General features: G+C 71.0%; 203 protein-coding genes and 5 tRNA genes (2 of these 208 running past the window's edge). 64 read left to right on the forward strand and 144 right to left on the reverse strand.

All coding sequences use genetic code 11. The features are described from left to right. The 6 genes from ACWC2B_RS13025 to ACWC2B_RS13050 all read right to left on the reverse strand — a co-directional run. Window positions 1–440: the 5' end (the start) of a M50 family metallopeptidase gene (locus ACWC2B_RS13025; RefSeq protein ID WP_450716535.1), read on the reverse strand. It extends 862 nt beyond the left edge of the window; only the first 440 of its 1302 coding nucleotides appear in the window; the start codon lies at window positions 438–440; its stop codon lies off the left edge, out of view. Next, complete coding sequence (gene dxr, locus ACWC2B_RS13030) at window positions 437–1687, reverse strand: 1-deoxy-D-xylulose-5-phosphate reductoisomerase (RefSeq protein WP_450716536.1); 1251 nt, start codon at window positions 1685–1687, stop codon at window positions 437–439. The genes ACWC2B_RS13025 and dxr overlap by 4 nt, the downstream gene beginning before the upstream one ends. 158 nt (window positions 1688–1845) lie before the next feature. Beyond that, window positions 1846–3768 carry an acyl-CoA dehydrogenase family protein gene (locus ACWC2B_RS13035; RefSeq protein WP_450716537.1) on the reverse strand — a complete coding sequence of 641 codons (1923 nt, stop codon included), beginning with the start codon at window positions 3766–3768 and terminating at the stop codon, window positions 1846–1848. 203 nt (window positions 3769–3971) lie between these two features. Then, complete coding sequence (locus ACWC2B_RS13040; protein WP_450716538.1) at window positions 3972–5417, reverse strand: aldehyde dehydrogenase family protein; 1446 nt, start codon at window positions 5415–5417, stop codon at window positions 3972–3974. A gap of 394 nt (window positions 5418–5811) precedes the next feature. Then, window positions 5812–7359 (reverse strand): PucR family transcriptional regulator, encoded by a 1548-nt coding sequence (locus ACWC2B_RS13045; protein ID WP_450716539.1) that lies wholly within the window; start codon window positions 7357–7359, stop codon window positions 5812–5814. A 175-nt stretch (window positions 7360–7534) separates the two neighbouring features. After that, complete coding sequence (locus ACWC2B_RS13050) at window positions 7535–9883, reverse strand: ATP/GTP-binding protein (RefSeq protein WP_450716540.1); 2349 nt, start codon at window positions 9881–9883, stop codon at window positions 7535–7537. Between the two features lie 245 nt (window positions 9884–10128). Here ACWC2B_RS13050 and gabT point away from each other — a divergent pair, with 245 nt between their 5' ends. Both gabT and ACWC2B_RS13060 read left to right on the forward strand, forming a co-directional pair. Further along, a complete protein-coding gene (gene gabT, locus ACWC2B_RS13055; RefSeq protein WP_450716541.1) occupies window positions 10129–11463 on the forward strand; it encodes a 4-aminobutyrate--2-oxoglutarate transaminase in 1335 nt (444 codons plus the stop codon). 102 nt (window positions 11464–11565) lie between these two features. Then, window positions 11566–12372 (forward strand): phosphatase PAP2 family protein, encoded by an 807-nt coding sequence (locus ACWC2B_RS13060; RefSeq protein WP_450716542.1) that lies wholly within the window; start codon window positions 11566–11568, stop codon window positions 12370–12372. Here ACWC2B_RS13060 and ACWC2B_RS13065 read toward each other — a convergent pair. The 8 genes from ACWC2B_RS13065 to ACWC2B_RS13100 all read right to left on the reverse strand — a co-directional run bounded on the left by ACWC2B_RS13065 (window position 12323) and on the right by ACWC2B_RS13100 (window position 22122). Continuing rightward, entirely contained in the window at window positions 12323–14137 is a 1815-nt protein-coding gene (locus tag ACWC2B_RS13065) for a chitinase (protein ID WP_450716543.1), read from the reverse strand. The genes ACWC2B_RS13060 and ACWC2B_RS13065 overlap by 50 nt on opposite strands. A 98-nt stretch (window positions 14138–14235) precedes the next feature. Then, window positions 14236–14700 carry a hypothetical protein gene (locus ACWC2B_RS13070; protein ID WP_450716544.1) on the reverse strand — a complete coding sequence of 155 codons (465 nt, stop codon included), beginning with the start codon at window positions 14698–14700 and terminating at the stop codon, window positions 14236–14238. Between the two features lie 188 nt (window positions 14701–14888). Continuing rightward, entirely contained in the window at window positions 14889–16310 is a 1422-nt protein-coding gene (locus ACWC2B_RS13075) for an NAD(P)/FAD-dependent oxidoreductase (protein WP_450716545.1), read from the reverse strand. A 30-nt stretch (window positions 16311–16340) separates the two neighbouring features. Further along, on the reverse strand, window positions 16341–17144 hold the full coding sequence (locus ACWC2B_RS13080) for an ABC transporter permease (protein ID WP_450716546.1): 804 nt from the start codon (window positions 17142–17144) through the stop codon (window positions 16341–16343). Further along, window positions 17144–18070, reverse strand: coding sequence for an ABC transporter permease (locus tag ACWC2B_RS13085; RefSeq protein WP_450716547.1), 927 nt, complete (start codon window positions 18068–18070; stop codon window positions 17144–17146). The genes ACWC2B_RS13080 and ACWC2B_RS13085 overlap by 1 nt, the downstream gene beginning before the upstream one ends. Then, window positions 18067–19218: an ABC transporter ATP-binding protein gene (locus ACWC2B_RS13090; RefSeq protein WP_450716548.1), complete on the reverse strand. Its 1152-nt coding sequence runs from the start codon at window positions 19216–19218 to the stop codon at window positions 18067–18069. The genes ACWC2B_RS13085 and ACWC2B_RS13090 overlap by 4 nt, the downstream gene beginning before the upstream one ends. Window positions 19219–19278: 60 nt before the next feature. Beyond that, window positions 19279–20529 (reverse strand): polyamine ABC transporter substrate-binding protein, encoded by a 1251-nt coding sequence (locus tag ACWC2B_RS13095; RefSeq protein ID WP_450716549.1) that lies wholly within the window; start codon window positions 20527–20529, stop codon window positions 19279–19281. A gap of 51 nt (window positions 20530–20580) precedes the next feature. After that, complete coding sequence (locus tag ACWC2B_RS13100) at window positions 20581–22122, reverse strand: gamma-aminobutyraldehyde dehydrogenase (protein WP_450716550.1); 1542 nt, start codon at window positions 22120–22122, stop codon at window positions 20581–20583. 181 nt (window positions 22123–22303) lie between these two features. Here ACWC2B_RS13100 and ACWC2B_RS13105 point away from each other — a divergent pair, with 181 nt between their 5' ends. After that, complete coding sequence (locus ACWC2B_RS13105; RefSeq protein WP_450716551.1) at window positions 22304–22867, forward strand: NADAR family protein; 564 nt, start codon at window positions 22304–22306, stop codon at window positions 22865–22867. 96 nt (window positions 22868–22963) lie between these two features. Here ACWC2B_RS13105 and ACWC2B_RS13110 read toward each other — a convergent pair whose 3' ends face one another. Continuing rightward, a complete protein-coding gene (locus ACWC2B_RS13110) occupies window positions 22964–23668 on the reverse strand; it encodes a DUF4190 domain-containing protein (RefSeq protein WP_450716552.1) in 705 nt (234 codons plus the stop codon). 141 nt (window positions 23669–23809) lie between these two features. On the opposite strand from ACWC2B_RS13110, the gene ACWC2B_RS13115 reads away from it, so the two are divergent. The 5 genes from ACWC2B_RS13115 (at window position 23810) to ACWC2B_RS13135 (ending at window position 28970) form a co-directional block, all read left to right on the forward strand. Beyond that, window positions 23810–24841, forward strand: coding sequence for an adenosine deaminase (locus ACWC2B_RS13115; RefSeq protein WP_450716553.1), 1032 nt, complete (start codon window positions 23810–23812; stop codon window positions 24839–24841). 86 nt (window positions 24842–24927) lie between these two features. Then, entirely contained in the window at window positions 24928–25611 is a 684-nt protein-coding gene (locus ACWC2B_RS13120) for a glycerophosphodiester phosphodiesterase (protein WP_450716554.1), read from the forward strand. A 59-nt stretch (window positions 25612–25670) separates the two neighbouring features. Continuing rightward, window positions 25671–26879, forward strand: a complete 1209-nt coding sequence (locus tag ACWC2B_RS13125; RefSeq protein WP_450716555.1) for a sensor histidine kinase — start codon at window positions 25671–25673, stop codon at window positions 26877–26879. Then, window positions 26876–27538: a response regulator gene (locus ACWC2B_RS13130; RefSeq protein ID WP_450716556.1), complete on the forward strand. Its 663-nt coding sequence runs from the start codon at window positions 26876–26878 to the stop codon at window positions 27536–27538. The genes ACWC2B_RS13125 and ACWC2B_RS13130 overlap by 4 nt, the downstream gene beginning before the upstream one ends. Before the next feature lie 214 nt (window positions 27539–27752). Continuing rightward, entirely contained in the window at window positions 27753–28970 is a 1218-nt protein-coding gene (locus tag ACWC2B_RS13135; protein ID WP_450716557.1) for a serine hydrolase domain-containing protein, read from the forward strand. 10 nt (window positions 28971–28980) lie between these two features. On the opposite strand, the gene ACWC2B_RS13140 is transcribed toward ACWC2B_RS13135, so the two are convergent. From ACWC2B_RS13140 to ACWC2B_RS13150, 3 genes are all read right to left on the reverse strand, one after another. Beyond that, window positions 28981–29490 (reverse strand): hypothetical protein, encoded by a 510-nt coding sequence (locus ACWC2B_RS13140; RefSeq protein WP_450716558.1) that lies wholly within the window; start codon window positions 29488–29490, stop codon window positions 28981–28983. A gap of 62 nt (window positions 29491–29552) precedes the next feature. Beyond that, window positions 29553–30749 carry a polyamine ABC transporter substrate-binding protein gene (locus tag ACWC2B_RS13145; protein ID WP_450716559.1) on the reverse strand — a complete coding sequence of 399 codons (1197 nt, stop codon included), beginning with the start codon at window positions 30747–30749 and terminating at the stop codon, window positions 29553–29555. A gap of 149 nt (window positions 30750–30898) precedes the next feature. Continuing rightward, window positions 30899–32338: a gamma-aminobutyraldehyde dehydrogenase gene (locus ACWC2B_RS13150; RefSeq protein ID WP_450716560.1), complete on the reverse strand. Its 1440-nt coding sequence runs from the start codon at window positions 32336–32338 to the stop codon at window positions 30899–30901. 164 nt (window positions 32339–32502) lie between these two features. Here ACWC2B_RS13150 and ACWC2B_RS13155 point away from each other — a divergent pair, with 164 nt between their 5' ends. The 6 genes from ACWC2B_RS13155 (at window position 32503) to ACWC2B_RS13180 (ending at window position 39100) form a co-directional block, all read left to right on the forward strand. Next, on the forward strand, window positions 32503–33063 hold the full coding sequence (locus ACWC2B_RS13155) for an Lrp/AsnC family transcriptional regulator (protein ID WP_450716561.1): 561 nt from the start codon (window positions 32503–32505) through the stop codon (window positions 33061–33063). Continuing rightward, window positions 33048–34427 carry an aspartate aminotransferase family protein gene (locus ACWC2B_RS13160; RefSeq protein ID WP_450716562.1) on the forward strand — a complete coding sequence of 460 codons (1380 nt, stop codon included), beginning with the start codon at window positions 33048–33050 and terminating at the stop codon, window positions 34425–34427. Before ACWC2B_RS13155 ends, ACWC2B_RS13160 begins: the two co-directional genes overlap by 16 nt. Window positions 34428–34598: 171 nt before the next feature. After that, window positions 34599–35336: an ABC transporter ATP-binding protein gene (locus ACWC2B_RS13165; RefSeq protein ID WP_450716563.1), complete on the forward strand. Its 738-nt coding sequence runs from the start codon at window positions 34599–34601 to the stop codon at window positions 35334–35336. Next, window positions 35318–36478, forward strand: a complete 1161-nt coding sequence (locus ACWC2B_RS13170; protein WP_450716564.1) for a hypothetical protein — start codon at window positions 35318–35320, stop codon at window positions 36476–36478. The genes ACWC2B_RS13165 and ACWC2B_RS13170 overlap by 19 nt, the downstream gene beginning before the upstream one ends. 335 nt (window positions 36479–36813) lie before the next feature. Next, window positions 36814–37935, forward strand: coding sequence for an LOG family protein (locus tag ACWC2B_RS13175; RefSeq protein ID WP_450716565.1), 1122 nt, complete (start codon window positions 36814–36816; stop codon window positions 37933–37935). Between the two features lie 247 nt (window positions 37936–38182). Then, entirely contained in the window at window positions 38183–39100 is a 918-nt protein-coding gene (locus ACWC2B_RS13180) for a hypothetical protein (protein ID WP_450716566.1), read from the forward strand. 23 nt (window positions 39101–39123) lie between these two features. On the opposite strand, the gene ACWC2B_RS13185 is transcribed toward ACWC2B_RS13180, so the two are convergent. From ACWC2B_RS13185 to rpsB, 9 genes are all read right to left on the reverse strand, one after another. After that, window positions 39124–40146, reverse strand: coding sequence for an ABC transporter ATP-binding protein (locus tag ACWC2B_RS13185; RefSeq protein WP_450716567.1), 1023 nt, complete (start codon window positions 40144–40146; stop codon window positions 39124–39126). Then, window positions 40146–41759: an ABC transporter permease gene (locus ACWC2B_RS13190; protein ID WP_450716742.1), complete on the reverse strand. Its 1614-nt coding sequence runs from the start codon at window positions 41757–41759 to the stop codon at window positions 40146–40148. Before ACWC2B_RS13190 ends, ACWC2B_RS13185 begins: the two co-directional genes overlap by 1 nt. Window positions 41760–41797: 38 nt before the next feature. Next, a complete protein-coding gene (locus tag ACWC2B_RS13195; protein ID WP_450716568.1) occupies window positions 41798–42898 on the reverse strand; it encodes a thiamine ABC transporter substrate-binding protein in 1101 nt (366 codons plus the stop codon). A 297-nt stretch (window positions 42899–43195) separates the two neighbouring features. After that, window positions 43196–44308: a 23S rRNA (adenine(2503)-C(2))-methyltransferase RlmN gene (gene rlmN / locus ACWC2B_RS13200; RefSeq protein WP_450716569.1), complete on the reverse strand. Its 1113-nt coding sequence runs from the start codon at window positions 44306–44308 to the stop codon at window positions 43196–43198. Window positions 44309–44477: 169 nt separating this feature from the next. Continuing rightward, a complete protein-coding gene (locus ACWC2B_RS13205) occupies window positions 44478–45584 on the reverse strand; it encodes a phosphatidate cytidylyltransferase (protein ID WP_450716570.1) in 1107 nt (368 codons plus the stop codon). Continuing rightward, window positions 45584–46141 (reverse strand): ribosome recycling factor, encoded by a 558-nt coding sequence (gene frr, locus ACWC2B_RS13210; protein WP_120727660.1) that lies wholly within the window; start codon window positions 46139–46141, stop codon window positions 45584–45586. Before frr ends, ACWC2B_RS13205 begins: the two co-directional genes overlap by 1 nt. A gap of 124 nt (window positions 46142–46265) precedes the next feature. Then, window positions 46266–47054, reverse strand: a complete 789-nt coding sequence (gene pyrH, locus ACWC2B_RS13215; RefSeq protein ID WP_450716571.1) for a UMP kinase — start codon at window positions 47052–47054, stop codon at window positions 46266–46268. Between the two features lie 159 nt (window positions 47055–47213). Next, the gene (gene tsf, locus ACWC2B_RS13220) at window positions 47214–48050 is read right to left on the reverse strand and encodes a translation elongation factor Ts (RefSeq protein WP_114040439.1); all 837 of its coding nucleotides are present in this window, start codon (window positions 48048–48050) and stop codon (window positions 47214–47216) included. A gap of 120 nt (window positions 48051–48170) precedes the next feature. Next, window positions 48171–49079, reverse strand: coding sequence for a 30S ribosomal protein S2 (gene rpsB / locus ACWC2B_RS13225; RefSeq protein ID WP_450716572.1), 909 nt, complete (start codon window positions 49077–49079; stop codon window positions 48171–48173). 292 nt (window positions 49080–49371) lie between these two features. On the opposite strand from rpsB, the gene ACWC2B_RS13230 reads away from it, so the two are divergent. Further along, window positions 49372–49839: a M23 family metallopeptidase gene (locus ACWC2B_RS13230; protein WP_450716573.1), complete on the forward strand. Its 468-nt coding sequence runs from the start codon at window positions 49372–49374 to the stop codon at window positions 49837–49839. A 72-nt stretch (window positions 49840–49911) separates the two neighbouring features. Here the strand turns inward: ACWC2B_RS13230 and ACWC2B_RS13235 are convergent, their stop codons facing one another. The 18 genes from ACWC2B_RS13235 to proS all read right to left on the reverse strand — a co-directional run bounded on the left by ACWC2B_RS13235 (window position 49912) and on the right by proS (window position 64741). Then, window positions 49912–50469 carry a TetR/AcrR family transcriptional regulator gene (locus ACWC2B_RS13235; protein WP_450716743.1) on the reverse strand — a complete coding sequence of 186 codons (558 nt, stop codon included), beginning with the start codon at window positions 50467–50469 and terminating at the stop codon, window positions 49912–49914. Between the two features lie 82 nt (window positions 50470–50551). Further along, window positions 50552–51394 carry an RNA polymerase sigma factor WhiG gene (gene whiG, locus ACWC2B_RS13240; protein ID WP_450716574.1) on the reverse strand — a complete coding sequence of 281 codons (843 nt, stop codon included), beginning with the start codon at window positions 51392–51394 and terminating at the stop codon, window positions 50552–50554. A gap of 242 nt (window positions 51395–51636) precedes the next feature. Continuing rightward, entirely contained in the window at window positions 51637–52803 is a 1167-nt protein-coding gene (dprA, locus tag ACWC2B_RS13245; RefSeq protein ID WP_450716575.1) for a DNA-processing protein DprA, read from the reverse strand. Then, the gene (locus ACWC2B_RS13250; RefSeq protein ID WP_450716576.1) at window positions 52800–54416 is read right to left on the reverse strand and encodes a YifB family Mg chelatase-like AAA ATPase; all 1617 of its coding nucleotides are present in this window, start codon (window positions 54414–54416) and stop codon (window positions 52800–52802) included. Before ACWC2B_RS13250 ends, dprA begins: the two co-directional genes overlap by 4 nt. Before the next feature lies 1 nt (window position 54417). Further along, a complete protein-coding gene (locus tag ACWC2B_RS13255; RefSeq protein WP_450716577.1) occupies window positions 54418–54792 on the reverse strand; it encodes a YraN family protein in 375 nt (124 codons plus the stop codon). Between the two features lie 189 nt (window positions 54793–54981). Then, the gene (locus tag ACWC2B_RS13260; RefSeq protein ID WP_003965949.1) at window positions 54982–55290 is read right to left on the reverse strand and encodes a DUF2469 domain-containing protein; all 309 of its coding nucleotides are present in this window, start codon (window positions 55288–55290) and stop codon (window positions 54982–54984) included. A gap of 55 nt (window positions 55291–55345) precedes the next feature. Next, complete coding sequence (locus ACWC2B_RS13265) at window positions 55346–55831, reverse strand: NUDIX hydrolase (RefSeq protein ID WP_450716578.1); 486 nt, start codon at window positions 55829–55831, stop codon at window positions 55346–55348. 4 nt (window positions 55832–55835) lie between these two features. Further along, window positions 55836–56579, reverse strand: coding sequence for a signal peptidase I (gene lepB, locus ACWC2B_RS13270; RefSeq protein WP_450716579.1), 744 nt, complete (start codon window positions 56577–56579; stop codon window positions 55836–55838). 103 nt (window positions 56580–56682) lie between these two features. Further along, window positions 56683–57537 (reverse strand): signal peptidase I, encoded by an 855-nt coding sequence (lepB, locus tag ACWC2B_RS13275; protein WP_450716580.1) that lies wholly within the window; start codon window positions 57535–57537, stop codon window positions 56683–56685. Further along, the gene (lepB, locus tag ACWC2B_RS13280) at window positions 57482–58678 is read right to left on the reverse strand and encodes a signal peptidase I (RefSeq protein WP_450716581.1); all 1197 of its coding nucleotides are present in this window, start codon (window positions 58676–58678) and stop codon (window positions 57482–57484) included. The genes lepB (ACWC2B_RS13275) and lepB (ACWC2B_RS13280) overlap by 56 nt, the downstream gene beginning before the upstream one ends. Further along, complete coding sequence (gene lepB, locus ACWC2B_RS13285; RefSeq protein ID WP_450716582.1) at window positions 58671–59444, reverse strand: signal peptidase I; 774 nt, start codon at window positions 59442–59444, stop codon at window positions 58671–58673. The genes lepB (ACWC2B_RS13280) and lepB (ACWC2B_RS13285) overlap by 8 nt, the downstream gene beginning before the upstream one ends. Window positions 59445–59500: 56 nt before the next feature. Further along, a complete protein-coding gene (rplS, locus tag ACWC2B_RS13290; RefSeq protein WP_350232925.1) occupies window positions 59501–59851 on the reverse strand; it encodes a 50S ribosomal protein L19 in 351 nt (116 codons plus the stop codon). Between the two features lie 126 nt (window positions 59852–59977). After that, window positions 59978–60799, reverse strand: a complete 822-nt coding sequence (gene trmD / locus ACWC2B_RS13295) for a tRNA (guanosine(37)-N1)-methyltransferase TrmD (RefSeq protein ID WP_450716583.1) — start codon at window positions 60797–60799, stop codon at window positions 59978–59980. Beyond that, window positions 60799–61377 (reverse strand): ribosome maturation factor RimM, encoded by a 579-nt coding sequence (gene rimM / locus ACWC2B_RS13300; protein WP_450716584.1) that lies wholly within the window; start codon window positions 61375–61377, stop codon window positions 60799–60801. The genes trmD and rimM overlap by 1 nt, the downstream gene beginning before the upstream one ends. A gap of 153 nt (window positions 61378–61530) precedes the next feature. Continuing rightward, window positions 61531–61770 carry an RNA-binding protein gene (locus ACWC2B_RS13305; RefSeq protein ID WP_005311361.1) on the reverse strand — a complete coding sequence of 80 codons (240 nt, stop codon included), beginning with the start codon at window positions 61768–61770 and terminating at the stop codon, window positions 61531–61533. 2 nt (window positions 61771–61772) lie between these two features. Further along, on the reverse strand, window positions 61773–62210 hold the full coding sequence (gene rpsP / locus ACWC2B_RS13310) for a 30S ribosomal protein S16 (RefSeq protein ID WP_053727931.1): 438 nt from the start codon (window positions 62208–62210) through the stop codon (window positions 61773–61775). A 235-nt stretch (window positions 62211–62445) separates the two neighbouring features. After that, entirely contained in the window at window positions 62446–63048 is a 603-nt protein-coding gene (locus ACWC2B_RS13315; RefSeq protein ID WP_114040425.1) for a hypothetical protein, read from the reverse strand. A gap of 280 nt (window positions 63049–63328) precedes the next feature. After that, the gene (proS, locus tag ACWC2B_RS13320) at window positions 63329–64741 is read right to left on the reverse strand and encodes a proline--tRNA ligase (RefSeq protein ID WP_450716585.1); all 1413 of its coding nucleotides are present in this window, start codon (window positions 64739–64741) and stop codon (window positions 63329–63331) included. Between the two features lie 198 nt (window positions 64742–64939). Here proS and ACWC2B_RS13325 point away from each other — a divergent pair, with 198 nt between their 5' ends. Further along, the gene (locus ACWC2B_RS13325) at window positions 64940–65803 is read left to right on the forward strand and encodes an SAM-dependent methyltransferase (RefSeq protein ID WP_450716586.1); all 864 of its coding nucleotides are present in this window, start codon (window positions 64940–64942) and stop codon (window positions 65801–65803) included. A 110-nt stretch (window positions 65804–65913) separates the two neighbouring features. On the opposite strand, the gene ftsH is transcribed toward ACWC2B_RS13325, so the two are convergent. The 6 genes from ftsH to nsdA all read right to left on the reverse strand — a co-directional run bounded on the left by ftsH (window position 65914) and on the right by nsdA (window position 75613). After that, window positions 65914–67845: an ATP-dependent zinc metalloprotease FtsH gene (gene ftsH, locus ACWC2B_RS13330; RefSeq protein WP_450716587.1), complete on the reverse strand. Its 1932-nt coding sequence runs from the start codon at window positions 67843–67845 to the stop codon at window positions 65914–65916. Between the two features lie 143 nt (window positions 67846–67988). Next, window positions 67989–69530: a signal recognition particle protein gene (ffh, locus tag ACWC2B_RS13335; protein ID WP_450716588.1), complete on the reverse strand. Its 1542-nt coding sequence runs from the start codon at window positions 69528–69530 to the stop codon at window positions 67989–67991. Window positions 69531–69642: 112 nt separating this feature from the next. Then, the gene (locus ACWC2B_RS13340) at window positions 69643–72102 is read right to left on the reverse strand and encodes a [protein-PII] uridylyltransferase (RefSeq protein ID WP_450716589.1); all 2460 of its coding nucleotides are present in this window, start codon (window positions 72100–72102) and stop codon (window positions 69643–69645) included. Between the two features lie 21 nt (window positions 72103–72123). Continuing rightward, the gene (locus ACWC2B_RS13345; protein WP_053727924.1) at window positions 72124–72462 is read right to left on the reverse strand and encodes a P-II family nitrogen regulator; all 339 of its coding nucleotides are present in this window, start codon (window positions 72460–72462) and stop codon (window positions 72124–72126) included. Beyond that, window positions 72459–73799: an ammonium transporter gene (locus ACWC2B_RS13350; RefSeq protein ID WP_450716590.1), complete on the reverse strand. Its 1341-nt coding sequence runs from the start codon at window positions 73797–73799 to the stop codon at window positions 72459–72461. Before ACWC2B_RS13350 ends, ACWC2B_RS13345 begins: the two co-directional genes overlap by 4 nt. 338 nt (window positions 73800–74137) lie before the next feature. Next, window positions 74138–75613 carry a transcriptional repressor NsdA gene (gene nsdA, locus ACWC2B_RS13355; protein ID WP_450716591.1) on the reverse strand — a complete coding sequence of 492 codons (1476 nt, stop codon included), beginning with the start codon at window positions 75611–75613 and terminating at the stop codon, window positions 74138–74140. Window positions 75614–76065: 452 nt separating this feature from the next. Between nsdA and ACWC2B_RS13360 the strand changes: the two genes are divergently transcribed. Continuing rightward, window positions 76066–76731, forward strand: a complete 666-nt coding sequence (locus ACWC2B_RS13360; RefSeq protein WP_450716592.1) for a bifunctional DNA primase/polymerase — start codon at window positions 76066–76068, stop codon at window positions 76729–76731. Window positions 76732–76802: 71 nt separating this feature from the next. Here ACWC2B_RS13360 and ftsY read toward each other — a convergent pair whose 3' ends face one another. After that, entirely contained in the window at window positions 76803–78011 is a 1209-nt protein-coding gene (gene ftsY, locus ACWC2B_RS13365) for a signal recognition particle-docking protein FtsY (RefSeq protein WP_450716593.1), read from the reverse strand. Window positions 78012–78204: 193 nt separating this feature from the next. Here ftsY and ACWC2B_RS13370 point away from each other — a divergent pair, with 193 nt between their 5' ends. Together ACWC2B_RS13370 and ACWC2B_RS13375 are read left to right on the forward strand one after the other, a co-directional pair. Next, window positions 78205–79677: a cytosine permease gene (locus tag ACWC2B_RS13370; protein ID WP_450716594.1), complete on the forward strand. Its 1473-nt coding sequence runs from the start codon at window positions 78205–78207 to the stop codon at window positions 79675–79677. Between the two features lie 69 nt (window positions 79678–79746). Further along, entirely contained in the window at window positions 79747–80712 is a 966-nt protein-coding gene (locus ACWC2B_RS13375) for an LLM class flavin-dependent oxidoreductase (protein ID WP_450716595.1), read from the forward strand. Window positions 80713–80793: 81 nt separating this feature from the next. Here ACWC2B_RS13375 and ACWC2B_RS13380 read toward each other — a convergent pair whose 3' ends face one another. The 4 genes from ACWC2B_RS13380 to ACWC2B_RS13395 all read right to left on the reverse strand — a co-directional run bounded on the left by ACWC2B_RS13380 (window position 80794) and on the right by ACWC2B_RS13395 (window position 87112). Beyond that, on the reverse strand, window positions 80794–82212 hold the full coding sequence (locus tag ACWC2B_RS13380) for a sugar porter family MFS transporter (protein ID WP_450716596.1): 1419 nt from the start codon (window positions 82210–82212) through the stop codon (window positions 80794–80796). A gap of 251 nt (window positions 82213–82463) precedes the next feature. Beyond that, complete coding sequence (smc, locus tag ACWC2B_RS13385; RefSeq protein WP_450716597.1) at window positions 82464–86021, reverse strand: chromosome segregation protein SMC; 3558 nt, start codon at window positions 86019–86021, stop codon at window positions 82464–82466. A 198-nt stretch (window positions 86022–86219) separates the two neighbouring features. After that, a complete protein-coding gene (locus tag ACWC2B_RS13390; protein WP_053727915.1) occupies window positions 86220–86438 on the reverse strand; it encodes a hypothetical protein in 219 nt (72 codons plus the stop codon). 380 nt (window positions 86439–86818) lie between these two features. Further along, window positions 86819–87112: an acylphosphatase gene (locus tag ACWC2B_RS13395; RefSeq protein WP_450716598.1), complete on the reverse strand. Its 294-nt coding sequence runs from the start codon at window positions 87110–87112 to the stop codon at window positions 86819–86821. Between the two features lie 182 nt (window positions 87113–87294). Between ACWC2B_RS13395 and ACWC2B_RS13400 the strand changes: the two genes are divergently transcribed. Beyond that, entirely contained in the window at window positions 87295–88188 is an 894-nt protein-coding gene (locus tag ACWC2B_RS13400; RefSeq protein ID WP_450716599.1) for a CAP domain-containing protein, read from the forward strand. 194 nt (window positions 88189–88382) lie between these two features. Here ACWC2B_RS13400 and ACWC2B_RS13405 read toward each other — a convergent pair whose 3' ends face one another. Beyond that, window positions 88383–88973: a flavodoxin family protein gene (locus ACWC2B_RS13405; protein WP_450716600.1), complete on the reverse strand. Its 591-nt coding sequence runs from the start codon at window positions 88971–88973 to the stop codon at window positions 88383–88385. A 161-nt stretch (window positions 88974–89134) separates the two neighbouring features. On the opposite strand from ACWC2B_RS13405, the gene ACWC2B_RS13410 reads away from it, so the two are divergent. Then, on the forward strand, window positions 89135–89557 hold the full coding sequence (locus tag ACWC2B_RS13410; RefSeq protein WP_450716601.1) for a winged helix-turn-helix transcriptional regulator: 423 nt from the start codon (window positions 89135–89137) through the stop codon (window positions 89555–89557). Here the strand turns inward: ACWC2B_RS13410 and mutM are convergent. From mutM to ACWC2B_RS13455, 9 genes are all read right to left on the reverse strand, one after another. Beyond that, window positions 89530–90390 carry a bifunctional DNA-formamidopyrimidine glycosylase/DNA-(apurinic or apyrimidinic site) lyase gene (gene mutM, locus ACWC2B_RS13415; protein WP_450716602.1) on the reverse strand — a complete coding sequence of 287 codons (861 nt, stop codon included), beginning with the start codon at window positions 90388–90390 and terminating at the stop codon, window positions 89530–89532. The two genes, ACWC2B_RS13410 and mutM, sit on opposite strands and share 28 nt — an antisense overlap. 134 nt (window positions 90391–90524) lie before the next feature. Next, window positions 90525–91337 (reverse strand): ribonuclease III, encoded by an 813-nt coding sequence (rnc, locus tag ACWC2B_RS13420; RefSeq protein ID WP_450716603.1) that lies wholly within the window; start codon window positions 91335–91337, stop codon window positions 90525–90527. A gap of 19 nt (window positions 91338–91356) precedes the next feature. Then, window positions 91357–91530 carry a 50S ribosomal protein L32 gene (gene rpmF, locus ACWC2B_RS13425; RefSeq protein ID WP_007493396.1) on the reverse strand — a complete coding sequence of 58 codons (174 nt, stop codon included), beginning with the start codon at window positions 91528–91530 and terminating at the stop codon, window positions 91357–91359. Between the two features lie 2 nt (window positions 91531–91532). After that, window positions 91533–92180 (reverse strand): YceD family protein, encoded by a 648-nt coding sequence (locus ACWC2B_RS13430; RefSeq protein ID WP_450716744.1) that lies wholly within the window; start codon window positions 92178–92180, stop codon window positions 91533–91535. A gap of 171 nt (window positions 92181–92351) precedes the next feature. Continuing rightward, complete coding sequence (locus ACWC2B_RS13435) at window positions 92352–93440, reverse strand: ATP synthase F0 subunit B (protein WP_450716604.1); 1089 nt, start codon at window positions 93438–93440, stop codon at window positions 92352–92354. 108 nt (window positions 93441–93548) lie between these two features. After that, window positions 93549–94028, reverse strand: a complete 480-nt coding sequence (gene coaD, locus ACWC2B_RS13440; RefSeq protein ID WP_053727907.1) for a pantetheine-phosphate adenylyltransferase — start codon at window positions 94026–94028, stop codon at window positions 93549–93551. A gap of 26 nt (window positions 94029–94054) precedes the next feature. Continuing rightward, window positions 94055–94651 (reverse strand): 16S rRNA (guanine(966)-N(2))-methyltransferase RsmD, encoded by a 597-nt coding sequence (rsmD, locus tag ACWC2B_RS13445; protein ID WP_450716605.1) that lies wholly within the window; start codon window positions 94649–94651, stop codon window positions 94055–94057. A gap of 47 nt (window positions 94652–94698) precedes the next feature. Then, the gene (gene recG, locus ACWC2B_RS13450; RefSeq protein ID WP_450716606.1) at window positions 94699–96912 is read right to left on the reverse strand and encodes an ATP-dependent DNA helicase RecG; all 2214 of its coding nucleotides are present in this window, start codon (window positions 96910–96912) and stop codon (window positions 94699–94701) included. 271 nt (window positions 96913–97183) lie between these two features. Next, window positions 97184–98791 carry a DAK2 domain-containing protein gene (locus ACWC2B_RS13455; protein WP_450716607.1) on the reverse strand — a complete coding sequence of 536 codons (1608 nt, stop codon included), beginning with the start codon at window positions 98789–98791 and terminating at the stop codon, window positions 97184–97186. Between the two features lie 306 nt (window positions 98792–99097). Between ACWC2B_RS13455 and rpmB the strand changes: the two genes are divergently transcribed. Continuing rightward, window positions 99098–99283: a 50S ribosomal protein L28 gene (gene rpmB / locus ACWC2B_RS13460; protein ID WP_003957616.1), complete on the forward strand. Its 186-nt coding sequence runs from the start codon at window positions 99098–99100 to the stop codon at window positions 99281–99283. Between the two features lie 101 nt (window positions 99284–99384). Here rpmB and thiD read toward each other — a convergent pair whose 3' ends face one another. Both thiD and ACWC2B_RS13470 read right to left on the reverse strand, forming a co-directional pair. Continuing rightward, complete coding sequence (gene thiD / locus ACWC2B_RS13465; protein ID WP_450716608.1) at window positions 99385–100167, reverse strand: bifunctional hydroxymethylpyrimidine kinase/phosphomethylpyrimidine kinase; 783 nt, start codon at window positions 100165–100167, stop codon at window positions 99385–99387. Beyond that, a complete protein-coding gene (locus ACWC2B_RS13470; RefSeq protein WP_053727946.1) occupies window positions 100164–101129 on the reverse strand; it encodes a thiamine-phosphate kinase in 966 nt (321 codons plus the stop codon). Before ACWC2B_RS13470 ends, thiD begins: the two co-directional genes overlap by 4 nt. Window positions 101130–101353: 224 nt before the next feature. Here ACWC2B_RS13470 and ACWC2B_RS13475 point away from each other — a divergent pair, with 224 nt between their 5' ends. Together ACWC2B_RS13475 and ACWC2B_RS13480 are read left to right on the forward strand one after the other, a co-directional pair. Then, window positions 101354–101587: an Lrp/AsnC family transcriptional regulator gene (locus ACWC2B_RS13475; protein WP_053727902.1), complete on the forward strand. Its 234-nt coding sequence runs from the start codon at window positions 101354–101356 to the stop codon at window positions 101585–101587. Window positions 101588–101607: 20 nt separating this feature from the next. Then, window positions 101608–102081: a DUF3515 family protein gene (locus ACWC2B_RS13480; protein WP_450716609.1), complete on the forward strand. Its 474-nt coding sequence runs from the start codon at window positions 101608–101610 to the stop codon at window positions 102079–102081. Here the strand turns inward: ACWC2B_RS13480 and ACWC2B_RS13485 are convergent. Genes ACWC2B_RS13485 through ACWC2B_RS13495 form a run of 3 tightly spaced genes read right to left on the reverse strand, consistent with a single transcriptional unit; the run spans window position 102078 to window position 105056 of the window. After that, the gene (locus ACWC2B_RS13485; protein WP_450716610.1) at window positions 102078–103235 is read right to left on the reverse strand and encodes a D-alanine--D-alanine ligase family protein; all 1158 of its coding nucleotides are present in this window, start codon (window positions 103233–103235) and stop codon (window positions 102078–102080) included. The genes ACWC2B_RS13480 and ACWC2B_RS13485 overlap by 4 nt on opposite strands. A gap of 58 nt (window positions 103236–103293) precedes the next feature. Further along, window positions 103294–104307, reverse strand: a complete 1014-nt coding sequence (locus tag ACWC2B_RS13490; protein WP_450716611.1) for an NAD(P)H-dependent glycerol-3-phosphate dehydrogenase — start codon at window positions 104305–104307, stop codon at window positions 103294–103296. Continuing rightward, complete coding sequence (locus ACWC2B_RS13495) at window positions 104304–105056, reverse strand: lysophospholipid acyltransferase family protein (RefSeq protein ID WP_450716612.1); 753 nt, start codon at window positions 105054–105056, stop codon at window positions 104304–104306. The genes ACWC2B_RS13490 and ACWC2B_RS13495 overlap by 4 nt, the downstream gene beginning before the upstream one ends. A gap of 155 nt (window positions 105057–105211) precedes the next feature. Here ACWC2B_RS13495 and cofC point away from each other — a divergent pair, with 155 nt between their 5' ends. Both cofC and ACWC2B_RS13505 read left to right on the forward strand, forming a co-directional pair. After that, window positions 105212–105928 carry a 2-phospho-L-lactate guanylyltransferase gene (gene cofC / locus ACWC2B_RS13500; protein ID WP_450716613.1) on the forward strand — a complete coding sequence of 239 codons (717 nt, stop codon included), beginning with the start codon at window positions 105212–105214 and terminating at the stop codon, window positions 105926–105928. Between the two features lie 9 nt (window positions 105929–105937). After that, window positions 105938–106141 (forward strand): hypothetical protein, encoded by a 204-nt coding sequence (locus tag ACWC2B_RS13505; RefSeq protein WP_450716614.1) that lies wholly within the window; start codon window positions 105938–105940, stop codon window positions 106139–106141. A 96-nt stretch (window positions 106142–106237) separates the two neighbouring features. Here the strand turns inward: ACWC2B_RS13505 and ACWC2B_RS13510 are convergent, their stop codons facing one another. From ACWC2B_RS13510 to leuC, 4 genes are all read right to left on the reverse strand, one after another. Then, window positions 106238–106897, reverse strand: a complete 660-nt coding sequence (locus ACWC2B_RS13510; protein WP_450716615.1) for an HU family DNA-binding protein — start codon at window positions 106895–106897, stop codon at window positions 106238–106240. A gap of 144 nt (window positions 106898–107041) precedes the next feature. Further along, the gene (locus tag ACWC2B_RS13515) at window positions 107042–107269 is read right to left on the reverse strand and encodes an SCO5555 family protein (protein WP_450716616.1); all 228 of its coding nucleotides are present in this window, start codon (window positions 107267–107269) and stop codon (window positions 107042–107044) included. Between the two features lie 239 nt (window positions 107270–107508). Further along, window positions 107509–108102, reverse strand: coding sequence for a 3-isopropylmalate dehydratase small subunit (gene leuD, locus ACWC2B_RS13520; RefSeq protein WP_450716617.1), 594 nt, complete (start codon window positions 108100–108102; stop codon window positions 107509–107511). 6 nt (window positions 108103–108108) lie between these two features. Next, the gene (gene leuC, locus ACWC2B_RS13525; RefSeq protein ID WP_450716618.1) at window positions 108109–109533 is read right to left on the reverse strand and encodes a 3-isopropylmalate dehydratase large subunit; all 1425 of its coding nucleotides are present in this window, start codon (window positions 109531–109533) and stop codon (window positions 108109–108111) included. Window positions 109534–109706: 173 nt separating this feature from the next. Here leuC and ndgR point away from each other — a divergent pair, with 173 nt between their 5' ends. Beyond that, window positions 109707–110423: an IclR family transcriptional regulator NdgR gene (gene ndgR, locus ACWC2B_RS13530; protein ID WP_005311436.1), complete on the forward strand. Its 717-nt coding sequence runs from the start codon at window positions 109707–109709 to the stop codon at window positions 110421–110423. Between the two features lie 251 nt (window positions 110424–110674). On the opposite strand, the gene ACWC2B_RS13535 is transcribed toward ndgR, so the two are convergent. The 7 genes from ACWC2B_RS13535 to ACWC2B_RS13565 all read right to left on the reverse strand — a co-directional run bounded on the left by ACWC2B_RS13535 (window position 110675) and on the right by ACWC2B_RS13565 (window position 112748). Further along, window positions 110675–110747: transfer RNA gene (locus ACWC2B_RS13535), tRNA-Glu, on the reverse strand. 52 nt (window positions 110748–110799) lie between these two features. Continuing rightward, window positions 110800–110871: transfer RNA gene (locus ACWC2B_RS13540), tRNA-Gln, on the reverse strand. Window positions 110872–110887: 16 nt separating this feature from the next. Next, window positions 110888–110960 (reverse strand) — tRNA-Glu (locus ACWC2B_RS13545). A gap of 61 nt (window positions 110961–111021) precedes the next feature. Next, window positions 111022–111094: transfer RNA gene (locus tag ACWC2B_RS13550), tRNA-Glu, on the reverse strand. A gap of 22 nt (window positions 111095–111116) precedes the next feature. Next, a tRNA-Gln gene (locus ACWC2B_RS13555) sits at window positions 111117–111188 on the reverse strand. A gap of 89 nt (window positions 111189–111277) precedes the next feature. After that, a complete protein-coding gene (locus ACWC2B_RS13560) occupies window positions 111278–111997 on the reverse strand; it encodes an HAD family hydrolase (protein WP_450716619.1) in 720 nt (239 codons plus the stop codon). Window positions 111998–112067: 70 nt separating this feature from the next. Further along, window positions 112068–112748, reverse strand: coding sequence for a DUF4241 domain-containing protein (locus tag ACWC2B_RS13565; RefSeq protein WP_450716620.1), 681 nt, complete (start codon window positions 112746–112748; stop codon window positions 112068–112070). A 209-nt stretch (window positions 112749–112957) separates the two neighbouring features. Between ACWC2B_RS13565 and ACWC2B_RS13570 the strand changes: the two genes are divergently transcribed. The 6 genes from ACWC2B_RS13570 to ACWC2B_RS13595 all read left to right on the forward strand — a co-directional run bounded on the left by ACWC2B_RS13570 (window position 112958) and on the right by ACWC2B_RS13595 (window position 117446). Next, the gene (locus ACWC2B_RS13570) at window positions 112958–113341 is read left to right on the forward strand and encodes a WXG100 family type VII secretion target (RefSeq protein ID WP_450716621.1); all 384 of its coding nucleotides are present in this window, start codon (window positions 112958–112960) and stop codon (window positions 113339–113341) included. A 27-nt stretch (window positions 113342–113368) separates the two neighbouring features. Beyond that, window positions 113369–113668 (forward strand): WXG100 family type VII secretion target, encoded by a 300-nt coding sequence (locus tag ACWC2B_RS13575; protein ID WP_386038673.1) that lies wholly within the window; start codon window positions 113369–113371, stop codon window positions 113666–113668. Window positions 113669–113871: 203 nt separating this feature from the next. Further along, complete coding sequence (locus ACWC2B_RS13580; protein ID WP_450716622.1) at window positions 113872–115551, forward strand: RNase A-like domain-containing protein; 1680 nt, start codon at window positions 113872–113874, stop codon at window positions 115549–115551. Window positions 115552–115563: 12 nt separating this feature from the next. Next, window positions 115564–116223, forward strand: coding sequence for a hypothetical protein (locus tag ACWC2B_RS13585; protein ID WP_450716623.1), 660 nt, complete (start codon window positions 115564–115566; stop codon window positions 116221–116223). A 254-nt stretch (window positions 116224–116477) separates the two neighbouring features. Further along, entirely contained in the window at window positions 116478–116783 is a 306-nt protein-coding gene (locus ACWC2B_RS13590) for an RNase A-like domain-containing protein (RefSeq protein ID WP_450716745.1), read from the forward strand. Between the two features lie 12 nt (window positions 116784–116795). Next, entirely contained in the window at window positions 116796–117446 is a 651-nt protein-coding gene (locus ACWC2B_RS13595) for a contact-dependent growth inhibition system immunity protein (protein ID WP_450716624.1), read from the forward strand. A gap of 59 nt (window positions 117447–117505) precedes the next feature. Here the strand turns inward: ACWC2B_RS13595 and gltX are convergent, their stop codons facing one another. The 3 genes from gltX to ACWC2B_RS13610 all read right to left on the reverse strand — a co-directional run bounded on the left by gltX (window position 117506) and on the right by ACWC2B_RS13610 (window position 120099). Beyond that, window positions 117506–118981, reverse strand: a complete 1476-nt coding sequence (gltX, locus tag ACWC2B_RS13600) for a glutamate--tRNA ligase (protein WP_450716625.1) — start codon at window positions 118979–118981, stop codon at window positions 117506–117508. After that, entirely contained in the window at window positions 118974–119750 is a 777-nt protein-coding gene (locus tag ACWC2B_RS13605; RefSeq protein ID WP_399489059.1) for a fumarylacetoacetate hydrolase family protein, read from the reverse strand. The genes gltX and ACWC2B_RS13605 overlap by 8 nt, the downstream gene beginning before the upstream one ends. 160 nt (window positions 119751–119910) lie before the next feature. After that, window positions 119911–120099 carry a hypothetical protein gene (locus ACWC2B_RS13610; RefSeq protein WP_053727888.1) on the reverse strand — a complete coding sequence of 63 codons (189 nt, stop codon included), beginning with the start codon at window positions 120097–120099 and terminating at the stop codon, window positions 119911–119913. Between the two features lie 581 nt (window positions 120100–120680). On the opposite strand from ACWC2B_RS13610, the gene ACWC2B_RS13615 reads away from it, so the two are divergent. The 8 genes from ACWC2B_RS13615 (at window position 120681) to ACWC2B_RS13650 (ending at window position 131257) form a co-directional block, all read left to right on the forward strand. Further along, window positions 120681–124448, forward strand: a complete 3768-nt coding sequence (locus ACWC2B_RS13615; protein ID WP_450716626.1) for a nitrate- and nitrite sensing domain-containing protein — start codon at window positions 120681–120683, stop codon at window positions 124446–124448. 9 nt (window positions 124449–124457) lie between these two features. Beyond that, on the forward strand, window positions 124458–124871 hold the full coding sequence (locus ACWC2B_RS13620) for a roadblock/LC7 domain-containing protein (RefSeq protein WP_053727886.1): 414 nt from the start codon (window positions 124458–124460) through the stop codon (window positions 124869–124871). A gap of 180 nt (window positions 124872–125051) precedes the next feature. Further along, window positions 125052–125459 carry a DUF742 domain-containing protein gene (locus ACWC2B_RS13625; RefSeq protein ID WP_189968088.1) on the forward strand — a complete coding sequence of 136 codons (408 nt, stop codon included), beginning with the start codon at window positions 125052–125054 and terminating at the stop codon, window positions 125457–125459. Continuing rightward, a complete protein-coding gene (locus ACWC2B_RS13630) occupies window positions 125440–126021 on the forward strand; it encodes a GTP-binding protein (protein WP_100577621.1) in 582 nt (193 codons plus the stop codon). The genes ACWC2B_RS13625 and ACWC2B_RS13630 overlap by 20 nt, the downstream gene beginning before the upstream one ends. Before the next feature lie 356 nt (window positions 126022–126377). After that, window positions 126378–129575, forward strand: a complete 3198-nt coding sequence (locus tag ACWC2B_RS13635; protein ID WP_450716627.1) for a nitrate- and nitrite sensing domain-containing protein — start codon at window positions 126378–126380, stop codon at window positions 129573–129575. Window positions 129576–129585: 10 nt separating this feature from the next. Further along, complete coding sequence (locus ACWC2B_RS13640; protein ID WP_053725133.1) at window positions 129586–129999, forward strand: roadblock/LC7 domain-containing protein; 414 nt, start codon at window positions 129586–129588, stop codon at window positions 129997–129999. A 111-nt stretch (window positions 130000–130110) separates the two neighbouring features. Then, a complete protein-coding gene (locus ACWC2B_RS13645; protein WP_450716628.1) occupies window positions 130111–130695 on the forward strand; it encodes a DUF742 domain-containing protein in 585 nt (194 codons plus the stop codon). Beyond that, complete coding sequence (locus ACWC2B_RS13650) at window positions 130676–131257, forward strand: GTP-binding protein (protein ID WP_100577617.1); 582 nt, start codon at window positions 130676–130678, stop codon at window positions 131255–131257. Before ACWC2B_RS13645 ends, ACWC2B_RS13650 begins: the two co-directional genes overlap by 20 nt. A 72-nt stretch (window positions 131258–131329) precedes the next feature. On the opposite strand, the gene ACWC2B_RS13655 is transcribed toward ACWC2B_RS13650, so the two are convergent. The 4 genes from ACWC2B_RS13655 to ACWC2B_RS13670 form a co-directional block, all read right to left on the reverse strand. Further along, window positions 131330–131917 (reverse strand): TetR/AcrR family transcriptional regulator, encoded by a 588-nt coding sequence (locus ACWC2B_RS13655; protein WP_450716629.1) that lies wholly within the window; start codon window positions 131915–131917, stop codon window positions 131330–131332. Between the two features lie 138 nt (window positions 131918–132055). After that, the gene (locus ACWC2B_RS13660; RefSeq protein ID WP_450716630.1) at window positions 132056–132268 is read right to left on the reverse strand and encodes an acyl-CoA carboxylase subunit epsilon; all 213 of its coding nucleotides are present in this window, start codon (window positions 132266–132268) and stop codon (window positions 132056–132058) included. 21 nt (window positions 132269–132289) lie between these two features. Beyond that, window positions 132290–133873, reverse strand: coding sequence for an acyl-CoA carboxylase subunit beta (locus tag ACWC2B_RS13665; protein WP_450716631.1), 1584 nt, complete (start codon window positions 133871–133873; stop codon window positions 132290–132292). A 230-nt stretch (window positions 133874–134103) separates the two neighbouring features. Next, window positions 134104–136494: a polysaccharide lyase family 8 super-sandwich domain-containing protein gene (locus tag ACWC2B_RS13670; RefSeq protein ID WP_450716632.1), complete on the reverse strand. Its 2391-nt coding sequence runs from the start codon at window positions 136492–136494 to the stop codon at window positions 134104–134106. Between the two features lie 245 nt (window positions 136495–136739). On the opposite strand from ACWC2B_RS13670, the gene ACWC2B_RS13675 reads away from it, so the two are divergent. Beyond that, window positions 136740–137792 (forward strand): substrate-binding domain-containing protein, encoded by a 1053-nt coding sequence (locus ACWC2B_RS13675; RefSeq protein ID WP_450716633.1) that lies wholly within the window; start codon window positions 136740–136742, stop codon window positions 137790–137792. A 459-nt stretch (window positions 137793–138251) separates the two neighbouring features. On the opposite strand, the gene ACWC2B_RS13680 is transcribed toward ACWC2B_RS13675, so the two are convergent. Continuing rightward, the gene (locus ACWC2B_RS13680; protein WP_450716634.1) at window positions 138252–139601 is read right to left on the reverse strand and encodes a M64 family metallopeptidase; all 1350 of its coding nucleotides are present in this window, start codon (window positions 139599–139601) and stop codon (window positions 138252–138254) included. 112 nt (window positions 139602–139713) lie between these two features. Here ACWC2B_RS13680 and ACWC2B_RS13685 point away from each other — a divergent pair, with 112 nt between their 5' ends. From ACWC2B_RS13685 to ACWC2B_RS13695, 3 genes are all read left to right on the forward strand, one after another. Then, complete coding sequence (locus tag ACWC2B_RS13685) at window positions 139714–141045, forward strand: tetratricopeptide repeat protein (RefSeq protein WP_450716635.1); 1332 nt, start codon at window positions 139714–139716, stop codon at window positions 141043–141045. A 142-nt stretch (window positions 141046–141187) separates the two neighbouring features. Further along, window positions 141188–141802, forward strand: a complete 615-nt coding sequence (locus tag ACWC2B_RS13690; RefSeq protein WP_450716636.1) for a YceI family protein — start codon at window positions 141188–141190, stop codon at window positions 141800–141802. A 67-nt stretch (window positions 141803–141869) separates the two neighbouring features. Beyond that, window positions 141870–142145, forward strand: coding sequence for a DUF2087 domain-containing protein (locus tag ACWC2B_RS13695; RefSeq protein ID WP_450716637.1), 276 nt, complete (start codon window positions 141870–141872; stop codon window positions 142143–142145). Here ACWC2B_RS13695 and ACWC2B_RS13700 read toward each other — a convergent pair. The 10 genes from ACWC2B_RS13700 to ureA form a co-directional block, all read right to left on the reverse strand. Next, a complete protein-coding gene (locus tag ACWC2B_RS13700) occupies window positions 142127–142924 on the reverse strand; it encodes a hypothetical protein (RefSeq protein WP_450716638.1) in 798 nt (265 codons plus the stop codon). The two genes, ACWC2B_RS13695 and ACWC2B_RS13700, sit on opposite strands and share 19 nt — an antisense overlap. 110 nt (window positions 142925–143034) lie before the next feature. After that, window positions 143035–144375: a hypothetical protein gene (locus ACWC2B_RS13705; RefSeq protein ID WP_450716639.1), complete on the reverse strand. Its 1341-nt coding sequence runs from the start codon at window positions 144373–144375 to the stop codon at window positions 143035–143037. Window positions 144376–144489: 114 nt separating this feature from the next. Continuing rightward, window positions 144490–146100, reverse strand: coding sequence for a citramalate synthase (gene cimA, locus ACWC2B_RS13710; protein WP_450716640.1), 1611 nt, complete (start codon window positions 146098–146100; stop codon window positions 144490–144492). A gap of 306 nt (window positions 146101–146406) precedes the next feature. Continuing rightward, window positions 146407–147720, reverse strand: a complete 1314-nt coding sequence (locus ACWC2B_RS13715; protein ID WP_450716641.1) for an MFS transporter — start codon at window positions 147718–147720, stop codon at window positions 146407–146409. A gap of 88 nt (window positions 147721–147808) precedes the next feature. After that, window positions 147809–148351, reverse strand: coding sequence for a TetR/AcrR family transcriptional regulator (locus ACWC2B_RS13720; protein ID WP_450716746.1), 543 nt, complete (start codon window positions 148349–148351; stop codon window positions 147809–147811). A gap of 110 nt (window positions 148352–148461) precedes the next feature. Then, the gene (locus tag ACWC2B_RS13725) at window positions 148462–149979 is read right to left on the reverse strand and encodes an ABC transporter substrate-binding protein (protein WP_450716642.1); all 1518 of its coding nucleotides are present in this window, start codon (window positions 149977–149979) and stop codon (window positions 148462–148464) included. Then, window positions 149976–151973 carry an ATP-binding protein gene (locus ACWC2B_RS13730; protein WP_450716643.1) on the reverse strand — a complete coding sequence of 666 codons (1998 nt, stop codon included), beginning with the start codon at window positions 151971–151973 and terminating at the stop codon, window positions 149976–149978. The genes ACWC2B_RS13725 and ACWC2B_RS13730 overlap by 4 nt, the downstream gene beginning before the upstream one ends. A gap of 172 nt (window positions 151974–152145) precedes the next feature. Beyond that, window positions 152146–153183 carry an agmatine deiminase family protein gene (locus tag ACWC2B_RS13735; protein ID WP_450716644.1) on the reverse strand — a complete coding sequence of 346 codons (1038 nt, stop codon included), beginning with the start codon at window positions 153181–153183 and terminating at the stop codon, window positions 152146–152148. An 11-nt stretch (window positions 153184–153194) separates the two neighbouring features. Next, a complete protein-coding gene (locus ACWC2B_RS13740) occupies window positions 153195–154877 on the reverse strand; it encodes an urease subunit alpha (protein WP_450716645.1) in 1683 nt (560 codons plus the stop codon). Further along, complete coding sequence (gene ureA / locus ACWC2B_RS13745; protein ID WP_450716646.1) at window positions 154877–155569, reverse strand: urease subunit gamma; 693 nt, start codon at window positions 155567–155569, stop codon at window positions 154877–154879. The genes ACWC2B_RS13740 and ureA overlap by 1 nt, the downstream gene beginning before the upstream one ends. Window positions 155570–155696: 127 nt before the next feature. Between ureA and ACWC2B_RS13750 the strand changes: the two genes are divergently transcribed. After that, window positions 155697–157133 carry a cytosine permease gene (locus ACWC2B_RS13750; RefSeq protein ID WP_450716647.1) on the forward strand — a complete coding sequence of 479 codons (1437 nt, stop codon included), beginning with the start codon at window positions 155697–155699 and terminating at the stop codon, window positions 157131–157133. A 138-nt stretch (window positions 157134–157271) separates the two neighbouring features. Here the strand turns inward: ACWC2B_RS13750 and ACWC2B_RS13755 are convergent, their stop codons facing one another. The 4 genes from ACWC2B_RS13755 to ACWC2B_RS13770 form a co-directional block, all read right to left on the reverse strand. Continuing rightward, window positions 157272–158375, reverse strand: coding sequence for a branched-chain amino acid aminotransferase (locus tag ACWC2B_RS13755; RefSeq protein WP_450716648.1), 1104 nt, complete (start codon window positions 158373–158375; stop codon window positions 157272–157274). A gap of 237 nt (window positions 158376–158612) precedes the next feature. Continuing rightward, window positions 158613–159662: a 3-isopropylmalate dehydrogenase gene (locus tag ACWC2B_RS13760; RefSeq protein ID WP_450716649.1), complete on the reverse strand. Its 1050-nt coding sequence runs from the start codon at window positions 159660–159662 to the stop codon at window positions 158613–158615. A gap of 109 nt (window positions 159663–159771) precedes the next feature. Beyond that, on the reverse strand, window positions 159772–159900 hold the full coding sequence (locus ACWC2B_RS13765) for a hypothetical protein (RefSeq protein WP_114038331.1): 129 nt from the start codon (window positions 159898–159900) through the stop codon (window positions 159772–159774). Window positions 159901–160092: 192 nt separating this feature from the next. Further along, window positions 160093–161532, reverse strand: coding sequence for an MFS transporter (locus tag ACWC2B_RS13770; RefSeq protein ID WP_450716650.1), 1440 nt, complete (start codon window positions 161530–161532; stop codon window positions 160093–160095). A gap of 93 nt (window positions 161533–161625) precedes the next feature. Here ACWC2B_RS13770 and ACWC2B_RS13775 point away from each other — a divergent pair, with 93 nt between their 5' ends. From ACWC2B_RS13775 to ACWC2B_RS13785, 3 genes are all read left to right on the forward strand, one after another. Continuing rightward, window positions 161626–162525: a LysR family transcriptional regulator gene (locus ACWC2B_RS13775; RefSeq protein WP_450716651.1), complete on the forward strand. Its 900-nt coding sequence runs from the start codon at window positions 161626–161628 to the stop codon at window positions 162523–162525. A gap of 238 nt (window positions 162526–162763) precedes the next feature. Further along, entirely contained in the window at window positions 162764–163111 is a 348-nt protein-coding gene (locus ACWC2B_RS13780; RefSeq protein WP_450716652.1) for a PadR family transcriptional regulator, read from the forward strand. Then, on the forward strand, window positions 163108–163839 hold the full coding sequence (locus tag ACWC2B_RS13785) for a hypothetical protein (protein ID WP_450716653.1): 732 nt from the start codon (window positions 163108–163110) through the stop codon (window positions 163837–163839). The genes ACWC2B_RS13780 and ACWC2B_RS13785 overlap by 4 nt, the downstream gene beginning before the upstream one ends. A gap of 57 nt (window positions 163840–163896) precedes the next feature. Here ACWC2B_RS13785 and ACWC2B_RS13790 read toward each other — a convergent pair whose 3' ends face one another. Next, window positions 163897–164451 (reverse strand): GNAT family N-acetyltransferase, encoded by a 555-nt coding sequence (locus ACWC2B_RS13790; protein ID WP_450716654.1) that lies wholly within the window; start codon window positions 164449–164451, stop codon window positions 163897–163899. 99 nt (window positions 164452–164550) lie between these two features. Between ACWC2B_RS13790 and ACWC2B_RS13795 the strand changes: the two genes are divergently transcribed. The 5 genes from ACWC2B_RS13795 (at window position 164551) to ACWC2B_RS13815 (ending at window position 169091) form a co-directional block, all read left to right on the forward strand. Further along, entirely contained in the window at window positions 164551–165126 is a 576-nt protein-coding gene (locus tag ACWC2B_RS13795) for a CDP-alcohol phosphatidyltransferase family protein (RefSeq protein WP_450716655.1), read from the forward strand. Then, on the forward strand, window positions 165123–165965 hold the full coding sequence (locus ACWC2B_RS13800; protein ID WP_450716656.1) for a phosphatidate cytidylyltransferase: 843 nt from the start codon (window positions 165123–165125) through the stop codon (window positions 165963–165965). Before ACWC2B_RS13795 ends, ACWC2B_RS13800 begins: the two co-directional genes overlap by 4 nt. After that, window positions 165962–167155, forward strand: coding sequence for a lysophospholipid acyltransferase family protein (locus ACWC2B_RS13805; protein ID WP_450716657.1), 1194 nt, complete (start codon window positions 165962–165964; stop codon window positions 167153–167155). The genes ACWC2B_RS13800 and ACWC2B_RS13805 overlap by 4 nt, the downstream gene beginning before the upstream one ends. Window positions 167156–167404: 249 nt before the next feature. Beyond that, a complete protein-coding gene (locus tag ACWC2B_RS13810) occupies window positions 167405–168109 on the forward strand; it encodes a nitroreductase family protein (RefSeq protein ID WP_450716658.1) in 705 nt (234 codons plus the stop codon). A gap of 100 nt (window positions 168110–168209) precedes the next feature. Continuing rightward, entirely contained in the window at window positions 168210–169091 is an 882-nt protein-coding gene (locus ACWC2B_RS13815; protein WP_450716659.1) for an alpha/beta fold hydrolase, read from the forward strand. Window positions 169092–169142: 51 nt separating this feature from the next. On the opposite strand, the gene ACWC2B_RS13820 is transcribed toward ACWC2B_RS13815, so the two are convergent. From ACWC2B_RS13820 to ACWC2B_RS13835, 4 genes are all read right to left on the reverse strand, one after another. Continuing rightward, window positions 169143–169589, reverse strand: coding sequence for a hypothetical protein (locus ACWC2B_RS13820; protein ID WP_450716660.1), 447 nt, complete (start codon window positions 169587–169589; stop codon window positions 169143–169145). Further along, on the reverse strand, window positions 169586–170122 hold the full coding sequence (locus ACWC2B_RS13825) for an RNA polymerase sigma factor (RefSeq protein WP_450716661.1): 537 nt from the start codon (window positions 170120–170122) through the stop codon (window positions 169586–169588). Before ACWC2B_RS13825 ends, ACWC2B_RS13820 begins: the two co-directional genes overlap by 4 nt. 120 nt (window positions 170123–170242) lie before the next feature. Then, window positions 170243–171874, reverse strand: coding sequence for an L-glutamate gamma-semialdehyde dehydrogenase (gene pruA / locus ACWC2B_RS13830; RefSeq protein ID WP_450716662.1), 1632 nt, complete (start codon window positions 171872–171874; stop codon window positions 170243–170245). A gap of 62 nt (window positions 171875–171936) precedes the next feature. Then, the gene (locus ACWC2B_RS13835; protein ID WP_450716663.1) at window positions 171937–172863 is read right to left on the reverse strand and encodes a proline dehydrogenase family protein; all 927 of its coding nucleotides are present in this window, start codon (window positions 172861–172863) and stop codon (window positions 171937–171939) included. A 202-nt stretch (window positions 172864–173065) separates the two neighbouring features. Between ACWC2B_RS13835 and ACWC2B_RS13840 the strand changes: the two genes are divergently transcribed. Further along, window positions 173066–174226 (forward strand): PucR family transcriptional regulator, encoded by a 1161-nt coding sequence (locus ACWC2B_RS13840; RefSeq protein ID WP_450716664.1) that lies wholly within the window; start codon window positions 173066–173068, stop codon window positions 174224–174226. Window positions 174227–174339: 113 nt separating this feature from the next. Here ACWC2B_RS13840 and ACWC2B_RS13845 read toward each other — a convergent pair whose 3' ends face one another. The 7 genes from ACWC2B_RS13845 to ACWC2B_RS13875 form a co-directional block, all read right to left on the reverse strand. Beyond that, entirely contained in the window at window positions 174340–174954 is a 615-nt protein-coding gene (locus ACWC2B_RS13845) for a TetR/AcrR family transcriptional regulator (RefSeq protein ID WP_450716665.1), read from the reverse strand. A gap of 94 nt (window positions 174955–175048) precedes the next feature. Then, window positions 175049–176650: a phosphoglycerate dehydrogenase gene (gene serA / locus ACWC2B_RS13850; RefSeq protein ID WP_450716666.1), complete on the reverse strand. Its 1602-nt coding sequence runs from the start codon at window positions 176648–176650 to the stop codon at window positions 175049–175051. A 312-nt stretch (window positions 176651–176962) separates the two neighbouring features. Continuing rightward, the gene (ilvC, locus tag ACWC2B_RS13855; RefSeq protein WP_100577585.1) at window positions 176963–177964 is read right to left on the reverse strand and encodes a ketol-acid reductoisomerase; all 1002 of its coding nucleotides are present in this window, start codon (window positions 177962–177964) and stop codon (window positions 176963–176965) included. Between the two features lie 107 nt (window positions 177965–178071). Beyond that, window positions 178072–178599: an acetolactate synthase small subunit gene (gene ilvN / locus ACWC2B_RS13860; RefSeq protein ID WP_053726090.1), complete on the reverse strand. Its 528-nt coding sequence runs from the start codon at window positions 178597–178599 to the stop codon at window positions 178072–178074. Window positions 178600–178625: 26 nt separating this feature from the next. Next, on the reverse strand, window positions 178626–180494 hold the full coding sequence (locus ACWC2B_RS13865; RefSeq protein ID WP_450716667.1) for an acetolactate synthase large subunit: 1869 nt from the start codon (window positions 180492–180494) through the stop codon (window positions 178626–178628). Between the two features lie 227 nt (window positions 180495–180721). Continuing rightward, window positions 180722–183622, reverse strand: coding sequence for a putative bifunctional diguanylate cyclase/phosphodiesterase (locus ACWC2B_RS13870; protein WP_450716668.1), 2901 nt, complete (start codon window positions 183620–183622; stop codon window positions 180722–180724). Window positions 183623–184015: 393 nt separating this feature from the next. Next, window positions 184016–184957: a 2-hydroxyacid dehydrogenase gene (locus tag ACWC2B_RS13875; RefSeq protein ID WP_450716669.1), complete on the reverse strand. Its 942-nt coding sequence runs from the start codon at window positions 184955–184957 to the stop codon at window positions 184016–184018. A 74-nt stretch (window positions 184958–185031) separates the two neighbouring features. Between ACWC2B_RS13875 and ACWC2B_RS13880 the strand changes: the two genes are divergently transcribed. Together ACWC2B_RS13880 and ACWC2B_RS13885 are read left to right on the forward strand one after the other, a co-directional pair. Next, window positions 185032–186045, forward strand: coding sequence for an aldo/keto reductase (locus ACWC2B_RS13880; RefSeq protein WP_450716670.1), 1014 nt, complete (start codon window positions 185032–185034; stop codon window positions 186043–186045). A 150-nt stretch (window positions 186046–186195) separates the two neighbouring features. Continuing rightward, window positions 186196–187347 carry a PQQ-dependent sugar dehydrogenase gene (locus ACWC2B_RS13885; RefSeq protein WP_450716671.1) on the forward strand — a complete coding sequence of 384 codons (1152 nt, stop codon included), beginning with the start codon at window positions 186196–186198 and terminating at the stop codon, window positions 187345–187347. 3 nt (window positions 187348–187350) lie between these two features. On the opposite strand, the gene ACWC2B_RS13890 is transcribed toward ACWC2B_RS13885, so the two are convergent. The 8 genes from ACWC2B_RS13890 to ACWC2B_RS13925 all read right to left on the reverse strand — a co-directional run bounded on the left by ACWC2B_RS13890 (window position 187351) and on the right by ACWC2B_RS13925 (window position 198371). Continuing rightward, window positions 187351–190434 (reverse strand): helix-turn-helix transcriptional regulator, encoded by a 3084-nt coding sequence (locus tag ACWC2B_RS13890; protein WP_450716747.1) that lies wholly within the window; start codon window positions 190432–190434, stop codon window positions 187351–187353. A gap of 148 nt (window positions 190435–190582) precedes the next feature. Beyond that, window positions 190583–190759, reverse strand: coding sequence for a hypothetical protein (locus ACWC2B_RS13895; RefSeq protein ID WP_450716672.1), 177 nt, complete (start codon window positions 190757–190759; stop codon window positions 190583–190585). Between the two features lie 221 nt (window positions 190760–190980). Further along, complete coding sequence (locus ACWC2B_RS13900) at window positions 190981–191586, reverse strand: hypothetical protein (RefSeq protein WP_450716673.1); 606 nt, start codon at window positions 191584–191586, stop codon at window positions 190981–190983. 139 nt (window positions 191587–191725) lie between these two features. Beyond that, on the reverse strand, window positions 191726–192286 hold the full coding sequence (locus ACWC2B_RS13905; protein WP_450716674.1) for a GNAT family N-acetyltransferase: 561 nt from the start codon (window positions 192284–192286) through the stop codon (window positions 191726–191728). Window positions 192287–192328: 42 nt separating this feature from the next. After that, window positions 192329–194533 carry an MMPL family transporter gene (locus ACWC2B_RS13910; protein WP_450716675.1) on the reverse strand — a complete coding sequence of 735 codons (2205 nt, stop codon included), beginning with the start codon at window positions 194531–194533 and terminating at the stop codon, window positions 192329–192331. A gap of 168 nt (window positions 194534–194701) precedes the next feature. Continuing rightward, entirely contained in the window at window positions 194702–195931 is a 1230-nt protein-coding gene (locus tag ACWC2B_RS13915) for an ABC transporter permease (RefSeq protein WP_450716748.1), read from the reverse strand. Window positions 195932–195978: 47 nt separating this feature from the next. After that, complete coding sequence (locus tag ACWC2B_RS13920) at window positions 195979–196836, reverse strand: ABC transporter ATP-binding protein (RefSeq protein WP_450716676.1); 858 nt, start codon at window positions 196834–196836, stop codon at window positions 195979–195981. Beyond that, window positions 196833–198371 (reverse strand): peptidoglycan-binding domain-containing protein, encoded by a 1539-nt coding sequence (locus tag ACWC2B_RS13925; protein ID WP_450716677.1) that lies wholly within the window; start codon window positions 198369–198371, stop codon window positions 196833–196835. The genes ACWC2B_RS13920 and ACWC2B_RS13925 overlap by 4 nt, the downstream gene beginning before the upstream one ends. Window positions 198372–198871: 500 nt before the next feature. Between ACWC2B_RS13925 and ACWC2B_RS13930 the strand changes: the two genes are divergently transcribed. The 3 genes from ACWC2B_RS13930 (at window position 198872) to ACWC2B_RS13940 (ending at window position 200497) form a co-directional block, all read left to right on the forward strand. Next, window positions 198872–199270, forward strand: coding sequence for a hypothetical protein (locus tag ACWC2B_RS13930; protein ID WP_450716678.1), 399 nt, complete (start codon window positions 198872–198874; stop codon window positions 199268–199270). A 212-nt stretch (window positions 199271–199482) separates the two neighbouring features. Next, a complete protein-coding gene (locus tag ACWC2B_RS13935) occupies window positions 199483–200355 on the forward strand; it encodes a hypothetical protein (protein ID WP_450716679.1) in 873 nt (290 codons plus the stop codon). Window position 200356: 1 nt separating this feature from the next. Continuing rightward, the gene (locus ACWC2B_RS13940) at window positions 200357–200497 is read left to right on the forward strand and encodes a hypothetical protein (RefSeq protein WP_450716680.1); all 141 of its coding nucleotides are present in this window, start codon (window positions 200357–200359) and stop codon (window positions 200495–200497) included. 19 nt (window positions 200498–200516) lie between these two features. Here ACWC2B_RS13940 and ACWC2B_RS13945 read toward each other — a convergent pair whose 3' ends face one another. The 10 genes from ACWC2B_RS13945 to ACWC2B_RS13990 form a co-directional block, all read right to left on the reverse strand. After that, a complete protein-coding gene (locus tag ACWC2B_RS13945) occupies window positions 200517–202625 on the reverse strand; it encodes a phosphocholine-specific phospholipase C (protein ID WP_450716681.1) in 2109 nt (702 codons plus the stop codon). Window positions 202626–203308: 683 nt separating this feature from the next. After that, entirely contained in the window at window positions 203309–204814 is a 1506-nt protein-coding gene (gene gatB, locus ACWC2B_RS13950) for an Asp-tRNA(Asn)/Glu-tRNA(Gln) amidotransferase subunit GatB (RefSeq protein ID WP_450716682.1), read from the reverse strand. Window positions 204815–204830: 16 nt separating this feature from the next. Then, window positions 204831–205070 (reverse strand): hypothetical protein, encoded by a 240-nt coding sequence (locus ACWC2B_RS13955; RefSeq protein WP_450716683.1) that lies wholly within the window; start codon window positions 205068–205070, stop codon window positions 204831–204833. Beyond that, window positions 205067–206560 carry an Asp-tRNA(Asn)/Glu-tRNA(Gln) amidotransferase subunit GatA gene (gene gatA / locus ACWC2B_RS13960; protein ID WP_450716684.1) on the reverse strand — a complete coding sequence of 498 codons (1494 nt, stop codon included), beginning with the start codon at window positions 206558–206560 and terminating at the stop codon, window positions 205067–205069. Before gatA ends, ACWC2B_RS13955 begins: the two co-directional genes overlap by 4 nt. Window positions 206561–206564: 4 nt before the next feature. Continuing rightward, on the reverse strand, window positions 206565–206861 hold the full coding sequence (gene gatC, locus ACWC2B_RS13965) for an Asp-tRNA(Asn)/Glu-tRNA(Gln) amidotransferase subunit GatC (protein ID WP_003966094.1): 297 nt from the start codon (window positions 206859–206861) through the stop codon (window positions 206565–206567). 208 nt (window positions 206862–207069) lie between these two features. Continuing rightward, complete coding sequence (locus tag ACWC2B_RS13970; protein ID WP_450716685.1) at window positions 207070–209190, reverse strand: putative bifunctional diguanylate cyclase/phosphodiesterase; 2121 nt, start codon at window positions 209188–209190, stop codon at window positions 207070–207072. Between the two features lie 275 nt (window positions 209191–209465). Next, the gene (ligA, locus tag ACWC2B_RS13975; protein ID WP_450716686.1) at window positions 209466–211667 is read right to left on the reverse strand and encodes an NAD-dependent DNA ligase LigA; all 2202 of its coding nucleotides are present in this window, start codon (window positions 211665–211667) and stop codon (window positions 209466–209468) included. 25 nt (window positions 211668–211692) lie between these two features. Then, entirely contained in the window at window positions 211693–212718 is a 1026-nt protein-coding gene (locus tag ACWC2B_RS13980) for a methionine synthase (protein ID WP_450716687.1), read from the reverse strand. A 40-nt stretch (window positions 212719–212758) separates the two neighbouring features. Then, a complete protein-coding gene (locus ACWC2B_RS13985; protein ID WP_450716688.1) occupies window positions 212759–213457 on the reverse strand; it encodes an SDR family oxidoreductase in 699 nt (232 codons plus the stop codon). A gap of 44 nt (window positions 213458–213501) precedes the next feature. Beyond that, entirely contained in the window at window positions 213502–214041 is a 540-nt protein-coding gene (locus tag ACWC2B_RS13990) for an LOG family protein (RefSeq protein WP_450716689.1), read from the reverse strand. 76 nt (window positions 214042–214117) lie between these two features. Here ACWC2B_RS13990 and ACWC2B_RS13995 point away from each other — a divergent pair, with 76 nt between their 5' ends. Continuing rightward, window positions 214118–214447, forward strand: coding sequence for a DUF427 domain-containing protein (locus tag ACWC2B_RS13995; protein WP_450716690.1), 330 nt, complete (start codon window positions 214118–214120; stop codon window positions 214445–214447). Between the two features lie 12 nt (window positions 214448–214459). Here the strand turns inward: ACWC2B_RS13995 and ACWC2B_RS14000 are convergent, their stop codons facing one another. Further along, window positions 214460–215446: a GlxA family transcriptional regulator gene (locus ACWC2B_RS14000; protein ID WP_450716691.1), complete on the reverse strand. Its 987-nt coding sequence runs from the start codon at window positions 215444–215446 to the stop codon at window positions 214460–214462. Window positions 215447–215550: 104 nt separating this feature from the next. Here ACWC2B_RS14000 and ACWC2B_RS14005 point away from each other — a divergent pair, with 104 nt between their 5' ends. Continuing rightward, complete coding sequence (locus tag ACWC2B_RS14005) at window positions 215551–216504, forward strand: NADP-dependent oxidoreductase (RefSeq protein WP_450716692.1); 954 nt, start codon at window positions 215551–215553, stop codon at window positions 216502–216504. A gap of 67 nt (window positions 216505–216571) precedes the next feature. Here the strand turns inward: ACWC2B_RS14005 and mnmA are convergent, their stop codons facing one another. Beyond that, window positions 216572–217717 carry a tRNA 2-thiouridine(34) synthase MnmA gene (mnmA, locus tag ACWC2B_RS14010; RefSeq protein ID WP_450716693.1) on the reverse strand — a complete coding sequence of 382 codons (1146 nt, stop codon included), beginning with the start codon at window positions 217715–217717 and terminating at the stop codon, window positions 216572–216574. A 152-nt stretch (window positions 217718–217869) separates the two neighbouring features. Here mnmA and ACWC2B_RS14015 point away from each other — a divergent pair, with 152 nt between their 5' ends. Beyond that, window positions 217870–218475 carry an N-acetylmuramoyl-L-alanine amidase gene (locus tag ACWC2B_RS14015; protein ID WP_450716694.1) on the forward strand — a complete coding sequence of 202 codons (606 nt, stop codon included), beginning with the start codon at window positions 217870–217872 and terminating at the stop codon, window positions 218473–218475. Between the two features lie 34 nt (window positions 218476–218509). Here the strand turns inward: ACWC2B_RS14015 and ACWC2B_RS14020 are convergent, their stop codons facing one another. From ACWC2B_RS14020 to ACWC2B_RS14030, 3 genes are all read right to left on the reverse strand, one after another. Further along, entirely contained in the window at window positions 218510–219679 is a 1170-nt protein-coding gene (locus ACWC2B_RS14020; protein WP_450716695.1) for a cysteine desulfurase family protein, read from the reverse strand. A 69-nt stretch (window positions 219680–219748) separates the two neighbouring features. Continuing rightward, complete coding sequence (locus tag ACWC2B_RS14025) at window positions 219749–220051, reverse strand: DUF4190 domain-containing protein (protein WP_450716696.1); 303 nt, start codon at window positions 220049–220051, stop codon at window positions 219749–219751. A gap of 2 nt (window positions 220052–220053) precedes the next feature. Next, the gene (locus ACWC2B_RS14030) at window positions 220054–220209 is read right to left on the reverse strand and encodes a hypothetical protein (RefSeq protein ID WP_450716697.1); all 156 of its coding nucleotides are present in this window, start codon (window positions 220207–220209) and stop codon (window positions 220054–220056) included. 204 nt (window positions 220210–220413) lie between these two features. On the opposite strand from ACWC2B_RS14030, the gene ACWC2B_RS14035 reads away from it, so the two are divergent. After that, window positions 220414–221031 carry a TetR family transcriptional regulator gene (locus ACWC2B_RS14035; protein ID WP_450716698.1) on the forward strand — a complete coding sequence of 206 codons (618 nt, stop codon included), beginning with the start codon at window positions 220414–220416 and terminating at the stop codon, window positions 221029–221031. A 913-nt stretch (window positions 221032–221944) separates the two neighbouring features. On the opposite strand, the gene ACWC2B_RS14040 is transcribed toward ACWC2B_RS14035, so the two are convergent. The 5 genes from ACWC2B_RS14040 to ACWC2B_RS14060 all read right to left on the reverse strand — a co-directional run. Continuing rightward, on the reverse strand, window positions 221945–222814 hold the full coding sequence (locus ACWC2B_RS14040; RefSeq protein WP_450716699.1) for a thioesterase family protein: 870 nt from the start codon (window positions 222812–222814) through the stop codon (window positions 221945–221947). 127 nt (window positions 222815–222941) lie between these two features. After that, window positions 222942–223601: a trimeric intracellular cation channel family protein gene (locus ACWC2B_RS14045; RefSeq protein ID WP_450716700.1), complete on the reverse strand. Its 660-nt coding sequence runs from the start codon at window positions 223599–223601 to the stop codon at window positions 222942–222944. Between the two features lie 46 nt (window positions 223602–223647). Continuing rightward, window positions 223648–225054 (reverse strand): M1 family metallopeptidase, encoded by a 1407-nt coding sequence (locus tag ACWC2B_RS14050; RefSeq protein ID WP_450716701.1) that lies wholly within the window; start codon window positions 225052–225054, stop codon window positions 223648–223650. Between the two features lie 95 nt (window positions 225055–225149). Next, complete coding sequence (locus ACWC2B_RS14055; RefSeq protein ID WP_450716702.1) at window positions 225150–226496, reverse strand: ABC transporter ATP-binding protein; 1347 nt, start codon at window positions 226494–226496, stop codon at window positions 225150–225152. A gap of 14 nt (window positions 226497–226510) precedes the next feature. Beyond that, window positions 226511–227586 carry the 3' portion of an ABC transporter ATP-binding protein gene (locus ACWC2B_RS14060; RefSeq protein WP_450716703.1) on the reverse strand. Its footprint extends 22 nt past the window's final position, so only the last 1076 of its 1098 coding nucleotides appear in the window; its start codon lies beyond the right edge, outside the window; the stop codon is at window positions 226511–226513.

The raw sequence follows: 227586 nt of genomic DNA on the forward strand, positions 1-227586 counted from the left end.
ACGGTGAGGAAGATCGCGACCGCGAGGATCAGGTTCATGAACGGGCCCGCGAACATGACGATGACGCGCTTCCAGGGCTTGCGCGTGTAGAAGAGCCGGTCCTCGTCGCCGGGCTGGAGCTCCTCGAAGGCCGCGGCCCTGGCGTCCTCGATCATGCCGCGGAACGGCGAGGTCGACCGCGCCTCGATGCGGCCGTCCGCGCCGGGCGGGAACATGCCGATCATGCGGATGTACCCGCCGGCCGGAATCGCCTTGATCCCGTACTCCGTGTCGCCCTTCTTGCGCGACCAGATGGTGGGGCCGAAGCCGACCATGTACTGGGGCACGCGGATACCGAAGAGCTTGGCCGTGGAGAGGTGGCCGAGCTCGTGCCACGCGATGGAGATGAGCAGCCCCACGGCGAAGAGCGCTATGCCGAGGACCGTCAACAGGATCGTCATGCGCGTGCCTCCGCTGTTGCCTTCACCGCGAGTTCCCGGGCCCGGGCGCGTGCCCAGGTCTCCGCTTCCAGGACGTCCGAGACCGTGAGGGAAGTTCCCGTCCGCGGCGTTCCGTGTTCGTCGACGACCTCGGTCACCGTCTCCATGATCCCGCTGAACGGGAGTCGCCCGGCCAGGAACGCGTCCACGCACTCCTCGTTCGCGGCATTGAACACCGCCGGAGCCGTCCCGCCCAGTTCCCCGACGTGCCGGGCGAGTCCCACCGACGGGAACGCGTCGTTGTCGAGCGGGAAGAACTCCCAGGTCGAGGCCTTGGACCAGTCGAAGGCGGGCGCCGCGTCCGGGATCCGCTCGGGCCAGCCGAGCCCGATCGCGATGGGCCCGCGCATGTCCGGCGGGGTCGCCTGCGCCAGCGTGGAGCCGTCGGTGAACTCGACCATGGAGTGGACGTAGGACTGGGGGTGGACGACGACCTCGATGCGCTCGAAGGGGATGTCGTAGAGCAGGTGGGCCTCGATCACCTCCAGGCCCTTGTTGACCAGGGTCGCCGAGTTGACCGTGATGACGGGGCCCATCGCCCAGGTGGGGTGGGCGAGGGCGTCGGCCGGGCGCACGTCGGCGAGTTCGCTCTTGGTACGTCCCCGGAAGGGCCCGCCGGACGCGGTCACGACGAGCTTGCGCACATCGGCGCGCTTGCCGGCGGCCAGCGCCTGGAAGAGAGCCGCGTGCTCGGAGTCGACCGGAATGATCTGGCCGGGCTTCGCGATCGCCTTCACGAGCGGGCCGCCGACGATCAGCGACTCCTTGTTGGCGAGCGCGAGCGTGCGGCCGGCTTCGAGCGCGGCCAGCGTCGGGGCGAGCCCGATCGAGCCGGTGATCCCGTTGAGGACGGTGTGGCAGGGGGAGGCCGCGAGCTCGGCGGCCGCGTCCGGGCCCGCGAGGATCTCGGGGAGCGGCTCGGCGCCGTACTGCGCCGCCAGCGCCTCGCGCAGCGCGGGCACGGCGTCCTCGCGCGCCACCGCGACGGCGGCGACCCGCAGCCGCCGGGCCTGCTCGGCGAGCAGCTCGACCCGGCCGCCGGCGGCCGAGAGCGCGGTCACGCGGAAGCGGTCGGGGTTGCGCAGGACCAGGTCGATGGCCTGGGTACCGATGGACCCGGTGGATCCGAGGACCACCACATCGCGTCGGCCGACGACTGGATCGAAGGCGATGTGGGGGTCGGCGAGGGGGGCTGGGCTGTCGCTCATCCCCCCATTGTTGCCGCATCGCCTGTGGGCCCGGACAGCGCTCCTGCCAAGAGGACCGGGACGAGTGCCCGGGCGCCGTCCCGTACCCCGCTGTCGGGGCGGCGCCCGCGTCCGCCGGGACCGGATCGGAACCTCCCGCTCCGGTCCCGGTGGCCGGCTCAGCGGATGGGGCGGTGGACGTTGTCGCGCTTGGCCGGGCCGGGGGTCGCGTCCGCGATCCAGGGGCCGTCGTCGGACGGGTCGAGGACGCCCTCCTCCAGCCAGGTGTACGAACCGGCGAGGACCTCGTCGACGATTTTCCGGTCGAGGTCGTCGGTGTTGCTCCACAGCCGGGTGAAGAGTTCCTCCACGCGGATCCGGGACTGGCGGCAGAACGTGTCGGCCAGCTGGACCGCCTCGCGGCCGTGTTCGCCGCTGGAGCGCAGGTGCTCGGCCCGTACGCAGGCCGCGCTCATCGCGAACAGTTCGGCCCCGATGTCGACGATCCGGCCGAGGAAGCCCTGCTTGGTCTCCATCCGGCCCTGCCAGCGGGACATCGCGTAGAACGTCGAGCGGGCGAGCTTGCGCGCGGAGCGCTCGGCGTACCGGAGGTGCTGGGCGAGTGGCCCGAACTCGCCGTACGACCGCGGGAGTTGACCCGGACCGGCGACCAGCTTGGGCAGCCACTTGGCGTAGAACCCGGCCGCGTTCGCGCCCGCCCTTGCCTTGTCCTGGAGGGACTTGTCGGGGTCGATGAGGTCGCCCGCGACGGACAGGTGGGCGTCGACCGCCTCGCGGGCGATCAGCAGGTGCATGATCTCCGTCGAGCCTTCGAAGATCCGGTTGATCCGCATGTCGCGGAGCATCTGCTCGGCGGGGACGGCCCGCTCCCCGCGGGCCGCGAGCGAGTCCGCGGTCTCGAAGCCGCGGCCGCCGCGGATCTGGACCAGCTCGTCCGTCATCAGCCAGGCCATCTCCGAGCCGTACAGCTTGGCGAGGGCGGCCTCGATGCGGATGTCGTTGCGGTCCTCGTCGGCCATCTGCGAGGAGAGGTCCGTCATGGCTTCGAGCGCGAACGTGGTCGCGGCGATGAAGGAGATCTTGGCGCCGACCGCCTCGTGCCGGGCGACCGGACGGCCCCACTGCTCGCGTACGCCCGCCCATTCGCGGGCGATCTTCAGGCACCACTTGCCGCCGCCGACGCAGAGCGCGGGCAGCGAGAGGCGGCCGGTGTTGAGGGTGGTCAGGGCGATCTTGAGGCCGGAGCCCTCGGGGCCGATCCGGTTGGCGGCCGGGACGCGGACCCGGTGGAAGCGGGTGACGCCGTTCTCGATGCCGCGCAGGCCCATGAACGCGTTGCGGTTCTCGACGGTGACGCCCGGCGAGTCCGCCTCGACGACGAAGGCCGTGATGCCGCCCTTGTGGCCCTCGGACTTGGGCACCCGGGCCATCACGACGAGGAGGTCCGCGACGACGCCGTTGGTGGTCCACAGTTTCACGCCGTCCAGGACGTACTCGTCGCCCTCCGGCACCGCGGAGGTCGCGAGGCGGGCCGGGTCGGAGCCCACGTCGGGCTCGGTGAGCAGGAAGGCCGAGATGTCGGTACGGGCGCAGCGGGGCAGGAAGGTGCCCTTCTGCTCCTGGGTGCCGAACAGCTTCAGCGGCTGGGGCACGCCGATCGACTGGTGCGCGGAGAGCAGTGCGCCTATGGCGGGGCTCGCCGAACCGGCCAGCGTGAGCGCCTTGTTGTAGTAGACCTGGGTCAGCCCCTGGCCGCCGTACTTCGTGTCGATCTTCATCCCGAAGGCGCCGAGCTCCTTGAGCCCGTTCACGACTTCGTCGGGGATCTGCGACTCGCGCTCGATCAGGCGGCCGTCGACGCGGGTCTCGCAGAAGTCGCGCATCTTGGCGAGAAAGGCCTCGCCGCGCTCCACGTCGTCGGGGGCGGGCAGTGGATGAGGGTGGATCAGATCGAGGCGCAGCCGGCCGAGGAAGAGTTCCTTCGCGAAGCTGGGCTTGCGCCAGTCCTGCTCGCGGGCGGCCTCGGCGACCTGGCGCGCCTCGCGCTCGGAGACCTTGGGCGTGTGCTGTGGTGCGGTCATGAGGGGTTCTCCTCGCCGCGGGCTGACGGGTGCGGGCGGCTGCCCGTTACCGGGTGGTGCTACTCGTCCGTATGTACCCGATTCCCGGCACTTGGACCACCCCTCGCGCCCGCCCGGACGCACGACGGCGGCCGGAACCCCCGCACAGTGGGTTCCGGCCGCCGGTCTCGCATCGCCCGCGCCCGCGGGGCAAGGCCCGTCTGCTACAGGGCGAGGCCCGTCAGGACGAGGACGCGCTCGTAGGTGTAGTCGTCCATCGCGTAGCGGACGCCCTCGCGGCCGACGCCGGAGGCCTTGGCGCCGCCGTACGGCATCTGGTCGGCGCGGTAGGACGGCACGTCGCCGATGATCACGCCGCCGACCTCCAGGGCCCGGTGGGCGCGGAAGGCGGTCTGGAGGTCGTGCGTGAACACCCCTGCCTGGAGGCCGTACTTGGAGGAGTTGACCGCGGCGAACGCCTCGGCCTCGCCGTCCACCTTCTGTACGGTCAGGACCGGCCCGAAGACCTCCTCGCAGGCCAGCGTGGTGCCGGCCGGGACCTCGGTGAGCACGGTCGGCGCGTAGGAGGCGCCCTCGCGCTTGCCGCCGGCGAGCAGCTTGGCGCCCGCCTGTACGGCCTCGTCGACCCAGGACTCGACGCGCTTGGCGGCGTCCTCGCTGACCAGCGGGCCGACGTCGGTGGCCGAGTCGGACGGGTCGCCGGTGACCTGCGCCTCGACGGCGGCGACGATCTTGGGCAGCAGCCGGTCGTAGACGGCGGCGTCCGCGATGACGCGCTGCACCGAGATGCAGGACTGGCCCCCCTGGTAGTTGGAGAAGGTGGCGATGCGGGTCGCCGCCCAGTCCAGGTCCGCCTCGGTGGCCCAGTCGGCGAGGACGACGGCCGCGCCGTTGCCGCCGAGTTCCAGGGTGCAGTGCTTGCGCGGCACCGAGTCCATGATCGCGTAGCCGACCTTGTCGGAGCCGGTGAAGGAGATGACCGGGAGGCGGTCGTCCTGCACCAGGGCCGGCATCTTGTCGTTGGCGACCGGCAGGATGCTCCACGAGCCGGCGGGCAGCTCGGTCTCGGCGAGCAGCTCGCCGAGGATGAGGCCCGACAGCGGGGTGGCCGGGGCCGGCTTGAGCACGATCGGGGCGCCGACCGCGATGGCCGGGGCGACCTTGTGGGCGCACAGGTTCAGCGGGAAGTTGAACGGGGCGATGCCGAGGACGACGCCCTTGGGGAAGCGGCGGGTCAGGGCGAGGCGGCCCACGCCGCCGCCGTCGGTGTCCAGTCGCTGGGCCTCGCCGCCGTTGAAGCGGCGGGCCTCCTCGGCCGCGAAGCGGAACACGGAGACCGCGCGGCCGACCTCGCCGCGGGCCCACTTGATCGGCTTTCCGTTCTCGGCGGAGATCAGCTGGGCGATCTCCTCGGTGCGCTCGGTGAGCCGCTTCGATACGTGGTCGAGGGCGGCGGCCCGTACGTGCGCGGGGGTCGCCGCGAACTCCTCCACGACGGCGTGCGCCGCGGCCACGGCCTCCTCGACCTGGGCGTCGGTCGGAATGCTCACCGAGGCGACTCGGCGGCCGTCCCAGGGCGAGGTGACATCGAAGCTGTCGTCGCCGGTGGCCTCGCGGCCGGCGAGCCAGAAGGCGGTGGTAGAAGTCATGCCCTCACGGTAGGCCGGGGGGCGGGGGTGCGCGTTTGTCCGGGGTGGAGTGATCGGGCCCCGGGGTGCGCCGCTTTGTCGTCCCGCCCGGCCGCGACGCCCAGGGCTCCGCCTCAGACCCGCGTTAGGCCCCCACCCCACCCCTTCCCGAAAGCCTCCGGCGGATGGGGAGGGCGTGCCGTCGGTCGGGTGCGGACCGTGCCTGGCTGAGCGCGCAGTTCCCCGCGCCCCTGGCAGTACCGGTGCCGACCCGCACCGGCTTCCTCAGCCCGTCCGGCGTTTGAGGACGAGCGCCCTTGAGGCGCGAACGGGGTCTGGGGCGGAGCCCCAGGAGTCCAGCTCAGCCCATCCACACCCCCGGAGGGTCTCGGGAAGGGGCGGGGTGGGGGAAAGCTCACGCGTCCGGGGCCGACGTCGCCTTCAAGGCCAGCCACAGCTCCATGCGGACGTCCGGGTCGTCCAGGGAGCGGCCCAGGATTTCCTCCACCCGGCGCATCCGGTACCGCAGGGTGTGCCGGTGCACACCGAGGTCCGCCGCCGCCGCGTCCCACTGGCCGTGCCGCGACAGCCACGCCCGCAGCGAGGCCACCAAGTCGCCACGGCCCGTCGCATCGTGCTCGTACAGCGCACGGAGCATCCCGTCCGCGAACGCCCGCACCGCATCGTCCGCGAGGAGCGGCAGCACGGACCCCGCCACCAACTGCTCGTGTTCCACGAGCAGTTGGCCCCGCCGCCGGGCCACCGACAGCGCCTGCTCGGCCTGCTTGTACGCGGAGGCCGCCGCGATCGGCCCGGCCGGCGCGGAGAGGCCTATGACGAGTTCCTCGCCCTCGGCGGCCTCGTGGGCCTTGCAGGCCGCGACGGCCTCGCCGCCGTCCGCCGCAAGGACGACCAGCCGCGCCCCCTCCGGCACCACGAGCACCGCTTCGCCGCAGCGCGCGGCAGCCGACTCCATGGTCTCGGCGAGCGCGCCGAGCCCGGCGGGGTCGCCCTCCCCCGCGGGTTCGGCGATGACCAGGCGGAACGGCGCGTCCAGGAGCCCGCCGTAAAGATCGCCCGCGACCGCGCGGGCGTGGTCCTGCTGTCCGGAGAGCAGCATGCGGAGCACGGCCGCGCCGAGGCGCTGCTCGGCGGCCTGGAGCGAGCGGGAGCGTTCAGTCGTCAGGGTCAGCAGGGCCACCGCCGAGTGCACCGCGTACCGCTCCGCCGTGCCGAGGGGCGCCCCCGTACCCACGGCAAGCGCTCCCCGCACCCGGCGTCCGGTGCCGAGCGACTGGAGCTCGACCCGGTCGCCGGAGGCGTCGTCGGCGCCGACCACGGCACTGGCGGGGGCGGCGCGCTCGCGCAGCCGGGCGACGTCCGGGGCGAGCCGGGCGGCGCGCCGCGCGGCCCAGTCGGGGGCGGCGGCCACGACCGCGCCGGAGGTGTCGTACAGCGCGGCCCAGCCGTCGACGTGCGCGGCGAGCTTGGCGATCAGGACGGCCGGGCCGTCGGAAAGCGCCGCCTTGGTCAGCTCGCGCTGCGCCTCGAACCCGGCGGTGACCGCGCGGTACTGGTCGGCGGAGATGGCCGCCGAGACCGCCTTGGAGATGGCCAGGAACGGGGTGCGCCGGGGCACCTCCAGGAGCGGGAGGTCCTCCTCGCGGGCGGCGGTGAGCAGCGCGTCGGGCACGGTGTCGTAGTTGACCCCGATCGCGAAGCCGAGCCCGACCACCCCGGCCCTGGCCAGCCTGCGCACGTACCGGCGCATGGCCTGGAGGTCCTCGGCGTCCAGCGTCATCGCGGTGGTGAGCAGCAGCTCGCCGCCCTCCATGTACGGGACGGGGTCGGCGAGTTCGCTGACGTGGGCCCAGCGCACCGGGCGGTCCAGGTGGTCCTCCCCCGCCCGCACGGTGAGCTTGAGCGCCGAGTGCTGGACGAGCGAGGCGAGCGTGGGCGGCATGGGACCGGGTTACCTTCGCGGCAGAAAATCGGGAGTACGGGAAGTCAGGAGTGCAGGACGCAGCAGACGTAACCATGACCATGGCAGTAATTGCTACGTCCCGTATGAACGGGGCAACTCCATTTTGCCAGCCCGGCCAGGTTCCGCCGAGCCGTCCGACCGGTCAGTACCGGTCTCATGCCCGTAGGTCCACCAGGAGCGGCGGCGCGTGCTCTCCCTTCACGGTCGTCAGTGAGAGCACCGCGTGCCCGGCGGGCACCTGGTGGGCGAGCTCGGAGGCCGACCAGCGTTCCCGTTCGACCTTGCGCACGGTGACGGCGTCGGTGGTGACGGCCTTGCCGGTGACGAGTTTGCGCAGCGCGTGGACCGCCCGGGTGAGCGGCTGGTCGGCGAACACGGTGTGCTTGGCGACCTCGGTGGTCTCCACCCACTCGGTGCCCCACGCCTGCGCGAAGAGCCGCCCGTCCCAGGTGGTGACCCCGGAGAACGTCATGTGGCAGCCGACAGAGCCGAGCAGCGAGGTGTGCAGCGCTTCCGGTACGTCGCCGAGCGCGCGCAGCGTGAGCAGCACCCCGGCGTTGCAGTTCCGCAGCCGTTGCAGGGCCCGTACGGACTCGGCGGTGACGGCGTGCGTGGCGTCGTCGACGGCCAGGAAGGCGAAGAGCGAGCGGTCCCGGCGGGCGGCCGCCCCGGCGGTGAACTGGGCCAGGATCAGCCGGGTCAGCAGGTGCGCCGCCTCCGGGTGGCCGCGCTCGGGCACGTCGACGCGGACCCGCAGCGGGTGTTCAAGCGAGCGCAGCGAGAACGGCCGGGTCTCGCCGGTGGTGTCGAAGAAGCCCTCGAAGGCGGGCCGGTCGAGAACCGCGACGCGGGCGGCGAGCGCGAGCCCCGGGTCGCCCGGGGTGCCCAACTGCCGCTCCCTGGCGTCGAGTTCGCGGTGATAGGAGCGGTGTGCCTCGGCGTCGAGGCTCGCCCGGAGCTCTTGCGTCGCGCCGGGCGAGCCGTCGAGCAGCTCGCGCAGGACCGGGACGGAGGGGAAGCGTCCGTGGGCCGCGCGGTAGGGGCCGAGCAGCTGGGCGAGCGCGGTCGCGGCCCGCCGCGAGTCGACCTCGGGGATGTCTCCGGCGAAGGCCTCGGCGAGCAGGGTGGCGGCCTCGTCGGGGTCGGCGGTGCCGCCGTACAGGTCGAGGTCGTACGCCGAGGAGGCGTCGCCGGGCTTGATCACCACGTCGTAGCCGTCGTCCGGGCCGAGCGGGGTGCCCGCCGCGCACACCGCGACGACGGCGGCCTTCCCGGCGAGCGCCTGGAGCGCGAGCGACTCCACCACGGGCCGCACCAGGTGCCGGGTCTTGCCCGAGCCGAACGGTCCGACCGCGAGGAGCGACGAGCCGAGCGCGGCCGGGTCGACGGCGGCCCCCGCGCCCCTGCGGGCGGCCGGGGTGCGCTCCGTGTCGGGGTAGCGGCCGAGCCGTACCTGCGAGGTGAGGAGGTCGTGGGTGGCCGCGCGGGCGGGCAGATCGCGATCGCCCGAGGGATGCAGACAGGCCCGCGCGCCCTGGCCGGCGACCGCCTCGGCGAACGCCCCGAGCCGGGACGGGTCGGCCTTCACGCTCGCCCAGGCCCGCCGGATCCGTACGCAGTCGACGTCGTTCATACGGCCGCCCCGCTCCTCGGCCACGAGCCGGTCGGCCAGCGCGTCCTGCCCGGCGGAGCGAAGTTGGGGCCAGTCGGCGGGGGAGGTCGCGGGGGCGGCGGTGGGGGCGGCCGGGCTGTGCGCCGGGGGGGCGGCCTTGCGCCCGCGGAAGTGGCCGAGCCAGTCGCCCGCCTTGGCGAAGGGCCAGAGCACCGCGCCGCCGACCAGTACGTACAGCGCGTAATTGACGAACGTAGCCACCGCCCGGTCGCCGTCGCCGGTGGTCCAGGACAGCGGGAACAGGCTCCAGATGGTGAAGAAGAACGGGAACAGGCTGGTCCCGATCACCAGCCACACCGCGACCGCTCCCGCCAGACCGGTCCGCAGGGTCCGCTCCGGCTGCGGGCAGTCGACCGCGTACCGCCGGAAGACCTCCAGCCAGTTACCCATCCGGCCGAAGACGAACATCAGCAGCGCGGCGAAGAGGCTGTTGTAGACCATGATCGCGGTCCGCGCCTCCGGCGGCCGCGGATAGCTCCACCACTCCGTCGGCGTGAACAGTTCGAGCAGCACGCGGCTGTGGGGGATGTAGCCGTTGGTCCACAGCGACCAGACAAGGGTGGCCGCGAGCAGGGCCACGAGCGCGCCGACGATGAGGGCCCGGTCGGGCACCCGGTCCGGGTCCGCGTCCGGCCGCGGCTTGTGGCCGAAGCGCCACAGGCCCGGTTCGGCGGGGGCACGCGGGGTGCGCAGCCAGTCGCCGAGGGCGGGCCCGGCCGGGGGCGCCTCGACGGGCCGGGGCGGGAGCGGCGGGCGCGGGGGCGGCACTACGGGGCGCGGGACCGCCCCCGAACGGGTGCCGCGTGCGTCGTGCGTGCCTTCGGTGTCCATCGACCCCTTGCCCCCTGACCAGCCAGGTCCGTTCCGAGCGGTGCGACGCTCAATCTAGTGGCAGGACACGACGGTTCACCGCTGCCGGGCACCGCGCACCCGCCCGGGGGAACTGTCCGCCGAGGACAAGGGACACACCCCCACCACTACCGAACGGCGCATGCCACGGCCCGTTCGTGCGCCTTAGCCTGCCAAGAAAGCCAAGGAAGCGTCCGAATCCCCACGAAAATCTCCAGGAGCCCCTCATGAGCGCGATCCCGCAGGAGCGCCGCGTCGTCACCGCCATCCCCGGCCCGAAGTCGCAGGAGCTTCAGGCCCGCCGCCTCGCGGCCGTCGCCGCCGGTGTGGGCTCCACGCTGCCCGTCTTCACCGCGCGCGCGGGCGGCGGCATCATCGAGGACGTCGACGGCAACCGCCTGATCGACTTCGGCTCCGGCATCGCGGTGACGTCGGTGGGCGCCTCCGCCGAGGCCGTGGTGCGCCGCGCCAGCGCCCAGCTGCAGGACTTCACGCACACCTGCTTCATGGTCACGCCGTACGAGGGCTACGTCGCCGTCGCCGAGCAGCTCGCCGAGCTGACGCCGGGCGACCACGCCAAGAAGTCCGCGCTGTTCAACTCGGGCGCCGAGGCCGTCGAGAACGCCGTCAAGATCGCCCGCGCGTACACCAAGCGCCAGGCCGTCGTCGTCTTCGACCACGGCTACCACGGCCGCACCAACCTGACGATGGCGCTGACCTCCAAGAACATGCCGTACAAGAACGGCTTCGGTCCGTTCGCGCCCGAGGTCTACCGCGTGCCCGTGGCGTACGGCTACCGCTGGCTGACCGGCCCGGAGAACGCCGGTGCCGAGGCGTCCGCGCAGGCCACCGACATGATCAACAAGCAGATCGGCGCGGACAACGTCGCCGCGATCATCATCGAGCCGGTGCTCGGCGAGGGCGGCTTCATCGAGCCGGCCAAGGGCTTCCTGCCCGCGATCAGCCAGTTCGCCAAGGACAACGGGATCGTGTTCGTCGCGGACGAGATCCAGTCCGGCTTCTGCCGCACCGGTCAGTGGTTCGCCTGCGAGGACGAGGGCATCGTCCCGGACCTGATCACGACCGCCAAGGGCATCGCGGGCGGCATGCCGCTCGCCGCCGTGACGGGCCGCGCCGAGATCATGGACTCCGCGCACGCGGGCGGCCTCGGCGGCACCTACGGCGGCAACCCGGTGGCCTGCGCCGCCGCGCTGGGCGCGATCGAGACGATGAAGGAGCTCGACCTCAACGGCAAGGCCAAGCGCATCGAGGAGGTCATGAAGGCCCGCCTGGCGACCATGGCCGAGAAGTACGACATCATCGGCGACATCCGCGGCCGCGGCGCCATGATCGCCATCGAGCTGGTCAAGGACCGCGCCTCGAAGACCCCGAACCCGGAGGCCGCGGGCGCCCTCGCCAAGGCCTGCCACGCGGAGGGCCTCCTGGTCCTGACCTGCGGAACGTACGGCAACGTCCTGCGCTTCCTGCCGCCGCTGGTCATCGGCGAGGACCTGCTGAACGAGGGCCTCGACATCATCGAGCAGGCCTTCACCGGCGTGTGACACCGAGAGGCCGGCACCCCCTGTGAAGAACGTGTGGGGGGCCAATGGCGGGTTGGAGTTCCCGCTGTCGGTCCCCCGCGGTCTGCCGTACGGTTTCTGCAGATGAGAGAAACACCCCGCCCGCAGGGGACTGCGGGCGATTCCAGGGCGGAGCATCCCCAGCCTTGCCCTGGTCGTGCCCTCGCGCACACCACTGGAGCCTCCGGCTCCGGAACTCCTCACCGATCGGATGACCGTCCGCCCCACACCCCCCGGGGCGCGCGGTACGCCGGTCCTGGCGGCCGCCCCGGAACCTCCCCCCCTGTTCCGGGGCGGCCGGCTTTCCTCTCCGCCGGGGTCGCCACGCTCCTGTGCGTGTTCGCGGTCATCACCTGGCAGGTCGCTTCCGGCGGCCCGCTGCGCCGTCTCGACGAGCGCCTGGACCGGGCGGTGACCGGCCACGGGCCGTCCGCGCTCGCGCAGGCCCTCGCCGACCTCGGCAGCATGCCGGTCGCGCTCCCCGTCCTGGCCGCCGCCATCGCGTACGCCCTGTGGCGCGGCCTGCGCCGCCAGGCGCTGATCGCCGCCGTCACGATGGCGGTCGTGCCACTTCTGATCGTGCCGCTGAAGGACTGGATCGCCCGGCCGGGCCCGCTGGAGGCCGCCACCGGCTACTACCCCTCGGGCCACACGGCGACCGCGATGGTGGCGTACGGAGGGGCCGCGCTGCTCCTGTCCCCGTACGCACGCCGCACGTGGCTGATGCCCGCCGCCGCGGGGGCGCTCACCGCGGCGACGGGCATCGGTCTGGTCCTGCACGGCTACCACTGGCCCCTTGACGTGGTGGGCAGTTGGTGTCTGTGCGGGGCGCTCCTGGTGGTCAGCTCCACGGGTATGCGTCGAAGTTCTTCGAGAACTCGCGGCCGTTGAAGCGGTCCCAGTTGATCGACCACGTCATCAGGCCGCGAAGGGCCGGCCAGGTTCCATGGGTCTGGTACGAGCCGCAGTTCGCCCTCTTCGTCAGGCAGTCCAGGGCCTTGGTGACCTCGGCGGGGCTGGTCCAGCCGTTGCCCGCCTGAGTGGAGGCGGGCAGGCCGATGGCGACCTGGTCGGGCCGCAGCGCGGGGAACGTCTTCGAGGTGTCGCCCGCGACGGGGAAGCCGGTGAGCAGCATGTCGGTCATGGCGATGTGGAAGTCCGAGCCGCCCATCGAGTGGTACTGGTTGTCGAGGCCCATGATCGAGCCCGAGTTGTAGTCCTGGACGTGCAGCAGGGTGAGCGAGTCGCGCAGCGCGTAGATGACCGGGAGGTAGGCGCCGCAGCGCGGGTCCTGCCCGCCCCAGGGGCCGGAGCCGTAGTACTGGTACCCGAGCTGCACGAAGAACGTCTCCGGGGCCATCGTCAGGACGAACTTCGAGCCGTACTTGGCCTTGAGGGTCTTCAGGGCGTCAATGAGGTTGACGATGACGGGAGTTGTCGGATTCCTGAAGTCCGTGTCGCCGGTGTTCAGTGACAGGGAGTGGCCCTCGAAGTCGATGTCGAGGCCGTCCAGGCCGTAGTCGTCGATGATCTTCGAGACGGAGGAGACGAAGGTGTCGCGGGCGGCGGTCGTGGTGAGCTGGACCTGTCCGTTCTGGCCGCCGATCGAGATGAGCACCTTCTTGCCCGCGGCCTGCTTGGCCTTGATGGCCGCCTTGAAGTCCCCGGGCGACTCGACCGTCGGACACTCACTGACCGGGCACAGGTTGAACCGGATTTCGCCCGAGGTCGCCGAGGTCGGTTCGCCGAAGGCGAGATCGATGATGTTCCAGTCGTCGGGGACGTCCGCCATGCGCGTGTAGCCCGCGCCGTTGGCGAAGGACGCGTGCAGATAGCCGACGAGCGCGTGTCCGCCGCCCGGGTTGCCTCCGCCGCCCGTGGTGGCCGCGGTGACGGTGGCCGACTTCGGGGACTCGCCCGCGGAGTTGGTCGCGGTGACCTGGAAGGCGTACGAGGTGCTCGGGGAAAGGCCCGTGACGGTGGCCGAAGTCCCGTTCACCGAGGCCGCCTTGGCGCCGTCCCGGTACACGTTGTAGCCGGTGGCGCCGGTGGCCGGGGACCAGCTCAGGCCAATGCTGGAGGAGGTGGCGCCGGAGGCGGTGAGCCCGGCGGGGGCGGCGGGGATCCGGACGGGGGCGCCGCCGGGGCCGATCAGGGTGACGTCGTCGGCCTCGTACGCGGGGGTGCCGTACCAGCCGTGCGTGTAGACGGTCACCGAGGTGGTGCTCGTGCCGGTCTTGAAGCTGGTCGTCAGCTGCTGCCAGGACGGCGCGGACTGGGTCCAGGTCGACACGTCGGTGGTGCCGGTGCCCGAGGCGCCGAGGTAGACGTAGCTGCCCTGCACCCAACTGCTCAGCGTGTAGGTGGAGTTGGGCTGGACGGCCACACTCTGGGAGCACTGCGCGTTGTCGCTGCCGGCCGGGGTCGCCTTCAGGGCGCCGGTGCCGCTGCGCACGGGTGAGGAGACGACTGCGCCGCTGCCCGCGGTGCAGCTCCAGCCGTCGAGTCCGGATTCGAAGCCGCCGTTGCGGATGAGGTCGGTGTCGGCGGCGCGCGCGGACGGCGCCGTGGCGACGAGTCCGGCCGCGGCGAGGGCGGCCGCCGTCAGGGCGGCGAACAGGGATGACCGGCGGGCCGGATGTCTGGTGCGGTCCACAACTGCCTCCTGGCAAGGGGGAATTGAGACACGGAGCCCGCACAACATGGTCCAGACCAATCAGGTTGTCAAGACCTCTGGCACTGAGCAGCCCGGCGTCAGTCCCGCTTGCCCCCGTCCCGCGCGATGCGAGCCGCCGCCTCGTGCATCGCCAGCTCCAGGAGGGTCGGGTCGGTGAGGGTGCCCGAGCCGTCGGGCGGCACCAGCCAGCGCACCCCGCCGGTCGCCCGGCCCGGGTACGGCACCACGATCCAGGTGCCGGCACCCGCCCCGCGCACCCCCGTGCCGAGCCACCGTGCCGCCGTGCCCGGCGGCACGAAGAAACCCATCCGCTCGTCGCCGAAGTCGGCGAGCACGGGACCCGGCCGGTCCACGAGCCGGGTCAGCACGTCGAGCGTGTGACCTCCGAGCTCGCCCGGCAGGATCAGTACGTCCCAGCGCCTGCCGGCCGGAAGGAGAGCGATCCCCAGGGGGCTTCGCTCCCATTCCCACCGGCAGGCGTCGGGATCCGGCGCCACCGACGCCAGCCATTCCACCGCGGTCTTCGACCCCGAGGCACTCATTGCCGTCCTCCGTCCGGTCCCACTCCACTGGGCACAGCCAGTGCGTCCACGAGCGAGAGGGCCGACGGGCCGGGCTATGACGCGACTTCGGGCACCTCGCAGTAGTGAACTGGGTCACACCATGAACGGAAGAAGTGCGCCCCCGGCGTGACCGGGGGCGCACGACGTGATCAAGCAGTCGAACCGTGTCAGCTGTCGAAACCGAGGCCGACCCGGTCCATCGCCTTGAGCCACAGGTTGCGCCGGCCGCCGTTCTCGTCGGCGCGGGCGAGCGACCACTTGGTGAGGCCGATGCCCGCCCAGGCCACCGGTTCCGGCGGGAAGGGCAGCGGCTTGGTGCGCACCATCTCAAGGTCGGTGCGCTCGGTGTGCTCCCCCGCCAGGAGGTCGAGCATCACCTCGGCGCCGAACCGGGTCGCCCCGACCCCGAGCCCGGTGTATCCGGCGGCGTACGCGACCCGGCCGGCGTGGGCGGTGCCGAAGAACGCCGAGAAGCGCGAGCAGGTGTCGATCGCGCCGCCCCAGGCGTGGCTGAAGCGCAGTCCCTCCAGCTGCGGGAAGCAGTGGAAGAACTGCTCGGCGAGCTTGGCGTAGGTCTCGGGCCGGTCGTCGTACTCGCTGCGCACCTTCCCGCCGTACTGGTACACCGCGTCGTAGCCGCCCCACAGGATGCGGTTGTCGGCGGAGAGCCGGAAGTAGTGGAACTGGTTGGCCGAGTCCCCGAGCCCCTGGCGCCGGTGCCAGCCGATCGACGCGAGCTGGGCGGCGTTCAGCGGCTCGGTCATCAGCGCGTAGTCGTACACCGGGACCGTGTACGGCCGAAGCCGCTTGACCAGCGAGGGGAACACATTGGTTCCGAGCGCCACGTGCTCCGCGCGGATCTTGCCGTAGGGGGTGCGCACGCCCATGCCGGTGCCGACCCGGGCCAGCGAGAGGCCCGGGGTGTGTTCGTAGATCCGTACGCCCAGATCGAGGCAGGCCCGCTTCAGGCCCCAGGCGAGCTTGGCCGGGTGGAGCATGGCGACGCCGTCGCGGTCCCAGAGCCCGCCGAGGAAGGTGGGTGAGTCGACCTCGGCCCGCAGGGCCTCCTCGTCGAGGAGTTCGAGCCCGCCGAAGCCGAGGTTCGTCGCCTCCTCGTACATCTCGTGCAGCTCTTCGAGCTGGTGGGGCTCGGTGGCGACGTCGATCTCGCCGGTCCGCTCGAAGTCGCAGTCGATGTCGTAGCGGGCGACGGCGGCCTGGATGGCGTCGAGGTTCGCCGCGCCCAGCTTTTCGAGCCGGGCCAGCTCGTGCGGCCAGCGGGCGAGTCCGTTGCCGAGGCCGTGGGTGAGGGAGGCGGCGCAGAAGCCGCCGTTGCGGCCGGAGGCGGCCCAGCCGATCTCCTTGCCCTCGATGAGGACGACGTCGCGGCCCGGCTCGCGCTCCTTGGCGATGAGCGCGGTCCACAGCCCGCTGTAGCCGCCGCCGACGACGAGGAGGTCGCACTTCTCGTCGCCGGTGAGGGCGGGCAGGGCCTCGGGGCGGCCGGGGTCCTCCAGCCAGAAGGGGACGGGCTTCGCGCCCGCCAGGGACTGTCGTGCTGCACTGTTCATGGCTCGGGTCACGGCCATGATTCCAACTCCCTCAGGAACTGCGTTCGGTTACGCTTTCGCGCTGTTCTTGCGCCGGTTCGCAATGAATTGTCCGGCTGCGACCACCGCGACGGCAATGATGAACATGGCCGTCCCGATGACGTTGATCTGCACGGGTGTGCCGCGCTGCGCCGAGCCCCACACGAACATGGGGAAGGTCACGGTGGAGCCCGCGTTGAAGTTGGTGATGATGAAGTCGTCGAAGGAGAGCGCGAAGGCGAGCAGCGCGCCCGCCGCGATGCCGGGCGAGGCGATCGGCAGCGTCACCCGCAGGAATGTCTGGACGGGACCCGCGTAGAGATCGCGCGCGGCCTCCTCAAGGCGCGGGTCCATGGACATCACACGGGCCTTGACGGCGGTGACGACGAAGCTGAGGCAGAACATGATGTGGGCGATGAGGATCGTCCAGAAGCCCAGTTGCGCGCCCATGTTGAGGAAGAGCGTGAGCAGGGACGCGGCCATCACGACCTCGGGCATCGCCATCGGCAGGAAGATCAGCGAGTTGATCGCGCCGCGCGCCCGGAACCGGTAGCGCACCAGGGCGAACGCGATCATCGCGCCGAGCACGGTCGAGCCGATCGTCGCCCACAGGGCGATCTGGAGCGACAGCGACAGCGAGCCGCACATGTCGGCGACCCCGCACGGGTCCTGCCAGGCGTCGGTCGAGAACCGCGTCCAGGAGTAGTTGAAGCGCCCGTTCGGCTTGTTGAACGAGAACACCATCACGACGACGTTCGGCAGGATCAGATACGCGAGCGTCGCGAGCCCCGCGATGACCACGAGGTTGCGGCGCAGCCACTTGAGAACGGGCATCAGACCAGTTCCTCCGTCCCGGCTCGGCGGATGTAGACGGTGACCATGATCAGGACGATCGCCATCAGGATGAAGGAGAGGGCGGCGGCCGTCGGGTAATCGAGGACCCGCAGGAACTGCGACTGGATGACGTTGCCGACCATCTTCTGGTCGGTGGAGCCCAGCAGTTCGGCGTTCACGTAGTCGCCGCTGGCCGGGATGAACGTGAGCAGGGTGCCGGAGACGACCCCGGGCATCGACAGCGGGAACGTCACCTTGCGGAAGGTGGTGGCGGGCGTCGCGTACAGGTCGCCGGCCGCCTCGTGCAGCCGGGAGTCGATGCGCTCAAGGGAGGTGTAGAGCGGCAGGATCATGAACGGCAGGAAGTTGTACGTGAGTCCGCACACCACCGCCATGGGCGTGGCCAGGACCCGGTTGCCCTCGGTCCAGCCCAGCCAGTTGGTGACGTCCAGGACGTGCAGCGAGCCCAGCGCGTGCACCACCGGACCGCCGTCGGCCAGGATCGTCTTCCACGCCAGGGTGCGGATCAGGAAGCTGGTGAAGAACGGCGCGATGACGAGGACCAGGACCAGGTTGCGCCAACGGCCCGCCTTGAAGGCGATCAGATAGGCCAGCGGATAGCCGAGCAGCAGACACAGCAGGGTCGCGGTTCCCGCGTAGAGCAGGGAGCGGACGAACTGCGGGTAGTACTCCTTGAAGGCGTCCCAGTACGTCTGGAAGTGCCAGGTGACCTGGAAGCCCTTCTCAAGTGAGCCTGTCTGTACGGAAGTTGAGGCCTGGTACACCATCGGCAGCGCGAAGAACACGATCAGCCAGAGGATGCCGGGCAGCAGCAGCCAGTACGGGACGAGCCGCTTGCGGGTGGAGCCCTTGCGCACCGGGAGGTCGCCTTGTTGAGAAGGGGCCGCTTCGGCCAGGGCGGTCACGCGGCGTCCTCGACCTTCTCGACGCCCGCGTCGATGGCCTGGGCGGCGTCCAGGCCGAAGGTGTGCGCCGGGTTCCAGTGCAGGACGACCTCGGCGCCGGGGGTGAGCCGGGTGTCGCGCTCGATGTTCTGCTCGTACACGGAGAGCCCGTTGCCCGCCGGGGAGTCCACCAGGTACTGGGTGGAGACGCCGATGAAGGACGAGTCGACGATGCGGCCCGGGACGCGGTTGCGGCCCTCCGCGATCGCGCCCTCGTCGTCGCGGTGCGCGAGCGAGATCTTCTCGGGGCGTACGCCGACGAGGATCTTGCCGCCGCTGGTCGTGGCGGCCGGACATCGCCCCCCGGGCAGCCTCAGCTTGGCGCCGCCCGCGCTGACCACGATGTCGTCGCCGCTCGATTCCACGATCTCGGCCTCGATGAGGTTGGAGGTGCCGAGGAAGTTCGCGACGAACGTGGTCTTCGGGTTCTCGTACAGGTCGGCCGGGGCGCCGAGCTGTTCGACGCGGCCGCCGTTCATCACCGCGACCGTGTCGGCCATCGTCATGGCCTCCTCCTGGTCGTGGGTGACGTGCACGAACGTGATGCCGACCTCGGTCTGGATGCGCTTGAGCTCCAGCTGCATCTGGCGGCGCAGCTTGAGGTCGAGGGCGCCGAGCGGCTCGTCCAGGAGCAGCACCTGGGGGTGGTTGATGAGCGCGCGGGCGACCGCGACGCGCTGCTGCTGGCCGCCGGAGAGCTGGTGCGGCTTGCGGTGCGCGAAGTCGCCGAGCTGCACGAGCTCCAGCATGTCGTCGACCTGTTTCTTCACCGACTTGATGCCCCGCCGGCGCAGCCCGAAGGCGATGTTCTCCGTGACGTTCAGGTGCGGGAAGAGGGCGTACGACTGGAAGACGGTGTTCACCGGCCGCTTGTAGGGCGGCAGGTCGGTGACGTCCTTGTCGCCGAGGAAGACCGTGCCGGTGGTCGGCTCCTCAAGTCCGGCGATCATGCGGAGCGTGGTGGTCTTGCCGCAGCCGGACGCGCCGAGCAGGGCGAAGAACGAGCCCTGCGGGACGGTCAGTTCGAGCGGGTGGACGGCGGTGAAGGAGCCGTACGTCTTGCTGATCCCGGTGAGGCGGACGTCGCCGCCGGCGGTGCTGTCTGTCATGGGTGGGGTCCCAGGGTGTTGAGGGGAAGGGGGGACTCTGATCAGGGGGCGCGGGGCGGCTCAGGATCCGATGAGCTTGGAGAACTTCTGCTCGTACGCCGTCTCCTCGGCCTCGCTGAGCGAGCGGAAGGAGTGGGACTTCGCGGTCATCTCCCGGTCCGGCAGGATGAGTTCGTTCTGCGCGAGCGCCGGGTCGATCCTGGCGAGTTCGTCGCGGACCCCGTCGACCGGGCACTGGTAGTTGATGAACGCGGCGAGCTTGGCGGCCACCGGGAGCTCGTAGTAGTAGTCGATCAGCTTCTCGGCGTTGCTCTGGTGCCGGGCCTTCGCCGGGACCAGCAGGTTGTCGCTGGAGGTCATGTAACCGGCCGCCGGGATCGCGTACTTGATGTCCGGGTTGTCGGAGCGCAGCTGGGTGACGTCGCCGCCCCAGGCGACACAGGCCGCCAGGTCGCCCTTCACCAGGTCGCCGGTGTAGTCGTTGCCGGTGAAGCGGCGGATCTGCTTGGTGTCGACGCCCTTCTGGAGGCGTCCGATCGCGGCGTCGAAGTCGGCGTCGGTGAACTTCGCCGGGTCCTTGCCGAGGTCGAGCAGGGTCATGCCGACCGTGTCGCGCATCTCGGACAGGAAGCCGACCCGGCCCTTGAGGCTCGGGTCGTCGAGCAGCTGGGTGATCGAGTCGACCTTCTTGCCGCCGGTCGCCTTGGCGTTGTAGGCGATGACGGTCGGGATGCCGGTCCAGGGATAGGAGTAGGCGCGGCCCGGGTCCCAGTCGGGCATCCGGAACTGGGGCGCCAGGTTGGCGTACGCGTGCGGCAGGTGCGCCGGGTCGAGCTGCTGCGCCCAGCCGAGCCGGATGAGCCGGGCGGCGAGCCAGTCCGTGAGGACGACGAGGTCCCGGCCGGTGTCCTGGCCGGCCGCGAGCTGCGGCTTGATCTTGCCGAAGAACTCGACGTTGTCGTTGATGTCCTCGGTGTACTTGACCTGGATCCCGGTGCGGCGGGTGAACTCGTCCAGCGTCGGATGGTGCTTCTTGTCGTCGCTGATGTCCATGTACTGCGTCCAGTTGGAGAAGTTGACGTCCTTCTCCTGGGCGGAGTGGTCCGCGTTGGACGGTCCGGTGCCGTTCTCCTTCTTGGCGGCCGGGATGCCACAGGCGCTCAGGCCGGCGAGGCCGCCGACGGTGAGCGCGCCGACGCCCGAGGCGCGCAGCAGGGACCGGCGGGTCAGGGCGCCCCGGCCGTTGGTCATGCTGCGCCGGATGGCGGCCAGTTGGGCCGCGGACAGGCTTTCGGGCTCGTACTGCTCCATGCGCTGAATGCCCTTTCGGGTGGGTTCGGTGGCCTGGTCGGGCCGCCTCTGCTATCGGTCCCCGAAGATCGTGCGGTGCCAGTCCTTCGCGGCGACCGCCGTGTTGTCGTACATCACGTGCTTGACCTGCGTGTACTCCTCGAAGGAATACGCCGACATGTCCTTTCCGTAGCCACTCGCCTTGTAGCCGCCGTGCGGCATCTCGCTGATGATCGGAATGTGGTCGTTGACCCACACGCAGCCCGCCTTGATCTCGCGGGTGGCACGTCCCGTGCGGTACACGTCGCGGCTCCAGGCGGAGGCGGCGAGGCCGTAGGGGGTGTCGTTGGCGAGGCCGATGCCCTCGTCGTCGGTGTCGAAGGGCAGCACCACCAGGACCGGGCCGAAGATCTCGGCCTGGACGACCTCGCCGTCCTGGGGGGCGTCCGCGATGAGGGTGGGCCGGTAGTAGGCGCCGTCGTTCTTGGGGGCCTCGCCGCCGGTGACGATCCGGGCGTAGGCCCTGGCCCGCTCGACGAATCCGGCGACGCGGTCGCGGTGGGCGTGCGAGATCAGCGGGCCGAGGTCGGTGTCCTCGCGGAACGGGTCGCCGATCCGGACGGTCTCCATGAGGGCGGCGGTCCGCTCGACGAAGGCCTCGTACAGCGGGCGCTGGACGTAGGCGCGGGTGGCGGCGGTGCAGTCCTGGCCCGAGTTGATGAGGGATGCGGCGACCGCGCCGTGCACGGCGGCCTCCAGATCGGCGTCGTCGAAGACCACGAAGGGGGCCTTGCCGCCGAGTTCGAGGTGGAGCCGCTTGACGGTGGCCGTGGCGATCTCGGCGACGCGCTTGCCGACCCCGGTGGACCCGGTGAAGGAGGTCATGACGACGTCCGGGTGCCCGACGAGGTGCTCGCCCGCGTCCTTTCCGGCCCCGGTGACGATGTTCACGACGCCGTCCGGGATGCCGGCCTCCGTCGCGGCCTCGGCGAACAGGAGCGAGGTCAGCGGGGTGGTCTCGGCGGGCTTGAGGACGATGGTGTTGCCCGCGGCGATCGCCGGGAGGATCTTCCAGGCGGCCATCTGGAGCGGGTAGTTCCAGGGCGCGATGGACCCGACGACCCCGATGGGCTCGCGGCGTACGTACGAGGTGTGGTCGCCCGAGTACTCCCCTGCCGACCTGCCCTCCAGGTGCCGGGCCGCGCCCGCGAAGAACGCGGTGTTGTCGATGGTGCCGGGTACGTCGAACTCCCGGCTCAGCTTGATCGGCTTGCCGCACTGGAGGGACTCGGCCAGCGCGAACTCCTCGGCGCGCTCGGCCAGGACCTCCGCGAGGCGGTGCAGGGCGGCGGAGCGCTCGCCGGGGGTGGCGCCGGACCAGCCGGGGAAGGCGTCCTTGGCCGCGGCGACCGCGGCGTCGACATCGGCGGGACCCGCGAGCTCGTACTCGTACACCGTGTTCCCCGTCGCCGGGTCGACGACCGCGTGGCGGCGTCCTGAGGTGCCGGGGCGCAGCCGTCCGCCGATGTACTGGGCACCGGCCGCGAAGCGGTCCCGGGCCGGGAAGGGGTGTGCTGCCGGGGTGCGATTGCCGTTGCCGTTGTCGGTGTCCATGTCGCCCACGTTCTTCGTAGCTTCAGCTCGATTTGAGTGACGATCCTGGCAGAGCGGCATCTGGCCAACAAGTGATTCCGTTGTTGCCTTTTGGTTACGCGACGGAATCTGTCGACCATGTGTCGCGTCGGGGCGGTCATGGCCCGACGTAGTGTCAGTGGCGCGTGCCAGACTCGCGTGCATGGGAGAGATCACGGGGGACCGCGCACCGCTGGACGAGCTGATCACGCAGGTCAAGAAGGGTGACCGGATCAAGTTTCTGCATTTCTGGGGACACCGGCCGCAGCGGGACGGGACGCTCGGCGCGAGCTGTTTCAGTCAATGGTGGCCGTCGCGCTTCGTGGTCGACGGGGTCGAGTACGCGACGGCCGAGCACTGGATGATGGCGTCGAAGGCGCGGCTGTTCAAAGACCCGGAGGCGGAGCGCGCGGCGCTCACGGCGGCGAACCCCGCGCTCGCGAAGAAGGCCGGGCGCCTGGTGCGCGGCTTCGACGAGGCGGTGTGGCGGCGGGAGCGGTACGGGATCGTCCTGGCCGGCAGCCTGCACAAGTTCGGTCAGGACGAGGCGCTGCGGGAGTATCTGCTCGGCACCGGGAACCGGGTGCTCGTCGAGGCGAGCCCGCTGGACCTGATCTGGGGCATCGGCCTGGCGGCGGACGCCCCGGAGGCGGACGATCCCACGCGCTGGCGTGGCCTGAACCTGCTGGGTTTCGCGCTGACGGAGGCCCGCGAGCGGCTGCGCTGAGCGCCTGTGGCCGGGCGGGTGCCCTGCCTCGGAACCGGCGGGCGGGGCCCGGCCCGAGCGGAGGGGGCCGGTGCGGCCCTCTCGCCCGGGGGTTCCTCAGCGGCCGGACACGGCCAGCGACAGGAAGGACGAGTAGTCGTCGTATCCGTTGTAGTCACTGTGGTGCGAGGGCGCGTTGGCCACCAGCACGATCAGCAGCACGAGGATCACGATGCCGAGCACGATCCCGGCGATGCCCATGATGATGCCCGCGATCGCCTGGCCCCGGTTGTTGGCCTCGCCGCGGGTGGCGCGCCCCTTGCCGAGCAGGCCGAAGATCAGCGCGAGGGCGCCGAGCACGATGCCGGCGATGCCCCAGGTGCAGATCATGAGCACACACGCGGCGATGCCGAGCACCATCGCGGCTATGCCGAACCCGTTCTGCGGGGCGGGCATCCCGGTCCAGCCGGGGTAGCCGTATGCGGGCTGCTGCCCCGGGTATCCGGGGTAGCCCTGGGCGGGCTGCTGCGGGTAGCTGGGGTAGCCGTAGCTGCCGGGGGCCGCCTGGCCGGGCGGCGGCGTCGGGCTGCCGAAGCCGGGGCCGGGAGCCTGCTGCCCGGGCGCACCGGGGAAGGGGCCCTGGGCCGGGGCGCCGGGGGCTCCCTGGGGCGGGGTGGCGTTCTGTCCGTCGGCACCGGGCATCGAGATGACCGTCTGCTGGTCGTGCACCGGCGGCTTGTCCAGCGGAACCTTGTGCTCCGGCGGTGCCCAGGGGTCGCGGGGCTCCTGGCCTCCCGACGGCTTCTGGGTGTTGTCTGACATGGGCCTCCCCCATCGTGGTTCCGTCATGCTACGGCCCCGGGTTCCGGGCGGGGCCGCCCGGCCTACCATGATCCCCGACGGGCGAAGGCCGAACGCCGCCGAACGCGCGAGGACCCTCGCGGCAGACCCATGGAGGACCCCATGACCGACCTGCACCCCTTCATCGCGGGGCTGCCCAAGGCGGAGCTCCACGTGCACCACGTCGGCTCCGCCTCGCCGCGCATCGTGGCCGAACTGGCCGCCCGCCACGCGGACTCGAAGGTCCCCACCGATCCCGAGGCGCTCGCCGACTACTTCACGTTCACGGACTTCGCCCACTTCATCGAGGTCTACCTCTCGGTCGTCGACCTCATCCGCACCCCGGAGGATGTGCGCCTTCTCACCTACGAGGTGGCACGGGACATGGCCCGGCAGAACATCCGCTACGCCGAGTTGACCATCACGCCGTTCTCCTCCACCCGCCGGGGCATCGACGAACTCGCCTTCATGGACGCGATCGAGGACGCCCGCAAGGCCGCCGAGACCGAGTTCGGCACGGTGCTTCGCTGGTGCTTCGACATTCCGGGCGAGGCCGGTCTGGACGCGGCCGCCGAGACGGCCCGGCTCGCCACCGAGGACCGGGTGCGTCCCGAGGGCCTGGTGTCCTTCGGCCTCGGCGGCCCCGAGATCGGGGTGCCACGGCCGCAGTTCAAGCCGTACTTCGACCGCGCCATCGCCGCGGGGCTGCACTCCGTACCGCACTCGGGAGAGTCCACGGGCCCGCAGTCGATCTGGGACGCGCTGATCGAGCTGCGCGCCGAGCGCATCGGCCACGGCACCAGCGCCACCCAGGACCCGGCGCTCCTCAAGCACCTCGCCGAGCACCGGATCGCCCTGGAGGTCTGCCCGACGTCCAACCTGGCGACCCGGGTGGTGCCCGACCTGGACCGGCACCCCGTCAAGGAGATGGCGGCCGCGGGCGTCCTCGTCACGATCAACAGCGACGATCCGCCGATGTTCGGCAGCGACCTCAACAACGAGTACGCCGTCGCCGCCCGCCTGTTGGACCTGGACGAGCGGGGCCTGGCGGACCTCGCCAAGAACGCCGTCGAGGCGTCGTTCCTGGACCCCGCGGGCAAGACGCGGCTCGCCGGCGAGATCGACGACTACACCGCGAAGTGGCTGGCCCGCTGATGCACCGCGAAATGGCCCCGCCCCGCTGAGAGCCCGTGGCCCGTCGCCGGCTGGCTGACCTCCGCGCCGCTCAGCACAATGGCCCCATGCGCACCGTGACAGCAGTGGCCCACCGCGGCGACCCGTACCGCGTCCGCGAGAACACGCTCCCCTCCATCGCCTCGGCTCTGGAGCGGGGCGCGGACGCGGTCGAGATCGACGTCCGCACGACCCGGGACGGCGTGCCGGTGCTGCTGCACGACGAGACGCTGAAACGGCTGTGGGACTTCGACCGCCCGGTGGCCGCGATCCCCTACGAGGAACTCCGCGAGGTCACCGGCGGCGGGGTTCCCACCCTGCGCCAGGCGCTGATCGCGGTCGGCGCGCACCGGGTGATGCTCGATCTGCCGGGCGCCACCGAGGAGTCGGTGCGCACGGCGGTGAACACGGTCCGCGAATGCGGCGCGGGCCAGCGGGTCTACTACTGCGCGGGACCGGTCGCCATGTTGCGGGTGCGCGCCGCCGACCCGGGCGCCGAGATCGCCCTGACCTGGACGAAGCCCGCCCCGCCGCGGCCCGCCCTGGTCGACGCCATCAAGCCGCGCTGGCTCAACTACCGCTTCGGGCTTGTCGGTTCGGATCTGGTGCAGCGGGTCCACCGGGACGGGATGCTCGTCTCCGCATGGACCGCGGACACCGCGCGCACGCAGCGCCGGCTCATCGGGTACGGGGTGGACGCGATCACCACCAACCGGGTGGACGCGCTGCGCGGCATCCTGTCCGGGCGGTGAACAGCGGCACTTCGAGCCGCACTTCGAGGCGCACTTCAAGGCGACCGGGGGGACACGGGGTGGGTAGTACGGCACGTCTGACGGCTCGGCTGCGGGCGGCGAACGGGTGGGCCGTCGACATCGGGCTCGCCCTGCTGGTGCAGGTGGCGATGTCGATCCCGTTCGTCGTGGAGCGGCCCGACGGGCTGCGCCCGGCCACCTGGGCGGACTACGCGCTGACCTCGCTGGCCGTGCTGCCGCTGGTGTGGCGGCGCCGGGCCCCGGTCGCGGTGACGCTCGCGGTCCTGGCGGCGGGAGCGGCGTACAAGCTGACCCTGGATGGGCCCGGCCAGCCGCTGCCCTACCCGGGGCTCGTCGCCCTCTACTCGGTGGCCGCGCTGTCCCCGGTGCGCCGGCGGGTCGGAGTCGCCGCGCTGGTCGCCGCGCTCATCGTGCCCTCCGTGGCGCTCAACACCGAGGACGCCAAGGAGCTGATGTTCTCCTTCTTCGTCTTCGGTGCCGCCTACGCGCTCGGGCGGCTCACCCACACCAGGCAGGCCTACACCGCGGCCGTCGAGGACCGCGCGGCACAGCTGGAGCGGGCCAACCGCATCGAGGCCGAGCAGGCCGCGGCGCATGAACGGGCCCGGATCGCGCGGGAGATGCACGACATCCTGTCGCACGCCGTCAGCATCATGATCGTGCAGGCGGAGGCGGGCCCGGTCGCGGTGCGGGCGGCGCCGGCCCGCGCCGAGGCGGCGTTCGAGGCGATCTCCGAGACGGGCCGGGACGCGATGGTGCAGCTGCGCCGGATGCTGGGGGTGCTGCGCGAGGAGACCGCGCCGGATGCCCCGCGCGAGCCGCAGCCGGGCACGGCGGCGCTGCCCGCGCTGGTCGAGCGGGTGTCGCTGGGCGGCCCCTCGGTCGCGTACGAGACGAAAGGCGCGCCCCGCCGCCTTCCGCCGGACACCGGGGCAAGCGTGTACCGGATCGTGCAGGAGGCCCTGACGAACGCGGTGAAACACGCGGCAGCCCGCACGGTCCAGGTCCAACTGGCTTATATGGAGCGGGAGTTGATGATCAGGGTCCTGGACGACGGCGGCGGACCGGGCGCCGCACCCGGCCCCGGTACCGGCCACGGCCTGATCGGCATCCGCGAACGCGCGGCGGCGCACGGGGGCACCGCCTCGGCGGGCCCGGGCCCGGACGGCCGGGGCTTCGAGGTGAGGGCCGTCATCCCGCTGCCCGCCACCCCCTCGGTAACCTCCACCGCGGAGGTGGGGATGTGACGATCCGTGTGGTGGTGGCCGACGACCAGGAGCTGGTCCGCAGCGGCTTCGCCCTGATCCTGGACGTGCAGCCGGACATCGAGGTGGTCGCGGAGGTGGGCGACGGCGCCCAAGCCGTCGACGCGGTGCGCCGGTTGGCGCCCGACGTGGCGCTGCTCGACATCCGGATGCCGCACCTGGACGGCATCGAGGCGTGCCGGGCGATCAGCGCGACGAGCGCCTGCCGCACGGTGATGCTGACCACCTTCGACTCCGACGAGTACGTGTACGAGGCACTGCACGCGGGGGCGAGCGGCTTCCTCCTCAAGGACGTCCGGCGGGACGATCTGGTGCACGCGGTACGGGTGGTGGCGGCCGGGGACGCACTGCTCGCACCGTCGGTGGCGCGGCGATTGGTCGCCGAGTACACCTCACGGCCCGCGGCCCCAGTGCCCTCCGGACGGCTCGACGCGCTGACCGCCCGCGAACGCGAGACGCTGCTCCTGCTCGGCCGGGGCCTGTCCAACGCCGAGATCGCGGCCGAACTGACCGTCTCCGAGCACACGGTGAAGACGCACGTCGGCCATGTGCTGGCGAAGCTGGGCCTGCGCGACCGCATCCAGGCGGTGATCTGCGCGTACGAGACGGGCCTGATCTCGGCGGGGGCGCCGTCCTCTTGAGCGGCCCGCCCCGCGTGGCGAGAGTGTCGCGTTCTCCCCTCGGCAGGGGAGCGCCTCCCTCCCCAGGGGGAGGATGACTCGCCCGATTCCCCCGGCCGGGCGAGAAGGCGGGGCCCTCAGAACCCCCCGCCACGGCGATCCGCGCAAGCCCCGTGATCAGCAGGATGGGATCCATCAGCACGACGGCCCACCCGCCCGATCACGGAGACCCACCATGAACACCGGCACCCGCACCCGCACCACACTCATAGCCACCGCTCTGGTCCTGGGGATGTCGGCGGCCCCGGCCCTCGCCGCCTCCCCGGCACCCGGCGCGAGCCGGACCGCCGCCCACCGCGCTGCCCGCACCCTCGACACCGCCGCCCTGCGCGCGGCCATCGCGGGCGCCGGGAAGCCGGGTGCGGACGCGACCGCCGCGCTGGTGAGAGTCGGCGGCACCGAGGGCAGTTGGCTCGGCAGTGCCGGGGTGCACGACCTGACGAGCGGTGCCCCGGCGGACCCGAACGCGCGGTTCCGGGCGGGGTCGGTCACCAAGGTCTTCACCGCGGCCATGGTGCTGCAACTCGCGGGCGAGGGCCGGGTCGACCTGAACCGCCCGGTGCGCGCCTACCTGCCCGACCTGATCCCGGCGGCGTACAACGAAGTGACGGTCCGTCAACTCCTCAACCACACCAGCGGCATACCGTCGGTCGGCTCACCCGACGACTCCCTGGACTACCTGTACGCGCACCGCTTCGAGAGCCGCGACCCCGCCGATGTCGTACGCGAGGCGACAGCGCGGAAGCCGGACTTCACGCCCGGCACCCAGCAGCACTACGACAACATCGGCTACACGGTGGCCGGCCTCCTGATCGAGCGGGTCACGGGCGACGCGTACGCCCGCCAGCTGGCCACCCGCATCCTGCGGCCCCTGCGCCTGACGAACACCTACGTGCCCGGCGCCGACCCCGCCATCCGCGGCCCGCACAACCACGGCTACCAGGTGTTCACCGGGCCGGACGGCTCGGCCGAGCTGCGGGACGTGACGGTGTGGGGCGCCGGGGACACGTTCGCGGCGGGCGACCTGATCTCCACCACGGCCGACCTGGAGCACTTCACGCGCGCCCTGTTCACCGGCCAGGTCGTACGTGCGGCACAGCTGAAGGAGATGTTCACGCTGCCCGGCGCATCGGTGCGCGACATGAGGACGGGCAAGCCGGCGGCGTACAGCGCGGGTCTGTCGACGATGCGGCTCGGCGGCCGGGACGTATGGGGCAAGACGGGCGGGCGCTGGGGCTACAACACGGTGATCGCGGCGACGGTGTCGCCGACCGGGGCGCTCTCGCGGACCCTGGTGTACAGCGTCAACTCCACGGACGCGAAGGGCTCGGACATGAACCCCACCGCCATGCGCGTCATGATCGCCACGTTCGGCGCCCCGGACCCCTCCTGACCCTCACGCCTCACGCCGCCACCGGCGTCCCCATCGCCTCCAACGCCTTGATCTTGCGCCGCACCACGTACAGCGGGATCACCCCGAACACCCCGAACGACATGTCGATCACCGACCACCAGAAGGGAATCCCCCTGATGGGGCCGCAGATCAGCGCGAGCGGGATGATTCCCGCGCAGGCGATCATCCCGAACTCGACGACCCAGATGTTGCGGACGGGATCGCGCAGCGGCCCGTAGAAGGCGACCGCGATGACGAGATGGGCGAAGGCCAGCCAGTCCGTCCCGTACAGCAGGAACGGGTACTCGGCGTCCGCTGAGTCCAGCCCGTTCCGCACCCGGTCGATCCAGGCGCCCAGCCCCGGCAGCCAGTCGCCAAGGGGCGTGTTCCGCAACAGGGACTGCGTCCAGTGCAGTTCGTGGACCAGGGGAAAGGCCGTCAGTCCGCTCAGTACGAGACAGACGATGAAGACGGCCAGCCACACGCGGGTACGCCGCAACAGGGCGTTTCGCTCGCTCATGATCGCAGCGTACGCCCCTGTTGAACGCGTTCAAAAGCCGGGTCCACCCACAGCCCGCCCCACTACAGCCCCACGATCGCGTTCCACCGCTTCGCGAACTCGGCCCGTTCCTCGGAGGTGATGTCGCGGGCGATCGCGAGCCGCCCCCGCATCGCGTCGTCGGGGAAGATCAGCGGGTTCTCGGCGAGTTCGGCCTCGTCCTTGTCCTTGGAGGAGGCGAGGACCTCGCGGGCGGCGGGCACCGGGCAGACGTAGTTGACCGAGGCGGCCAGCTCGGCGGCGACCTGCGGGTCGTAGTAGTGGTCGACCAGGGCCTCCGCGTTCGCCTTGTGGCGGGCCAGGTTGGGGATCATCATCGACTCCGCCCACAGCTCCGCGCCCTCCTCGGGCACCACGAACTCGATGTCGGGGTTGTCCGCCTTGAGCTGGAACACGTCGCCGCTGTAGGCCTGACAGGCAAGCACGTCGCCCTTGTTGAGATCGCTGGTGTAGTCGTTGCCGGTGAAGCGGCGGATCTGCTTCTTGGCGACCAGCTTCTCGACCTGGTCGCACATCCGGTGGAAGTCGGCCGCGGTCCACTTGGTGATGTCGACGCCGTTGCCCTGCATCAGGAGCGCGAACGACTCGTCGAGTCCGGAGAACAGCGTCACCTTGCCCGCGAGCCGCGGATCCCACAGGTCGCCGACGTGCTTGAGTTCGCGCCCGAGCTTCTTCTTGTTGTACGCGATGCCGGTGATCCCGGACTGCCACGGGACGCTGTGCAGGCGCCCGTTGTCGAAGGCGGGGGTACGCAGCTGCGGGTCGAGGTGGCGGGCGACGTTGGGCTGCTTGGCGCGGTCCATCTCCTGCACCCAGCCGAGCCGCACGAACCGGGCCGCCATCCAGTCGCTGATCACCATCAGGTCCCGGCCGGTCTCCTGATGGTTCATCAGGGCCGGGCTGATCTTCCCGAAGAACTCGTCGTTGTCGTTGATCTCCTCGGTGTACGTGACGGAGATCCCGGCGCTCTTGGCGAAGGCGTCCAGCGTCGGGCGCTTGGAGGCGTCGTTGTCGTCGACGTCTATGTAGAGCGGCCAGTTGGCGAAGGTGAGGGACCTGTCGGCCGCCGAGCGGTCGCGCCCGGCCCGCTCGCCCGGTTCGACGTACGCCGCGGGGACCCCGCAGCCGGCCAGCGCGGCCAGCGCGGCGCCGCCGCCGAGGGCACGCAGGAGGCTGCGGCGGGAGAACGGGCTGGCTGCGGGGAAGGCGGTCAGTCGCATTCCGGCAGGATGCCCGCGCCGGGCAGCGGGTTCAATGGACGCTGCGTACAGCCGTACGCCGGGGGCCAGACACCCTGTCGGGGGCGCGGAGGCAGCGGAAGGGGCGGGGGATCAACTCCCCCGCCCCTTCCGCGCGTTCAGGCGGTGGTTCAGCCCTCGATGGACGTCATCACGTGCTTGATGCGCGTGTAGTCCTCGAAGCCGTACGCCGAGAGGTCCTTGCCGTAGCCGGACTTCTTGAAGCCGCCGTGCGGCATCTCGGCGACCAGCGGGATGTGGGTGTTGATCCACACGCAGCCGAAGTCGAGGTTCTTGGACATCCGCATGGCGCGGGCGTGGTCCTTGGTCCACACCGAGGAGGCCAGCGCGTACTCGACGCCGTTCGCGTACTCCAGGGCCTGGGCCTCGTCGGTGAAGGACTGGACGGTGATGACCGGCCCGAACACCTCGTTCTGGATGATCTCGTCGTCCTGCTGGAGGCCGGAGACGACGGTCGGGGCGTAGAAGTAGCCCTGCTCGCCGACCCGGTGGCCGCCCGCCTCGACCTTGGCGTGCGCGGGGAGGCGGTCGATGAAGCCGGAGACCTGCTTGAGCTGGTTGGCGTTGTTGAGCGGGCCGTACAGGACGTCCGCGTCGTCCGGCTGCCCGGTCTTGGTGTCGGCGGCGGCCTTGGCGAGCGCGGTCACGAAGTCGTCGTGGATCGACTCGTGGACGAGCACGCGGGTCGCGGCCGTGCAGTCCTGGCCGGCGTTGAAGTAGCCGGCGACCGCGATGTCCTCGACGGCCTTGGCGATGTCGGCGTCCTCGAAGACGACGACCGGGGCCTTGCCGCCGAGCTCCAGGTGGACGCGCTTGACGTCCTTGGAGGCGGACTCGGCGACCTGCATGCCGGCCCGTACGGAACCGGTGATGGAGGCCATCGCCGGGGTCTTGTGCTCGACCATGGCGCGGCCGGTGTCGCGGTCGCCGCAGATGACGTTGAAGACGCCCTTGGGGACGATCGCGCCGATGATCTCGGCGATCAGGACAGTCGAGGCCGGGGTGGTGTCCGAGGGCTTGAGGACGACGGTGTTGCCCGCGGCGAGCGCCGGGGCGAACTTCCAGACGGCCATCATCATCGGGTAGTTCCACGGCGCGACCTGGGCGCAGACGCCGACCGGCTCGCGGCGGACGATCGAGGTCATGCCCTCCATGTACTCGCCGGCGCTGCGGCCTTCGAGCAGCCGGGCCGCGCCCGCGAAGAAGCGGATCTGGTCCAGCATCGGCGGTACTTCTTCGGTGCGGGTGAGCTCGATCGGCTTGCCGGTGTTCTCCGACTCGGCGGCGATCAGCTCCTCGGCGCGCTCCTCGAAGGCGTCCGCGATCTTGAGCAGTACGCGCTGGCGCTCGGCCGGCGTGGTGTCGCGCCAGGCCGGGAACGCGGCGGCGGCGGCCGCCATGGCGGCGTCCACGTCCTCCTGGCCGGAGAGCGGCGAGGTCGCGTACGCCTGGCCCGTGGCCGGGTTGACCACCTCGATGGTCCGCCCGTCGGCAGCATCGCGGAACTCTCCGTCGATGTAGTTGCGCAAACGACGCAGTTCGGTGGTCACTTCGCTGGCCTCCCGGTCCGATGTCCGATGGGTGAGACAGCCCACCCTAGTCGGTGAGGTGACGCTTTCGACAGACCCGACGCCCGTGAACTTCGGATTCAGTTCCCTGGAGGTCACAGAACAACGAATTTCATCGCTTTGGGGTTGCGGGACGGAGCGGGTCGGTGCACAGTGGCTCCGTGGCCAGCCGAAGCACAGACCCCAGGACCGGGAACGGATCTCCCTCCCGCCTCCCGAGCACCGCCCCTCAGGCAGACGCTCCGCGTCGCAGCAACGGAACGTCGATCGACGCCGTCTCCCTGGCGATCATCGAGCAGCTCCAGGAGGACGGGCGCCGCGCTTACGCCGCGATCGGCAAGGCCGTCGGCCTGTCCGAGGCGGCCGTGCGCCAGCGCGTCCAGAAGCTCCTGGACCAGGGCGTGATGCAGATCGTCGCCGTCACCGACCCGCTCACCGTGGGATTCCGGCGCCAGGCGATGGTCGGCATCCGCGTCGAGGGCGACCTCGACCCCGTGGCGGAGGCGCTGACGGCCATGGCCGAGTGCGAGTACGTGGTGATGACCGCGGGCTCCTTCGACCTGATGGTGGAGGTCGTCTGCGAGGACGACGACCACCTTCTCGAAGTGATCAACAAGAGGATCCGCGCCCTCCCCGGCGTGCGCTCCACCGAGAGCTTCGTCTATCTCAAGCTGAAGAAGCAGACCTATATGTGGGGAACCCGATAGCCGTGAGCAAGGACCTCAGCCAGACCGCCTACGACCACCTGTGGATGCACTTCACCCGCATGTCGTCGTACGAGAACGCGCCCGTTCCCACCATCGTCCGTGGCGAGGGCACCTACATCTACGACGACAAGGGCAAGAAGTACCTGGACGGCCTGTCGGGCCTGTTCGTCGTCAACGCCGGCCACGGCCGTCACGAGCTCGCCGAGACCGCCTACAAGCAGGCGCAGGAGCTGGCCTTCTTCCCGGTCTGGTCCTACGCCCACCCCAAGGCCGTCGAGCTCGCCGAGCGCCTCGCGAACTACGCGCCGGGCGACCTCAACAAGGTCTTCTTCACCACCGGTGGCGGCGAGGCCGTCGAGACCGCGTGGAAGCTGGCGAAGCAGTACCACAAGCTCACCGGCAACCACACGAAGTACAAGGTCATCTCGCGTGCGGTCGCCTACCACGGCACCCCGCAGGGCGCCCTGTCCATCACTGGTCTGCCCGCCCTGAAGGCGCCCTTCGAGCCGCTGGTCCCCGGCGCGCACAAGGTGCCCAACACCAACATCTACCGCGCCCCGATCCACGGCGACGACCCGGTGGCCTTCGGCCGCTGGGCCGCCGACCAGATCGAGCAGGAGATCCTCTTCGAGGGCCCCGAGACCGTCGCCGCCGTGTTCCTGGAGCCGGTGCAGAACGCGGGCGGCTGCTTCCCGCCGCCGCCGGGCTACTTCCAGCGGGTCCGCGAGATCTGCGACAAGTACGACGTGCTGCTCGTCTCCGACGAGGTCATCTGCGCCTTCGGCCGCCTCGGCACGATGTTCGCCTGCGACAAGTTCGACTACGTCCCGGACATGATCACCTGCGCCAAGGGCATGACGTCGGGCTACTCCCCGATCGGCGCCTGCATCATCTCCGACCGCCTCGCCGAGCCGTTCTACAAGGGCGACAACACCTTCCTGCACGGCTACACCTTCGGCGGCCACCCGGTCTCCGCCGCGGTGGGCCTCGCCAACCTCGACATCTTCGAGCGCGAGGGCCTCAACCAGCACGTCCTCGACAACGAGGGTGCCTTCTTCGACACCCTGAAGAAGCTGCACGACCTGCCGATCGTCGGTGACGTCCGCGGCAACGGCTTCTTCTACGGCATCGAGCTGGTGAAGGACAAGGTCACCAAGGAGTCGTTCAACGACGAGGAGACCGAGCGCGTCCTGTACGGCTTCCTGTCGAAGGCGCTGTACGACAACGGCCTGTACTGCCGGGCGGACGACCGCGGCGACCCGGTCGTCCAGCTCGCCCCGCCGCTGATCTCCGACCAGTCGACCTTCGACGAGATCGAGGGCGTCCTGCGCGAGGTCCTCACCCAGGCCTGGACCAAGCTCTAGACCGTACGCACCGGCCCGGCCACGCCCATCCGAGTGAGATGGGCGGGGCCGGGCCGCGTGCTGTCCGGACAGCCACGCCCTACTCCCTAGCGTGCCCAGTGACCGATCGGCCCCTGCCTTCGTTCCCCCGTACGGGGAGCAGGACATCTGATCTGAACCGAGGTATGCACCATGGTGGCTCCGCCGGACAACGACGTGTTGTGGGCGCGTTCCCTGCACCATTCCCACAGCGGCTCGCCAGCCCTGACCGATGTCAGCGTCGGGGTCCGCGAGGGCGAGATCCTCGCCGTCGGCGGCCCGCGCGGCTGCGGCAAGACGACCCTGCTGCGCTGTCTGTCGGGCGCGCTCGTGCCGAACGAGGGCGAGGTGTGGTTCAACAGCGGGCCCGTGCACACCCTGAGCGCCGTCGACCGCGAGCGGCTGCGCCGCGACCGGTTCGGCTGGATCAACCCCGAGCCCACCCTGGTCCCCGAGCTGAACGCGTGGGAGAACGCGGCCCTGCCGCTGCTCCTGCGCGGCATCGCACACCGCGCCGCCAAGAAGGCCGCGATGGAGTGGCTGGAACGGCTCGACATCGGCACGTGCGCCAAGAAGCGCCCGCGCGCCCTCCTCCAGGCGCAGCGTCAGCGCGTGGTGATCGCCCGCGCCCTGGTCACCGGGCCCGCCGTCCTGTTCGCCGACGAGCCGACCGCGAGCCTGCACCGCACCGACCGGGAACAGGTGTTGCGCACCCTGCTCGCGGCGGCACGCTCGCACCGCATCACCACGCTCATCGCGACCCACGACACGGACGTGGCGGCGCTCGCCGACCGCACGGTGGTCCTCATCGACGGCCGCCTGGTCAACTCCCGGGACAACCAAGGCAGTTCGGACGCGGAGGGTATCGCGGCGTGCTCGCTCTCCGTCTAGCCCGCGGCACCCATCCCCTGATCCTGCTGCGCCGCCTGCTGGTGTCCGCCGCGTCCGCCGGGGTCGGCTTCCTCCTGCTGTGCACGCTCGGGTACGCGGTCGGCCATCCCGGCGCGTCGGGGCTGCGGCTGGCGTGGTGCGCGGTTCCGCTGGCGGCCGCGGCGTACTTCGCGGTGGCCGTTGCCCGCACCGACCCGAGCACCCGGCCGCGCTCGGGGCTCTGCGCGGTGGGCCTGGGCCCGGCCCGCCTGGCCTCGCTCGCGGCGGTGTCCACGGCGGTGTCGTGCACGCTGGGCTCGGCGGTCGCCCTCCTCGTCTACCTCCACCTGCGCGGCGACATCAGCGGGCTCCCCTTCGACGGGGACGCCGCAGGCCTGCTCGCCGCCGACCAGCCGATGCCGTTGGCGGCCGCCCTGACCCTGCTCGCCGCCCTGCCGGTCACGGCGTCGGTGGCGACCGGACTCGCACTGCGCCCGCGCACCCTGCGCCCCGGCGAGACGGGCGACCCCGCGCATCCCGAGGAGCCCGCGCCGACGCCGGCGAGCGGCCTGCCGTGGGGCTTCGCGCTCATCGCGGCGGGCCTCGCCCTTGAGACGTACGTGAGCCGGGGCGGCCAGGGCCACGTGTTCCCGATGCCGGGTCACCCGGAGAGCAGCCCGGCCGGGGTGCTCGGCGGCTGGGCGCTGACCGCGGTCGGCCTCGCGCTCGCGGGTCCGGGGCTGGCCCACTTCAGCGGGCGGCTGCTCCAGCTGGCCCGCCCGGGCGCGGCCCGGCTGCTCGCGGGCCGGATCCTGATGACGGAGGCCCGCCGCATCGGGCGCCCGCTGGGGGTGGTGTGCGCGGTGGCCTCCGGGGCGATCGCGGCGGCCACCCTGTACGGCGACCGGGCGGGCCCGCACCCCTTCGGCCCGCTCACCGGGCTCGGCGCGGCCCTGGTCATGGGCTCCACGGTGGCCACGCTGCTGACCGCGGCCCTGGAATCCCGCCACGCCCGCGCCGGCACGACGAAGGTCCTCCTGTCCCTGGGCACCCCGGCGGCCCTCCTCCGGGCCGCGGCGTCGTTGCGTGCCGTGGCCCTGCTGGCCGTCTTCACCCCGCTGACGGTGGCCATCGCCGAACTGGCGGCGCTGCCGCTGCGGTAGCACCCCGAAGGGGCGGGGGGGGCTGCGACCCGGGGGATCTCCCCCACCCCGCCCCTTCCCGCTGTGACATTCTGCGGCTCCGCCGCGTGGCCTCCGGGGGTTGTCATTCGGCTGCGGTCCGCGGCTGCTGGGGCTCCGCCCCAGACCCCGTTCGCGCCTCAAGGGCGCTCGTCCTCAAGCTCCCCCAAGGCCTTAAGGGCCAGGGCCCCCATGACGGGCTGAAGATGCCGGTACGGGCCCGCACCATCCTGCTAGGGGCGCGCGGAGCGGCGCGATCAGTTGATGGCAACCCGCAGCCGGGCACCTGCACGCAGCCGGCGCCTAGCATGGGCGCCGTGCCGGACAAAGACGAGACGCCGCTCCCCGCCGGCGGCGACACCGAGATCGAATCGCTCGCCGAATTCGACGCGGCCGCCGCCCGAGGCGAACTCGCGGGGTTCCGCGTGCAATCGGTGGACCTGACAGCCCGTACGCCCGTACTGCTCGGCACCGAAACGGCCGGTGCCGTCTTTCTCGGCTGCGCGATGGAGCCGGACGCGGCCGCGAAGGTCCGGGCCGACGGCGCCCTGGTCTTCCCGCCCGTACCGCACCTCCCCTTCGACCCGTACCGGGGCACGCTCTACTCCCCCGCCGAACTCTTCGAGGGGCTGGCCGCCGGTTACGAGCGGACCCCGGACGCACGCTCGTACGCCTGGTTCCAGCGGACCAGGGCGGACGGCGACATCTTCTCCTCGATGCTGCGCTCCATCCACGACGACGCGATCTCCGACGCCTTGGACGAACTACTCGTCGGGGCACGGGTGGTGGGCGTGATGGGCGGCCACGCCATGGGCCGCGGCACGGCCGAGTACGAGGGTGCGGCGGTGCTCGGGCGCACGCTGGCCCGCGCCGGGTTCACGGTGGCGACGGGCGGCGGCCCGGGCGCGATGGAGGCCGCGAACCTGGGCGCGTACGCGGCGCCCTTCGACGACGCGATGCTGGGCTCGGCCCTCGAACTCCTCGCCGAGGAACCGTCGTTCAGGCCCTCCGTGTCGGCATGGGCGCGCGCCGCCTTCGAGGTCCGTACGAAGTGGCCGCGCGGCGGCACCTCGGTGGGCATCCCGACCTGGTTCTACGGCCACGAGCCGCCGAACGCCTTCGCGGGCGCGATCGCCAAGTACTTCGCCAACGCCACCCGTGAGGACGGCCTGCTCGCCCGCTCCAACGCGGGGGTCGTCTTCCTGCCGGGCGCGGCCGGCACCGTACAGGAGATCTTCGACAACGCGACGCCGAACTACTACGAGTCGCGGGGCGGTCCGACGCCGATGGTGCTGGTCGACCGTGCGCACTGGACCGAGCGTCTGCCCGCCTGGCCGCTGCTCGAAGCGCTGGCGAGGGACCGGCCGATGGCGGGCCGGATCGCCCTGGTCGACTCGGTGTCCGAGGCTCCCGGGGCGCTGGCCCGCATGTCGCTCTAGCTCTCGGCGAGGTGCCCGGCGCGGGTGTCGAAGAAGTGCGCATGCCGAGGCTCCAGGCGCCGCCGGGGCGTACGTCGCCGTCGCTCACGTTCTCGCTCATCGTTCCTGCTTCCTCTCCGGAGCTCTCGCGGGTGCTCCGGAAATCGGGGAAGAGGATCACCCTCCCAGGCAACCCCCAAAGGGTGGTAAACGTCTGGTAAAGCGGAGTGGGGCGAACGGGTTGCCCCCGCCAGGAACGGAGTCACTTGTGCTGCTCGGTCTGCTGACCGCCATCGCCGCCTCGGTCTGTTACGGCACGGGCTCGGTCCTGCAAGCCGTCGGGTCCCGCAAGTCCGCCCGCCGCGACGCGGCCGCGAGCGACCGCACCCAGCACGGCGGGCCCAGCCTCTCCTCCACCGCGAAGGCGGCGACGACCTGGGAATTCATCGTCGGGACCATCCTGGACTTCGTCGGGTTCGGCCTCGGCGCGCTGGCGGCCCGCCTCCTCCCCCTCTTCCTCTCCCAGACGGTGATCAGCGCGAACCTGGTGATCACAGCGGTCCTCAGCGTGAAGCTCCTCGGCATCCGGCTGAGCCGCGCGGAGTGGACGTCGATCGGCGTGGTCTGCTCGGCCCTGATCCTGCTCGCGTCGGCGGCGGGCCATGAGGGCAGCGGCCACACGGCGATGTCGACGCACTGGTGGCTGCTGGCGATCTCGCTGGTGCTGATGGCCGGAGGCACGGTGGCGGTACGCCTCCTGGGCGCCCGGGCCGCGATCCTGGCGGGGCTCCTGTCGGGCCTGGGCTTCGGCGCGCTCGGCGTCGGCGTCCGCGTCCTGAACGGCATCGACCCCTTCGACGCCGGCGCGCTGCTCGGCGACCCGGCGCTGTACGCCATCCTCGTGGCCGGCACCGGCGGCATGTACCTGCACACGGTGGCCCTGCAGATCGGCTCGGTGAACGGCGCGACGGCGGCGCTGGTGGTGGGCGAGACGGTCCTGCCCGGCGCGATCGGGGTCCTGTGGCTGGGCGACGCGTCCCGCGAGGGTCTCGCGTGGATGGCGATCGCGGGGTTCGTCCTGGCGGTGGCGGGCGCGGTGGCGGTGGCGTGGTTCGGCTCCCCGGAGAGCCACGGGGCGGCGGAGCCGGCGCGGGACCCGGCCGAGGAACTGACCCCGGCGAGGTAGGGGGCGGGGTGGGGGAAAGCCCCCTACCCCTCCCCCAGCACCACAACTCCCCCCGCCGCAAAGGCGACCCCCACCCCCGCACCCACCTCCGGCGCGGATTCCAGCCCGCACTCCGCTTCCAGCAACGGCCCACCACGAGGCCGCAGCTGGAGCGCCACGTGGTTGCCCCGGAACGTCCGCCCGGCCACCTCGCACGGCAGCCCCTCCCGCTCCCCCACGAGACGTACCCCCGCCGGGCGCACCAGGACCCGTACCGAACCCTGCGGTGAGCCGGCCGGCACCGGCACCTTTCCCCAGGGCGTGTCCGCTGCCTCCCCCGAGACCGTCGCCGGGACCACGTTCTCGAAGCCCAGGAAGCGGGCCACGAATTCGGAGGCCGGGTGCTGCCAGACCTCCAGCGGTGTGCCGCTCTGCGCGATGCGGCCGTCCCGCATCACCACGACCCGGTCGGCCAGCGCGAACGCCTCGCCCTGGTCGTGCGTGACGGCCAGTACCGTCGTGCCCAATTGGCCGAACAGGGAACGGAGTTCTACCACGAGGCGCTCGCGCAGCGTGCGGTCCAGCTGGCCCAGTGGCTCGTCCAGCATCAGCAGGCGGGGGGACGGGGCCAGCGCCCTCGCCAGTGCGACGCGCTGCTGTTCGCCGCCGGACAGCGCGGCGACGGCCCGTCCGCCCGCGCCGGGGAGCCCGACGAGATCGAGCAACTCGCTTACCCTGCGCGCCTGTTCAGCCCGCGAGGCGCCTCGCATGCGCAGCCCGAACGCCACGTTCCCGGCGACGTCGCGCTGCGGGAAGAGCTGGTGGTCCTGGAACATCAGGCCGAGACCGCGCTTGTGCACGGGCACGCCGCACTGGTCTGTGCCGCCCAGCAACACCCGTCCGGAGTCGAGGGGTTGGAGCCCCGCCACCACCCGCAGCAGCGTCGACTTTCCGCTGCCGCTCGGGCCGAGCACGCACACCGTCTCGTGGTCGGCGACCTCCAGGTCGACCGCGTCGAGCGCGGCCCGCTCCCCGAACCGTACGGTCACACCGTCGAGCCTCAGCATCAGAACTCCCCGCTCCGATCGGTCCGGATGCGTTCCAGGACGAGCAGCGACACCGCGCACACCACCATCAGAATCGTGCTGAGGGCCATCGCCTGGCCGTAGTTGAGGTCGCCGGCCCGGCCGAGGAGTCGGGCCACGGCGACGGGCAGCGTCGGGTGGTCGGGCCGGGCGATGAACACGGTGGCCCCGAATTCGCCGAGCGAGACGGCGAACGCGAAGCCCGCCGCGACGAGCAGCGCGCGCCGCACCAACGGCAGGTCCACCTCGCGCCAGGCCCGCAGCGGGGACGCCCCGAGCACGGCCGCCGCCTCGCGCAGCCTTCCGTCCACCGCCCGCAGCACCGGCAGCATGATCCGTACGACGAAGGGGGTGCCCACCAGCGCCTGGGCGAGCGGCACCAGGATCCAGGAGGTCCTCAGATCCAGCGGCGGCTCGTCGAGGGTGATGAGGAACCCGAAGCCGACGGTCACGGCGGACACGCCGAGCGGCAGCATCAGGAGGGCGTCGAAGCCGCGGATCAGGCGGCCGCTGCCGCGCCGGGTCAGGGCGGCCGCCGCGAGCCCGCCGATGAGGAGCGCGATGGCGGTTGCGGCGAGGGCGTACTGGAGCGAGTTCCAGATCGCCTCGATGGGCGGCACGAGGAAGCTGCCGTTGTCCCCGGCGGCCTGGAGCGCCCGGTAGTAGCCGAGGCCGTAGCCGTCGGGGGTGTCCAGGGAGCGCTCGATCAGTACGCCGACGGGGAGCAGGATCAAGAGCGCCACGACGGCCAGGACCGAGGCGAGCAGCGTCCGCTGTCCGGCGCCGCGCGGGCGCCGTGAGGTCTGGGCGGGGTCGACCAGTTTGAGCGCGGTCTCGCGGCGGCGCACGGTACGGGCGTGCACGGCGAGGACCGCGCCGACCGCCGCGAACTGCACGATCGTCAGGACGGCCGCGGCGGGCAGGTCGAGGAGTTCGGCGGTCTGCCGGTAGATCTCCACTTCGAGGGTGGAGAAGGTGGGGCCGCCGAGGATCTGGACGACGCCGAAGGAGGTGAAGGTGAAGAGGAAGACCATGAGCCCGGCCGCGGCGACCGCGGGGCCGAGCGCGGGGAGCGTCACCGTGCGCCAGGCCGCGAACCGGGAGGCGCCGAGGACGCGGGCGGCCTCTTCCTGGCGGGGGTCGAGCTGCGACCACAGGCCGCCGACGGTGCGTACGGCGACCGCGTAGTTGAAGAAGACGTGCGCGAGCAGGATCGCCCATACGGTGGTGTCCAGGCGCACCCCCCACAGCTGGTCGAGCAGTCCGCCGCGGCCGAGGAGTGCCAGGAACGCGGTGCCCACGACGACGGTCGGCAGCACGAACGGCACGGTGACGACGGCCCGCAGCAGCTGTTTGCCGGGGAAGTCGAGGCGTGCGAAGACGTACGCGCCGGGCAGCGCGATCAGGAGGGTGAGCGCGGTGGAGGCGAGCGCCTGCCAGGTCGTGAACCACAGGACGTGGCCGATGTCCGGGTCGCTCAGCACCTCGCCGATCCGGCCGAGCCGCCAGGCGCCGTCCGCCTTGAGTCCGCGGCCGACGATGGCGGCCACGGGCCAGGCGAAGAACACGGCGAAGAACGCGGCGGGCAGGACCATCAGGCCGAGCCGCACCGCGTTCTGCCGCAGTTTCGGGCCTACTTCAGGACGAGCGAGGACCACGTCTTGACCCACTGGTCACGGTTCTTGGCGATCTTGTCGGGGGCGACGGTAGCCGAGTTCGTGATCTTCGCGCCGAACTTGGTGAACTCCGGGGGGACTGCCGCGTCCTTGGCGACCGGGTCCACGAACATCTGGAGCGGCATGTCCTCCTGGAACTTCTTGGAGATCAGGAAGTCCAGGAGCGCCTTGCCGCCGGCCTCGTTCTTGGCGCCCTTGAGCAGGCCCGCGAACTCGGTCTGGCGGAAGCAGGTGCCGGTGGCGACGCCGGTGGGGGCCTCGGTGGGCTTCGGGTCGGCGTAGATCACCTCGGCGGGCGGGCTGGAGGCGTAGGAGACGACCAGCGGCCGGTCGCCCTTGGCCTTCTTGCCGCCGGCCGAACCGGAGAAGTCCGTGTTGTAGGCCTGCTCCCAGCCGTCGACGACCTTGACGCCGTTGGCCTTCAGCTTCTTCCAGTAGTCCTGCCAGCCTTCGTCCCCGTACTTGGCGACAGAGCCGAGCATGAAGCCGAGCCCCGGCGAGGACGTCGCCACGTTCTCCGTGACGAGCAGGTCCTTGTACTCGGGCTTGATCAGGTCGTCGAAGGACTGCGGGGGGCTGAGCTTCTTGTCCGCGAAGTACTTCTTGTCGTAGTTGACGCAGATGTTGCCGGTGTCGACGGGCGTGACCCGGTGCTTGTCCTTGTCGAGCTGGACGTCCGCGGGCACCCGGTCCAGGCCCTTGGCCTCGTACGGGGTGAAGACGCCGTTGTCGAGGGCGCGCGAGAGCAGGGTGTTGTCGACGCCGAAGAACACGTCGCCGCGCGGGGAGCCCTTGGTGAGGATCTCCTGGTTGAGCGCGGCGCCGGCGTCCCCGCTCTTGAGGACCTTGACGGTGTAGCCGGTCTGCGCGGTGAACGCCTTGAGCACCGGGTCGGAGGCGGCGAACGAGTCGTGGCTGACCAGCGTCACGGTCTTGCCGCCGGACCCACTGGCTTCGCCGGACGTCTTCTTGCCGTCCGAGCCGCCGCAGGCCGCCAGGGTGGTGACCCCGAGGGCGGCGGCGACCGCACCGGCCGCGAGCCTCTTGGTACTGCGCATTTCTTCATTCCTCCTGGACATGACCAGGAAGAGACGCGGCCCTGCCCGCACGACGGCAGGTCGTGCGGGCAGGGCGCAACAGCTTGAGTAATCGCCGAACTTCCTACCCCGAATGACCGGGGCAAGGTTCAGAGGGTCTGCGGTCCGTATCCCTTGCGGGTACCGCACTCTCAGCGCTGTGGCGCTCCCCTGTCGGAATATGCAGATGTTTCCAGCCAGGTTACACGGGGGCTGCGACGGGCCCCCGGCCGTTTCGCCGTTCGGACTCCGGCCCCCACGGACTCCAGCCCCTGCGGACTACCGCTCGGAGGCGGCGAGCTGGCCGCAGGCTCCGTCGATCTCCTGGCCCCGGGTGTCGCGGACGGTCACTGGCACGCCGTGGGCCGCGATGGCCTCGACGAACGCCTTCTCGTCCTCGGGCCGCGAGGCCGTCCACTTGGAGCCCGGCGTCGGGTTCAGCGGGATGAGGTTGACGTGCACCCGCTTGCCCTTGAGGAGCCGGCCGAGCAGATCGCCGCGCCACGCCTGGTCGTTGATGTCGCGGATCAGGGCGTACTCGATGGAGATCCGGCGCCCGGACTTCTCGGCGTACTCCCACGCCGCGTCGAGGACCTCGCGGACCTTCCAGCGGGTGTTGACGGGGACGAGGGTGTCGCGCAGCTCGTCGTCGGGGGCGTGCAGGCTCACCGCCAGGCGGCACTTGAAGCCCTCGTCGGAGAACTTGTGCATGGCGGGCACCAGGCCCACGGTGGAGACGGTGATGCCGCGCTGGGACAGGCCCAGGCCGTCCGGCTCGGGGTCGGTGAGCCGGCGGATGGCGCCGACGACGCGCTTGTAGTTGGCGAGCGGCTCGCCCATGCCCATGAAGACGATGTTGGACAGGCGGGCAGGTCCCCCGGGGACCTCGCCGTCGCGCAGTGCCCGCATGCCGTCGACGATCTGGTGCACGATCTCGGCGGTCGACAGGTTGCGGTCCAGGCCCGCCTGGCCGGTGGCGCAGAACGGGCAGTTCATGCCGCAGCCGGCCTGCGAGGAGATGCACATCGTCACCCGGTCCGGGTAGCGCATCAGGACGGACTCGACGAGCGTCCCGTCGTGCAGCTTCCACAGCGTCTTGCGGGTGGTGTCGTCGTCGCAGGAGATGTGGCGGACCACCGACATCAGGTCGGGCAGCAGCTCCTCCTGGAGCCGGCCGCGCGCGGCGAGCGGGATGTCGGTCCACTGGGCCGGGTCGTGGGCGTACCGCGCGAAGTAGTGCTGCGAGAGCTGCTTGGCGCGGAACGGCTTCTCGCCGATCGCGGCGACGGCTTCCTTGCGCTCGGCGGGCGAGAGGTCGGCGAGGTGTCGCGGCGGCCGCTTCGCTCCGCGAGGTGCGACGAAGGTGAGTTCTCCCGGGACGGGGCGTGCCATGAGCGGTATCTCCTCAGTACGACGAGGCCGGGCGACCTCCGCTGACGCGGAGCAGGCGACGATACGGAGCCGAAGCCAGGAGACCTCACAGGATCACCCCGCAGTCGCGGGGCCGAAAAGGGCGCGTCGCTCGCGAGCGACGCGCCCTTCAAGGGTAACCGGCGCCCGGTCAGCCCGTGCCGACGAAGACCACGAGCAGCAGCCACACCACCGGAGCCGTCGGCAGCAGGGAATCAAGCCGGTCCATGATGCCGCCATGGCCCGGGAGCAGGGTGCCCATGTCCTTGATGCCGAGGTCCCGCTTGATCATCGACTCGCCGAGGTCGCCGAGCGTGGCACTGGCCGCGACCGCGAGGCCGAGCAGCAGGCCCTGCCACCACGTGCCGTCGTCGATGAGGAACTGCATGCACAGCGCGCCCGCCACCATCGCGAACGACACCGCGCCGAACAGGCCCTCGCGGGTCTTCCCGGGGCTGATGCGCGGCGCGAGCTTGTGCCTGCCGAAACGCCAGCCGACCGCGTACGCGCCCGTGTCGCTGACCACGGTGAGCAGCAGGAAGACGAACACCCGCCAGGGACCGTCGTCCGCGGTGAGCAGCAGCGCGACGAACGTGGCCAGGAACGGCACGTAGAACGCCGCGAAGACGCCCGCCGTGACGTCCCGCAGATAGCCCTCGGGCGGCTCCGTCATCCGCCACACGAGCACCGCGAGCGAGGTGAGCGCCATGGCGACCCAGGCGCCCTCCGCGCCACTGACGTACCCGGCGACGACCATCGCCGCGCCGCCGACCGCGAGCGGCACCAGCGGCGCCTTGATCTGCTTGCGTTCCTCCAGGCGGCTGGTCAGCTCCCACAGCCCGACGACCACGGCGACCGCGATGACCCCCACGAAGACGGCCTTCACGATGAACAGCGACGCGAGGATGACCGCGCCGAGCCCCACACCGACCCCTATGGCGGCCCGCAGGTCGCGGCCCGCCTTCTTCTTCTCCGGCTGGGCGGGCACGGGCGGCACGGGCGGAGGGCTTGCCATGGGCTCCTGCGGCGTCTCGTCGCGGAAGTCAGGGCCGCCCGGCAGAGCGGCCCCCAGATCACGTTCGCGTTCCACGGCGCCTCTGCCCGCATCGGGCAGGACGGGCATCTGTTGTGTCCGCGACACGGGCGGGGCGTCATACGCATCGTATGCAGGCCCCGCCGGGAACGCCCCCTGGGAAGGCCCCTCGGGGGTTCCCCAGTATTCGGGTCTCGGCGGAGCCCCCCAGGAAGAGTCGTTCATCAGACCTCTAGCAGCTCGGCTTCCTTGTGCTTGAGCAGCTCGTCGACCTGCGCCACGTACTTGGCGGTGGTGTCGTCGAGTTCCTTCTCCGCACGGCGGACCTCGTCCTCGCCGGACTCCTTGTCCTTGACGAGCTTGTCGAGGGCGTCCTTGGCCTTGCGGCGCACGGCGCGGATCGACACCTTGGAGTCCTCGGCCTTGGTGCGCGCGACCTTGATGTAGTCCTTGCGGCGCTCCTCGGTCAGCTCCGGGAAGTTCACGCGGATGATGCTGCCGTCGTTGCTCGGGTTGACGCCGAGGTCCGAGTCGCGGATGGCCTGCTCGATGTTGCGCAGCGCGCTCTTGTCGAACGGGGTCACCACCGCCATGCGCGGCTCCGGCACGGAGAACGAGGCGAGCTGGTTGATCGGCGTCAGCGCACCGTAGTAGTCCGCCACGATCTTGTTGAACATCGCCGGGTGCGCACGCCCGGTGCGAATCGCGGCGAAGTCCTCCTTGGCGACCACGACGGCCTTCTCCATCTTCTCCTCGGCCTCGAGGAGGGTTTCTTCGATCACCACTTGCTCCTGCATGTCTTGGGTGGGCCGGGAGTTCTCAGTGCGACCTGAGCGCTTGGGCCCTGGATAACCAGCGTCTTTCCCTGCACGGTGTCCGACCGGCAGGGGATTGTCCATCCCCCGGTCAGGCCCGGGTGCCCTGGTCGCTCACGAGCGTGCCGATCTTCTCACCCTTGACGGCGCGCGCGATGTTGCCGGCCGTCAGGAGCTCGAAGACGAGGATCGGGAGGTTGTTGTCGCGGCACAGGGTGATCGCGGTCATGTCGGCGACCTTCAGGTCCCGGGTGATGACCTCGCCGTACTCCAGCGCGTCGAACTTCACCGCGTCGGGGTTGACCCGGGGGTCGGAGTCGTAGACCCCGTCCACCCCGTTCTTGCCCATCAGCATGGCCTCGGCGTCGATCTCCAGGGCACGCTGGGCGGCGGTGGTGTCGGTGGAGAAGTACGGCATGCCCATGCCTGCGCCGAAGATGACGACGCGGCCCTTCTCCAGGTGGCGTACGGCCCGCAGCGGGATGTACGGCTCGGCGACCTGCCCCATCGTGATGGCGGTCTGGACGCGCGAGTCGATGCCCTCCTTCTCCAGGAAGTCCTGGAGGGCGAGGCAGTTCATGACCGTACCGAGCATGCCCATGTAGTCGGAGCGGGCCCGGTCCATGCCGCGCTGCTGGAGCTCGGCGCCCCGGAAGAAGTTGCCTCCGCCGATGACGACGGCGATCTGCGCACCGTCCCGGACGACTGCGGCGATCTCGCGGGCGATGTTGTGCACGACGTCGGGATCGACACCGAGCCCCCCACCGCCGGCGAACGCCTCACCGGAAAGCTTCAGCATGAAGCGCCCGGCCACCTTGCCGTCATCGCGCTTGTGGTCGGCCGAGTGATCGGCCTTGGTGGCGTCCGCGCCCTGATTCATGGGGATCTCCTCGTGCACATACGAAGAAGGCCATTGCCGGTGGGTACTCGTAGTCCCTCGGGCAATGGCCTCCTCGTCAGATCTGCGGTCGTCCGTCGCGTGCGCGGCCGACGACTGCCTCAGACCCTAGCGGGGTCTAGTGTCGAACGCTGAACAGACTCAGATGCCGACCTTGATGCGCGAGAAGCGCTTCAGGGTGACACCGGCCTCCTTCAGAACCTGCTCGACGGACTTCTTGTTGTCCAGCGCGTACGGCTGGCCGAGCAGCGTGGCGTCCTTGAAGAAGCCGTTGACGCGACCCTCGACGATCTTCGGGAGCGCGGCCTCCGGCTTGCCCTCGGCGCGGGTGGTCTCCTCGGCGACGCGACGCTCGGTCTCGACGACCTCGGCCGGAACGTCCTCACGGGTGAGGTACTTCGGCGCGAACGCGGCGATGTGCTGCGCGACACCCTTGGCGACCTCGGCGTTCTCCTTGTCGAACTCGACGAGGACACCGATCTGCGGCGGCAGGTCAGGCATGGTGCGGTGCATGTACGCGGCCACGTAACCGCCCGTGAACTGCGCGAAGCGGTCCAGGACGATCTTCTCGCCGAGGTTGGCGTTGGCCTCGTCGACGAACGCCTGGACGGTCTTGCCGGCCTCGATCTCGGAGGCGAGCAGCGCGGCGATGTCGGCCGGGGAGGTGGCGGCGACGTGCTCGGCCAGCTTGGCGGCGACGGCCTGGAACTTGTCACCCTTGGCGACGAAGTCCGTCTCGCACTTCAGCTCGACGAGGACGCCGGAGGTCTTGTCCTCGGAGATGAGGGAGACGACGGCGCCGTTCTCGGCAGAACGGCCCTCGCGCTTGGCGACGCCCTTCTGACCCTTGATGCGCAGGGCCTCGACGGCCTTGTCGACGTTGCCGTCGGCCTCGTCCAGGGCCTTCTTGCAGTCCATCATGCCGGCGCCGGTGAGCTCACGGAGCTTCTTGACGTCAGCGGCGGTGTAGTTCGCCATGAGTCTGTGTTTCTCTCTCGGAGTCGATGAGATCTACGAAGATCTGCGGGGCTACGGGTCGACGGCGGGGGCTTGTGGCCCCCGCCGTCAACTACCGAACCTGTGGGTCCCTGTGAAGGGTCAGGCCTGCTCGGCGTCCGCGGCCGGAGCCTCGGTGGCCTCGACGGTCTCGGCAGCAGCCTCGGCCGGCTTCTCGGCCTCGGCGGCCGGAGCAGCCTCGGCCGCGGGGGCCTCGGCGTCGTCGGCCTTCTTCTCACCCTCAAGCAGGTCGCGCTCCCACTCGGCGAGCGGCTCGCCGGCCGCCTTCTCGCCCGGCTTCGAGTCGCCGGTCGCAGCGCCGGAGCGGGCGATGAGGCCCTCGGCGACGGCGTCGGCGATCACGCGGGTGAGCAGGGTGACGGAGCGGATCGCGTCGTCGTTGCCCGGGATCTTGTAGTCGACCTCGTCGGGGTCACAGTTCGTGTCGAGGATCGCGACGACCGGGATGTGGAGCTTGCGCGCCTCACCGACGGCGATGTGCTCCTTCTTGGTGTCGACGATCCAGACGGCGCTGGGAACCTTCGACATCTCGCGGATACCACCGAGGGTCTTCTCCAGCTTGGCCTTCTCACGCGAGAGGACCAGGAGCTCCTTCTTGGTGAGACCCGAGGCCGCGACGTCCTCGAAGTCGATCTGCTCAAGCTCCTTGAGGCGCTGCAGACGCTTGTAGACGGTGGAGAAGTTGGTCAGCATGCCGCCGAGCCAGCGCTGGTTGACGTAGGGCATGCCCACGCGCGTCGCCTGCTCGGCGATCGCTTCCTGCGCCTGCTTCTTGGTGCCGACGAACATGATGGAGCCGCCGTGCGCGACGGTCTCCTTGACGAACTCGTAGGCGCGGTCGATGTACGACAGCGACTGGAGCAGGTCGATGATGTAGATGCCGTTGCGCTCCGTGAAGATGAAACGCTTCATCTTCGGGTTCCAACGACGGGTCTGGTGACCGAAGTGGACGCCGCTTTCCAGCAGCTCCCGCATCGTGACGACGGCCATGGCCGTACTCCTTGAGGTACTCGGTTACCGCGGCCGCCGGTCGGCTGCCGCGCCTGACGCCCCGGTGCGCCATGCCCTGAACCCTGTGCGGGTAAGGACCGAGAGGCGCGGCCGGCGATGGTGGTGAGACCGCCGGCGGGGCGTGCGAAGTCGATCCGGTCACCCGGATCGCCACAAGAAGTGTACGGGACCCGCGCAGTGCCGGGTGACGGCGCTGTCCACAACCCGCCAGTACTCCACAGCTCAAGGCCAAGATCCCCACCGGCCGCCCGCTCCCGGGAACCTGTTCCCCATGTACCGAGCACTCCTGCTGGCACTGACCGCCGCCGCCACCTGGCCGGTGATCCCGCCGGCCATCGTCCACCCATGGGCCCCGCCCGCCACGCCCTACGGCCCCGGCCACCGAGGCATCGACCTGGCCGCACCCCCAGGCACCCCGGTACGCGCGGCCGCCACGGGCCGGGTCACCTTCGCCGGCCAGGTAGCAGGCCAAGGAGTCCTGACCATCACCCTGCCGGGCACAGCCTCCCCACCCCTGAGAACGACGTACGAGCCAGTACAGGCCCAAGTGACCGAAGGCACCGAGGTAACCGCCGGCCAGATCGTGGCCACCATCACGGACACCCCGACCCACTGCCCGGACGGCTGCCTGCACTGGGGGCTACTCAGGGGCGACATCTATCTGAACCCGCTGCTGCTCCTGCACCGGGCGACCCCGTCGCGGCTGCTACCGGTGGTGGGGGTGGTTGAGCCGGGGTGAGGGGTGGGGTGGGGGTTGGGGGGGCGGGGGTTGGGGGGGCGGGGGGCCGGGGGGGGGAGGCCCCCAGAACGTTCAGCCCTTGACGCCCCGCAGGGCCATCGCCACCGCCGCGTCCGCGATCGCGGAGGGGGGTTCCGCCGCACCCTGTTCGATGCGGCGGACCGCTGCGTCGACGATGCCCTGGAGGAGGAGGGCGGCCAGGCGGGGCTGGTCGTGGTTCAGGTCGGCCAGGGCTTCGACGATCATGGCGATGAGGCCGCCGTGGGCGGCTCGGATCTTTTCGCGGGCGCCTGCGTCGAGTTCGCTGGCCGAGATGGCGACGACGGCCCGGTGGCGCTGGTCGCCGACGAGGCCGAGCTGGTGGCGTACGTACGCCTCGACCTTGCCCTCGGGGGTTTCGGCCCGCTCCATCGCGCCTTCGATCTCGGCGGCCCAGAGCGGGAAGTCGACGGCGCAGAGTTCCTCGACTACCGCGGCGCGGGAGCGGAAGTACTCGTACACGGACGAGCGGGCGAGGCCGGTGCGCTCGGCCAGGGCGGGGAAGGTCAGGGCTTCCGTCCCGCCTTCGGACAGCAGGGAGCGTGCGGCGTTCAGCAGGGCGTCGCGCTGCATGGTGCGGTGCTCGGCCACGGAGGCCGCTCGGATCCTGGGCACTGTTCCACTTTACGGCCGAGGTGCCGGGGAGATCGGCCGGGACGATTCGCCGGGCCCCTCAACGCCCGACGTCAGCCAGTTTGGCCCTCAGCTGGAGCACCGACTTCGTGTGGATCTGGCTCACCCTGCTCTCGGTGACGCCGAGCACGTTGCCGATCTCGGCGAGGGTGAGGCCTTCGTAGTAGTAGAGCGTGACGACGGTCTTCTCGCGCTCGGGAAGCGTGTTGATGGCGCGGGCGAGGAGTCGGCGCAGTTCGCGGTCCTCGGCGACTTCGACGGGGTCGTCGGCGGAGGTGTCCTCAAGGGTGTCCATGAGGCTGAGCCGGTCGCCGCTCTCGCCGCCGACGTGCAGCAGTTCTTCGAGGGCGACGACGTTGGCGAGCGACAACTGACTGAAGACGGCGTGCAGTTCCTCGACGGCGACGCCCATCTCGGCGGCGACCTCGGCCTCCGAGGGGGTGCGTCTGAGCTGTGCTTCGAGGGTCGCGTAGGCGCGTTCGACAGCGCGTGCCTTCTGGCGCACGGAGCGCGGGATCCAGTCCAGGGCGCGCAGTTCGTCGATCATCGCGCCGCGGATCCGGGTGATCGCGTACGTCTCGAACTTGATGGCCCGTTCGATGTCGAACTTCTCGATGGCGTCGATGAGTCCGAAGACTCCGGAGGAGACGAAGTCGGCCTGTTCGACGTTGGGCGGCAGGCCCACGCTCACACGTCCCGCGACGTACTTCACCAGGGGCGAGTAGTGCAGGATCAGCTGCTCGCGCAGCCGCTCGTCGCCGGTGGCCTTGTACGACCGCCACAGCTCGTCGACGGACGAGGGCGCCGGTGGCCGCACGGTGCCGCTGCCGCGGGCAGCCGGGGGCGCTGCCGTGCGATCAGACCCGGAGGTGTGCTGGGGCATGCGTTGCCTTGAGCCGTTCTGCTGTGACGTGAGCGGGGGCTGTTTCCGGTAGGGGATCCTCGTGAGCGTAGCGTGACTGAGCTGTCGCGGTGCGCGAAGGCGGGGCGATCGGACGCGCTCGCTCCGGTCTGTCGCGGCGCAGGCGCAGGTGGGGGCGGTCGTGCGGCGCGTCGGCCCCGAAAGCGCTGTCGTGCGGACCGCGGTGGACATCGCCCCTCACCTTGTCACCCGAATGCCCCAGGTCAAGCACCGCCTCGCCGCGCACCGGCCGGGTGGCGGGCGCCGGCCGTCAACTTCCAGGCGTCGCCGACGCGTTCGACGAAGCCGAGGGAGTGCAGTTCGTAGAGTCGGCCGAGTGCTTCGTCGGTGCTGGTTCCGGCTTCGCGGGCCAGGTCGCGTGCGGCCGCGGTGCCGCGGGACGGCAGTGCTTCCAGTACGCGGGCCGCGTCGGGGGCGAGGAGGTCGCGGGGCAGTACGGGTCCGCGCCGGGCGGGTGCGAGTTCGCCCATGTCTCCGACGAGTTCGACGACTTCCGCGGCGTCGGTGACCAGGACGCCTTCGCCGCGCAGGAGTTCGTGGACGCCGGCCGAGAGCCCGCTGGTGGCGGGGCCGGGGACGCCCATCGTGAAGCGGCCGAGCTTCTGTGCGGCGCGGGCGGTGACGAGCGAGCCGCTGCGGTATTCGGCTTCGACGACGACGGTTCCTCGGGTGAGGGCGGCGATGACACGGTTGCGCAGGATGAACCGGCTGGGGGTCGGGTGGTCGCCGGGTGGCAATTCGCCCACGAGGAGGCCTTGTTCGGCAATGCGTCCGATCAACTCGGCGTGGCCGCGCGGGTAGACGACGTCGACTCCGCAGGCGAGCACGGCGATGGTGGCTCCGCCGGCGGCGAGGGTGCCGCGATGGACGGCCCCGTCGACGCCGGCGGCCGCCCCGGACACGACGACCCATCCTTTCTCGGCGAGGCCCGACCCGAGGACCGCGCCCATGTGGGCTCCGTAGGGTGTGCAGGCTCGGGCGCCGACCACGGCGACGGAGCGCAGGGCCCATATCCGCAGGTCGCTGTGGCCCCGTACCCATAGTCCGATGGGCTGGGCGTCGGCGAGGTCGTCGAGTTGGCGCGGCCATTCCTCGTCACCAGGTACGAGGAATCTGGCGCCCACGGCCGCGGCGGTCGCCAGGTCGCGTTCGGGGTCGGCCAGGGCGGCTCGGCGCCGGTGGCTGTCGAGCCGGGCGGGGCTGGCGCCGGGCAGGTCGCTGTCGGGGCCCTGGGGGTCGGTGAGGCGGCGCATGAGGTCGACGGCGCCGTAGGTGCGCAGCCAGCGGCCGCCGCGTTCGTCGCCGGGTTCGATGACGCGGGTGAGGGCGGCTCTGGCGAGGCGGTCGGTGCCGGCTGCCGTGGCGTTCACGGGGTGCTCCCGACCGGCATGGGGGCGCCTCGGGAGATGCCGGTGCGCAGTTCGAGGGCGAGGGCGACGTGGCCCGCGTCGGGGCGGTCGTCTCCGGCGAGGTCGGCGATGGTCCAGGCGACGCGCAGGACGCGATCGAGTCCGCGTGCGGTGAGCAGGCCGCGTTCCATGTCGCGTTCGGCGCCGGTGAGGGCGCCGGGGGCGGTGAGCCAGCGGGTGCGCAGTTCGTGTCCGGGGACTTCGCTGTTGTTGTTCCAGGGGGTGCCGTCCAGGCGGGCGGCGGTGCGTTCCCGGGCGGCGAGGACGCGTCCGGCGACGGCGCTGCTGGGTTCGCCGCGGCCGCCTCCGCCGAGGAGGTCTTCGCGGCGTACGGGTTCGACTTCGACGCGGAGGTCGACGCGGTCGAGGAGGGGGCCGGAGAGTCTTGCCTGGTAGCGGCGGATCATGGAGGCGGGGCATTCGCAGCCCGCTCCGTGCAGGGTGTGGCGGCCGCAGGGGCAGGGGTTGGCGGCGAGGATCATCTGGAAGCGGGCGGGGAGCCGGATGACTCCGGCGCTGCGGGCGATGACGACGCGTCCCGATTCGAGTGGCTGCCGCAGCGCGTCGAGGGCTTTGCCGGCGAATTCGGGGGCTTCGTCGAGGAAGAGCACTCCTCTGTGGGCGACGGAGACCGCGCCGGGGCGGGGGAGGCCGTTGCCGCCGCCGACGAGGGATTGCATGGTGGCGGAGTGGTGGGGGGCGCAGTAGGGGGCGCGGCGGACCAGGGGTTCGCCGGGCGGGAGGATGCCGGCGACCGAGTGGACGGCGGTGACTTCGAGGGATTCCTGGCGGGTGAGGGGCGGCAGGATGCCGGGGAGCCGTTCGGCCAGCATGGTTTTGCCGGCTCCGGGTGGGCCGGAGAGGAGAAGGTGGTGGCCGCCCGCGGCGGCGATTTCAAGGGCGGCGCGGGCTGCGTGCTGGCCTGCGACGTCGATGAGGTCGAGGTCGCCGTCGCGCGGGCCGGCGGTCAGTCCGGTGCCGGCTCCGGCGCCGGGTACGACGAGTCCGGCGAGCATCGCGTCGGGGCGTCCCTTCTCGGCGGGTTCTTCTTCGGGGACGGGTTCGTCGGTGAGGATGGCGACGAGTTGGCGCAGGCTGCGCACGCCCAGGACGGAGATGCCGGGGACGAGGGCGGCTTCGGCGGCGGTCTGTTCGGGGACGACGACCTGTTCGTAGCCCGCTTCGGCCGCGGCCAGTACGGCGGGCAGGATGCCGCGTACGGGCCGTACGCGTCCGTCGAGGCCGAGTTCGCCGATCATGACGAGGTCGGTGAGTTCCCGGGGGTCGATGCGTTCGGCGGCGCCGAGGATCGCGGTGGCGATGGCGAGGTCGAAACCGCTGCCGCTTTTGGGGACGGATGCCGGGCTGAGCCCGACGGTGAGCTTCTTCTGCGGCCAGGTGTCGCCGGAGTTGACGATGGCGGCCCGGACCCGGTCGCGGCTTTCCGCGAGGCTCTTGTCGGGGAGTCCGACGAGGGTGAAGGCGGCGACGCCGGGTTCGAGGTCGGCCTGGACCTCGACGACGACTCCTTCGACGCCGACGAGGGCGACCGAGCAGGTGCGTGCGAATCCCATGTCAGGCCACCCCCCGCACGTGTTCGGCCCGTGGGGCGCCTTTGCGGGGCAGTACGACGCCGACGAGGTCGATGCGTACGCCGCCGGGCGGTGGTCCTCCGTGGTCGGCGAGCCAGTGGCCGGCGAGGCGTTTGAGCCGGTCGGCCTTGGCCGGGGTGACGGCGGCCATGGGGTGTTCGTAGCCGCCGGTCCTGCGGGTCTTGACTTCGCAGATGACGAGCACGGTCCCGCTGGGGGACGTGTCGCTGGCGACGATGTCGATCTCGCCGGTCCTGCCGCAGCGCCAGTTGCGTTGCAGGACCGTCATTCCGGCCGCTTCGAGCAGCCGTACCGCCAGGTCTTCGCCGTATTTTCCGAGTGCTCCGCGAGCGTTCATCCGGCACCACCTCCGGCACCGACTGTCACGTATCCGGCGCCAACAAGTGGATCTTGGTGGACAACCCTTCGGTTGTGGAAAAACCCGCCACCCGAAGGTGCCCATCTGCCCTCCGCCGAAGGGGCCCTCAGCCGAAGGGGGCCCCGCCTCTCGGCGGAAGACGGCCCCCGCCCCTCGGTGGGAGGCGGCTCAGCCGCCCGGCAGTTCCAGGTCGCTCTTGTTCAGCTCCTCGATGTTCACGTCCTTGAATGTGAGGACCCGTACCTGCTTGACGAATCTGGCCGGCCGGTACATGTCCCACACCCAGGCGTCCGCCATCGACACCTCGAAGAAAACCTCGCCCTGGACCGAGTGCACCTGCATCTCGTAGTCGTTGGTGAGGTAGAAACGCCGCTCGGTCTCGATCACGTATTTGAACAGACCGACGACGTCGCGGTACTCCCGGTAGAGCTTCAGCTCCATCTCGGTCTCGTACTTTTCGAGGTCCTCGGCGCTCATGGCATGTTCCCCTTCAGCCGTGCGTCCCCCTATTGTGCGTCAGCCCCCTGGGCCCCTAAACGATTTCCGGGGCCAGGACCACCGGCGCGTGCGGAGGACCCTCGTCGAGCAGCGTGCGCAGCAGCTCGGCGAGCCTGGTCGGGTACACCGTCTCACGCGCCGCTGACAGTTCGGCGGAGGTCCACCACCTCAGCCCCGCGGTACTGCGCTGCTCCAGCTCCGTCAGGCCCGTGGGGGCCGCCTCGGTCTGGGTGGTGCGGGCCAGGTAGTACCACTCGTCCTGGTCCCAGCGGCGCCCGTCGAAGGGGAAGGAGCACATCCGCTGCCACAGGACGGGGCCGAGTTCGACGTCTGTGATTCCCGTCTCCTCCGCGAGCTCGCGCAGGGCCGCCTCGGCGCGGGTCTCGTCGCCCTCCAGGCCGCCGCCGGGGGTGAACCACCAGGTGTCGGCGGGGTCTTCGGGCTCGTACCCGTGCATGAGCAGGATGCGGTTGTCCGGGTCGAGCAGGACGACCCTGGCGACCTTGCGCGGTTCGGTCACGGGTTCACCTCCCGACGGGCGAGGTGGCGCGGGCCCTGCGGCGCCGGGCGAGGCCGGCGATCGGCCCGTGGAGGGCGCCGGCCAGGATCAGCACCGCGCCGGCCACGACGGCGCCCAGGACCAGTTTCAGCGGGCCGGGCTGTGAGATGCCACCCGGCATCGCCTCGAAGCCCGAAGGGCGCCCCAGCATGCCGTCCATGGGCCAGGCGATGGCGTCCACGCGGGCGGACACCGCGGACAGCGGGACCGAGCCGTTGGTGGCGTCGTCCAGGTGGACCCGGGAGTCCAGCGAGACGTAGCGGTCGTCGCCGAGCAGGAAGACCTGCCCTTGGGGGACCTTGGCGTCGAAGGACGAGGCGGAGGCGGGGGTCTTGCCGTGCAGATACGGTTCCTCAACCGGTTGGCCGTTGACGGTGAGCTTCCCGTCGGTGCCGCAGCACTTCACGGTGTCGCCGCCGATGCCGACGACGCGCTTGACCATGGGCATGTCGCCCCAGGTCTTGTCGGTGAACACCACGACGTCGCCGCGCCGGACGTCACCGCCGGATATGCGCTGCGCCAGTACCCGGTCGCCTGCCTTGACGGTCGGCGACATGGACTGGGTGGGCACGGTGTACGGCTTGTACTGCACGGCGCCCCAGGCGAAGCCGCCGAGGAAGAGAACACAGCCGACGGCCACGGCGAGCCCCGACAGCACGCTGCCGACACTGCGGCCGTGGCCGTCGTGGTCCAGTCCGTTACCGCTCATCGCAGCGCTCCCTTGCCGGCAGCGCCCCGGGTGCGCGCGGCAGCCCGGGACCCCGGAGATCGACATTCCGGGACCGCACCCTACCCGGCGGTACGCCGCCAGGTCAGCCCTTGGCGACCGGGCTTTCCGCCTTGACCTGCGCTTGAAGGAGCTTGCGGCGCCGCCACAGGACCATGGGCACCGCGCCGACGAGGCCGAGGGCGGCGGGCGCCGCCGTGCCCATCGCGCTCAGGCCGGGCTGGTCGAAGGTGTCCGGGACGCCGAGCCAGTCAATGCGGTTGAGCGGCCAGGCGATGGTGAAGGCGCGGCCGACGACCTCGTCGGTGGAAACCGTGCCGCCACCGGTCAGTTCCTGGTGATAGCGGGAGTCCAGCGAGTTCTGGCGGTGGTCGCCCATCACCCAGATCCGCCCCTTGGGCACCGTGATCGGCCCGAACGGCATGTCGTCGCAGGCGCTGTCGCCCGGGTAGATGTACGGCTCCTTCAGGGCCTTGCCGTTGACCGTGACGGGCCCGCCCTTCTTGCACTCGACCTTGTCGCCGCCGACCGCGATGACCCGCTTGATCAGGTCCTTCTCCTCGGCGGACGGCATCAGGCCGATGAAGCTGAGGAACTTCTGCGCGGCGTTCGGGTTCGGCGTGGGTTCGCCGTCGAGCCAGCCGCCCGGGTCGTGGAACACGACGACCTCGCCGCGCTGCGGCTCGGCGCCGAACCACGGGGTCAGTTTGTCGACGAGCACCCGGTCCCCGCGTTGCAGGGTGTCCTGCATCGAGTCCGAGGGGATGGAGAAGGCCTGCACCAGGAACGTCTTGATCAGCAGGGCCAGGACGAGCGCGATGCCGACGAGGAGCGGCAGTTCCTTCCAGAAGGAACGCGGCTTCTTGGGGGCGCGGCCCTCGCCGTCACCGGGTACTTCGCCGCCGGATCCGCCGCCCTGCCCGCTGTCCTGCGCCGGCACGGTGTGCTCGGTCGCGGGGCTGTCCGCGGGTCCCGCGGAGGCCTGCCCCGCGGCGGGTCCCGGGGAGGAATCGGCGAGCTGGTGCTCCGGCCGCTCCTCCGGCTCTTCGCGTCCGGATCGTGCGCCGACCGCCAAATCCCCCACATCCACTCCTCACTCTGTGCCACCGCCTGGCCCGTACGAGGCTCAGGCCCACCACTCCCATAACGAGCGGGAGTTCCGCAGGGGTCGGGGGCTGGGTCGCTTGGTCCGGCTCCGCCGCCGGATCCCGGGACGACACCCTATGCGACATACCGAGGGCCGAGCCGCCGGGCGCGGCGGGCACCGACTCGAATGCGGGCGGCACCTCCAGCCTGCGCCAGTGCGAGAAAGGCCAGGCCACGACCACTGCGCGGCCCACCACCCCGCTCACCGGGACGGTGCCCTGGTAGCCGTCGTCGAGGTGGTAGCGGGAGTCCGCCGAGTTGGACCGGTGGTCGCCCATGACGAAGATCCGGCCCTGGGGAACCTTTACCTCGAATTGGATGAGTGAGGGCGGATTCCCGGGGTGGACGTACGGTTCGTCGAGCGGCCGGCCGTTGACGGTGATCTTGCCGTCCTTGTCGCAGCACTTGACGGTGTCGCCGCCGACCGCGATGACGCGCTTGATCAGGTCCTGCTCGTTGTCGGACGGCAGCAGGCCGATGAAGGTCAGGCCCTGCTTGACCTGTTTGACGACGACGGGGTCCTCGCCGGTGGCCGTTTTCTGCTCGCCCTTGAGCCAGCCGCCGGGGTCCTTGAACACGACGACGTCGCCCCGCTCGGGCTTCGAGCCGAACCAGGGGGTGAGTTTGTCGACGAGAACGCGGTCGCCGATGGTGATGGTCTGCTGCATCGAGCCGGAGGGGATCACGAAGGCCTGTACGAGGAAGGTCTTCAGGACGAGCGCGATGAGCAGTGCCACGACGATCAGGAGGGGTATTTCGCGCACCGCCGACCTGCGTCTGCGCCTCTTGACCTTGCGGGCGAGCCTGCGCCGCTCGGCGCGGCCGCTCTGGCCGCGGCGGCCCGGGGCGGCCGCGGCGGACGTGGGTCGGCTGCCGGTGGGCAGCGGCTGGTCGTGGGCGGGGGCACTGGAGCGCGGCCGCCCGCGGCTACCCATGTCCCCCGCCCGGGCTCCGTACGCCCGCGAAGGCGCCGGAGCCGCCCATCGACGTCCAGCGGCCGAACGGCCAGCCGATCCAGTCGGCCCGTCCGATGACCCGCTCCACGGGCACCATGCCGCCGCCGGGGTCGCCGAGGTGGTCGCGGGAGTCGCTGGAGCGGGAGCGGTGGTCGCCGAGGACCCACAGGGTGTTGTCGGGTACGACGATGTCGAAGGGCACCTGGGAGGGGCTGTCGCCGGGGTGCAGATAGGGCTCGTCGACGGCTGTGCCGTTCACCTGGATCCTCCCCCGTTGGTCGCAGCAGACCACGTGGTCTCCGCCGACGCCCACGACGCGCTTGACGTAGTCGGTCTCGGCGGGCTCGGTCAGACCGAGGGCCGCACCTGCTGAACGCACCGCACGCCTCAGCGGGTTCCCCTCGGCCCCTTCTCGTACGAAGGAGCCCCGCCCGTCGAAGACGACGACGTCGCCGCGCTCGGGCGTGCCGCCGAAGCGGTAGGCGAGCTTGTTGACCAGGACGCGGTCGCCGACCTGCAGCGTCGGTTCCATCGAGCCGCTGGGGATGAGGAAGGGCTGCACCACGAAGTGGCTGAGCAGGAGCAGGAGAACGACGCAGAGCGCGATCAGCGCCCCGGTCTTGCGCCAGGGCCCTTCGAGGTGGCCGGCCAGGGCGGTGAAACGCGCGGAGCGCGACCGTTCCGCGGGCCCCGGATGGGGGGCGGCGGAAGGGTCGCGCTCCGTGTGTCGTGCTTCGGTGTCCATCGGGGCCAGAGCTTATCCGGCCGCCGTCAGACCCGTACGCGTGTGTGAGCCGGGGCTCAGCGGTCGCGCTTCTCCTTGATCTTCGCGGCCTTGCCGCGCAGCTCACGGAGGTAGTAGAGCTTGGCGCGACGGACGTCACCGCGGGTGACGACCTCGATCTTCTCGAAGATCGGGGAGTTCACCGGGAAGGTGCGCTCGACGCCGACGGAGAAGGAGACCTTGCGGACCGTGAAGGTCTCGGAGACGCCGGCGCCCTGGCGGCGGATGACTACGCCCTTGAACTGCTGGATACGGGAGCGGTTGCCCTCGATGACGCGGACGTGGACGTTGACGGTGTCACCCGGGCGGAAGGCCGGGACGTCGCTGCGCAGCGTGGCGGCGTTGACGGAGTCGAGCAGGCTTGCCATGACTAACTACTTCCTCACTGATGCCACAGGTCATCAGCGGAATTCGAGATGAATGGGGTGCTGGGCGCGGAAGGCGGGCGTCGTTCCCCCTGTGGCAGGGGCGCCGGCTGGGCGTACAGCAGCGGCCTATTCTTCCACGTCCTGGGGCCTGCGCCAAAATCGGCCGCCGGGTTCGGGGGCCCAGCCGAGGATGGAGAGGGTTTCGCGGTCCTTCTTGTCGAAGGAGGAGGCCTCGCAGCGCTCGATCAGGTCGGGCCGGTTGAGGGCGGTGCGCTTGAACGCCTCGTCCCGCCGCCAGCGGGCGATCTTGCCGTGGTGGCCGCTGAGCAGGACGTCCGGGATGCCGCGGCCGCGCCACTCGGGGGGCTTGGTGTAGACGGGGCCTTCGAGGAGGTTGGCCATGGCGCCGGGCGCGAAGGAGTCGTCCCGGTGCGATTCGGCGTTGCCGAGGACGCCGGGCAGCAGGCGGGCCACGGCCTCGGTGATCACCAGGACCGCTGCTTCGCCGCCGGCGAGCACGTAGTCGCCGATGGAAACCTCGTACACGGGCAGCCGGGTCGCGTACTCGTCCATGACGCGGCGGTCGATGCCCTCGTAGCGGGCCGGCGTGAAGATCAGCCAGGGTCGCTCGGAGAGCTCGACGGCGAGTTCCTGGGTGAAGGGGCGGCCGCTGGGCGTGGGCACGACCAGGACCGGGCCGTGCGCCCCGGACTCGTATCCGCTCGCGAGGGCGTCGTCGAGGCAGTCGCCCCAGGGCTCGGTCTTCATGACCATGCCGGGGCCGCCGCCGTAGGGGGTGTCGTCGACCGTGTTGTGCCGGTCGTACGTCCAGTCCCGCAGGTCGTGGACGTGGACGTCGAGTCGGCCGCGGGCCCGGGCCTTGCCGACCAGGGAGACGTTCAGCGGTTCGAGGTACTCGGGGAAGATCGTGACGACGTCGAGCCGCATCAGTTCGCGTCCTCGGCGTTCTCGGTGTCGTCACCGGACTCGTCGTCCCTGGCGGAGGCGATCTCGGCGCGGTCGTCGATCAGGCCGGGCGGCGGGTCGATGACCGCGCGCTGCGTCTCCAGGTCGATCTCGGTGACGATCTGCTCGACGAACGGGATCATGACCTCGGTTCCGTCGGGCCGCTCCACGATGAAGAGGTCCTGCGAGGGCAGGTGGGTGATCTCGGTGATGCGGCCGACCTCGGTTCCGTCGGTGAGCACCACGTCGAGGTCCATCAGCTGGTGGTCGTAGTACTCGTCGGGCTCTTCCGGCAGTTCGGCCGGGTCGACGTCGGCGATGAGGAGGGTGTTGCGCAGGGCCTCGGCGCCGGTGCGGTCGCGTACGCCCTCGAAGCGCAGCAGCAGCCTGCCGCTGTGCACCCGGCCGGTCTCGATGGTCAGCGGGCCCACTGACGCCGGGTCGGTGGTGAGTACGGCGCCGGGGCTGAGCCTCAGCTCCGGCTCGTCGGTGCGCACCTCGACGGTGACCTCGCCCTTGATGCCGTGGGCGCGGCCGATCCGCGCGACTACCAACTGCACGCTTGCTTCTCCTTCGGACAACTGCGGCCTCGGTACGGCCGCGGCCTTCGTTCTGCTATGGCCACTATCGCCCGGAATACGACTGCGGGCCGGGGAGGGCCAGAAGCCCTCCCCGGCCCGAGCCGGCGTATCTAGGTAAAGCGACCCAACTGGTCAGCGGACCTGGTCCACGTCGACGAGGTCGACACGGATGCCACGGCCGCCGATTGCGCCCACGACGGTGCGCAGGGCGCGGGCGGTACGGCCGTTGCGGCCGATCACCTTGCCGAGGTCGTCGGGGTGGACCCGGACCTCCAGCACACGCCCCCGGCGCAGGTTGCGCGAGGCGACCTGCACGTCGTCGGGGTTGTCGACGATGCCCTTCACGAGGTGCTCGAGAGCCTCCTCGAGCATGCTCAGGCCTCGGTCGACTCGGCGGCGGCTTCGGCCTCGTCCGCCTTCTTCTCGGTCTTCTTCGCCTTCTGGGTGATGGCCTCACCCTTGGCGTCGTCGCCCTCAAGGGTCTTGGCGAAGGCCTCGAAGGAAGCGCGCTTGTCTTCCTTCGTCTCCGGCTGGAGCAGCGGCGCGGGGGCCGGGAGGCCCTTGTGCGCCTGCCAGTCGCCGGTGAGCTTCAGGATGGCGAGGACGGCCTCGGTCGGCTGGGCGCCGACGGACAGCCAGTACTGCGCACGCTCGGCGTTGACCTCGATGCGCGACGGGTTGTACGTCGGGTGGTACAGACCGATTTCCTCGATCGCGCGGCCGTCACGGCGAGTGCGGGCGTCGGCGACGACGATGCGGTAGTGCGGCTGGCGAATCTTGCCGAGGCGCTTGAGCTTGATCTTGACTGCCACTGGAGTGGTGTCTCCTGGTCTTGACGTGGTTGGGCACATGAGATGCCACGTGGGGTTGCGGTACTCGGGTGCCCGATGGACGCGTCAGCCGGAGGCGAGAGGGTTCCTGTGCGGCTGTCGAGTACAGCTAGCCATTGTGCCACACGTCTGGCGGGTGCACGCCGGGGGTCCGTGGGGCACCCCCGGTGGCCCGCTCCCCCGGACCTGCCGCCCCTGCCGGCGGCCGGGCCCGGGGTCAGCCGACCGCGGCGACCACTTCGGCCCCTTCCGGGATGCGGAACGGCTTGCCGCAGCCGCCGCAGACGATGGGCGCCTGGGCGAGCACGGAGGGGACGACGCGTACGTTGCGCCCGCAGTCGCAGACGGCCTTGACCCGCACGCCGCCTCCGGAGGAGCCGTGCCGGGCTGCGGGCCCGCGGAAGGAGCGCTTGGTGTCGGCGGCCGTGGCGACGGTGTGCGCCTTGAGCGCGCGCTGCAGCCGTTCGATGGTGGGCCGGTAGCGGCGCCTGGCCTCGGCGTTCAGCGTGACCAGGGAGAAGCCGCTGCTGGGGTGCGGTTCCTCCGGGTGATCGAGGCCGAGCTCCTCGGCGATCGCCAGGAATCTCCGGTTGTGGTAGCGGCCGGCGCGGGAGGTGTCGCGGACACCGCGGGCGGCGGCAATGCCGTGGACTGCCTCATGGAGCAGTCGCTCGAAGGAGAGCTCGGCGCCACAGGCGGACGACGACTCTCCGATCAGGGACTCGGGCGCGGCTAGGTCCGGCAGCTCGGAGTGGTACCGCTGAATGTCGGCCCACGCCTGTGCCAGCTCTGCGGCGAGAACAGGTGGTGTCGTGCTCACGTCGTGACAACGAGCCGCAAGGCCGCTGTGTTCCTATTCCGGGGCATCCCAAATAATTTGCTCGTACCCGTCAGTTGGCATTGATGCGTGCGGACGAGGGCGGGTGCGCTGATCTGCGGAGAAGGCTCACAGCTCACACCAAGGTATGACGTAGCGGCGCGTACGCCCCAGCGCGTAGATGAAGTCCTCACGCCGGGGCGGCCGTTGTCGGCTGGTGCGCAAGGGGTGTTTCGGCCGACTCTCCGTGGTGTGTGCGCCACGTGTGCCGGGCCGGGTCCCCTCAGTAGGCGCGGGCCACGATCGCGACCGTACCGGGTGCGTCGTCGGCCTCGGGCACCGACCCGTCCTCGGCGACCAGACACCGTACGGACACGGCCTGTTCGGCGAGCTTGGCCTCGCCCTCGGGGCCGAGGTCCGCCCACGGGATGCGCGCCCAGCCGCCGGCGATCGCGGCCTCGGCCGCCTCGTCGAGGGTGGCGACGTCGCTCGTACGGGACTCGCGGCGCTCGCGGGACTGCCGCAGGAGCAGCGCCTGGTCCTCTTCGAGGACGGTGGGCAGCAGCTCGGCGAGCGCGTCGATGGAGACGGGCTCCTTGCCGCCGGGGATGCGGCGGGCCAGCATCGCGGTGCCGGCCTCCAGGTCGCGCGGGCCGATCTCGATGCGTACGGGTACGCCCTTGAGCTCCCAGTCCACGGCGCGGCGGCCGAAGGGGGTGTCGACGCGGTCGTCGACCTGGACGCGCAGGCCCGCGGCCTTGAGGCGGTCGCCGAGTTCGCGGACCTTGGTGACGGCCTCGTCGCCCTTGATCGCCATGACGACGACCTGGACGGCGGCCAGCCGCGGCGGCACCCGCAGGCCGTTGTCGTCGCCGTGCGACATGATCAGCCCGCCGACCATGCGGGTGGAGACGCCCCAGGAGGTCTGCCAGACGAGCTCCTGCTTGCCGTCCTTGGACAGGTACTGGGTGTTGAAGGCCTTGGCGAAGTTGGTGCCGAGCTCGTGGCTGGTGCCCATCTGGAGGGCCTTGCCGTCGCCCATCATCCCTTCGAGGGTGAGGGTGTTGATGGCTCCGGCGAAGCGCTCCTTGGCGGTCTTGCGGCCGAGGACCACGTCGATGCCCAGGACGTTGATCATGAAGTCGGCGTAGACGTCGCGGTGGATGCGCGCGGCGTAGTCGCGGGCGTCCTCGTACGTGGCGTGGGCGGTGTGCCCCTCCTGCCACAGGAATTCGCTCGTACGGAGGAAGACGCGCGGACGCATCTCCCAACGGACCACGTTCGCCCACTGGTTGATGAGCAGGGGCAGGTCGCGGTAGCTCTGGACCCACTTCGAGAAGTAGTCGTTGATGATCGTCTCGGAGGTGGGGCGGACCACGACGGGCTCTTCGAGCTCCTTGCCGCCACCGTGCGTGACCACCGCGAGCTCGGGTGCGAAGCCCTCGACGTGCTCAGCCTCGCGAGTCAGGTAAGACTGGGGGATGAAGAGCGGGAAGTAGGCGTTCTGGGCGCCCGCCTCCTTGATGCGTGCGTCCATCTCCTGCTGCATCCGCTCCCACAGGCCGTAGCCGTACGGTCGGATCACCATGGTGCCGCGCACGGGCCCGTTGTCCGCGAGCTCGGCCTTGTTGATCAGGTCCTGGTACCAGCGGGGAAAGTCTTCCGCCTGGGGCGTGAGAACGGGTGCCTTTGCCATGGCGCGAATGGTACGGCGCAAGGGTCGCGGAGCGTGAATCGCCTTCCGGCCCCACTCGGTCCGCGCTTCATGGCTCCGCCCTCTGGACGTGGGCCGGGATGCGGAGTTCCCTGGCATACGGGGGAAGTGCGTACGGACATTCACGGGGGGCTGTCAAACAGGGCACAGCTGACCTCTCGGCGGATTGGGGCGCTTTCCATGACACCAACGCTCGTCCGGCATCAGTCCCGCACGGCCTCCGCCCCCTCGGCGGGTACGACCGGGCGCGCGCGGGACTGGGCGGAGATCCAGGAACGGATGCTGGTCCCCCTCATCGAGGCGGCGTACGAACGGCTCGACGTGGGGCCGGCGACCCGGCTGCTCGGGCTCGGCTGCGGCTCGGGGCTCGCCCTGCTCATCGCGGCCTCGCGCGGGGCCGCGGTGACCGGCGTGGACGGCCCGGAGCGGGCCGCGCGCCTGGCGCTGGCGCGCGAGCGTCTCGGGCCGGAGTCCGGGCGGTCCGGCGCCCCGGGGGCGGGCGCGAGCCGCCTGGTGACGGGCGGGCCCGCCGACACCGCGGAGCCCGGCCGTCCCCCGTACAACTTGATCACCGCTTTCGAGCCCATCGGCTGTGCGGCCGGCGATACGGAAGGCCTGGTGTCCACGCTGGAGGCGGCCGTCGCGCTCGCGGAGCACGGCAGCGCCGTGGTCCTGGCCGGCTGGGGGCCGCCGGAGCGGTGTGCCACCTCGGCGGTGCTGCGGGTCGCGACCCGGCTGACCACCCGGCTGAGCGATGCCCCGCGCTGGCGGCCGAGTGCGCGCGACGACCTGGAGGACGTGGCCGCGCGCGCCGGGCTCAAGCCGGACGGCTCGGGCCGGGTGGCGTGCCCGTTCGGCTATGCGGATCTGGACAGCGCGGTACGGGGTCTGATGTCGACGGGCGCCTTCGACGCGGCGGCCCGCGCCACCGACCAGGCCCAGGTGGAGAAGGAGCTCATCGAGGCGCTGCACGGGCACGTCCGGCGCGACGGCACGGTGTGGATGCCCAATGTCTTCCGTTATCTGATCGCCCGCACGCCATGAGAGCCTGCCTCACGCCGTAAAGGTCCGTAACAGAGGCCTTTTACAAGGCAGTTGAGAGGGCCTGCGCCGTTGGTCTGCGCCGTTGAGAGGGTCTGCGCCGTTGAGAGGGCCTACGCCCCTGCCTTCGACAGGCGGGGGATGCCGGCGGCGCGGTAGGCCGCCTCCTCCTCCAAGGTCTCGTTGGCGAGCAGGGCCTCGGCCAGGGCGTCCAGCTTGTCGCGGTTCTCGCGAAGGAGCCGGCCCGCCTTCTCGTAGCACTCGTCCACGATGCGGCGCATCTCCACGGCGATGGCGTCCAGGGTGCCGGGCGCCGCCGAGAGCCCGTAGGCCTGCTGGGCGTCGCTCGGCAGCGCGGACAGCGGGCCGATCTTCTCGCTCATGCCCCAGCGGCCGACCATGCCGCGCACGATGTTGGTGACCTGCTCCAGGTCGTTCTCGGCACCGGTGGTGACCACGTCGAAGACGAGCTGCTCCGCCGCCATGCCGCCGAGCGCCCCGATGATCCGGCCGCGCAGGTACTCCTCGGTGTACGCGTACTTGTCGGAGTCCGGGGTGGACAGGGTCACGCCGAGGGCCCGGCCGCGCGGCACGATGGTGACCTTGCGGACCGGGTCGGCGCCGGGCTGGAGCATGCCGAGCAGCGCGTGCCCGCTCTCGTGGTAGGCGGTGCGGCGGCGCTCCTCGTACGGCATCACCAGGGGCCGCTCGGCGCCGAGTTGGACCTTTTCTAGGGCGTCGGAGAGGTCGGACTGGGTGACTTCGCGCTGCTGGCGTTTGACAGCGAGCAGGGCCGCCTCGTTGGCGAGGTTGGCGAGTTCGGCGCCGGTCATGCCCGGGGTGGTGCGGGCGACCTGCTCCAGGTCGACGCTGGGGTCCATCGGGATCTCGCGCGTGTGGATCTTCAGGATGGCCTCGCGGCCGCCCCGGTCGGGCGGGCTGACGTGGACGATGCGGTCGAAGCGGCCGGGGCGGGTGAGCGCCGGGTCCAGGACGTCGGACCGGTTGGTGGCGGCGAGGACGATGACGCCCTCGGAGCCGGAGAAGCCGTCCATCTCGGTGAGGATCTGGTTCAGGGTCTGTTCGCGCTCGTCGTGGCCGCCCATGCCGGAGCCGCCGCCGCGGGCCCGCCCGATGGTGTCGATCTCGTCGATGAAGACGATGGCGGGGGCCACCTTGCGCGCCTCGGCGAAGAGCTCGCGTACGCGCGAGGCGCCCACGCCCACGATCATCTCGATGAACTCCGAGGCCGACGCCGAGAAGAACGGCACCCCGGCCTCCCCCGCGACAGCCCGCGCGAGCAGCGTCTTGCCCGTCCCGGGCGGGCCCGCGAGCAGCACGCCGCCGGGCATCTTGGCGCCCATCGCGCGATAGGCATCCGGGTTCTTGAGGAAGTCGACGACATCGTTGAGCTCGCCCTCGACCTCGTCGATGCCGGCCACGTCCTCGAAGGTGGTGCGCTTGCCGTCGGGCCCCATCTCGACCGGTTTGGGCGGGGTCTTGCGGCCGAGCATGCCGCCGGCGCCGCCGAGCCCCGCGCTCATGCGGCGGGCGATGAACACCCACAGGACGACGAGCAGGAGCATCGGGGCCAGCGAGATCAGCAGGTTGGCGAGGAAGCTGCGGTGCTCGACGACGGGTTCGGCGGTGACGGTGACCTTCTGCTTGGTCAGCTGCGTCCAGAGGTCGTCGTCGGCGAAGGTCGGGCGCTGGGTGGTGAATTTGGTGTAATCGCCGCTGCCCTCGCCGGAGGGGACGGGCGCCTTGTTCTTGAGCTGGCCCTGGATGGCGTCGCCCTTGGCGTAGATCTTCGAGACGTTGCCGGCCGTGACCTGTTTGCTGAACTCGGTGTACGAGACGGTCGGCTCGTCGCCGTCGTTGAAGAACGACAGGATCAGGTTGGTGATCAGGTACACGACCAGCGCGGTGAGGATCAGCCGGCCCCAGCCGCCGGGCATCTTCTTCTTCGGCGCGGGCGGCGGTGGCGCCCCTTCCGAGCGCCACGGCTGGTCGGGGCGGTCGCGCGGGGGTACGGAAGTGGGCACGGGCTCTCCTCATGGCCGGTACGCGCCATTATTGGAGACCCGTATAAATACGGCATTCCGGGTGAGCCTGAGGGGTCTCCCGGAAACGAATGGGGCGCCCCCGGACCGGCCGGAAGGCGCCCCTCGCGTACGACTGCGGGCGGTCAGCCCATGAACTTCTTGAACTCGTCGGGCAGCTCGAAGTTCTTCTGCTCCTCGGCGGCCGGCAGGCCGAGCGCGCCGCCCTGCGCCTTGCGCTCGGCGGCCGCGGCCTCCTCCGCCTTGCGCTTCATCGGGTTGCCGCTCTTGCGCTTGCCCTTGGCCTGCTTGATCTGCTTCTTCTGCCGGCCGGCGCCGCCGCCCATGCCCGGCATCCCCGGCATGCCCGGCATTCCGCCGCCCTGGGCCATCCGGGACATCATCTTGCGGGCGTCGAAGAACCGCTCGACGAGGTTCTTCACCGCGCTGACCTCGACACCGGAGCCCTTGGCGATACGGGCGCGGCGCGAGCCGTTGATGATGGTCGGGTCGTGGCGCTCGCCGGGGGTCATCGACTTGATGATGGCCGCGGTGCGGTCCACGTCCCGCTCGTCGATGTTGTTGATCTGGTCCTTGATCTGCCCCATGCCGGGCAGCATGCCGAGCAGCTTGGAGATGGAGCCCATCTTGCGGACCTGCTCCATCTGGGCCAGGAAGTCGTCGAGCGTGAAGTCCTTGCCCTTGCTGGACGCCAGCTTGGAGGCCATCTTCTCGGCCTCGGCCTGGCTGAACGTCTTCTCCGCCTGCTCGATCAGGGTGAGCAGGTCACCCATGTCGAGGATGCGGGACGCCATCCGGTCCGGGTGGAAGGCGTCGAAGTCCTCCAGCTTCTCGCCGTTGGAGGCGAACATGATCTGCTTGCCCGTGACGTGGGCGATCGAGAGCGCCGCGCCACCGCGGGCGTCGCCGTCGAGCTTGGAGAGGACCACGCCGTCGAAGCCGACGCCGTCGCGGAAGGCCTCGGCGGTGTTGACCGCGTCCTGGCCGATCATCGCGTCGACGACGAAGAGGACCTCGTCGGGGCTTACGGCGTCGCGGATGTCCGCGGCCTGCTGCATCAGCTCCTGGTCGATGCCGAGGCGTCCGGCGGTGTCGACCACGACCACGTCGTACTGCTTGGACCGGGCGAACTCGATGGAGTCCTGGGCGACCTTGACCGGGTCGCCGACACCGTTGCCGGGCTCCGGCGCGTAGACGGCGACACCGGCGCGCTCGGCGACGACGCTCAGCTGGTTGACGGCGTTGGGGCGCTGGAGGTCGCAGGCCACCAGGAGCGGGGAGTGGCCCTGCCCCTTGAGCCACTTGCCGAGCTTTCCGGCGAGGGTGGTCTTACCGGCACCCTGGAGGCCCGCGAGCATGATCACGGTCGGCGCGGTCTTGGCGAACCGCAGGCGCCGCGTCTCGCCGCCGAGGATGCCGATGAGCTCCTCGTTGACGATCTTGATGACCTGCTGGGCGGGGTTGAGGGCCTGGGAGACCTCGATGCCGGACGCGCGCTCCTTGACCTGCTTGATGAAGGCGCGGACCACGGGCAGCGCGACGTCGGCTTCCAGGAGCGCGATGCGGATCTCGCGCGCCGTGGCGTCGATGTCCGCCTCGCTCAAGCGGCCTTTGCCCCGGAGGTTCTTGAACGTCGCACTCAGGCGGTCGGAAAGGGTATCGAACACGGTGGTCGCGGGTCCTCGGCTCGTGGGGCGGTCGGGTGAACGGTCCCCAGGGTATCCCGGCGGATGGGGGTGCGCGGGGGTGCCTGCGGCGGGCCTCCCTCATAGGGCCGCCCTACCCGGGGCCGGGTGCGGCTCCCAGCGCCGACTCCAGCTGCCTCGCCACCTCGGCCGCCTCCCCGGTGGCCAGCGCCGCGCCCTCCGTGTCCGTCACATAGAAGGCGTCCACGGCGTTCGACCCCAGCGTCGACACGTGCGCGGAGCGCACCCGTACGCGCGCCGTCTCCAGGGCGTGACCGATGCGGTGCAGGAGGCCGGGTACGTCCTGGGCGCGCACCTCGATGACGGTGGCGTGCCGGGAGGCCGAGGGTGCCACCCTGACGCGGGGCGGCGGTGCCTGCACACCCCGGCGGCGCGGGTAGGCGGCCTCGCGTTCGGCGAGACGGCCTTCGATGTCGAGGGACCCGTCGAGTGCCCGCACCAGGTCGGCCCGCAGCCGGGCCGCCTGCGGCAGCGAGCCGTACTCGGCGGCGACCCGCCAGTTCAGCAGGAGTACGGAGCCGCCGACGGGGTCGGGGAGTTCGACGGCCCGCAGTTCGGCGGCGCGGACGGTGAGGCGGTGCAGGGCCAGGACGCCGGCCGTCACGGGCAGCACGCCCGGCTGGTCGGGGACGGCGACGAGGAGTTCCACGCCGAGGGGTTCCTGCTCGTCCGATCCGTCCGTCCGGGCCCGCAGGGCGAGGACGGGCCCGCCGGTGCGGTGGGCTTCGACGGCGAGGCGTTCCTGTTCGGCCGTGATCGCCGCGGGTTCGGGGTCGACGGTCTTTCCGGCGAGGACCGCCGAGGCCCGCTTGACCAGGTCCGCGACGAGCGAGCCGCGCCAGGAGGACCAGGCGGCGGGCCCGGTGGCCAGCGCGTCGGCCTCGGTGAGGGCGTGAAGCAGCTCCAGGGTCCCGGTCGAGCCGACGCCTTCGGCGACCGAGCGGACGGTCGCCGGGTCGTCCAGGTCGCGCCGGGTCGCGGTCTCGATGAGGAGGAGGTGATGGCGTACGAGGGTGGCGATCACGGCCACGTCGGCGGCGCCGAAGCCGATCCGTACGGCGACGTCGCGGGCGATGGTCTCGCCCACCACCGAGTGGTCGCCGGGCCAGCCCTTGCCGATGTCGTGCAGGAGGGCGGCGACCAGGAGCAGGTCGGGCCGGTGCACCCGGCGGGTCAGGTGCGAGGCGCGGACGGCGGTCTCGACGAGGTGGCGGTCGACGGTCCAGGTGTGGACGGCGTTGCGCTGGGGCCGGCAGCGTACGCGCTCCCAGTCGGGCAGCAGGCTCGTGATGAGGCCTTCCGCTTCGAGGGCCTCCCAGACGGGGACGGTGGACTCCCCCGCGCCGAGCAGCGTGACGAGCTGTTCGCGGGCCTCGGCGGGCCAGGGCGTGGGCAGCGGCCGGGCCGTGGCCGCCAGGCGGCGTACCGCGTGCAGGGAGATGGGCAGGCCCGCCTGGGCGGCCGCGGCGGCGGCGCGCAGCGCGAGGACCGGGTCCTTCTCGGGGCGGGCGGTCAGCGCGAGCACGACCTCGCCGTCCTGTTCGACGACGCCCTCGGCGAGCGGGGTGCGGTCGGGGGCGCCGGTGCGGCCGCCGCCGAACAGCCGGGTCAGCCGGGGCCGGGCGGAGCGGGCGCGCAGTACCCGGCCGACCTCGCGCCAGGTGACGTCGCCGGCGTAGGAGATGACGCGGGCCGACTCCGAGACCTGACGCAGCATCACATCGGCGTCCAGGAGCTCCAGTTCGGCCGCGACGGCGTCCTGTTCCTGAAGGGCGAGGCGGTCGGTGGCGCGGCCCGTGCACAGGTGCAGCGCGTCGCGCACGTCCAGGAGGCGGCGCCTGGCCTCGGCGAGGCCTTCCCTGGGGGCGTCCGCGAGCCAGGACGCGGCGACCGCGCGCAGGGCGGTGGCGTCCCGCAGTCCGCCCCTGGCCTCCTTGAGGTCGCCTTCGAGGAGGTACTGCAACTCGCCCTGGCGCTGGGCCCGTTCGCGGCACAGCTCGTCGAGTTCGGGCAGCCGTTTGGGGGCGAGGTTGCGCCAGTCGGCGAGGACCGCGGTGCGCAGCGCCGACGTCATGGCGAGGTCGCCCGCGACATGGCGGGCGTCCAGGAGGCCGAGCTGCACCTTGAGGTCCTCGCCCGCTGTCTTGCGGGCCTGGGCGGGGGTGCGTACGGAGTGGTCGAGGGCGAGGCCGAGGTCCCACACCGGGTACCAGATCCGGTCGGCGAGCAGGGCGAGGGCTCCGGCGTCGGCCCGCCCGTCGTGCAGGAGCAGCAGGTCAAGGTCGCTGCGCGGGGAGAGTTCGCCGCGCCCGTAGCCGCCGACCGCGACCAGGGACGCGCCCGCCACCCCGGCCTCCTCGGCCGCGGCGGTGAACAGCGTGGCCAGCCAGTCGTCGGTCAGCTCGGCGAGCGCCGCACGGCGCGGCGGCCCGGACCGCCCCTTCTCGGTGAGAAGGCGCAGCCGGGCCGCCGCGTAACCGCCGGGCTCCGAGTCGTCGTCACGGGATTCGGTACTCACTTCAACGCTCGTCACCCAGCAGCTCCTTGCCTGTGCCTACAGTGCGTCGGGCCCGCGCTCGCCCGTACGGACCCTGACCGCCGTCTCGACCGGCACGCTCCACACCTTGCCGTCGCCGATCTTTCCGGTGCGGGCCGCCTTGACCACGACGTCGATCAGTTCCTCGGCGTCGTCGTCCTCGACCAGGACCTCTATGCGGATCTTGGGTACGAGGTCGACGGTGTACTCGGCGCCGCGGTAGACCTCGGTGTGGCCGCGCTGGCGCCCGTATCCGCTGGCCTCGGTGACGGTCAGGCCGTGGACGCCGAAGGCCTGGAGGGCCTGCTTGATCTCGTCGAGCCGGTGCGGCTTGACGACCGCGGTGATGAGCTTCATGCGTCCACCTTCTTGTTCGCTGCCGCGTCGCCCGGGACCGGCACGGTCTTGCGGGGGGCGGTGCCGCCGCCCGCGCCACTGAAGTCGTACGCGGTCTCGGCGTGCTCGACCTGGTCGATGCCGGAGATCTCGTCGTCCTCGGGGACCCGCATCCCGATCGTCTTGTCGAGCAGGAGGGCGAGGACCGCCGAAACCACCAGCGAGTAGCCGAGGACCGCGCCGACGCCGATGGCCTGCTTGCCGAGCTGGTCCAGGCCGCCTCCGTAGAAGAGGCCCTTGGCGGTGGACTGTACGCCGCCGGTGGCGAAGAGGCCGACGAGCAGCGAGCCGGTGATGCCGCCGACCATGTGGACGCCGACGACGTCGAGCGAGTCGTCGAATCCGAAGCGGTACTTGAGGCCGACGGCCATGGCGCACAGGACACCCGCGATGGCGCCGATCGCGATCGCGCCGAGGGGGCTGACGCAGCCGCCGGACGGGGTGATGGCGACGAGGCCCGCGACCGCGCCGGAGGCGGCGCCGAGCGTGGTGAACGAGCCGTGGCGGAGCTTCTCGTACAGCAGCCAGGCGAGCATGGCGGCGGCCGTGGCGACCTGGGTGTTGACGAACATCACGGCGCCCACGCCGTCGTCGTTGCCGAGCCAGGAGCCCGCGTTGAAGCCGAACCAGCCGAACCACAGCAGGCCCGCGCCGAGCATGACGAGCGGCAGGCTGTGCGGCCGCATCGGGTCCTTCTTGAAGCCGACCCGCTTGCCGATCACCAGGATCACGCCGAGGGCGGCCGCACCCGCGTTGATGTGCACGGCCGTGCCACCGGCGAAGTCGATGACGCCCTTCTTGAAGAGCCAGCCGTCCGAGGCCCACACCCAGTGCGCGACGGGGAAGTAGACGACGGTGACCCACAGGGCGGTGAACAGCGACCAGGCGGTGAACTTGACACGGTCGGCGAGGGCTCCGCTTATGAGCGCGGGCGTGATGACCGCGAACATCAGCTGGAAGACGGCGAAGACGTAGATCGGGATCGAGTATCCGGGCCAGAGCTGGACCAGTCCGATGCCGCTGAGTCCGAAGTAGTCCTTGGACCAGCCGATGAAGCCGTTGCTCTCGCCGAAGGCCAGGCTGAATCCGTAGAGCACCCACAGAATCGTGACGATGCCGAGGCTGATGAAGCTCATCATCAGCATGTTCAGGGTGCTCTTGACGCGGACCATGCCTCCGTAGAAGAAGGCGAGGCCGGGCGTCATGATCATCACCAGCGCTGAGCAGATCAGCATGAATCCGGTGTTGGCGCTGGACAGCTGCGGAGCGTCAGCTGCGAGCGTGATGCCTGGAGGCATCGGCGTCTCCTCGTCGTCGGTACGGCCCGTGCGGGGGCGTTACTCGGGCGGGAACTGGCTGGGGGCCGGTTATGCGCCATGAGGTTGTCCCAGCGCGGTTTCCGTCGATGCCGCTCGATGTTTCGACGCAGTGACGAAGGGGGCGGGCGTGTTACACGCCAGTGAACTGCCGGATCAGAAGGGGGCCGGCGACTACCATCCGCGTACGTCCGCGTACAGCGGACCGGCCGCGACGTCACCCGCTTGACCTGGCGCGGGGGAGCCGAGTCGGGCTGAACGGGATGAGTGTCGCGGCCGGGGTCTTGTATGCCGTCGCCCGCCGAGAGGGCGGGCGGGGCTCAGACGGCTTCGACGGTCTCGGGCAGTTCCCTGCTGAGCAGGTCCGTCATCTGGACCACTTCGGCGACGTCCGAGAAGTCGCGCGCGGCGGTGTCGACGGTTTTGCGCAGCCGGGTGTTGACCCGCTCGGAACGGACCCGCTTGGCGACCCGCAGGGCCTGCTCGGCCAGCACCGTCGACTGCTCGGGTTCCCGCTTGAGCAGGTGCACGGTGGCCATGCCGATCAGGTTCAGGGCGTAGCTGCGCTGGTGCTCCTCGTCCTTGCCGAACAGGGCCACGGCCTGCTCCATCACGGGCTCGGCGAGCGAGGCGTACGTGGGGCTGCGGCCGGCCACGTAGGCGAGGTCGCGGTAGGAGTGGGCGTTCTCCCCGTTGAGCTCGGCCTCGGAGAAGAAGCGGATCCAGTCGGGCTCCGGCTCGCCGTCGAGCCCGGCGTCGCCGAAGGTGTCCTCGGCCATGCGGACGGCCCGCTTGGTCTTGCTGGGCTGGCCCATGTTGGCGTACGCGCGGGCCTCCATCGCATACAGCATGGCCTGGGTGCGGGCGGTGGCGCAGTCGCGGCTGCCGTACTGGGCGAGATGGATGAGTTCCAGGGCGTCGTCGGGCCGGCCGAGGTGGATCATCTGGCGGCTCATCGAGGACAGGATGTACGAGCCGAGCGGCTTGTCGCCCGCCTCCTTCGAGGCGTGCAGGGCGAGCACGAAGTACTTCTGGGCGGTGGGCTGGAGGCCGACGTCGTAGCTCATCCAGCCCGCCAGCTCGGCGAGTTCGGCCGCGCACCGGAAGAGGCGTTTGGAGGTGGCCGCGGGCTGGGGCTCCTGGAGCAGGTCAGTGACCTCGTGGAGCTGGCCGACGACGGCCTTGCGGCGCAGCCCGCCGCCGCACTGGGCGTCCCACTGGCGGAACATCGCGGTGGTGGATTCGAGCAGTTCCAGTTCGGGCCGGGACAGCCGGGAGGGGCGCCGGGCGCTCGCGGCCGTCTCCTTGGGGCCGGACTCGCCGGAGAGCGAGGGCACGAGCCAGCGCTGCATGGGCTCGATCAGGGAGGGGCCCGCGGCCAGCATCAGGGACGTGCCGAGGAAGCCGCGCCGGGCGAGCATCAGGTCGCTGCGCGAGAACTCGCTGAGCAGGGACACCGTTTGGGGTCCGGCCCAGGGCAGGTCGACGCCGGACACGGACGGCGACTGGTGGGCCTGGCGCAGGCCGAGGTCCTCGATGGCGACGACGCTGCCGAAGCGCTCGGAGAACAGCTCCGAGAGGATCCGGGGAATGGGCTCGCGGGGCATTTCGCCGTCGAGCCAGCGCCGCACCCGGGAGGTGTCGGTGCTGATGTGGTGCGCGCCCATCTGGCGCGCCCGTCGGTTCACCTGGCGTGCCAGTTCGCCCTTCGACCAGCCGCTGCGGACGAACCACGAACCCAGCTGCTCGTTGGGGCGCTTGCCGGCGCTCGTACCGCTAGCCCCACTGCCGCCCACTGGAACGCCCCCAATCCGCTGAAGCCTCGGTTGTGCATCGATTGCGCGAACCTCTATCAGAATGCCGCTAGTTGGGCCTCCTGTCCTGCGGTTGCACCCGCCCGGACGGGAAGTCGGCTTGCCTCCGGCATACCCGCGGGTGCGTATACCCCCGAGGTCCGTGTACCGACAGTAATCCTACGATCACCCGTCCGGCCACGGCGATTCCAGAAACGCCACCATTCGCCACCCCTTCGAATGAACTCCCCTGCCGCCAGGCGCGATTCACTTGACACATGACGATCAGCGTCGGGTGGAGCGGAGCGAGCCGGGGCGCGCGGCGCGCTTCGCACCACCCCCTTCACGACCGTGTCCGACCTGGCGGAGACGGATTGTGACGGGAAAACTCCGGATCGTCACGACTATGTCACTGGCGTCGTAACCACCGACGCGGCAGACCCGTTGGAGGGGGCATGGGCTTCACGATCGGCGGCAGCCGGGGGATCAGGGAGACCGGGCCCGGTTCCTGGCGCCGCGGCCGCTCCGCGCGCACCACCCGAACGAGCGAGGTCACGGCGGTGGCCGAGTACACCGGCCTGTGGGGCTGGGACGTCGCGGCCGGCGCCCGCGCCCTGAACGGCGACTGCTCTTGCGGGAGTTCGTCCTGTACGGCGCCGGGCGCGCACCCGCTCGCGTTCGCGCCCGAGGTCCCGGCGGGCGCCACGCTCGACGAGGTGACCAAGGCGTGGTCGCAGTGCCCGGGGGCCGCGGTGATGCTGCCGGTCGGACGGACCTTCGACGTACTGGACGTGGCGGCCCCGGCCGGGCGGCGGGCCCTGGTGCGGCTCGAACGGATGGGCCTTCCGCTGGGCCCGGTCTCGACGACGCCGGCCGGCCGCACCCATTTCTACGTGGCCCCGGGCGCTTCGGCCGAACTCCCGCGGCTGCTCTACCGGATGGGCTGGGACGACGCCGTCCTGGACCTGTGCTGCCCGCCGCGCGGCAGCTACGTACCGGCGCCGCCGTCGGGCGAGGTGCGCTGGCTGCGCCCGCCGTCCCTGGACACGGCGACCCGCCCGCCCGAGGCCCGGCTGCTGTTGGGCACGCTCGCGTACATCTGCCACCGTTCGGCCGCGTAAACCCCGGGACAGGGGAACGCCCCGCCGCATCGTCGTTGATGCGGCGGGGCGTTCATGCGTAACCGCTGTGGCTACTCTCCGATGAGGGCGTCCACGAACGCCTCCGGTTCGAACGGGGCCAGGTCGTCCGCGCCCTCGCCGAGGCCGACGAGCTTGACGGGGACGCCCAGTTCGCGCTGGACGGCGATGACGATGCCGCCCTTGGCGGTGCCGTCGAGCTTGGTGAGGACGATGCCGGTGATGTCGACGACCTCGGCGAACACCCGGGCCTGGACCAGGCCGTTCTGGCCGGTCGTGGCGTCGAGGACGAGCAGGATCTCGTCCAGCGGGCCGTGCTTCTCCACGACGCGCTTGACCTTGCCGAGCTCGTCCATGAGCCCGGTCTTGGTGTGCAGTCGGCCGGCCGTGTCGATCAGTACGACGTCGGCGCCCTCGGCGATGCCTTCCTTCACGGCGTCGAAGGCGATCGAGGCGGGGTCGCCGCCCTCGGGGCCGCGCACCGTGCGGGCGCCGACGCGCTCGCCCCAGGTCTGCAGCTGGTCGGCGGCGGCCGCCCGGAAGGTGTCGGCGGCGCCGAGGACGACGGACTTGCCGTCGGCGACCAGGACCCGGGCGAGCTTGCCGGTGGTGGTGGTCTTGCCGGTGCCGTTGACGCCGACGACCATCACGACGCCGGGGACGGTCTCCCCGCCCTCGGTCTTGACCTCGCGGTCGAAGTCGGTGCCGAGCAGGGTGAGGAGCTCCTCGCGCAGCAGGGTGCGCAGGTCCTCGGGGGTGCGGGTGCCGAGCACCTTGACGCGCTCGCGGAGCCGGTCGACCAGCTCCTGGGTCGGCGCGACGCCGACGTCGGCGGTCAGCAGGGTGTCCTCGATCTCCTCCCAGGTGTCCTCGTCGAGGTGCTCGCGGGAGAGCAGGGTGAGCAGCCCCTTGCCGAGCGAGTTCTGCGAGCGGGCGAGGCGGGCCCGCAGCCGGACGAGCCGGCCGGCGGTCGGTTCGGGGACCTCGATGGCCGGGACCTCGGGGGCCACCGGCCCTTCGACGACGACCGGGGCGGCGGACGCCTCGGGAAGGCCGACCTCCTCGATGGTGCGGCGCGGTTCCTGCGCCGTCTCCGCGGCGTCCTCACCGACCTGAGGTTCGGCGGGCGGGGCTGTGATGGTCGGCGTGCTCGACGGCGCGGTGGGCGGCAGCTGCTTCTTCTTGCGGCTGCTGACCACGAGCCCGCTGATCGCGCCGACCGCGACCAGGGCGATGACTACAGCAAGGATGACGAATTCCATAACTCTCCCAGTATCGGGTACGGGCCCACGAGCACCCAGTTTGTGGCTTCATCCGAGAACGGAAGGGAATTATGGGACGGGTGTCAGATTAAAGTACGATAGAAGTGGGCGCATCAACGCGCGTAGAGTCCCCTTCGACCACCCCCCACCGGCTCAGCGTCGAGCCGAGCGAGAGGCATGGAACTCCACCCCCATGAACACTGGCACCACCGACGAACCGCAGAGCGCCCTGGAGACACGCGGCCTTGAGCCCGTGCCGGACGAGGAGCGCACCGCGAGAACCCGCGAGCTCTTCCCCACCTGGGTCGCCGCGAACATCAGCGTGCTGCTGCTCACGATGGGCGCCAGCCTCGTCGTCGCGTACAAGCTCAACTTCTGGCAGGCGATCGTGGTCGCCGTGGCCGCGCCCGTCCTCTCGTACGGCCTGGTCGGGCTCATCGGGATCGCGGGCAAGCGCGGTGGCGCCCCCGGCATGGCGCTCTCCCGTGCGGTGTTCGGCCAGCGCGGCAATCTGCTGCCCGGTTCACTGATCTGGGTGGCGCGCTGGGGCTGGGAGACCATCAACGCGGTGACCGGCGCCTATGCGGTGCTGACCGTGCTCGACATCCTCTTCGGGATCAAGAGCAACACGTTCCTGATCATCGTCACGCTCGCCGTGTTCGTGGTCATCACGTTCGCGATCTCGGGTCTCGGCATCCATGTCGTGCAGAAGTGCAACAAGTACGCGACGTTCCTGTTCGGCGCCTTCTCGATCCTGGTGCTCGTCTACCTCGCGCTGAACACCGACTGGTCCGCGGTCGTCCACCAGCCGGCCGGCAAGACCTCGCTGATGGTCGCGGGCACCGGCATGATCGCCGCCGGTGGTGTCAGCTGGATCCCGTCCGCCCCCGACTTCGCCCGCTACCTGCCGCGCAACGCGTCCGCCAAGGCGATCGTGGGCAACTCCATCGGCGGCGCCGGCATCGTGGTGCTGCCGATGGTCCTGATGGGTGCGGTCATGGCGGTCTCCACGCCGGACCTGGCGTCGGCCGCCGACCCGGTGTCCTTCCTCGGCGAGATCCTGCCGATGTGGATCGCGGTGCCCTACCTGCTGATCGCCCTGGTCGGCATGCTGCTGATCAACTCGATGTCGATGTACTCGGCGGGCTTCACCGCGCAGACCCTCGGCTTCAAGATCCCGCGGCACTGGGCGGTCTCCGTCAACGCGGTGATCTCGCTGGTCTTCGGCGGCATCCTGATGCTGGTCGCCACCAGCTTCATGGGCTCGTTCATCGCCTTCCTCTCGCTGCTCGCCGTCGCGTTCTCGGCCTGGGTCGGCGTGTTCGGCGCGGACATGCTGCGGCGGACGGAGTACGACGCGAAGGCGCTGCTCGACACGGGGCGCACCAGCGCCTACTGGTACAAGGGCGGCTTCTCCCCCGCCGCGGTCATCGCCTGGGCGGTGGGCCTGGTCGGCGGCCTCATGTTCACCAAGTCCGACTGGTTCACCGGCCCGCTGTCCTCGAACAACCCGGTCGGCGAGTACGGCCTGGGATGGGTCGCCACCATCGTGGTGTCCGGCCTCCTTTACGTCGCGCTGCCCAAGCCGCCCGTCGTGGCCGCGGAGCCGTCCGAGGCCCCGGAGGCCCGCGAGGACGCCAAGTCCCCTGAGACTCTGGCTGTCTGACGCGGCATCAGCTACCGTCCCCCTTCGCCCGGGGTTCTCAGGAACCCGCCCGGTGGAGGGGGACTTTCCATGCCGTTCACGGTCGTACGCATGAATCTGGTGGACCCGCACGCCACCGCGCTGTCGCTGTCCGCGCGCTACCGGGCGGCCCTGGAGATGGCGGCGTACGCGGACGACCGGGGCGTCGACACCGTCCAGACCGAGGAGCACCACGGCACGGACAACAATTGGCTGCCCTCCCCCTTCGCCTTCGCGGGGGCGGTCTTCGGGGCCACCCGCCGCATCGCGGTGACGATCTCCGCGATCATCGGGCCGCTGTACGACCCGCTGCGCCTCGCCGAAGACGTCGCGGTGCTCGACCTGGTGAGCGGGGGCCGTCTGGTGACAGTGTCGGGGATCGGCTACCGGCCGGCCGAGTACGAGCGGCAGGGCGTCGAGTGGGGCCGGCGCGGCAGGCTCCAGGACGAGCTGCTCGAAACCCTCCTGAAGGCGTGGACGGGTGAGGAGTTCACCTTCCGGGGCCGTCAAGTACGGGTCACACCAAGGCCGTTCACCGAGCCGCACCCGATGCTCCTGGTCGGCGGCTCCTCCCGGGCGGCCGCCAACCGCGCCGCCCGGCTCGGCCTGCCGTTCTTCCCAAGCGCCCACCTGCCCGAACTTGAGGCGTACTACAACGAGAAGCTCGCCGAGTACGGCACCGAGGGCTTCTGCATGATGCCGGCGGCGCACACGCCCCTGCTGCACATCAGCGAGGACCCGGACCGCACATGGGCCGAGTACGGCGAGCACTTCCTGCACGAGGCGCGGATGTACGCGTCCTGGCAGTCCAAGGACATCCGCTCGGCGGTGAAGTCCGGGGCCACGTCGGTGGCGGAACTGCGCGCGGAGGGCGTCTACCGCGTCGTGACCCCCGAGGAGTGCGCGGCCCTGGAAGGCGACAGCCTGGTCCTGCACCCGCTGTGCGGCGGGATGCCGGTGGACGAGGGGTGGCGCAGCCTGCACCTGTTCTGCGAGCGGGTGCTGCCCGCACTCTGAGTACCACGGGCTTGCACGCGAACCGCCCCGGCTCGATCTGCGAGCCGGGGCGGTTGGGTGAGAGGAGAGGGGCAGCGGGGATTAGCCCATCTCCTCCAACGCCTTGCCCTTGGTCTCCTTGACGTACTTGAGCACGAAGGGGATCGAGAGCACGGCGAAGACCGTGTAGATGACGTACGTGCCCGACAGGTTCCAGTCCGACAGGCTCGGGAAACTCGCGGTGATGGCCCAGTTGGCGATCCACTGGGCGGCCGCGGCGACGCCGAGGGCGGCCGCGCGGATCCGGTTCGGGAACATCTCGCCGAGGAAGACCCACACCACCACGCCCCAGGACAGGGCGAAGAAGAGCACGAAGACGTGGGCGGCGATCAGGGCCACGACGCCCTGGGTGCTGGGGAGCTTGCCGTCGACGAGGTCGGCGGAGAAGGCCCAGGCCTCGAAGGCGAGGGCGATCGCCATGCCGATGGAGCCGACGAGCGCGAGCGGCTTGCGGCCGACCCGGTCGACCAGGACCATCGCGATCACGGTGCCGATGATGTTGATGATCGACGTGGTGAACGAGTAGAAGAACGAGCTCGACGGGTCGATGCCGACGGACTGCCACAGCGTCGAGGAGTAGTAGAACGCGACGTTGATGCCGACGAGCTGCTGGAAGACCGAGAGGCCGATGCCGACCCAGACGATGGGCAGGAAGCCCCACTTGGAGCCGAGCAGGTCCTTGAAGGTCGACTTGTGCTCGGACTTCATGGCGTGCTCGATCTCGGTGACGCGGGCGTCGAGGTCGACGTGCTTGCCCTCGACGTCGGCGAGCACCTTCTTGGCGTCGGCGTCGCGGCCGACCGAGATCAGGAAGCGCGGCGACTCGGGGATGGCGAAGGAGAGCAGGCCGTACAGGATGGCCGGGATGACCATCACGCCGAGCATGACCTGCCAGGCCTCAAGGCCGATGATCTTGCCGCGCTGCTCGCCGCCGGCGGCGTTGAGGATGCCCCAGTTGACGAGCTGGGAGATCGCGATGCCGATGACGATGGCGGCCTGCTGGAAGGAGCCGAGCCGGCCTCGGTAGGCGGGCGGGGCGACCTCGGCGATGTAGGCCGGGCCGATGACCGAGGCCATGCCGATGGCGAAGCCGCCGATGATCCGCCAGAACGCGAGGTCCCACAGCGCGAACGGCAGCGCGGAGCCGATGGCGCTGATGGTGAACAGGGTCGCCGCGATCTGCATGCAGCGGATGCGGCCGATGCGGTCGGCGATCCGGCCCGCGGTGGCGGCGCCGATCGCGCAGCCGATCAGGGCGACGGCGATCACCTGGGCGAGCGTCCCGGATCCGATGGAGTACCGCTCACGGATCGCCTCTACGGCGCCGTTGATCACGGAACTGTCGTAGCCGAAGAGGAAGCCGCCCATGGCGGCCGCCGCCGTGATGAAGATGACATGGCCGAGGTGGTCGGGCGCGGTCTGGCCGCCTCCGGACGCCTGCGCCTGCTCGGTTGTGGTCACGTGCACTCCTGGGGCCGCCCGGCTGCGTCGCAGGGCGTGGGGGGACTCCTCCAAGTGGCGCACAACTTCCCGTCACCCACCACTTGAAGGTAAAAGCAACGTTGCAGAGACTATGCCTTCAAGTTTCGAAGTCAATACCTGTTCGGTTGTGAATTTATCGGCACGACTCGCCGCCGATTGTTCAAGACTTGAAGAAGTCGAGGTCAGCCCAGTGATCGGTCGCCCTTGGCGGGCCGACGCGGTGGCCGGCTTCAGCGCAGCCGCTGGCTGATCACCTTGGACACGCCGTCGCCCTGCATCGAGACGCCGTACAGCGCGTCGGCGACCTCCATGGTCCGCTTCTGGTGCGTGATCACGATCAGCTGCGAGGACTCCTGGAGCTCCTGCATGATCCGGATCAGCCGCTGGAGGTTGGTGTCGTCGAGGGCCGCCTCGACCTCGTCCATCACGTAGAACGGACTGGGCCTGGCCTTGAAGATGGAGACCAGCAGCGCCACCGCCGTCAGCGAGCGCTCGCCGCCGGAGAGCAGCGAGAGCCGCTTGACCTTCTTGCCCGGCGGGCGCGCCTCGACGTCGATCCCGGTGGTCAGCATGTTGCCCGGATCGGTCAGGATCAGCCGGCCCTCGCCTCCGGGGAAGAGCCGCGAGAAGACGCCCTCGAACTCCCTGGCCGTGTCGCGGTAGGCCTCGGTGAAGACCTGCTCCACCCGCTCATCCACCTCCTTCACGACTTGAAGGAGGTCGGTCCGGGTCTTCTTGAGGTCCTCCAGCTGCTCGGAGAGGAACTTGTGGCGCTCCTCAAGCGCGGCGAACTCCTCAAGGGCGAGCGGGTTGACCTTGCCGAGCTGCTGATACGCCCGTTCGGCGGCCCGGAGCCGCTTCTCCTGCTCGGCGCGCACATAGGGAACCGGCTGGTTGCGCGGATGTTCCGGGTCGTCCGGCAGCTCCTCCCCCTCGGCGGGCGGCGACGGGGCCACCGGCTGGTCGGGGCCGTACTCCGCGACGAGCCCGGCCGGCTCGACCCCCAGCTCCTCCAGCGCCCTGGTCTCCAGCTGCTCGATCCGCAGCCGCTTCTCGGCACCGAGTACCTCGCCGCGGTGAACCGAATCCGTCAGCTTGTCGAGTTGCGCCTTGAGGTCCCGGCCGGCGCCGCGCGCCCCGGTCAGCTCCTGCTCGCGCTCGGCCTTGGCGGCCTCGGCGCCGGCCCTCTCCCGCTCGGCCCGCACCAGGGACACCTCGACGTGGGCGAGCAGGGTGCGGGCGCCGGAGGCGACGGCCTCGGCGACGGCCGCCTCGTGGCGCAGCCGGGCGCGGCGCTGCTCGGCGCGGGCCCGCGCCTCGCGTTCGGCCCGGGCCGCGCGGTCGAGCCCGTCGGCCCGCCCGGCGAGCGCCTTGACGCGCTCCTCGTGGGTACGGGCCTGGAGGCGGGCCTCCATCTCGGTCTGGCGGGCGTTGGCCCCGTCGGCGGCGAGCCGGTCCCGCACGGAGGTGTCGGGCTCCTCCTCGACCGGCATCTCCTCGGCGACGAGCAGCCGTTCGGCCAGCTCCTCGGCCTCCTCGGTGGCTTTCTCCAGCGCCTCCTGGGCGCGGGCGGCCGCGGCGGCGGTCCGCTCGGCCTCGCCGGCCGCGCCGCGCGCCTGGCCGGCGAGCCGTCCGAGCTGCTGGGCGACGGAGGACCGCGCCTTCTCGGCGGCTCGTCGCCGCTCCCCCAACTCCTCGACGCGCAGGGCGAGTTCAGCGCGCCGCTCGTTGGCCTGCTGGTGTGCGCGAGCCAGCTCTTCGCACCGTACGGCCAGGTCGGCGAGCTCGGCGGCGGCCTCGTCGACGGAGGCCTGGACCTCCAGGAGGCTGGGCGCGCCGGCCGATCCGCCGTGCGCGAAGTGAGCGCCGAGCACGTCGCCCTCGGCCGTGACGGCGGTCAGCGCCGGGCGCGCGTAGACGAGGTCCTCGGCGTCCTCCAGGGTGGCGACCACGACGACGTGGCGCAGCAGGCGCCGTACGGCGGGCATCAGTTCGGCGGGCCCGCGGACCAGGTCGGCGGCGCGGGGCGGGCCTTCGCCGTGCGCCGGCCGCTCGTCCTCGTCCTCCGGGGCGCCGTTCAGGAGCAGGGCGGCGCGGCCGGCGTCCTGCTTGCGCAGCGTGCGGATGGCTTCGGCGGCCGCCGAGGGCCCGCTCACCGCGATCGCGTCGGCGGCGGCGCCGAGGGCGGCCGCGACCGGCACTTCGTACCCGGGGGTGACGGTGAGCAGTTCGGCGGCGGGGCCGAGCAGTCCGGTCAGCGCGTCGCGGGCGCCGAGCAGCGCGCCCGTGCCGTCCTTGCGGCGCAGGCCGAGCGCGAGCGCGTCGTGCCGGGCGGAGACGGCGGCACGTTTCCGCTCGGCGGCGGTGGCCTCCTCGCGGGCGGCGCCGAGCGCGGCCTCGGCCCCGGCGAGCTCTCGCTTGGCCGCGTCATGGGCCTCGGCGAGCTCGGTGTCGTCCGCTTCGAGGCCGTCCACCTCGGCCTTGAGCTGCTCGTACTCCTCCTGCGCGTGGGCTGCCCGCTCGCCCGCCTCGTCGCGCGCGGCGGCGAGCCGGTCGATCTCGGCCTGCGCGGAACCCGCCCTGCTCCGCGCCGCGTTGACCTGGCCGTGCAGCCGCGCGAGGCCCTCGCGCCGGTCCGCGATGGCCCGGGCCACATCCTTCAAACGGCGTTCCTCGACGGCGAGTTCCCGTTCGAGGTCGGCGCGGTGGGCGGCGGTGTCCTCCAGGGCGTGCTCGGCGGCTTCGAGCGCGGCCTCCAGCTCCGCCTCCTGCTCGCGGATCCGGGCGGCCTCGCGCTCCATGTCCTCCGGGTCGCGTCCGCGCCGCTCCTCGGGCGGCTGCGCGCTCGCGCTCTTGACCCGGGCGTCGGCGAGCGAGATCGTGCCGCGCACCCGCTCGGCCAGCTGGGACAGCTCGTACCAGGTCTGCTGGGCTCGCTGGAGCCGGGGCGCCAACTGCCGTACCTGGTCCTCCAGTTGGGCCTCGCGGGTCAGCGCCGCCTTGAGGTCGGCCTCCGCGCTCTCCTTGCGGCGAAGCAGCTCGGCCTCGTCGGCGATCTCGGCGCTGAGCGCCTCCCGCATCCGTACGAGGTCGTCGGCGAGGAGGCGCAGCCGGGCGTCGCGCAGGTCGGCCTGGATGACGGCGGCGCGGCGCGCGACGGCGGCCTGCCGGCCGAGCGGCTTGAGCTGGCGGCGCAGTTCGTCGGTGAGGTCCTGGACGCGAGCGAGGTTGGCCTTCATCGCGTCCAGCTTCCGCAGCGCCTTCTCCTTGCGCTTGCGGTGCTTGAGGACGCCCGCGGCCTCCTCGATGAAGGCGCGCCGCCCCATGGGGTCGGCGTGCAGGACGGAGTCGAGCTGGCCCTGTCCGACGATGACGTGCATCTCGCGGCCGATGCCGGAGTCGGAGAGGAGTTCCTGGATGTCGAGCAGCCGGCAGGTGTCGCCGTTGATCTGGTATTCGCTGCCGCCGTTGCGGAACATGATCCGCGTGATGGTGACTTCGGCGTATTCGATGGGCAGCGCGCCGTCGGAATTGTCGATGGTGAGGGAGACTTCGGCGCGGCCGAGCGGCGGGCGGCCGGTCGTCCCGGCGAAGATGACGTCCTCCATCTTTCCGCCGCGCAGCGACTTGGCACCCTGCTCGCCCATGACCCAGCTCAGCGCGTCCACGACATTGGACTTGCCGGATCCGTTGGGGCCCACCACACAGGTGATGCCCGGCTCGAACTTCAGCGTGGTCGCGGACGCGAAGGATTTGAATCCGCGCAGAGTGAGGGCCTTGAGGTGCACGCCGCCGGACTCTACCTTTCGCTCTCGGTTTCGCCCAGGAAGGTGCAGGGCACATCAGACCGTGAGGAAAGGCTGACCGGCCTCTCGTGCGCCGGAAGAAAGAAAGAAGGGACGCCGGAGCGTCCCTTGCAATACATTGCAGGTCTTGCGGATCTCTCGATCTCGACGAGAGGGACGGAAGCCTCTCTCACCCCGGGGTCAGGTGAGTGCGGGCTCCGCCTGCGGGACGTCGATGTCGATGCCTTCGAGCAGCGAATCTCCGCGGTGCGAAGCGGCGGCAGCGGACAGCACGTCGTTCTCGGACTGAATCCGGTTGAGCTCGGATTCGAGGTCCTGGACGCGCTGCTGGAGCCGTCGCATCTCGGCGAGGAGTCGCGGGTCGGAACCGCCGACGTAACCGAGAAGCGCCTTTGCCATGATGGATGGTCCTCCACACTGAGTGACCGACCGAAGCGGTGTGGGTCGTGAGGGAATCGCACCCGCGGTGCTTGGACTTGACTGCGGTTCTTCATGCCAAACAGCTAAGGTGCGCGGGGCTTCCAGAGTCTCACCAAAAAGTTTGACGGTCAACACGATCACGCCCCGTATCCATCGGCAATCCGGGGGCCCGCGACCGCTGAACGAGCGGTGCTGCCTCTGCTCGGAGCCCTGGGGGCGTGGAGATCATCCGTACTTCTCGCAGCCTTGCACGCTCGGCGCGAGATGGCAACAGGCAGATCGTTCGAGGTCAGCGCATGGTTGCGAGCCGGACGCGGGGCGTCACCGCGACCGGCCGCCCGTCGATTGCCGAATGATGATCAGCGGATGGCGAAGGTGTCGTAGCCGCCCCGCGCTGTGTCCCAGATCTCCGTAACTCCGTCGACGCGGCCCGGTGTGTCGTCGGAGCGAAGCCACTCCAGCAAACGGTGGCAATTCTCACGTGGCCCCTCGGCGACGACCTGGACGCGTCCGTCGTCCAGATTCAGGGCGAACCCGCTGAGGCCGCCGATCTCCAAAGCGTTTGCCCTGGTGAACCAGCGGAAGCCGACTTGCTGTACTCGCCCGCGCACCCAGGCCGTGAGTCGAACATCTCCGTGCGCACCTTCGTTCATACCTGCACGCTAACCGGCCAATTGCTCACGCAGCACTTCGCCCCCATGCGTCATGGCGTACAGTCGCGACGAAATGAGCCTCACCCGTATGGGTTAGTGCCCATTTGATCATTTAAGGCCGTCCACGGCCCCCACGGCAATGCGACCAGACATTGCCCACGGCATTGAGGAAGGCACAGCAGATGGGACGCCATCGTCGCTCCGCCGCCGAACCCGCGCCCGCCGTACCCGCGGCGGGTCAGGACGGCCGGTCCCCGGGTGGGTCACGCCGCAAGAAGCGGGCGATCGTGCCCGTGCGCACCGGGCTGCTCGGCGCCTCCGCCGCGGTGGCCGTGGGCGCGGTGGCCGTCGCCTCGGGCCTGCTGCCCGGCGGCGGCATATACAAGGTGAGCGGCGACACCATGGCGGGCGGCCAGGTGCAGGCGAGCCGGACCCCGGACGTTCAGGCACAGGGCGGCGAGTCGGAGAAGCCCAGCAGCGCGGCGCCCACGCCCGCCGAGTCGGCCAAGGCCGCGCACGCGCCGTCGACCGCCCCCTCCCCCAGTGCTTCGGCCACGCCGTCGGCGCCCGCCTCCCCGCCCGCCCCTCAGAAGAAGTCCGAGGCTCCGGCCCCGCCGAAGCCGGCCTCCCCGTCGAGCGCACCGGCGAGCACACCCGCGAAGCTCGTCCCCTCGCAGCGCGCCCAGGTGCCGACCGCCGAGGCCTCGGCCGCCGCCACCGTGATGTCGCTGGTCAACCTGGAGCGGGCGCAGGTCGGCTGCAGCCCCGTGTCGGCGGACCCGGCGCTGGCCTCGCTCGCCACCGCGTTCAGCGACGACATGGCGGCCCGCGGGTTCTTCGACCACACCGACCCGGACGGCAGGACTCCGTGGGACCGGGCCGCGAAGGCGGGCCTCCAGGGCCTCGGCGGCGAGAACATAGCCCGCGGCCAGGCGGACGCCAAGGCCGTGATGGACGCCTGGATGAACAGCCCCGGCCACCGGGCGAACATCCTGAACTGCCAGTACAAGTCTCTGGGCGTCGGCGTGCACTTCGGCCCCGGCGGCCCCTGGTGGACCCAAGACTTCGGCTTCTGATCATTTGCCCGGACGCACATCCCGTCCGCGCAATCGCTCATACGTAATCGCATGTACGGAATGCGCTCGTACGCGCATGAAGCTTCGTACGCGCAGGAAAGAGCCCCCTCCGTTGTGAACGGCGGGGGCCCTTTCGTATGCGATCCAATTGCTCGTACCAGGAGCCGAATGCGCGTTCCGTACGGAGCGGGTGATCAGGCGCTCACGGCCGCCTTGCCCGTGATGAAGACGCGGGTGGTCTCGGTGATGCGGCGGCCGAGGTGTTCGGCGGTCGCGATGTCGGCCTTGTGGACGGCCTCGGGGCCCTCGTCGGAGTTGGTCTGGGCGCCGGCGCCGGAGGAGAAGCCGAGCCGGTTGAGGTCGTGCTCGGAACCGGTGGAGGAGTTCCAGCCGGGCTTCAGGCCGAGGTTCACCCAGTGCATGCCGTGCTGGGCGGCCAGCGTCTGGAAGTACTGCAGGGTGTGGCTCTTGTCGCCGCTCTTGGAGCCGGAGTTGGTGAAGCCGGCGGCGATCTTGTCCAGCCAGGCGCCGGTGAACCAGCGCTTCGAGGTGGCCTCGGCGAACTGGTGGAAGGCGCCGGACGCGGTGCCCATGTAGGTGGGCGAGCCGAAGACGATGGCGTCGGAGGCGTCGAGGAGGTCCCAGTCGGCCTCGGTGATGGCGTCGACCTTGATGAAGTGGACGGTCGCCCCGGCCTCGGCGGCGCCGTCGCGGACGGCCTCGGCGAGGACGGCGGTGTGGCCGTAGCCGGAGTGGTAGGCGATCGAGACAACAGGAGTGGTCATGGCAGGAATCCCCTCAGAGGCGTGGAAAAGCGGCAGGGTGCAGCGCGTCGGCCGGGGCCGGATCCGCGGCGGCTGCCCGCTGCGGCGCTATCCATAGGTAAGCACTAACCTTTCGTTAGCGCAACCTGTGCGTGGGCGCTGTGGAGGAGTAGCCTGAGGCCATGAACGAGACCTCCATCAGCACGGCGCGCACCGCGGAGCCCTCCTGCGACGAGGACCTGGCGTTCAACGTGTTCTCCAAGGCCTGCCCGTCGCGGCGCACGCTGGAGGACGTGACGGGGCGCTGGGGCAGCCTGACGCTGGGCGCGCTGCATGAGGGGAGCCTGCGCTTCAACGAGCTGCGGCGCCGGGTCGACGGCGTGAGCGAGAAGATGCTCTCCCAGACGCTGCACTCACTGGAGCGCGACGGCCTCGTACACCGCGAGGCGCAGCCGACGAACCCGCCCCGGGTCGACTACGAACTGACCCCTCTGGGCCGGGAGGTGACCGAACGGCTGCTCTCGCTCATCCACTTCGTGGAGGACCGGATGCCGTCGGTTCTTGAGGCGCAGCAGAGCTACGACGCGGAGCGCGGGGCCCTCTGACACTTCGGGCAGAAGTAGCTGGACCGGTTCATCCAGGCGCTCCTGCGCATCGCCGTTCCGCAGCGCCGGCACGGCTCGCCCTCGCGGCCGTAGGCGTCCAGCGAGCGCTCGAAGTACCCGGATTCGCCGTTCACGTTGACGTAGAGGCTGTCGAAGCTGGTGCCGCCGACGGCGAGCGCCTCGTTCATCACCTCCCGTGCGTGGCCCAGGAGTTCGGCCGCCTTGGGGCGGTTCAGCGTCGCGGTCGGGCGGTCGTAGTGCAGCCGGGCGCGCCAGAGCGCCTCGTCGGCGTAGATGTTGCCGACCCCGCTGATGAGCGATTGATCGAGCAGTGCTCGTTTGACCGTGGTGCGCCGCAGTCGCAGCGCCGCGAAGAATGCCTCGTCGTCGAACGCGGGGTCCAGCGGGTCCCGGGCGATGTGCGCGATGACGTCGGGCAGCCCGTCGGGCGTGTTGTCGTGGAGCGAGAGCCCGCCGAAGGTCCGCTGGTCGACGAAGCGCAGCTCGGTGCCGGCCTCGTCCTGGAACCTGACCCGGATCCGCAGGTGCTTCTCGTCCGGGGCGTCCTGCGGCTGCACGAGCAGCTGTCCGCTCATGCCGAGGTGCCCGAGCACGGAGGCGTCCGTGTCCGCGAGCGGCAGCCACAGATACTTCCCGCGCCGCTGGGCGACGCCGATCCGGTGCCCCTTGAGCCGCGCCGCGAAGTCGTCGCCCCCGGCGAGGTGGCGGCGTACGGCGCGCGGATGCAGCACCTCGACGTCCGCCACCGTGCGCCCGGCCACCCAGCGCTCAAGTCCGCGCCGGACCACTTCGACTTCAGGCAGCTCAGGCATGCGCGCAGATTACCGCGCGCCCGGCGGACGGTCGCGGCGGGCCCGGAAAGAGGGGCCGGGCCCATGCCGGGACAAGCGAAAACCCCCGCCCCGCACCGGAGTGCGCTGGGCGGGGGCTCGAAGGAAGGCGCTGGTCAGGCCGCCGAACCGCCGGCGGCGGGGGTCGGCGACCCGCCATCGGCCGCGGCGGCGACGGGAGCTTCCGCCGCGGCCTTGGCCCGCTCGTCGGCGGCGGCGCGAATGGCCCGCCATGCCGACTCCGCGGCCTGCTGCTCCGCTTCCTTCTTGCTGCGGCCGGTGCCGGTGCCGTACGAGACACCACCGACGCGGGCGGCAGCAGTAAAGGTCTTCTCGTGGTCGGGTCCGGTTTCGGAGACCAGGTACTCGGGAACTCCGAGCCCTTCGGCCGCCGTCAGCTCCTGGAGACTGGTCTTCCAGTCCAGGCCGGCCCCGAGGTTCGAGGACTTCTCGATCAGGGGGTCGAACAGCTTGTGGACGAGCGCGGACGCCGCCTCAAGACCCTGGTCGAGATAGACAGCGCCGATCACCGCTTCAAGGGTGTCGGCGAGGATGGATGCCTTGTCCCGGCCGCCCGTGCCCTCTTCACCCCGGCCGAGCCGGATGAAGGAGCCGAGTTCGAGCCCGCGGCCCACCTCCGCGAGCGCACGAGAATTGACCACCGCGGCCCGGAGCTTGGCCAGTTGGCCTTCCGGGAGGTCGGGGTGGGTGCGGTACAGCGTGTCGGTGACGACCAGACCGAGCACCGAGTCCCCAAGGAACTCAAGCCGCTCGTTGGTCGGCAGACCGCCGTTCTCGTACGCGTACGAACGGTGGGTGAGCGCACGCACCAGAAGGGCGGACTCGAGCTGATACCCGAGCCGCCCTTCCAGAAGCGTGTGGGACGAGGCCGTGTTGTTGTCCGCCTTTTTGGCGTTGGACTCAGACATCGGGCCTCTCACCAGCCGCTCAGACCTCGAGGACCTGGCGCTTGTTGTAGGTGCCGCAGCTCGGGCACGCGATGTGCTGGAGCTTCGGCTCATGGCAGCGCTCGCACGCAACCAGGGTGGGGACCGCAGCCTTCCACTGCGACCGGCGGTGGCGCGTGTTGCTGCGCGACATCTTCCGCTTCGGAACAGCCACGGCTACTTCTCCTGCTTCTCGGCGGCATCCTGCACGTCAGACGCAGTGCCGCTCATGTTGTCCTTCTCGCCGTCCTGGATGGTCCCGGCGAGTCCCTGCAATGCCGCCCAACGAATGTCGACGGCGTCGTGGTGGTGGTCCGGGTCGTCCGCCAGGCTCGCTCCGCATTCGGAACAGAGCCCAGGGCAGTCCTCCCGGCACACCGGCTGCATCGGCAGTGCGAGCACCACCGCATCACGCAGCAAAGGCTCAAGGTCGAACATGCCGTCCTCAAGCGGAATCATGTCCTCGTCGTCCTCGGCATCGTCGTCCGCGGCTGCCTTGCGGCGGCCCCGGTCGTCGGTGTCGGGGTACGAGAACATTTCCTGGAAGTCCACTTCAACGTCCTGCTGAAGCGGCTCCAGACACCTTACGCACTCACCCTCGGCCGATGCACGGGCGGTGCCTGTGACAAGCACCCCTTCCATGACCGACTCCAGGCGGAGCTCGATTTCCACGGGCCTGCCCTCGGGCACGTGGATGACCTCGGGAATGCCGAGTTCCTTCGGGGCCTCCACGGTGCGGGAGAGCCGCTGGAGCGCACCGGGACGCCGTCCCAGCTCGTGTGTGTCGAACACGAGGGGATTGCGGTGGTCGAGGCGCGTGCTCAGGGCTCTTCCTGCTTTCGAGGTCGTGGAGTGGCTGCCACCGGCTTCGCGGAGCGAATCGGGCAGCGTGGATCGCGGACGTACGCGCGACCGAAGAGCCAGGATACTGGACGGGCAGCGATAGGCCCAATCCGGCCCTACCCCTCCTCTACGGCGGCGTACGGCGGCACAGAGCTAGGGGCGGTTCTGCCCGTGGCCCTGCTCGTAGGCGCGCAGCTGGTCCAGGTTGATCATGCTGGTGTCGAAGAGGCTGGTCTCGTCGAGCGCGGCCTGCTGCGGCTGGTGCTGGGGCTGCGGCGGCACGCCGTACTGCCCGGCGTCGGGGACGGCGTACTGCTGGTTCGGGTCGTAGGCATAGGGGTCCTGCTGGGCGTACCCGTACTGCGCGTAGTGCTCCGGCTGCTGGGGCTGCTGCTGGTAGGAGTACGGATCCTGCTGGGGCTGCTGGTAGCCGTACGGGTCGTACGCCTGGGGCTGCTGCTGCGCCGGGATGTGCGGCTCGGCGGCGGCGTGGGCGGCGGCCGGGTCCGGCTCGGCGAGCTCCGCGAGGCCGGCCAGGTAGTCGGCGTCGCTGGTGTGCTGGTGCAGGTCGCCCGCCGCGTCCTGGGCGGCCATGTGGGCGCCCAGTTCGTCGGAGGCGGTCCGGCCGTGCAGCTTCTGGCGGCCGCGGCCGACGGCTTCGAGGGTCTTGGCGAGCACCGCCTCGAAGGCGCCCAGCTTGGCGTCGACGTACTCGTCGGCCCGGTGGATCAAGGTCTTGGGGTCCGCGCTGTACTCGGGGGCGTCCTCGTCCGTGCGGCCCTGGTCGTCCAGGCCCGGGCCGCGGCCGAGGAGCTTCTCGCGGCCGCGGTCGACCGAGCCGATGGTCTTGGTGAGGACGACCTCGAAGTTGGCGAGCTTGGAGTCGACGTAGTCGTCGGCCTCGGCGCGGATCTCCTCGGCCTCCCGGCGGGCGTCGCCCAGGATCCGGTCCGCCTCGTCCTGGGACTGGCGGGCCACGGCGGTGTCGGAGATCAGCGTGCCGCGCTGGGCGTGCGCGGACTCGATGATCCGCTCGGCCTCCTGACGGGCCTGCTCGACCATCTGCTCACGGCCGCCGATCAGCTCCTGGGCCTGGGCGAGCGAACCGGGCAGGGCCTGGCGCACCTCTTCCAGCATCGCGAGGAGGTCGGCGCGGTTGACCACGCACGAGGCCGACATGGGCATGGACCGGGCGCTGCCGACCACCTCGACGATCTCGTCGAGCTTCTTCTGCACGTCCACCGGTGATCGCCACTCTTCTAACGGATTGGAGACGGACGGGACGACTGTAAGGCCAGTCGGCGCCCGCCCGACACCGGGTGACGGTCTGTCAGGTGTTGCCCCTGTGGCTCACTTCTCGGCGAGCCTGGCGACCAGGGCCTCGTGGACGGTGGCGGGCAGCAGGTGGGAGACGTCTCCGCCCCAGGTCGCGACCTCCTTGACCAGCGAGGACGACAGGAAGCTGTACGTCGGATTGGTGGGCACGAACAGGGTCTCGACGCCCGAGAGCCCGTTGTTCATCTGAGCCATCTGCAACTCGTAGTCGAAGTCGCTGACGGCGCGGAGGCCCTTGACGATCGCGGGGATGTCCCGCTGCTTGCAGAAGTCGACGAGCAGGCCGTGGAAGGACTCGACCTCCACGTTGCCGAAGTCGGCCGTCACCTCGCGGATCATCTCGATCCGCTCCTCGATGGTGAACAGGCCCTGCTTCGACTGGTTGATCATCACCGCGACATGTACGACGTCGTACAGGCGGGAGGCGCGGGCGATGATGTCGAGGTGTCCGTTGGTGATGGGGTCAAAGGACCCCGGACAGACGGCGCGGCGCAACTGATGTCCCTCGCTCTCCGGTCCGGTCATGGGGTGTCTCGCGGTGCGTTTTCGCACGTGGAGGCGGCGCGACCGTACCAAAGCGTGCCCTCGCCGTAGCGACGGGCCCGCAGTGCTTCGAATCCTTCGGGCCAGCCGAATTCCCCGCCTCTGGTGCTGCGCTCCACGGTGACGAGACAGTCCTCCGCGAGCCAGCCCCCACGACGGAGTGTGAGCAGGATCTCCCGAAGATCGTCATCGGTGACGGCGTACGGCGGGTCCAGGAAAACCACGTCGTACGGGTCGGCGGGCGCCGGGCCTGTCACGATCTGCTCCGCTTTGCCGGTACGCACTTCGGCCCCGGGCAGCTTGAGCGCGGCCACGTTGTCGCGGACGGTGCGGGCGGCGCGGCCGTCGGCCTCGACGAGCAGGGCGTGGTCCGCGCCGCGGGAGAGCGCCTCCAGGCCCACGGCTCCGGAGCCCGCGTACAGATCGGCGATCCGGATGCCGTCGAGCGTGCCGAGCAGCGCCTCCCAGGTGGAGAAGAGGCCCTCGCGCGCCCGGTCGGAGGTGGGGCGGGTGCCGGTGCCCGGCGGTACGGCGAGGCGGCGTCCACCGGCCCGGCCGGCGATCACGCGGGTCATCTCAGTCCTTGTCCGTGTACATGCGTCGGATGTGCTTCCCCAGTCTCTCAGCCCTTGTCGAGGTACTGCTCGCGGTCCTTGTCCAGGAGGGCGTCCAGGGCCGTGCGCAGCCCCGGGAGGTGTGCGAGATCCGGGTCCTCGGCGACCACCGTGGCGGCCTCCTCGCGGGCGGCGGCGATGACCTCCTCGTCGTCGATGACGGTGAGCATCCGCAGCGAGGAGCGCACCCCGGACTGGGCCTGGCCGAGCACGTCGCCCTCGCGGCGCTGTTCGAGGTCGATGCGGGAGAGCTCGAAGCCGTCGAGGGTGGAGGCGACGGCGTTGAGACGGGCCCGGGCCGGGCTCGCCTCCGGCATGTCGGTGACGAGCAGGCACAGGCCCGGCGCGGAGCCACGGCCGACGCGGCCGCGCAGCTGGTGGAGCTGGGAGACGCCGAACCGGTCGGCGTCCATGATCACCATCGCGGTGGCGTTCGGCACGTTCACACCGACCTCGATGACGGTGGTGGCGACCAGGACGTCCACCTCTCCGGCGCCGAACCGGCGCATCACGTCGTCCTTGTCGTCCGGCTGCATCCGGCCGTGCAGGATCTCGGTGCGCAGCCCCTTGAGGGGGCCCTTCGACAACTGGTCGGCGATCTCGATCACGGCGAGCGGGGGCCGCTTGTCGGCGGTCTCGGCCTCCTCGGCCTTCTTCTTCCCCTTGGCGGACTTGGCCTCGTCCTCGTCGTCCCCGATGCGCGGACACACCACGTACGCCTGGTGCCCCTTGTCGACCTCCTCGCGGACCCGCTCCCAGGCGCGGGCCAGGAAGTGCGGCTTGTCCTGGGCGGGCACGACATGGCTGGCGATGGGCGAGCGCCCGGCGGGCAGTTGGTCGAGGACCGAGGTCTCCAGGTCGCCGAAGACCGTCATGGCGACCGTGCGCGGGATCGGCGTGGCCGTCATGACGAGCAGGTGCGGGGGCTGCTTGCCCTTGCCGCGCAGGGCATCGCGCTGCTCGACGCCGAAGCGGTGCTGCTCGTCGACGACGACCAGGCCGAGGTCGTGGAACTGCACCTTGTCCTCGATCAGGGCGTGCGTGCCGATGACGACGCCGGCCTCGCCGGTGACCAGGTCGAGCAGGGCCTGACGTCGGGCGGGCATGCCCATGGACCCGGTGAGCAGTACGACCTTGGTGCCGAGGTCGGAGCCCCCCAGCATCCCGCCCTCGGCGAGCTCGCCCATCATCTCGGTGATGGAGCGGTGGTGCTGCTGGGCGAGCACTTCGGTGGGCGCGAGCAGGGCGGCCTGCCCGCCGGAGTCGACGACGGCGAGCATGGCGCGCAGCGCGACCATCGTCTTCCCGCTTCCGACCTCCCCCTGGAGGAGCCGGTGCATCGGGTGCTCGGTCGCCAGGTCGTCGAAGATCTCCTTGGAGACCTTCCGCTGGCCCTCGGTGAGGGTGAAGGGCAGCTTGGCGTCGAAGGCGTCGAGCAGGCCTCCCGGGGCCGGTCGCCTTGCCACGGCGGGGAGTTGGCCGTCCGCGTGGCGGCGGCGGGCGAGGGCCACCTGGAGGACGAAGGCCTCGTCCCACTTCAGGCGCTGGCGCGCGTCCTCGATGTCGGCCTTGGTGTGCGGCCGGTGGACCTTGAGGAGGGCTTCGGGCAGCGAGACGAAGCCGCGGCCTTCGCGCAGGGCTTCGGGGAGCGGGTCGACGGCCTCCTGGGCACTGGGCAGCACCGCGTCGACCGCCTTGGCGATCTTCCAGGACTCCAGGCCCTTGCACGCCGGGTAGATCGGGATCAGCGCGCCCGCCCACGAGTCGATGTCGACCGCGTCATCGCCATCGGCGGGGTCCGCGCCCAGCTTGGCGTAGGTGGGGTGGGCGAGCTGCATGCGCCGGTTGAACATTGACACCTTGCCGGCGAACATCGCCCGGCTGCCGGGCAGCAGCTCCTTGTGCGGCTTGTGGATGCCGCGGCCGAAGAAGACCAACTGGAGCCGGCCGCTGCCGTCGGTGATGGTGATCTCCAGGCGCTGGCCGCGCCCCCCGTTGAAGGTGTGCACCCGGGCGTCGGCGACCTGGGCGACGACCGTCACGTCCTCGTCCAGGGGCAGCTCGGCCAGCTTGGTGAGCTGGCCGCGCTCCTCGTACCGCCGCGGGTAGTGGTGCAGGAGGTCGCCGACCGTGTGCAGGTCGAGGTGCTCGGCCATCACCTTCGCGGTGGGTCCGCCGAGCAGCTTCTTCAGTGGTTCTTCGAGCGCAGGCACGCGATCCATTGCACACCACCGGACTGACAGCCCGCCAAAGCCTGTGGATAACCGCTGGTCACACCGGCGCCGCTCGCCCCGGGGCGGCGCCTCCCGCGGCTTCTTCCCTCGTACGGGATCCGCCCCGCCCGCGCCGACCAGCCGGACGCCCCCGGGAGTGAGGCCGCCGGTCGCGGGACGGGCACCCCGTACAGCCTCAACATCCGTGCCCAGTACGGGAGTTGATGCCTCATGCCGGTCAGCACGGACTGGTCACCGCAGGCCGGACACCGCGGCCCGGTCACTCCACGCCGATCAGCAGCGGAACCCCTTGGCGGCCGCCCTCGTACACGACGGTGTCGACCGCCAGGTGGGCCCTGCCGACGTGCGATTCGAGCAGGGCGGCCAGCTCCGGCGGGGCGTCGGAGGCCAGGACCAGGGTGACGAGTTCGCCGCCCGCCGCGAGCATCCGGTCGAGGACGGTGCGGGCGGTGTCGGCCAGGTCGTGGCCGATGACCACGACGTCGCCGTCGATGAGGCCGAGGACGTCCCCGGCCTGGCAGACGCCGGCCATCGTCCACGACTGCCGTTCGGCGACGGCCAGTTCGGCGTGCCGGGTGGCGCCGGCCGCGGAGGTCATGGCGACGACGTCCTCGTCGAAGCGCCGCTCGGGGGCGTGGACGGCGAGTGCCGCGATGCCCTGGACGGCGGCCCGGGTCGGGATGAGCGCGACCCGGATGCCTTCGGACCGCGCCTGTTCGACGGCGGCCGCGGCGGTGTGGCGCAGCTCGGCGTCGTTCGGCAGCAGCACGACCTCGCGGGCGTGCGCGCGCCGGATCGCCTCGACGAGCTCGCCGCTGGCCGGGGCCTCGCCGGGCCGGGCGAGGACGGTCGTCGCCCCCGCCTCGGCGCAGAGCCCGGCCAGTCCCTCGCCGGGCACGACGGCGACCACGGCCCGCTGGACCTGCTCCCGGGGCGGCTCGACGACGGCGGGCTGCTCGAAGTGCGTGATCCGGATCCGGTACGGCCGGCCCGCCTCGACCCCGGCCTCGACGGCGGCGCCCGCGTCGTCGACGTGCACGTGGACGTTCCAGAGCCCGTCACCGCCGACGACCACCAGGGAGTCGCCGAGCCCGTCGAGCCTGGCCCGCAGCCGGTCCACGGCCGCGTCGTCGGCCTCCAGGAGGTAGATCACCTCGAAGGCGGGCCCCACCCCGCCATCCTCCGCCGGGCAGTCCTCGACGGGCACGGGCACCCGCGCCTCGTGACGTACGACGGGGGCCTCGCCGGAGAGGGCCTGGACCAGGGCGCCGAGGACGGTCACCAGACCCCGCCCGCCCGCGTCCACGACTCCCGCGCGCCCCAGGGCGGCGAGCTGCGAGGGTGTCCGGTCCAGGGCGTCCCTGGCCCCCGCGTAGGCGGCCTGGGCCATCGCCGCCGGGGTGCCGCCGGCATTCTCGGCGGCCTTGGCGGCGGCGGTGGCCACCGACAGGACGGTGCCCTCGACGGGGTGGGCGACCGCCAGATGGGCGGCGGACGCCGCCCTGCGCAGCGCCGCGGCGAGGTCGCCCTCGTCCTGCGCGACGACCTCCGCCATGCCCCGCAGGAGCTGGGCGAGGATCGTGCCGGAGTTCCCGCGGGCGCCGATCAGCGCGCCGTGCGCCATGGCCCGTACGACATCGGCGGTGGGCGGGATGCCGTCGTACACGGGCGGCTCGGGGTAGGCGGCGAAGACCGCCTCGACGGCCTGAGCGGCGGACTCCATCGTCAGGTAGAGGTTGGTGCCGGTGTCCCCGTCCGCGACCGGGTAGACGTTGATGGCGTCGATCGCCTCGCGGTCCCGGCCCAGCGCGTCCAGCGCCAGCGCGCACCAGCCGCGTACCGCGACGGCATCGAGGGTCTGCGGCACCTGGTGGTCCTCCTTGCGGGCGGGAAGCGGCTGAGAGCCTGTGGCCGCACTCCGCCCGGATCAGCCCGGCGGGGTGCGGACACAGGCTCTGAGCCGCAGGGTAGACCCGGTGCGGGCCGGGGGCCGGGGCGGGGGCGGCCGGGGCCGTGGTAGTTTCGTATCTCGCAAGCAGCCGTTGTATGCTGCTTCGGTTGCCCGGCGAGAGTCGGGCCAATTCCTCCGGCAAGCCACTTCAGATCTCTGATTCCGGTGCGCCGGATTTCACTGTAAGTGCATTTAATGCATCTGAAGTCTTTGGAGTGACCCGTGGCTGCCAACTGCGACGTCTGCGGCAAGGGGCCGGGCTTCGGCAACAACATTTCGCACTCGCACCGCCGTACGTCTCGTCGCTGGAACCCGAACATCCAGCGTGTGCGTGCCGTGGTCGGTCGGACGCCGAAGCGGCTCAACGTCTGCACCTCGTGCATCAAGGCCGGCAAGGTCTCGCGCTAATTGCGACGTCTGTCGTAGCGCAGCCCCTGCGGTTGCCTTGAAAAGCCGGTCCACCTCGGTGGACCGGCTTTTTGCCGTACCCGCTGCCCGGGCCGTGCCCGCTAGCGGAACCGCCAGCCGTGGTCGACGGGGCCGATGCCCGCGCCGAGCGCGAATCCCGCGGCGATGGCGCCCGTGACGTACTCCTTGGCCGTCCGGACCGCCTCCGGGACCGCCAGCCCCTTGGCCAGGCCCGAGGCGATGGCGGAGGCGAGCGTGCAGCCCGTGCCGTGGGTGTGCCGGTTGTCCAGGCGCGGGGCCCGCAGCCAGTGCTCATCGGCGCCGTCGGTGAGCAGGTCCAGGGCGTCGCCGGGGTAGTGCCCGCCCTTGATGAGCGCCCAGCGCGGCCCGAACTCCAAGATCGCCCCCGCCGCCCGCCGCATCCCGTCCTCGTCCTCGACATGGACGCCGGTGAGCTGGGCCACCTCGTCCAGGTTGGGGGTGGCGACGGTCGCGGTCGGCAGCAGCCGGGTGCGTACGGAGTCGAGGGCTTCGGCGGCGAGCAGCGGGTCGCCGTGTTTGGAGACGCCCACCGGGTCCACGACGACCGGGGCGTCGGTACCCGCGAGCAGCTCGGCCACCGCTTCCACGAGGGCCGCCGAGGACAGCATGCCGGTCTTGACCGCCTGGACGCCGATGTCGTCGGCGACGGCCCGGTACTGGGCCCGTACCGCCTCCACCGGCAGTTCCCAGGCGCCCTGGACGCCCAGCGAGTTCTGCGCGGTGACGGCGGTGATCACGCTCATGCCGTGCACGCCGAGCGCCAGCATCGTCTTGAGGTCGGCCTGGATGCCGGCGCCGCCGCCGGAGTCGGATCCGGCGACGGTCAGCACGTTGGGGATCACGCGGGGTCGTCCCCGAAGTGGTCCCAGCCGCCCTTGCTGGTCCAGGGTGCGCCGTCCACGGTGACCGTGGGCAGCGCGGACGGGTTGAGGACCTCGCCGATGACCTTCCAGCGGGCGGGCAGCTTCACGTCCGGCGGGAACGTCGCGACGATCGCGTGGTCCTCGCCGCCGGTGAGCACCCACTGGAGCGGGTCCACGCCGACGGCCTGGCCGATGTCGCTCATCTGCGTCGGGATGTCGATGAGGCCCGAGCGCAGGTCGATGCGGACCTTGCTGGCCTCGGCGATGTGGCCGAGGTCGGCGACCAGGCCGTCGCTGACGTCGGTCATGGCGGTGGCGCCGAGGCCGGCCGCCGCGGGACCCGCGTGGTACGGGGGCTCCGGGCGGCGGTGCGCCTCGACGAAGGCGCGCGGCGAGCGGAAGCCGCGCGAGAGCACCGCGTAGCCCGCCGCCGACCAGCCGAGCCAGCCCGTCACCGCGACGACGTCGCCGGGCTGGGCGCCGGCCCGGGTCACCGGCTCGTGGTTGCGCAGATCACCGAGCGCGGTGATCGCGACGGTGATGGTGTCCCCGCGTACGACATCGCCGCCGACCACGGCCGCGCCCGCGACCTGGCACTCGTCGCGGATGCCGTCCATCAGCTCGGTGGGCCAGGTGACCGGAAGTTCGGCCGGCACGACCAGGCCGAGCAGCACCGCGGTCGGCACCGCGCCCATCGCGGCGATGTCGGCCAAGTTCTGCGCGGCGGCCTTGCGGCCCACGTCGTACGCCGTCGACCAGTCCCGGCGGAAGTGCCGTCCCTCCAGGAGGATGTCCGTGCTGGCGACCACCCTGCGGTCGGGTGCGGTCACGACCGCCGCGTCGTCGCCCGGGCCCAGCCGGACCGCGGGGGTGGAGGTGAGCCGGGAGGTCAGCTCCCTGATGAGCCCGAACTCCCCCAACTCGCCCACAGTGCCTTTCACCGTGTCCCACCTCTCATTTTCGTTCCCCGGGTGCCCCGGCCGGCTTGCGGTCGCGAGCGGTCACGGCCGTGGGTACCGTCAACACATACGTCAACTTCATGGCCGCTCTCGCCCCTCGGCGTGAGCGGCCGGTCGCGCGGGTCTCCCCGTCGCGCGTGGCGACGCGGTACCGTGGCGTCTCTTTCTCTCCCCCACATGATCCTCGTGGCCGCCCTGGAGGTTCCGTGGTACAGGCGTACATCCTCATTCAGACCGAGGTGGGCAAGGCGTCGACAGTCGCCGAGGCCATCGGAAAGCTCGCTGGGGTGATCCAGGCCGAAGACGTGACCGGACCCTACGACGTGATCGTCCGCGCCCAGGCCGAGACGGTCGACGAACTCGGTCGCATGGTGGTCGCCAAGGTCCAGCAGGTGGACGGCATCACAAGAACCCTGACCTGCCCGGTCGTCCATCTGTAGCCCCCGCATACCCTGGGCCGGTGACTCTTTCTCGCCGCCGGCCGCTTCTCGTCCTGTCCGCGGTCGCCGTCCTGGCGGCCGCGGGCTGTTCTTCGTCCGACGCCACGGCGAAGGTGGCGGTTCCCTCACCGCCTGCGCGGGAGCGGGCCGCGTGCGAGGCCCTGGACAAGCTCCTGCCCGACACCGTGGCCGGCCAGAAGCGACACGACCCCACCCCGGACTCGCCGCTGACGGCCCGGTGGGGGGACGGGGACGCGGAGATCGTACTGCGCTGCGGGATCCCGCGGGGTGAGGAGATGAACGACCCCAAGTCCAACGGTGTTCAGGTGAACGGCGTCTGGTGGGTCGTGTTCCCGCGCTCCGAGGGCCCCCGGTTCGTCACCGCGTACCGGGACCCCTACATCGAGCTCCTGACGGGGACCCGGTACACGCACGACGCGTCCGTGCTCCAGGCGTTCGGCGCCCCCGTCCTCAAGGCCACCAAGGGCCTCTAGCGAAGCCCCGTGGAGCGGCGCAGCGCCGCCTGGATCAGCTTGTCGACCAGGTCCGCGTACTCGACGCCGCTCTCCTGCCACATCCGCGGGTACATCGAGATCGGCGTGAAGCCCGGCATCGTGTTGATCTCGTTGATCACGAACTCGCCGTTGTCCTGGAGGAAGAAGTCCGCGCGGACCAGCCCCTCGCACGAGGCGGCCTCGAAGGCCTCGACGGCCAGGCGCTGCACCTCGGCGGTGGCCTCCGCGCCGATCGGCGCGGGCACGATGCCGGCCGCCGAGTCGATGTACTTGGCCTCGAAGTCGTAGAAGTCGTGGGCCGTCACCGGCGGGATCTCGGCGGGCAGGCTCGCCCGCGGCCCGTCCTCGAACTCAAGGACCCCGCACTCGATCTCGCGGCCGCGCAGCAGCGACTCGACGAGGAACTTGGGGTCGTGGCGGCGGGCCTCGGCGATGGCCTCGTCCAGGCCCTCGAAGGAGTCCACCTTGGTGATGCCGAACGAGGAGCCGGCCCGGGACGGCTTGATGAACAGCGGCCAGCCGTGCTCACCGGCGAAGTCGGCGATGCGCTGGCGGGCGGCCTTCTCGTCCTGCTCCCACTCGCGCGGACGCACCACGAGGTACGGGCCGACGGGCAGCCCGAAGGAGGTGAAGACGCGCTTCATGTACTCCTTGTCCTGGCCGACGGCCGAGGCGAGGACGCCCGAGCCGACGTACGGGATGCCGGAGAGCTCCAGGAGGCCCTGGAGGGTGCCGTCCTCGCCGTACGGGCCGTGCAGCATCGGGAAGACGACGTCGACCTCGCCGAGGACCTTGGGCACCGTTCCGGGCTCGCTGTAGACGACTTCACGGCTGCCCGGGTCCACGGGCATGACCACGCCGCCGTCGGTGGACTCGGCGAGTTCGTCGACGCTGGGGGTACGCCGGTCGCTGATCGCCATCCGCTCCGGTTCGTCGGCGGTGAGCGCCCAGCGGCCGTCCGTCGTGATGCCGATGGGCAGCACGTCGTACTTCGTACGGTCGATGGCGCGAAGCACCGCGCCGGCGGTCACGACCGAGATGCCGTGTTCCGAACTGCGGCCGCCGAACACTACGGCCACCCGCGGCTTGCGGAGCTGCTTCTCAGGGCTCTGGGGGAGGTTCTCGCTGCTCATATCGCGTTGAGAGTACCCGTTCGAGGCGTCCCATCCACGGCCGCGGGGCCCGGTCCGGTCAGCGGCGCTCGGCCTTGGCGCTGCGCGACATGAGCTCCTTGAGGGCGACGACCGGCGGCTTGCCCTCGTGGACGATGCCGACGACGGTCTCCGTGATGGGCATGTCGACGCCGTGCCGGCGGGCCAGATCCAGCACGGATTCGCAGGACTTGACGCCCTCGGCGGTCTGCTTGGTGACCGCGATGGTCTCCTGCAGGGTCATGCCCTTGCCGAGGTTGGTGCCGAAGGTGTGGTTGCGCGACAGCGGCGAGGAGCAGGTGGCGACGAGGTCGCCGAGGCCCGCGAGGCCGGAGAACGTCAGCGGGTCCGCGCCCATCGCGAGGCCCAGGCGGGTCGTTTCGGCGAGGCCGCGGGTGATGAGCGAGCCCTTGGCGTTGTCGCCGAGCCCCATGCCGTCGGCGATGCCGACGGCGAGCCCGATGACGTTCTTGACGGCGCCGCCCAGTTCGCAGCCGACCACGTCGGTGTTGGTGTACGGGCGGAAGTACGGGGTGTGGCAGGCGGCCTGGAGGCGCTGGGCGACGGCCTCGTCGCGGCAGGCGACGACGGCCGCGGCCGGCATCCGCCTGGCGATCTCCTTGGCCAGGTTGGGCCCGGTGACCACGGCGACGCGGTCCTCGGACACCTTGGCGACCTCGGCGATGACCTCGCTCATCCGCTTGGCGGTGCCGAGTTCGACGCCCTTCATCAGGGAGACCAGCACGGTGTCGGGGGCCAGCAGCGGCGCCCAGGCGGCGAGGTTGTCGCGGAGCGTCTGCGAGGGGACGGCGAGGACGGTGAAGTCGGCGCCGGCCGCGGCCTCGGCGGGGTCGGTGGTGGCCCGTACGGACGCGGGGAGTTCGATGCCGGGCAGATAGTCCGGGTTGGTGCGCGTGGAGTTGACCGCTTCGACGAGTTCGGGGCGGCGGGCCCACAGGGTCACTTCGCAGCCCGCGTCGGCGAGGACCATGGCGAACGCCGTGCCCCACGAACCGGTCCCGAACACCGCTGCCTTGGTGGTGCCGTGTGTCACTTGGTGCCCTCCCCGGCGGCCTCGCGGCGCTGCCGCGCGCGGACTTCGCGCAGATCGTACGGCTTCTCGGGGGCCTTCTCGCCCCTCAACTCCTCAAGGAGCGAGGTGATCGCGGCCATGATGACCTCGGTCACCTCCTTGAGGACCTCGGGCGTCGGCTCCTTGCCGTAGAACCGGTCGAGGTCGACCGGCGGACCGGCCTTCACCTGAAGCGTCTTGCGCGGGAAGAAGTTGACCTTCTTCTCCTTGGCGTACGGCGGCATCGCCAAGTTGGCGCCCCACTGGGCGATCGGGATGACGGGCGCGCGTGTCATCAGGGCGGCCCGTGCGACGCCGGTCTTCGCGGTCATCGGCCACTGGCCGGGGTCGCGGGTGAGGGTGCCCTCGGGGTAGAAGGCGACGCATTCACCGCGCTCCACGGCGTCCACGGCGGCCCGGAAGGCGCCCACCGCGTTGGTGGACTCGCGGTAGACGGGAATCTGTCCCGTGCCGCGCAGCAGGATCCCGACGCCGGGGGCCTTGAAAAGCGCGGCCTTCGCCAGGAATCGGGGCACTCGGCCCGTGTTGTATTGGAAATGCCCGTACGAGAACATGTCCAGATACGAGTTGTGATTGATGGCGGTGATGAATCCGCCCTCGGCCGGAATGTTCTCCATTCCCTGCCAGTCCCGCTTGAACAGAACGACCAGCGGCGGTTTTGCGATGACCGCCGCCAGGCGGTACCAGAAGCCGATTCTGCGGCGGGACACTCGGACACCTTCCTCTGTGGACCCGGCCGGGCCTGTGCGAGACCCGGGGGAACTGACCCTGCGTGGCTGCTGGGGGCAAGTGTCGCCCCAGGCCCCTGGTCTGTCGAGAACACCGTACGCCCCGGCCCACGCACCGGCCGTCCGGGCGGGTGACAATGAAGCCCGCCGCCGCCCGGCCGACTTCGGGGCGGCGCCCGGACGGAGGGGACGCCACGAACACCGCCACAGTTGCCCGCTGGTCCCTCGTCATCCCGCTGAAGCCCTTGGCGCTGGCCAAGAGCAGGCTGGCGGCCGCCGTCGGCGACGAGCTCCGGCCGCGGCTCGCCCTCGCGTTCGCGCTCGACACCGTGGCCGCCGCGCTCGACTGTGCCGCGGTGGGCAATGTGGCGGTCGTCACGGACGACCCGCTGGCGGGCGCGGAGCTGGCCGCGCTCGGCGCGCGCATCGTGCCCGACTCCCCCGGCGCGGGCCTCAACGCGGCGCTGGAACACGGGGCGTACCGGGTGCGCTCGCGGCATCCGGCGCTCCCGGTGGCCGCCCTCAACGCGGACCTGCCCGCGCTGCGCCCCGCGGAACTGGGCCGGGTGCTCGCCGCGGCCGCCGCATTTCCGCGGGCATTTCTCGCGGATGCGGCGGGAATCGGGACGACTTTCCTTTCGGCGGTTCCCGGCCGGGATTTGAACCCGGCTTTCGGCGGTCCTTCACGGGCCGCCCATTCGGCTTCGGGGGCCACGGAAATCCTGCTCGACGGCGTGGATTCGGTGCGCCGGGACGTCGACACGGGCACGGACCTGCGGGCCGCCCTGTCCCTCGGCCCGGGCCCGGCCACCGCCGCCCTGCAGGACGCCCTGGACCCCGTACGGGGGCATTAGGCTGCCGGTATGCAGGCGACCGCGTACACATACGACTCCGAGACCCGCAGCGGCAGTGTGCTGCTCGATGACGGCACCCCGGTGGAATTCGGGGCCCCGGCCTTCGACGCGGGCGGGCTGCGGCTGCTGCGGCCGGGCCAGCGGGTCCGTCTCGAGACCGAGGGGCCCGGTGCGGAGCTGCGCATCACGCTGGTGACGCTGCAGACGTTCTGAGCCGCGCGGCGCGCGGGGTCACTTGGCCGAAAACGGCCGCGGGCCGGGTCTCCCCGAGGGGAGCCCGGCCCGGCGCGTGAGCCTTGCCGCCGGCGACTACTTCTTGCGAGCGGTCGCCTTCTTGGCGGTGGTCTTGCGCGCCGTGGTCTTCTTCGCGGGCGCCTTCTTCGCGACGGCCTTCTTGGCCGGGGCGGTCTTCTTCGCGGCCGCCTTCTTGGCGGTCGCGGCCTTCTTCGCCGGGGCGGCCTTCTTGGCGGTGGCCGTCGTCTTCTTGGCGGTGGCCTTCTTCGCGGTGGTCTTCTTGGCCGCCGTGGTCTTCGCCGCGGCGGTCTTCTTCACCGCGGTGGCCTTCTTGGCGACCGTCTTCTTGGCGGTGGCCTTCTTGGCCGCGGCCTTCTTGACGGTGCTGCGGCTGGAAGTACCGCCCGAGAGGCTGCCCTTGGGGGCCTTCTTGACGGCCACGTCGTTCTTCGGGAGCTTCTTCGAGCCCGCGACGAGGTCCTTGAATCCCTGACCCGCGCGGAAGCGCGGAACCGAGGTCTTCTTGACCCGCACGCGCTCACCCGTCTGCGGGTTGCGGGCGTACCGGGCCGGGCGGTCGACCTTCTCGAACGAGCCGAAACCGGTGACCGAGACGCGGTCGCCGGCGACGACCGCACGGACGATCGCGTCCAGCACCGCGTCCACCGCGTCCGCGGCCTGCTGTCGGCCGCCGACCTTGTCGGCAATCGCTTCTACGAGCTGCGCCTTGTTCACGTCTTCCCCTTCGGAGACATTGCCTGAGCGAAAGTGTCCAGGCCTTTTCGCACGTTAGGCAGATATATACCGCAAATCAAACACGAAACGGGCTAATCACCCTAGTGCCGCAACGAAGTCGGCTCTCGCCGAGTTCCTTACGGCTCAGTCACCTTCGGGGAATCGGCCCTCGTCGAGGTCCTTCATCAACCGCTCCAGACGCGTTGCCGCATCGGCGAGATCGTGTTTGGCAGCCGCTGTTATGACCAGCAGCTTCCGGGACAGCGCCATCCGTACGCCCTCCGGGACTTGCAGTTCGCGCACCCTTGTGTGCGCTTCTTTCAGTTGGTCCGCCACCAGCCCGTAGAGCTTGAGTTGGCTGTCGGGTTCCATGCGTCGATTGTGCCATCTGAGGCGAGTTGTCACCTCCGGCGGGGGCAACTGAGCGAATCCAGCGACTCCTGGACGTCCGTACGGTCCCTCGATCGCGCAAGCGACTATCCGGCCATCTGCCCTGCACACAAGGCTAGTTGACGTCACCCCCGGAGCCCAAAACGCGACGCGCCCCCCGCCCGGAAATCAATCCGGGAAACGGGGGGCGCGATGCAGCCGAAGGGGGGTCAATACGCGGTTCAGGCCTGGATCGTGCTCGGCTTGAAGGCGGGTCGGCGGGCTTCGTAGGAGGCGATGTCGGGCTCGTTCTGGAGCGTGATCGAGATGTCGTCCAGGCCGTTCAGGAGCCGCCAGCGGGCGTTCTCGTCGAGTTCGAAGTCGGCGGTGACGCCTTCCGCGCGAACTTGGCGGTCCTGCAGGTCAACAGTGATTTCGGCGCCCGGGTCGCGCTCGGTCAGCTCCCACAGCGCGTCCACGACTTTCTGGTCGAGAACGACGGTGAGCAGCCCGTTCTTCAGCGAGTTGCCGCGGAAGATGTCGGCGAAGCGGGACGAGATCACCGTTTTGAAGCCGTAGTTCTGCAGCGCCCACACCGCGTGCTCGCGGGAGGAGCCGGTGCCGAAGTCGGGTCCTGCCACCAAAACCGTGGCGCCCTTGCGCTCGGGCTTGTTCAGGATGAACTCGGAGTCCTTGCGCCAGGCCTCGAAGAGCCCGTCCTCGAAGCCGTCGCGGGTGACCTTCTTCAGCCAGTGGGCCGGGATGATCTGGTCGGTGTCGACGTTGGAGCGGCGCAGCGGTACGGCCCGGCCGGTGTGCGTGGTGAATGCTTCCATGGCTGATCAGACTCCAGCGGGCGTACGGGCGTCGGAGAGGTCGGCGGGCGAGGCCAGATGGCCGAGAACCGCGGTCGCGGCGGCGACCTGGGGCGAAACCAGGTGGGTGCGGCCGCCCTTGCCCTGCCTGCCCTCGAAGTTGCGGTTGGAGGTGGACGCGGAGCGCTCGCCGGGGGCCAGCTGGTCCGGGTTCATGCCCAGGCACATGGAGCAGCCCGCGTGCCGCCATTCGGCCCCGGCGGCCGTGAACACCTTGTCCAGGCCCTCGTCCATGGCCTGCAGGGCCACCCGGACCGAGCCGGGGACGACCAGCATCCGTACGCCGTCGGCGACTTTGCGCCCCTCGATGACGGCCGCCGCGTTGCGCAGGTCCTCGATACGGCCGTTGGTGCACGAACCTACGAAGACGGTGTCGACGTTGATGTCGCGCAGCCGCTGCCCGGCGGTCAACCCCATGTATTCCAGGGCCTTTTCGGCGGCCAGGCGCTCCGAAGCGTCCTCGTACGAAGCCGGGTCGGGGACCTCTCCCGACAGGGGCGCGCCCTGGCCGGGGTTGGTGCCCCAGGTGACGAACGGCGAGAGCTCGTCGGCCTTGATGACGACCTCGGCGTCGAAGACCGCGTCCTCGTCCGTCTTCAGCGTCTTCCAGTACGCGAGGGCCGCGTCCCAGTCCTCGCCCTGGGGGGCGTGCACGCGCCCTTCCAGGTAATCGAACGTGGTCTGGTCGGGGGCGATCATGCCCGCGCGGGCGCCGGCCTCGATCGACATGTTGCAGATGGTCATGCGGGCTTCCATCGACAGCTTCTCGATGGCCGAGCCGCGGTACTCCAGGACGTAGCCCTGGCCGCCGCCGGTGCCGATCCTCGCGATGATGGCGAGGATCAGGTCCTTGGCGGTGACGCCGTCGGGCAGCTCGCCCTCCACGGTGATGGCCATCGTCTTGAACGGGGCCAGCGGCAGCGTCTGGGTGGCCAGGACGTGCTCGACCTGGCTGGTGCCGATACCGAACGCCAGCGCGCCGAAAGCGCCGTGGGTGGAGGTGTGCGAGTCGCCGCAGACCACGGTGGTGCCGGGCTGGGTCAGTCCCAGCTGCGGTCCCACCACGTGGACAACGCCCTGCTCGACGTCGCCCAGCGGGTGCAGGCGGACACCGAACTCGGCGCAGTTCTTGCGCAGCGTCTCCAGCTGGACCCGCGAGACCGGGTCCGCGATCGGCTTGTCGATGTCGATGGTGGGGGTGTTGTGGTCCTCGGTGGCGATGGTGAGGTCCAGGCGCCGCACCTGGCGACCGTTCTTGCGCAGCCCGTCGAAGGCCTGCGGGCTGGTCACCTCGTGCAGCAGGTGAAGATCGATGAAGAGCAGGTCCGGCTCGCCCTCGACGCGCCTGACGACATGGTCGTCCCAGACCTTCTCCGCGAGTGTCCTACCCATCGCCTTCCCTCCGGCCGGCGTCTTCGCCGGCACTACTAGAGACCGATTGCCCATGCCCGTACCGCACGCCCCGGGCGGGGCCGCGCTCCGTTGTACGGATCGCCAGTACAGCTTGACGACTTCCGGAGAAAATTGAACTTGCGTTTCACAGAGTGAGACGCGAATATCGTTGCATGGACAACTCTAGCGGCGTCGGCGTTCTGGACAAGGCTGCCCTTGTCTTGAGCGCTCTGGAGTCCGGTCCGGCCACCCTCGCAGGTCTGGTCGCGGCCACTGGGCTCGCACGACCCACGGCACATCGCCTCGCCGTGGCACTGGAACACCACCGGATGGTGGCGCGGGACATGCAGGGCCGTTTCATTCTCGGCCCGCGCCTGGCCGAGCTCGCGGCGGCAGCCGGCGAGGACCGCCTGCTGGCCACGGCCGGCCCGGTCCTGACGCATCTGCGCGACGTGACGGGCGAGAGCGCTCAGCTCTATCGCCGGCAGGGCGACATGCGGATCTGCGTGGCGGCCGCCGAGCGCCTCTCCGGACTGCGCGACACCGTCCCGGTCGGCTCCACGCTGACCATGAAGGCCGGCTCGTCCGCCCAGATCCTGATGGCCTGGGAGGAGCCGGAGCGCCTGCACCGCGGCCTCCAGGGCGCCCGCTTCACGGCGACGGCCCTTTCCGGGGTACGCCGCCGGGGCTGGGCCCAGTCGATCGGCGAGCGCGAGCCGGGCGTGGCCTCGGTGTCGGCGCCGGTGCGCGGCCCGTCGAACCGGGTGGTGGCCGCCGTCTCGGTCTCCGGTCCGATCGAGCGCCTGACCCGGCACCCGGGCCGGATGCACGCCCAGGCGGTCATCGACGCCGCCGCCCGTCTGTCCGAGGCCTTGCGCCGCAACGGCTGACGTCTTTCCTTCTGCCACTTTCCGGCCCACCGCTTCAACGCCGCAGCGGTGGGCCGGAGGTGCGTCCGGGGCCGTTCAACGGGCGGTGCGGAAGGGATGGTTCGGGCCGGGTGTGCCGAACTTCTCTGTGCGATACGGGAGTTGAGCCCGCAGGGATGCGTGCGCGGGGTGCGTCCGCATCCGTGCCGGGATACATGCCCGGGCAAACGAAAAGGCCCTCCGCAAGATGCGAAGGGCCCATTCTCTGTGCGTACCCCCGACCGGATTCGAACCGGCGCTACCGCCTTGAGAGGGCGGCGTGCTAGGCCGCTACACAACGGGGGCCTACCTGCGTTTTCGGACCTTCAAGGAAGATCCAGGATCTTGAAATGACCCGCTGGGCTACCAGGACTCGAACCTAGAATGACGGTACCAGAAACCGTAGTGTTGCCAATTACACCATAGCCCATGGTGGTTTAGACCAGTACCCCCGACCGGATTCGAACCGGCGCTACCGCCTTGAGAGGGCGGCGTGCTAGGCCGCTACACAACGGGGGCCCTAGCGATCCTGCATCGAGTTCACCGGGTGCGACCCTGGTGATCCCGCGGGAAGGATCTGTACCCCCGACCGGATTCGAACCGGCGCTACCGCCTTGAGAGGGCGGCGTGCTAGGCCGCTACACAACGGGGGCCTTGCAGATAAAGCTCTGCGAGCTGGGCTACCAGGACTCGAACCTAGACTAACGGAACCAGAAACCGTCGTGCTGCCAATTACACCATAGCCCACCAAAACGCAACTCCCGTGGGGAGTTTTGCTCGGCTTGCGCTTTCGGTTCGGGGCTTTTCTTCCCGCTTCCCTCGGCGCAGGAAGAACATTACCCGAAGGTGTCCGGCGCTCCAAAACGGGTATCGAGGCGCAGGAGGTCAGGGAGCTGGTCGAGTCCCGTGATGCGTATGAGCTCGGGTCGTCCGCCGGTCCCCGAGCGATCCAGCCAGACTCCCTTGAGCCCCGCCTCGTCCGCCCCGCGTGCGTCGATGTCCGGCTGGTCGCCGACGTAGACGACTTCCTCCGGTGGCAGTCCGAGCGCCTCGCAGCCGGCGTGGAAGGCGGCCGCCTCCGGCTTGGCGATGCCGAGTTCGGCGGCGCAGAGCAGCGCCTCGAACCGGTCCCGTACACCGAGGATCTGGAGCTTGCGCTCCTGGTTGGGGAGAGAGGAGTTGGACAGGATGGCGTGCCGGTAGCTCTCGGCGAGTACGTCGAGGACGGGCAGGGCGTCCGGGAAGAGGCTCCAGGCGGCTTCGTAGTGCGCGACGTGCCGGTCGAACCAGGCGTCGGCGTCCTCGTCGTCCATGGCCTCGCCCACGAAGGCCCGCACGCGGTCGCGGCGCTGCCCGTACCAGTCGGTCTCCCCCGACGCGAACCGCGCCCAGTGGTAGGCGGTGACCTCTTCCCAGCGGTCCAGGGCACGCTCCACGGATTCGTACGCGCCGGGCAGTCCTTCGAGGCCGAGGTGCGTACGCATGCCGGAGCGGGAGGCCGTGGAGTAGTCGAAGATCGTGTCGTCGATGTCCCACAGGACCGCGCGAATGGGCATGCTTCGAGCTTAGAGCCTGCGTCCGGAGTACGGACAGTGTTCTGGCATATGCCGTCGGGGGCTCGGCGGGTCAGGACGCGAGCGGCGCGAGCGCTTCGATGGGGACGACGAAGAAATCGGTGACGAAGCAGGTGATCGCGCCCGCTTCGTCGCGGCCTATCCAGGTGGGATACGCGCCGTCGCCCCAGCCCGAGGTGAAGGCGATCAGGTTGTGGCCGGTCGCTGCGTCGGTGACGGTGTGCGGGCCCGGGGACGGCGGAACGGTGTCGAAGGCGTCCCACAGCGGGCCCTCGTCGCCCTCGCAGTCGGGGAAGGAGCCGTCGGAGCCTGCGTCGTAGAAGCAGCCGGTGCCCGCGTCGACCCCGTATCCGAAGAACTCCTCGTCATCGAGCTCGGCGAGGTCCTGGCCCGGCTGCAGCGCGAGCTCCCAGGAGACGGTGGGGACGTCCTTGATGACCAGGCGCGCGGCGGCCACCCTCAGATGCGGGGTGTCCGCCTCCGGCTCCCCTTCGCGCACCAGCGTCGCCACGGCCGCGTCCACCCGGTACCGCCCCGGCTCCACCTGTGCCGTGAACGGCTCGGCCTCGCCGGCCCCGAGCGAGACGAACGGGTCGCAGGCGATGACCCGCCCGGTGTGCAGCCACAACTCCCCGCCCCGCACCACGCTCATCGTGCCGGTGCTGCCCGACTCCTCGGCGAACACGTTGCCCGGAGTGAAGTGCCAGGAGAAGTCGGGGGCGGGCATGGGCATGGGGGTCTCCCGGTGAGGCGTGGCGGCAGCGGTTCGCAGCGGTTGTGCACTGTCAGAGAACATAACTCGGGGCACTGACAACGGGGTCGGGGGCGACGACCTCCACGCCGCTCCTCCCGTCCCATAAGCAACTTCCGTTCCCTTGGGGCGCGTTGTTAGGCTCTTCGAACAAGGCCGAACGCACAGGGTTACGAGCCATCGGGGGCGGCATGCGAGGCAATCCGGACCTCAAGGAGCCCGACGACGACGGCCTGAGGAAGCTGGCCGATGACCTCGAAGAAATGCGGCGCCATATGGACGATCAGGTCCGCCGCATGGACGGAATCGTCGACCGGATCCAGGCCGGCTGGCAGGGCGCGACGGGCTCCGCCTACCGCGACCTGCACAGGGGCGCCGCCAAGGACGCCGTGCGCATCCGCGAAACCCTCCGCGTCGTGCAGGAAGCGGTCCTCATGAGCCGGGACGGTTTCACGGAGCGGGAGCTCGATGTCCTCGCGGCGATGCGCAACGTCCAGTCCCACGTCGACGTGGAGCACGAGGCCGATGCCCTCCAGGCGCCGCCGGCCACGCGCAGCAGCCTCGACGACCTGTAGCGCCTCACTCGGGGGGAACCGAAGACCATGCCCGACGACCACATAGCCGTCGACTTCGCGGCTCTGCGCCACCTGGCCGGCGAACTTGAGGACATTCTCAAGCAGCTCAACACACATCTGGGCACGCTGTACGACCGCACCGAGAAAGTCGTCCTCACGTGGCACGGCGAGGCCCGCGAGGCGTTCATCGACGAACTCGACCGCTGGGACCGTGACATGAGGGACCTCCAGGCCCGCCAGGCCTGGCTCCACGAGGTGGTGACCACGGGCCACGCGAACTACGCGGCCGCCCATCGGGCTGTGCTGAGGGGCTGGGGCGCGCTCTGATGTCCACGCCGTCCCCGTCCCCTTCGGGTTCCGCTTCTCCCTCGCCCTCTGCCACTCCACCCGCCCCTACCGGCACGGGCCCGACTTCCCCGAGCGGTCCGGCCCCGACCCCCTCGCCCTCCCCCGGTTCCCTCAAGGATCCGCAGGGCAACGACATCTCCCGCGACGACACGGCATCGGCACGCCGTCGGCGGAACGACGAGGTGGCAGCCCTCAAGCCCGCCGCGCCACCGGACCCGGGCAGCGGCTTCGACGTCAGTCCGCCGCACCTCTACTACACGTCCTACATCCTGCGGAACCAGCAGTACGACTTCTCCGACGGCGCCGTACGACTCCTGGCCGCCCTGGACACCCACGCCCACGCGGGCGGTCGCGGCAGTGGCCCCGAGGCTTTCGCGGCCGCCTACGCGAAGGTCGCGAAACGCTTCATAGAGGTGTGGGCCAAGGCGGTCGTGGGAGTCGGCGGCGCGGCGGTCGGGCTGACGGTCACCGCCAACAACTACGTACGGGCCGAGTACCTGTCCGATCCCAAACAGGCTCCGGCTCTCCGGCTCAAGCCCGAGCCCGACGTGATCCACAGCCCGCCCTCCTACTGGCCTGCGGCCGAACTCGGCTGGGGGAACGGCTCCGGGGACGCCTTCGGCGACCGCGTCATCAGCGATGTGCTGGAAGTCGCGGGCTCATTCGGAGAGTCTGTCCTGCTGCCCGTCCTCAGGGATGTCCTGCGGCACGGCAAGGTCGCGGACATCACTCCCGGTGGCGACGATCTCGTACTCCCGGAGATCGCGGCGGCGTGGACAGCCGGCGCCAAGGACGCCAAGGCGGCCGGCGACGGTTTCGACGGCGCCATCGCGTACATCACCAACCCCGCGTCCGGCCACAGCGAATGGCAGAACGCCATGAAGCAGTTCTGCAGCAGCATCTGGGGGACGACGGCCTGGGGCCAGGACCGGGCGGGCCAGAAATGGAACCACTCCGCCGGCCAGAAGCCCGCGCTGGGGGTGCTGGAAGACACCGCCCGCTCGCTGGCCGACGCGTGCACGCATTTCGGGACGGCGGTGGCGAAGGTGCGCTCGGAGATCACCGATGTCTATCGCGAATCCGCCTACAAGACTCTGAAGGTCAAGGACTTCGGGGACGTACTCGAAACGCTGCTCGGCGGCGCGTTCGAGCTCGCCGTCGAGTTCATCAACAACCTGGATACGGGGCGGCTGGATTCGGCGGTCGACACGTACAACGGGACGGTCAAGACGCTGGCCGACGGGCTGTCCAAGCTCATGGGTCCGCTGGACGAGGCCTACCTGAGTGTCCCAGCCTATGCCGCCGAAGAGGGGCAGGCGGAGGCTGTCGGGGCCCGCGCATTGAACGAATTCAAGAGGGAGCACAACTACACGGTTCCTCAAGGAGACAAGGACAATCATTTCTTCGCGATCGACTTGGCAAACCAAGAGTCACTGGATGGCAGCCATCCGATCGACAAGCATGTCGGAAAGAGCGATGAGCAGCTCGCCCAGCGCCTACGTGATCAGCAGGTCTCGCGCAACGGGCAGACATTTCCCAGTGCCGCTTCGACATTCAAAGACCTGAGTTCTGCGCAGAGCCTCACACAGCGGGTCCTTGACGATTACGACAAGGCTGACGAGATCGAGAGATGGGTGAAGAGGCAGGAAGCTCTCGCGACCCCCAGAACCAACTCGGTCAGGACCGTGACTCTCCCCTTCGGAAGCGAGGTGACGGGACGCACCGTAACCCGAAGCAGTTACGACGCACAGGGCTTGGCCGCTCAGGCACAGGACACCCACAGTGTGAGTGTGACCCTGAGATACGTGCGCGGCCTCGATCCGCCTTTCATCGTGCTGACCTCCGTACCGACGACGCCATAGGATTTGCGAACAATGACCACCTACACGGGGGCTGCCTTCAGTGATGGCCCGATCGCGCGCCTCCTCGATCTTTGCATCTCCAGCCAGGAACGCGGAGGGGCGCCGCTTGAGGATGAGCTGGTCCGCTTCTGTCGGTCGATCGACAACTCCGACGCCGCTCGTTGGGCGCTGCCGGTCGCCACCGTGGCCGCGCTGCTCGACCTGGCGTCCGAGGAACTCGAACGGTCTGGGGCCTCCAAGCCTCCCGTTGACTTCATGGAGCGGTTGGCCAAGGCCGCCGGACGTACGAGCGGGCCCGAGCATCTGCGCATGCTCGCCGGCCTCATTCGGGTGATCGACCGCCAAGGACTGCCAGATTTTCAGGAGCTTCCCATGTCGGCGTGGGAAGCGAGGATGAAGTTCCCCCGGATACAGCAGTTCGAGTGGTGGGCAGGCTCCGGGGAGTTCGAAGACTTTGACCACGGACTACGGGAGGGCATCGAAAGCGAGCATCCTTCCGGATGCCATCAAGAACTACCGCCCCTCGCCGCCGAACTGCAGCAGGCCCTGCTCATCTTCTCGAACAAAGAGGAAATGGAAAAAGCTTTGCGGCCAGTTATCCCATGGGCGTCGATGTCGATTTTTCGTGACATTCTGCACCTCATTCAAATCCATTTCACCGAGCAGCATTGAGGGAACGCATTCGACTCCACCATTCGAAGACATATCCGTCGGCGGCCTACGGGAAATCCTTGTTCCCTCCGCATCGCGGCGCCGAAGACCTCCTCAAATTCATCGCATGCGGATCACTGTTCGACGGGCCGGGTGTGCTGCGCATCGAGTCGGACCTCATGTTGGGCCGCTCCAGTGCCGAAGTCCTGGAATCCTTCGAGCCGGGGGCCGAATATTTCACCAACCACGGCCACGCCGAAGACACGGAGAGCAGCATGCCGACGCGGAACCGCGCCGCCACCTACCCCGATCACGAAACCGCCCAATGGGCGACCCAACAGGTGGTGACTCTCAATGAGCAGGTCATTCATCGGTGGCTGGCTCAGTCGACGCGGGCGCGGCTCACCATCGAGGCAGCCTGGCCTTCGCGCGACGAGCCCGTCGGGCGGGTGCTGATCCAGGCCATGGCGTACGCCGGGCGGGGGGCGATGGACGTGCGGGCCGCGCGCGTCGTGTTGCGGCGCAGTGCGTCCAGCCCGCAGGGATTCACCGTGCACGCCACCTTCCCCGTCTACCTCTGAAGGCGCCGCCCCATGCCTCTGACACCTCTGCAACACGACCGCCGCTACGGCGAGTTGGACCAAGTCATGCGGGCCTACGTCGGGCAAGTCGCCGACGACACCCCCGAGCGGCGCAGCACCGCGCTCGACGCGTACCTCCGGCACACCTGGCACACCCGGCCCTGGGCTCTGGCCGTCGCCGAACAGCAGCTGCGGGAGTACGCCCAGCACCCGCCCGGGAAGCTGCGACAGCGGCTCGGGGAGTTCTATCCGGTTCCGGACGTGGGGCTCGGGGACGCCGAGATCCAGGGCTGGCTCACCGTCCTCGCGGATCACCTGCGGCACAGCATCGAGGAGGGGGAAGTGCCGGCGCCCTCCGCTCCCGTCACCCACTGGGAGTGGCATTCCCGCTTCCCCGAGCTCGGGCAATTGCTCGGCGGCTGGTTCTCGCAGGACATGCCGGACGAGTTCGACGATCACGACGCCGCGATCGAGGACTATCGCGGGACGACGGACCTCTCGCTCGTCGCCAAGGTTGTCGGGGAACTGCACGAGCTGGTCGCCCTTGACCTCGACGAGTCCCAATACGCCCTTGCCGTCGCCGAGTTGGGCATGGAGGTCGACCCGCCAGCCCCGTACTCCCCCGGCGCCTGGCTCGCTGTGCTCGCCCAGCGGCTGGGATAGAAACGCCCGAGGGGCGGCAGCCCGTCGGCTGCCGCCCCTCGTCCACGTACCGACTACACCTACGCCACCAGCTTCGCCAGCGCCGCGTCGATCCTCGCCAGGGTCTTCTCCTTGCCCAGGATCTCCAGGGACTCGAAGAGGGGGAGGCCCACCGTGCGGCCGGTTACCGCTACGCGGACCGGGGCCTGGGCCTTGCCCAACTTCAGGCCGTGCTCCTCGCCCGCCGCCAGGACCGCGTTCTTGAGGGACTCGGGGGACGTCCAGTCCGCCGACTCCAGCTTCGCCCGGGCCGTACGAAGCAGCGCGTCCGAGCCCTCCTTCATCGCCTTCGCCCAGGACGCCTCGTCCTCGACCGGGGCATCGAGGAAGAGGAAGTCCACGTTGGCCGTGATGTCCGAGAGGACCGTCACGCGCGTCTGGGCGTGGGGGGCGATCGCCTGCCAGGCCTTCTCGTCGAAGGACTCCGGGGCCCAGTTCGCGTGCGGGGCGCGCAGCCACGGCTCGCAGGCCGTGGCGAACGCCTTCTCGTCCAGCATGCGGATGTGGTCCGCGTTGATGGACTCGGCCTTCTTCAGGTCGAAGCGGGCCGGGTTCGCGTTCACGTCCGCGATGTCGAACTTCGCGACCATGTCCTGGATCGAGAAGACGTCCTGGTCCGCCGAGAACGACCAGCCCAGGAGGGAGAGGTAGTTCAGAAGGCCCTCCGGCAGGAAGCCCCGCTCCCGGTAGATGTTCAGGGAGGCCTGCGGGTCCCGCTTCGAGAGCTTCTTGTTGCCCTCGCCCATCACGTACGGCAGGTGTCCGAAGGACGGGATCTCCTTCGCGATGCCCAGCTCGATCAGCGCCTTGTAGAGCGCGATCTGGCGCGGCGTCGAGGAGAGCAGGTCCTCGCCGCGCAGGACGTGGGTGATCTCCATCAGGGCGTCGTCGACCGGGTTCACCAGCGTGTAGAGCGGCGCCCCGTTCGCGCGGACGATGCCGTAGTCCGGCACGTTGTCCGGCGTGAAGGTCAGCTCGCCGCGGACCAGGTCCGTGAAGGTGATCGGCTCGTCGGGCATCTTGAAGCGGACGATCGCCTCGCGGCCCTCGGCACGGTACCGCTCGATGCGCTCGGCGCTCAGGTTGCGGCAGGTGCCGTCGTAACCCGACGGCTTGCCGGCCAGGCGGGCGGCGTCGCGACGGGCCTCCAGCTCCACGGCCGTGCAGAAGCAGTGGTACGCGTAGCCACCCGCGAGCAGCTTCTCGGCGACGTCCTTGTAGAGGTCCATCCGCTGCGACTGGCGGTACGGCTCGTGCGGGCCGCCCACCTCCGGGCCCTCGTCCCAGTCGAAGCCCAGCCAGCGCAGGGAGTCCAGGAGCTGGTTGTAGGAGTCCTCGGAGTCGCGCGCCGCGTCGGTGTCCTCGATGCGGAACACGAAGGTGCCGCCGTGGTGCCGGGCGAACGCCCAGTTGAACAGGGCGGTGCGGACCAGGCCCACGTGGGGGTTGCCGGTCGGGGAGGGACAGAAACGTACGCGGACGTTCGCGTTAGCCACGCTTGATCACCTTGTTGGTGAGAGTGCCGATGCCTTCGATGGTGACGGCGACTTCGTCGCCGACGTTGAGGGGGCCGACCCCGGCCGGGGTGCCGGTGAGGATGACGTCGCCCGGGAGCAGCGTCATGGCCTCGGTGATGTGGACGACCAGGTCCTCGATGGAGCGGATCATGTCGGCCGTGCGGCCGAGCTGGCGCTGTTCGCCGTTGACCGTGGCCTGGATGGTGAGGTCCGCGGGGTCGAGGTCGGTCTCCACCCAGGGGCCCAGCGGGCACGAGGTGTCGAAGCCCTTGGCGCGGGCCCACTGCTTCTCGCGCTGCTGGGCGTCGCGGGCGGTGACGTCGTTGGCGCAGGTGTAGCCGAAGATGACGTCCTTGACGCGCTCGCGCGGGACCTCGCGGCACATGCGGCCGATGACGACGGCGAGCTCGGCCTCGTGGTGCAGCTCGTTGGAGAAGGAGGGGTACTCGATGTTGTCGCCGGGGCCGATCACCGAGGTGGTCGGCTTGAAGAAGGCGACCGGCACCTCCGGGACCTCGTTGCCGAGCTCCTTCGCGTGCTCCGCGTAGTTGCGGCCGATGGCCACGACCTTGTTGGGGAGCACGGGCGGCAGGAGGCGGACCTTGCTCAGCGGCACCTTGGTGCCGCTGAGTTCGAAGTCGCCGTACGGGATGCCCTTGATGATGTCGAGTACGAGACCGTCGGGGCCTTCGCCCTCGACGGCTCCGAAGGCGACATTGCCGTCGATGGAGAACCTGGCGATGCGCACGAGTGCTGTCGCCCCTCATTTCGCTTGGCTGTTACTGGCTGGAGTCTGACGCTCCAGGCTAACGCGGGCGGGGGCACCGGCCGTGCGATTGCTTCGCGGCGCGACCGGCGGCGGAGCCTCTCACCGGCCGCCGGGCCGGTCCGCGGCGGGGGCCGTCGGGTCAGACGGCGGCGTCTGCCTGGGCCGGGGCCTTCATCAAAATGGTGCGGCGCGGGTTGGCCGTCTGGGTGGGCAGCTCGACGGTGTGCTCCGGCTGGGCCGGCCGCTGCAGCTCCTCGGCGTCCGCGAGGTGCGCGAGGGTGGTGCGGCGCGGGTTGGCTATGTTCCGGATGATCATCGTCGTCTTCATCTCTGCTACGAACCCTGTCGGTACGGGCGCCGCGGGGGCGCCGGTTGTCGGATTGGCCATCCCTGTAAAGCGTCAGGCTAAACATTCGAATTCCCGGCAAAGGGTCGTAGAGACGACGATCAACATGTGAGTTTGCTCACGAATCAAGCCACAAAAGGGATATAAGGGGCTGTCAACTGACCGCCCAGGAACGGACATTCCGGTATTGAACCCTTCATTCCGCTCCTGATCATCGCGACTGGGACACCCCCCACCCGTAAGCGACTCGTAAGCATTCGTCCGTTTTCTCCGTGATCACTTTCTACATTTTGTGACGCGTTACTCACAATGTGTCACTCAGGTCACGGCCCGGTACGCGGGCCTTGTTGGAGATCCGGCACTGTGCTGGAATTCCACGCACCGCCGCGGGTCACTGACCGGCGCGCAGGGGCGCAACGCAGCGCCGGGTGAGCGGCGGGAGGGGGAGCAGGACAAGCGCCGGTCACTCAGACCACACAGGGGGCGCGCAGTGCCCCCCATGACGCCGACACCGTCCTATCCGTTTTTACGGAGGGACGCCTGGTCCAGAGGTTGCGACGCTAGTGCAGGGACGTTTCAAGAGGGATGGCAGCGCTGCGGCGGAGCAGGAGCCGCAGGGCGGGACTGGCCCCAAGACGGCCAGTTCCTCGCCCCAGCACGCCCAGAACCCCCGGGGCCCCGAAAACCCCTCCGCCTCGCCGGCCGGCGAGGCGAGCGGCCAGACGGCGCGCACCAGCGGGCCCTCGGGTCCCTCCGGCGGCGACCAGAACGGCGCCGAGCGGAAGCCGACGGGACCCGTCGACACGGGTTCCCGAATAGCCCTGCGCAACTGGCGCATCTCGACCCGACTGGTCGCCCTGCTCGCCCTCCCCGTGGTCGCCGCGACCACCCTGGGCGGGCTGCGCATCAACCAGTCGATGAACGACATGCAGCAGCTCGACCACATGCAGCTGCTCACCGACATGACCAAGCAGGCGACCGAGCTCGCCGCCGCGCTCCAGACCGAGCGCGACGACTCGGCGGGCCCGCTCGCCACGAAGACCTCCGACGCCCGCGTCCAGACCGACCGCGGGGCCACCGACCTGGTCAAGAAGTCGTTCATCAACGCGACCCAGGACGTCAGCGGCACGGAGAACGACGACGCCCTGGAATCGATCCGGCGAAACGTCACCAACATCGCGATCCAGCTCCAGGACCTGGAGAACATCCGCCGCAGCGCGTACAAGGACGGCTCCACCGACTCCCAGACGGTCGAGTCCTACAGCCGCCTCATCCGCGGTCTGCTCAGCCTCTCCCAGGACATGGCGCAGGCCACCTCCAACCCGGAGATGATCAAGCGGACCCGTGCGCTGGCGGCCTTCTCCTCCGCGAAGGAGTACGCCTCGGTCCAGCGCGCGATCATCGCCGCCGCGCTGCCCGCCACCAAGACGGACAAGGCCGACCTCAAGGAACCGGACCGCCTCTACGCGAAGGCCGCTCAGGACGGCGAGCGCCAGGCCCTGGCCTCGTTCCAGAACGTGTACGAGGCCAACGGCGGCAACTCCACCGAGCTGATGGCCCCGCTGGACAAGGGCAACTCGGAGATCACCGCCGCCAACGCGTACTCGCAGCGCGTGCTCAAGAACCCCGGCGGCATCGACCAGGAGCAGAAGCGCTCGTACCTCGACTGGTACGACCAGGACTCCAACAAGATCAACCAAATGAAGACCATCGAGCAGACCCTGCTCGGTGAGATGGAGCAGAAGGCCCGCGAGCTGCGCGACACCTCGCAGCGCGACGCGATCCTCAACGGTGTGCTGATCCTCGTCGTCCTCGGCGTCTCGCTGGTCGGCGCGTTCGTGGTGGCCCGCTCCATGATCCGCTCGCTGCGGCGGCTGCAGGACACCGCGACCCGGGTCGCCCAGGACCGTCTGCCCGAGCTCGTCAAGCAGCTCTCGGAGTCGGACCCGCAGGACGTCGACACCTCCGTGGAATCGGTCGGCGTGCACTCGCGCGACGAGATCGGCAAGGTGGCCGCGGCCTTCGACGACGTGCACCGCGAGGCCGTACGACTCGCCGCCGAGCAGGCCCTCCTGCGAGGCAACGTCAACGCGATGTTCACCAACCTCTCGCGCCGCTCCCAGGGTCTGATCCAGCGTCAGCTCTCGCTCATCTCCGAGCTGGAGTCCCGCGAGGCCGACCCGGACCAGCTGTCCTCGCTGTTCAAGCTCGACCACCTCGCGACCCGCATGCGCCGTAACGGCGAAAACCTCCTCGTCCTCGCCGGTGAAGAGCCCGGCCGCCGCTGGACCCGCCCGGTCCCGCTGGTCGACGTGCTCCGCGCCGCCGCCTCCGAGGTGGAGCAGTACGAGCGCATCGAACTGGCCGCCGTGCCCGCGACCGAGGTCGCCGGACGCGTGGTCAACGACCTCGTGCACCTCCTCGCCGAGCTTCTTGAGAACGCGACCTCGTTCTCCTCGCCGCAGACCAAGGTCCGCGTCACCGGTCACGCGCTGCCCGACGGCCGCGTCCTGGTCGAGATCCACGACACCGGCATCGGCCTCTCCCCCGAGGACCTCGCCGCGATCAACGAGCGGCTGGCGTCGCCGCCCACCGTGGACGTCTCGGTCTCGCGCCGCATGGGCCTGTTCGTGGTCGGCCGCCTGTCCCTGCGACACGGCATCCGCATCCAGCTGCGCCCGTCCGACTCCGGCGGTACGACCGCGCTCGTCATGCTGCCCGTCGATGTCGCCCAGGGCGGCAAGAAGGTGCCCGGCAAGCCGGGTGCCGGTCAGCCGCAGGCTCCGGCCGGCCAGGGCGGCCGTCCCGGTCTCGCGGGCGGTCCGCCCTCGCGTGCCGGGCTCGCCGCGGGCCCGCTCAGCGGCGGCCCGGGTGCTCCCGGCGGCCGGCTCGCCGCGGGCGCCCCGCGCGGCCAGGTCACCGGTGGTCCGGGTCCGCGCGCGGCCCTGCCGCCCCGCAACGGCGGCCCTCAGCAGGGTCAGCCCCCGCAGCAGGGCCAGCAGTCCGCGTTCGGCAACGGCCCGGCGGCAGCCCCCGCGCCGCGCCGTGGCGACCGTCCGATCACCCCGCCGCCCGGCGCCCCGCGCGCCGAGCTGCCCGGCGGCAACCCGCAGGCGCAGCAGCAGGCCCGGCCGCAGGCCGCGAGCTGGGGCACCGACCAGTCCTCGGCCCTGGACGCGCCGCGCGGCCACGAGGAGCCGGAGCAGCACACCGGCCAGTACCCGCGTCCCGCCGTCGACGACCGCCAGGGTCCTGGCGCGACCGCCGAGTTCGCCCGCCCCGACTTCGACGGCCCCCCGCCGGGCACCCAGCAGGACCAGAACTCGGGCACCGGCCAGTTCGTACGCCCCGACGTGTTCGGCGCGCCGGCCTCGCAGGACCCGTCGGCGACCGGGCAGTTCGAGCGCCCGGGTGCCTACAACGGGTACGGCGACCAGTCCTCCAACACCGGCTCGTTCGCGCGCCCGAACCAGGACGCGTCCAACACCGGCCAGTTCGCCCGGCCCGGCCAGGACACCGGCTCGTACCCGCGTCCCTCGGCCGACGAGCGGCAGAACCCGGCGGCGACCTCCGAGTTCGCCCGCCCGGACTTCAACGCGCCGCGTCCCCCCGCGCCGCAGCCGGTCCAGCCGCAGCAGTACCAGCAGCAGGCGCCCCAGCAGGGCCAGGACTTCGGTCAGGGCGCCCCGCGTCAGCGCCGGGACGGCAACGACTTCGGCGGCCCGCGCCAGCCGGCCGGCAGCCTGCCCGGGCAGCCGGAGCAGGAAGCCCTGCCGCCGGCCGGTGCCGGTGACGGGCGGACCCCGCTGTTCGACACGCTGGAGACCAACTGGTTCCAGCAGCAGGCCCAGCAGGGCGGCCAGCCGCAGCAGCCCGCGTCGCAGGCACCCCAGGCCCCGCAGCCGCAGGCTCCGCAGGGCCGCAAGGCCGCGCCGCAGCGGCCGGCCCCCGAGCGCCGCCCGGTCCGCGAGAGCGGCGACGCGAGCGGCAACGTGAACGGCAGCGCCAACGGCTCGGACGCCTCGGGCGGCACCGGCGCCTGGCGCAGCTCCCCCAACGACGATCTGGTCCGCCAGGCCGAGCGGGCCCGCAAGCCCGCCGCCGGCGGCGTGACCACGTCCGGTCTTCCCAAGCGGGTCCCGCGCGCCAACCTGGTGCCGGGCACCGCACAGCAGCAGAACCACCAGGCAGGACCCCAGGTCTCCCGAGCGCCCGATGACGTGCGCGGCCGGCTGACCAATCTCCGCCGGGGCATCCAGCAGGGCCGGCAGGCCGGCAACGGCTCCACCGGCAGCTTCCACGTGGACCCCACTCACCAGCAGGAGCGTTAGTTGAGTCCGATGAGCCAGGCGGCACAGAACCTGAACTGGTTGATCACCAACTTTGTGGACAACACCCCCGGGGTGTCCCACACGGTCGTGGTCTCCGCCGACGGCCTGCTCCTCGCCATGTCCGAAGGCTTCCCGCGCGACCGCGCCGACCAGCTGGCCGCCGTGGCGTCCGGGCTGACCTCGCTGACCGCCGGGGCCTCCCGGATCTTCGAGGGGGGCAGCGTCGCCCAGACCGTGGTGGAGATGGAGCGCGGCTTCCTCTTCCTGATGTCCGTGTCCGACGGTTCCTCGCTGGCCGTACTGGCGCACCCGGAGTGCGACATCGGCCTGGTGGGCTACGAGATGGCCCTCCTGGTCGACCGCGCGGGCACGGTGCTGACACCGGACCTGCGGGCCGAGCTCCAGGGCAGCCTGCTCCACTGACCGCAAACCCCCCGGCCGAGCCGCTCGCGAGGCCGGGGGTCGGAAGCCACCGGCGCCGCCCCCTCCGGCCCGGACCGGCTCCCGCACGATGCAGATATCCGTCCCGGCCGCACCTCGCCCCCCACCGGCCCTGTCAGACGGCTCGCAGATGCCTTGCTGTCGCTCCGCCCGGAGGAACCAATGACCCCGCCACCCGCCTCACACGATTCGTACGGCGCGCTGCACGACGCGGCGTACGACAGTGAGGGCGACCAGCCGCTGGTCCGTCCGTACGCCATGACCGGCGGCCGGACCAGGCCGCGCTACCAGCTCGCCATCGAGGCGCTGGTCAGCACCACAGCAGACCCGGCGCACCTTGCCACGCTTCTTCCCGAGCACCAGCGGATATGCCACCTGTGCCGTGAGGTCAAGTCGGTGGCCGAGGTCTCCGCGCTGCTCCAGATGCCGCTCGGTGTCGCCCGCATCCTCGTGGCCGACCTGGCGGAGGCCGGCATGGTGGCGATCCACCAGCCGGGCAATGGAGAGACCGGCGGCACGCCGGACGTGACACTGCTCGAAAGGGTGCTCAGTGGACTTCGCAAGCTCTAGCGGCGGTGCCGCCCGTTCCACCACGTCGGCGAAGATCGTGGTGGCGGGCGGTTTCGGCGTGGGCAAGACCACGTTCGTCGGCGCGGTCTCGGAGATCAACCCGCTGCGCACCGAAGCCGTCATGACCTCCGCCAGCGCGGGCATCGACGACCTCACACACACCGGCGACAAGACCACGACCACCGTGGCCATGGACTTCGGCCGCATCACACTCGACCAGGACCTGATCCTCTACCTGTTCGGCACACCCGGACAGGACCGCTTCTGGTTCATGTGGGACGACCTCGTACGCGGCGCCATCGGCGCCGTCGTCCTCGTCGACACCCGCCGCCTCGCCGACTGCTTCCCCGCCGTCGACTACTTCGAAAACAGCGGCCTCCCCTTCGTCATCGCCCTCAACGGCTTCGACGGACACCAGCCCTACACCCCCGACGAAGTACGCGAAGCCCTCCAGATCGGCCCCGACACCCCCATCATCGTCACCGACGCCCGCCACCGCGCAGACGCCAAAAGCGCCCTCATCACCCTCGTCGAACACGCCCTCATGGCACGACTCAAGTAGGCATTCGTATACGGCAGTTGTCGTAGGCGAAACGGGGGCGGACTGTGTCCTTTGACACGATCCGCCCCTGTGTTCATAACGTTTCGACAGAGAATTCGCGCGTTACCGCAACCCGCCGCGTTCATCTGGTGTCGCTGCGCTCACAACAGCCCCGTCATTTGCCGGGGCTCGCTCTTTATGCCCGTTTTATCTGAGGCTTTGGCCACTCGGAACCGGAGATTCCAGACGTTTGGATGGCAGCCGTCCCACGTGCTGGAATTCGACGAACTCCCGAGTAGTACGGCCCCGAGAAGTACGGCTCTGAAACACACTGCGGCACGCCCCACGGGTGCCGGCTCCGAGAGGTTGTTGGTCGAGTGAAGCGAAGCAGGACGAGCTCCGCGACGCAGCAGGCGCGGGGCAACTTCACCCCGCCGCAGCGCACGGCGGTGTCACCGCCCGCGCCCCAGACCTCTGCCCCGGCTCCCGGCAAGGACGCCCCGGGCAGCAGCAGCCGCTTCTCGCCGCGCAACTGGCGCGTGGCGACCAGGCTGAACGCGATCCTCCTCATCCCCGTGCTGGTCGGCCTCATCATGGGCGGCTTCGAGGTGAAGGGGTCCATAGCCACCTGGCGCGACGCCCGCAACGCCGAGAAGGTCGCGAACATCGTGCGCGCCGCCTCCGACTACGGCCAGGCGCTGCTCAACGAGCGTGACCTCACCGCTCAGCCCCTGCTTGAGAACAAGCGCGACAGCGACATCGTCAGCAAGGCGTACGCCACCTCCGACGCCGCCCGCGCCAAGTTCGACGACGCCGTCAAGGGCATGCCGGACACGCCGAGCCTCAAGCGCCGCCTGGCCAAGGTCCGCGAAGCCGAGAAGACCCTCGAAGACCTGCGCAAGACCGCGTACGCCAAGGGCGTCGAGGCCAAGAACCCGGTGCTGACCGAAGAGGGCTACACCGCGATCCCGCACTACCTGAGCACGTTCTCCAACGAGCTCGGCCTGGGCACCGGCAACATCACCAGCTACGGCCGCATGGTGTACGCGGTCGACCTCGCCAAGTCCGCCGAGTCGCTGCAGCGCTCCATCGGCCTGCACCTCATCCTGCGGCCGAGCGACGACGCCAAGACCTTCCAGCTGCAGGTCAAGGCGTTCAACTCGTACAACTACCTGGAGTTCATCGCCCTCGGCGAGTTCGACGCGGGTGGTACGGACGCTGACAGCCAGCACCTCAAGGAGGTCATGGCAGCCAAGGCCGCCAAGGTCGCCCAGGAGTTCCCCGGGGCCAAGCAGCAGGCCGACGACGGCCCGCGCATCGGCGCGTCCCCGGCGGCCGACGGCTCGATCTACAACGGGATGGCCGCCGCGATCGGCGGGGGCGCGACCACCAAGCAGCTCAAGGCCCAGGGCATCACGCCCGAGTCCTGGCTGGCCGCCTCCACCTCGAAGTTCGACGGCTACAGCGAGATCGAGGACGACCTGGTCGGCAGGGCCGTGACCGAGGCCGGCCAGATCGCCGACGACGCCAAGACCAGCGCGTACGTCAACGGTGCGATCGTCGTGGTCTCGCTGCTCGCCGCGTTCGTCCTGGCAGGCATGGTGGCCCGCCAGATGAGCCGCTCGATGCGCCGGCTGCGCAACGCCGCCTTCGACGTGGCCGAGCAGCGCCTGCCGATGCTCGTCGACCAGCTCTCGCGCACCGAACCCGGCCGGGTCGACACCCGGGTCGAGGCGATCCCGATCGACTCCACGGACGAGATCGGCGAGGTCGCCCGCGCCTTCGACCAGGTGCACCGCGAGGCCGTCCGGCTCGCCGCCGAGCAGGCTCTGCTCCGGGGCAACGTCAACGCGATCTTCACCAATCTCTCGCGCCGCAACCAGTCCCTGATCGAGGGCCAGCTGACCCTCATCACCGACCTGGAGAACAACGAGGCCGACCCGGACCAGCTGGAGAGCCTGTTCAAGCTGGACCACCTGGCGACCCGTATGCGCCGCAACGGCGAGAACCTCCTGGTCCTCGCCGGCGAGGAGCCGGGCCGCCGCTGGGACCAGCCGGTCCCGCTGGTCGACGTGCTGCGCGCCGCCTCCTCCGAGGTGGAGTCGTACGAGCGCATCGAGCTGTCCGGCGTGCCGGAGGCCGAGATCCACGGCCGGGCCGTGACCGACCTCGTGCACCTGCTCGCCGAGCTCCTGGAGAACGCGACCACGTTCTCCTCGCCCCAGACCAAGGTCCGCGTCACCGCGACCCGCCTTCCCGACGGCCGTGTGATGGTCGAGATCCACGACAAGGGAATCGGCCTGACCGCCGAGGACTTCGCGGACATCAACCACCGCCTGGCCAACCCGCCGACCGTCGACGCTGCGGTCTCCCAGCGCATGGGCCTGTTCGTGGTCGGCCGGCTCGCCGACCGGCACGGCATCCGCGTCCAGCTGCGCCCCTCGGGCGAGCAGGCCGGCACCACGTCCCTGGTCATGCTCCCGGACCCGATCACCCATGGTGGCGGCGGCGAGAGCAACCCGCTGGGCGACGACTTCACGGTCTCCTCGATCATCCCCGAGCAGCACAAGGAGCAGCCGTACGCGTCCGCCCCCGCGCCGATGCGCACGGCGGCCGAGCTCGGCTTCGACGACTCGCGGTACGAGAACGCCGATGAGTCCGACCCCCGCGAACTCGACCCGGTCAACCGGTCGTTGATGCGCGAGGAGCGCCGCGCGGCCCTGGAGGCCCAGGCGCAGGGCGGTGAACGCCCGTTGTTCCGGGACGAGTTGGAGGCACAGCAGTCCCCGGCGTACGACGGCTCGTACGAGGGTCAGCAGCAGTACGCCACGCAGCACCAGTCCTACGAAGGCTCCTACGAGCCTCAGCAGGCGGGCGGCTACGACGGCTCGTACCAGAACCAGCAGTACGCCCCCGAGCACACCGGCGCCTACGCGCAGGACTCCTACGCGCCCCGGAACGGCTACCCGGAGTCCGGCTATGCGGAAGGCTCCTACGGGGACTCCACAGCCGACCAGGGCTCTTACGAGGCTCCGTACGCCGCCCAGGCGCCGCAAGCCGATTGGCAGCAGGAGAACGCCTACCAGGACCCGTACGCGGCTCCCTTCCAGCCGGAAGCGGAATCCACCGAGGAGTCCCGGGGCGTTCCCGAGGCCCCCGCGGACCGCGTAGGCTTCGAACGTCCGGGCCCCACCCCGACCACCGCCCACGCGCTGACCGACGCCGGTCTGCCCCGGCGCGGCGGCCAGCAGAGCTGGCCGGCCGAGCCCGAGCAGGAGCAGGCCGAGACGCCGGAACCGGCAGACGACTGGCGCTCGACCAACGACGAGCGCTGGACGCGGGCCGAGAAGCTCCGTGAGCCCAAGGCCGGCGGGGTCACTCCCTCCGGTCTCCCCCGGCGGGTGCCCAAGGCCAATCTGGTCGAGGGCGCGGCCGAGCAGACCCCGCAGGGCGGCCCTCAGGTCTCCCGCGCTCCGGAGGACGTGCGCGGCAGGTTGAGCAACCTGCGCCGCGGCGTCCAGCAGGGCCGTAACGCGGGGTCGGACACAAGTAACACCTACAACCAGGAGCGTTAGTGTGAGCCCGATGAGCCAGGCGGCGCAGAATCTGAACTGGTTGATCACCAACTTCGTGGACAACACCCCCGGGGTGTCCCACACCGTGGTGGTCTCCGCCGACGGACTCCTGCTGGCGATGTCCGAAGGCTTCCCCCGGGACCGGGCCGATCAGCTGGCGGCCGTGGCCTCCGGTCTGACGTCCCTCACCGCGGGCGCCTCCCGGATCTTCGAAGGCGGCGCCGTCAACCAGACTGTGGTGGAGATGGAGCGCGGCTTCCTCTTCATCATGTCGGTCTCCGACGGTTCCTCCCTCGCCGTTCTCGCGCACCCCGAGGCCGACATCGGCCTGGTGGGATACGAGATGGCCCTGCTCGTGGACCGGGCCGGGAGTGTGCTGACTCCCGACCTGCGCGCGGAACTTCAGGGAAGCCTTCTTAACTAGTTACCGATCAGTTCTCAATTAGCAGACAGGCCGTGCGTTTCTCGCCACCGCCCCATAAGGTGCGGTGGCGCGGCCCCAATGGGACGGGCACCGGTAGTCGGAGGAGGAAACGTGACAACACCCCCAGGCGGGCACCCTTATAGCGGTGGACAGCAGTCTCCGGGTGAGCACGGCCAGAACCGCTTCAACTTCCCCTCCACGCCGAGCAGACACGGTCAGGGACAGGGCGGCCAGTACCCGGGGCCCTACCAGCAGCCGAACCGTCAGCCGAGCCCGTACGACCAGCCGCCGCAGCCCCGGATCGAACCGGTGCAGCCGAGGCAGACCCCCCAGCCTTCACCGGCGGGCGGCGCGCACAATCCTCTCGTGCGCCCGTACGCCATGACCGGCGGCCGCACCCGGCCGCGCTACCAGCTCGCCATCGAGGCGCTGGTGCACACCACGGCGGAACCGGCAAGGCTGCAAGGGCAGTTGCCCGAGCACCAGCGGATCTGCCACCTGTGCCGCGAGATCAAGTCGGTCGCCGAGATCTCGGCACTCCTCACCATCCCCCTCGGCGTTGCCCGGATCCTCGTAGCCGACCTGGCGGAGGCCGGACTTGTCGCCATCCACCAGCCCGGCGGCGACGAGTCCGCCGGCGGACAGCCAGACGTGACACTGCTCGAAAGGGTGCTCAGTGGACTTCGCAAGCTCTAGCGGCGGTGCCGCCCGTTCCACCACGTCGGCGAAGATCGTGGTGGCGGGCGGCTTCGGCGTGGGCAAGACCACGTTCGTCGGCGCGGTCTCGGAGATCAACCCGCTGCGCACCGAAGCCGTCATGACCTCCGCCAGCGCGGGCATCGACGACCTCACACACACCGGCGACAAGACCACGACCACCGTGGCCATGGACTTCGGCCGCATCACACTCGACCAGGACCTGATCCTCTACCTGTTCGGCACACCCGGACAGGACCGCTTCTGGTTCATGTGGGACGACCTCGTACGCGGCGCCATCGGCGCCGTCGTCCTCGTCGACACCCGCCGCCTCGCCGACTGCTTCCCCGCCGTCGACTACTTCGAAAACAGCGGCCTCCCCTTCGTCATCGCCCTCAACGGCTTCGACGGACACCAGCCCTACACCCCCGACGAAGTACGCGAAGCCCTCCAGATCGGCCCCGACACCCCCATCATCGTCACCGACGCCCGCCACCGCGCAGACGCCAAAAGCGCCCTCATCACCCTCGTCGAACACGCCCTCATGGCACGACTGCGGTAGCGAGAAGTACGTACGACGAAGGCCCCGCACCCCGAACAACGGAGTGTGGGGCCTTCGTCATGCGCCCAGGGTTCAGTCGTCGTCCTTGTCCCCGCTCGCGGGCCAGTGTTCAAGGAGGACATGCAGCGCCTCGACCCCCCGCTCCCACGACTTCCGCACATCGCGGGGGTGGCCGAATCCTCCCTCTGCTTCGAGCGTGATGTAGCCGTGGAAGGTGCTGCGCAGCAGGCGTACGGCGTCGGTGAGGTCGGGCTCGGCGAGGCCGTAGGCGCGGAGCATCCCGTACGTCGTGTCCGCCGTGCGGGCCAGGACGGTCGAGCCCGCGAGGAGTTCCGGGTCCACCCGGTGCTGGGTGGCGGCGTACCGGCCGGGGTGGGCCAGCGCGTAGGCGCGGTAGGCGTCGGCGAAGGCGACCAGGGCGTCCTTGCCGGCCCGGCCCGCGACGGCCGCGGCGATGGAGTCGATGAACTCGCCCGCCGTGTGGAGCGCGACCCGTTGGCGCAGCTCGCGGAGGTTCTTGACGTGCGAGTACAGGCTCGCGTCCTTGACGCCGAAGCGCCGCGCGAGCGCGGATACGGTGATGCCCTCGAACCCGACCTCGTCTGCCAGCTCGGCCGCCGCCACGGTGAGCCGCTCGGCCGTCAGCCCCGCTCGGGCCATCCGTACACCTCCGCAATCCAGAACCTAGCGCCTCTAGGTTCCGGCCTAATATACATAGCCCAGCCCACACGTTTCCGACCAGCGCAAAAGCCCCCGCCGATGAGGGCGGGGGCTTTTGCGAGGTGGTCCTGGGCGGGGTCAGCCCTGCCAGGAGTGCGGGGCGCGGAAGCCGGGGGTGCGCTCCAGGCGGCGCCAGCCCGCGGTGGAGCGGCCGCGCTTGGGGGCGGCGGTGGGCTGGGCGGCGGCACGCGCCAGGAGCACCGCGGTGATGGCGGCCAGCTCTTCGGGAGCGGCGTCGCCCTTCTCCACGCGGAGCAGCGACTCGGACGAGTTCGACTTCGGAGTGTTCAAGTTCGTCTCCTCTTATTGAGGTTACTGCGGCGGGTTGCCGTGTTTGCGGGACGGCAGGTCGGCGTGCTTGGACTTGAGCATCGCGAGTGAGGCGATGAGGACGGCCCGGGTCTCGGCCGGATCGATCACGTCATCCACCAGACCCCGCTCGGCCGCGTAGTACGGATGCATCAGCTCGGCCTTGTACTCCTTGACCATCCGCGCCCGCATCGCCTCCGAATCCTCAGCCTCCGCGATCTGACGCCGGAAGATCACATTCGCCGCGCCCTCCGCACCCATCACCGCGATCTCATTGGTGGGCCAGGCATACGTCAGGTCCGCGCCGATGGACTGGGAGTCCATCACGATGTACGCCCCGCCGTACGCCTTGCGCAGGATCAGCGAGATCCGCGGCACCGTCGCGTTGCAGTACGCGTACAGCAGCTTCGCGCCGTGCCGGATGATCCCGCCGTGCTCCTGCGAGACACCCGGCAGGAACCCCGGAACATCCAGCAGCGTCACGATCGGAATGTTGAACGCGTCGCACATCTGCACAAACCGCGCCGCCTTCTCCGACGCCTCGATGTCCAGGACACCCGCCAAAGACTGCGGCTGGTTCGCCACGATCCCCACGACCTGCCCGTCCAGGCGGGCCAGCGCACAGATGATGTTGCGCGCCCACCGCTCATGGACCTCCAGGAAGTCCCCGTCATCGACGAGCTCCTCGATCACCTTGTGCATGTCATACGGCCGGTTACCGTCCGCCGGCACCAGGTCGAGGAGGACCTCGGAACGCCGGTCCGCCGGATCGTCGGACACATGGACGGGCGGGTTCTCCCGGTTGTTCGACGGCAGCATCGAGATCAGATACCGGACCTCGGCCAGGCACGTCTCCTCGTCGTCGTAGGCGAAGTGCGCCACCCCCGACGTCTCAGCATGCACATCCGCACCACCCAGACCGTTCTGGGTGATCTCCTCACCCGTCACCGCCCGCACCACATCCGGACCCGTGATGAACATCTGCGACGTCTCTCGGACCATGAAGACGAAGTCGGTCAGGGCCGGCGAGTAGGCGGCGCCGCCGGCGCACGGGCCCAGCATCACCGAGATTTGCGGGATCACCCCCGACGCCTTCGTGTTCCGCTGGAAGATCCCGCCGTACCCGGCCAGGGCGGAGACGCCCTCCTGGATGCGGGCTCCCGCGCCGTCGTTCAGCGAGACCAGCGGAGCACCCGCCGCGATCGCCATATCCATGATCTTGTGGATCTTCGTGGCATGCGCCTCACCCAGCGCACCACCGAAGATCCGGAAGTCATGGGCATACACGAACACCGTGCGGCCCTCCACCGTCCCCCACCCGGTGACCACACCGTCGGTGTACGGCTTCTTCGCCTCCAGCCCGAAACCCACCGCACGATGCCGACGCAACTGCTCGACCTCATGAAACGAATCGGCATCCAGCAGCAGATCGATGCGCTCACGCGCCGTCAGCTTGCCCTTGGCGTGCTGCGCCTCGGTCGCGCGCTCGCTCGGCCCACGACGGGCCTCCTCGCGCAGGGCAAGGAGTTCTGCCACGCGTCCACGCGTATCGCTCGGCTCACCCGGGGTCTGGTCCACAACGGTCATGTATCGACCCTACGAAAGCGGTCAAGGATTTCCTCCGTCGACTCCGCACAGTCTCGGGGCCGCTTTCCTAGTGGGGGCTGACAGTAGACCTGCGCCAAACGCCCGACTCGACAGCTCTGGGGCCCGGTCCTCTGTAGGGTCCCGACAATGGCGCGTCGGCATGGGCGCCGCGTCGCGTCAGCGCGTCGTCAGGCCCGTGTCAGCCCTGTCGGTGTCGTGTCAGCGCCGTGTCAGCCGAGGACGACGTCCGTACGCACGGTGCCGCACGCGGTGTCCGGTGTGATGCGCAGCCGCAGTGAGCGGCCGGTGGCGAGGACCTCCACCCTCGGGTCCCGCGAGGTCACCGAGCGTACCGGCCTGTCCCAGATCAGCTCGACCGGAGCTCCGGTGCGCTCGGGTGCGGCGAGCGACAGCGTCGCCGTACGGCGGGCGGTGTGGACCAGGACGCTCGCCGGGCCGTCCACGGCCAGGCTCCCGGCCGCGCCCGCCGTCCAGAAGTTCGCGGCGAGCAGGCCGAGCCGATGGGCCGAAATGGCTTGCGCGGAGGGCGAGTTGGCGAGGATGCGCACCCTGTCGCGATCGGCGGCGCGGACCGCCGTCTCCAGTTGGCGAGCCCCGGGCAGCAGGACATAGGCGTATGAGGCGTCGGCGGGGTCGGTGCCGTGGGCGAACCAGAGGGTGACGTAGCGGCGGGTGACCGGGTCGGTGGTGCCACCGGTGTTGATGGCTTTCCAGGTGCCGGTGCGCTCCTCGCGCAGCGTCTGTACGGCGGGCGCGTCGGGGAAGACGTAGCCGCCGTGTCCGGCGAGATGAGCCCAGCGGGCCCGGGGGAAGGTGTCGTGCCGGCCGAGGGTGGTGGGCAGGCGCCGGCCGTCGACGGTGAGGGCGTTGGTGCCGGTGGCTCCGAGGTTGCGGTGGTCGACGACCGACTCGACGGGCGTGCCGTCGGCGGCGGTGATCCCGGCGCCGAGGCACACGATCTCGTCGCCCACGAAGAACCACGACTTGCGGGCGGTCAGGGTGGAGGAGAGCCCCTTGAGGTGCTGGCCGACGGCCGCGTACGTACCGTCGGTGGCGCCTCCGACCCAGGTCACGGCGGGTCTGGCCGCGCCCCACGCGCCGCCTTCGCCGTCGGCGAGCGGCTTGCGCGAGACGGTGGTGCCGGGCATGCGGTACGGGTCCGCGGTGGGCCAGAACCCGTCGCTGTACTGGTCGCCCGCGAAGCCCTCGCCCCACCAGGCGAGCATGCCGGAGCCGGTGTGCCAGCCGCGCAGGTTCTCGCCGTTGCCGTTCTCGTAGTACGCGATCCGGTGGGAGGACATGCTCAGGGAGGCGGCGAAGCGGGTCCCGCGGTGGACGGCGCGGTCCATGGCGGGGAACAGGTGCGGGCCCCTCGGGGCGGCGGCCGCGGTGGGCGCGGCGTCGACGGCCACCCGCAGCAGGGCGAGGTTGGCGACGGAGAGCCGCTGGTCGGCGAGGACGGGGACGGTCTGGGCGCGGTCGGTCCAGCCCTTGATCAGCGCGCGCCAGCGGTCGCGTTCGGCGGCCGACGCACCGAGAGCCAGCATGGCGATGTGGGCCATGATCATTCGGCCCATGAGCTGGTCGTCGGTGGTCTGGCGGGAGATGGCGCGGCCGTTGACGCAGTCCATCATCAGGCCGTCGTGGATGAGGGGTGCGTAGCTGCGCTCGACCGAGTCGAGGATGATCTGCCGGTTCGGGTCGGTGACCGCCCAACTGGAGCCGGCGAGCAGCGCGAAGAGTCGGGACAGGCCGTCGATCTGGACCTCGCCGTAGGAGCCGGTGTACGCGATCCAGGTGTGCTGGATGAATGATCCGTCGGCGTACAGGCCGTCGCCGGTGGTGACGTACGGGAAGACGGGCGAGAGGGCGTCGCGGGCCAGCGCGATCTTCGCGGCGTTCCTGCCGAGCACTCCGCGGGTGGCGAGCACGCGGCACAGGTCGGTGCGGTTGGCGCCGGTGGAGGTGCCGGTGTAGACGGCGACCGCGCTGTCCGGCACGAAGTGGTCGATGGCGGCGGTGTAGTGGCCGAGCTGATCCGCGGTGAGGGTGTCGTACGCGATGACGGCGGTGTCCATGAGCAGCCGGGGGCTGCCGATCTGCCAGTCCCACCAGTTGCCGAACGGCTTGGTGTTCTCGTTGTAGATCTGGGTGTAGAGGTGGTCGAGGCCCTTGCCGACGGCGGCGATCAGCGTGGCGTCGCCGGTGGATCCGGTGCCGGGCTGGGCCCAGGCCTGCGCCATGGTGTTGAGCCGGCCGTAGCTCGCGCTCATGTTGGCGGAGCCGGTGGCGGGGTTGGTCAGCGGCTGGTCGGGCCAGAGCGAGCCGGTCGCGGGGGCCATGGTGGCGAGTGCGGTACGGGCCGAAATGCCCAGCGCGGCGAGCTTGGTGGCATACGGCTCGGCGGTCGCGTCGAACCCGGAGCCGAGCGTGAGCTCGCGCCACCTCAGGCGCAGCGTGTCGAACTCGTCGGTGGCGGGGGTGAGTTGGGACGCGGCGGCCTGCTGGGCGGGCAGCATCGGGCCGAGCGCGACGGCGGCGGCTCCGGTCCCGGAAGCGGCGAGGAAGGTACGGCGTGAACTGCCCTGGGCGGATGGCATGGCGGCGGGACCTCCGGAGCGTGGGCGAACGAGGAGGGGCACGGGGTGGGCGTGGGGCCCTGGACGAGCGAGGCGCGATTGAGCGGTTTCTCTCATGACATCGAAAGAACGCGCAATACTTCGCACATTCATCATGCGAATTGATCGTTCGCACAGAATCGTGCACGAACGATCTAACGGGGGTTACGCTCCTGGTCAGCGGTTGACGAGGGCCGGCGGGAGTCGGCGGGGAGGGGCGGAACCACGTGCACGCCGAGGACAGGCACCAGGCGATACTGCGGCGGCTGCGCGAGCGCGGCTCGCTCCGAGTGACCGACTTCGCCGAGGAGTTGAGGGTCTCCGCGGTCACCGTGCGCCGGGACGTGGAGGCGCTCGCCGAGCGCGGTCTGGTGGCCCGGGTGCACGGCGGGGCGCTGCTTCCCGAGACGGCGTCGACCCCCTCGTCTCCGCCGCCCGCCGCGCCCGGCCCGGGTCTGGTCCTCGGCCTGGTCGTGCCCGCGGCCGACTACTACTACCCCGAGGTCATCAAGGGGGCCAGGGAGGCGGCTGCCGCCCGGGGCATCCGGCTCGTGCTCGGCATCTCGCAGTACCGGCCCGACGAAGAGCGGGCGCAGGTACGGCAGTTGCTCGGCCACGGGATCGACGGGCTGCTCATCACCCCGTGCAGCCCGGTCGGCGACCAGGACTGGCTGGCGGCGCTCGGCGTGCCGTTCGCCCTGGTCGAGCGGCGTTCCGGGGACGACGTGCCGGGCGCGGAGCGCGTGGTGACCGACCACGCCTACGGAGCCCGCCTGGCCGTACGCCATCTCGCGGGGTCCGGCCGCGAGCGGATCGGGCTGCTCCTGCGCGCGGACAGCCCGCACAGCGCGCTGGTCCGGGAGGGCTACCTCGACGGGCTCACCTCGCTGGACCTCCCGGCGCCGGAATCGCTGCGCTTCACCATCACGGCGCCGGAGACCGACCCGCTACGCCGGGACGTCCAACTCGACGATTTTGTCAGGGCAGTTGAGGACGGACTCCTCGACGCGGTCCTGGTCCACAACGACCACGACGCGATCGTGTTGCTCCCCCGGCTGCGGGCGCGCGGCCTGTCCGTGCCGGGCGACCTCGCGATCGTGGCGTACGACGACGAGGTCGCTGCGCTGGCCGACATCCCGCTGACGGCGGTGGCACCGCCGAAGCGGGCGGTGGGGGTGGCGGCGGTGGATCTGCTGGCCCTCCGCATCGGTGACCCTGCGCGGGCCAGGCACCACCTGTCGATCCTGCCGGAGCTGAAGGTACGGTCATCAAGCGGCTGACCGCCCCCTCGTGGGCTCCGCCCCCGAACCCCGGCCGCTCAAACGCCGCAGGGGCTGGATGACTTGCAGATCACCTGCGGGCCGTGGGTGGTCGCTCGCGCAGTTCCCCGCGCCCCAAGCAGCGTCAATGCTGGCCCGTACCGGGCGTTGCAGCCCGTCCGGCGTTTGAGGACGAGCGCCCTTGAGAGCCTGTGTCTAAACCCCGTCCGGATCAGGCCGGGGCGTCTGGTGCGTGCGATCGCAAGGCGCCGGAAGGTCCTCGATGGGGGTACCCCCTGGTCTTCAAGACCTTGGGGGAGGAGCTACTAGGGCGTTTCGGCAACGCGGCATGGGGGTCCCCCCTGGCCCTTAAGGCCTTGGGGGAGTGCGTGCCAGGCGCCACGGGCCCGGGCGGGGTTTAGACACAGGCTCTGAGGCGCGAACGGGGTCTGGGGCGGAGCCCCAGTCACCCCTCGCGGGTCAGCGGCGGACCGCCCACGTCACCGCGCCCCGCAGCCCCGCCGCGATCCCGGGGTCACGGACCGAGGGGGTCCGGTCAAGGACCCGCACCGTCAGGTCGTGGTCCCCCCGGCCGAGCCCCAGCCCCCGCACCGGCACAGCCGTAAGCCCCTCGTACCGCCGAAGCTCCCGCCCGTCCAAGTACCACCGCACCGTCAACTGCCGGTCGCCCGCGAGGCGCGGCACGGTCACCCGAGCCGTGTCGTACGGCCGCAACGTACGCGCCGTGGAAGTGGCGGGCGTGGCGATCGACGCGTGCCGGTAGAAGCCCGCGATCATGGCTTCCACCCCCGGCAGATTGAACGGCTTGCCCAGGATGCGCATGATCGAGCCGTCGGTGGGCCGGTTCAGGCCGGTGACGTAGTAGCCGCCGCCCTCGTAGGCGCCCACCGTCCCCCCGTCCGGCGACGTCTCGCCGAGCCAGCGGTACCACTTGGTGCGGTCCGCAGCCATCTGATCGGCCGTCAGGATCGAGATGTTGGACCGGTCGGCCTCGGGGCCCGAGTAGTGCTCGTAGCCCGGGGTGTCCGGGTAGAAGTACTCGTCGGCCAGCTTGCCGAGCGAGTGCCCGGTCTCGTGGATGGCGACCTGGCCGGACTTGGCGTTCCCGGCGGACGCGGTGGATATGCCCTCGTAACCGAGCGTCTTGGAGGGTTCGTTGTAGCCGGCCCCGCCGTACTTGGCGCTGTTGGCGAGGACGATGACCAGGTCGGTCTGCGGCGCCTTCGCCACGTACGAGTCGACCTTGTTCTGGTCGATGCAGAGCAGCCGCTCGACGCCGTCGCACCAGAAGTAGGAGCCGAGCGCGGTGTCCTTCACGTCGCCCTGCGCCGGGTCGCCGGAGACGCCGCTCTGGGCGGAGACCGCGTCGACCGTCCAGACGTTGAAGAGGTTCTGGTACGTCGTGTAGGGCTCGACGCCGGTGATCTCGCCCCACTTCTCCTTGGCGTCGGTGTGGAACTGGTCCAGTTGGCCGGCCGTGTAGCCGTCGCCCACGATGACGATGTCCAGGCGGTCCGCGGTCGAGCCGTTGTCGATCATCTTGCGGACCTCGCCGTCGGCGGCCGCCGAGGGCGCCGAGAGGTGCGGCGCGGGTCTGCCCTGCCCGCCGGCCGGTACGAGGGTGTGTCCGGAGCCCGCGGGGGTCTGCCCCGAGGCGGTCTCCGGGCCGGGTATCTCGACCTGGACCTTCGGCCGCGGCGGCGGTGGGTCGGCGGCGGCCGCGGTGCCGGGTCCGGCGGCGAGCGCGGCCATGACGGCGGTGGCGGCGAGCGCGGCCGTCACGATGCCTCTGCGCTTGGGTGGGCGCACGAAGTCCTCCCTCTGTAACGGAAGTTAAGCAGTCGGGTAAATGCGTTGAACGGCCTGCTTAAATTAGGGGGCGCACGGGGCGTGCGCAATGCCCTGGGGCCAAGGGGACGCCATGGATGAACCTGCCGTGATCGGCCGTCGAGTTCAGCGACTGCGCACTCAACTGGGCCTGACCCAGCGGCAGTTGGCGGAACCGGCCTATACGCCCGCCTATGTCTCGACCCTGGAGTCCGGCAAGGTCCGCCCCTCCGAGGCGGCCCTGCGCCACCTCGCGGGCCGGCTCGGCACGACGTACGAGGAACTCACGACGGGCCGCCCGGCCCGCCTCGTCACCGAGCTGCGGCTCGGCCTCACAGACGCCCAGCGGGCGCTCGCCACCGGCGAGGCCGACGAGGCGGCCGTCCGCTACCGCCGGCTGCTCACCGAGGCCGAGCTGCACGGCCTCGACGAGGAACGCGCCGAGGCACTGCTCGGACTCGGCGACTGCGCGCTCGAAACCGGTGAACTCGAAGACGCCGTACGCCACTTCGAGGCGTGCGAGCAGATCCTGGCCGCCGAGCCGCTGCCACGCCGGGCGCGGGCGGTCCGCGGCCGGGCGGTCGCCCACATCCTGGCGGGCGAGCTGCGCTACGCCTGCTACCTCCTGGAGTCGACCATCGACGAGCTCGGCACCAGTGGGCTCGCCGACCCCGAGGCACTGGTACTCCTGTACGCCGCGGTCATCGGCCCCTACCTGGACATGGGCGCCCAGGCCCGCGCGGCGCGCGCCGCCGAGCTGGCGCTCGCGCTCGCCCCGCGCGTCTCGGACCCGGCACTGGTCGCCGGCATGCACCGCCAGGTCGCGCGGACCTTCCTGGCGGAGGGCCGCCTGGCCGACGCGGACGCCTCGCTCGCCAAGGCCCAGTCGATCTACCGCCAGCTGCGACTGCGTACGGATCTCGCGCACTGCCATTGGATGCGTGGCTACGTGTACGCCCAGGAGGGCGAACTCGCTTCCGCCGAGCGGGAGTTGCGTACCGCGCGGGACATGCTCGCGGCCAAGCGGGCCGCGCTGTTCACCGCCCAGGTCGAGGTGGAGCTGGCGGACGTGCTGCGCCGCCTCGGCCGGCACGCGGAGGCGATGGCGCTCCTGACCCCTCTCGCCGAGCTCGGCGACCAGCACGGCGCGGTGCACGCGGGTGGCGCGCACCGCCTCCTCGGCCTGATCCGCGAGGAGCGGGGCGAGACGGAGTCGGCGGAGGAGCACTACGTCACCGCGCTCGGGCTCCTTGAGCGGAGTGGGGCGAGCGGCGACATGGCCGACCTGTGCCGGCTGCTCGGCGACCTGCTGCGCCGTACCGGACGCGTCGAAGCGGCGATGGACGCCTACCGCACCGGCCTCGGCCACCGCGCCGCCCCGGGCACGACCACCCTGGGCCCGGCCCCGCTGCCGCCCCGCATCTGAGACCACCGCCCCTCAGACGGCGCCCGCCGAGCCGCCAGAATCCGAAGTAGTTGAAAACCGAACGGAATGGTTCTACAGTGAATCTCGTTGAAACTTAAACCGCTTCGGCGCAAGGCCGCAGCGCGTCCCCAAGGAGCAGGTCATGGGTCTCTTCGGCCGTAAGAACAACAGCACCGCCACCCTCGACACCGCAGCGCCCGTCGAGGTCGACCCGGCGCTGGCCGCGCTGAGCGGCACGTACACGATCGACCCGGCGCACAGCAGCATCGGCTTCACCGTGCGGCACGCCATGGTCACCAACGTCCGCGGCGCCTTCACCGACCACGAGGGCACCCTGACCCTCGACGGTGAGAACCCGAGCGCCTCGTCCGCCTCCATCGACGTCAAGATCGCCAGCATCGACACCGGCATCGCCGACCGCGACGGGCACCTGCGCAGCGGCGACTTCTTCGACGCCGAGCAATTCCCGGTGATGAGCTTCCGCTCGACCGAGGCCAAGGAGCTGGGCGGCGACAAGTACCGGATGATCGGCGACCTGACGATCAAGGACGTCACCCGGCCGCTCACCATCGACCTGGAGTTCAACGGCTCGGCCACCGACCCCTACGGCAACCAGCGCATCGGCTTCGAGGGCGGCGCCGAGATCCTGCGCTCCGACTGGGGCCTGACCTGGAACGCGGCCCTGGAGACGGGCGGCGTCATGGTCAGCGACAAGGTGAAGCTGACCTTCGACATCTCCGCGATCAAGGCGGCCTGACAGCGGCCACTGCCTTCGCCGCAAAATACGTTGCCGGCGAAAGCCCTGGTGGGCGAGGCTGCCCCGCATGTCCGAGAACCCGGCCAACGGCCCCCGAGCAGTCACCGCCCTCTTCCCGCAGGGGCGCCTGACCGCGATTCCCCGTAAGACCGCCCGCCGCGAGCAGGTGCTCGTCCACCTCGGCGAGACGCTCTTCGAGCCCGGCCGGGACTACAGCGAGCGCGAGGTCAACGACGCGCTGCTCACCGTCCACGACGACTTCTCGGCGCTGCGCCGCTACCTGGTGATCGGCGGCCACCTCAGCCGCACCCGGGACGGCAGCACCTACCGGCGCGGCAAGTAGGCCGCGAAGGACACGAGCGCGACGGCGACCAGGCCGAGGACCACGGCCGCGGTCGCCTTCTCGCGGATCGTGTACGGAGGGACCCGCGGCAGCGCGGGAAACGCGTCGTAGGGGGACGGCACCGCGAGCGCGCCCGGAGTGCGGCCGAGCGCCCGGCGGCGGGCCGCGCGCAGCACCCCGTACAGCAGCGGGAACAGCACAGGGCCGAGCAGCGCGGCCGCCGCCGCCCCCACGGGCAGGTGCAGGGCGGCCACGGCGAGCAGGCAGCCCGCGAACCACGCCCAGCACGCGGACCCGGCGGTCAGCGGCGCCCGCACCAGGAGCCGCAGCGGGGCCCGGCCGCGCCGGGCCAGCGCGGTGAGGGTCTCGGCGACGACGGCGGCCCGGTCGTCGGCGGGGTGCGCACGGGCCTGGGCGCAGGCCTGCTGGGCGGCGCCGGCCGGGTGCCCCACGACGGCGAGCACGAGGCGCGCGTCGTGCCGCTGCACCCTGGCCGATGGCGCCGACCCGCTTGGATCCGCGGCGAGTCGGGGACCGCACGAGGCAGCGCGGGCCGCGAGCAGGACGGGGTCGGCGGGGAAGGTGGCGAGGCCCTCGCGGAAGACGGCCTCGGCCCGGGCGGCGTGTTCGGGATCACCCTCGGCGGCGTGCGCGCGGCCGAGCAGGGCGTACAGGCGGGGATCCGGCCCGTCCGTGTACAGCGCGGCCCGTGCGGCCTTGCGGACCTCGCTGGTGCGGCCCGCCCGCAGCAGCGCCTCCGCGTCGGCGCAGACCGCCATGACGTCTTCGTGCCCGGCTTGCAATGTGTCCCCAACCCTGGATGTGCGGCTCGCCACTATCGCCCGCTGGAACGGGGTGGGTCAACAGCCCAGCGGCAGGTCAGGCGGGGTCACCAGTCCCCGCCGCCGAAGCCGCCGCCGTCGCCGCCGCCTCCGTCGCCCCAGCCGCCGCCGAAGTCCGAGGAGTTGAAGTCGGCGCCCGACACGTCGCCGCCGTCGAAGCCGGAGCCCGCGTCGTAGGAACCGGCGCCGTAGTCGGCCGCGTACGCCGGGCTCGACAGCATCGAGCCGAGCATCGTGCCCATCAGGAGGCCGGGCAGCATGCCGCCGCCGAAGTAGCCGCCCGCCCAGGGTCCGTAGGCCGGGCCCGCGTCGTAGTACGGGCGGCGGCCCTGGTCGGTGTCGACCTCGCGGACCATCGGGTCCTGGCCGTCGCGCAGCCGGGTCGCGTCCGCCTGGCACACCGGGACCTGGCGCGGGGCGCCGCCGGCCGGGGTCCAGGCGGCGTCCTCGACGGAGGGGCCGTGGCGCGGGTCGAAGAAGCACGGGGCGCGGCGCTCGGGCAGCGGCTTGTGCTCGCGGCGGGCGGCGAGGGTGGCGAGCGAGAACCGGCCGTCCTCCAGGGCCTGTGTCACGCCCGTCACATCGGCGGGCCGCTCGGCCTTCGCCATCAGCGTCTTCGCGGTCTCGTACGAGTCGAGGGCGCGTTCGTAGTCGGCGCGCATCGCGTCGTCCGCGCCGGCTTCGGCCGGGTGGAAGTCGAGCCGGTCGAGTTCCTCGCCGAACGCGGTGATGTCCTCGTCGACGACGACCTGGAGGCGCTGGAGCGCGGCCCGCTCCTCCTCGGCCTTCTTCTTGCGGTTGCGGCGGACCAGCGCGTACGCGCCCGCGCCGCCCGCCACGACGACCGCGCCGACGCCGATGAGCGCACCCGTGTTGACCCCGCCGTCGGAGCCCGAGCCGCCGCCCCACGAGGCGGGGGCGTGGCCCTTCATCTGCGGGAGCGCCTTGTCGACGAAGGCGTTGAGCTGGGTGGCGGCGTCTGTGTTGGTGCCCGGTGCGCGGACGGCGTCGTTCAGGTTCTGGACGGACTGGTTGGACAGGACCTTGCGGTCGGCGCCGGAGGTGAAGGCGTCGCCGAGCCGGATCGCGTACAGGCCGGTGACGCCGGTGTCCGTGCGCAGGTTCTTCAGGATCGTGGCCTTGGGGAACGCGGCGCTGTTCGGCAGGACCGCCACGAACAGCGGCTTGTCCGCGTCCTTGATCTTCTTGGCCAGCGCGTCGGCCTGGGCGGGACTGAGCTGGTTCGCGGCTCCGGGATCCACGTAGACCGGGCTCTTCTTGAGCTGGTCGGCCACGTCGGACGCGCCGCTGGCGGCCATGGCGGGGGCCGCCGTGGCCAGTGCGGCGAGCGCTACGGCGGAGAGTGCGGTCAAAACCCTGAGCCTCATGGCCCCGACGCTACCCGAGGCCGCACGGAAACGGACATACGGGGTGGAGCGGTCGGGGGCCGGCGCGCTCCACCTGGCCACATGCCCGGGGGCGCCGGCCCCCGGATCGCGTACCTACCGCAGCGGCTTGGTCCCGGCTCGGAGCAGGCCGTAGGTGTAGGCGTCCTGGAGGGCCTCCCAGGACGCCTCGATGACGTTGGGGCCCGCGCCGACCGTCGTCCACTCGCCCGTGCCGTCCGTGGTGGTGATCAGGACGCGGGTGGTGGAGGCCGTGCCGTGCTTGCCCTCCAGGGTGCGGACCTTGTAGTCGACCAGCTCGAACTTGGCGACCTGCGGGTAGAACCGCTCAAGGCCCTGGAGCAGCGCGGAGTCCATCGCGTTGACGGGGCCGTTGCCCTCGGCGGAGACGATGATGCGCTCGTCGCCGACCCAGAACGTCACGGTGGCGCTGTTGGCGTGGGTGCCGTCCTTGAGGGTCTCGATGATCGCCCGGTAGGACTCGATACGGAAGTAGTCGCGGGGGCCGCCCTCGACCTCGTCGCGCAGCAGCAGTTCGAAGGAGGCATCGGCGGCTTCGTAGGTGTAGCCCTGGAGTTCGCGGGCCTTGACGCGTTCCACGACGCGGGCGACGACCGCGCGGTCCTGGCCGAGGTCGACGCCGAGCTCCTTGCCCTTGAGTTCGATGGAGGCGCGGCCGGCCATGTCGGAGACCAGCATCCGGATGTGGTTGCCGACAAGCGAGGGGTCGATGTGCTGGTACAGATCGGGGTCGACCTTGATCGCGGAGGCGTGCAGGCCCGCCTTGTGGGCGAAGGCGGAGACACCGACGTACGGCTGGTGCGTGGAGGGCGCGAGGTTGACCACCTCGGCGATGGCGTGCGAGATCCGGGTCATCTCCGCCAGCGCGCCCTTGGGCAGCACGGTCTTGCCGTACTTGAGCTCCAGGGCGGCGACCACGGGGAACAGGTTGGCGTTGCCGACCCGCTCGCCGTAGCCGTTGGCGGTGCACTGGACGTGGGTGGCGCCCGCGTCGACGGCGGCCAGCGTGTTGGCGACCGCGCAGCCCGTGTCGTCCTGGGCGTGGATGCCGAGCCGGGCGCCGGTGTCGGCGAGCACGGTGGCGACGACCGCGTGGATCTGTGCGGGCAGCATGCCGCCGTTGGTGTCGCACAGGATGACGACGTCGGCGCCGGACTCACTGGCGGCCCGCACCACGGCCTTGGCGTATTCCGGGTTCGCCTTGTAGCCGTCGAAGAAGTGCTCGCAGTCCACGAAGACCCGGCGGCCCTGCTCACGCAGGTAGGCGACCGTGTCGCGGACCATCTCCAGGTTCTCGTCCAAAGTGGTGCGCAGCGCCAGCTCGACGTGCCGGTCGTGCGACTTGGCGACCAGCGTGATCACCGGGGCGCCGGATTCGAGGAGCGCCCGCACCTGCGGGTCCTCGGCGGCCTTGCCGCCCGCGCGGCGGGTCGCGCCGAACGCCACGAGCTGCGCGTTGCGGAAGCTGATCTCCTGCTGCGCGCGGGCGAAGAACTCCGTGTCGCGGGGGTTGGCGCCGGGCCAGCCGCCCTCGATGAAGCCCACGCCGAACTCGTCCAGGTGCCGGGCGATCGTCAGCTTGTCCGCGACAGTGAGGTTGATGCCCTCGCGCTGCGCGCCGTCGCGCAGCGTCGTGTCGAAGACATGGAAGCTGTCGTCGACCTCGTTCGCCTCGTTGGTCGTCATGCTGATCTGACTCCTGTCGGGTGAGTGGCTCCGAACTCATGGCTCCACTTGCCCCCGTCGCCGCGCTCCTCGCCCCGGCCGTGGTGGGGCCGGTAAACGAAAAGACCCCTCGCGGGTGCGAGAGGTCTGCGCGCGGGTCTGGGGCACGATGGCCGCTGCCGCGGGTTCTGCCACGGTTCAGCGATCACTGCGGACCGGCGCGCTGCTGTCCATAATCATGTCGAAAGCGAGCACGCTGGCAGTCTGCCATATCGGTCCGGGACCCGGAGATGGGGTCTCACCATCCGGGCGCCCCGCCGACCTGCACTAATGAGAAGCAACCGGTTCCGCTTGGGTGCGCCGGGGTTCGTCCTCGACCCGGTTGAGATCGATGTCGCGGGTCTCCCGCATGCTGAGATAGACGACCAGGGACACCGCCGCGCATCCGGCGACGTACCAGTAGAAGCCGGACTCGACGCCCGCCTCCTTGAACCAGAGCGCCACGTATTCGGCGGTCCCTCCGAACAGGGCGTTCGCGATGGCGTACGGCAGGGCGACTCCGAGCGCGCGGATGCCGGTCGGGAAGAGCTCGGCCTTCACGCAGGCGTTGATCGAGGTGTAGCCGGTGACCACGACCAGGGCGAGCAGGGCCAGGCCGAAGGCCGGCCAGAAGGTCCCCGCGTGCTTGAGCATCGTCATGATCGGCACGGTCAGGAAGGTGGAGCCGACCGCGAAGGTGATCAGGAGCGGGCGGCGCCCGACCCGGTCGGAGAGCGCGCCCGCCAGCGGCTGGAGGCACATGAACACGAACAGCGCGCAGAAGCTGACGAGCGAGGCGGTCGACTTGTCCATACCCGCGCTCTTGGACAGGAACTTCGTCAGATACGTCGTGTACGTGTAGTACGCGACCGTGCCGCCCATGGTGAGCGCCATGACGAGCAGCGCCTCGCGCTTGTGCGCCCACAGTGCCTTGAGCGTGCCCCGATCCTCGTCCCGGGCGGCTCCCGACTCCTCGTACACCTCGGTCTCCAGCATGGAGCGGCGCAGGTAGAAGACGACGGCCGCGCCGAGGGCGCCGACGATGAAGGGGACGCGCCAGCCCCAGCTGTGCAGGGCCGCGTCCGAGAGGTTGCGCTGCATGACGATCTGCAGGCCGAGTCCGAGGAGCTGGCCGGCGGTCATCGACACGTACTGGAAGCTGGAGGCGAAGCCGCGTTTCTTCGGGTCGGAGGCCTCGGTGAGGTAGGTGGCGCTGGCCGCGTACTCGCCGCCGACCGAGAGGCCCTGGAGGAGGCGGGCGACCAGCAGGACCGCTACTCCCCCGTATCCGGCGACCGCGTACGTCGGTGCGACGGCGATCAGGATCGCGGAGGCGGACATGAGGGTGACGGTCAGGGTGAGCGCGGCCTTGCGGCCCTTGCGGTCACCGATCCGGCCGAGCAGCCAGCCGCCGACCGGCCGCATGAAGAAGCCGACGGCGAAGATCCCCATGGTGTTCATGAGGTTGGCTGTTTCGTTGCCCTTCGGGAAGAACGCGTCCGCGAAGTACACGGCGAACGTGGCGTACACGAACCAGTCGAACCACTCGACCATGTTGCCGGCCGAACCGACCCAGATCTTCTTCCAGTGCTCTCGTCCCATGGACGCTCACGGTGGCGCAGGCTCGCGCGGCCGACAAGGCGTGCGGCCGCAACGATCGGGCCTACTTGCGTGCGTTGCGTTCCCACCGTCAGCGCCGCATCAGTGACTCGTCCACGAACTCCCTTACGTGGTCGAGGACTTGGGGCCGTCCGGTGCCGGGCAGGCCGACGGCGACGTGCACGCTGAACCCGTCGAGCAGGGCGCGCAGGCGGGCCGCGAAACGGTCGGCGTCCACCGGGCGGAACTCGCCACGCGAGACGCCCTCGGCGACTATCGCGACCAGGTCGCGGTGCCAGGCCCCCTCGATGGCGGCCTGGCGGGCGCGGGCGGCGTGGTCGGCGTTCTGCGAGCGGTTCCAGACCTCCAGCCACAGGATCCAGTGCGGATCGCGCGGCCCGTCGGGAACGTACAGGTCGATGTAGGCGTCCAGGCGCTCGCGGGCCGTGCCGGGCCGCACGAGCAGCCCGCGGCGCTCCTCGCCGAGGCGGCCCTCGCTCCACTCCAGGGTCTGGAGCAGCAGCTCGTCCTTGCTGCGGAAGTAGTAGAGGAGATGCCCGCTGGACATGCCGACCTCACGCCCGAGCCCGGCCATGGTGAGCCCGTCGAGCCCGCGTTCGGCGATCGTGGCCATGGCGGCGACGAGCACTTCCTCGCGGGGCGGGGCGGTGTTGCGGCGGCGGGGTGCGTTCACCCGTATGTTCTACCTGATCGCGGGGGCGGGCCCGGCCATGCGGACAGCCCCTAGGGCTTGAGGGTGCCGACGAACCGGTACTGGTTGCCCTCGTCGCCGGGCGCCGTCGGCGGGCCCAGCTCGACCAGGGCCATCGACCGGTCGGACGGCTCCCCGGTGTCGGGCGCGAAGGCGATCTCACCGCTGACCCCGCGTACCTTGTACGTGCCGTTGGTCTGGCCGAGCAGGTCGAGGACCGTGCTGGAGGTGACCTTGTCCGGGCCGTAGGTGTCCACCGCCCGGCGCGCGGCGATGCCGATCGTGTACACCGCGTCGTGGCCCACCATGGCCTGCCCGTTGTTGAGTTCGCCCGCGCTTCCGCTACGGAGCTGGAGGTAGCGGCGCTGGAAGTCGGGGAACGGGCCGCGCTCCTGGCCGCCGTACATCTGCGCGGAGGCGCCGGGATGGGCGTACGCGGTGTAGGACGCCGTGAGGCCGCTGGCTTTCCAGCGCCGCCCCAGCTCTTCCATCTCGGCGGTGCCGGACGCGCGGCCGGTGTCGAAGTACAGGCCGACCGCGCTGGACCCGGAGAGCACCCGCACCGGACAGCTGCGCCGGTCCTCGCCCGCCGCCTCGATGAAGCTGCGCAACTCCCGTCCCCGGGCGGCGAAGTAGACGCCGTCGGGGGCGGCTCCGGTGACACAGACCTTCTCCGCGACCACGCGCAGCGCGTTGCCGCCGCCGGGAGCCGCGCCGGAGGTGAACGGGACCACCGTCTCGACCTTGAGGCCGGTGCGCTGGGCGGCGGCCATGAACCCGTTGTACAGCGAGGCGTTGTAGATGTCCCCGGCCTTGTTGTCCTTGACGACCTGCAACCGGTACCCGGGGTGCTTGTCCTGTTGGTCCTTGAAGTAGCGGGCCGCGGCCGAGGCCTGCTCGTCGGCGGGGAAGGACACCCGGAAGAAGCCGGGAGCCTGGGACCTCATCTCGACCCCGGCCACCGTCGCACCCACGACGGGCATCCCGGCGGCGCGGAGCCTGTCCACCGCGGCCAGCGTGCGGGCGTTGCTCTGCCCTATCCCGGCGACGGCGACCAGGTGCTCCTCGTCCTTCATCCGCAGGAGCTGGTCGACCACGTCCTGGGCGTACGCGTCGTCGCGTCCGGTGTTGGCCAGGAGCAGCCGCACCCTCGGCAGGGTGCCGCGCTCGCTGTTGATCTCCTGCTGCGCGAGGTGGGCGCCGGTGACCGCCTGGCGGGTACCTTCGGGGCCCCGGTCCTCGGTGCCGCCGGACATCGACTCCAGGTAGGCGATGGTCACCGACTTCTCACCGGACTTCTCGACCTTGCGGTTCTCGTCGCGGATCCGGCCGCTGATGTCGCCGAGGGCGGGGAAGGCGAAGGAGCCGTCGCTCACTCCGACGCACTCACCGCCGGCCCGCTCGGTGACGCCCGGGGCGCAGTCGGTGTCCGGCTCGAAGACCCTGACGAGGACGACGGCGACCAGCACCGTGCATGCGGCGACCAGCGCCACCCACAGCCACTTGTGGCCTGGAGGACGGGGAAGGTCGATCGTCGTACGGCTCGTCACCAGGGCTCCTCCTTGTACTGCTGCGCCTTGTCCTGGAGCACGTTGGCCCAGGCGACACGCTCGGTGTGGGCGGCGGCCAGGGTATGGAAGCGGGCGTAGACCTCCCCGAAGAGCGAGGCGTACGGGTCCCCGAGGGGATCGCGGTAGGGGTCCCCGACCCGGTCCGTGGCCGGGTCATCGGCGGGCTCCGGGGCCAGCCAACTGGCCGCGAGGAGACGGGTGATGGTGCGCAGCCGGGGCACGGTGTCGTCGCGCAGGTGCCGCACCAGGGCCTCGTACTGCTCCCAGGGCTCGCTGCCCGGACCGCTGAGCGCGGGCGGCAGCGGGGCGCGGCGCAGCCGGCACAGCGCGGCGCACCACTGCTCCGGGGTGTCCTGCTCGAAGATCGCGTCCAGGTGGGCCGCGGCCGCGGCGAGGTCACCGCAGGCCAGCGCGTGATAGGCGGCGAGACCCGGCTCGCCCCTGGCGGCCGCCTCCGCGCGCAGCCCGGCGTGAAGCGCGCCCGGGTCGTCCAGGGCGCTCAGCAGCAGGCGACGCAGCAGCGGGTGCGGGGTGCCCGGGGGGCCGTCGGCGAGCGGATCGCCGGTGTCGATGTGCATGGTGCGCAGCCGGTCGCGGGCGAACGCCCGGAATTCCTGGCCGAGATGGGCCGCTGTCTCGCCCTCGGCCTGAAGCCACTGGGCGACGGCGGCCTGCGCCAGGTCCGGTGCGGCCGCGGCTCTGGCCAGCGCCGGGCACAGCCCCTGCGGCGGGTCGATGGGCAGCAATCGGTCCCGGAGGTCGTGGACCAGGCCGGCCGACGGCTCCAGAGCGCGGCGCAGCCGCTCCCCCCAGGGCGCCGACGGCTCGAAGCCGTGCAGGGCGCCGAGGAGGCGGGCGGTCGCCGTGGGCTGCCCCCGGGTGATCTCGTACACCACCCAGCCGAGCCAGCGCGCCCCGGCGTTGCCCCGGGGCGGGGGCGCGACCGTCGACTGGAAGACCTCCTTGGCCTGCTGTTCCACCTCGCTCCGCGTCAGATCGCGCAGCCGCCCCACCCGCAGCCCCTCCGTGACCTCCTGCGGGTCGAAGGTCGTGCCCGCGGGCCAGGGCCCGGGGTAGCCGTCGGTGGCGTACTGCCATCCGAAGCCGGCGTCCTTCAGGGCCCGCGGGTAGCTGCCCGCCATGGCGAGGACCACCAGGGGGTCCCGGTCGGCTCCGCGGCGCTCCTGGACCAGCAGGCGCAGCACCTCGCCGCCGAGGTGGTTGTCGGCGTTGTCCAGGAGCACCAGGGTGCGCACCGCCCAGTCCTTGCGGGTGTAGCAGCGCCGTAGTTCCTGGAGGAAGACCTGGCACACGATGCGTTCGGTGACGTCGCGCTCCTCGGGGGAGGCGGAGCGGTGGGCGAGGTTGAGTTCGATCAGGATGTCCAGGGCCGAGGTGACGGCGGAGGCCCACCGGATCCTGGAGAGGCGGCGCAGCATCTGCCCGTGGCGCAGGACCGCTTCGATGGTCGGCAGCACCCTGAACGCCTCGGTGAACGGGGACGGCAGTCCGGCCAGTGATCCGGCGGTCTGGGCGACCTGGACGACGTGCGGCAGCCAATGGGAGGGCGGACCGGCCAGCGCCTCGGCCAGCCGGCGGCGCGCCGCCGCCCGGTCCCGGGAGTCGAGTTCGAGGGCGAGCGCCTCGGTCATCAGGCGGAAGGCGGGCAGCGAGATGCGCGGCACGTGCTTCTTGCGGGGCTCGATCTCGTACGCCACCGCCTTGAGGACGTCCAGCGGCCGCTGTTCGTGGCGGGCCAGTTCGGCGAGGTCGAGCCGGGCCACCGGGCCGACCGCGGCCCACTGCCCGATCGCCCGCAGCAGGGTCGTCTTGCCGCTGCCGCGCGGGCCGAGCAGCAAGGTGACGGGCCGCTGTTCGACGACCCCGCCGCCCGCTCCGGGCAGCAGCGCCGACTCGGTGTGGCTGCGCACCGACCGGTCGCGCTCGGACTCCCCCGCCCACTCCCGCAGCATCGGCCCCCCTGGTGATGAGCGCCACCACGTCGCGGCACCGGCGAGGGTCAATATCCCTGTGGGGGGCGGGGGTTGCAAGCTTTCCCGAGTTTTCCGCCACAGGGTCCGGAATTCGCCGGTGGCATACGCGACGGCGCGCTCCCCGGCCCGGGGAGTGGCCCGCGCCCCGGCGTCACACCCTCGGCTGCTGCTGGGTGATGCAGTGGATGCCGCCGCCGCCCGCGAAGATCGTCCGGGCGTCGACCAGGGTCACCGTGCGGTCGGGGAAGAGGCGGCGGAAGATGCCCGCCGCGTTCTCGTCGCGCGGGTCGTCGAAGGCGCACAGGACCACGCCGCCGTTGCAGAGGTAGTGGTTGATGTAGGAGTAGTCGACCCAGCCGTGGTCGTCCTGGACGACCGTGGGCGCGGGGATCTCCACCACCTCCAGGGCGCGGCCCCGCGCGTCGGTCTGGGCGCGGAGCAGCGCCACGTTCTCCTTGCAGAGCTCGTGGTCGGGGTGGGCCGGGTCGGGCTGGGTGTGGGCGACCACGACGCCGGGCCGGGCGAACGCGGCGACGATGTCGACGTGGCCCAGCGTGCCGTAGCCGTGCGGCGGGTAGTCGGCGGTGAGGCCGCGGCGCAGCCAGATGGCCTTGCGGGTGCCGAGCATGGCGTGGATCTCGGTCTCGACCTCCTCGCGCGTCCAGTCGGGGTTGCGCTCGGGGCCGAGCTGGACGGTCTCGGTGAGCAGCACCGTGCCCTCGCCGTCGACGTGGATCGCACCGCCCTCGTTGACCAGGCGCGAGGTGTACGTGCGTGCGCCGGCCAGGTCCGAGACGTGGGCGCCGATCTTCGCGTCGTGCTCCCAGGTCGCCCAGTCCTGGGCGCCCCAGCCGTTGAACGTCCAGTCCACGGCGGCCAGTTGGCCTTTTCCGTCGGTGAGGAAGGTGGGGCCGATGTCCCGCATCCAGGCGTCGTCGAGTTCGCGCTCGACCAGCTCGATGTCGGGTCCGAGCAGCCCGCGGGCGCCTTCGGCCTGGCCCGGGCCCACGACCATGGTGACCGGTTCGAAGCGGCGTACCGCGCGGGCGACCGAGGCCCAGGCGGCGCGGGACTCGGCCAGCTCGGCGTCGTTCGGGAAGGTCACGTTGGGGCCCGGCCATGCCATCCAGGTCCGCTCGTGCGGGGTCCACTCGGCGGGCATGCGGAAGCCGTCGGCGGCAGCAGACATCAGGGTGGTCCTTACAGGAAGTAGAGGCGGTTGAGGGAGACGGAGTCGGCCGGTTCGGAGCGCAGCGGGTCGCCGTCGAGGGTGACGAGCCCGGTGCGGCCGTCCACGCCGACGGCTCCGGTACGGGAGTTGAGCAGCAGGTCGGCGGGGCCGATGCCACGTGTGCCGCGCACCGCGACCCGGCGGCGGCGGGTGGGCAGCCGGTCGTTGCCCTGGTCGAGGGCGGCGTTCGCCACGAAGGCGACGGACAGCTCGGCGGCGGCGGAGCCATGGGCGCCGAACAGGGGGCCGAGCACGAGCGGTTCGCAGGTGTCGGTGGCCGCGTTGGGGTCGCCGGTGACGCCCCACGCGGGGAACCCGGACTTGAGGACCATCTGCGGCTTGGCACCGAAGTAGGCCGGGCGCCACAGCACGATGTCGGCCATCTTGCCGGTCTCGATGGAGCCGATCTCGTGCGAGAGGCCGTGCGCGATGGCCGGGTTGATGGTCAGCTTCGCCATGTAGCGAAGGACGCGCGCGTTGTCGTCACCGGGCCCGTCGCCCTCCAGGGGGCCGAGCTCGGCCTTCATCTTCCCGGCCATCGCGAACGTGCGCCGTACGGTCTCGCCCGCTCGGCCCATGCCCTGGGCGTCGGATGAGGTGATGCCGATCGCGCCCAGATCGTGCAGCACGTCTTCGGCACCCATCGTCCCGGCCCGGATGCGGTCGCGGGCCATCGCCGCGTCGCCCGGCAGATCGGTCTTGAGGTCGTGGACCGAGACGATCATGCCGTAGTGCTCGGCGACCGCGTCCCGGCCGAAGGGCAGGGTGGGGTTGGTGGACGACCCGATGACGTTGGGCACGCCCGCCATCTTCAGCACGTTGGGTACGTGTCCGCCGCCGCAGCCCTCGATGTGGAAGGCGTGGATGGTGCGGCCTTCGAGCACCTTCAGGGTGTCCTCGACGGTGAGGCACTCGTTCAACCCGTCGCTGTGCAGGGCGACTTGGACGTCGTGCTCCTCGGCCACGCGCAGCGCTGTGTCGAGCGCCCGGGTGTGCGCGCCCATGTCCTCGTGGACCTTGAACCCGCAGGCCCCGCCTTCGGCGAGCGCCTCCACCAGCGGAGCCCCGTTCGAGGACGAACCCCGCCCCAGGAAGCCGATGTTGACGGGCCAGGCGTCGAAGGCCGCGAAGGCGCCCCGCAGCGCCCAGGGCGAGTTGACGCCGACGCCCCAGACCGGGCCGAACTCCTGGCCGATGATCGTGGTGACTCCGGAGGCGAGCGAGGCCTCCATGATGCGCGGCGAGAGCAGGTGTACGTGGGTGTCGACGGCTCCGGCGGTGGCGATGAGCCCCTCGCCGGAGACGATCGAGGTGCCGGTGCCGACGACCACGTCCACGCCGTCGAGGGTGTCGGGGTTGCCGGCCCGCCCGATGGAGCAGATCCGTCCCTCGCGGATGCCGATGGACACCTTGCGGATGCCCTGCACCGCGTCGATCACGACGACGTTGCTGATCACCACGTCACAGGTCTCGCGGACGGCGGCGGCCTTCAGATGCAGCCCGTCGCGGGCCGTCTTGCCGAACCCGGCCAGGAACTCGTCGCCGGGCCGCTGGGCGTCGGACTCGACCCGGACGGTCAGGCCCGAGTCCCCGAGCCGGATCCGGTCACCGGTGCGGGGGCCGTGCACGGAGGCGTACTCGTACGGGTCCATCACGTGTCTCCCCCACGGGTGGTTCCGAGATATCCGCAGGCCGCGGCCCTGCGCAGGGCCTCCTGCCGGGCGCCGGGCGCGTCGAGGGGCCCGTCGACCAGGCCCGCGAAGCCGATCGCCACACGGTCGCCGCCGATCGGGACGAGGCCGACCTCCTCGCTCTCGCCCGGCCCGAACCGCACCGAGGACCCGGCGGGCACGCACAGCCGCATGCCGTAGGCCGCGGCCCGGTCGAAGTCGAGCCGCGGGTTGGCCTCGAAGAAGTGGAAGTGCGAGGTGACGCTCACCGGCACCGGAGCGGTGTTGGTCACGGTGAGCAGCACCTCGGGAGCCGCCTCCTCGTAGCCGTAGCCGGGCAGCAGCGCGCCGGGGGCCGCCGCGCCCGCCGTGCCGCCGATGGGGTCGGGCACCACCGCGAGCCGGGAGCCGTCGTCGAAGACGGCCTCCACATGGACCTCGGTGACCACGTCGGACACGCCGGGCAGCACGTCGTCGGGGCCGAGCACGGCGCGGGCCGCCTCGATGGCCTCGGCGAGCCGCCTGCCGTCGCGGGCCGCCTCGCAGACGGTGTCCGCGATCAGGGCGGTCGCCTCGGGCACGTTCAAGCGGAGCCCGCGGGCCCTGCGGGCCCGGGCCAGTTCCGCGGCGCCGAACAGCAGCAGCCGGTCACGCTCCGTCGGGGTCAGTCGCACGCCACCACACCTCCTGTTTGAACACCACTCTAACCAGAGATTCCACTGCGCGAAAGCATTGACGGCACCACTTGGCATGAGTCACATTGAGCGCCACTCAAACCCCCCGAGAGTGAGAGGTTCCGGCATGCCCATAGAACAGCGCGGAGTCGATACGGTCCCGGAAGCGGAACGCACCAGCGGGCCCCGCGATCTCGTGTCGATCCTGCTCGGCTCGAACCTGTGCCTCGGAGTGATCGTCTTCGGCTGGCTGCCGGTCTCCTTCGGCCTCGGCTGGTGGGCGTCGGTCAGCGCGATCGTGGCGGGCACGGTCGTCGGCACCCTCCTGACGGCCCCGCTCGCGCTCGTCTCCCTGCGCACCGCGACCAACCTGTCCACATCCTCCGGCGCCCAATTCGGCGTACGCGGAAGGCTGGTGGGCTCAGTGGTGGGCCTGCTGCTCTCGCTCGGCTACACCGCGCTGACCGTGTGGATCGGCGGGGACGCGATGACGGGCATCCTGCACCGCCTGTTCGGCCTGCCGACGGGCGGGATCACGTACGGCATCGTGTACGCGCTGCTCGCCGCGGCCACCGTCATCGGCGCCGTCTACGGCTACCGGGTGCTGCTCCGTCTTTCGCGCATCCTGGCCGTGGGCATGACCGCGCTGCTGATCCTCGGAGTCGTCGCCTACGCACCGCACTTCACCACCGCCGCGCTGCCCGACGCGGGCGGCTATCTGCTCGGCTCGTTCTGGCCGACCTGGCTCCTCGCACTCGTCGCGGCCGGGCTCAGTGGCCCGATCGCGTTCATCACCCTGCTCGGCGACTACACGCGCTACATCTCGCCGACCCGCCACCCCTCGCGCCGCGTCCTGCACGCCACATGGCTCGGCCTGACGGCGGGCCTTCTGGTGCCGCAGCTCTTCGGCACGTTCACGGCGTACGCGGCTCGCGCGGCCACCGACTACGCGGGCCCGCTGGTCTCGGCCGCCCCCGGCTGGTATCTGGTGCCGCTGCTGCTCGCGGCGTCGGCGGGCTCGGTGGGCAACGCGGGTCTGATGCTGTACTCGATGGGCCTCGACCTGGACGCGATCCTGCCGCGCGCCTCGCGCACCCAGGCGACGTTCGCGGTGGCGGTCGTCGCCACGGTGTGTGTCTTCGCGGGCCACTTCGCCTGGGACGCGCAGGCCGCGATGACCTCGTTCGTCCTGCTGCTCACGGCGATCGGCACACCCTGGGCGGTGATCACCCTGATCGGCTTCGTGCGCTGCCGCGGCGTGTACGACGCCGACGCCCTCCAGGTCTTCAACCGCCGCTCGCGGGGCGGCATCTACTGGTACCGGGCCGGCTGGAACCTCCGCGCGGTGGCCTCCTGGGCCCTGGGCGCGGCCACGGGCCTCCTCTCGGTCTCCCTCCCCAACTACCAGGGCCCGCTGCTCAGTTGGACGGGCGGAGTGGACTGCAGCTTCCTGCTGTCGGGGTTGGTGGGCGGCGTGGCATACGCGGCTTTGACGGCCCGCTCCCGGGCAACGGAAAGGGCCGCCAAGGACACGAGGTCCGAGACGGCCCTGGCCGAGAACTAGCCGAAGCTGTACCGCATGCCGCTATGGGGCCCGGGGCCTGACCAATCGGGCTGGGCCACCCCATGCCGCTCAGGGGCGCGGGGAACTGCGCGACCAGCCACAGCCGGCCCTCCGTCGGAAACCCGACCCCACTCTCGCCTAGCCCAGCGGGTGCATCCAGCCATGGGGATCCGGGGCCTGCCCCGTCTGAAGCTCAAGCAGAGCCTTACGCAGCTTCATCGTGACCTCGCCGGGCTCACCGTCGCCCTGCGTCCAGTTGGCCCGGGCGGACTTCACCGAGCCCACGGGGGTGATGACGGCCGCCGTGCCGCAGGCGAAGACCTCGGTCAGCGAGCCGTTCTCGTTGTCGCGCTTCCAGTCCTCCGTGGAGATCCGCCCCTCGACGGCCTCGTACCCGAGGTCGCGGGCGATCTTCAGGAGGGAGTCGCGGGTGATGCCGGGAAGCAGCGAGCCGGTCAGCTCGGGGGTGACGATCTTGGGCTTTTGATCGGACGCAGCCCCGTACACGAAGTACAGGTTCATGCCGCCCATTTCCTCGATCCAGCGGTGCTCGACCGCGTCCAGCCAGACCACCTGGTCGCAGCCGTGCTGGGCGGCCTCGGCCTGCGCGACCAGGGAGGCCGCGTAGTTGCCGCCGGTCTTGGCCGCGCCGGTGCCGCCCTTGACGGCACGGACGTACTCCTCGGACAGCCACACCGAGACGGGCTTCACGCCGCCGGGGAAGTAGGCGCCGGCCGGGGAGGCGATCACGATGAACAGGTACTCGTTGGCCGGCCGCACACCGAGGCCGACCTCGGTCGCGATCATGAAGGGCCGCAGGTAGAGCGAGGCCTCGCCGGTGGCCGGGACCCACGCCTTGTCCTGCTGGACCAGTGCGTCGCAGGCCGCGATGAAGAGGTCGACGGGCACCTCGGGCATCGCGATGCGGCGGGCCGAGGACTGGAAGCGCTCGGCGTTGGCCTCGGGCCGGAAGGTGGCGACCGTGCCGTCGGGCTGGCGGTACGCCTTGAGGCCCTCGAAGATCGTCTGCGCGTAGTGCAGCGTCATGTTCGCCGGGTCCATGGACAGCGGGGCGTACGGCACGAGCTGGGCGTCGTGCCAGCCGCGGCCCTCGGTCCAGCGGACCGTCACCATGTTGTCGGTGAAGTGGCGGCCGAAACCGGGGCTGGCCAGAATCGCCTCGCGCTCCGCGTCGGACAGCGGATGCGAGGTGGGCTTGAGCTCGATCGTGGGCGTCGTCATGAGTGCTGTGTCCTTCACCGGTGGATAGTGACGGACCGCGCTCACGCCGCCGCTACCGCGTGGACGTCCGAGCTGCTCCGCATGCCGCGGCCCACGTCCGATTATCGCTCTTGGCGGGGCGTTGGACATAACGGTGTGATGTGCGGTCCGGGGTTGATGGTGTCACCCGGTGGCCGCATGCGAAAAGCCGCCGGGTGCGAAATGCGACCCGGCGGCTGTTACGTGTGTGCCGCGGGGTCAGCCGGCTACCCGTACGGCGAGCGCGTCGCCGATCTCGTCCGTCGTACGGACCGAGTCGCCGCGGGCCGCGAGGTCCTCGGAGACGGCGGCCTCGATGCGGGCCGCCTCGGCGTCGTAGCCGAGGTGGCGCAGGAGCAGCGCGACGGAGAGGATCGTGGCCGAGGGGTCCGCCTTGCCCTGGCCCGCGATGTCCGGCGCGGAGCCGTGCACCGGCTCGAACATCGACGGGAACTCGCCGCTCGGGTTGATGTTGCCGGAGGCCGCGACGCCGATGCCGCCGGAGACGGCCGCGGCGAGGTCGGTGATGATGTCGCCGAAGAGGTTGTCGGTGACGATCACGTCGAACCGTGCGGGGTCGGTGACGAGGAAGATCGTCGCCGCGTCCACGTGCAGGTAGTCGGTGGTGACGTCGGGGAACTCCTTCGCCACCTTGTTGAAGATGTTGGTCCACAGGTGACCGGCGTAGGCCAGCACGTTGTTCTTGTGGACCAGCGTCAGCTTCTTGCGCGGGCGGGCCTGGGCGCGGGCGAAGGCGTCACGGACCACGCGCTCGACACCGAAGGCGGTGTTGACCGAGACCTCGGTGGCGACCTCGTGCGGCGTACCGGTACGGATCGAACCGCCGTTGCCGGTGTACGGGCCCTCGGTGCCCTCGCGCACGACGATGAAGTCGATCTCGGGCTGGCCGGCGAGCGGGGTGGCGACGCCGGGGAGCAGCCTGCTGGGGCGGAGGTTGACGTAGTGGTCGAAGAGGAAGCGGAGCTTCAGCAGGAAGCCGCGCTCCAGGACGCCGGACGGGACCGAGGGGTCGCCGATCGCGCCGAGCAGGATCGCGTCGTGCTGCTTGAGGGCGTCGACGTCGGCGTCCGTGAGGGTCTCACCGGTGGCGTGGTAGCGCCGGGCGCCGAAGTCGAACTCCCTGGTCTCCAGCTTCACATCCTGCGGAAGGACGGCACTGAGAACCTTCAGGCCCTGGGCCACGACCTCCTGGCCGATGCCGTCACCGGGGATCACTGCGAGATTGATGCTGCGAGAACTTGCCGACATGGGGGAACCCTACTGGCCGTCCCAGCCATTGACACCCGATGTCCATACTGTGGACAGGGGCACATGCCGCGGTTCGCGGCAGTGCGGGCACCTTCCGCTGGGCCGGGGCTCAGTGCCCGGTCGCGCCGCCGTTGTCCCTGCGGTCCAGCGCGCGCTGGAGGGCGGCGGCGGCGTTCTTGCGGTCGGACTCGCTGCTGCGCGAAGAGTGACGGACTCGGCGGACGGGCTGCTTGACCATGGGGATTCGACTCCTCTGCTGGGAGGTCCGGGGCGGGCCCCGGCGGATGCAGTGAGGTGCCGGAAGGGGCGGGGAGCGCCGCCGCAGGGGTTGCCTGCCAAGGGGCATCGCGCTCACGACCGCCATTCGCTGGATCAGCGAGACGTTCGGCTTCTACAAAGCTAAGCCTTGCGCTGGAGTCTGTCTCTACAATTACTCGGACTTCCTACTATCTGAGACGGGCACCTTCGACGAGGTGCGGGGAGACGGCTGCGCGAGCCTCGTACGCACCGAGTCGCCCGCGCCCCGGTGCAGCCGCAGCGCACCCACCGTGGAGGCCAGGCAGAGGGCGCCGAGCAGGCAGAACGCCACCGCGTAGGCGGCGGAGGGCGCGTCGGTGAAGGCGCCGCCCAGGCGCAGTGCGACCGTCGCGACGGCGACGCCGAGTCCGGCCGCCAGTTGGGTGGCGGTCGCGGACAGCGCGTTGGCGTCGCGCAGCCGCTCGGGCGCCATCTCGCTGAACGCGATGGTGGAGTAGCAGGTCAGGCCGAGCGAACGGGCGGCCCCACTGAGCATGACGAGGACGGCGGTCACGGCGACGGGGGTCGCGCCGGTGAGCAGCGCGCAGCCCGCGACGGTCACCGCGAGCCCGACGGTGGAGACGAGCAGCAGCGGGCGGAAGCCGAAGCGGTTCAGGAGGTATGTGGTCGCGGGCTTGATCCCGATGTTGCCGACGAACACGAACAGCACCACGGCGCCGGACTTCACCGCACTCCAGCCGAAGACCTCCTGGAAGAGGAGGGGCAGCAGGAAGGGCATGGCGCCGACCACGATCCAGAAGAGCGAGCCGTAGGTCACGGTGGCCCGGAACGACGCCACGTCCAGGGTGCGCAGATTGACCAACGGGTGGGCGGTACGCAGCAGATGGCGGGCGGCCGCGCCGAGCGCGAGGACCGCGAGCGCGGCGACGGCGACGACCACCGGCCGGCCGCTGTCGGTGTCGGCGACCAGGTGGGCGGCCCAGGTGAGGGCGGCGAGCCCGGTGCAGCTGAGCAGCACGCCAAGCACGTCCAGGGGCGGCGGGGTCGCGGTCGGCCCGGCCGCCACCAGGCGCCGGGCGACGGCGAACGCGGCCGCGCCGAGCGGAAGGTTGACCAGGAACATCCAGTGCCAGCTTGCGTACGTGGTGAGCAGTCCGCCGAGCAGCGGGGCGAGGACGGGCGCCATCAGGCCCGGCCACACGATGTACGCCATGATCTTCGGGATGTCGGTCTTCGCGGCCCCGTTGAGCACCAGGAGCCGGCCGACCGGCACCATCATCGCGCCGCCCGCACCTTGCAGGACCCGCATGGCCATGAGGAGACCGAGGCTTCCACTGGCCGCGCAGCCCGCCGAGGCGAGCGTGAACAGCACGATGGCGGTGAGAAAGATCCGCCGGGCGCCGTAGCGGGCGGTGAGCCAGCCGCTGAGCGGTATGAGCACGGCGAGGGTCAGCAGATAAACGGTGATCACCAGGCCGACGGAGGCGGGCGTGGTGCCGAGGGAGGCCGCCATCTGGGGGGCGGCGGTGGCCACGATGGTGCCGTCGAGCATCTCCATGAAGAAGCAGCCGGCGACGAGCAGGGCGGTGGCGCGCTGTCTGGGTTCGAGCATGGGGTCAAGACTGACCGCGCCCATTGCTGCACACAAGGTCCGATCGGTTAAGTGAGCCGTGCACAGGATGCAGCATTCGGCCATACTCGCCGCATGCAACAGCTGCCGGACATGAATCTGCTGCCCTCGCTCGACGCCCTGCTGCGGGCCGGGAGTGTGGCGGGGGCCGCCGCCGAGATGCGGATCTCGCCGTCCGCGATGAGCCGCACCCTGGGGCGACTGCGCCGGGTGGTGGGCGACGAGCTGCTCGTACCGTCGGGGCGGGGCCTCACACTGACGCCGCGCGCCCGGGAGCTTCAGCCGCACGTGGAGGCGGCCCTGGGGGCGGCCCTGGCCGCCCTCCGCCCGCCGCCGGAGCTCGAACTGGCCACCCTGCAAAGGGAGTTCACCATCCGGTCCAATGACGGCGTGGCCGTCATCTTCGGTTCGGCGCTGACCGAGCGGGTGATGCGCGAGGCGCCCGGGGTACGCCTTCGCATGCTCCCCGAGGGCGAGGAGGACCCGGCCGACCTGCGGGACCGGATCGACCTGGAGGTGGGCCAGATGCACGGCCTGCCGCACGACATCCGCAGCAGCCCGCTGGGCGAGTACACCTACGCGGCGGTGGTGCGCGCCGACGGCCCTTACGCCGCCGAGCGGTTGACCCCCGAGCGGTTCGCCACACTCCCCCACATCACGGTCACCCGGCGCGGCCGGGTGCGCAGCGTGGTCGACGAGCGCCTCGCCGAACTCGGCCTGGTGCGCGATGTGTTGGCCACCGCGCCGACGTACTCGGCGGCCTGCTTCTTCGCACTCCGCTCGGACGCGCTCGCACTGATGCCGCGACAGTTCGCGCTGGAGGCGGCGCGAGCGATGCCGCTCGCGATCCTCGACATCCCCCTCGATCTGCCGTCCATCCCGTTCGTCCAGGCCTGGCACATGAGGGTGGACACGGATCCGGCGCACCGGTGGTTGCGGGGGGCGCTCGCGGAGATAGTGGCCTCGCGGAGATAGCGACGGGGGCAAGAGGTCATCGGGGTGAACGGACCTCGACCGGGCTCGGGCGAGTCGGCTGAGGGTGGCCCGGACGGGCCTGCTGCCGCCGCGGGCCGGCCGACGGAGAGGCGGCTGATGGAGAGGCGGCTGATGGGGGCGCGGTCGGCTGGGGGCGCAGCTCCCGCAGCCACCCATCCTTGCACGCAGCATCCCCACCTAGGTTGCATTCCTATCTAGGTGGTGCTGGAATACACACATGGCCGCAGACCGCAGATCCAGCTGGCTCAAGGGTGTCCTTGACCTCCTCGTCCTGTCCTGTCTCACCGGGGGTGAGAGCTACGGGTACGAGATCTCCAAGGCGCTCACCGCCGCCGGGCTCGGCGAGATCAAGGGCGGGACGCTCTATCCCGTACTCAACCGCCTTGAGGAAGCCGGCCTGGCCGTCGGCGAGTTCCGGGCCGCCGAGCGCGGGCCGGGCCGGCGCTACTACCGGCTGACCGACGACGGCCGCCGGGCTCTCGCCGAACAGGGCTCTTCCTGGCGGGAGTTCCACTCCGCCGTCACCACCATGCTCACCAGCACCGTTCCAGGGGGACCAGCGTGAACACCGAATACTTCGCCGAGCTCGGCCGGCTGCTCGCGGCCCGCGGCATGCCGGAGCAGGAGGTGTCCGCGACCGTCGCCGACCTGACCGGCTACCTCGCGGAGTCCGGAACGGCCGACGCCCGCGAGGAGTTCGGCGCGCCCGACGTCTTCGCGGACCGGCTCACCCGGGGGCCCGGCGCCGAGCGGCCCGAGGCCGGGGCCGAGACGTGGAAGTGGACCGCCGACATCTACACCGACCGGCTGCTCCTCAACCAGTACGGGGCCGAGGGCTGGGAGGTCGAGGGGATCGACTTCGTCGGCCGCTTCGTGTGCCGCCGGCCGGACGCGGCGATGCGCTGGGAGTACCGGCGCGAGACCGCGCACGGCGCGAAGGAGCGCGAGGCGCTGTTCGCCGATCTTGAGCCGGACGGCTGGGAGCCGTGCGGCCGCTGGCTCCACATGACGTACTTCAAGCGCCCGGCCGCCGCCAGCGCGGGCCCGGCCGCCGAACTGGCCGCGACCCCGGCGACGCCCTCGCGGCACGTGTTCTTCAGCGCCAAGTCCCGGGGCCTGCTCGCCGTGTTCGTCATCTCGATGACACTGCTGGTGCTCGGCTACGGCTTCGGCCTGATCGACCTGAACCGGCCCGGCACCTACCTCGGCATGCTGGCCGCGATCCCCGTGGGCGGGCTCCTCGGCTGGTACGGGGTGAAGCGGGACATCGCCAAGGGCATCGAGAGCCGGTGACGGCAGGGGCCCGAGCGGCTGTGCGCGGGACGCGGGAGTGCTGTGGCGGACGGCCGTCTACAGGACGTCCCCGTCCCGCCAGTCGAAGGTCAACGGTGCGTAGGTGCCGGGGAGTTGACCCCACGCATAGGTGCTGCCCTCCTCGTCGGGGAGCGGCGTCACCCCGTCCGGTCCGAGCACCTCGATGCGCCCGCCCCACACCTGCCAGCCCCGCGCCCGGTACAGCGGGGCGCCCTTCTCGCTCGCCGACAGCGCCCCGAAGGCGTACGCGCCGTCGATCACCCGCTCCAGGGCCGCCATGACGAGCCCGCCGAGCCCGCGCCGCCGCAGATCCGCCCGGACGGCGACGGCTTCGACGTACCCGATGCGGTACGAGCGTCCGGCGTGCAGCACCCGCCGCATGACGACGCTGCCGTGCGCGACGAGTTCGCCTCCGTGGTGGACGAGGGCGTGCAGGCCGCCGAGCCCGTGGTCCCAGTCGTCGTCGCTGAAGTTGCCGTCGAAGGCGGTGTCGAGGAGGGCCCGGATCCCGGCGAGTTCGGCGGGGCTCAACTCATAGGTGTGCACCATGCGTTGCTCACAGGTGTGCACGATGCGTTGCGTCACGTCCATGTACGTCATCCTCTCAGGCCCCATCCGCCCCCGGACCCGGGCTACTTATGAGTACGGGCACTCATGTGGCGCCGGTCACGCGGCAGCAGAGTGGAGGGCATGAACGGCCTTTACGCACTCAAGCCCTGGTACGCGGACCGGCTGTCCGGCGTCCGCGCGGCGCTCGCCCGGCGCGGGGTGTCGCCCGACACGCTGACCGCGGCGGGCGTGGTGTCCGCGGCGGGGGCGGCCGCGGCGCTCGCCCTGCTGCCCGCCCCGCTCGCCGTCCTGCCGGTCGCGGTTCTGCTCGCGGCCCGCCTCGCCTTCGCGAACCTGGACGGAGCGCTGGCCCGCGACACGGGCCGTACGACGAGGCGCGGCGCGCTCCTGAACGAACTGGGCGACCGCGCGGCCGACTTGATCGTGCTGGCGGGTTTCCTGCCGCTGGCCCCGCTGTGGCTGGTGTCGACGGCGGCACTCGCCGCGACGTTGCCGTCGTGGATCGCCCTGGCGGGCGCGGCGGCCGGCGCCCCCCGCCGCAACGGCGGCCCGCTCGGCAAGACGGAGCGCTGCCTGCTGGTGGCCGTGGCGGCGGCCTCGGGGTGGGTGACCCCGGTGCTGCTGGTGATCGCCATCGGCTCGGTGGTGACGGCCGGCGTCCGATGCGCGTGGCTGTGGCGGGAGCTGGCGGCATGAGTACGTACGGTCGTGCGGCCGTGGTGACCGTCGGCGTGCTCGGCGTGAGCGGGCTCGCGGTGGCGGCGCTTCCGGCGCGGATGCGGATGCGGGCCGAGTTGCGCAAGCGGTGGCGGACCTGGGCGCTGGCGGCGCCGGTCTATCTGGGTGCGCTGTTCCTGGGCGGCGGCGGGGCGTGCGCGCTGGCGGCGGCGCTGGGCGTGGTCGCTGTGACGGAGTACGTACGGATGGCGGGGCTCGGCCGGGCGGAGCACGCGGTGCTGTGCGCGGCGGCGGTGGCGCTCCCGGCGCTGGCGTGGACGGTCCCCTCGCTCCTCGATCTGCGGGCGGCGGGCCTGCTCCTGCTGGCGGCGGCCCTCCCCTCCCTGCTGGGCGGCAACGCGGAATCCGGCTTCACCGCGGCCGCCCGCACGGTCTTCGGACTGCTGTGGATCGCGGTCCCGCTGACCGGCCTGGTGTCACTCGGGGGCACGGCGGTCGCGGTGGGCCTCGCGGTGGCCCTGGGTGACGTGGGCGCGTGGTGCGGCGGTACATTCCTGGGCCGCCGGGGCGTACTGTCCCGCCCGCTCTCGCCGCTCTCCCCGAACAAGACGTGGGCGGGGGTACTCGGCGCCGGCACCGCAACTGCCTTGGTGCTGCTGGCAGTTGGAGCATGGGGGCCACTCCTGTGGACCGGGGTGACCCTCGGCTGCGTACTGGGCGACCTGCTGGAATCCATGGTGAAGCGGGAGGCCGGGGTGAAGGACGCGGGTAGTTGGCTGCCCGGGTTCGGCGGCCTGCTCGACCGTATCGACTCCCTTCTGCTCGCTCTGCTGCTCGCGACGGTGGTGACCCGATGACGACGACCCTGATACCGGCGCCCCGGACCCGGCCGCGCGTGGCCGCGCTGCTGCGGCGCGCCCTGTGGTGGTGCGCGCTGACGCTGTCCGGCGGCGTGGAACGCCGGGGGCATCTGCCGCGCGGCGGCTGCGTGGTGGTGGCCAACCACTCCTCGCACGCCGACACCGCCGCGTTGCTCGCCGCCCTCGACGCCCGGCACACCCCCGCGATCGGGGCGGCCGCCGACTACTGGTTCGCCTCGCCGTGGCGGCGCCGGATCTGCAGTCGGCTCGCGGCGGGCTTCCCCGTACGGCGTTCCGGCGGTGGCATGGACGACCTGCTGGCCATGACGGACGGGCTGCGCGCGGGCCGGGCGGTGGTCCTTTTCCCCGAGGGCACCCGGGGCCGCGACGGCGAGGTCGGCTCGTTCCATCGGGGCGCGCTGGTCCTAGCGCAGCACGCGGGGGTGCCGGTGGTGCCGGTCGGCATCGCGGGCACGGACCGGCTGCTCCCCAAGCACGGCCGGTTCCGGCACGCGCTGATCCGGGTCCGCATCGGGGCGCCCCTGCCGCCGTCGGCCACGCCCGAAGAGGCGCGGGACGCGGTGGCGGCGCTGCACGCCCGCACGAACGCGGAGGCCCTGCGCGACTCGCCGCTGCGCCGCCGGGTCGCGGCCCTCGCCACCTCGCGGGCAGGGCTCCTCCTGACCTTCACCTGGGCCTTCGCGGAGGCCCTGAGCTGGCCGCTGATGCCGGAACTCCTCCTGGCGGCGCTGTGCGCGGCGGCCCCGCGCAGGACGGCGGCCCTCTCCCTCACGGCCCTGGCGGGCAGCCTGGCAGGCAGCGTACTGGCCCTCCAACTGGCCACATCCGGCGTGCACTTGCCCGCCCCGCTGACGACGGACCGGATGCGCGCGGAGGTCCGCCACGAGCTCTCGACGGAGGGCGCCTCGGCGGTCCGCCACCAGCCGTGGAACGGCATCCCGTTCAAGGTGTACGCGGCGGAAGCGGGCCGAGCGAGGGTCCCCACGACCTCGTGGCTGCCCTCGGCCACCCTGTCACGCGGCTCCCGCACCCTGACGGTGGGCATCGCGTTCGGCGCGGCGGCGCTGCTGATGCGGCGGTGGAGGCGGTGGTACGGGGTGTATGCGGGGGTGCTGGTGGTGGGCTTCGGGGTGGGGCTGGGGGTTGTTGTGGGGTCGTGGGGGTGAGGACCGGGAGCTGGCAGACTCGATCGGCGTCGCCGCATAACCCGGACGGGCGGGGACACCCTGTCCCACTCGCCAACGGGGAAGGGGAGGGCTTGAGTTCCTCAACCGCGCCGAGCCGGACATCGTCGTTACGACGCAGGGCACGCCCTCGGCATTGTTCACCCGCGCCGTGAAGGGCGCTGAACCTTTCAAGTCACCGACGCGTCAAGGGGCTTGGACCAGACCACACCCCACCGCCAGACTCCCCCCATGCCCACACCTACCGAGCAGCACTGGACCCCGATCCACGGCGAGCCGTACCGGCCCGTCCCCTACCGGCCGGCCCGGATGGCGACCACCGAAACCCTGGCGCGGGCCGCCGAGTTGCGTGAGCGCATGGACGAGCGCCGCACCGTGCGCCGGTTCTCGCCCGACCCCGTCCCCGAGCAGGCCGTCCGTGACGCGGTCGCCTGCGCCGCGACCGCGCCCTCCGGCGCGCACCAGCAGCCGTGGACGTTCGTCCTGGTCAAGGACGCGGACGTACGGCGCAGGATCCGCGAGGCGGCCGAGGAGGAGGAGCGGATCTCCTACGACGGGCGGCTCGGCGAGGAGTGGCTCGCGGCGCTGCGGCCCATCGGCACGGACGCGGTCAAGACGCACCTCACCGACGCCCCGGTGCTGCTCGTCGTCTTCCAGCAGCGCTACTGGCTCGCCGAGGACGGCACCAAGCACAAGCACTACTACGTCGACGAGTCCGTCGGAATCGCGGTGGGCATGCTGCTCTCCGCCCTCCACCAGTCCGGCCTCGCGGCCCTCGTGCACACGCCGAGCCCGATGCGCTTCCTGTCCGAGGTCCTGGAGCGGCCCGCGAACGAGAAGGCGTTCGCCGTCATCCCGGTCGGATACCCGGCCGACGACTGCGAAGTACCCGATCTGGTCCGCAAGTCGCTCGACCAGGTGCTGGTCGAGGTTTGAGGGCCAGGCTCAACTCCTGAAAATTCACAGGGAACCTTTGCCCCGCCGCCCGCCTCCTGGCCCGATGACCAACCAGGATCCGTCCGGCGAAAGGGACCCCATGACCATCAGCGAACGTCCGATGCCGCAGCTCGAAGGCGCCGCCCACCGGTATGTGACGGTGCGCGGCGTGCGGCTGCACTACGCGGAGTTCGGCAGCGGCGACCCCGTCGTGCTGCTGCACGGCTTTCCGCAGCACTGGTACGCCTGGCGCCGCGTGGTGCCGCTGCTCGCCGACGACCACCGGCTGATCTGCGTCGACCTGCGCGGCTTCGGCTGGTCCGAACAGAGCCGCAAGGGGTACGACACCGACTCCCTGGCCGCCGATGTGCTCGCCCTGCTCGATGAACTCGGCATAGAACAAACCACGCTGGTCGCCCACAGCTGGGGCGCCGGCGTCGGATTCCGGGTCTGTCAGCGCGGCCCCGAACGCGTCCGCGCCTTCCTCGCGCTCAACATGACGCACCCCTGGACCCGCCACCGCGACGTGCTGCCCAACCTGTGGCGCATGTGGTTCACGGCGTTCGTCGAGTACCCGCTGCTCGGCCGCCTCGTCCTGCGGCACTGGCCCGCCTTCACCCGCCATCTGCTGCGGCGCGGGGCGGCCGACCCCGCCCTGTGGAGCGAGGCCGAGCTGGCGGAGTTCACCGAGGCCACCCGCTTCTCTGCGCACGCCGGGCAGTCGCTGTTCTGGAGTTACGTCGTGCGGGACATCCCGGCCGGCTTCCGCGGCACCCATCGCGCGACCCGCCTCACCGTCCCGACCCGGGTCCTGGGCGGCGAACTCGACCCGGTGATTCCGCCCGCCCTGCTGCGCGGCGAGGCGTACGCGGACGATCTTACGGTGCGGATCGTGCCGGGAGCTGGGCATCAACTCCCGGAAGAACGGCCTGAGTTGGTGGTCGAAGAGCTGGGCAAGCTGATCGCGACGATCAACGAGTAAGCAGCCCGTGGGCGTAGTCGGCCCGCCGCCCGGACAGCGCCCCGGGCCGCTTCACCGCAGCGCGGCCCGCCGCTCCACCTCGCGGAAGAACGCGCGGACCCGGCGCTCGCCGAGCAGCCGCCGGTAGACCCGCTGCACGGGGCCGAGCGCGGCGGGCCTCAGCGCGCCGCACACCGCGAGGCGGGTCCCCTCGCCGTCCGGCTCGGCCGCCATGCCCATGGTCACGAGCCGCGACTGCATCAGGCACCAGCCGGGCCCGAGCCGCACCTCGAAGTCGCCGGAGAGCCCCAGCACGTCGACGGCCCGGGCCGCCTTGCGCTCGCTGTCGCCGGGCGGCACCCGGAACTCCCGTACGAAGGAGATGAGATGGGGCAGCTCGCCCTCCAGGTCGGCGACGACCGCCCACACCCGCTCATACGGCAGCGCGATCCGCCGCTCGGCGTGCAGCGGGGCCCGCAGCCCTGCGGAGAGCACCCTCAGCCTGTCCACCTGAGTCATCGCGTCCACGCCTTCCGGAAGGAGGAACGGGCCCTGCTCAGCCGCGACTTCACGGTGCCCTCGGGTACGTCGAGCAGCTCGGCCATGGAGCGTTCGTCGAGCCCCTCCAGTTCGCGCAATACCAGCACCGTGCGTTCCTTCACCGACATCCGGGCGAGCAAGTCCCTTATTTCGGCGGACAGTTGAGAGGTGTCGGCGCTCGGCAGCAGGTCCCGGAGCCGGGCGATCTCCTCGGGGTCGGCGGGGCTCTCCCCCGCCGTCCGGCGCGCCACCCGTACCGCCTCCCGTACGGTGACCGCGCGCACCCACCCGTAGAACGCCAGCGGGTCGCGCAGCCCGCGCACCCCCCGGAACACCGCGAGCAGCGCCTCCTGCACGGCGTCGGCGGTGTCGGCCGGGGCGATGGGGGCGCAGAGCCGGGTGACGTACGGAGTGACGAGCTTGATCAGGTCGTCCATGGCCAGCGCGTCGCCGCGCTGCGCCGCCCGCACGAGCGGCGCGGCGGTCTCCCAGGGCCGTATGTCGTCATCCATCGGCGCCAAGGTAGCGCCCGGCCGGTCCCGGAATGGAAACCGCCCCCGTCCTCGGTTGGGGGACCAAGGACGGGGGCGGGGTTCGGGTGCGACTACGACGCCGCCCCAGGGGCCAGTACGTCAGCCCATGTGGGGGTACGTGTAGTCGGTCGGCGGGACCAGGGTCTCCTTGATGGCGCGGGTCAGCGTCCAGCGCATCAGGTTCTGCGGAGCGCCCGCCTTGTCGTTGGTGCCGGACGCGCGGCCGCCACCGAAGGGCTGCTGGCCGACGACGGCGCCGGTCGACTTGTCGTTGATGTAGAAGTTGCCCGCCGCGTAGCGGAGCTTCTCCATCGTGTGGGCGGCCGCGGCGCGGTCGTTGGAGATGACGGCGCCGGTCAGGGCGTAGTCGGAGGCCGACTCCATCTGCTCCAGCATCTCGTCGTACTTGGCGTCGTCGTAGACGTGGATCGCCAGGATCGGGCCGAAGTACTCGGTCGTGAAGACCTCGTTCGCCGGGTCCGTGCACTCGATGACGGTCGGGCGGACGAAGTAGCCCACCGAGTCGTCGTACGTGCCGCCCGCGACGATCGTGCAGGAGGCGTCGGCCTTCGCGCGGTCGATCGCGGCCTTGTTCTTGGCGAAGGCACGCTCGTCGATGACGGCGCCGATGAAGTTCGACAGGTCGGTGACGTCACCCATGGAGATGCCGTCGACCTCGGCCGCGAACTCCTCCTTGAAGCCGTCGTTCCAGATCGAGGCCGGGATGTACGCGCGCGAGGACGCGGAGCACTTCTGGCCCTGGAACTCGAAGGAGCCGCGGGTCAGCGCGGTCTTCAGGACGGCGCGGTCGGCGCTCGGGTGCGCGACCACGAAGTCCTTGCCGCCCGTCTCGCCGACCAGGCGCGGGTAGGTGCGGTACTTCTCGATGTTCGTGCCGACGGTCTTCCACAGGTGCTGGAAGGTCTTGGTCGAGCCCGTGAAGTGGATGCCCGCCAGGTCGCGGTGGTTGAGGGCGACCTCGGAGACGGCCAGGCCGTCACCGGTGACGAGGTTGATGACGCCCTTGGGCAGGCCCGCCTCCTCCAGGAGCCGCATGAGCAGCACGGCGGCGTGGGTCTGCGTCGGGGACGGCTTCCACACGACGACGTTGCCCATCAGGGCCGGGGCGGTCGGCAGGTTGCCCGCGATGGCCGTGAAGTTGAACGGCGTGATCGCGTAGACGAAGCCTTCGAGCGGGCGGTGGTCCATGCGGTTCCACACGCCCGGGGAGTTCGCCGGGGGCTGCTCGGCGAGCAGGTTGCGGGCGTAGTGGACGTTGAAGCGCCAGAAGTCGACGAGCTCGCACGGGGTGTCGATCTCGGCCTGCTGGGCGGTCTTCGACTGGCCGAGCATCGTGGAGGCGGCCAGCGTCTCGCGCCAGGGTCCGGCGAGCAGCTCGGCGGCGCGCAGGATGATCGCGGCGCGGTCGTCGAACGACATCGCGCGCCAGGCCGGGGCGGCGGCGAGCGCGGCGTCGATGGCGTCCTGGGCGTCCTGCTCGGTGGCGTTGGCGTACGTGCCGAGGAGGGCGCGGTGGTTGTGCGGCTGCACGACGTCGAAGCGCTGGCCACCGCCCATCCGCTTCTCACCGTTGATGGTCATCGGCAGGTCGACGGGGTTGTCCGCCAGTTCCTTGAGCTTGGCTTCCAGACGGGCGCGCTCCGGGGAACCAGGGGCGTAGCCGTGCACCGGCTCGTTGACCGGGGCGGGGACCTGGGTCACAGCGTCCATGATTCCTTGACTCCTTTGTGAGGGGTGTTCGGTTGAACGGAGGCTCGGGGCCTGTCCGAAATCTAGTTCTTTGTGATCATCGAGCGGACGAAGAACAGCAGGTTCGCCGGCTTCTCCGCGAGGCGCCGCATGAAGTAGCCGTACCAGTCGGTGCCGTACGCCGTGTAGACGCGCATCCGGTGGCCCTCGGCGGCGAGCCGCAGGTGCTCCTCGCTGCGGATCCCGTAGAGCATCTGGAACTCGTACTCGTCCAGTTTGCGTCCGGCGCGCCGGGCGAGCTCCTGGCCGATGGCGATCAGGCGCGGGTCGTGGGACCCGATCATCGGGTACCCGGAGCCCTCCATGAGGATGCGCATGATCCGCACGTACGCCTTGTCGATCTCGCGCTTGTCCTGGTAGGCGACCTCGGCGGGCTCCTTGTAGGCGCCCTTCACGATGCGCACGCGGCTGCCGTTCGCGGCGAGGCGGCGGGCGTCGGCCTCGGTGCGGAAGAGGTAGGCCTGGATGACGCAGCCGGTCTGGGGGAAGTCCTTCCGCAGCTCCTCGTGGATGGCGAACATCGAGTCGAGGGTGGTGTGGTCCTCGGCGTCCAGGGTGACCGTGGTGCCGATCTCGGCGGCGGCCTCGACGACCGGGCGGACGTTGGCGAGGGCCAGCTCGTGGCCGCCTTCGAGGGCCTGGCCGAACATGGAGAGCTTCACCGACATCTCGGCCTTGGTGCCGTGGCCGAGCCGCCCCAGGCGCTCGATGAGTTCGAGGTAGGCGTCGCGTGCGTGGGCGGCCTGCTCGGGGGTGGTGATGTCCTCGCCGACCACGTCGAGGGTGAGCTCCAGGCCCTTGCCGACGGTCTCCTCGACGATCGGGACGACCTGGTCGACGGTCTCGCCGGGGATGAACCGGTTCACCACGGGCTTGGTCACCGGGGCGGCCGAAACAAGCTTGCGCATCTTGTCGCTGCGCGACGCGGCGAGGATCACGGGACCCAGCACGGGGCACCTCCACGGAAAGAACTAGACGGGGCCGTGACCGGGACCGAAGGGACGATGGACGCCTTCCGGACGTACCGGTGACGGCACGGAGAACCACCGTGAAACCTATGGATCTCCCCGATCCTCTGCCATCGACAGCTGTCACGCATCCGTGGCCCAGATCTCATACACATGTCTGAAGCGCTTCCCGGGATGAGCGAGAATGGCTTTCGTGAAGGGCGACTACCAGGATCTGGTCGATGAAATCTCGGCGCTGCTCGGCGCCCCGGCGACGCTGGAGAACCGGGATTTCGGGCTGATCGCCTTCGGCGCGCACGACTCCGACGACGACCTCGCGATGGACCCGGTCCGCACCCGTTCGATCCTGACCAGGAAGTCGACGCCCGCCGTCCGCGCCTGGTTCGAGGGCTTCGGCATCACCCGCGCCACCGGCCCGGTCCGCATCCCGGCCGCCCCGGACGCCGGGGTCTTCCGCGGCCGCGTCTGCCTTCCGGTACGCCACCGGGGCGTCGCCCTCGGATACGTCTGGCTGCTCGACGCCGAGCCGGGACCGGCCGAGGACAAGCTGGCCGCGGCGATGGAGGTGGCGGCCAGGATCGGGGTGCTGCTCGCCGACGAGGCGCAGGCCGGCGCGGACCTCTCGCGCGAGTTCCGGGCGGCGCTGACCGCGGAGCGCGGCTGGCCGCGCGACACGGCGACGGCCGCGCTGCGGGCGGCGCTCGGCCCGGACGCGGAGGGCCTGCACGCCCTGGTGTGCGTGGCCCCGTGGCCGAGCGAGGACGCCCCTTCGGCCCGTACGGTGCCGGGGGCCGCGGCGGTGTCCACGCTGGCGTGGCCGTCCTCGGGCGAGAGCGCCGGGCTTGCTCTTGCCGCCCTGGTGCGGCTGCGGTCGGCGGACGCGCTCGCGCCGGCCCGCACCGCGGCGGAGCGGCTGCGCGGGGACGCGGGGGGCGGTGCGGCGGCGGGGGTGGCGGTGGCCCGCCGCGGTCTCGCCGAGCTCGCCCTCGCCCGCCGGGAGGCAACCTCCGCCGTGCGTGCGGCACTTGCGGAACCCCGGCTCGGCCCGGTCGCCGAGTGGTCGACGATCGGCCCGTACCGCCTGCTGACCGCGCTGCCCGCGGTACGGGACCAGGACCCGGCGGTACGGGACCTGTTGGCCCCGGCGCACCGTGAACTCGCCCGCACCGCCGAGGTGTTCCTCGACCACGCGGGCCAGGCGGGGCGCGCGGCGGCGGCCCTCGGCATCCACCGCCAGACGCTCTACTACCGCCTGTCCCGCGTCGAGCACCTCACCGGCCTCGACCTGGACCGGGGCGAGGACCGGCTGCTGCTGCACATGGCACTGAAGGCGGCGCGGCTGTGACGGTCGAGCCCCACCCCGGCGACTCCAGCCTTGGCGACTCCACCCCTGCCAACTCCGGCCCTGTCGACTTCCGCCCCACCAGCGGATTTTGACGGCCCCTCAGCTCGACAACCTCAGCTCGCCCCTTCGCCCCCGTCGATGCTCGCCCCTTCGTCCCCGTCGATCCCCATGACGATCTTCAGCCCCTCGGTCAGATCCTTCGCCGAGGGGGCCGTCTCCGGGTCGACCATCCACTGGACCATCACCCCGGCGAGCAGTGCCTGGTAGAAGGTGCCGGCGAGGCGTGCCCGCTCGGGGTCGGCGTTCTCGTCGATGCCCAGGAAGCCTTCCGCGAGGCCCTTGCGTCCCTCCAACTGGGGTGCGGCGAGGGCCTTTTGGAGCTCGGGGTCGCTGTCGATCCGGGAGACGATCTCCATCTGGAGCTTCCAGACCGGGCGGCTCTGCTCGTACGAGCCGATGATGTTGGCCCAGCCCTGCTCGAAGCGTTCCAGTGGCGGCAGGTCCGCGGGTGCGCGCTCGCCCGGCTCCTCGATCACCGCGTCGCCCCACTCCTCGGTCAGCTTGAGGAAGGCCAGGTTGAGCAGGGCCTCCTTGGAGCCGTAGTGGTAGCCGATGGAGGCCAGGTTGGTGCCGGACTCGGCGACGATGTCGCGGGCGGTGGTGCGGGCGTAGCCCTTTTCCAGAAGGCAGCGCTTGGCGCCTTCGAGCAGATCCTCACGATGTCCCATGACAGCAGCGTACCCGGCACGCAGACATCCGTCTAAGACAAGCGTCTAGGTCGGACTCTGCGGGCCGGGTACGGGGCCGCGGGACCAGAGCGGGTCAGTCGGTCAGGTTCACCGAGCGGGCCGAGGCGGCGCCGATCTCGGCGGCCACCTCGTTCAGGACGTTCTGCGGGATGGTGTCGTCCACGGTCAGCACGGCGAGCGCGTCGCCGCCCTCCTCCGCGCGCGAGACCTGCATGCCGGCGATGTTGAGCCCGGCCTCGCCGAGCACCCGGCCGACGGTGCCGACGACACCCGGACGGTCCTCGTAACGCAGCACGATCATGTGGTCCGCGAGCGCCAGGTCGACATCGAACTCGCCGATCGCGACGACCTTCTGGAGGTGCTTGGGGCCGGCCAGGGTGCCGGAGACCGACACCTCCTCGCCGTCCGAGAGGGTGCCGCGCACGGTCACCACGTTGCGGTGGTTGGGCGACTCGCTCGACGTGGTGAGGCGGACCTCGACGCCGCGCTCCTGCGCGAAGAGCGGCGCGTTCACGTAGGAGACCGTCTCGTCCACCACGTCCTCGAACACGCCCTTGAGCGCGCTGAGTTCGAGCACCTTGACGTCGTGCTGGGTGATCTCGCCGTACACCTCGACGTCGAGGCGGACCGCGACCTCGCCCGCGAGCGCGGTGAAGATGCGGCCGAGGCGCTCGGCGAGCGGCAGGCCCGGCTTCACGTCCTCGGCGATCACGCCGCCCTGGACGTTGACCGCGTCCGGCACCAGTTCGCCGGCGAGGGCGAGGCGTACGGACTTGGCGACGGCGATGCCCGCCTTCTCCTGGGCCTCGTCGGTGGACGCGCCCAGGTGCGGGGTGCAGACGACCTGGTCGAGTTCGAACAGCGGGGAGTCCGTGCAGGGCTCCTTGGCGTACACGTCCAGACCGGCGCCCGCGACGCGGCCCTCCTTGAGGGCGGAGTACAGCGCGGCCTCGTCGACGATGCCGCCGCGCGCCGCGTTCACGATCCGCACGTGCGGCTGCACCTTGTGCAGCGCCTCGTCGCCGATCAGACCGAGCGTCTCGGGGGTCTTGGGCAGGTGCACGGTGATGAAGTCGGAGACTTCGAGCAGCTCGTCGAGGCTGAGGAGCTTGACGCCCATCTGGGCGGCGCGGGCGGGCTGCACATAGGGGTCGTACGCGACAATCTTCATGCCGAAGGCCGACATGCGCTGCGCGACGAGGACGCCGATGCGGCCGAGGCCGACGACGCCGAGGGTCTTCTCGCTCAGCTCGACGCCGGTGTACTTGCTCCGCTTCCACTCGCGGTTCTTCAGCGCGGTGTTGGCCTGCGGGATGTTGCGCGCGGTGGCGACGAGGAGGCCGCAGGCGAGCTCGGCGGCGGTGACGATGTTGGAGGTCGGTGCGTTCACGACCATGACGCCGGCCTTGGTGGCGGCCGAGACGTCGACGTTGTCGAGGCCGACTCCCGCGCGGGCGACGACCTTCAGCTTCTTGGCGGCGGCGATCGCCTCCGAGTCGACCTTGGTGGCCGAGCGGATCAGGATCGCGTCGACACCGGCGATGGCGGGCAGCAGTTCCGCGCGGTCGGCCCCGTTGCAGTGCCGGATCTCGAAGTCCGGCCCGAGGGCGTCGACGGTGGCGGGCGACAGCTCTTCAGCGATGAGTACGACAGGTTTGCCGTTGGCAGTGCTCACGTGGGTCCTCACTGAATCCTTTGCGGACGGCCGTCCCGACGGCCGCAGGCGGTGGAGGGGAAGCGGCGCCGGGGAATTTCGGGGACGCGGGGGCGTGCCTGCAATTCCTCGGGGTCGCTGTACCGCGTGGAAGACGCACGACGCTGTGGGCCTGACGCGTATGTGTTGCTGAGCAGTGTAGTGCCGCTCTCCCGAAGGTTCTCCGCCGCGAAGGCAGGATCACCCGATGGGGGTTGGACGCGGTGTCCAGGGTCGTGCGACCGCCGGCGGGGTCGGACACGGATACTGTGCCCGACCCCGCTGACATCCGGCTTACGCCTCGTCGTTCTGGACCCAGCTCATGAGCTTGCGCAGCTCCTTGCCGGTGGTCTCCAGGAGGTGCTCGGAGTCCTGGGTCTTGTACTCGTTGTACTTCTTCAGACCGCCGTGGTACTCGTCCATCCAGTTCTTGGCGAACGTGCCGTCCTGGATCTCCGCGAGGACCTTCTTCATCTCCGCCTTGGTGTCGGCGGTGATGATGCGGGGGCCGGTGACGTAGTCGCCCCACTCGGCGGTCTCCGAGATCGACCAGCGCATCTTCTCCAGGCCGCCCTCGTACATGAGGTCCACGATCAGCTTCAGCTCGTGGAGGCACTCGAAGTACGCGATCTCCGGCTGGTAACCAGCCTCGGTCAGCGTCTCGAAGCCCGCCTTGACCAGCGCCGCGGTGCCACCGCACAGGACGGCCTGCTCGCCGAAGAGGTCGGTCTCGGTCTCCTCGGTGAAGGTCGTCTTGATGACGCCGGCCCGGGTGCCGCCGATGCCCTTGGCGTACGAGAGCGCCAGCGCCAGGCCGTTGCCCTGCGGGTCCTGCTCGACGGCCACGATGCACGGAACGCCGCGGCCCTCTTCGTACTGACGCCGCACCAGGTGACCGGGGCCCTTGGGCGCGACCATCGCGACGGTCACGTTGGCCGGGGGCTTGATGAACCCGAAGCGGATGTTGAGGCCGTGGCCGAAGAACAGCGCGTCGCCGTCCTTCAGGTTGTCCTTGATGGACTCCTCGTAGACCTGGGCCTGGATCGGGTCCGGCACCAGGATCATGATGACGTCGGCCTCGGCGGCCGCCTCGGACGGCGTCACCACGCGCAGGCCCTGCTCCTCGGCCTTCGCCTTGGACTTCGAGCCCTCGTGCAGACCGACCCGGACATCGACACCCGAGTCACGGAGCGACAGCGCGTGGGCGTGGCCCTGGCTGCCGTACCCGATCACCGCGACCTTGCGGCCCTGGATGATGGACAGGTCGGCATCGTCGTCGTAGAACAGCTCGGCCACTGGGATATCTCCTTGGTGTGCTGGGTGTTGCGTCCACCGTATCGGTGGGGGTGGGTGAGGAATGGGTGAGTCCGCGATACGGGCGGGTCAGGCCCGTACCGGCGGGCTCAGGCGCTGCGGTCCAGGGCGCGCAGCGAGCGGTCCGTGATGGACCGGGCGCCACGCCCTATGGCGATCGTGCCGGACTGGACGAGCTCCTTGATGCCGAACTGCTCCAGCATCTTCAGCATCGCCTCCAGCTTGTCCGCCCCGCCGGTCGCCTCGATGGTCACGGCCTCCGGGGAGACGTCGACGGTCTTGGCACGGAACAGCTGGACGATCTCGACGATCTGGGAGCGCGTTTCGTTGTCGGCACGCACCTTCACCAGGACGAGCTCGCGCTGGATCGCAGCGCCGGGCTCAAGTTCGACGATCTTCAGGACGTTGACCAGCTTGTTGAGCTGCTTGGTCACCTGCTCCAGGGGCAGGTCCTCGACATTGACCACGATGGTGATGCGGGAGATGTCGGGGTGTTCGGTGACACCGACCGCGAGCGAGTCGATGTTGAAGCCGCGGCGGGAGAACAGGGCGGCGATCCGGGCGAGGATGCCGGGGGTGTTCTCGACCAGGACCGAGAGCGTGTGCTTGGTGGACATGAGCCTCTTACCTCTTCCTACAGCTCTCAGTCGTCTTCGTTGTCGCCGAAGTCGGGGCGGACTCCGCGGGCGGCCATGACCTCGTCGTTGGAGGTGCCGGCGGCGACCATCGGCCACACCTGGGCGTCCTCGTGGACGATGAAGTCGATCACGACCGGGCGGTCGTTGATCGAGTTGGCCTCTTCGATGACCTTGTCCAGGTCCTCGGGGCGCTCACACCGGATCGCGTAACACCCCATCGCCTCCGACAACTTGACGAAGTCCGGGACGCGGGTGCCGCCGCTGGGCCGGCCCTGCTCGGCGATGCCGTCCTCCGGGCCGGAGTGCAGGACCGTATTGGAGTAGCGCTGGTTGTAGAACAGGGTCTGCCACTGGCGGACCATCCCGAGGGCGCCGTTGTTGATGATGGCGACCTTGATCGGGATGTTGTTCAGCGCGCAGGTCGTCAGTTCCTGATTGGTCATCTGGAAGCAGCCGTCACCGTCGATCGCCCAGACCATCCGGTCGGGCTGACCGGCCTTGGCGCCCATGGCGGCCGGGATCGCGTAGCCCATGGTTCCGGCGCCGCCCGAGTTCAGCCAGGTGGCGGGCAGTTCGTAGTTCACGAAGTGGGCGGCCCACATCTGGTGCTGGCCGACGCCGGCCGCGTAGATGGTGTCCGCGTCCGCGAGCTCGCCGATGCGCTGGATGACGCGCTGCGGGGACAGCGTGCCGTCGTTCGGCTCGTCGTAGCCGAGCGGGTAGGTCTCGCGCCAGCGGTTGAGGTCCTTCCACCAGGCGGTGTAGTCGCCCTTGTGGCCCTCGGAGTACTCGGCCTGGACGGCCTGGACCAGGTCGGCGATGACCTCGCGGGCATCTCCCACGATCGGGACGTCGACCTCGCGGTTCTTGCCGATCTCGGCCGGGTCGATGTCCGCGTGGATCACCTTGGCGGACGGCGCGAAGCTGTCCAGCTTGCCGGTGACGCGGTCGTCGAAGCGGGTGCCCAGCGCGATGAGCAGGTCCGACTTCTGCAGTGCCGTGACGGCGGTGACCGCACCGTGCATGCCGGGCATTCCCACGTGCAGCGGGTGGCTGTCGGGGAAGGCGCCGAGCGCCATCAGGGTGGTGGTGACGGGCGCTCCGGTGAGCTCCGCGAGGACCTTCAGCTCGGCGGTCGCGCCGGCCTTCAGGACGCCGCCGCCGACGTACAGGACCGGGCGCTTGGCCGCCACGATCAGCTTGGCGGCCTCGCGGATCTGCTTCGCGTGCGGCTTGGTGACCGGCCGGTAACCCGGCAGGTCGGTCGTGGGCGGCCACGAGAACGTGGTCTGCGCCTGCAGCGCGTCCTTCGCGATGTCGACCAGGACCGGGCCCGGGCGGCCCGTCGAGGCGATGTGGAACGCCTCGGCGATGGTGCGCGGGATGTCCTCGGCCTTGGTGACCAGGAAGTTGTGCTTGGTGATCGGCATCGTGATGCCGACGATGTCCGCCTCCTGGAAGGCGTCCGTGCCGATCGCCTTGGAGGAGACCTGGCCGGTGATCGCGACCAGCGGCACCGAGTCCATGTGCGCGTCCGCGATCGGGGTGACCAGGTTGGTGGCGCCCGGCCCCGACGTCGCCATGCACACGCCGACCTTGCCGGTGGCCTGGGCGTACCCGGTGGCCGCGTGACCCGCGCCCTGCTCGTGGCGGACCAGGACGTGACGGACCCGGGTGGAGTCCATCATCGGGTCGTACGCCGGGAGGATGGCGCCGCCCGGGATCCCGAACACGACCTCCGCCCCGACTTCCTCAAGAGAACGGATGAGGGACTTCGCGCCCGTGACGTGCTCAACGGTCGCGGACTGGTGTCCGCCGTTACGGGGCCGCGGCTGCGGATGGTGGGCCCCGGTGGCCTGCTCGGTCATCGGCATTCTCTTCTCGAAGCTGAGGGTTTTTGCGGGGGTTTGGTCGAGATCGCTGTGGTGCTTGAGGGGTGCCAGTGCAACAAAAAACCCCTCGTGCCGTGAGGCAAGCGAGGGGAGCGCGTCGGGTGCGGTCTGCGGAGCCTGCTTGGGGCTCCGCTTCAGCCGACGCGCTTTCCAAGTACGAGAATTCGGGTGCGCATGGCATTGACCCTCCCCCCGGCGCGCAGGTGGTGTCAAGTAGGTGGGACGGGCGTCTCATTATTTGAGCTCAGCAGGGGCCGGAGCCGGCCACTGAGCACGGGGAGCGCGGCCCCGCCGGGCACCGGGTATTCGCCGCGCACCAGGGCCCGCCGCAGCCGGTACTCGTCAAGGGGCCCGGAGAACGCCATGCCCTGCCCATGCGTACACCCCATGGCGCGCAGCGCCAAGACCTGCTCCGGCACGTCCACCCCGTCGGCCACCGACTGCATGCCGAGATCGCAGGCGATCCGGAGCAGCCCCGCGGTGATCTTGTGGAGGCGGGCCGATTCGACGACGCCCTCGACGAGTCCCCTGTCCAGTTTCAGCAGGTCGATGGGGAGCCGGCGCAGCGCGTTGATCGCCGCGTAGCCGCTGCCGAACCCGTCGAGCCCGATCCGTACGCCGAGCCTGCGCAGGCCCACCAGGCGCCGCTCCAGCTCGTCGAAGGAGATCCTGGGGTCGCTGTCGGCCAGCTCGACGATCAGGGCGCCGGAGGGCAGTCCGTGCCTGGTCAGGAGGGCTTCCAGCGAGCCGAGGGGCATCGACTTGTCGAGCAGCCGACGGGCCGAGAGGCGTACCGAGACGGGCACGGCGTGGCCCGCCCGCATCCGTTCGGCGGCCAGCTCGACGGCCTCTTCGAGCAGCCAGCGTCCGAACTCGCCGGCGCGCTCGTTCTCGTCGGCGACCCGGAGGAATTCGGCCGGGGTGAACAGGATGCCCTGGGCTGATCTCCAGCGGGCCTGGGCGGCGACCGCGGAGACCTCGCCGGTGGTGAGGTCGACGACGGGCTGGTGCAGGACCGCGAATTCGCCCTCGTTCAGCGCGGTACGCAGCCGGGCCGCGAGCTCCGACTTGCGGACGACCTCGGCCTGCATCTGCGGGGCGTACAGCTCGACCCGGTTCTTGCCGCCCTTCTTGGCGCGGTACATCGCGAGGTCGGCGTTGCGCAGCAGCTCCCCGGCGCCGACGCCCGGCTCGGCGAAGGCGACGCCGATGGACGCGGCGACGCGGACGTCGTTGCCGTCGATCTGGTAGGGCTGCGACAGGGTGAGGCGCAGTCTGTCGGCGATCTCCCTGACGTGGTACTCGCGGGCCGAGCGGTCGCGGGTGCCGTCGCCCAGGATCAACGCGGCGAACTCGTCGCCGCCGAGCCGGGCCGCGGTGTCGCCGGCCCGTACCGAGTCCTGGAGTCTGCGGGCGGCCTGGATGAGCAGTTCGTCGCCGGCCTGGTGGCCGATGGTGTCGTTGACCTGCTTGAAGCCGTCGAGGTCGATGAAGAGCACGGCGGTGCCGGGATCGGAGTTGCGCCGCCCGCCGAGCGCCTTGCGCACCCGCTTGGTGAACAGGGCGCGGTTGGGCAGGTCGGTGAGCGGGTCGTGCTCGGCGTTGTGCTCCAACTGCGCCTGCAGGCGCACCCGTTCGGTCACGTCGCGGCTGTTGAGAATGAGCCCGCCCTGGTGGCGGTTGACGGTGGACTCCACGTTGAGCCACTCGCCGGTCCCCGACCTGAAGCGGCATTCGATCCGCGTCGTGGGCTCCTCGGCGGGTGGCGCCGCCAGAAACCGGCGCACCTCGTGCACCACCCGGCCGAGGTCCTCGGGGTGGATGAGCGAGGCCAGTTCGGAGCCCACCAGCTCCTCGGCGTCCCGTCCGTAGACGCCCGCGGCGGCCGGGCTGACGTACCGGAGCATCCCGGTGGGGGCGGCGATCATGATGACGTCGCTCGATCCCTGCACCAGGGAGCGGAAGTGGTTCTCCTTCTGGGCCAGTTCATGGGTGAGCGCGATGTTGTCGAGCAGCATGATCCCCTGGCGGACCACCAGGGCGAGCACGACGGTGCAGCCGGTGAGGACGACCATCCGGTCGACCCGGTGCCCTTCGATGACGTTGTAGAGGATGCCCAGCGTGCACACGGCGGCCGCGAGGTACGGCGTGAGCGCGGCCAGCGAGCTGGCGAGCGGCCGCGTCACCGGCAGGGCGTGTGAGTGTGAGCGCACGCGGTCGGCGGCGGGGCGGGCGCCGCGCGGGGCGGCCGTCGGCGGCCGGGGCGGCGCGGCGGCCGTCCTGCGGGCGCCCCAGGGGGCGTAGGCGAGCAGCAGGGAGCCGGCGAACCAGCCCGCGTCCAGGAGCTGGCCCGAGCGGTAGTGCTCGCGCAGCAGCGGCGAGGTGAACAGGGCATCGCACAGCACGGTCAGGGCGAGCGCCGCGATCGCGGTGTTCACCGCGGACCGGTTGGCCGACGAGCGCCGGAAGTGCAGCGCGAGCACCATGCTGACCAGGACGATGTCGAGCAGCGGATAGGCCAGCGTGAGGGTGGCGTGGGCGACGCCCTCACCTTCGCCCTCGTGGGCCGTGCGCGCGAGGGCGAGGCTCCAGGACAGGGTGAGCAGGGAGCCGCCGATGAGCCAGGAGTCCAGCGCGAGGCAGACCCAACCCGCCCTGGTGACAGGGCGTTTGGCGAGCACGAGCAGGCCCACGATCGCGGGCGGCGCGAAGCACAGGAAGAAGAAGTCGGCGAGCGAGGGGGCGGGCACGCCGCGCCGGAGCACCACCTCGTACCAGCCCCAGACGCCGTTGCCGCAGGCGGCCATGGCGGAGGAGAACGAGAAAAGGAGCCATGCCGGCCGAAAGCTGTTCTCGCCCTCGGAAGCGCCGCTCCGCGCGTAGCGGAAGCAGGAGACCGCGGCGATCAGGGCCGCGCCGGAGAGGCCGAAGTCGCCCATGATCAGGGCGAGTTCCTCGGAACCCCACCCCAGGAATGCGCCGGTGGCATATCCGGCACAGATGAGGGCGAGCGCCAGTTGGGACACCACGCCGGTGCCGGTGCCGCCGCCTCCCGCCTCGCCGCCTCCGGCCATCGGCGGCCGGGCCAGGATCGCTCCGGGGGCGCTCACCGGACGGCTCCCCGCCACCGGGCCCGCGTCGGGATCCCGGCCGGCCGGGGCCGCGAGTCGGTATCGCCGCGCCGCGCGCCGTGATCCTGGGCGCCGTTCGTCGTTGTGCCGTTTATCGCCTCTGCGGTCGCCGCTCCGCCGCGGTGCATCGTTGCGCGATGCGCGCGGCGGGGTTGCCGCAGGCGGCTCCACCGCGTCGGATCGTTCGTCCATTGGCCGTGCATCGCCCGTCGCCCCCCTCGCAGTGATCGCTCCCCCGCGCCGCAGACACACGGCGCCGGCCCCCGGTCGGGACGATACACCAGTCTCGTCACTCAGGGACATAGCCCTTATACGCTCAGTGACAGCCTGGAGTCATGTGGGCACCCGGTGCACCCAATCCGCTGCGGAGCGTTACTGATCCGTCGTCAGGACGATGTTGGCGAGCGGTTCTTGGGCCACGAAGCGGGTGAGCTGAGCCGCCAGCAGACGCTTGGCCCGGGGCAGGAACGCGGAACTGGAACCGCCCACATGCGGGCTGATGAGGACATTCGGCGCATGCCACAGCGGGTGCCCCACGGGCAACGGCTCCGGGTCGGTGACATCCAGTGCCGCACGGAGGCGCCCCGACTCCAATTCGGTGAGCAGCGCCTTGGTGTCCACGACCGGACCGCGCGCGACGTTCACCAGGAGTGCCCCGTCCTTCAGGCGGGCCAGGAACTCGGCGTCCACCAGGCCTTTCGTCTGCTCGGTCAGCGGTGTGGAGACGATGACGACGTCCGCTTCCGGGAGCAGTGCGGGCAGATCTGTCAATGCGTGCACTTCACCGCGCCCCGTTGTGCGCCATGAGCGCGCGACGCGCGCCACCCGCGCGCACTCAAAGGGCGCGAGCCGGTCTTCGATGGCGGCGCCGATCGACCCGTACCCCACGATCAGAACGGACTTGTCGGCGAGCGCCGGATAGAAGCCGGACCGCCACTCCTGCCTCTCCTGTCCCTGGACGAAGCCGGGGATCCCGCGCAGCGAGGCGAGGACGAGGGCGAGGGTCAGCTCGGCCGTGGACGCCTCGTGGACGCCGCGGGCGTTGCACAGGCGTACGCCCGGCGGCAGCAGGCCGATGCCGGGCTGTACGTGGTCGATGCCGGCGGTCAGCGTCTGCACGACCCGGATGCCGGTCATGGCGGCGAGCGGGCGTACCGCGATCTCGGACGGCTTCATGTACGGGACCACGTAGAAGGCGCAGTCGGCGGGGTCGGCCGGAAAGTCGGGGCCGCCGTCCCAGACCCGGTAGTCGAGGGAGGCGGGCAGGCCCGGGACGTCGGCCGGGTCGAAGGGGATCCACACGTCGGCAGTCATGGTCAGGAGGCTATGCGAAGGACCGCGGAGGCCAGAGGTTAGTTTGGGGAGCGACGAGGGAGGGATCCGGCCAGGTGGAGCGCAGGACAATCGGGGCGGGGGCCCTGCGGGCGGGTGCGATCGGGCTCGGCTGCATGCCGATGAGCTGGGGCTACACCCGCTCGCAGCAGGACCTGGAGCGCTCGCTGCGGGCGGTGCACGCGGCCCTCGACACCGGCTCGAACCTCCTTGACACCGCCGACATGTACGGCCCGTTCACCAACGAGCTGCTAATCGGGCGAGTCCTGAAGGAGCGGCGGGACGAGGCGTTCGTCGCGACCAAGTGCGGGCTGCTCGTGGGCGTCGACCAGCACGTGGTCGCCAACGGCCGCCCCGGGTACGTGCGTCGGGCCTGCGACGCCTCGCTGCGTCGCCTCCAGACCGACGTCATCGACCTCTACCTGCTGCACCGCGCCGACCCGGAGGTCCCCGTCGAGGAGACCTGGGGGGCGATGGCGGAGCTGGTGACGGCGGGGAAGGTACGGGCGCTCGGGCTCAGTGCGATGGGTGCGCGGGCGGTGCGCAGGAGCGCGCCGGCGGCCGGGGTGCACGGGCTGCACGTGGGCCGGTACGAGGAGACGGTGCACCTGCTCGACCGGGTCCAGCAGGTGTTCCCGGTCGCGGCCGTGCAGGCCGAGCTGTCCTTCTGGTCGCGGGAGGCGCTGGAGGCGCTGCTGCCGTGGTGTACGACCCGGGGCGTCGGCTTCCTCGCCGCGATGCCGCTGGGGAACGGGTTCCTGACCGGCACCCTCACCCCGGGCCAGGGCTTCGAGCCGGACGACATCCGGGCCCGCCACCCCCGCTTCACGGCGGAGATGATGGCGGCGAACCAGCCTGTGGTGGCGGGCCTGCGCCGGGTCGCCGCGCGGCACGGGGCGACTCCGGGGCAGGTGGCGCTGGCCTGGCTGCTGCGCCTCGGGCACCAGGTGATACCCGTGCCGGGGACCAAGCGCGAGGAGTGGGTGCGCGAGAACGCCCGCGCGGCGGGCCTCTCCCTGACCCCGCGGGACCTGGCGGAACTGGCCGCACTGCCGCCGGCCCGGGACTGAGCGCCCGGTTCGCGGCCTGCGCGGCCCTTGCTGCGGTGCGGAGTTGAAGCGACCCGGGCCGGTGCGGAGTTGGGGCACCCCGGCCGGGGGCGCCGGCGCAGCCCGCAGAATGAACCCAGCGCATCGACCCCGTCGAAGGGAACCAGAACCGTGCGACGAACCCCCGTGGCCACCGCCCTGGCCGCAGCCGCGCTCGTGCTCGCGGCCGGCTGTTCCTCCCCGGCCGCGCAGCCGCAGGGCCAGGCCGCCCCCTCCGGCCCCAAGGCGTCCTCGGCGGCGACCCCGCACGCCCAACTCCCGCCCGCCAAGGGCTCGGTGAAGGTGACCAGGACCGTCACGGAGGACCTGAAGTCCCCCTGGGGCATCGCGCCCCTGCCCGAGGGCGGGCTCCTGGTGGGCTCCCGTGACGACGGCTCGGTCGTGCTCGTCGACGCCCAGAGCGGCAAGAAGACCGCCGTGGGCAGCGTGCCCGGCGTCGCCCACCAGGGCGAGGGGGGACTGCTCGGGCTCGCCCTGTCGCCGTCGTACGCCTCGGACCATCTCGTCTACGCGTACTTCACCACCGAGTCCGACAACCGCATCGCCCGGATGATCTACGACCCGCAGCGGCCGGAGGGGCAGCGGCTGGGGGCGCCGGACACCATCCTGCGCGGCATCCCCAAGGGCAACAACCACAACGGCGGGCGCATCGCGTTCGGGCCGGACCGGATGTTGTACGCGGGGACCGGTGAGACCGGCGAGCGGGGGCTCGCCCAGGACAAGAAGTCCCTCGGCGGGAAGATCCTGCGCATGACACCCGACGGGCAGCCCGCGTACGGCAACCCGGAGGCGGACTCCGTCGTCTACTCCTACGGGCACCGCAATGTGCAGGGCCTGGCCTGGGACGGCGAGAACCGGCTGTGGGCCTCGGAGTTCGGGCAGGACACCTGGGACGAGCTCAACCTCGTCGAGCCCGGCAAGAACTACGGCTGGCCCGTGGTGGAGGGCAAGGGGAACAAGCCGGGGTACGTCGATCCCGTCGCCCAGTGGAAGACCTCGGAGGCCTCGCCCAGCGGGATCGCGTTCGCGGCCGGCTCCGTGTGGATCGCCTCGCTCAAGGGCGAGCGGCTGTGGCGCGTCCCGCTGGACGGCACCAAGCCGCTCGCCGACCCCGAGGCCTTCCTCACCGGTCAGTACGGGCGGCTGCGCACCGTCCTGCCGACCGGGACGACCGGCAAGCTCTGGCTGCTCACCAACAACACCGACTCACGCGGCAAGCCGAAGCCCGGGGACGACCGCATTCTGGAACTGGACGTCACCTAGCCTTCAGCGGGCGGGGCTGATCGCCGCCGGGAACAGGTTGAGGCGGTGGGCCAGTGCCGCCGCCTCACCCCGGCCCGAAACCCCCAGCTTGGCAAGGATGTTGGAGACGTGCACGCTCGCCGTCTTCGGGGATATGTAGAGGTCCTCGGCGATCTGGCGGTTGCTGTGGCCCGCCGCGACCAGGCGCAGGACGTCCTGTTCGCGGCTGGTGAGGCCGAGCGCCTCCGCCGGCTCCGCGGGGTCCTCGGGCCCTACGGGATCCGGGGAGGTCAGCGGGAGGCGGGCCCGGCGGGCCAGGAGCTCCAGCTGTTCGCGCAGGGGGCGGGCGCCGAGGCGTCCGGATTCGGCGTGGGCCTGGCGGAGCAGCGAGGCCACGGTGTCGCGGTCGCCGCCCTCGGCGAGGAGGGCCTCGGCCCAGCGGTGGCAGACCAGGGCCAGGTCGTGGGGGCGCTCCAGGGGCCTCAGGGCGTGGGCGGCCGCTTCCCAATGGGCGGCACGGTCGCGGTCCTCGGCGCGGTCCAGTTCGGCGGCGACGACCAGGGCGAGCGCCTCGCACGAGGGGGCGCCGGTCGGGAGCCGTTTGGCCGCCCTACGGATCAGGTCGAGGGTGGAGGCGCGGCCCGGCTCGGCCGAGGGGAGGCCTCGTACGTCGGCCTCCATCGAGGCGGCCGCGGCGAGCAGCGGCCAGGCGTAGCGCTGGGTGCCGGTCGGGAAGCCTGACGCGACGGCGCGGGCGAGTTCGGCGCGGGCCTCGTCGATGCGGCCCTGGGCGGCGTGGATGCCGAGGGCGATCCGGGCGAGCGGGATGGCGTGCTGGGCCATCGGGTCGTACTTGCCGAAGGCGGCGTGGGCCTCGGCGAGCGAGGCGGTCGCGTTGCCCAACTCGCCCCGCAGCATGAGGAGTTCGGCCCGGCGCATGAAGGCGTTGCCCAGCGGCTTGGTGCTCACCGCGATGCGCTGGACCCGCTCGACGCAGTCGGCCGCCTCGTCCCAGCGGCCCAGGGTGAGCAGGGATTCGGCCCGGTTGGCCTGCACCCAGGCCTCGTTGTCCAGCAGACCGTACTTCTGGGCGAGGCGGACGCCGGCATCCGCGATGCGTACGGAGTCCGCCGAGCGGCCGACGGCCTCCAGGCTGGAGCAGAGGTTCACATGGCCGCGGGTCGCCTCGCCGACGAGGCCCAGCTCCAGCGATCGGTCGATCACCGTACGCATCGTGGCGAGGCCCTCCTCGACCGTGCCGGAGTCGACAAGGAGGCTGCCGAGGGTGAGCTTGACGTTGAGCTCGATCTCCTCGGTGTTCACCAGCCGGGCGTATTCGACGGCCTGTTCCGCCGCCGCCAGGGACTCGGCGCCGGGCTTGTGCAGCATGCCCCAGCTGGCCGCGGTGGCCAGGACCTCGGCGTGCACGGGGGACGGCGGAAGACCGCGTACCAGCTCCTGGGCGGTGGTGATCTCGGCCCAGCCGTCGCCGCGCCCCAGGTTCTGCATCAGGCGGGAGAGCTGGATCCAGAACCAGGCGGCGCGCAGCGGGTCGCTGTCGGAGGGCTGGTCGCCGTCTGCCTCGATGAGCCGCAGTGCCTTCTTGGCGAGCTTCAGGGCGCGTTCGCGTTCGCCGCAGAGCCGGGCGGCCTCGACGGACTCGGCGATCAGGTCGAGGTAGCGCAGCGACGCCGGGGTCTCGGGGGCACAGCCGCAGGCCGGATAGGAGCCCGCGTGGTCCAGGGGCCGGAGCGTGTCGCGTATCTCCTTGGGGACGGAGTCCCACAGCTCCATCGCCCGCGACAGGAGCCTCAGCTGCTCGGAGTAGGCGTGCCGGCGGCGGGCCTCGACGGCGGCGCTCAGCACCGCGGGCAGCGCCTTGGCGGCGTCGTGCGCGTGGTACCAGTAGGTGGCGAGGCGGGTGGTCCGCTCGTCGGGCCGTACGAGCGAGGGGTCGGCTTCCAGGGCTTCGGCGTAACGGCGGTTGAGGCGCGAGCACTCGCCGGGCAGCAGGTCGTCGCTGACGGCCTCGCGGACCAGGGAGTGGCGGAAGCGGTAGCCGTCCCCGTCGGAGGCGGGCAGCAGGATGTTCGCGCCGACAGCGGCGCGCAGGGCCTCGATGAGCTTGTCCTCGGGGAGCCGGGCGACGGCCGCGAGCAGCGGGTATTCGACGGTGGAGCCGCCCTCGGCGGCGATCCGCACGACTCGCTGGGCGTCCTCGGGCAGGCCCTCGACGCGGACGAGCAGGAGGTCGCGCAGGGAGTCGCTGAGGTCGGGGCAGGTGCCGTCGGGGTCGCGGCCGACGACGAGTTCCTCGACGAAGAAGGCGTTGCCGTCGGAGCGCTCGAACACCTCGTCCACCAGGCGCTGTTCGGGCTCGGCGGCGAGGATGCCGGTCAGCTGGTGGTGGACCTCGGCCCGGGTGAAGCGGGCCAGCTCGATGCGCCGCACGCTGCGCAGCCGGTCGAGCTCGGCGAGCAGCGGGCGCAGCGGGTGGCGGCGGTGGATGTCGTCGGCGCGGTAGGTGGCGACGACGACGAGGTGGCCGCGCCGCAGGGTGCGGAAGAGGTAGGCGAGCAGATGGCGGGTGGAGGCGTCCGCCCAGTGCAGGTCTTCGAGGACGAGGACGACGGTGCGCTCGGCGGCGATCCGCTCCAGCATCCGCACGGTGAGCTCGAACAGGCGCGCCGTGCCGTCCTCGCGCGAGGTGGGGCGGCCGGTCCTGGCGAGCTCGGGGAGGAGCAGGGCCAGCTCTTCCTCCTGGCCGTCGGCCGCGGCTGCCAGCTCGTCGGGCAACTGGCGGCGCAGGGCGCGCAGCGCGGCCGAGAAGGGGGCGAAGGGCAGCCCGTCGGCGCCGACCTCGACGCAGCCGCCGATGGCGATCACTGCGCCGGCCGCGCGGGCGGCGTCGGTGAACTCCTCGACGAGCCGGCTCTTGCCGACGCCCGCCTCGCCGCCGACGAGCAGCGCCTGCGGCTCTCCCCCGGCTTCCGCGGCCGTCGGGGAGGAAGCCCTGGCACGGGCGAGTGCTTCGTTCAATACCCGCAGCTCACCGGCGCGGCCTACGAACACGGGGCTGACTGACCTGGTCTCCACGCTGCCGAGCATCGCACAGGCGTCTGACAACGCGGCGGCGGGCGGTCCGTCCCCGGCTGGGGAGGCGGCCCCGGAGGAGGTCGGGGCCACGGCCGGGGACGGTGTCCGGGCGGTGGTGGTGGGGCGGTTCGGGGTGGTCGTCATCGCGGGCGGCCGGGGCTCAGGCGGCCCGTACGAACCGGTTCCGCGGTGAACTCACCCGCCCCTCCGGCCCGTTGTCGCCATCGCGGCGGGCGAAGCGGCGGGCGGCCCGGCGGGCCTGGCCCACCAGGCGCTCCTGGTCGGCGCGGCGCAGCAGTTCGGCCTCGTTGACCTTGTGCATCTCGTACTCGAACATCTCGGCACTCCTGGGCTGTTGTTGACGTGGTTGAGGTTGCTCCGCCCGGTCCCGGTGGTGTTCCGGTTCCTTGCGATGCCTCAACTCTCGTCTCCCAGGAGCCTCTCCCGCATCGGGCGAGTGCCGCATCTGTAAGGAGGTGCCGCCTTAGACGGCCGGGATGGCGGACCCGGTCCGTCTAAGGCAGGGGGGCGGACGCCTTAGGCACGCCCTTGGGGACCTCAGCCCTTGGTGCTGGGCAGTGCCGCGAACAGGTCGAGGTACATGCCGGCGGAGATCAGCAGGCCGATCACGCCGAGGACGACTCCGGCGAGGGCGACGGCCTTGACCCACACCGGCTGCTCGGCGCGGCCGGGCGTCCCGAAGGCGGGCCGGGCGAGCACGAAGGCGCCGACGATCAGGGCGAGCAGCGCGAAGACCCCGTTGACCAGGGCGGTGGTGTGCCAGGAGTTGCCGTAGATCTCCTGGATCTGCTGGGCGGCGGTGCTGGTCTGGGAGGTCTTGATCTGGCCGATCAGGGTGGCCCGCTCGGAGAGCGTCTTGCCCATCCAGGTGCCGCTGAGCGACACCGCGCCCAGCGCACCGGCGACGACGGCAGCGGCGCCCGCGCCGAAGGCCGCGCGGGCGGGGACCGGCTCGTCGTCGAGCTCGTCCTCGGCGTCGGCGAGGCCGTCCTCCGGATCCTGCGCGTCGGGGGCCTCGGTGGCCTCAGGGGCCGTCTCGGCGGTCGCTCCCCCAGTGGTGGACGCGGCCTCGGTCTCGGCCTCGGCGTCCGTCTTGGGCTCGGTCTCGGCGTCGGTCTTGGTCGTGGCGGGGGTGGCGTTCATGCCGGGCACGCTAGGGGCCGTTTCTGAGAGCCCGCTGAGAGCTTCCTTAACGCGCGGGCCCGTACGTTCGCCGACGTCCGCCCCGCACCGCCCTCGACTCGCGGCCCGCGCCTGCCTCGACGTGACCCCCGCGCCTTGCTCAGCGCCCCGCCCGCGCCGCCCGCCAGTCGTCGGCGAGGACCGCCCAGATCTCGCTGTCGTGCCGCACTCCTCGGTAGAGGTAGCTCTCGCGGAGCACCCCGTCCCTGGTCATGCCGAGCCGCTTGGCGACGTTGGTGCTCGCGGTGTTCTCGGCGGACGCCACCCACTCGACGCGGTGCATCCCGCGTACGTCCACGGCCCAGTCGATCAGCAGGGTGATCGCCCGGGTGATCAGGCCGCGCCCGACAGCGGCCTCCTCCAGCCAGCAGCCGACCTCGCAGTTGCCCTGGGCCGGTTCGAAGGTGCGGAAGATGACGGCGCCGACGAGCGTGTTGTCGAGCCAGATACCGCAGATGCGCCCGGCGTCGGCGGCCGTCTTGTCCGCGTAGCCCTGGAGGAAGGCGCGCGCGGAGGGCAGGTCGGTCGCGAAGTCGGGCAGGGCGATGTGGGTACCGATGAACTCGCGGCCCCGGTCCATGTGGGCGAGGAACTCCTCGGCCTGCCACGGCTCCAGGGGGCGGAGCTCGGCCCCGTCGTCACCCAGCGGTACTGCGAACATTCCCGCTCCTCCATCCAAGTAGTTGCTAGGGCCAAGTAATTGCTAGGGCACGAGTTGGCCGGCCTTCTCGGCCGCCGGCTGCTCCGGGATCTTCGCACGGCGGCATTCGGGGGCTTCGATGCTGATCCTGGGGAGGCTCCGGTCGAGCCAGCCGGGCAGCCACCAGTTGGCGCCGCCGAGCAGGTGCATGAGGGCGGGCACGAGGAGGGTGCGCAGCACGAACGCGTCCAGGGCGACGGCAGCCGCGAGCGCGATCCCGAACATGGCGATCACCCGGTCTCCGCTGAGCACGAACGCCAGGAAGACCGAAATCATGATCACGGCAGCCGAGTTGATCACGCGGCTGGTCTCGGCGAGGCCGACCCGGACCGCCCGCCGGTTGTCGCGGGTCTCCAGCCACTCCTCGTACATGCGGCTGACCAGGAACACCTGGTAGTCCATGGAAAGGCCGAACAGCACCGAGACCATGATCACCGGCAGGAACGGCTCGATCGGCCCGGACCGGCCGAGTCCCATGAGCTCGCTCCCCCAGCCCCACTGGAAGACCGCGACGACGATGCCGAACGCGGAGGCCACCGCCGCCACGTTCATCGCGGCCGCCTTGAGCGGGATCCCGATCGAGCGGAAGGCGAGCAGCAGCAGGACGCAGCCGAGCGCGATCACCACGCCGACGAACAGCGGGAGTTTGCCGACGATGATCGCCGCGAAGTCGTCGTAGCTCGCGGTCACGCCACCCACGTACGCCTGGAGCGAGCTGCCCCGCTCGGCGGCCGGGAGCACCTCGTGGCGCAGCCGGTCGACGAGGTCGCTGGTCCGCTGCGACTGCGGTGCGGAGTCCGGTACGACGGTCAGGACGGCGGTGCTGCCGCTGCCGTTGTACGTCACCGGGCTCACGGAGGCGATGCCGCCGGTGGCGCGCAGCACGTCGGGCAGCCGTTCCATCGCGAGCCGGTCGCCGGGGCCTTCGAGTTCGGCGACCACGGTGAGCGGGCCGTTCACGCCGGGTCCGAATCCCTCCGCGAGGAGGTCGTAGGCCTGGCGCGTGGTCGTCTTGGCGGGATTGTTGCCCTGGTCGGAGGTGCCGAGGTGGAGGGAGAGCGCGGGCAGGGCGAGCACCAGCATGACCCCGGTGGCGATCACGCCGAGCAGCTTGGGGTGGCGCTCCACGAAGGCGGCCCAGTGGGCGGCGAACCCGGTGGGCAGTTCGGGCTGCGGCCCGTGTTCGGCGAGTTCCCGGCGCTCGCGGCGGCTGAGCGCCCGCATCCCGATGAACGAGAGCAGCGCGGGCAGCAGCGTGACGGAGGCGGCCACGGTCAGGACGACGGTGAGGGAGGCGGCGATGCCGACGCCGTTGAGAAAGCTCAGGCGCAGGATGAGCATGCCGAGCAGGGCGATGCAGACCGTCGCGCCCGCGAAGACGACGGCCCGTCCGGTGGTCGCGACGGCGGTGCGGGCCGCTTCCTCGACGCTCATGCCCCGGCGCAGTCCGCGCCGGTGCCGGGTGACGATGAACAGGGCGTAGTCGATGCCGACGCCGAGCCCGATGAGCATGCCCAGCATGGGCGCGAAGTCGGCGACGGTCATGACGTGGCCGAGCAGTCCGATGCCGGCGTACGCGGTGCCGACGCCGACCAGCGCGGTGGCGATCGGGAGCAGGCTGGCGGCGAACGAGCCGAACGCGAGGAACAGCACGACGGCCGCGACGATCACGCCGACGACCTCGCTGAGGTGCGCGGACGGGGCTTCGGTGAGCCCGATCGCGCTGCCGCCGAGCGAGACGTCGAGGGAGCCGGACCGGGCGGCCTTCGCCGTGTCGACGACGGCCTTGGCCTGCGCCTTGGGGATGTCGTCGGCCTGCTCGTCGAAGGTGACCGTCGCGTACGCGGTGCGCCCGTCGGCGCTGATCTGCGCCGCGCCCTCCGCCCCGTACGGGCCGGCCACGGAGGCGACGCCGGGGAGCTTCGCGACCCGCGCGAGCGTGGCGGTCATCTTCTGCCGTACGCCGCTGTCGCGGACCGAGCCGGACTGGGTGTGCCAGACGATCGAGTCGGTGTCGCCGCCCCGGCCGTGGAAGGCGGTGTCGAGCAGGGCGCTCGCGCGGCCGGACTCGGTGCCGGGGGCCTCGTAGTCGTTCGAGTAGGCGGAACCGGCGACGGCCGCCGCGGTGGTGGTGGCGCCGAGCGCGAGGAGCCAGAGCAGTACGGCGACGAGGCGGTGCCTGACGCACCAGCGCGCGAGGGCGGCCAACAGAGTGCTCCCGGATGATTTTGTGGCTCTTTGACCGGGAACAGCCCGCAAAGAACGGCGGTGCGCAGGATGCGCGTCAGCCACTCTGGCAGTCAATAGTGATCGTTTGCCCGTTTCGTGGCCTTACTCACAGGCGCCTTCCCCCTATGGAGGGCGAACGGCCCGGACTCAGCGGCGAAGGGCCTCCGCCGGTTCGATTCGGGCGGCGCGCAGCGCGGGGTAGGCGCCGGCGAGCAGGCCCGTGAGGGTGCCGATCAGCGGGGCGGGGAGCGTCGTCCAGGGGTCGAGGATGGCCGTCCAGTCGTGGGCGAGGGCGACCGACAGGGTGACCACGATGCTGACGGCGGTGCCGAGCAGCCCGCCGAGGGTGCCGAGCGCCGCGGACTCCGTGAGGAACTGGGCGGCGATGTGGCGGGGCCGCGCCCCCAGCGAGCGGCGCAGGCCGATCTCGCCGGTACGTTCCAGGACGGAGACCAGGGTGGTGTTGGCGATGCCGACGGTGCCGATCACCAGCGTGATGCCCGCGAGCAGCAGGAACAGCGAGTCGAGGCTGCTGGTGACGCTGTCCTGGAGCGCGTGGGGTGCGGGCGGCGGCACGGCCTGAAGGTGGTCGGGCCGGTCGGGCCGCAGCGCGAGCGGGGCCTGTTTCGCGATGAGCTGGGCGGCGCCGACACGGGTCTGGATGAGCATGGTGGCGGCGTAGTCGGGCGCCGGGTCGCCGTAGTCGGCGCGGGCCGTGCGGTCGGGGATCATCACCGAGAGCAGGAGGTTGGGCACGCGCTCGACGTTCTTCAGGATGCCGACGACGGTGTACGGGGTGCCGTTGATGAAGACGGCGGGCTGGGCGGCGAGGTTGGTGATGCCGAGGTGGCGGGCGACGGCCGAGCCGATCACGGCGACGTGCATGCGCCTGCTGTCGTGGAAGGTGTTGTAGAGGGTGCCGCTGCTGAGGGTGGGGCCGACGGCCCGGAGCAGGCCCGGGCTCGCCGCGTACACCGTGAGGCCCTCGGCGCCCTGCGAGCCGGTCGCCCCTGCGGTGGCGGGTCCCGAGCGGGTGGAGACGGCGGGCGGGGTCTTGAAGACCTGCCAGTACGTTCCGGCGTGGACGGCGCCGTTGAGCCGCTCGGCGCGCTGGTCGGCGTCGTCGGGGAAGTCGTAGCGGGTGGCCGCCCCGGTCTGCTGGGCCGGGTCGGGCGCGCCCACGTCCTTGACGGTGACCTGGGTGGCGGCGAGCACCGTGAAGTCGGAGCTGATCTGGCCGCGCGCGGTGGCCGTGAGTCCGAGGATGGCCACGAACGCGCCGACGCCGAGCAGGGTGCCGAGGACGGTCAGGGCGGTGCGGGCGGGACGTTGCAGGATGCCCGCCACCGACTCGGCCGCGAGGTCCCTGAAGACCATGCGGGTACGGGGGATGTCCGGGTGGCGCGGGCGCCGTACGGGTCTCTTCACGTCGGCCTCCCGGCGGCCAATTGGCCGCTGTCCTCGGCGAGTCGACCGTCGCGGATGGTGATGGTGCGCCGGGCGCGGGCGGCGACGGCCGGGTCGTGGGTGATGACGACGAGGGTGATGCCGCCGTCGTTGAGGGCGTCGAGCGTGTTCATGACCCGCCCCGCCGACGCCGAGTCCAGATTGCCGGTGGGCTCGTCGCAGAGCAGCAGACTGGGGCGGTTGACCAGCGCGCGGGCGATGGCCACGCGCTGGCGTTCGCCGCCGGACATGGCGGAGGGCAGCGCGTCGAGCCGATGCCCGAGGCCGACGGTGAGCAGCGCGTCGACCGCCTCGGTACGCCGTCGGGCGCGCGGGGTGCCGAGGTAGACCTGGGCGAGCATGACGTTCTCGGTGGCGGTGCGGTACGGCAGCAGGTGGAAGGCCTGGAAGACCAGGCCGATGCGGTGTCCGCGCAGGGCGGTCCGGTCGGCCTCGGGCAGGTCGCCGGTGTCGATGCCGTCGAGTCGGTAGTGGCCGGCGGTGGGCCGGTCGACGAGGCCGATCACGTTGAGCAGCGTCGACTTTCCGGACCCGGAGGGCCCGACCACCGCGATGTACTCGCCGCGCCGGACGGTGAGGTCGGTGGGCCGCAGCGCGTGCACGGGGGGCGGCCCGGCGTAGGTGTGCGCGGCGGCGGCGAGCCGGATGACGGCGGGGGGTTCGGGGGTGTCGGCCGGCGCGGTGCCCGCGTGGGCGGCTGCTCCGGCTTCTTGAGCAGGGGTGGGAAGGCTGTCGGTATCGATGTCCGCCGCCTCCGCCCTTCGCCCCTCCGGGCCCCCGCTCCTCGCCCCACCTCGCCGCCACCACCCGCTCACTGGCCCACCACCACGGCGTCCCCCGCCGCGAGCCGGAAGCCCGGGGCGGCCGTCACGGCCACGTACCCGTCGGCGTCCATGCCCGCGGTGACCGGGATGCGGCTCTGGGAGCCCGAGGCGGCCCGTACGGACACCGAGGTGCGGCCGTCGGCGCCCGCGCTCACGGCGGTGGCGGGCACGACGAGGACCGGCCCGTTGCTGGACGCGGCGGTCACGGTGACCCGCACGTCGAGGCCGAGCCAGGGGGCGGGGAGTTCGGTGTCCGGGGTGATGGTCAGCGGGTACCCGGCCCGGACCTGCGGGGTGTCGCCGCCGCCTCCCTGGCCGCCGCCGGACGGGCCGTTCTGACCTCCGCTGCCCGAACTGCCGTTTCGCTGGCCGGAGTTGGACGGCCCGGCGGTGTACGCGCCGAGTGTGGTGATGGCGCCCTTGGCCTCCTGGCCCAGCACCTCGGCGGAGAGCTGGACCTTCATGCCCTCGCGCAGGGACGCCTTCTGGTCCTGGGTGAGGACGGTCGTCACCACGGGCCGCCCCGAGTCGATGGTGAGCAGCGGCGCGGCGACGACCGAGCCGACGGCTCCGTTGACGGTCGAGAGCCGGGCGGGGAAGGCGGGTACGAAGGTGAACTCGGCGAGCGGCAGCATGACTCCGGTGTGCGCGACGAGATCGTCGAGGGCCTTTCGCGCGGTGGACAAGTCCTGTTCCGCGTAACCGAGTTGGGTGGTCGCGGCCGCGATCGCGGCCGCCCCCTGGGCGGCGTCGCGGGACGCGCGGGCGGCGGTGACGGCGCGCTGCGCGGTGGTGACGGCCTGGCGGGCCGCGGTGAGCGCCTGCTGGTCGGAGGCGCCGTGCGGGCCGCCGGTGTCGGGCGGGTCGTAGCCGCGATCGGCGTAGAGCGCGGCGACGGCGGTCTTGGTGCGCGGCCCGAAGGTGCCCGCCGGGTCGCTGTCGGCGTACCCGAGGCGGCGCAGCGCGTCCTGGAGTTCGCCGACGTCCTTGCCGGTGTCGCCCGGCTTGAGGTCCCGGTAGGCGGGCACCGGGCCGGGCAGTGCGATGACGGGCCGCCCGGAGACCTCGACCAGGACGTCGCCCGGCGCCACCGCGCTGCCCGCCTTCTTGCGGATGCCGGTCAGGACCAGTGCACCGGCCGCCGCCCCTTGGGACTGGCCTTGTACGGGCGTGAAGTTGACGCTGCCGCCCGCGGTGACGGTGCCGCGCAGGATCACCGACTTGGTGAGGACGCGCTGCTGCACCGGAGCGGTCAGCACGGTGGGGTCGGGGGCCCGGCGCCCGGCGGCGTCCTGGGCGGGGGAACGGACGAAGACCGAGGCGACGAGCCCGCCGACGGACAGCAGCGCGGCGCCCGCGGTGACGATCAGGAGAATGCGCTGACGCCTGATCAGAGCCGATGCGGCGGCGGGAAGTCGAGATTCCGCGGATCGCGGTGCCGGCACCTCCGGCCGGGCTTCCTTGCCGGGCGCATCGGCGTCCAGGGCAGTCGGAATACCCGATTCGGACGTGGAACTGTCTGCCATTCGGTCCGCCTGCCAGGTAGCCGCCCGGTCCGCTTGCGGGATCGGGCGCCAGCTTGATGTGCGGGCCGGGCCGCGTCAAGAGGGAATTTCCGGGGGCGCTCGGCACCCAGTGTGGCCGAATAACGGCGGTCACCGACGCGCGCCACGGGGGATTTCTGGAAGCACCCGATCTTTTCCAACCCTTTTCAACTGGGCTTCCCGATCGCGGAATTCTCGACTCCGAACCGGCTCCTTCGTGCGGAGCTTCGCGGGATCCGGCCATGATTTCCGGGCATCCGCCGCCCCTGTCGTTCCTTTAAGCCCATGGAGGCCCAGGGTCCGCAAAGCCTGCATTGACCGGACGAACCGCACCACTTACGGTTCTCTCCTGCCCTGGGAGACCTCCCGGGGCACAGCGGTCTCCGGCCGGAACCGTGCAACAACAGAGCGCGAAAGATCGGCCTCACGTCATTTCTCGGAAGACGGTCGGAAGACCGTCGGAAGTCTGAAGGAGATTCGCTGTGAGATCCAGATACGTGTTAGCCGTAACCGGTGTCGCAGTGGCCGCGCTGACCGCCCTCGCCACTCCCGCCTCGGCCGCGAGCACCCCCGCCGCCACCACGCTCGGCCCGGCCGCCACCGTCATCGGCATCGAGTTCGTCAACGCCAACTACCAGGGCGCGACGTACACCGTGACCGGCGGCACCTGCAGCGCGACCACCTCGGACGTCGACTTCTACGTCAACTCCATGCCGAGTGGCTGGAACGACGTCATCTCCTCGTTCCGCAGCTATGCGAACTGCTGGACAAAGCTGTATGAGAACAGCAACCGCTGGGGCTCGACCTACGGGTTCACCGGCGACTCCAGCTATGTCGGCGACGCGATGAACGACCGCGCCAGTTCCATCGAGTGGAGCTGACCGGATCCCACTCGGCTGCCGCCGCGGACCAGGGCACGGTCCGCGGCGGCGGCCGGCCGGCGAACCGGCTGCTCCGCACCCCAAGTCCCGGCGGGCACGAAGTCTGAAAGGTGGCCATGGACGCGCGAGATCCACAGGGAGGGCGCCCGGGCGCGGCGACGCCGGCCAGGTTCCCCAGGGTATCGGGCCCGCCCCTGGCGGTGGCGGCGGCCGTGGCGCTGCTGCTCGCCGCGGGCTGTTCGAGCCCGTCGCAGAAAGCCGAGCAGCCGAAGACCGGCGCCATTGCGAAGATCACCAATGCCTCGGGGATCAAGCCGCTGCCGCTGGACGCGTACACCCTCAATCAGCAGCAGTACCTGGACACGCTCAACGCCCAGCGCGTGCTCGCCCGGCGCTGCATGACGCAATACGGAATCGACTGGCACGGCAGCGATGTGATCGACCCGGCACCCGTCGGCCAGAAACTCGACACGCTGTTCCTGATCATCGATGAGAACCGGGCTTCGCAGTACGGATACCACTCCCCCGACGATCATTCCAAGGACGGCTCCGGGGGCGGAAAGAAATCCGAAACGGGCGGTGATCCGACGCCGGTCGAGAAGTCGGTCTTCACCGGCACCTACAAGGGCCCGGACATCAATGGGCATTCCGTCCCCAAAGGTGGCTGCAATGCCGTGGTGGAAGCCGAATTGACCAAGGGCGGCACCCCGGGAGTGGGGATCTTCGACGCGGCGAACGTCATGCTCGGCCCGTATCAGCAATCGAAGTCGGACAGCCGGGTCCAGGACGCTTTCGGCTCCTGGAGTACGTGTATGAAAGGGAAGGGCTACGCGTACAAGAGCCCCGAAGACGCCGTGAACGACCCGGCGTGGCGCTCCCCGCAGCCGAGTCCGACGGAGATCGCGACGGCTCGCGCGGATGTCGCCTGCAAACAGCAGACCAATGTCGTCGGCATCTGGTACGCGGTGCTGACCGCGTACGAGAACCGGTACATCGAGCAGCACGCCGAGGACCTGGCGAAGGTGAAACAGCAGGTGGACGCCACGCTGCGCAATTCGGCGACGATCCTCGCGACGGGAAGCTGACATGGCGTCAAACAAACGGCAGCACCTGGCCGTTCGGGCAGCTCTGACCCTTGCCGTTCTTCTCTCGCTGGCCGGGCTCGCGGGCTGCGACGACGACTCGCCGCAGCCCGCCACGGTCACCCAGAGCGCCTCGCCCGGGTGACCGGTGCGGCCGGCCGGGGTCAGCCGGAGACGCTCGGGCGGCCGTTCTCGATGTGGCCCATCAGGCGCCTGCGGAACGTGCCGCCGCCGTCCGCGGTCACTTCGAGGTCGTACCAGCCGTGCGCGTCGGCGGCGGAGTGCACCACCGTGCGACTGCGCCCGGGCTTGACGGTGACGGTCCGCTTCCAGTCCCGCAGATCGGCCTCGTCGGCGTAGCCGAGCGGCCGCACGACGAAGGTGACGGGCTCGCTGCCGCGGTTGCGGAGCGTCAGATGGACGTCGCGGTCGTTGTGGTCGAGGTACGTGGTCACCTCGGCGGCGTCCGCGGCCCCGGCGCCCTCGAACTCCCGCCGGAACCCGTTCGGGCCGGTGACGGTGAACCTGTAGGCGCCGTTCGCCCCGCCGGTAAGGGGCACGCTCCATTGCGCCTTGCCCCTTACGTCCTTGTGCTGCGGCGTGGCGAACTCCTTGGCGTACGGGTAGAGCGCGAAGTGGGCGCTGGCCCGGCCGTTGTTGCTGAGCTGCACCTGGAGGGCGCCGTCGGCGACCCGTGCGTACGCGTCCGGCTGGTACGGCAGCGGCCGGGCGGGCCGGGTGCCCTCTTCCTGTACGGGCATGTGCTGCTGGGCGGGCGGCTCGGGGCGCCAGCGTCCGCTCAGCGGCGGGATGGGGCCGGGCCGGGTCACGGCGGGCTGCGGCCTGCCCCGCTTGAAGTCGAAGGCGGAGGTCAGGTCGCCGGCGACGGTACGCCGCCACGTGCTGATGTTGGGCTCGCGCACCCCGGTCCACTGTTCCAGGAAGCGGATCACGGAGGTGTGGTCGAAGACCTCGGAGCAGACGTAACCGCCCACGCTCCACGGTGAGACGACGAGCAGCGGCACCCGCGCGCCGAGCCCGGTGGGCCTGCCCTCCCACTGCTCGTCGGCCACCTCGGGCGGGGCGACGGGCGGCGGGACGTGGTCGAAGAAGCCGTCGTTCTCGTCGTAGTTGACGAGGACGACGGTGTGCCGCCAGACGTCGGGGTGCTTGCCGAGTGCGTCGAGCACCTTGTAGACGATGGTGGCGCTGTGCACGGGCGAGGAGACGCTCGGGTGCTCGGAGTCGAGCGCCGAGGGCACCAGGTAGGAGACTTCGGGCAGGGTGCCGGCGGCGACGTCCTCGCCGAAGGCGTCGGCGAGCGTGCCGGTGGGCACCCGCCTCAACCCCCGCTCGAACAGGCTGCGTTCGGCCTTGGTGAGGGTGGCGACCCCTTGGTCGAGCAGCCCGAGAAGCCGCTGCCGCTCGGCGTTGTCAGTGGCGTCGCGTACAACGGAGTAGAAGGACTCCATGAAAGTGTGCCCACCTGTCTTGGCGAGCACCTTCCGCGCAATGGCTTTGAAGGTGGTGAAGAACTCGATCTGGTTGTCGGTGAAGTTCTCCCACTCGGTGTACGTCTTCCAGCTGCGCCCGGCCTTTTCGAGCCGCTCGGCGTAGGTGCCCCAGCCGTACCCGGGATGGGTCCCCTCGTCATAGGCATCGTTACCCACGGCCCTCTGACCATTGGCCTCGAACCCGGTCTTGCCGCTCCACAGATGGTTGCGGTTGGGGCTGGTGGAGCTGTGGATGGAGGAGTGGTAGGCGTCGCAGACGGTGAAGGTGTCGGCGAGTTCGTAGTGCAGCGGGATGTCCTGGCGGTCGTAGTAGGCCATGGTCGCCGAGGTCTTGGCGGAGACCCAGTTGTCCATCCAGCCGCCGTTCCAGGCCTTGGCACCGCCGCTCCAGGAGTGGTCCAGGGCGCCTATGTACTGGAGGTCCTTGTGCTGGGCGGCCGCGGCGCCGCGCACGGGGAAGGGAAGGACGGTGCTGCCGAGCGGCCCGGGCTGCTCGAACACGGGCCTGCCGCCGGGGAGTTGGAGGGCATTGCGGTCACCGAAGCCGCGCACGCCCCGCAAGGTGCCGAAGTAGTGGTCGAAGGACCGGTTCTCCTGCATGAGGATCACGACGTGCTTGACCGCGCTCAGCCCACCGGCGGGCGGCCCGGCGGCCATCGCCGCCTGCAGCGACGGCGGCAGCAACGACCCGGCCGCGGCGGCGCCGAGCGCGCCGCCGCCGAGTGCGAGCAGGCGGCGCCGTGAGATGTCCGTGGCCAAGTGGTCCTCCCGGGTTGTACGTGGTGAGCTGCGTCGGGGGAACGGTAGTGACCCCGGGTGTCCCCCAGAAGGCCCACCCCCGGCCCCCCGATGAACGTCCAAACGCCCGCGCCGAAAGTCCAACCCCCTTCCCCTCCTGGGGGCTCCGCCCCCAGACCCCCGGCCCCTTGCCCACCCGTGACGGAGCCCGAAGGTGCGGCCTCCCTGGGGGCTGCGCCCCCAGACCCCTGCGCTGGGCGCCCGGCCACTCAACTGAGGGCCACTCGCGCCCGATCGCGCAGTTCCCCGCCCCTAACCCCCTGTTCAGCCGCGGACCGTGCATGGCTGGTCGCGCAGTTCCCCTCGCCCCTAGCAGCGCCGGCCTTGGCAGGGTGCCCCTGCGGGCATACCCAGCCCACAGGCACCCCGGCCCACCCGGCAGCTGGCGTACCGCCCGTACGGGCACCCCCAGCCCGTCATGGGGGTCCCCCCTGGCCCTTGAGGCCTTGGGGGAGTTTGAGGACGAGCGCCCTTAAGGCGCGAACGGGGTCTGGGGCGGAGCCCCAGGAGACCCGGGCTTCACCCTTTCCAACCCCCGGCGGGTCTAGGGAAGGGGCGGGGTGGGGGAAGCCGAAGGGGCGGCCCGCTCCGGGTAACTTGCCCGGGGCGGCCGCCCCTTGGGGACGTACCAGGAGATCCGAGGGCTAGCCCTCGACGCCCAGCTTCTCCAGGATCAGCTGCTTCACGCGCGCCGCATCGGCCTGACCACGCGTGGTCTTCATGACCGCCCCGACCAGCGCGCCAACCGCCGCGACCTTGCCACCCCGGATCTTGTCCGCGATGGCCGCGTTGCCGGCGATCGCCTCGTCCACGGCGGCCCCCAGCGCCCCCTCGTCCGAGACGACCTTGAGGCCGCGCTTCTCGACGACCGCGTCCGGGTCGCCCTCGCCCGCGAGGACACCCTCGATGACCTGGCGCGCCAGCTTGTCGTTGAGGGAACCCTCGGAGACCAGCGCCACGACCCGCGCGACCTGGGCCGGCGTGACGGGCAGCGCGTCCAGGGTGACGCCCTGCTCGTTGGCGTTGCGGGCGAGCTCGCCCATCCACCACTTACGGGCACCCGCCGCGTCCGCGCCCGCCTCGATCGTCGCGACGATCGGGTCGACCGCGCCCGCGTTCAGCATCGACTGCATGTCGTGCTCGCTGACGCCCCACTCCTCGCGGAGCCGGTTGCGCCGCACGCGAGGCATCTCGGGGAGCCCCGCACGCAGTTCCTCGACCCACGCGCGCGCGGGAGCCACCGGCACCAGGTCCGGCTCGGGGAAGTAGCGGTAGTCCTCGGCGTTGTCCTTGATGCGCCCCGACGTGGTGGAGCCGTCGTCCTCGTGGAAGTGACGGGTCTCCTGCACGATCGTGCCGCCCGAGGACAGTACGGCCGCGTGCCGCTGGATCTCGAAGCGGGCCGCCCGCTCCACCGAGCGGAGCGAGTTGACGTTCTTGGTCTCCGAACGCGTGCCGAACTTCTCGACGCCGTGCGGGCGCAGCGACAGGTTCACGTCGCAGCGCATCTGGCCCTTGTCCATCCGGGCCTCGGAGACGTCGAGCGCCTTGATGACCTCGCGCAGCTCGGCCACGTACGCCTTGGCGACCTCGGGGGCCCGCTCTCCCGCGCCCTCGATCGGCTTGGTGACGATCTCGATGAGCGGGATGCCCGCGCGGTTGTAGTCCAGGAGCGAGTGCGAGGCGCCGTGGATGCGGCCCGTCGCACCACCGACGTGCGTGGACTTGCCGGTGTCCTCCTCCATGTGGGCGCGCTCGATCTCCACGCGGAAGATCTCGCCGTCCTCCAGCTGGACGTCCAGGTAGCCGTTGAAGGCGATCGGCTCGTCGTACTGCGAGGTCTGGAAGTTCTTCGGCATGTCCGGATAGAAGTAGTTCTTCCGGGCGAAGCGGCACCACTCGGCGATCTCGCAGTTCAGCGCGAGGCCGATCTTGACGGCCGACTCGACGCCGATCGCGTTGACGACCGGGAGCGAGCCGGGCAGGCCGAGGCAGGTGGGGCAGGTCTGCGAGTTGGGCTCGGCGCCCAGCTCCGTGGAACAGCCGCAGAACATCTTGGTCCTGGTGCCGAGTTCGACATGGACCTCAAGGCCCATGACGGGGTCGTACGACGCCAACGCGTCCTCGTACGACAGGAGTTCGCTAGTCACGGTGAAACTTTCCCTCTCAGCCCAGCAGGACGTCGTCGTCGCCGAGGCGCTTCAGCTCGCGGTACAGCAGGGCGATGCCGGTGGCGATGGCGGCGGCGGAGACGATCGCGTCGACGAGCTGCAGCGTGTCGTGCTCCAGGCGGGCCTTCTTGACCTGCTTCGCCACGCTGATCGCGCCGAAGGCGGTGGTGCCCATGGACAGGTACGTACCGGCCTTGGACTTCTTGAATCCCTTGGCCTTGGTCAGTGCACTCACAGCGACGGAGCCTCCTCAAGCAGCGGGTGGCCCCACTTTTCCACGAAGGCGGCCTCGACAGCGGCTCCCACCTTGTACAGGCGGTCGTCCTTCATGGCGGGGGCGATGATCTGCAGCCCGACCGGCAGGCCGTCCTCCGGCGCGAGGCCGCAGGGCAGCGACATGGCGGCGTTGCCCGCCATGTTGGTCGGGATGGTGCACAGGTCGGCGAGGTACATCGCCATCGGGTCGTCGGCGCGCTCGCCGATCGGGAAGGCGGTGGTGGGCGTGGTCGGCGAGACGATCACGTCGACCTGCTCGAAGGCCTTCTCGAAGTCGCGGGTGATGAGGGTGCGGACCTTCTGGGCCGAGCCGTAGTACGCGTCGTAGTAGCCGGAGCTGAGCGCGTACGTACCGAGGATGATGCGGCGCTTGACCTCGTCGCCGAAGCCGGCCTCGCGGGTCAGGGCGGTGACGTCCTCGGCGGACTTCGTGCCGTCGTCGCCGACCCGCAGGCCGTAGCGCATGGCGTCGAAGCGGGCCAGGTTGGAGGAGCACTCGGACGGCGCGATCAGGTAGTACGCGGAGAGCGCCAGGTCGAAGGAGGGGCAGTCCAGCTCGACGATCTCGGCGCCGAGCGACTTGAGCAGCTCGACCGACTCGTTGAAGCGCTGGACGACGCCGGCCTGGTAGCCCTCGCCGGAGAACTGCTTCACGACGCCGACACGCATCCCGGCGACGGAACCGTTCTTCGCGGCCTCGACGACCGGCGGGACCGGCGCGTCGATGGAGGTCGAGTCGAGCGGGTCGTGCCCGGCGATGACCTCGTGCAGCAGCGCGGCGTCCAGGACCGTACGGGCGCAGGGGCCGCCCTGGTCCAGGGAGGACGAGAAGGCGACCATGCCGTAGCGGGAGACCGCGCCGTAGGTCGGCTTGACGCCGACGGTGCCGGTGACGGCGGCGGGCTGGCGGATGGAGCCGCCGGTGTCCGTACCGATGGCGAGCGGGGCCTCGTAGGAGGCGAGGGCGGCACTCGAACCGCCACCCGAACCGCCCGGAATGCGGGTCAGGTCCCACGGGTTGCCGGTCGGGCCGTACGCGCTGTTCTCCGTCGACGACCCCATGGCGAACTCGTCCATGTTGGTCTTGCCGAGGATGACGACGTCCGCGTCCTTGAGGCGCTTGGTGAGCGTCGCGTCGTACGGCGGGATCCAGCCTTCGAGGATCTTCGAGCCGACGGTGGTCGGGATGCCCTCGGTGGTGAAGATGTCCTTCAGCGCGAGGGGCACACCGGCCAGCGGGCCGAGCTTCTCGCCGGCCGCGCGCTTGGCGTCGACGGCGCGGGCCTGCGCGAGCGCGCCCTCCCGGTCGACGTGCAGGAAGGCGTGGACCTTCTCGTCCACGGCCTCGATGCGGGCCAGGTGGGCCTCGGTGACCTCGACGGCCGTGAGCTCGCCGGACGCGATCTTCGAGGCGATCTCGGCGGCGGTGAGCTTGATGATGTCCGTCATGTGATTAGTCCTCCCCCAGGATCTGCGGCACCTTGAAACGCTGCTGCTCCTGGGCCGGGGCGCCGGAGAGCGCCTGCGCGGGGGTGAGCGACGGACGGACCTCGTCCGCGCGCATGACATTGGTCAGCGGCAGCGGGTGGGAGGTCGGGGGTACGTCTTGGTCGGCGACCTCGGAGACGCGGGCGACCGCGCCGATGATGTCGTCGAGCTGTCCGGCGAAGTGGTCGAGCTCTTCGCCCTTCAGCTCCAGACGCGCCAGCCGGGCGAGGTGGGCGACCTCCTCGCGCGTAATGCCAGGCATGCAGCGATCCTCAGGGGTGAGTGAGTGTGGTTTGGGCCCAATCCTATGGGGCGCGGCGCCCTCACCACGAAACGGATTACCCGCTCACCCTCGGTCACCGCCCCCGGCTGCGGCTGCGGGCGGCCCGGGCCCTGTGCGGTACGGGGCCGACGCACCCCCGCCGAGGTCGAGCGGCCGGGGTCCGGGGCGGAGCCCCGGGCGCCCCGGATCACTGCACGGGCTGCCCGGAGCCCTGCGCCTCCGCCTCGGCCCGCGCAGCGGCGGCGGCCGCGATCTCGGCCGGCCGGTGCCACCCGGAGTCGCCCCGGGCGAGCAGCCAGGCCGTCGCCTCGGCGGGCGGCATCGCCGCGGCCACCAGCCACCCCTGCACCGCGTCGCACCCCAGGTCCCGCAGCCGCTCCCACGTCTCGTCGTCCTCGACGCCCTCCGCCACCACCAACAGGCCGAGCGAGTGGGCGAGATCGACGGTGCAGCGGACGATCTCCGCGTCCTCGTTGTCGATGGCGAGCCGGGCCACGAACGACCGGTCGATCTTCAACTCGCTGACCGGCAGCCGCCGCAGGTGCACCAGCGACGAATACCCCGTACCGAAGTCGTCGAGGGACATCTTCACGCCGTGGCCGGTCAGCCCGGCCATGGTGTCGGCGGCCCGCTGCGGGTCCTCAAGCAGGACGTGTTCCGTTATCTCCAGCTGGAGCGCGCCGGCCGGGACGCCGTGCCGGGCGAGGCGGGCGGCGACGGCCCCCGCGAAGCCGGGCGTGTGGACGTCGCGCGGGGAGACGTTGACGGCGACCGGGACCTTGAGGCCCTGGGCCCGCCACCGCGCCACCTGGGCGAGCGCCGTCTCCAGGACGTACTCGGTGAGGTGCGGCATCAGCCCGCTGGACTCGGCGATCGCGATGAACTCGTCCGGAGGGACCCGCCCGCGCTCGGGGTGCACCCAGCGCACCAGCGCCTCAAGTCCCGCCACCTGGCCGTCGAACTGGACCTTCGGCTGGTAGTGCAGCTCCACGTCCCCCGCGTCGAGCGCACGCCGCAGATCGCCCAACAGGCCGAGACGGTCAGGGGTGTTGGAGTCCCGCTTGGATTCGTAGACCTCCACGCCCGTGCGGTCCCGCTTGGCCTGGTACATCGCGACGTCGGCCCGGCGGAGCAGCCCCTCGGCGTCCAGCGCGTGGTCGGGGAAGAGCGCGACGCCCGCGCTGGCCTCCAGGACGAGGGTCAGCCCGTCCAGGTCGAGCGGCGAGGAAAGCTCGGCGACCATGCCGCGGGCCGTCCGCATGGCGCTGGTCGCGGAGTCGCACACGGGCAGCAGCACGGCGAACTCGTCGCCGCCCAGTCTGGCCGCCTCCGCGCCGCGCGGCAGAGCGGTCCTGAGCCGTTCGGCTATCTGGAGCAGGAGACGGTCTCCCGCGAGGTGCCCGAGGGTGTCGTTCACCGACCGGAAGCGGTCGAGGTCGATCAGGACGAGCGCGGAGCGGGTGCCGGTGCTCTCCGCCTCCTCCAGGGCCGACCAGGTGCGTTCCAGGAGCCACTGGCGGTTGGGGAGGCCGGTGAGCGGGTCGCGCAGTTGCTCCTCGGCGCGGGCCCGGGCGATCCAGAGCGTCGAGTCGAGGGCGACGAGCGGAACCGCGAACAGCGGGAGCAGCAGGGGCACCGACATGGCGACGACGCAGATCAGCGGGGCGATCCCGAGGAGCGCGACCGCGACGAGCCCCTGCCTGAACAGGGCCGTGCGGGCGACGGTGGGCAGCCCGCCGCCGCGGGGCGCGAGCGCGTACCAGAGCAGCATCCTGGTGAGCAGCAGATACGTACCGGCCGCGAGCACGATTTCGGGGGCGCCGGCGACGCTCCACTGGGTGGGCCACCACGGGTGGGCCACGCCCGGGACGACGTCGAAGGCGGCCAGGACCAGGCCCGCGGCTCCTATGCCGAGGATGTCCACGGCGCCGTGCAGCACGCCCTGGCGCCAGCGGTTGCGCCGCGCGGCGCCGACCAGGACCACCACGGCCAGGCTGACCAGCGCGGCCGGCAGCCAGCCGTACAGGAGCAGCACGGCAATGGTGAGGGCGGCTCCCGAACCGGTGCCGCCCCACCAGCGCTCACGGCCGAGCGCGACGAGATGGCCGACGATAATGCCGGTGAGGACGGCGAGCGACCAGCCCGTCGTCCCGCCGGGGAACAGGGCGTCGCCCTGCTGGACGGCCCGGTAGAAGCCGGTGGCAAGGACCACGCCCGCGAGGCCTGTGACAACGGCCGTCAGCCTGGACGAAAAGCCCGTGAACCCGCGCAGCCTCACGGCCGGGGCGGTGCTCTCGGTCGGTTTCATTCCCGTCCCTCTCACAGCCGGCAGTGCCCGTGCACGCGATGGCCCCGATGTCATGCCACCACGACTTGTGTTGAACCCCAACCGCTCCACTAGCAGGGGCCATCAGCCGTGCACGACAGGCGCACATCTCAACAGTAGGCCGCAGAAGGCTCTGTCGGGCAGCGCTCTACAGCTCTTGCCCGAATGCGACCCAGCCACCCGCATCGGTCTGCTATGCGCCGAACGGGTGACTCCGCGCAGCCTCCAGGCCCCCTGTTACTACCCTCGTTTCTGTCTCATTCCCCCTCTGGGGCGTTGGGCATCGCGGCTTCTCTCGCGGCGTCGGGCCCTTGTTCCAGCAGAACGGCGAAGCCGCCCTCGTCCAGAACCGGAACCTTCAGCTGCATCGCCTTGTCGTATTTGGACCCCGGGCTGTCGCCGACGACGACGAAGGAGGTCTTCTTGGAAACGGAACCGGTGACCTTGGCTCCGCGGCTCTGCAGCGCTTCTTTCGCGCCATCTCTGGTGTGCCGCTCAAGAGTTCCGGTCACGACGACGGTGAGGCCCTCCAGCGGGCGCGGTCCCTCGTCCTCGCCGGTGCTCTCGTCCTCCATGCGGACGCCGGCGGCCTTCCACTTGCGCAGGATCTCCTGGTGCCACTCCTCGGCGAACCACTGCTTGAGGGAGGCCGCGATGGTGCCGCCGACGCCCTCGACCGCGGCGAGTTCCTCCTCGGTGGCCTGCTGGATGCGGTCGATGGAGCGGAATTCGCGGGCCAGCGCCTCGGCGGCGACCGGGCCGACGTGGCGAATGGAGAGCCCGGTGAGGATCCGGGCGAGGGGGCGCTCCTTGGCCGCCGCGATGTTCTCCAGCATCGAGACGGCGTTCTTGCGCGGCTCCCCGTTCATGTTGGCGAAGACGAGGGCGACCTTCTCCTCGCCGGTCTTGGGGTCGCGCTTGGGCAGTCCGCTGTCCTGATCGAGGACGTACGCCTTGATGGGCAGGAGCTGATCCATCGTGAGGTCGAAGAGGTCGCCCTCGTCGAGCAGCGGCGGCGTCGTCGGCTCCAGCGGTCTGGTGAGCGCGGCGGCCGCGACGTATCCGAAGTTCTCGATGTCGAGGCTCTTGCGACCGCCCAGGTAGAACAGCCGCTCCCTCAATTGGGCGGGACAGGACTGGGCGTTGGGGCAGCGCAGGTCGATGTCGCCCTCCTTCATCGGACGCAGCGCGGTCCCGCATTCCGGGCACTCGGCGGGCATCTCGAAGGGGTACTCGCTGCCGTCCCGCAGGTCGGCGACGGGGCCGAGGATCTCCGGGATGACGTCTCCGGCCTTGCGGAGCACCACGGTGTCGCCGATGAGGACGCCCTTGGCCTTCACCACGTCCTGGTTGTGGAGGGTGGCGAACTCGACCTCGGAGCCGGCCACGGTGACCGGCTCGACCTGTGCGTAGGGCGTGACGCGGCCGGTACGGCCCACGCCCACGCGGATGTTGACGAGCTTGGTGTTGACCTCTTCGGGCGCGTACTTCCAGGCGATGGCCCAGCGCGGGGCGCGCGCGGTGGAGCCGAGGCGGCCCTGGAGGGGGATCTCGTCGAGCTTGACGACGACGCCGTCGATCTCGTGCTCCACCACCGAGTGCCGGTTCTCGCCCATGTAGGCGATGAACTCCCGCACTTCTTCGAGGGACTTGACCACCTTGTTGCGCTGGGCGGTCGGCAGGCCCCATTCGCGCAGCAGGCCGTACGCCTGCGAGAGGCGGTCGATGTCGAAGCCCTGGCGGGCGCCGATGCCGTGGACCACCATGTGCAGCGGTCTGGTCGCGGTGACCTTGGGGTCCTTCTGGCGCAGCGAACCGGCGGCCGCGTTGCGGGGGTTGGCGAACGGCTTGTCGCCCGCTTCGACCAGGCGGGCGTTGAGGCCTTCGAATGCCTCCATCGGGAAGTAGACCTCGCCGCGGATCTCGACGAGCTCGGGGATGCGGTCGCCCTTGAGCCGGTCGGGGATGTCGGCGATGGTGCGCACGTTGGGCGTGATGTCCTCGCCGGTGCGGCCGTCGCCGCGGGTGGCGGCGCGGGTCAGCCGGCCGTGCTCGTACGTCAGGTTCACGGCGAGGCCGTCGACCTTCAGCTCGCACAGGTAGTGGTACTCGGTGGTGCCGACGTCCTTGGCGATGCGCTCGGCCCAGGCGGCCAGTTCCTCGTCGTCGAAGGCGTTGTCCAGGGACAGCATCCGCTCGCGGTGCTCGACCGAGGCGAAGTCCGTCTCGTAGGCGCCCGCCACCTTCTGGGTCGGCGAGTCGGGTGTGCGCAGCTCGGGGTGCTCGTCCTCCAGCGCTTCGAGCGAGCGGAGCAGCTTGTCGAAGTCGCCGTCGCTGATGACCGGTTGGTCCTTCACGTAGTACCGGAAGCGGTGCTCCTCGATCTGCTCGGCGAGGAGCGCGTGCTTCTCCCGTGCCTCCGCGGGCACCGCTGCGTTCTGTTCGCCAGCCACCGTCATGTCCTCCCGTTTCCCGTCTTCTCCGTCACTCAGGGTTGTCCGCGAGCGATCTCGCCGCCCGGACGCAGTGGGCGAGCGCGGCCCGGGCATAGGCCGGGGACGCACCCGCCATACCGCATGCCGGGGTGATCACCACGGACTCGCACAGAGTCCCCGGATTCAGCCCCAGCCTGCGCCACAGCGTCCTGACACCCATGACGCTACCGGCAGGGTCTGACAATGGGCCGTCGGTGCCCGGCACCACTCCGGCGAAGAGCTTGACGCCGCTCTCGGCGGCCTCACCGATCTGCTCGTCATCACGCTCGGTGAGCAGCGAGAAATCGAACGACACCCCGGCGGCCCCGGCCCGCCGCAGCAGGGCGAAGGGGACGTCGGGGGCGCAGGAGTGGACGACGACCGGACCATCGTGCACGGCGACGACGTCCCGCAGGGCGGCCTCGACGACCTGCCGGTCGACGGCCCGGTGGGTGCGGTATCCGCTGGCGGTACGGATCTGCCCGCGCAGCACGGAGGTGAGGGAGGGCTCGTCGAGCTGGAGCACGATCCGGGCGCCGGGCACCCGCCGGCGGACGTCCGCGAGGTGGTCGCGCAGGCCCTCGGCGAGCGATCCCGCGAGGTCGCGGCAGGCGCCGGGGTCGCCGAGGGAGAGCTCGCCGTTCCTGAGCTCCAGGGCGGCGGCCAGCGTCCACGGCCCGACGGCCTGCACCTTCAGCGGCCCGGTGTACTCCTGGGTGAACTCCTCCAGGGCGTCGAGGTCCTCGCCGAGCCAGGACCTGGCCCGCCGGGTGTCCCGGCCGGGCCGGTCGCTGACGCGCCAGCCGCTGGGCTCCACGTGTCCGTACATCTCGACGAGGAGTCCGATGGTCCTCCCGATCATGTCGGCGCCGGGTCCGCGCGCGGGCAGCTCCGCGAGGTGGGGGAAGTCGCCGCTCGCCCCCTCGGCGCCGATCAGCGAGCCGGTGACGGTCTTGGCGGTCTCCCGCGCGTCGCCGCCCGGCATCGAACCGACGCCGGTGGCGGGCCCCCAGGGGAAATTGCTCTGTTCGCTCACCCCGGAAGCGTACGCAACCGGGCGCGGGGCCCGGTCCCGGCTACTTGCCGGGGCGCACGGTGAGGTCGTTGACCTCGGCGTCGGCCGGCAGGTCGATGGCCATCACGATGGTCGTGGCCACCGACTCGGGGGCGATGAACTTCGCGGGGTCGTACTCCTTGCCCTCCTGCGAGTGCACCTTGGCCTGCATGGGGCTCGCGGTGCGTCCCGGGTAGACCGAGGTCACGCGGACGCCGTTGGCGTGCTCCTCCTGGCGCAGGGAGTCGGCGAGCGCCTTGAGGCCGTGCTTGGAGGCGGCGTACGCGCCCCATTCGGCGTGCGCGTTGAGGCCGGCGCCGGAGTTCACGAACACCACGTGGCCGCGCGAGGCGCGGAGTTGGGGCAGCAGGTGGCGGGTGATCTCGGCGGGGGCGATGAGGTTGACGTTGAGCTGCTGGTGCCAGGTCTTGGGGCGCAGATCGCCGACCGGGCCGAGGTCGACGATGCCCGCGATGTGCAGCAGCGAGTCGAGCTGGTCCGGCATCGGCTGTTTGTCGAAGGCCCAGGAGAGGCGGTCGGGGTCGGCGAGGTCGCCGACGAGGGTGCGGGCGCCGGGGTACCGGGCGGCGAGCTCCTTGGCGCGTCCGGCGTCGCGCGCGAGCAGGATGAGCTCGTCGCCGCGCTCGTGCAGCCGGCGCGCGACGGCCGCGCCGATGCCGGAACCGGCCCCGGTGATCAGGTGAGTAGCCATACCCGCCATGCTCGCACTACTTCTCGTCCCGCTTCCCGCCCTGCTTCTCGTGACTACTGGATACCGAGGGACTCTTCCAGGTAGGCGAGCGCCGCGACACCGTCCTCGGCAAAGAAGACCAGGTCGGTGAGGGGAATGGGCAGGAAGCCCTCGTCCTCCATGCGGCGGAACTGTTCCTTGAGGCCGTCGTAGAAGCCCGCGGTGTTCAGCAGGACGACCGGCTTGGTCGTCTTCCCGTGCTTCTTCAGCTCCAGGATCTCGGTGGCCTCGTCCAGTGTGCCGGTGCCGCCCACCATGATCACGACGGCGTCCGACTTGGCGAGCAGCAGCGCCTTGCGCTCGGCGAGGTCCTGGGCGATGACCATCTCGTCGGCGTTCTTACGGGCCTTTTCCGCGAGGAAGTCGACGGAGACGCCGACGAGTTTCCCGCCCGCGCCCTGCACCCCGTCGGCGACGACCTTCATGAGGCCGCTCTCTGAGCCGCCCCATACCAGGGTGTGCCCGCCCTTGCCCAGAAGCTCGGCGAACTCCTGGGCGGGGCGCGTGTAGCGCTCGTCGAGATCGGCCGCGGAGAGGAAGACGCAGATGTTCATACGGCAACGATACGAAACGGCGGGAGGGAAGAAAGCGGGAGGGAAGAAGAGCGGCCCGGTGAACGCTGCACTTCTTATGACGACTGGACATCGCATCACCATTGAGCGCGGCACCGAGCACGTGCGGGTCGTTCGCGACGGGCAGGTGCTCGCCGAGAGCGGCCGTCCGCTGCTGCTGCGCGAGACCGGCCTCCCCGTCCGCTACTACCTTCCGCCCGAGGACGTCCGCACCGATCTGCTGACCCCGTCGGACACCCACACGTACTGCCCGTTCAAGGGCACGGCCTCCTATTGGTCGCTGCCCGGGGCGGCCGACCTCGTCTGGTACTACCCCGACCCGAAGCCGGACGTGGCCGAGATCAAGGACCACCTGTGCTTCTACGAAGTGGAGGTCGTCACCGAGTAGTCCGGCTACGGCTCAGGTCCGCGCGCCGACCTGGAACGTGCGCCGGTACGCGACCGGGGATACGCCCAGGACGGAACGCATGTGCTGGCGCAGCGAGTTGGCCGTGCCGAAGCCGGCCCGGTGGGCGACCAGGTCCACCGGCAGATCGCTGGACTCCAGGAGCTGACGGGCCAGTTCGAGGCGCTGGGCGGTGAGCCAGTTGCCGGGCGTCGTGCCCGCCTCCTCGCGGAAGCGGCGCGTGAAGGTGCGCAGGCTCATCCGCGCGTGGGTGGCCATCTCGCCCAGCGAGAGCGGGTCCTGGAGGCGCTCCAGGGCCCACGCGCGGGTGGCGGCGGTGCTGGCCACCGTCGGTTCGGGGACCGGGCGTTCGATGTACTGGGCCTGCCCGCCGTCGCGCCACGGCGGGACGACGCAGTGCCGGGCGGCCCGGTTGGCGACCGCGCTGCCGTGGTCGCGGCGTACGAGGTGCAGGCACAGGTCGATGCCGGCGGCGGCGCCCGCCGAGGTCAGGACGTCGCCGTCGTCGACGAACAGGACGCCCGGGTCGACCTCGATACGCGGGAACGTGCGCGCGAAGGCGGCTGCGTCGCACCAGTGCGTGGTGGCGGGCCGCCCGTCGAGCAGCCCGGCGGCGGCCAGGACGTAGGACGCCGTACAGATCGACACCATGCGGGTGCCGGGCCGGATCCGGTCGAAGGCGCGGGCCAGCGGCTCGGGGAGCGGGCCGCCGTCGGCCATCGCGCCGAGGTCCTGGGTGGGCGGGATCACCACGGTGTCGGCCGCGGCGAGCGCCTCGGGCCCGTGCTCGACGGCCACGGAGAATCCGGCCTCGGTGCGCACCGGCCGCCCGTCCACGGTGCAGACGGTCACCTCGTAAAGAGGCTCGCCTCCGGACCCCCTGGCGGTGTCGAAGATCCGCGAGGGGATGCCCAGCTCGAAGGAGACCACTCCGTCGAGGGCGAGCACCGCCACGCGGTGGACTTTCCGTCGTACAGCCATGGCCAGATTCTGTCACATCATGGCCAAACGGCCAGCACCACGATGGCCGCCCGGGGTTCAGGCTGGTGCTCCCACCAGCAGAAACACCCCGAAAAGGATCAGACATGTCCCAGACCATGCGCGCCATCAGCCCTCTTCGATGGGGCGGCCCCGAGGTGCTCGCCGAGATCGAGACCGAGCGGCCCGAACCGGGCCCGGCCGAGATCCTGGTGCGGGTGCACGCGGCCGGCGTCAACCCCGCCGACTGGAAGGTCCGCGCGAGCGGCGGGCTCGCGGTGATGGGCACCCCGCCGATCCTCGGCTGGGACGTGTCCGGCACCGTCGAGGCGGTGGGCTTCGGCGTCACCCTGTACCGGCCCGGCGACGAGGTGTTCGGCATGCCGCGCTTCCCGCACCAGGCCGGCGCGTACGCCGAGTACGTCACCGCCCCGGCCCGGCACTTCACGCGCAAGCCCGCCGGGATCGACCACATCCAGGCCGCGGCGCTGCCGCTGGCCTCGCTCACCGCGTACCAGTCGCTCGTCGAGACGGCCCAACTGACCGCCGGACAGCGGGTGTTGATCCACGCCGCGGCGGGCGGCGTGGGCCACCTCGCCGTGCAGATCGCCAAGGCGCGCGGCGCGTACGTCATCGGCACGGCGAGCGCCGCCAAGCACGACTTCGTGCGCGGTCTCGGCGCGGACGAAGTGATCGACTACACCGCGGTCGACTTCACCGAGGCGGTGCGGGACGTGGACGTCGTCCTCGACCCCATCGGCGGCGCGTACGGCAGCCGCTCCCTGAAGGTGCTGCGCCGAGGCGGCGTCCTGGTCTCGATCGCGTCCGCGGACGAGGACGGGCTGCTCGCGGAGGCGGCCGACCTGGGCGTCCGTGCGGGCTTCACGCTGGTGGAGGCGGACTACGCGGGCATGCGGGCGATCGCCGAGCTGGTCGAGGAGGGCCGGCTGCGCGCCGAGATCGACTCGGTGTTTGAACTCGCGGACGCGGCCAAGGCGCACGAGTACGGCGAGCGGGGCCGCACCCGGGGCAAGCTCGTGCTTCGGGTCGTCCAGGGATGACCCTCTTTTAGGGTGGGCTCTTTCGAAGCGGGCGCCCTCTTGGACGCCCCCTTCGAAGTCGGCGCCTCTAGACGCGCGCCGCGGCCCGCTCGGTCGTCGCGATCGTCGCCGAGCCCACCACGCGCGTGCCGTCGTACAGGACGATCGCCTGGCCGGGGGCGACGCCGCGGACCGGCTCGGCGAACGTCACGTTCAGGACGCCGTCGACGAGCTCCGCCGTGACCTCGGTCTCGCCGCCGTGGGCGCGCAGCTGGGCGGTGTACGTACCGGGGCCGACCGGCGCGGTGCCGCACCAGCGGGGCTTGATCGCGCCGAGGGCAGTGACGTCGAGGGCTTCGACGGGGCCGACGGTGACGGTGTTGTTCACCGGGGAGATGTCGAGGACGTAGCGGGGCTTGCCGTCGGCGGCCGGGTGGCCGATGCGCAGGCCCTTGCGCTGGCCGATGGTGAAGCCGAAGGCGCCCTCGTGGCTGCCGATCTTCGCGCCGGACTCGTCGACGATGTCGCCCTCCGCCTTGCCGAGACGGTTCGCGAGGAAGCCCTGGGTGTCGCCGTCGGCGATGAAGCAGATGTCGTGGCTGTCGGGCTTCTTGGCGACCGCCAGGCCCCGGCGCTCGGCCTCGGCCCGGATCTCGTCCTTGGTGGTGAGGGTGTCGCCGAGTGGGAACATCGCGTGCGCGAGCTGACGCTCGTCGAGCACTCCGAGGACGTACGACTGGTCCTTGGCCATGTCGGAGGCGCGGTGCAGCTCGCGGGTGCCGTCCTCGTTCAGGACGACGGTCGCGTAGTGGCCGGTGCACACGGCGTCGAAGCCGAGTGCAAGGGCCTTGTCGAGCAGCGCCGCGAACTTGATCTTCTCGTTGCAGCGCAGGCACGGGTTGGGGGTGCGGCCGGCCTCGTACTCGGCGATGAAGTCCTCGACGACGTCCTCGCGGAAGCGTTCCGCCAGGTCCCAGACGTAGAACGGGATGCCGATGACGTCCGCGGCGCGGCGGGCGTCCCGGGAGTCCTCGATGGTGCAGCAGCCCCGGGCCCCGGTGCGGAAGGACTGGGGGTTCGCGGAGAGCGCCAGGTGCACACCGGTGACGTCGTGGCCGGCTTCGGCGGCCCGGGCGGCGGCGACGGCGGAGTCCACACCACCGGACATGGCGGCGAGGACGCGCAGGGGGCGCGGGGAGGTCATCGGCGAGGGCTGCGTCGAAGTCTGAGTCATAGCACTCGTAAGGGTACGTGGGATCGGGAACCCGGGGCGCGGGAGTATCCGTTGTGGATCTCAGAGGGGACCGATCCGGGATTCCTCGGGGGCCCGAGGGGTGCAGTGGGACCTCACGGGGAGCGGTGCGGGAGGGACGGGGGCGGGGGCTTATGGCGACCAGTCGCAGGGGGCTGCTGATCGGGGGCGCGGTAGTGGCGCTCGGGACCATCGGATATCTGAACGCGCCGCAGGCGCGGCCGCACAAGCCGCGCAAGGCGGGCGAGCTGGACTACGCGGGCGCCCAGTGGGTGGCGGCCGCGCCGGCGAACTGGCGGATGGCCGACCGGCCGGACGACTACGAGGTGGACCGGGTGGTGATCCATGTCGTGCAGGGCAGTTTCGACAGCGCCCTGAAGACGTTCCAGGACCCGGAGAACAAGGCGGCCGCCCATTACGTGGTGCGCAAGGACGGGCACGTCGCGCAGACCGTGCGGGAGATGGACGTGGCCTTCCACGCGGGCAACCGGAAGTACAACGAGCGCAGTGTCGGCATAGAGCACGAGGGCTTCGTCGAGGAGGCGTCGTCCTTCACGGACGCCATGTACGCGTCGTCGGCACGCCTTACGGCGGCGCTCTGCGCCCGCTATCGAATAGCCGTCGACCGGACGCACATCATCGGGCACGTGGAGGTGCCCGGCACCGATCACACCGACCCCGGCCCGCACTGGGACTGGCCGCGCTACATCTCGCTGGTCGGGGCGGCCGGCCGGGCCTGAGCGGCGGGGGCGGCCGCGTTCCGGGGGAGGTGGCTCAGACGAGCCCCGCCGTGCGGGCCCGTTCGACGGCGGGGCCGATCGCGTCGGCGACCGCTTCGACATCGGCCGCGGTGGAGGTGTGGCCGAACGAGAAACGCAGGGTGCCGCGGGCCAGGTCGGGGTCGGTGCCGGTGGCGAGCAGGACGTGGCTGGGCTGGGCGACGCCCGCGGTGCAGGCGGAGCCGGTGGAGCATTCGATGCCCTGCGCGTCGAGCAGCAGGAGGAGGGAGTCGCCTTCGCAGCCGGGGAAGGTGAAGTGGGCGTTGGCGGGGAGCCGGCCCGCCGGGTCGGGGTCGCCGCCGAGGATCGCGTCGGGCACGGCCTTGTGGACGGCTTCGACGAGCCGGTCGCGCAGTCCCCCGATGTCGCGGGCGAACGCGCCGCGCCGTTCCGCGGCGAGCCGCCCGGCGACCGCGAAGGAGGCGATGGCGGGGACGTCGAGGGTGCCGGAGCGCACGTGCCGCTCCTGGCCGCCGCCGTGCAGCACGGGTACGGGGGTGTACTCGCGGCCGAGCAGCAGGGCGCCGATGCCGTACGGGCCGCCGACCTTGTGTCCGGAGACGGTCATGGCGGCCAGTCCGGACGCGGCGAAGTCCACGTCGAGCTGACCGAAGGCCTGGACGGCGTCCGCGTGCATCGGGATGCCGAACTCCCTTGCCACCGCGGCCAGTTCGGCGACCGGCAGGACGGTGCCGATCTCGTTGTTGGCCCACATCACGGTGGCCAGGGCGACGTCGTCGGGGTTGCGCTCGATGGCCTCGCGCAGGGCGTCAGGGTGCACCCGCCCGTACGGATCGACGGGCAGGTACTCGACGGTGGCGCCCTCGTGTTCGGCGAGCCAGTGCACCGCGTCGAGCACGGCGTGGTGCTCGACGGGGCTGGCGAGCACGCGCACGCGGCGCGGGTCGGCGTCGCGGCGGGCCCAGTACAGACCCTTGACGGCGAGGTTGTCGGCCTCGGTGCCGCCGGCCGTGAAGACGACCTCGCTGGGGCGGGCGCCGAGCGCTTCGGCGAGTTCCTCCCGGGCCTCCTCGGCGGTGCGGCGGGCCCGCCGTCCGGCGGCGTGCAGCGAGGACGCATTGCCGGTGACGGTCAGGTGGGCGGTCATCGCCCGGACCGCCTCCGGAAGCATCGGAGTGGTCGCGGCGTGGTCGAGGTAAGCCATGGTGGGCCCGATTCTACGAGCCGCGCCGGGCGGACCGTGCCGCAGTTCCGGCCAGGGCCGGGGCGGGGTTCAGCCGCCGAGGCCCCAGGACACGGTGTGGTCGGCGAGGACCAGGCCGAGCAGGACCGCGAGGTCGGCCACGCCCAGGGCGAGCCCGAGCAGGGCCCGGCCGCGGCGCTTGGTCCCGTACAGGAGGGAGAGCGCGGACAGCACGATGGCGATGGGGCCGAGGACGATGTTCATGACGAGCAGCCCGAGCAGGCCGAGGACGAAGGCCGCGACGGCCATGCCGTCGGCGTCTCGGGATGGGGGTCCCCCCTGCTCCTTGAGAGCTTGGGGGCGGGTGCGGCGTCGGATCGCTGCGAGTTCCATGGTCAGCCCTTCCGGTGCGAGAAGCGTTCGCGGGCGGCGAAGACGATGAGCCATACGCCGATGACGCCGGCGACGGCGAGGGTGACCGGGAGCGGAAGGTGCGCCGCTGAGCCCAGCACGACCCCCAGCAGGAGGAGGGCTGCGACGAAGAAAAGCATGGGATCCCTTTCTATTCTGGGTGCGTTCTGCGTGCGGTTCTGTGCGTAAGTACGTGATTGCGTGCGTACGTGAGACTGAGTACCTGAATACTCACGGCCGGACGAAGGTGGCTGACGGGGTCAACCAGCCATCGGAGTACGACTGTTCACTGACTGATGAGTCTAGTCTTCCCAAGTTCAGCAAACAGCTGTTTACTGAGTGGTATGAGCCACACTCTCGGAATCCGGCAGGCCCAGAAGCAGAAGACCCGGCAGGCCCTCATGGACTCGGCGCTCCAGCTCCTGGAGCACCAGAGCCTGAGCAGCCTCGGGCTCCGAGAGGTCACCCGGGCCGTGGGCGTCGCGCCGGCCGCGTTCTACCGGCACTTCAAGGACACCGCCGACCTCGGGGTCGCCCTGGTAGAGCAGGCGCTGGGCAGTCTCCACGACACGATCCGGGCGGCGATCGTCACGACCGGGGCGAGCGAGGAACGCATCGACCGGGCGGTCGCGTTGATCGCCTCGCATGTACGCACGCACCCGGCGCACGTCCGCTTCATCGCCCGCGAACGGCACGGCGGGGTCGCCCCGGTCCGCGAGGCCATCGGCGTGCAACTGAGGCGTTTCGCGGACGAGGTGGCCGAGGCGCTCGGCGCCGACCCGCAGTCGGCGGGCTGGACTTCGGCGGACCTGCGCATGCTGGCCGGGGTGTACGTCGACCACATGGTGATGACGGCTTCCGCCCTCCTGGAGGCCGGCGAGCCCGGCGAGGAGCCGGTCCTCAGCACCGCCCGCGCGCAGCTCCGCCTGGTGATGCTGGGGCGCCGGCACTGGCTGGACTAGGCGTACGGGGTTGCTTTGACCGGCGCCTTGACGAGGGCGGGCTTGGCAAGGGTGGAGCGCCTTGATGCTCCCCGGAGGGGGCTCAACGGCCAGGGGCCTGCGCGGAGTTCGCTGGGCGCGGGCTCCACGGGGAGGTGCGGCTTGTGGCTCGGCGGCCCGGCGGGTAGTGCTGGGGCTGTGCCGCAGACCCCGGGGAGCCCCACCCCACCCCTTCCCGAAACCCTCCGGGGGTGGGGGCAGCTGTGGCCGGCGCTTCGGGTGCGGGTCACGGGTGGCTGGTCGCGCAGTTCCCCGCGCCCCCAGCAGTACCGGCCCCGGCAGGGCCGAGCGTCTTCAGCCTTGTCCGACGGACACGGGCTGAGCCCCGTCCCAGCCCGTCATAGGGGTCCCCCTGGCCCTTAAAGCCCTGGGGGAGATTGAGGACGAGCGCCCTTCAGGCGCGGCACGAGGGTCCGGGGGCGAAGCCCCCGAAAAGGGGTGCAGGGGACGAAGTCCCCGCAGGGGGTGCGGGACACGGCCCCAGAAGCCGAACCGTCCAACCCCTGTCATGGGACGGGGGGCCCCTGCCCCTTAAGAGCTTGAGGGAGGGCGGGGCCAACGCCTCGGGGTCCGGGGCGGAGCCCCGAAGCGGGGTGAGGGCGCAGCACAACCAACGCTGAGCAACGGGCGGGAGGGTGGGCGACCCCCGGGGTCTGGGGCGAAGCCCCAGGAAGCCCGGACTGCACAACTCCCGGTTACGGGCGGGAGGGTCGGCGACCTCCCGGGGCCGGGGCGAAGCCCCAGGAGCCCAGCACAACCAACGCTGAGCAATGGGCGGGAGGGTGGGCGACCCCCGGGGTCTGGGGCGGAGCCCCAGGACGGCTGGGGTGCCCAACTCCGGGTTACGGGTGGGTGGGTGGGCAACCGCCCACCCTCAACCCCGCGGCGCCCGCGCCAGTTGACGGGACTGGGCGACCAGTCGATCCGTCGAGTCCCAGACCTCCGCGTCCTCCTCCAGGAAACCCCCCGCCAGGTTGCGGGTGGTGATGGACACCCGCAGGGGGCCCGGGGCAGGGCGGCAGCGGATGTGGGTGGTGAGTTCGACCGTCGGGGTCCAGCCCTTCAGGCCCAGCTCGAAGGAGGTGGGCGGCAGTGCGTCGACGGTGAGCAGCAGGGAGATCGGGTCGGCGTCGCGCCCGTCCGCGAGCCCGAACCACGCCCGCATCTCGCCCTTGCCGGAGGGCGCGCCCACCGCCCAGCCGAGCGTCGTCGGGTCGAGCTTGAGCATGAGCCTGTCGGTGATCGCGGAGCTGCCGGGGATGGGCGGCCGACTGCCGTCGGGGGCGTCCGTCGCGCCGATGCAGTGCGAGAGCGGCGGAATCGCGGGCGGCTTCGCCGTGGTGCGTACGTCGTCGCTCAGCGCGTCGAGGTCGCCGTACGAGGCGAGGACCCGGATGCGTTCGACCTCCGCGCCGTTCTCGTCGTACTGGAAGAGCGAGGCCTGGCCGGTGGAGAGGGTGCGGCCGGTGCGCACCACTTGGGTGCGGATGACGGCGGGCCCGGGCACGGACGGCGTGAGGTAGTGCGCGGAGACGGTGAACGGGTCCGGGTGCGGCAGCGCGTCGCCGAGCGCCCGGCCGAGGAGGGCGAGCAGATAGCCACCGTTGACGGCGTGGATGATGGTCCAGCCCGCCGAGAGCTCCGCGTCATAGACCCCCGCTTCCCGCAGGGTGACGGCGGTGTCGCGGTCGAACTCGCTGTCCCCGATCGCGGCGGGGAGTACCTGTGACGATGCCTGTGCCATGGCCAGCACCGTACACCGATAAATTACTGAGCGGTAGCTTTTTCTCGCACCCCCCCGACACGCCCCCCGCCACGTCCCCCACCGCACCCCCGCCGCACACCCACGCCACCCGCTCCGGACCGAACCCTCACGCCTCCTCCAGCGCGGAGCTCCTCCGATGCCACGCCCGCGGCGCGCGCCAGTGGTACTTCAGGGCCGCGATGCGCAGCAGGAACGCCGTGACCACCGCCAGGCCGCTCGTGCCCGCGTTCAGGAGGTCGAAGCGGATGAAGAGCACGATCATCGTGGAGCCGACGATCGCCGGGACCGCGTACAGGTCGCGGTCCCAGCGGAGCAGCGAGGGGACCTCGTTGGCCAGGACGTCGCGCAGCACGCCACCGCCCACCGCCGTCGCGAGGCCCAGCGCCGCCGAGGACGTGAGGCCGAGCCCGTAGTCGTACGCCTTGGTCGTGCCCGTGACGCAGAACAGGCCGAGACCCGCCGCATCGAAGACGTTGACCGCGGTCTGGGTGCGCTCCACCTCGGGGTGGAGGAAGAAGACCAGCACCGCGGCGAGCAGCGGGGTCACGAAGTACCCGAGGTCCGAGAAGGCGGCCGGCGGGACCGCTCCGATGATGAGGTCGCGGAACAGCCCTCCGCCCAGCGCGGTGACCTCGGCGAGCACCGCGATGCCGAACACGTCGAAGTTCTTGCGCACGGCCAGCAGGGCGCCGGAGATCGCGAAGACGAAGATCCCGACGAGGTCCAGCGCATGCTGGACGGAGGGGCTGAACAGTTCGTGAAGCACCCCGCATTTTTACGCATCCCGGAGTGCCCCTCGACCCAAACCGGGCCTAGAGCGCCGGCTTGCCGGTGTCGTAGATCCACTTCTGGAACAGGCCGTCGAGCGACTTGCCCGAGATGTGCTCGGCCAGGTCGATGAAGTCCTCGGTGTCGGCGTTCTGGTAGCGGTGCAGCTTCGTCCAGGCCGGGAGGAGCTTGAAGAAGGCCTGGTCACCGATGCGTTCGCGCAGTTCCTGAAGCATCATCGCGCCGCGCCGGTAGACCGCGGAGGCGAACATCGTGTCGCGCTGCGGGTCGGCCACTTCGATCTTCCAGAAGTCGGCGGACGCCGGGATCGAGTCGTAGGCGTTGAGGAAGGACTGGTGGGCCGTCGCCGTCCCGCGGTGTTCGGCCCACAGCCACTGCGCGTACGTCGCGAAGCCCTCGTTGAGCCAGATGTCGTCCCAGTGCGCGACCGACACCGAGTCGCCGAACCACTGGTGGGCGAGCTCGTGCACGATGGTCGACTCGGAACGTACCGCCGAATAGCTCGGCTTGGTCTGGGTCTCCAGGGAGAACCCGGCCGCGGGCATGTCGTCGACGACCGCGCCGGTCTCCTCGAACGGGTACGGGCCGAACAGCTTGGACCAGTAGTCGGTGGCCTCGGCGGTCACCGCGTAGACGTCGACCTTGTTCTGGTTGGCCAGGACCGGGTCGATGGCGACGTAAATGGGCGTGCCCGCGGGCGTCTTGCCCGTCTTCACGTCGAACTTGCCTATGGACGCGGTGGCGAGATAGGTCGCCATCGGCTTGGTCTCGCGCCAGTGGAAGTACGAACGGCCGCCGCTGTCATGGGAATCCACGAGGCGACCGTTGGAGACGCCGGTCAAGCCCTTGGGCGCGTCGATGCGGATGTCGTACGTCGCCTTGTCGCCGGGGTGGTCGCTGGACGGGAACCAGGTGGAGGCGGCGTTCGGTTCGCACGCGACGAACACGCCGTCCTTGGTCTTCATCCACCCGTAGTCGGAACCGAAGACGATCGGCCCGTTCAGGGCCTGCGGCACCCCGCCGTAGGCGACGGTGACCTCGAACTCCTCGCCCTTGCGCAGCCGGTGGCGCGGCGTGATGACGATCTCGTCGCCGGTCCTGCTGAAGTCGGCGGGCTTGCCGTTCACTCTGATCGAGTCGACGGTGAGCTTCTGGAGGTCGAGGTCGAAGCTGGAGAGGTTCTGGGTGGCCCGGGCGGTCAGGGTGGTGCGCCCGTCCAGGCGCCCGGAATCGGGGTTGTAGCTCACCCCGAGGTCGTAATGGAGGGCGTCGAAGCCGCCGTTGCCCAGGTCGGGGAAGTACGGGTCGCCGATGCCCGGGGCGCCGGGTGAGGCGGCGGGCGCGGCGGCGATGGTGAACCCGGCGGCCAGCGCGGTGGCGAGGGCGAGCAGCCGGGAGGAGGTACGACGTGCCGAACGGGAGAGTGCCATGAGTCTGCCCTTCGAACGCGTGCCGTTGGTACGGACACGGGGACTCTGCACTCTCCCGCTTCGACATGAACATGACTTTGCCGAACCGTCATGCCCTACTTGTCAGTTGACTCCTGAACGGTGTCGTCCGGTCCGGTTTCGGCCTCGCCGTCCGTCGCCTCATCCGACACCTCGGACGTCGCCTCATCCGTCACCTCGGACGCGGCAGGCGCCTCATCCGCAGAGGCCACAGCAGCGGCCTCATCGGCGGCCTCCACCGTCTCGGGCGTCTCGGGCGTCTCCGCCGCTTCCGCCGTCACCGTCTCGCCGATCGTCACGATCTCGATCGACTCCCTGGCCTCCGGAAGGACTGCCTCGCCCGGCGCCTGGTCCGGCGCGTTCTCCGGGTGGTGGCAGGCCACCTGCTGGCCGGGCTTGAGCTCCAGCATCAACGGCTCCTGCGTCTTGCAGACCTCCGTCGCCTTCCAGCACCGGGTGTGGAACCGGCAGCCGCTCGGCGGCGAGATCGGCGAGGGGACGTCGCCCTTGAGCAGGATCCGCTCGCTCTTCATGCCGCGCCGCTTGGGGTCCGGCACCGGCACCGCGGACATCAGCGCCTTGGTGTACGGGTGCATCGGCGCCGCGTACAGCGACTTGCGGTCGGCCAACTCGACGATCTTGCCGAGGTACATGACCGCGATCCGGTCCGACACGTGCCGGATCACCGACAGGTCGTGCGCGATGATCACATACGTCAGGCCGAGCTCTTGCTGGAGGTCGTCGAGCAGGTTGACCACCTGCGCCTGGATGGAGACGTCGAGCGCCGAGACCGGCTCGTCCGCGACGACCAGCTTCGGGTTGAGCGCGAGCGCGCGGGCGATGCCGATGCGCTGGCGCTGGCCGCCGGAGAACTCGTGCGGATACCGGTTGTAGTGCTCGGGGTTGAGGCCCACGACCGACAGCAGGCGCTGGACCTCCTTCTTGACCCCGCCCTCCGGCGTGACGCCCTGCAGCTTGAAGGGGGCGGAGATGATGCCGCCCACCGTGTGCCGCGGGTTCAGCGAGGAGTACGGGTCCTGGAAGATCATCTGGACGTCGCGGCGCATCGGACGCATGCCGCGCACCCCGAGGTGGGTGATGTCCCGGCCCTCGAACTCGACCGTTCCACCGGTCGGTTCGAGCAGCCGGGTGATCAGGCGGCCCATCGTCGACTTGCCGCAGCCGGACTCGCCGACCACGCCGAGCGTCTCGCCGGAGCGCACGTCGAAGTCGATGCCGTCGACGGCCTTGACCGAGCCGGTCTGCCGCTTCAGCACACCGCTGCGGATCGGGAAGTGCTTCTGCAGGCCGCTGACCTTGAGCAGGACCTCGCCGGGGGCGGCGTCCTTGTTGAGCTCGGTCTTCTTGGTCAGGACCGCGTCGCCCTTGCTCTGCGCGGGAATCGTCCCGTCGTTGTCCGTCACGCCTTTGTCCTCGCTCACAGCTTGGGCGCAATCTCTGCGGTCCAGATACGCTCCCGCTCGTCCGGCGTCATGTGGCAGGCGGTCCAGTGACCGCGCTCGCCCTCGGCCAGCTCGGGGCGTACGGTCCGGGTGATGTTGTCCTTGGGCACATCGGCGTACGGGCAGCGCGGGTTGAAGGCGCAGCCGGACGGGATGTTGATCAGGGACGGCGGGGAGCCCTTCACCGGGATGAGACGCTCCGTCTCCTCCCGGTCGATGCGCGGCATCGAGCCGAGCAGGCCCCACGTGTAGGGATGGCGGGGCTCGTAGAAGACCTTCTCGGCCGGGCCGCGCTCCACGCACCGGCCGCCGTACATCACCAGGATGTCGTCGGCGAGCTCGGCGACCACGCCCAGGTCGTGGGTGATGATGATGACCGCGGAGCCGAACTCCTTCTGCAGGTCCCGGATCAGGTCGAGGATCTGCGCCTGGACGGTGACGTCCAGGGCGGTCGTCGGCTCGTCCGCGATCAAGAGGTCGGGGTTGTTCACAAGCGACATCGCGATCATGGCGCGCTGGCGCATGCCGCCCGAGAACTCGTGCGGGTAGGAGTCGACGCGCTTGTCGGGCTGGGGGATGCCGACCCGGTCGAGCATCTCGATCGCCCGGGTGCGCGCCGCCTTCTTGTCGACGTCGTGGTGGACCCGGTACGCCTCGATGATCTGCTTGCCGATGGTGAAGTACGGGTGCAGCGCGGACAGCGGGTCCTGGAAGATCATCGCCATGTCGCGGCCGCGCAGCTTGCGCACGTCCTCCGGGTCGGCGGAGAGCAACTCCTTGCCGTTCAGCCAGATTTCGCCGGAGATCTGGGCCTTGCGCTTGCCGTACTGGCCGGCCGTGTGCAGGCCCATGATGCCCATCGAGGTGACGGACTTCCCGGAGCCGGACTCGCCCACGATGCCGAGGGTCTTGCCCTTCTCCAGCGAGAAGCTGAGCCCGTCGACGGACTTGACCAGGCCGTCGTCGGTCGGGAAGTGCACCTTCAGGTCGCGTACGTCCAGGAAGGCGTCCGAGGGCCGCTCACCCGCGACCGGCTCGCCGACCGCGGCGC

The organism is Streptomyces sp. NPDC001415, from assembly GCF_053597395.1.

Bases quoted from the DNA above. Each gene is read 5' to 3' on its own strand.
- ACWC2B_RS13940 (WP_450716680.1), top strand. From the start codon at position 200,357: ATGGCGTCAAACAAACGGCAGCACCTGGCCGTTCGGGCAGCTCTGACC.
- ACWC2B_RS13075 (WP_450716545.1), bottom strand. From the start codon at position 16,310: ATGGCCGTGACCCGAGCCATGAACAGTGCAGCACGACAGTCCCTGGCG.
- ftsY (WP_450716593.1), bottom strand. From the start codon at position 78,011: ATGGAATTCGTCATCCTTGCTGTAGTCATCGCCCTGGTCGCGGTCGGC.
- ACWC2B_RS13230 (WP_450716573.1), top strand. From the start codon at position 49,372: ATGTACCGAGCACTCCTGCTGGCACTGACCGCCGCCGCCACCTGGCCG.
- ACWC2B_RS13755 (WP_450716648.1), bottom strand. From the start codon at position 158,375: ATGACGACGCCCACGATCGAGCTCAAGCCCACCTCGCATCCGCTGTCC.
- whiG (WP_450716574.1), bottom strand. From the start codon at position 51,394: ATGCCCCAGCACACCTCCGGGTCTGATCGCACGGCAGCGCCCCCGGCT.
- ACWC2B_RS13185 (WP_450716567.1), bottom strand. From the start codon at position 40,146: ATGCTGAGGCTCGACGGTGTGACCGTACGGTTCGGGGAGCGGGCCGCG.
- ACWC2B_RS13080 (WP_450716546.1), bottom strand. From the start codon at position 17,144: ATGCCCGTTCTCAAGTGGCTGCGCCGCAACCTCGTGGTCATCGCGGGG.
- rsmD (WP_450716605.1), bottom strand. From the start codon at position 94,651: ATGACCCGCGTGATCGCCGGCCGGGCCGGTGGACGCCGCCTCGCCGTA.
- ACWC2B_RS13115 (WP_450716553.1), top strand. From the start codon at position 23,810: ATGACCGACCTGCACCCCTTCATCGCGGGGCTGCCCAAGGCGGAGCTC.
- ilvN (WP_053726090.1), bottom strand. From the start codon at position 178,599: ATGTCCACCAAGCACACGCTCTCGGTCCTGGTCGAGAACACCCCCGGC.
- leuC (WP_450716618.1), bottom strand. From the start codon at position 109,533: ATGGGTAGGACACTCGCGGAGAAGGTCTGGGACGACCATGTCGTCAGG.
- ACWC2B_RS13865 (WP_450716667.1), bottom strand. From the start codon at position 180,494: ATGCCGATGACCGAGCAGGCCACCGGGGCCCACCATCCGCAGCCGCGG.
- lepB (WP_450716579.1), bottom strand. From the start codon at position 56,579: ATGAGCGGTAACGGACTGGACCACGACGGCCACGGCCGCAGTGTCGGC.
- rpsB (WP_450716572.1), bottom strand. From the start codon at position 49,079: ATGGCCGTCGTCACGATGCGGGAGCTGCTGGAAAGCGGCGTCCACTTC.
- ACWC2B_RS13970 (WP_450716685.1), bottom strand. From the start codon at position 209,190: ATGAAACCGACCGAGAGCACCGCCCCGGCCGTGAGGCTGCGCGGGTTC.
- ACWC2B_RS14020 (WP_450716695.1), bottom strand. From the start codon at position 219,679: ATGGCTTACCTCGACCACGCCGCGACCACTCCGATGCTTCCGGAGGCG.
- ACWC2B_RS13350 (WP_450716590.1), bottom strand. From the start codon at position 73,799: ATGCCTCCAGGCATCACGCTCGCAGCTGACGCTCCGCAGCTGTCCAGC.
- ACWC2B_RS13640 (WP_053725133.1), top strand. From the start codon at position 129,586: ATGAGCCAGGCGGCGCAGAATCTGAACTGGTTGATCACCAACTTCGTG.
- lepB (WP_450716582.1), bottom strand. From the start codon at position 59,444: ATGGACACCGAAGCACGACACACGGAGCGCGACCCTTCCGCCGCCCCC.
- ACWC2B_RS14050 (WP_450716701.1), bottom strand. From the start codon at position 225,054: ATGGCACTCTCCCGTTCGGCACGTCGTACCTCCTCCCGGCTGCTCGCC.
- ACWC2B_RS13305 (WP_005311361.1), bottom strand. From the start codon at position 61,770: ATGCTCGAGGAGGCTCTCGAGCACCTCGTGAAGGGCATCGTCGACAAC.
- proS (WP_450716585.1), bottom strand. From the start codon at position 64,741: ATGGCAAAGGCACCCGTTCTCACGCCCCAGGCGGAAGACTTTCCCCGC.
- ACWC2B_RS13590 (WP_450716745.1), top strand. From the start codon at position 116,478: ATGCCGACGCGGAACCGCGCCGCCACCTACCCCGATCACGAAACCGCC.
- ACWC2B_RS13740 (WP_450716645.1), bottom strand. From the start codon at position 154,877: ATGGACCCGTACGAGTACGCCTCCGTGCACGGCCCCCGCACCGGTGAC.
- ACWC2B_RS13730 (WP_450716643.1), bottom strand. From the start codon at position 151,973: ATGCTGCGGGAGTGGGCGGGGGAGTCCGAGCGCGACCGGTCGGTGCGC.
- ACWC2B_RS13390 (WP_053727915.1), bottom strand. From the start codon at position 86,438: ATGGCAAAGGCGCTTCTCGGTTACGTCGGCGGTTCCGACCCGCGACTC.
- ACWC2B_RS13560 (WP_450716619.1), bottom strand. From the start codon at position 111,997: ATGCCCATTCGCGCGGTCCTGTGGGACATCGACGACACGATCTTCGAC.
- ACWC2B_RS13700 (WP_450716638.1), bottom strand. From the start codon at position 142,924: ATGGCGGTCTGCGCCGACGCGGAGGCGCTGCTGCGGGCGGGCCGCACC.
- lepB (WP_450716581.1), bottom strand. From the start codon at position 58,678: ATGGGTAGCCGCGGGCGGCCGCGCTCCAGTGCCCCCGCCCACGACCAG.
- ACWC2B_RS13690 (WP_450716636.1), top strand. From the start codon at position 141,188: ATGGGTCTCTTCGGCCGTAAGAACAACAGCACCGCCACCCTCGACACC.
- ACWC2B_RS13845 (WP_450716665.1), bottom strand. From the start codon at position 174,954: ATGGGACATCGTGAGGATCTGCTCGAAGGCGCCAAGCGCTGCCTTCTG.
- ACWC2B_RS13070 (WP_450716544.1), bottom strand. From the start codon at position 14,700: ATGAGTGCCTCGGGGTCGAAGACCGCGGTGGAATGGCTGGCGTCGGTG.
- ACWC2B_RS13720 (WP_450716746.1), bottom strand. From the start codon at position 148,351: ATGGCCACGATCGCCGAACGCGGGCTCGACGGGCTCACCATGGCCGGG.
- ACWC2B_RS14015 (WP_450716694.1), top strand. From the start codon at position 217,870: ATGGCGACCAGTCGCAGGGGGCTGCTGATCGGGGGCGCGGTAGTGGCG.
- ACWC2B_RS13610 (WP_053727888.1), bottom strand. From the start codon at position 120,099: ATGAAGACGACGATGATCATCCGGAACATAGCCAACCCGCGCCGCACC.
- ACWC2B_RS13060 (WP_450716542.1), top strand. From the start codon at position 11,566: ATGAGAGAAACACCCCGCCCGCAGGGGACTGCGGGCGATTCCAGGGCG.
- ACWC2B_RS13140 (WP_450716558.1), bottom strand. From the start codon at position 29,490: ATGAGCGAGCGAAACGCCCTGTTGCGGCGTACCCGCGTGTGGCTGGCC.
- ACWC2B_RS13715 (WP_450716641.1), bottom strand. From the start codon at position 147,720: ATGGGACGAGAGCACTGGAAGAAGATCTGGGTCGGTTCGGCCGGCAAC.
- ACWC2B_RS13145 (WP_450716559.1), bottom strand. From the start codon at position 30,749: ATGCGACTGACCGCCTTCCCCGCAGCCAGCCCGTTCTCCCGCCGCAGC.
- ACWC2B_RS13575 (WP_386038673.1), top strand. From the start codon at position 113,369: ATGCCCGACGACCACATAGCCGTCGACTTCGCGGCTCTGCGCCACCTG.
- gatC (WP_003966094.1), bottom strand. From the start codon at position 206,861: ATGCCTGGCATTACGCGCGAGGAGGTCGCCCACCTCGCCCGGCTGGCG.
- ACWC2B_RS14030 (WP_450716697.1), bottom strand. From the start codon at position 220,209: ATGCTTTTCTTCGTCGCAGCCCTCCTCCTGCTGGGGGTCGTGCTGGGC.
- rlmN (WP_450716569.1), bottom strand. From the start codon at position 44,308: ATGGCACGCCCCGTCCCGGGAGAACTCACCTTCGTCGCACCTCGCGGA.
- ACWC2B_RS13770 (WP_450716650.1), bottom strand. From the start codon at position 161,532: ATGCTCGAACCCAGACAGCGCGCCACCGCCCTGCTCGTCGCCGGCTGC.
- ACWC2B_RS13705 (WP_450716639.1), bottom strand. From the start codon at position 144,375: ATGAGGCTCAGGGTTTTGACCGCACTCTCCGCCGTAGCGCTCGCCGCA.
- ACWC2B_RS13405 (WP_450716600.1), bottom strand. From the start codon at position 88,973: ATGACCACTCCTGTTGTCTCGATCGCCTACCACTCCGGCTACGGCCAC.
- rplS (WP_350232925.1), bottom strand. From the start codon at position 59,851: ATGGCAAGCCTGCTCGACTCCGTCAACGCCGCCACGCTGCGCAGCGAC.
- ACWC2B_RS13750 (WP_450716647.1), top strand. From the start codon at position 155,697: ATGCCCATAGAACAGCGCGGAGTCGATACGGTCCCGGAAGCGGAACGC.
- ACWC2B_RS13775 (WP_450716651.1), top strand. From the start codon at position 161,626: ATGCAACAGCTGCCGGACATGAATCTGCTGCCCTCGCTCGACGCCCTG.
- ligA (WP_450716686.1), bottom strand. From the start codon at position 211,667: ATGACGGTGGCTGGCGAACAGAACGCAGCGGTGCCCGCGGAGGCACGG.
- ACWC2B_RS13250 (WP_450716576.1), bottom strand. From the start codon at position 54,416: ATGGGATTCGCACGCACCTGCTCGGTCGCCCTCGTCGGCGTCGAAGGA.
- dxr (WP_450716536.1), bottom strand. From the start codon at position 1,687: ATGAGCGACAGCCCAGCCCCCCTCGCCGACCCCCACATCGCCTTCGAT.
- ACWC2B_RS13375 (WP_450716595.1), top strand. From the start codon at position 79,747: ATGCCGTTCACGGTCGTACGCATGAATCTGGTGGACCCGCACGCCACC.
- ACWC2B_RS13100 (WP_450716550.1), bottom strand. From the start codon at position 22,122: ATGGACACCGACAACGGCAACGGCAATCGCACCCCGGCAGCACACCCC.
- rnc (WP_450716603.1), bottom strand. From the start codon at position 91,337: ATGTCTGAGTCCAACGCCAAAAAGGCGGACAACAACACGGCCTCGTCC.
- ACWC2B_RS13655 (WP_450716629.1), bottom strand. From the start codon at position 131,917: ATGGCCCGAGCGGGGCTGACGGCCGAGCGGCTCACCGTGGCGGCGGCC.
- ACWC2B_RS14000 (WP_450716691.1), bottom strand. From the start codon at position 215,446: ATGGCTGTACGACGGAAAGTCCACCGCGTGGCGGTGCTCGCCCTCGAC.
- ACWC2B_RS13840 (WP_450716664.1), top strand. From the start codon at position 173,066: ATGGCTTTCGTGAAGGGCGACTACCAGGATCTGGTCGATGAAATCTCG.
- ACWC2B_RS13890 (WP_450716747.1), bottom strand. From the start codon at position 190,434: ATGCTCGGCAGCGTGGAGACCAGGTCAGTCAGCCCCGTGTTCGTAGGC.
- ACWC2B_RS13825 (WP_450716661.1), bottom strand. From the start codon at position 170,122: ATGGATGACGACATACGGCCCTGGGAGACCGCCGCGCCGCTCGTGCGG.
- ACWC2B_RS13505 (WP_450716614.1), top strand. From the start codon at position 105,938: ATGCAGGCGACCGCGTACACATACGACTCCGAGACCCGCAGCGGCAGT.
- ACWC2B_RS13095 (WP_450716549.1), bottom strand. From the start codon at position 20,529: ATGGAGCAGTACGAGCCCGAAAGCCTGTCCGCGGCCCAACTGGCCGCC.
- ACWC2B_RS13035 (WP_450716537.1), bottom strand. From the start codon at position 3,768: ATGACCGCACCACAGCACACGCCCAAGGTCTCCGAGCGCGAGGCGCGC.
- pruA (WP_450716662.1), bottom strand. From the start codon at position 171,874: ATGGACGCTGTGACCCAGGTCCCCGCCCCGGTCAACGAGCCGGTGCAC.
- ACWC2B_RS13485 (WP_450716610.1), bottom strand. From the start codon at position 103,235: ATGAGCAGCGAGAACCTCCCCCAGAGCCCTGAGAAGCAGCTCCGCAAG.
- ACWC2B_RS14005 (WP_450716692.1), top strand. From the start codon at position 215,551: ATGTCCCAGACCATGCGCGCCATCAGCCCTCTTCGATGGGGCGGCCCC.
- ACWC2B_RS13595 (WP_450716624.1), top strand. From the start codon at position 116,796: ATGCCTCTGACACCTCTGCAACACGACCGCCGCTACGGCGAGTTGGAC.
- ACWC2B_RS13205 (WP_450716570.1), bottom strand. From the start codon at position 45,584: ATGAACGACTCTTCCTGGGGGGCTCCGCCGAGACCCGAATACTGGGGA.
- ACWC2B_RS13900 (WP_450716673.1), bottom strand. From the start codon at position 191,586: ATGAACGCCACCCCCGCCACGACCAAGACCGACGCCGAGACCGAGCCC.
- trmD (WP_450716583.1), bottom strand. From the start codon at position 60,799: ATGCGGCTCGACGTCGTCACGATCTTCCCCGAGTACCTCGAACCGCTG.
- ACWC2B_RS13585 (WP_450716623.1), top strand. From the start codon at position 115,564: ATGACCACCTACACGGGGGCTGCCTTCAGTGATGGCCCGATCGCGCGC.
- ACWC2B_RS13260 (WP_003965949.1), bottom strand. From the start codon at position 55,290: ATGAGCGCCGAGGACCTCGAAAAGTACGAGACCGAGATGGAGCTGAAG.
- ACWC2B_RS13325 (WP_450716586.1), top strand. From the start codon at position 64,940: ATGACACCAACGCTCGTCCGGCATCAGTCCCGCACGGCCTCCGCCCCC.
- ACWC2B_RS13805 (WP_450716657.1), top strand. From the start codon at position 165,962: ATGACGACGACCCTGATACCGGCGCCCCGGACCCGGCCGCGCGTGGCC.
- ACWC2B_RS13105 (WP_450716551.1), top strand. From the start codon at position 22,304: ATGGGAGAGATCACGGGGGACCGCGCACCGCTGGACGAGCTGATCACG.
- ACWC2B_RS13765 (WP_114038331.1), bottom strand. From the start codon at position 159,900: ATGGTCAAGCAGCCCGTCCGCCGAGTCCGTCACTCTTCGCGCAGCAGC.
- ACWC2B_RS14040 (WP_450716699.1), bottom strand. From the start codon at position 222,814: ATGGCACAGGCATCGTCACAGGTACTCCCCGCCGCGATCGGGGACAGC.
- ACWC2B_RS13685 (WP_450716635.1), top strand. From the start codon at position 139,714: ATGGATGAACCTGCCGTGATCGGCCGTCGAGTTCAGCGACTGCGCACT.
- recG (WP_450716606.1), bottom strand. From the start codon at position 96,912: ATGGATCGCGTGCCTGCGCTCGAAGAACCACTGAAGAAGCTGCTCGGC.
- ACWC2B_RS13565 (WP_450716620.1), bottom strand. From the start codon at position 112,748: ATGCCCATGCCCGCCCCCGACTTCTCCTGGCACTTCACTCCGGGCAAC.
- ACWC2B_RS13515 (WP_450716616.1), bottom strand. From the start codon at position 107,269: ATGGAACCCGACAGCCAACTCAAGCTCTACGGGCTGGTGGCGGACCAA.
- ACWC2B_RS13925 (WP_450716677.1), bottom strand. From the start codon at position 198,371: ATGGCAGACAGTTCCACGTCCGAATCGGGTATTCCGACTGCCCTGGAC.
- ACWC2B_RS13695 (WP_450716637.1), top strand. From the start codon at position 141,870: ATGTCCGAGAACCCGGCCAACGGCCCCCGAGCAGTCACCGCCCTCTTC.
- ACWC2B_RS13120 (WP_450716554.1), top strand. From the start codon at position 24,928: ATGCGCACCGTGACAGCAGTGGCCCACCGCGGCGACCCGTACCGCGTC.
- ACWC2B_RS13780 (WP_450716652.1), top strand. From the start codon at position 162,764: ATGGCCGCAGACCGCAGATCCAGCTGGCTCAAGGGTGTCCTTGACCTC.
- ACWC2B_RS13990 (WP_450716689.1), bottom strand. From the start codon at position 214,041: ATGAACATCTGCGTCTTCCTCTCCGCGGCCGATCTCGACGAGCGCTAC.
- ACWC2B_RS13735 (WP_450716644.1), bottom strand. From the start codon at position 153,183: ATGTCTGCTGCCGCCGACGGCTTCCGCATGCCCGCCGAGTGGACCCCG.
- ACWC2B_RS14035 (WP_450716698.1), top strand. From the start codon at position 220,414: ATGAGCCACACTCTCGGAATCCGGCAGGCCCAGAAGCAGAAGACCCGG.
- cimA (WP_450716640.1), bottom strand. From the start codon at position 146,100: ATGACGACCAACGAGGCGAACGAGGTCGACGACAGCTTCCATGTCTTC.
- ACWC2B_RS13255 (WP_450716577.1), bottom strand. From the start codon at position 54,792: ATGAACGCTCGCGGAGCACTCGGAAAATACGGCGAAGACCTGGCGGTA.
- ACWC2B_RS13395 (WP_450716598.1), bottom strand. From the start codon at position 87,112: ATGAACGAAGGTGCGCACGGAGATGTTCGACTCACGGCCTGGGTGCGC.
- tsf (WP_114040439.1), bottom strand. From the start codon at position 48,050: ATGGCGAACTACACCGCCGCTGACGTCAAGAAGCTCCGTGAGCTCACC.
- ACWC2B_RS13905 (WP_450716674.1), bottom strand. From the start codon at position 192,286: ATGTTCGCAGTACCGCTGGGTGACGACGGGGCCGAGCTCCGCCCCCTG.
- ACWC2B_RS13360 (WP_450716592.1), top strand. From the start codon at position 76,066: ATGGGCTTCACGATCGGCGGCAGCCGGGGGATCAGGGAGACCGGGCCC.
- ACWC2B_RS13995 (WP_450716690.1), top strand. From the start codon at position 214,118: ATGACGACTGGACATCGCATCACCATTGAGCGCGGCACCGAGCACGTG.
- ACWC2B_RS13790 (WP_450716654.1), bottom strand. From the start codon at position 164,451: ATGGACGTGACGCAACGCATCGTGCACACCTGTGAGCAACGCATGGTG.
- ACWC2B_RS13410 (WP_450716601.1), top strand. From the start codon at position 89,135: ATGAACGAGACCTCCATCAGCACGGCGCGCACCGCGGAGCCCTCCTGC.
- ACWC2B_RS13195 (WP_450716568.1), bottom strand. From the start codon at position 42,898: ATGCGCAGTACCAAGAGGCTCGCGGCCGGTGCGGTCGCCGCCGCCCTC.
- ACWC2B_RS13875 (WP_450716669.1), bottom strand. From the start codon at position 184,957: ATGACTGCCGACGTGTGGATCCCCTTCGACCCGGCCGACGTCCCGGGC.
- ACWC2B_RS13190 (WP_450716742.1), bottom strand. From the start codon at position 41,759: ATGGTCCTGCCCGCCGCGTTCTTCGCCGTGTTCTTCGCCTGGCCCGTG.
- ACWC2B_RS13135 (WP_450716557.1), top strand. From the start codon at position 27,753: ATGAACACCGGCACCCGCACCCGCACCACACTCATAGCCACCGCTCTG.
- ACWC2B_RS13915 (WP_450716748.1), bottom strand. From the start codon at position 195,931: ATGGTCTTCAGGGACCTCGCGGCCGAGTCGGTGGCGGGCATCCTGCAA.
- ACWC2B_RS13800 (WP_450716656.1), top strand. From the start codon at position 165,123: ATGAGTACGTACGGTCGTGCGGCCGTGGTGACCGTCGGCGTGCTCGGC.
- ACWC2B_RS13895 (WP_450716672.1), bottom strand. From the start codon at position 190,759: ATGTTCGAGTACGAGATGCACAAGGTCAACGAGGCCGAACTGCTGCGC.
- ACWC2B_RS13815 (WP_450716659.1), top strand. From the start codon at position 168,210: ATGACCATCAGCGAACGTCCGATGCCGCAGCTCGAAGGCGCCGCCCAC.
- cofC (WP_450716613.1), top strand. From the start codon at position 105,212: ATGAAGCCCGCCGCCGCCCGGCCGACTTCGGGGCGGCGCCCGGACGGA.
- ACWC2B_RS13090 (WP_450716548.1), bottom strand. From the start codon at position 19,218: ATGACAGACAGCACCGCCGGCGGCGACGTCCGCCTCACCGGGATCAGC.
- mutM (WP_450716602.1), bottom strand. From the start codon at position 90,390: ATGCCTGAGCTGCCTGAAGTCGAAGTGGTCCGGCGCGGACTTGAGCGC.
- gabT (WP_450716541.1), top strand. From the start codon at position 10,129: ATGAGCGCGATCCCGCAGGAGCGCCGCGTCGTCACCGCCATCCCCGGC.
- ACWC2B_RS13040 (WP_450716538.1), bottom strand. From the start codon at position 5,417: ATGACTTCTACCACCGCCTTCTGGCTCGCCGGCCGCGAGGCCACCGGC.
- ndgR (WP_005311436.1), top strand. From the start codon at position 109,707: ATGGACAACTCTAGCGGCGTCGGCGTTCTGGACAAGGCTGCCCTTGTC.
- gatA (WP_450716684.1), bottom strand. From the start codon at position 206,560: ATGACGGACATCATCAAGCTCACCGCCGCCGAGATCGCCTCGAAGATC.
- ACWC2B_RS13760 (WP_450716649.1), bottom strand. From the start codon at position 159,662: ATGTCGGCAAGTTCTCGCAGCATCAATCTCGCAGTGATCCCCGGTGAC.
- ACWC2B_RS13810 (WP_450716658.1), top strand. From the start codon at position 167,405: ATGCCCACACCTACCGAGCAGCACTGGACCCCGATCCACGGCGAGCCG.
- ACWC2B_RS14025 (WP_450716696.1), bottom strand. From the start codon at position 220,051: ATGGAACTCGCAGCGATCCGACGCCGCACCCGCCCCCAAGCTCTCAAG.
- ACWC2B_RS13165 (WP_450716563.1), top strand. From the start codon at position 34,599: ATGGTGGCTCCGCCGGACAACGACGTGTTGTGGGCGCGTTCCCTGCAC.
- ACWC2B_RS13345 (WP_053727924.1), bottom strand. From the start codon at position 72,462: ATGAAGCTCATCACCGCGGTCGTCAAGCCGCACCGGCTCGACGAGATC.
- ACWC2B_RS13620 (WP_053727886.1), top strand. From the start codon at position 124,458: ATGAGCCAGGCGGCACAGAACCTGAACTGGTTGATCACCAACTTTGTG.
- pyrH (WP_450716571.1), bottom strand. From the start codon at position 47,054: ATGAATCAGGGCGCGGACGCCACCAAGGCCGATCACTCGGCCGACCAC.
- ACWC2B_RS13370 (WP_450716594.1), top strand. From the start codon at position 78,205: ATGAACACTGGCACCACCGACGAACCGCAGAGCGCCCTGGAGACACGC.
- ACWC2B_RS13110 (WP_450716552.1), bottom strand. From the start codon at position 23,668: ATGTCAGACAACACCCAGAAGCCGTCGGGAGGCCAGGAGCCCCGCGAC.
- ACWC2B_RS13795 (WP_450716655.1), top strand. From the start codon at position 164,551: ATGAACGGCCTTTACGCACTCAAGCCCTGGTACGCGGACCGGCTGTCC.
- mnmA (WP_450716693.1), bottom strand. From the start codon at position 217,717: ATGACTCAGACTTCGACGCAGCCCTCGCCGATGACCTCCCCGCGCCCC.
- ACWC2B_RS13570 (WP_450716621.1), top strand. From the start codon at position 112,958: ATGCGAGGCAATCCGGACCTCAAGGAGCCCGACGACGACGGCCTGAGG.
- ACWC2B_RS13670 (WP_450716632.1), bottom strand. From the start codon at position 136,494: ATGCCATCCGCCCAGGGCAGTTCACGCCGTACCTTCCTCGCCGCTTCC.
- ACWC2B_RS13985 (WP_450716688.1), bottom strand. From the start codon at position 213,457: ATGGCGGGTATGGCTACTCACCTGATCACCGGGGCCGGTTCCGGCATC.
- leuD (WP_450716617.1), bottom strand. From the start codon at position 108,102: ATGGAAGCATTCACCACGCACACCGGCCGGGCCGTACCGCTGCGCCGC.
- ACWC2B_RS13045 (WP_450716539.1), bottom strand. From the start codon at position 7,359: ATGCCGCCCACGCTCGCCTCGCTCGTCCAGCACTCGGCGCTCAAGCTC.
- ACWC2B_RS13400 (WP_450716599.1), top strand. From the start codon at position 87,295: ATGGGACGCCATCGTCGCTCCGCCGCCGAACCCGCGCCCGCCGTACCC.
- ACWC2B_RS13625 (WP_189968088.1), top strand. From the start codon at position 125,052: ATGACCCCGCCACCCGCCTCACACGATTCGTACGGCGCGCTGCACGAC.
- ACWC2B_RS13665 (WP_450716631.1), bottom strand. From the start codon at position 133,873: ATGACCGTTGTGGACCAGACCCCGGGTGAGCCGAGCGATACGCGTGGA.
- ACWC2B_RS13050 (WP_450716540.1), bottom strand. From the start codon at position 9,883: ATGGACACCGAAGGCACGCACGACGCACGCGGCACCCGTTCGGGGGCG.
- ACWC2B_RS13820 (WP_450716660.1), bottom strand. From the start codon at position 169,589: ATGACTCAGGTGGACAGGCTGAGGGTGCTCTCCGCAGGGCTGCGGGCC.